Source organism: Methylobacterium sp. Gmos1 (genome assembly GCF_053764715.1).
Genome location: NZ_JBSNCC010000005.1, coordinates 56268 through 281879, shown reverse-complemented (window position 1 = coordinate 281879; position 225612 = coordinate 56268). Strand labels below are relative to the sequence as shown.

The 225612-nt window shown below is 71.1% G+C and carries 208 protein-coding genes and 5 tRNA genes (2 of these 213 running past the window's edge); 100 read left to right on the top strand and 113 right to left on the bottom strand.

What is annotated here, in order from left to right; translation table 11 throughout:
• The 6 genes from ACS5PV_RS13230 to ACS5PV_RS13205 form a co-directional block, all read left to right on the top strand.
• Positions 1-392, top strand: the 3' portion of a protein-coding gene (locus tag ACS5PV_RS13230) for a TetR/AcrR family transcriptional regulator (protein WP_455395778.1). Its footprint begins 196 nt before the window's first position; the window shows 392 of its 588 coding nt (coding positions 197-588); its start codon lies off the left edge, out of view; the stop codon is at positions 390-392.
• A 211-nt stretch (positions 393-603) separates the two neighbouring features.
• The gene (locus ACS5PV_RS13225; protein WP_455395777.1) at positions 604-1476 is read left to right on the top strand and encodes a hypothetical protein; all 873 of its coding nucleotides are present in this window, start codon (positions 604-606) and stop codon (positions 1474-1476) included.
• 435 nt (positions 1477-1911) lie between these two features.
• Positions 1912-3258, top strand: coding sequence for a dicarboxylate/amino acid:cation symporter (locus ACS5PV_RS13220; protein WP_455395776.1), 1347 nt, complete (start codon positions 1912-1914; stop codon positions 3256-3258).
• Between the two features lie 7 nt (positions 3259-3265).
• The gene (locus ACS5PV_RS13215; protein WP_455395775.1) at positions 3266-4177 is read left to right on the top strand and encodes an ROK family protein; all 912 of its coding nucleotides are present in this window, start codon (positions 3266-3268) and stop codon (positions 4175-4177) included.
• 55 nt (positions 4178-4232) lie between these two features.
• A complete protein-coding gene (locus ACS5PV_RS13210) occupies positions 4233-4607 on the top strand; it encodes a hypothetical protein (protein ID WP_455395774.1) in 375 nt (124 codons plus the stop codon).
• Between the two features lie 81 nt (positions 4608-4688).
• Positions 4689-5177 (top strand): Lrp/AsnC family transcriptional regulator, encoded by a 489-nt coding sequence (locus ACS5PV_RS13205; protein WP_455395773.1) that lies wholly within the window; start codon positions 4689-4691, stop codon positions 5175-5177.
• A gap of 133 nt (positions 5178-5310) precedes the next feature.
• Here ACS5PV_RS13205 and ACS5PV_RS13200 read toward each other — a convergent pair whose 3' ends face one another.
• The gene (locus ACS5PV_RS13200) at positions 5311-7095 is read right to left on the bottom strand and encodes a chloride channel protein (protein ID WP_455395772.1); all 1785 of its coding nucleotides are present in this window, start codon (positions 7093-7095) and stop codon (positions 5311-5313) included.
• Between the two features lie 78 nt (positions 7096-7173).
• Here ACS5PV_RS13200 and ACS5PV_RS13195 point away from each other — a divergent pair, with 78 nt between their 5' ends.
• The gene (locus ACS5PV_RS13195) at positions 7174-7605 is read left to right on the top strand and encodes a MarR family winged helix-turn-helix transcriptional regulator (RefSeq protein WP_455395771.1); all 432 of its coding nucleotides are present in this window, start codon (positions 7174-7176) and stop codon (positions 7603-7605) included.
• A gap of 4 nt (positions 7606-7609) precedes the next feature.
• Here the strand turns inward: ACS5PV_RS13195 and ACS5PV_RS13190 are convergent, their stop codons facing one another.
• The 8 genes from ACS5PV_RS13190 to ACS5PV_RS13155 all read right to left on the bottom strand — a co-directional run bounded on the left by ACS5PV_RS13190 (position 7610) and on the right by ACS5PV_RS13155 (position 13880).
• Positions 7610-8017 carry a DUF2000 family protein gene (locus ACS5PV_RS13190; RefSeq protein WP_455395770.1) on the bottom strand — a complete coding sequence of 136 codons (408 nt, stop codon included), beginning with the start codon at positions 8015-8017 and terminating at the stop codon, positions 7610-7612.
• A 31-nt stretch (positions 8018-8048) separates the two neighbouring features.
• Positions 8049-8915, bottom strand: coding sequence for an AraC family ligand binding domain-containing protein (locus ACS5PV_RS13185; protein ID WP_455395769.1), 867 nt, complete (start codon positions 8913-8915; stop codon positions 8049-8051).
• Positions 8916-8973: 58 nt separating this feature from the next.
• Positions 8974-10014 carry a tryptophan--tRNA ligase gene (gene trpS, locus ACS5PV_RS13180; RefSeq protein ID WP_455395768.1) on the bottom strand — a complete coding sequence of 347 codons (1041 nt, stop codon included), beginning with the start codon at positions 10012-10014 and terminating at the stop codon, positions 8974-8976.
• A 104-nt stretch (positions 10015-10118) separates the two neighbouring features.
• On the bottom strand, positions 10119-10868 hold the full coding sequence (locus ACS5PV_RS13175) for an endonuclease III domain-containing protein (protein WP_455395767.1): 750 nt from the start codon (positions 10866-10868) through the stop codon (positions 10119-10121).
• A 56-nt stretch (positions 10869-10924) separates the two neighbouring features.
• Positions 10925-11548, bottom strand: a complete 624-nt coding sequence (locus ACS5PV_RS13170) for a septation protein A (protein WP_455395766.1) — start codon at positions 11546-11548, stop codon at positions 10925-10927.
• A 161-nt stretch (positions 11549-11709) separates the two neighbouring features.
• Complete coding sequence (locus ACS5PV_RS13165; RefSeq protein WP_455395765.1) at positions 11710-11955, bottom strand: hypothetical protein; 246 nt, start codon at positions 11953-11955, stop codon at positions 11710-11712.
• Between the two features lie 158 nt (positions 11956-12113).
• Positions 12114-13124 carry a helix-turn-helix domain-containing protein gene (locus ACS5PV_RS13160; protein WP_455395764.1) on the bottom strand — a complete coding sequence of 337 codons (1011 nt, stop codon included), beginning with the start codon at positions 13122-13124 and terminating at the stop codon, positions 12114-12116.
• Between the two features lie 339 nt (positions 13125-13463).
• Entirely contained in the window at positions 13464-13880 is a 417-nt protein-coding gene (locus ACS5PV_RS13155) for a helix-turn-helix domain-containing protein (RefSeq protein WP_455395763.1), read from the bottom strand.
• Between ACS5PV_RS13155 and ACS5PV_RS13150 the strand changes: the two genes are divergently transcribed.
• The 13 genes from ACS5PV_RS13150 (at position 13768) to ACS5PV_RS13090 (ending at position 25127) form a co-directional block, all read left to right on the top strand.
• Complete coding sequence (locus ACS5PV_RS13150; RefSeq protein WP_455395762.1) at positions 13768-14724, top strand: LuxR family transcriptional regulator; 957 nt, start codon at positions 13768-13770, stop codon at positions 14722-14724. The genes ACS5PV_RS13155 and ACS5PV_RS13150 overlap by 113 nt on opposite strands.
• A 176-nt stretch (positions 14725-14900) precedes the next feature.
• Positions 14901-15557 (top strand): acyl-homoserine-lactone synthase, encoded by a 657-nt coding sequence (locus tag ACS5PV_RS13145; RefSeq protein WP_455395761.1) that lies wholly within the window; start codon positions 14901-14903, stop codon positions 15555-15557.
• 222 nt (positions 15558-15779) lie between these two features.
• Positions 15780-16058, top strand: a complete 279-nt coding sequence (locus ACS5PV_RS13140) for a hypothetical protein (protein ID WP_455395760.1) — start codon at positions 15780-15782, stop codon at positions 16056-16058.
• A 216-nt stretch (positions 16059-16274) separates the two neighbouring features.
• Positions 16275-16349: transfer RNA gene (locus tag ACS5PV_RS13135), tRNA-Thr, on the top strand.
• Positions 16350-16396: 47 nt separating this feature from the next.
• On the top strand, positions 16397-17467 hold the full coding sequence (locus ACS5PV_RS13130) for an alpha/beta hydrolase (protein WP_455395759.1): 1071 nt from the start codon (positions 16397-16399) through the stop codon (positions 17465-17467).
• A 9-nt stretch (positions 17468-17476) separates the two neighbouring features.
• Entirely contained in the window at positions 17477-18478 is a 1002-nt protein-coding gene (locus ACS5PV_RS13125; protein WP_455395758.1) for an asparaginase, read from the top strand.
• A gap of 75 nt (positions 18479-18553) precedes the next feature.
• Complete coding sequence (gene tsaA / locus ACS5PV_RS13120) at positions 18554-19051, top strand: tRNA (N6-threonylcarbamoyladenosine(37)-N6)-methyltransferase TrmO (protein ID WP_455395757.1); 498 nt, start codon at positions 18554-18556, stop codon at positions 19049-19051.
• Between the two features lie 41 nt (positions 19052-19092).
• On the top strand, positions 19093-19980 hold the full coding sequence (locus tag ACS5PV_RS13115) for a quinoprotein relay system zinc metallohydrolase 2 (RefSeq protein WP_455395894.1): 888 nt from the start codon (positions 19093-19095) through the stop codon (positions 19978-19980).
• 426 nt (positions 19981-20406) lie between these two features.
• Positions 20407-22209, top strand: a complete 1803-nt coding sequence (gene xoxF5, locus ACS5PV_RS13110; RefSeq protein ID WP_455395756.1) for a lanthanide-dependent methanol dehydrogenase XoxF5 — start codon at positions 20407-20409, stop codon at positions 22207-22209.
• Positions 22210-22363: 154 nt separating this feature from the next.
• The gene (locus ACS5PV_RS13105) at positions 22364-22987 is read left to right on the top strand and encodes a c-type cytochrome, methanol metabolism-related (protein WP_455395755.1); all 624 of its coding nucleotides are present in this window, start codon (positions 22364-22366) and stop codon (positions 22985-22987) included.
• A complete protein-coding gene (gene xoxJ / locus ACS5PV_RS13100) occupies positions 22987-23826 on the top strand; it encodes a rare earth element methanol dehydrogenase accessory protein XoxJ (RefSeq protein ID WP_455395754.1) in 840 nt (279 codons plus the stop codon). Before ACS5PV_RS13105 ends, xoxJ begins: the two co-directional genes overlap by 1 nt.
• Positions 23823-24356 (top strand): PQQ-dependent catabolism-associated CXXCW motif protein, encoded by a 534-nt coding sequence (locus ACS5PV_RS13095; protein WP_455395753.1) that lies wholly within the window; start codon positions 23823-23825, stop codon positions 24354-24356. Before xoxJ ends, ACS5PV_RS13095 begins: the two co-directional genes overlap by 4 nt.
• A gap of 54 nt (positions 24357-24410) precedes the next feature.
• A complete protein-coding gene (locus ACS5PV_RS13090) occupies positions 24411-25127 on the top strand; it encodes an SDR family oxidoreductase (RefSeq protein WP_455395752.1) in 717 nt (238 codons plus the stop codon).
• A gap of 196 nt (positions 25128-25323) precedes the next feature.
• Here ACS5PV_RS13090 and folK read toward each other — a convergent pair whose 3' ends face one another.
• Genes folK through folP form a run of 3 tightly spaced genes read right to left on the bottom strand, consistent with a single transcriptional unit; the run spans position 25324 to position 26972 of the window.
• Positions 25324-25809 (bottom strand): 2-amino-4-hydroxy-6-hydroxymethyldihydropteridine diphosphokinase, encoded by a 486-nt coding sequence (folK, locus tag ACS5PV_RS13085; protein WP_455395893.1) that lies wholly within the window; start codon positions 25807-25809, stop codon positions 25324-25326.
• Between the two features lie 7 nt (positions 25810-25816).
• A complete protein-coding gene (folB, locus tag ACS5PV_RS13080) occupies positions 25817-26182 on the bottom strand; it encodes a dihydroneopterin aldolase (RefSeq protein ID WP_455395751.1) in 366 nt (121 codons plus the stop codon).
• A gap of 4 nt (positions 26183-26186) precedes the next feature.
• Complete coding sequence (gene folP / locus ACS5PV_RS13075) at positions 26187-26972, bottom strand: dihydropteroate synthase (protein ID WP_455395892.1); 786 nt, start codon at positions 26970-26972, stop codon at positions 26187-26189.
• A gap of 250 nt (positions 26973-27222) precedes the next feature.
• Between folP and ACS5PV_RS13070 the strand changes: the two genes are divergently transcribed.
• The gene (locus ACS5PV_RS13070; RefSeq protein WP_455395750.1) at positions 27223-27999 is read left to right on the top strand and encodes a quinoprotein dehydrogenase-associated SoxYZ-like carrier; all 777 of its coding nucleotides are present in this window, start codon (positions 27223-27225) and stop codon (positions 27997-27999) included.
• A 176-nt stretch (positions 28000-28175) separates the two neighbouring features.
• On the opposite strand, the gene ACS5PV_RS13065 is transcribed toward ACS5PV_RS13070, so the two are convergent.
• Complete coding sequence (locus tag ACS5PV_RS13065; RefSeq protein ID WP_455395891.1) at positions 28176-29204, bottom strand: adenylate/guanylate cyclase domain-containing protein; 1029 nt, start codon at positions 29202-29204, stop codon at positions 28176-28178.
• Positions 29205-29495: 291 nt separating this feature from the next.
• Between ACS5PV_RS13065 and ACS5PV_RS13060 the strand changes: the two genes are divergently transcribed.
• The gene (locus ACS5PV_RS13060) at positions 29496-29699 is read left to right on the top strand and encodes a hypothetical protein (protein ID WP_455395749.1); all 204 of its coding nucleotides are present in this window, start codon (positions 29496-29498) and stop codon (positions 29697-29699) included.
• A gap of 211 nt (positions 29700-29910) precedes the next feature.
• On the top strand, positions 29911-30888 hold the full coding sequence (locus ACS5PV_RS13055) for a right-handed parallel beta-helix repeat-containing protein (RefSeq protein WP_455395748.1): 978 nt from the start codon (positions 29911-29913) through the stop codon (positions 30886-30888).
• A gap of 4 nt (positions 30889-30892) precedes the next feature.
• On the opposite strand, the gene ACS5PV_RS13050 is transcribed toward ACS5PV_RS13055, so the two are convergent.
• From ACS5PV_RS13050 to rplU, 9 genes are all read right to left on the bottom strand, one after another.
• Entirely contained in the window at positions 30893-31387 is a 495-nt protein-coding gene (locus ACS5PV_RS13050) for a DUF3429 domain-containing protein (RefSeq protein WP_455395747.1), read from the bottom strand.
• A 189-nt stretch (positions 31388-31576) separates the two neighbouring features.
• Positions 31577-32728, bottom strand: coding sequence for a glutamate 5-kinase (proB, locus tag ACS5PV_RS13045; RefSeq protein ID WP_455395746.1), 1152 nt, complete (start codon positions 32726-32728; stop codon positions 31577-31579).
• A 40-nt stretch (positions 32729-32768) separates the two neighbouring features.
• On the bottom strand, positions 32769-33029 hold the full coding sequence (locus ACS5PV_RS13040; RefSeq protein ID WP_455395745.1) for a hypothetical protein: 261 nt from the start codon (positions 33027-33029) through the stop codon (positions 32769-32771).
• Between the two features lie 103 nt (positions 33030-33132).
• Entirely contained in the window at positions 33133-33537 is a 405-nt protein-coding gene (locus ACS5PV_RS13035) for a type II toxin-antitoxin system VapC family toxin (RefSeq protein ID WP_455395744.1), read from the bottom strand.
• Positions 33534-33821, bottom strand: coding sequence for a type II toxin-antitoxin system VapB family antitoxin (locus tag ACS5PV_RS13030; RefSeq protein WP_455395743.1), 288 nt, complete (start codon positions 33819-33821; stop codon positions 33534-33536). Before ACS5PV_RS13030 ends, ACS5PV_RS13035 begins: the two co-directional genes overlap by 4 nt.
• 48 nt (positions 33822-33869) lie before the next feature.
• A complete protein-coding gene (obgE, locus tag ACS5PV_RS13025) occupies positions 33870-34898 on the bottom strand; it encodes a GTPase ObgE (protein ID WP_455395742.1) in 1029 nt (342 codons plus the stop codon).
• A 64-nt stretch (positions 34899-34962) separates the two neighbouring features.
• Positions 34963-35598, bottom strand: coding sequence for a GNAT family N-acetyltransferase (locus tag ACS5PV_RS13020; protein ID WP_455395741.1), 636 nt, complete (start codon positions 35596-35598; stop codon positions 34963-34965).
• A gap of 192 nt (positions 35599-35790) precedes the next feature.
• Positions 35791-36072 (bottom strand): 50S ribosomal protein L27, encoded by a 282-nt coding sequence (rpmA, locus tag ACS5PV_RS13015; RefSeq protein WP_455395740.1) that lies wholly within the window; start codon positions 36070-36072, stop codon positions 35791-35793.
• 43 nt (positions 36073-36115) lie between these two features.
• The gene (gene rplU, locus ACS5PV_RS13010) at positions 36116-36433 is read right to left on the bottom strand and encodes a 50S ribosomal protein L21 (protein ID WP_048436258.1); all 318 of its coding nucleotides are present in this window, start codon (positions 36431-36433) and stop codon (positions 36116-36118) included.
• Positions 36434-36706: 273 nt separating this feature from the next.
• Here rplU and ACS5PV_RS13005 point away from each other — a divergent pair, with 273 nt between their 5' ends.
• Complete coding sequence (locus tag ACS5PV_RS13005; protein WP_455395739.1) at positions 36707-37102, top strand: DUF2267 domain-containing protein; 396 nt, start codon at positions 36707-36709, stop codon at positions 37100-37102.
• Positions 37103-37264: 162 nt separating this feature from the next.
• Complete coding sequence (locus ACS5PV_RS13000) at positions 37265-38251, top strand: GNAT family N-acetyltransferase (protein ID WP_455395738.1); 987 nt, start codon at positions 37265-37267, stop codon at positions 38249-38251.
• Positions 38252-38351: 100 nt separating this feature from the next.
• Here ACS5PV_RS13000 and ACS5PV_RS12995 read toward each other — a convergent pair whose 3' ends face one another.
• On the bottom strand, positions 38352-39623 hold the full coding sequence (locus ACS5PV_RS12995) for an alpha-hydroxy acid oxidase (protein WP_455395737.1): 1272 nt from the start codon (positions 39621-39623) through the stop codon (positions 38352-38354).
• Between the two features lie 247 nt (positions 39624-39870).
• Between ACS5PV_RS12995 and ACS5PV_RS12990 the strand changes: the two genes are divergently transcribed.
• Entirely contained in the window at positions 39871-40680 is an 810-nt protein-coding gene (locus ACS5PV_RS12990; protein ID WP_455395736.1) for a formate/nitrite transporter family protein, read from the top strand.
• Between the two features lie 129 nt (positions 40681-40809).
• On the top strand, positions 40810-41244 hold the full coding sequence (locus ACS5PV_RS12985; protein WP_455395735.1) for a tellurite resistance TerB family protein: 435 nt from the start codon (positions 40810-40812) through the stop codon (positions 41242-41244).
• Positions 41245-41350: 106 nt separating this feature from the next.
• Here ACS5PV_RS12985 and ACS5PV_RS12980 read toward each other — a convergent pair whose 3' ends face one another.
• The 7 genes from ACS5PV_RS12980 to ACS5PV_RS12950 form a co-directional block, all read right to left on the bottom strand.
• Positions 41351-42337 carry a GlxA family transcriptional regulator gene (locus tag ACS5PV_RS12980; protein WP_455395734.1) on the bottom strand — a complete coding sequence of 329 codons (987 nt, stop codon included), beginning with the start codon at positions 42335-42337 and terminating at the stop codon, positions 41351-41353.
• Positions 42334-42894: an isochorismatase family protein gene (locus ACS5PV_RS12975; protein WP_455395733.1), complete on the bottom strand. Its 561-nt coding sequence runs from the start codon at positions 42892-42894 to the stop codon at positions 42334-42336. The genes ACS5PV_RS12980 and ACS5PV_RS12975 overlap by 4 nt, the downstream gene beginning before the upstream one ends.
• A 100-nt stretch (positions 42895-42994) precedes the next feature.
• Entirely contained in the window at positions 42995-43609 is a 615-nt protein-coding gene (locus ACS5PV_RS12970) for a LysE family translocator (RefSeq protein WP_455395732.1), read from the bottom strand.
• Positions 43610-43689: 80 nt separating this feature from the next.
• Positions 43690-44586: an alpha/beta fold hydrolase gene (locus ACS5PV_RS12965; protein WP_455395731.1), complete on the bottom strand. Its 897-nt coding sequence runs from the start codon at positions 44584-44586 to the stop codon at positions 43690-43692.
• An 82-nt stretch (positions 44587-44668) separates the two neighbouring features.
• Entirely contained in the window at positions 44669-46906 is a 2238-nt protein-coding gene (locus ACS5PV_RS12960) for a xanthine dehydrogenase family protein molybdopterin-binding subunit (RefSeq protein WP_455395730.1), read from the bottom strand.
• 10 nt (positions 46907-46916) lie between these two features.
• Positions 46917-47930 carry an FAD binding domain-containing protein gene (locus ACS5PV_RS12955; RefSeq protein WP_455395729.1) on the bottom strand — a complete coding sequence of 338 codons (1014 nt, stop codon included), beginning with the start codon at positions 47928-47930 and terminating at the stop codon, positions 46917-46919.
• On the bottom strand, positions 47927-48448 hold the full coding sequence (locus ACS5PV_RS12950; protein ID WP_455395728.1) for a (2Fe-2S)-binding protein: 522 nt from the start codon (positions 48446-48448) through the stop codon (positions 47927-47929). The genes ACS5PV_RS12955 and ACS5PV_RS12950 overlap by 4 nt, the downstream gene beginning before the upstream one ends.
• Positions 48449-49138: 690 nt before the next feature.
• On the opposite strand from ACS5PV_RS12950, the gene ACS5PV_RS12945 reads away from it, so the two are divergent.
• From ACS5PV_RS12945 to ACS5PV_RS12910, 8 genes are all read left to right on the top strand, one after another.
• The gene (locus ACS5PV_RS12945) at positions 49139-50233 is read left to right on the top strand and encodes an ABC transporter ATP-binding protein (RefSeq protein WP_455395727.1); all 1095 of its coding nucleotides are present in this window, start codon (positions 49139-49141) and stop codon (positions 50231-50233) included.
• Positions 50230-51162, top strand: a complete 933-nt coding sequence (locus ACS5PV_RS12940) for an ABC transporter permease (RefSeq protein WP_455395726.1) — start codon at positions 50230-50232, stop codon at positions 51160-51162. The genes ACS5PV_RS12945 and ACS5PV_RS12940 overlap by 4 nt, the downstream gene beginning before the upstream one ends.
• A gap of 1 nt (position 51163) precedes the next feature.
• Complete coding sequence (locus tag ACS5PV_RS12935) at positions 51164-51943, top strand: ABC transporter permease (protein ID WP_455395725.1); 780 nt, start codon at positions 51164-51166, stop codon at positions 51941-51943.
• Between the two features lie 289 nt (positions 51944-52232).
• On the top strand, positions 52233-52490 hold the full coding sequence (locus ACS5PV_RS12930) for a type II toxin-antitoxin system Phd/YefM family antitoxin (RefSeq protein WP_455395724.1): 258 nt from the start codon (positions 52233-52235) through the stop codon (positions 52488-52490).
• The gene (locus tag ACS5PV_RS12925; protein ID WP_455395723.1) at positions 52487-52879 is read left to right on the top strand and encodes a type II toxin-antitoxin system VapC family toxin; all 393 of its coding nucleotides are present in this window, start codon (positions 52487-52489) and stop codon (positions 52877-52879) included. Before ACS5PV_RS12930 ends, ACS5PV_RS12925 begins: the two co-directional genes overlap by 4 nt.
• Positions 52880-52949: 70 nt before the next feature.
• Positions 52950-54044, top strand: coding sequence for a pyrimidine utilization protein A (gene rutA / locus ACS5PV_RS12920; protein ID WP_455395722.1), 1095 nt, complete (start codon positions 52950-52952; stop codon positions 54042-54044).
• Positions 54041-55624 carry an amidase gene (locus ACS5PV_RS12915; RefSeq protein WP_455395721.1) on the top strand — a complete coding sequence of 528 codons (1584 nt, stop codon included), beginning with the start codon at positions 54041-54043 and terminating at the stop codon, positions 55622-55624. Before rutA ends, ACS5PV_RS12915 begins: the two co-directional genes overlap by 4 nt.
• Positions 55625-55890: 266 nt before the next feature.
• Positions 55891-56469, top strand: coding sequence for a histidine phosphatase family protein (locus ACS5PV_RS12910; RefSeq protein ID WP_455395720.1), 579 nt, complete (start codon positions 55891-55893; stop codon positions 56467-56469).
• Positions 56470-56630: 161 nt separating this feature from the next.
• Here the strand turns inward: ACS5PV_RS12910 and ACS5PV_RS12905 are convergent, their stop codons facing one another.
• Positions 56631-60932, bottom strand: a complete 4302-nt coding sequence (locus ACS5PV_RS12905) for a translocation/assembly module TamB domain-containing protein (protein ID WP_455395719.1) — start codon at positions 60930-60932, stop codon at positions 56631-56633.
• Positions 60933-61151: 219 nt separating this feature from the next.
• Positions 61152-63146: an autotransporter assembly complex protein TamA gene (locus ACS5PV_RS12900; protein ID WP_455395718.1), complete on the bottom strand. Its 1995-nt coding sequence runs from the start codon at positions 63144-63146 to the stop codon at positions 61152-61154.
• A 384-nt stretch (positions 63147-63530) separates the two neighbouring features.
• Between ACS5PV_RS12900 and ACS5PV_RS12895 the strand changes: the two genes are divergently transcribed.
• Together ACS5PV_RS12895 and ACS5PV_RS12890 are read left to right on the top strand one after the other, a co-directional pair.
• Positions 63531-64427, top strand: a complete 897-nt coding sequence (locus ACS5PV_RS12895; RefSeq protein ID WP_455395717.1) for a histone deacetylase family protein — start codon at positions 63531-63533, stop codon at positions 64425-64427.
• 77 nt (positions 64428-64504) lie between these two features.
• Positions 64505-64654, top strand: coding sequence for a TFIIS helical bundle-like domain containing protein (locus tag ACS5PV_RS12890; protein ID WP_455395716.1), 150 nt, complete (start codon positions 64505-64507; stop codon positions 64652-64654).
• A gap of 359 nt (positions 64655-65013) precedes the next feature.
• Here the strand turns inward: ACS5PV_RS12890 and ACS5PV_RS12885 are convergent, their stop codons facing one another.
• Positions 65014-65889, bottom strand: a complete 876-nt coding sequence (locus tag ACS5PV_RS12885; RefSeq protein WP_455395715.1) for a DUF6925 family protein — start codon at positions 65887-65889, stop codon at positions 65014-65016.
• Between the two features lie 87 nt (positions 65890-65976).
• Between ACS5PV_RS12885 and ACS5PV_RS12880 the strand changes: the two genes are divergently transcribed.
• The 3 genes from ACS5PV_RS12880 to ACS5PV_RS12870 all read left to right on the top strand — a co-directional run bounded on the left by ACS5PV_RS12880 (position 65977) and on the right by ACS5PV_RS12870 (position 69622).
• Entirely contained in the window at positions 65977-66747 is a 771-nt protein-coding gene (locus tag ACS5PV_RS12880; RefSeq protein WP_455395714.1) for a DUF502 domain-containing protein, read from the top strand.
• Positions 66748-67066: 319 nt separating this feature from the next.
• Entirely contained in the window at positions 67067-69217 is a 2151-nt protein-coding gene (locus ACS5PV_RS12875) for a TonB-dependent receptor (RefSeq protein WP_455395713.1), read from the top strand.
• A 231-nt stretch (positions 69218-69448) separates the two neighbouring features.
• Positions 69449-69622, top strand: a complete 174-nt coding sequence (locus tag ACS5PV_RS12870) for a hypothetical protein (RefSeq protein WP_455395712.1) — start codon at positions 69449-69451, stop codon at positions 69620-69622.
• A 210-nt stretch (positions 69623-69832) separates the two neighbouring features.
• Here ACS5PV_RS12870 and mfd read toward each other — a convergent pair whose 3' ends face one another.
• Together mfd and ACS5PV_RS12860 are read right to left on the bottom strand one after the other, a co-directional pair.
• On the bottom strand, positions 69833-73435 hold the full coding sequence (mfd, locus tag ACS5PV_RS12865) for a transcription-repair coupling factor (protein ID WP_455395711.1): 3603 nt from the start codon (positions 73433-73435) through the stop codon (positions 69833-69835).
• 349 nt (positions 73436-73784) lie between these two features.
• A complete protein-coding gene (locus tag ACS5PV_RS12860; RefSeq protein ID WP_455395710.1) occupies positions 73785-74081 on the bottom strand; it encodes an FAD assembly factor SdhE in 297 nt (98 codons plus the stop codon).
• A 168-nt stretch (positions 74082-74249) separates the two neighbouring features.
• Here ACS5PV_RS12860 and recG point away from each other — a divergent pair, with 168 nt between their 5' ends.
• Positions 74250-76361: an ATP-dependent DNA helicase RecG gene (gene recG / locus ACS5PV_RS12855; RefSeq protein ID WP_455395709.1), complete on the top strand. Its 2112-nt coding sequence runs from the start codon at positions 74250-74252 to the stop codon at positions 76359-76361.
• Positions 76362-76478: 117 nt separating this feature from the next.
• Here the strand turns inward: recG and ACS5PV_RS12850 are convergent, their stop codons facing one another.
• Together ACS5PV_RS12850 and ACS5PV_RS12845 are read right to left on the bottom strand one after the other, a co-directional pair.
• Complete coding sequence (locus ACS5PV_RS12850) at positions 76479-76823, bottom strand: hypothetical protein (RefSeq protein WP_455395890.1); 345 nt, start codon at positions 76821-76823, stop codon at positions 76479-76481.
• Positions 76824-77018: 195 nt separating this feature from the next.
• Positions 77019-78296: an AMP-binding protein gene (locus ACS5PV_RS12845; protein ID WP_455395708.1), complete on the bottom strand. Its 1278-nt coding sequence runs from the start codon at positions 78294-78296 to the stop codon at positions 77019-77021.
• Positions 78297-78696: 400 nt separating this feature from the next.
• Between ACS5PV_RS12845 and ACS5PV_RS12840 the strand changes: the two genes are divergently transcribed.
• A complete protein-coding gene (locus ACS5PV_RS12840) occupies positions 78697-79443 on the top strand; it encodes an invasion associated locus B family protein (protein ID WP_455395707.1) in 747 nt (248 codons plus the stop codon).
• A 153-nt stretch (positions 79444-79596) separates the two neighbouring features.
• Here ACS5PV_RS12840 and hspQ read toward each other — a convergent pair whose 3' ends face one another.
• A complete protein-coding gene (gene hspQ / locus ACS5PV_RS12835; RefSeq protein WP_455395889.1) occupies positions 79597-79962 on the bottom strand; it encodes a heat shock protein HspQ in 366 nt (121 codons plus the stop codon).
• Positions 79963-80081: 119 nt separating this feature from the next.
• Positions 80082-81137, bottom strand: coding sequence for an HpcH/HpaI aldolase/citrate lyase family protein (locus tag ACS5PV_RS12830; protein ID WP_455395706.1), 1056 nt, complete (start codon positions 81135-81137; stop codon positions 80082-80084).
• Positions 81138-81613: 476 nt separating this feature from the next.
• Here ACS5PV_RS12830 and ACS5PV_RS12825 point away from each other — a divergent pair, with 476 nt between their 5' ends.
• The 4 genes from ACS5PV_RS12825 (at position 81614) to ACS5PV_RS12810 (ending at position 85793) form a co-directional block, all read left to right on the top strand.
• The gene (locus tag ACS5PV_RS12825; RefSeq protein WP_455395705.1) at positions 81614-82831 is read left to right on the top strand and encodes a patatin-like phospholipase family protein; all 1218 of its coding nucleotides are present in this window, start codon (positions 81614-81616) and stop codon (positions 82829-82831) included.
• Positions 82832-83279: 448 nt separating this feature from the next.
• The gene (locus ACS5PV_RS12820; RefSeq protein WP_455395704.1) at positions 83280-83435 is read left to right on the top strand and encodes a hypothetical protein; all 156 of its coding nucleotides are present in this window, start codon (positions 83280-83282) and stop codon (positions 83433-83435) included.
• 58 nt (positions 83436-83493) lie between these two features.
• The gene (locus tag ACS5PV_RS12815) at positions 83494-84567 is read left to right on the top strand and encodes a hypothetical protein (RefSeq protein WP_455395703.1); all 1074 of its coding nucleotides are present in this window, start codon (positions 83494-83496) and stop codon (positions 84565-84567) included.
• Positions 84568-85121: 554 nt separating this feature from the next.
• A complete protein-coding gene (locus ACS5PV_RS12810) occupies positions 85122-85793 on the top strand; it encodes a helix-turn-helix transcriptional regulator (RefSeq protein WP_455395702.1) in 672 nt (223 codons plus the stop codon).
• Here the strand turns inward: ACS5PV_RS12810 and ACS5PV_RS12805 are convergent.
• Positions 85769-86548: a GntR family transcriptional regulator gene (locus tag ACS5PV_RS12805; RefSeq protein ID WP_455395701.1), complete on the bottom strand. Its 780-nt coding sequence runs from the start codon at positions 86546-86548 to the stop codon at positions 85769-85771. The genes ACS5PV_RS12810 and ACS5PV_RS12805 overlap by 25 nt on opposite strands.
• A gap of 65 nt (positions 86549-86613) precedes the next feature.
• Here ACS5PV_RS12805 and ACS5PV_RS12800 point away from each other — a divergent pair, with 65 nt between their 5' ends.
• Complete coding sequence (locus ACS5PV_RS12800) at positions 86614-87576, top strand: PfkB family carbohydrate kinase (RefSeq protein WP_455395700.1); 963 nt, start codon at positions 86614-86616, stop codon at positions 87574-87576.
• Positions 87577-88289: 713 nt separating this feature from the next.
• Complete coding sequence (locus tag ACS5PV_RS12795; protein WP_455395699.1) at positions 88290-89183, top strand: alpha/beta fold hydrolase; 894 nt, start codon at positions 88290-88292, stop codon at positions 89181-89183.
• Here the strand turns inward: ACS5PV_RS12795 and trpC are convergent.
• From trpC to ACS5PV_RS12745, 10 genes are all read right to left on the bottom strand, one after another.
• The gene (gene trpC / locus ACS5PV_RS12790; RefSeq protein WP_455395698.1) at positions 89174-90022 is read right to left on the bottom strand and encodes an indole-3-glycerol phosphate synthase TrpC; all 849 of its coding nucleotides are present in this window, start codon (positions 90020-90022) and stop codon (positions 89174-89176) included. The two genes, ACS5PV_RS12795 and trpC, sit on opposite strands and share 10 nt — an antisense overlap.
• A 74-nt stretch (positions 90023-90096) precedes the next feature.
• Positions 90097-91110 (bottom strand): anthranilate phosphoribosyltransferase, encoded by a 1014-nt coding sequence (gene trpD / locus ACS5PV_RS12785; RefSeq protein WP_455395697.1) that lies wholly within the window; start codon positions 91108-91110, stop codon positions 90097-90099.
• 46 nt (positions 91111-91156) lie between these two features.
• Positions 91157-91792: an anthranilate synthase component II gene (locus ACS5PV_RS12780; protein ID WP_455395696.1), complete on the bottom strand. Its 636-nt coding sequence runs from the start codon at positions 91790-91792 to the stop codon at positions 91157-91159.
• Positions 91793-92202: 410 nt separating this feature from the next.
• Positions 92203-92913 carry a Bax inhibitor-1/YccA family protein gene (locus tag ACS5PV_RS12775; protein ID WP_455395695.1) on the bottom strand — a complete coding sequence of 237 codons (711 nt, stop codon included), beginning with the start codon at positions 92911-92913 and terminating at the stop codon, positions 92203-92205.
• 34 nt (positions 92914-92947) lie between these two features.
• On the bottom strand, positions 92948-93727 hold the full coding sequence (locus ACS5PV_RS12770) for an anti-sigma factor family protein (RefSeq protein ID WP_455395694.1): 780 nt from the start codon (positions 93725-93727) through the stop codon (positions 92948-92950).
• 29 nt (positions 93728-93756) lie between these two features.
• Positions 93757-94320, bottom strand: a complete 564-nt coding sequence (locus tag ACS5PV_RS12765) for a sigma-70 family RNA polymerase sigma factor (protein WP_455395888.1) — start codon at positions 94318-94320, stop codon at positions 93757-93759.
• Positions 94321-94886: 566 nt separating this feature from the next.
• Positions 94887-94962: transfer RNA gene (locus tag ACS5PV_RS12760), tRNA-Ala, on the bottom strand.
• A gap of 88 nt (positions 94963-95050) precedes the next feature.
• Positions 95051-95126, bottom strand: a tRNA-Ala gene (locus ACS5PV_RS12755).
• A gap of 90 nt (positions 95127-95216) precedes the next feature.
• A tRNA-Ala gene (locus ACS5PV_RS12750) sits at positions 95217-95292 on the bottom strand.
• Between the two features lie 216 nt (positions 95293-95508).
• A complete protein-coding gene (locus tag ACS5PV_RS12745; protein ID WP_455395693.1) occupies positions 95509-95895 on the bottom strand; it encodes a TIGR02300 family protein in 387 nt (128 codons plus the stop codon).
• Positions 95896-96066: 171 nt separating this feature from the next.
• Here ACS5PV_RS12745 and aroA point away from each other — a divergent pair, with 171 nt between their 5' ends.
• From aroA to ACS5PV_RS12730, 3 genes are all read left to right on the top strand, one after another.
• Positions 96067-97416: a 3-phosphoshikimate 1-carboxyvinyltransferase gene (gene aroA / locus ACS5PV_RS12740; protein ID WP_455395692.1), complete on the top strand. Its 1350-nt coding sequence runs from the start codon at positions 96067-96069 to the stop codon at positions 97414-97416.
• Between the two features lie 8 nt (positions 97417-97424).
• On the top strand, positions 97425-98057 hold the full coding sequence (gene cmk, locus ACS5PV_RS12735) for a (d)CMP kinase (protein WP_455395691.1): 633 nt from the start codon (positions 97425-97427) through the stop codon (positions 98055-98057).
• Between the two features lie 184 nt (positions 98058-98241).
• A complete protein-coding gene (locus ACS5PV_RS12730; protein WP_455395690.1) occupies positions 98242-99864 on the top strand; it encodes an ABC-F family ATP-binding cassette domain-containing protein in 1623 nt (540 codons plus the stop codon).
• Between the two features lie 45 nt (positions 99865-99909).
• On the opposite strand, the gene ACS5PV_RS12725 is transcribed toward ACS5PV_RS12730, so the two are convergent.
• Both ACS5PV_RS12725 and hrpB read right to left on the bottom strand, forming a co-directional pair.
• A complete protein-coding gene (locus ACS5PV_RS12725; protein ID WP_455395689.1) occupies positions 99910-102369 on the bottom strand; it encodes a sensor domain-containing protein in 2460 nt (819 codons plus the stop codon).
• 195 nt (positions 102370-102564) lie between these two features.
• Positions 102565-105054 carry an ATP-dependent helicase HrpB gene (hrpB, locus tag ACS5PV_RS12720; RefSeq protein ID WP_455395688.1) on the bottom strand — a complete coding sequence of 830 codons (2490 nt, stop codon included), beginning with the start codon at positions 105052-105054 and terminating at the stop codon, positions 102565-102567.
• Between the two features lie 197 nt (positions 105055-105251).
• Here hrpB and ACS5PV_RS12715 point away from each other — a divergent pair, with 197 nt between their 5' ends.
• The 8 genes from ACS5PV_RS12715 (at position 105252) to ACS5PV_RS12680 (ending at position 112257) form a co-directional block, all read left to right on the top strand.
• Positions 105252-105548 (top strand): hypothetical protein, encoded by a 297-nt coding sequence (locus tag ACS5PV_RS12715; protein WP_455395687.1) that lies wholly within the window; start codon positions 105252-105254, stop codon positions 105546-105548.
• Between the two features lie 424 nt (positions 105549-105972).
• Positions 105973-106806 carry a PaaX family transcriptional regulator C-terminal domain-containing protein gene (locus ACS5PV_RS12710; RefSeq protein ID WP_455395686.1) on the top strand — a complete coding sequence of 278 codons (834 nt, stop codon included), beginning with the start codon at positions 105973-105975 and terminating at the stop codon, positions 106804-106806.
• Positions 106807-107099: 293 nt separating this feature from the next.
• Positions 107100-108101, top strand: coding sequence for a 1,2-phenylacetyl-CoA epoxidase subunit PaaA (paaA, locus tag ACS5PV_RS12705; RefSeq protein WP_455395685.1), 1002 nt, complete (start codon positions 107100-107102; stop codon positions 108099-108101).
• 74 nt (positions 108102-108175) lie between these two features.
• Positions 108176-108460 carry a 1,2-phenylacetyl-CoA epoxidase subunit PaaB gene (paaB, locus tag ACS5PV_RS12700; RefSeq protein ID WP_455395684.1) on the top strand — a complete coding sequence of 95 codons (285 nt, stop codon included), beginning with the start codon at positions 108176-108178 and terminating at the stop codon, positions 108458-108460.
• Entirely contained in the window at positions 108460-109335 is an 876-nt protein-coding gene (gene paaC, locus ACS5PV_RS12695; protein WP_455395683.1) for a 1,2-phenylacetyl-CoA epoxidase subunit PaaC, read from the top strand. The genes paaB and paaC overlap by 1 nt, the downstream gene beginning before the upstream one ends.
• Before the next feature lie 6 nt (positions 109336-109341).
• Positions 109342-109866, top strand: a complete 525-nt coding sequence (gene paaD, locus ACS5PV_RS12690) for a 1,2-phenylacetyl-CoA epoxidase subunit PaaD (RefSeq protein WP_455395682.1) — start codon at positions 109342-109344, stop codon at positions 109864-109866.
• A gap of 182 nt (positions 109867-110048) precedes the next feature.
• Positions 110049-111125 (top strand): 1,2-phenylacetyl-CoA epoxidase subunit PaaE, encoded by a 1077-nt coding sequence (gene paaE, locus ACS5PV_RS12685; RefSeq protein ID WP_455395681.1) that lies wholly within the window; start codon positions 110049-110051, stop codon positions 111123-111125.
• A 157-nt stretch (positions 111126-111282) separates the two neighbouring features.
• On the top strand, positions 111283-112257 hold the full coding sequence (locus ACS5PV_RS12680) for an MBL fold metallo-hydrolase (protein WP_455395680.1): 975 nt from the start codon (positions 111283-111285) through the stop codon (positions 112255-112257).
• A gap of 27 nt (positions 112258-112284) precedes the next feature.
• On the opposite strand, the gene aroB is transcribed toward ACS5PV_RS12680, so the two are convergent.
• Together aroB and ACS5PV_RS12670 are read right to left on the bottom strand one after the other, a co-directional pair.
• The gene (gene aroB / locus ACS5PV_RS12675; protein WP_455395887.1) at positions 112285-113397 is read right to left on the bottom strand and encodes a 3-dehydroquinate synthase; all 1113 of its coding nucleotides are present in this window, start codon (positions 113395-113397) and stop codon (positions 112285-112287) included.
• Positions 113398-113438: 41 nt separating this feature from the next.
• Positions 113439-114125 carry a shikimate kinase gene (locus ACS5PV_RS12670; protein WP_455395679.1) on the bottom strand — a complete coding sequence of 229 codons (687 nt, stop codon included), beginning with the start codon at positions 114123-114125 and terminating at the stop codon, positions 113439-113441.
• Between the two features lie 258 nt (positions 114126-114383).
• Here ACS5PV_RS12670 and ACS5PV_RS12665 point away from each other — a divergent pair, with 258 nt between their 5' ends.
• From ACS5PV_RS12665 to ACS5PV_RS12645, 5 genes are all read left to right on the top strand, one after another.
• Positions 114384-114530 (top strand): hypothetical protein, encoded by a 147-nt coding sequence (locus ACS5PV_RS12665; protein ID WP_048433578.1) that lies wholly within the window; start codon positions 114384-114386, stop codon positions 114528-114530.
• A gap of 10 nt (positions 114531-114540) precedes the next feature.
• On the top strand, positions 114541-115461 hold the full coding sequence (locus ACS5PV_RS12660) for a site-specific tyrosine recombinase XerD (RefSeq protein WP_455395678.1): 921 nt from the start codon (positions 114541-114543) through the stop codon (positions 115459-115461).
• Between the two features lie 89 nt (positions 115462-115550).
• The gene (locus ACS5PV_RS12655; protein ID WP_455395677.1) at positions 115551-116621 is read left to right on the top strand and encodes an endonuclease/exonuclease/phosphatase family protein; all 1071 of its coding nucleotides are present in this window, start codon (positions 115551-115553) and stop codon (positions 116619-116621) included.
• Between the two features lie 97 nt (positions 116622-116718).
• Complete coding sequence (locus ACS5PV_RS12650; RefSeq protein WP_455395676.1) at positions 116719-117471, top strand: FadR/GntR family transcriptional regulator; 753 nt, start codon at positions 116719-116721, stop codon at positions 117469-117471.
• A 20-nt stretch (positions 117472-117491) separates the two neighbouring features.
• Positions 117492-118418, top strand: a complete 927-nt coding sequence (locus ACS5PV_RS12645) for a dihydrodipicolinate synthase family protein (RefSeq protein ID WP_455395675.1) — start codon at positions 117492-117494, stop codon at positions 118416-118418.
• Positions 118419-118781: 363 nt separating this feature from the next.
• Here ACS5PV_RS12645 and ACS5PV_RS12640 read toward each other — a convergent pair whose 3' ends face one another.
• Positions 118782-119333, bottom strand: coding sequence for a DUF3237 domain-containing protein (locus ACS5PV_RS12640; protein WP_455395674.1), 552 nt, complete (start codon positions 119331-119333; stop codon positions 118782-118784).
• Between the two features lie 203 nt (positions 119334-119536).
• On the opposite strand from ACS5PV_RS12640, the gene ACS5PV_RS12635 reads away from it, so the two are divergent.
• From ACS5PV_RS12635 to ACS5PV_RS12615, 5 genes are all read left to right on the top strand, one after another.
• Positions 119537-121186 carry a tannase/feruloyl esterase family alpha/beta hydrolase gene (locus ACS5PV_RS12635; protein WP_455395673.1) on the top strand — a complete coding sequence of 550 codons (1650 nt, stop codon included), beginning with the start codon at positions 119537-119539 and terminating at the stop codon, positions 121184-121186.
• 450 nt (positions 121187-121636) lie between these two features.
• A complete protein-coding gene (locus ACS5PV_RS12630) occupies positions 121637-122647 on the top strand; it encodes an AAA family ATPase (RefSeq protein WP_455395672.1) in 1011 nt (336 codons plus the stop codon).
• A gap of 4 nt (positions 122648-122651) precedes the next feature.
• Positions 122652-123566 (top strand): DUF58 domain-containing protein, encoded by a 915-nt coding sequence (locus ACS5PV_RS12625; RefSeq protein WP_455395671.1) that lies wholly within the window; start codon positions 122652-122654, stop codon positions 123564-123566.
• An 11-nt stretch (positions 123567-123577) separates the two neighbouring features.
• Positions 123578-126400 carry a DUF4159 domain-containing protein gene (locus ACS5PV_RS12620; protein WP_455395670.1) on the top strand — a complete coding sequence of 941 codons (2823 nt, stop codon included), beginning with the start codon at positions 123578-123580 and terminating at the stop codon, positions 126398-126400.
• 28 nt (positions 126401-126428) lie between these two features.
• Entirely contained in the window at positions 126429-128507 is a 2079-nt protein-coding gene (locus tag ACS5PV_RS12615; protein ID WP_455395669.1) for a hypothetical protein, read from the top strand.
• 312 nt (positions 128508-128819) lie between these two features.
• Here ACS5PV_RS12615 and ACS5PV_RS12610 read toward each other — a convergent pair whose 3' ends face one another.
• Positions 128820-129587 carry a restriction endonuclease gene (locus ACS5PV_RS12610; protein ID WP_455395668.1) on the bottom strand — a complete coding sequence of 256 codons (768 nt, stop codon included), beginning with the start codon at positions 129585-129587 and terminating at the stop codon, positions 128820-128822.
• Between the two features lie 270 nt (positions 129588-129857).
• Here ACS5PV_RS12610 and ACS5PV_RS12605 point away from each other — a divergent pair, with 270 nt between their 5' ends.
• Entirely contained in the window at positions 129858-130652 is a 795-nt protein-coding gene (locus ACS5PV_RS12605; protein WP_455395667.1) for a DUF1194 domain-containing protein, read from the top strand.
• Positions 130653-130693: 41 nt separating this feature from the next.
• Here ACS5PV_RS12605 and ACS5PV_RS12600 read toward each other — a convergent pair whose 3' ends face one another.
• Positions 130694-131152: a MucR family transcriptional regulator gene (locus tag ACS5PV_RS12600; protein WP_455395666.1), complete on the bottom strand. Its 459-nt coding sequence runs from the start codon at positions 131150-131152 to the stop codon at positions 130694-130696.
• 672 nt (positions 131153-131824) lie between these two features.
• Complete coding sequence (locus ACS5PV_RS12595; RefSeq protein ID WP_455395886.1) at positions 131825-132859, bottom strand: adenylate/guanylate cyclase domain-containing protein; 1035 nt, start codon at positions 132857-132859, stop codon at positions 131825-131827.
• A gap of 389 nt (positions 132860-133248) precedes the next feature.
• Between ACS5PV_RS12595 and ACS5PV_RS12590 the strand changes: the two genes are divergently transcribed.
• Entirely contained in the window at positions 133249-133482 is a 234-nt protein-coding gene (locus ACS5PV_RS12590; protein ID WP_048434223.1) for a hypothetical protein, read from the top strand.
• Positions 133483-133556: 74 nt separating this feature from the next.
• On the opposite strand, the gene ACS5PV_RS12585 is transcribed toward ACS5PV_RS12590, so the two are convergent.
• Together ACS5PV_RS12585 and ACS5PV_RS12580 are read right to left on the bottom strand one after the other, a co-directional pair.
• Positions 133557-133964, bottom strand: a complete 408-nt coding sequence (locus ACS5PV_RS12585; RefSeq protein ID WP_455395665.1) for an EF-hand domain-containing protein — start codon at positions 133962-133964, stop codon at positions 133557-133559.
• Positions 133965-134098: 134 nt separating this feature from the next.
• Positions 134099-135421 (bottom strand): hemolysin family protein, encoded by a 1323-nt coding sequence (locus ACS5PV_RS12580; RefSeq protein WP_455395664.1) that lies wholly within the window; start codon positions 135419-135421, stop codon positions 134099-134101.
• A 271-nt stretch (positions 135422-135692) separates the two neighbouring features.
• Between ACS5PV_RS12580 and purH the strand changes: the two genes are divergently transcribed.
• The 3 genes from purH to ACS5PV_RS12565 all read left to right on the top strand — a co-directional run bounded on the left by purH (position 135693) and on the right by ACS5PV_RS12565 (position 139638).
• Positions 135693-137294: a bifunctional phosphoribosylaminoimidazolecarboxamide formyltransferase/IMP cyclohydrolase gene (purH, locus tag ACS5PV_RS12575; protein WP_455395663.1), complete on the top strand. Its 1602-nt coding sequence runs from the start codon at positions 135693-135695 to the stop codon at positions 137292-137294.
• 84 nt (positions 137295-137378) lie between these two features.
• A complete protein-coding gene (locus ACS5PV_RS12570; RefSeq protein ID WP_455395662.1) occupies positions 137379-138659 on the top strand; it encodes a DUF3422 family protein in 1281 nt (426 codons plus the stop codon).
• Positions 138660-138867: 208 nt separating this feature from the next.
• The gene (locus tag ACS5PV_RS12565; protein WP_455395661.1) at positions 138868-139638 is read left to right on the top strand and encodes a hypothetical protein; all 771 of its coding nucleotides are present in this window, start codon (positions 138868-138870) and stop codon (positions 139636-139638) included.
• Between the two features lie 78 nt (positions 139639-139716).
• Here the strand turns inward: ACS5PV_RS12565 and ACS5PV_RS12560 are convergent, their stop codons facing one another.
• The 8 genes from ACS5PV_RS12560 to ACS5PV_RS12525 all read right to left on the bottom strand — a co-directional run bounded on the left by ACS5PV_RS12560 (position 139717) and on the right by ACS5PV_RS12525 (position 148351).
• Positions 139717-141408, bottom strand: coding sequence for a cation acetate symporter (locus tag ACS5PV_RS12560; protein WP_455395660.1), 1692 nt, complete (start codon positions 141406-141408; stop codon positions 139717-139719).
• Positions 141405-141710 carry a DUF485 domain-containing protein gene (locus ACS5PV_RS12555; RefSeq protein ID WP_455395659.1) on the bottom strand — a complete coding sequence of 102 codons (306 nt, stop codon included), beginning with the start codon at positions 141708-141710 and terminating at the stop codon, positions 141405-141407. Before ACS5PV_RS12555 ends, ACS5PV_RS12560 begins: the two co-directional genes overlap by 4 nt.
• Positions 141711-141996: 286 nt before the next feature.
• A complete protein-coding gene (acs, locus tag ACS5PV_RS12550) occupies positions 141997-143946 on the bottom strand; it encodes an acetate--CoA ligase (protein ID WP_455395658.1) in 1950 nt (649 codons plus the stop codon).
• A 163-nt stretch (positions 143947-144109) separates the two neighbouring features.
• Positions 144110-144379 carry a hypothetical protein gene (locus ACS5PV_RS12545; protein WP_455395657.1) on the bottom strand — a complete coding sequence of 90 codons (270 nt, stop codon included), beginning with the start codon at positions 144377-144379 and terminating at the stop codon, positions 144110-144112.
• Positions 144380-144710: 331 nt separating this feature from the next.
• Positions 144711-145190: a nucleoside deaminase gene (locus ACS5PV_RS12540; protein ID WP_455395656.1), complete on the bottom strand. Its 480-nt coding sequence runs from the start codon at positions 145188-145190 to the stop codon at positions 144711-144713.
• Positions 145191-145340: 150 nt separating this feature from the next.
• Positions 145341-146231, bottom strand: a complete 891-nt coding sequence (locus ACS5PV_RS12535; protein WP_048449273.1) for a LysR family transcriptional regulator — start codon at positions 146229-146231, stop codon at positions 145341-145343.
• Between the two features lie 109 nt (positions 146232-146340).
• The gene (gene trxB, locus ACS5PV_RS12530; protein ID WP_455395655.1) at positions 146341-147333 is read right to left on the bottom strand and encodes a thioredoxin-disulfide reductase; all 993 of its coding nucleotides are present in this window, start codon (positions 147331-147333) and stop codon (positions 146341-146343) included.
• A gap of 31 nt (positions 147334-147364) precedes the next feature.
• Complete coding sequence (locus ACS5PV_RS12525; RefSeq protein ID WP_455395654.1) at positions 147365-148351, bottom strand: mitochondrial fission ELM1 family protein; 987 nt, start codon at positions 148349-148351, stop codon at positions 147365-147367.
• A 122-nt stretch (positions 148352-148473) separates the two neighbouring features.
• Between ACS5PV_RS12525 and gltX the strand changes: the two genes are divergently transcribed.
• Positions 148474-149820 (top strand): glutamate--tRNA ligase, encoded by a 1347-nt coding sequence (gene gltX / locus ACS5PV_RS12520; protein ID WP_455395653.1) that lies wholly within the window; start codon positions 148474-148476, stop codon positions 149818-149820.
• Between the two features lie 24 nt (positions 149821-149844).
• On the opposite strand, the gene ACS5PV_RS12515 is transcribed toward gltX, so the two are convergent.
• The 3 genes from ACS5PV_RS12515 to ACS5PV_RS12505 form a co-directional block, all read right to left on the bottom strand.
• Positions 149845-150192: a hypothetical protein gene (locus ACS5PV_RS12515; protein ID WP_455395652.1), complete on the bottom strand. Its 348-nt coding sequence runs from the start codon at positions 150190-150192 to the stop codon at positions 149845-149847.
• 14 nt (positions 150193-150206) lie between these two features.
• Positions 150207-150773 (bottom strand): Uma2 family endonuclease, encoded by a 567-nt coding sequence (locus ACS5PV_RS12510; protein ID WP_455395651.1) that lies wholly within the window; start codon positions 150771-150773, stop codon positions 150207-150209.
• Between the two features lie 113 nt (positions 150774-150886).
• The gene (locus tag ACS5PV_RS12505; protein WP_455395650.1) at positions 150887-152320 is read right to left on the bottom strand and encodes a homospermidine synthase; all 1434 of its coding nucleotides are present in this window, start codon (positions 152318-152320) and stop codon (positions 150887-150889) included.
• A gap of 342 nt (positions 152321-152662) precedes the next feature.
• On the opposite strand from ACS5PV_RS12505, the gene ACS5PV_RS12500 reads away from it, so the two are divergent.
• Positions 152663-152875, top strand: a complete 213-nt coding sequence (locus tag ACS5PV_RS12500) for a hypothetical protein (protein WP_455395649.1) — start codon at positions 152663-152665, stop codon at positions 152873-152875.
• A gap of 279 nt (positions 152876-153154) precedes the next feature.
• Here the strand turns inward: ACS5PV_RS12500 and deoA are convergent, their stop codons facing one another.
• The 3 genes from deoA to ACS5PV_RS12485 are packed head-to-tail and all read right to left on the bottom strand — an operon-like array spanning position 153155 to position 155710.
• A complete protein-coding gene (gene deoA / locus ACS5PV_RS12495; RefSeq protein WP_455395648.1) occupies positions 153155-154468 on the bottom strand; it encodes a thymidine phosphorylase in 1314 nt (437 codons plus the stop codon).
• A 22-nt stretch (positions 154469-154490) separates the two neighbouring features.
• Positions 154491-155315 (bottom strand): purine-nucleoside phosphorylase, encoded by an 825-nt coding sequence (locus ACS5PV_RS12490; protein WP_455395647.1) that lies wholly within the window; start codon positions 155313-155315, stop codon positions 154491-154493.
• Positions 155312-155710 (bottom strand): cytidine deaminase, encoded by a 399-nt coding sequence (locus ACS5PV_RS12485; protein WP_455395646.1) that lies wholly within the window; start codon positions 155708-155710, stop codon positions 155312-155314. Before ACS5PV_RS12485 ends, ACS5PV_RS12490 begins: the two co-directional genes overlap by 4 nt.
• A gap of 130 nt (positions 155711-155840) precedes the next feature.
• On the opposite strand from ACS5PV_RS12485, the gene ACS5PV_RS12480 reads away from it, so the two are divergent.
• The gene (locus ACS5PV_RS12480; RefSeq protein ID WP_455395645.1) at positions 155841-156062 is read left to right on the top strand and encodes a DUF2093 domain-containing protein; all 222 of its coding nucleotides are present in this window, start codon (positions 155841-155843) and stop codon (positions 156060-156062) included.
• On the opposite strand, the gene lpxK is transcribed toward ACS5PV_RS12480, so the two are convergent.
• Genes lpxK through ACS5PV_RS12465 form a run of 3 tightly spaced genes read right to left on the bottom strand, consistent with a single transcriptional unit; the run spans position 156048 to position 159051 of the window.
• Positions 156048-157019, bottom strand: a complete 972-nt coding sequence (gene lpxK / locus ACS5PV_RS12475) for a tetraacyldisaccharide 4'-kinase (RefSeq protein WP_455395885.1) — start codon at positions 157017-157019, stop codon at positions 156048-156050. The genes ACS5PV_RS12480 and lpxK overlap by 15 nt on opposite strands.
• Positions 157019-158323 carry a 3-deoxy-D-manno-octulosonic acid transferase gene (locus tag ACS5PV_RS12470; protein WP_455395644.1) on the bottom strand — a complete coding sequence of 435 codons (1305 nt, stop codon included), beginning with the start codon at positions 158321-158323 and terminating at the stop codon, positions 157019-157021. Before ACS5PV_RS12470 ends, lpxK begins: the two co-directional genes overlap by 1 nt.
• The gene (locus ACS5PV_RS12465; protein ID WP_455395643.1) at positions 158320-159051 is read right to left on the bottom strand and encodes a lysophospholipid acyltransferase family protein; all 732 of its coding nucleotides are present in this window, start codon (positions 159049-159051) and stop codon (positions 158320-158322) included. The genes ACS5PV_RS12470 and ACS5PV_RS12465 overlap by 4 nt, the downstream gene beginning before the upstream one ends.
• Positions 159052-159283: 232 nt before the next feature.
• Between ACS5PV_RS12465 and mbfA the strand changes: the two genes are divergently transcribed.
• Both mbfA and glcF read left to right on the top strand, forming a co-directional pair.
• Positions 159284-160252, top strand: coding sequence for an iron exporter MbfA (mbfA, locus tag ACS5PV_RS12460; RefSeq protein ID WP_455395642.1), 969 nt, complete (start codon positions 159284-159286; stop codon positions 160250-160252).
• 129 nt (positions 160253-160381) lie between these two features.
• On the top strand, positions 160382-161725 hold the full coding sequence (gene glcF / locus ACS5PV_RS12455) for a glycolate oxidase subunit GlcF (RefSeq protein ID WP_455395641.1): 1344 nt from the start codon (positions 160382-160384) through the stop codon (positions 161723-161725).
• Positions 161726-162006: 281 nt separating this feature from the next.
• On the opposite strand, the gene ACS5PV_RS12450 is transcribed toward glcF, so the two are convergent.
• The 9 genes from ACS5PV_RS12450 to ACS5PV_RS12410 form a co-directional block, all read right to left on the bottom strand.
• A complete protein-coding gene (locus ACS5PV_RS12450) occupies positions 162007-163386 on the bottom strand; it encodes a TAXI family TRAP transporter solute-binding subunit (RefSeq protein WP_455395640.1) in 1380 nt (459 codons plus the stop codon).
• Between the two features lie 20 nt (positions 163387-163406).
• Positions 163407-164333 (bottom strand): DMT family transporter, encoded by a 927-nt coding sequence (locus ACS5PV_RS12445; protein WP_455395639.1) that lies wholly within the window; start codon positions 164331-164333, stop codon positions 163407-163409.
• 42 nt (positions 164334-164375) lie between these two features.
• On the bottom strand, positions 164376-165647 hold the full coding sequence (locus tag ACS5PV_RS12440; RefSeq protein ID WP_455395638.1) for an arsenic transporter: 1272 nt from the start codon (positions 165645-165647) through the stop codon (positions 164376-164378).
• A 157-nt stretch (positions 165648-165804) separates the two neighbouring features.
• Complete coding sequence (locus ACS5PV_RS12435; RefSeq protein ID WP_455395637.1) at positions 165805-166896, bottom strand: metallophosphoesterase family protein; 1092 nt, start codon at positions 166894-166896, stop codon at positions 165805-165807.
• Between the two features lie 12 nt (positions 166897-166908).
• Positions 166909-168234, bottom strand: a complete 1326-nt coding sequence (locus ACS5PV_RS12430) for an MFS transporter (protein ID WP_455395636.1) — start codon at positions 168232-168234, stop codon at positions 166909-166911.
• Between the two features lie 136 nt (positions 168235-168370).
• The gene (locus tag ACS5PV_RS12425) at positions 168371-169099 is read right to left on the bottom strand and encodes a hypothetical protein (RefSeq protein WP_455395635.1); all 729 of its coding nucleotides are present in this window, start codon (positions 169097-169099) and stop codon (positions 168371-168373) included.
• 99 nt (positions 169100-169198) lie between these two features.
• Positions 169199-170632: a sigma-54-dependent transcriptional regulator gene (locus ACS5PV_RS12420; RefSeq protein WP_455395634.1), complete on the bottom strand. Its 1434-nt coding sequence runs from the start codon at positions 170630-170632 to the stop codon at positions 169199-169201.
• Entirely contained in the window at positions 170590-172137 is a 1548-nt protein-coding gene (locus tag ACS5PV_RS12415; protein WP_455395633.1) for a sensor histidine kinase, read from the bottom strand. The genes ACS5PV_RS12420 and ACS5PV_RS12415 overlap by 43 nt, the downstream gene beginning before the upstream one ends.
• A 340-nt stretch (positions 172138-172477) precedes the next feature.
• Positions 172478-176215 (bottom strand): vitamin B12-dependent ribonucleotide reductase, encoded by a 3738-nt coding sequence (locus ACS5PV_RS12410; RefSeq protein ID WP_455395632.1) that lies wholly within the window; start codon positions 176213-176215, stop codon positions 172478-172480.
• 505 nt (positions 176216-176720) lie between these two features.
• Between ACS5PV_RS12410 and ACS5PV_RS12405 the strand changes: the two genes are divergently transcribed.
• The 5 genes from ACS5PV_RS12405 to ACS5PV_RS12385 all read left to right on the top strand — a co-directional run bounded on the left by ACS5PV_RS12405 (position 176721) and on the right by ACS5PV_RS12385 (position 179508).
• Positions 176721-177137, top strand: coding sequence for an NADH:ubiquinone oxidoreductase subunit NDUFA12 (locus ACS5PV_RS12405; RefSeq protein WP_455395631.1), 417 nt, complete (start codon positions 176721-176723; stop codon positions 177135-177137).
• Between the two features lie 134 nt (positions 177138-177271).
• Positions 177272-177922, top strand: a complete 651-nt coding sequence (locus tag ACS5PV_RS12400) for a DUF2155 domain-containing protein (protein ID WP_455395630.1) — start codon at positions 177272-177274, stop codon at positions 177920-177922.
• 249 nt (positions 177923-178171) lie between these two features.
• Positions 178172-178318 carry a hypothetical protein gene (locus ACS5PV_RS12395; RefSeq protein WP_455395629.1) on the top strand — a complete coding sequence of 49 codons (147 nt, stop codon included), beginning with the start codon at positions 178172-178174 and terminating at the stop codon, positions 178316-178318.
• Positions 178319-178568: 250 nt separating this feature from the next.
• The gene (locus tag ACS5PV_RS12390) at positions 178569-178706 is read left to right on the top strand and encodes a hypothetical protein (RefSeq protein ID WP_455395628.1); all 138 of its coding nucleotides are present in this window, start codon (positions 178569-178571) and stop codon (positions 178704-178706) included.
• 76 nt (positions 178707-178782) lie between these two features.
• Positions 178783-179508, top strand: a complete 726-nt coding sequence (locus ACS5PV_RS12385) for an SAM-dependent methyltransferase (protein ID WP_455395627.1) — start codon at positions 178783-178785, stop codon at positions 179506-179508.
• Positions 179509-179534: 26 nt separating this feature from the next.
• Here the strand turns inward: ACS5PV_RS12385 and ACS5PV_RS12380 are convergent, their stop codons facing one another.
• The 6 genes from ACS5PV_RS12380 to ACS5PV_RS12355 form a co-directional block, all read right to left on the bottom strand.
• Positions 179535-180833: an MFS transporter gene (locus ACS5PV_RS12380; protein WP_455395626.1), complete on the bottom strand. Its 1299-nt coding sequence runs from the start codon at positions 180831-180833 to the stop codon at positions 179535-179537.
• 84 nt (positions 180834-180917) lie between these two features.
• Positions 180918-182471, bottom strand: a complete 1554-nt coding sequence (locus ACS5PV_RS12375) for a UxaA family hydrolase (RefSeq protein WP_455395625.1) — start codon at positions 182469-182471, stop codon at positions 180918-180920.
• Between the two features lie 343 nt (positions 182472-182814).
• Positions 182815-183558, bottom strand: a complete 744-nt coding sequence (locus tag ACS5PV_RS12370) for an ABC transporter ATP-binding protein (protein WP_455395624.1) — start codon at positions 183556-183558, stop codon at positions 182815-182817.
• Between the two features lie 16 nt (positions 183559-183574).
• A complete protein-coding gene (locus ACS5PV_RS12365; protein WP_455395623.1) occupies positions 183575-185404 on the bottom strand; it encodes a branched-chain amino acid ABC transporter ATP-binding protein/permease in 1830 nt (609 codons plus the stop codon).
• Positions 185401-186276, bottom strand: a complete 876-nt coding sequence (locus ACS5PV_RS12360; protein WP_455395622.1) for a branched-chain amino acid ABC transporter permease — start codon at positions 186274-186276, stop codon at positions 185401-185403. Before ACS5PV_RS12360 ends, ACS5PV_RS12365 begins: the two co-directional genes overlap by 4 nt.
• A 101-nt stretch (positions 186277-186377) precedes the next feature.
• Positions 186378-187541: an ABC transporter substrate-binding protein gene (locus ACS5PV_RS12355; protein ID WP_455395621.1), complete on the bottom strand. Its 1164-nt coding sequence runs from the start codon at positions 187539-187541 to the stop codon at positions 186378-186380.
• Positions 187542-187775: 234 nt separating this feature from the next.
• Between ACS5PV_RS12355 and ACS5PV_RS12350 the strand changes: the two genes are divergently transcribed.
• The 4 genes from ACS5PV_RS12350 (at position 187776) to ACS5PV_RS12335 (ending at position 190964) form a co-directional block, all read left to right on the top strand.
• A complete protein-coding gene (locus ACS5PV_RS12350; protein ID WP_455395620.1) occupies positions 187776-188846 on the top strand; it encodes a malate/lactate/ureidoglycolate dehydrogenase in 1071 nt (356 codons plus the stop codon).
• 87 nt (positions 188847-188933) lie between these two features.
• Positions 188934-189203 (top strand): BrnT family toxin, encoded by a 270-nt coding sequence (locus ACS5PV_RS12345; protein WP_455395619.1) that lies wholly within the window; start codon positions 188934-188936, stop codon positions 189201-189203.
• Positions 189185-189574 carry a helix-turn-helix domain-containing protein gene (locus tag ACS5PV_RS12340; protein WP_455395618.1) on the top strand — a complete coding sequence of 130 codons (390 nt, stop codon included), beginning with the start codon at positions 189185-189187 and terminating at the stop codon, positions 189572-189574. Before ACS5PV_RS12345 ends, ACS5PV_RS12340 begins: the two co-directional genes overlap by 19 nt.
• 370 nt (positions 189575-189944) lie before the next feature.
• Positions 189945-190964 carry an SMP-30/gluconolactonase/LRE family protein gene (locus tag ACS5PV_RS12335; protein ID WP_455395617.1) on the top strand — a complete coding sequence of 340 codons (1020 nt, stop codon included), beginning with the start codon at positions 189945-189947 and terminating at the stop codon, positions 190962-190964.
• Positions 190965-191208: 244 nt separating this feature from the next.
• Here the strand turns inward: ACS5PV_RS12335 and ACS5PV_RS12330 are convergent, their stop codons facing one another.
• From ACS5PV_RS12330 to ACS5PV_RS12310, 5 genes are all read right to left on the bottom strand, one after another.
• A complete protein-coding gene (locus ACS5PV_RS12330; RefSeq protein ID WP_455395616.1) occupies positions 191209-192138 on the bottom strand; it encodes a 3-keto-5-aminohexanoate cleavage protein in 930 nt (309 codons plus the stop codon).
• An 11-nt stretch (positions 192139-192149) separates the two neighbouring features.
• Complete coding sequence (locus tag ACS5PV_RS12325) at positions 192150-193076, bottom strand: 3-hydroxyacyl-CoA dehydrogenase (protein ID WP_455395615.1); 927 nt, start codon at positions 193074-193076, stop codon at positions 192150-192152.
• A 41-nt stretch (positions 193077-193117) separates the two neighbouring features.
• On the bottom strand, positions 193118-195643 hold the full coding sequence (locus tag ACS5PV_RS12320; protein ID WP_455395614.1) for a branched-chain amino acid ABC transporter ATP-binding protein/permease: 2526 nt from the start codon (positions 195641-195643) through the stop codon (positions 193118-193120).
• 5 nt (positions 195644-195648) lie between these two features.
• On the bottom strand, positions 195649-196527 hold the full coding sequence (locus ACS5PV_RS12315) for a branched-chain amino acid ABC transporter permease (protein ID WP_455395613.1): 879 nt from the start codon (positions 196525-196527) through the stop codon (positions 195649-195651).
• A gap of 261 nt (positions 196528-196788) precedes the next feature.
• Positions 196789-198039, bottom strand: a complete 1251-nt coding sequence (locus ACS5PV_RS12310) for an ABC transporter substrate-binding protein (protein ID WP_455395612.1) — start codon at positions 198037-198039, stop codon at positions 196789-196791.
• A gap of 162 nt (positions 198040-198201) precedes the next feature.
• On the opposite strand from ACS5PV_RS12310, the gene ACS5PV_RS12305 reads away from it, so the two are divergent.
• Positions 198202-198915: a GntR family transcriptional regulator gene (locus ACS5PV_RS12305; protein WP_455395611.1), complete on the top strand. Its 714-nt coding sequence runs from the start codon at positions 198202-198204 to the stop codon at positions 198913-198915.
• Between the two features lie 18 nt (positions 198916-198933).
• Positions 198934-199701, top strand: a complete 768-nt coding sequence (locus tag ACS5PV_RS12300) for an SDR family oxidoreductase (protein WP_455395610.1) — start codon at positions 198934-198936, stop codon at positions 199699-199701.
• 235 nt (positions 199702-199936) lie between these two features.
• On the opposite strand, the gene ACS5PV_RS12295 is transcribed toward ACS5PV_RS12300, so the two are convergent.
• The 4 genes from ACS5PV_RS12295 to purD all read right to left on the bottom strand — a co-directional run bounded on the left by ACS5PV_RS12295 (position 199937) and on the right by purD (position 203414).
• Positions 199937-200059, bottom strand: coding sequence for a hypothetical protein (locus tag ACS5PV_RS12295; RefSeq protein ID WP_455395609.1), 123 nt, complete (start codon positions 200057-200059; stop codon positions 199937-199939).
• Between the two features lie 85 nt (positions 200060-200144).
• Positions 200145-201020: an EamA family transporter RarD gene (gene rarD / locus ACS5PV_RS12290; RefSeq protein ID WP_455395608.1), complete on the bottom strand. Its 876-nt coding sequence runs from the start codon at positions 201018-201020 to the stop codon at positions 200145-200147.
• A gap of 128 nt (positions 201021-201148) precedes the next feature.
• Positions 201149-202057, bottom strand: a complete 909-nt coding sequence (locus ACS5PV_RS12285; RefSeq protein ID WP_455395607.1) for an alpha/beta fold hydrolase — start codon at positions 202055-202057, stop codon at positions 201149-201151.
• Between the two features lie 67 nt (positions 202058-202124).
• Complete coding sequence (purD, locus tag ACS5PV_RS12280; protein ID WP_455395606.1) at positions 202125-203414, bottom strand: phosphoribosylamine--glycine ligase; 1290 nt, start codon at positions 203412-203414, stop codon at positions 202125-202127.
• Between the two features lie 149 nt (positions 203415-203563).
• On the opposite strand from purD, the gene xseA reads away from it, so the two are divergent.
• Positions 203564-205126, top strand: a complete 1563-nt coding sequence (gene xseA, locus ACS5PV_RS12275; protein WP_455395605.1) for an exodeoxyribonuclease VII large subunit — start codon at positions 203564-203566, stop codon at positions 205124-205126.
• Positions 205127-205216: 90 nt separating this feature from the next.
• Here the strand turns inward: xseA and ACS5PV_RS12270 are convergent, their stop codons facing one another.
• The 7 genes from ACS5PV_RS12270 to ACS5PV_RS12240 all read right to left on the bottom strand — a co-directional run bounded on the left by ACS5PV_RS12270 (position 205217) and on the right by ACS5PV_RS12240 (position 212474).
• On the bottom strand, positions 205217-205933 hold the full coding sequence (locus tag ACS5PV_RS12270; RefSeq protein WP_455395604.1) for a DUF1013 domain-containing protein: 717 nt from the start codon (positions 205931-205933) through the stop codon (positions 205217-205219).
• 300 nt (positions 205934-206233) lie between these two features.
• Positions 206234-207178 (bottom strand): ribose-phosphate pyrophosphokinase, encoded by a 945-nt coding sequence (locus ACS5PV_RS12265; RefSeq protein WP_455395603.1) that lies wholly within the window; start codon positions 207176-207178, stop codon positions 206234-206236.
• 259 nt (positions 207179-207437) lie between these two features.
• Entirely contained in the window at positions 207438-207680 is a 243-nt protein-coding gene (locus ACS5PV_RS12260) for a DUF4170 domain-containing protein (protein WP_455395602.1), read from the bottom strand.
• 141 nt (positions 207681-207821) lie between these two features.
• Complete coding sequence (locus tag ACS5PV_RS12255) at positions 207822-208904, bottom strand: alkene reductase (protein WP_455395884.1); 1083 nt, start codon at positions 208902-208904, stop codon at positions 207822-207824.
• A 148-nt stretch (positions 208905-209052) separates the two neighbouring features.
• Positions 209053-209457 (bottom strand): hypothetical protein, encoded by a 405-nt coding sequence (locus ACS5PV_RS12250; RefSeq protein ID WP_455395601.1) that lies wholly within the window; start codon positions 209455-209457, stop codon positions 209053-209055.
• 198 nt (positions 209458-209655) lie between these two features.
• The gene (locus ACS5PV_RS12245) at positions 209656-211938 is read right to left on the bottom strand and encodes a molybdopterin cofactor-binding domain-containing protein (RefSeq protein WP_455395883.1); all 2283 of its coding nucleotides are present in this window, start codon (positions 211936-211938) and stop codon (positions 209656-209658) included.
• Positions 211939-211994: 56 nt separating this feature from the next.
• On the bottom strand, positions 211995-212474 hold the full coding sequence (locus ACS5PV_RS12240; RefSeq protein WP_455395600.1) for a (2Fe-2S)-binding protein: 480 nt from the start codon (positions 212472-212474) through the stop codon (positions 211995-211997).
• 610 nt (positions 212475-213084) lie between these two features.
• On the opposite strand from ACS5PV_RS12240, the gene rpsA reads away from it, so the two are divergent.
• The 9 genes from rpsA (at position 213085) to ACS5PV_RS12195 (ending at position 221645) form a co-directional block, all read left to right on the top strand.
• Entirely contained in the window at positions 213085-214797 is a 1713-nt protein-coding gene (gene rpsA, locus ACS5PV_RS12235; RefSeq protein ID WP_455395599.1) for a 30S ribosomal protein S1, read from the top strand.
• 248 nt (positions 214798-215045) lie between these two features.
• Positions 215046-216002: a signal peptide peptidase SppA gene (gene sppA, locus ACS5PV_RS12230; RefSeq protein WP_455395598.1), complete on the top strand. Its 957-nt coding sequence runs from the start codon at positions 215046-215048 to the stop codon at positions 216000-216002.
• Positions 216003-216174: 172 nt separating this feature from the next.
• On the top strand, positions 216175-216501 hold the full coding sequence (gene ihfB, locus ACS5PV_RS12225; RefSeq protein WP_455395597.1) for an integration host factor subunit beta: 327 nt from the start codon (positions 216175-216177) through the stop codon (positions 216499-216501).
• Positions 216502-216602: 101 nt separating this feature from the next.
• Positions 216603-216959 (top strand): DUF1049 domain-containing protein, encoded by a 357-nt coding sequence (locus tag ACS5PV_RS12220; protein ID WP_455395596.1) that lies wholly within the window; start codon positions 216603-216605, stop codon positions 216957-216959.
• A gap of 1 nt (position 216960) precedes the next feature.
• On the top strand, positions 216961-217899 hold the full coding sequence (lhpI, locus tag ACS5PV_RS12215; protein ID WP_455395595.1) for a bifunctional Delta(1)-pyrroline-2-carboxylate/Delta(1)-piperideine-2-carboxylate reductase: 939 nt from the start codon (positions 216961-216963) through the stop codon (positions 217897-217899).
• Between the two features lie 48 nt (positions 217900-217947).
• Positions 217948-218646 (top strand): phosphoribosylanthranilate isomerase, encoded by a 699-nt coding sequence (locus tag ACS5PV_RS12210; protein ID WP_455395594.1) that lies wholly within the window; start codon positions 217948-217950, stop codon positions 218644-218646.
• A 53-nt stretch (positions 218647-218699) separates the two neighbouring features.
• Positions 218700-219920: a tryptophan synthase subunit beta gene (gene trpB / locus ACS5PV_RS12205; protein ID WP_455395593.1), complete on the top strand. Its 1221-nt coding sequence runs from the start codon at positions 218700-218702 to the stop codon at positions 219918-219920.
• A 125-nt stretch (positions 219921-220045) separates the two neighbouring features.
• A tRNA-Met gene (locus ACS5PV_RS12200) sits at positions 220046-220122 on the top strand.
• Positions 220123-220394: 272 nt separating this feature from the next.
• Positions 220395-221645, top strand: coding sequence for a tyrosine-type recombinase/integrase (locus ACS5PV_RS12195; protein WP_455395592.1), 1251 nt, complete (start codon positions 220395-220397; stop codon positions 221643-221645).
• A gap of 128 nt (positions 221646-221773) precedes the next feature.
• Here ACS5PV_RS12195 and ACS5PV_RS12190 read toward each other — a convergent pair whose 3' ends face one another.
• From ACS5PV_RS12190 to ACS5PV_RS12170, 5 genes are all read right to left on the bottom strand, one after another.
• The gene (locus ACS5PV_RS12190; protein ID WP_455395591.1) at positions 221774-222109 is read right to left on the bottom strand and encodes a Cap15 family cyclic dinucleotide receptor domain-containing protein; all 336 of its coding nucleotides are present in this window, start codon (positions 222107-222109) and stop codon (positions 221774-221776) included.
• A 257-nt stretch (positions 222110-222366) separates the two neighbouring features.
• The gene (locus tag ACS5PV_RS12185) at positions 222367-222825 is read right to left on the bottom strand and encodes a hypothetical protein (RefSeq protein WP_455395590.1); all 459 of its coding nucleotides are present in this window, start codon (positions 222823-222825) and stop codon (positions 222367-222369) included.
• 162 nt (positions 222826-222987) lie between these two features.
• Positions 222988-223470 (bottom strand): Mov34/MPN/PAD-1 family protein, encoded by a 483-nt coding sequence (locus tag ACS5PV_RS12180; RefSeq protein WP_455395882.1) that lies wholly within the window; start codon positions 223468-223470, stop codon positions 222988-222990.
• Complete coding sequence (locus ACS5PV_RS12175; RefSeq protein WP_455395589.1) at positions 223467-225308, bottom strand: E2/UBC family protein; 1842 nt, start codon at positions 225306-225308, stop codon at positions 223467-223469. Before ACS5PV_RS12175 ends, ACS5PV_RS12180 begins: the two co-directional genes overlap by 4 nt.
• A protein-coding gene (locus ACS5PV_RS12170) for a CBASS cGAMP synthase (RefSeq protein ID WP_455395588.1) crosses the window boundary here: on the bottom strand, positions 225283-225612 show its end. The gene runs 924 nt beyond the window's last position; 330 of the gene's 1254 nt are visible here — the last part of the coding sequence; its start codon lies beyond the right edge, outside the window; it ends in the stop codon at positions 225283-225285. Before ACS5PV_RS12170 ends, ACS5PV_RS12175 begins: the two co-directional genes overlap by 26 nt.

The following is a 225612-nucleotide window of genomic DNA, read 5'->3' as shown; positions in this document are numbered from 1 at the left end:
ATTACGATGCCGGCCTGCGCGCCCGCCTCGACGAGGCGCTGGCCGCCCATCCGGACGACCCGCAGGCGGGCCTTCTCTCCTTCCTCGACGGCATCGCCGGGCGCAGCGCCCGGCCGGGCTTTCGCGGCTGCGGCCTCACCAACGCCGTGGTCGAGTATCCGGAGGAGGACCATCCGGTGCACGCGGCGGCCTGCGACGGCAAGCGCGCGCTCCACGCCCGCCTCGCCGAGGTCGCCGGCACGCTCGGCGCCCGCGCGCCCGAACACCTCGCCGACGCGCTGCTGCTCCTCGTCGAGGGCGCCTTCGCCTGCGGGCAGATCTTCGGCTCCGACGGGCCGACCCGCTCGCTGTCCGCCGCCGCCGAGGCGCTGATCGCGGCGAGCCGCGCGTGAGGCCGGCCCGGGTCGGGCTAGCATCGCGCACCGCACCATAGAATTCCGTCAATAAATCGGGGGGCGGCGGCAGCACGGCCTTGATTCTGTCGTCATGATCGGTCGATACGCGAGAGTTGACGCCGATCGCGGCCGATCGCCTCCCGGGCTGCCCCTTGGAGACAGCCCTCCGGAGGCAACCTCCTGGCCGCGACCCCGTGGAGTTGAGCGTATGACCCTCGTACGACGTTTCCAGGTTGCGCCGGCGCTGGTCCGCCTGATCCGCAAGGAGCGCGGCTCCTCCCGCATCACCGAAGGCTACTTCCCGCCCCAGTCCGGCCGGACCTCGTTCGTGCGCGTCGACGGCGGCCAGTGCCACCTCGTCCTCGTCACCTCCGACGGCGGCGCCACGAGCGAGGAGCGCACCGAGGTGCCGCGCGCCCACGGCGACGCGCTCCTCGACGTCTGCGCCGGCCGCGCCGCCTACGACCGCACCCAGGTGGCCCTCGGCAACGGCCGCGACGCCCTGATCGACCGCTACGTCGCCCCCGGCACCGTCGACGTCGTCACGGTGTCGTTCGACAATCCCGACGAGGCGAACGGCTTCCCGGTGCCGCCGTGGTTCGGCCCCGAGGTCACGACCGACGCCGCCTATGAGGGCCGCTCCATCGCGCTCCAGGGCGTGCCGCAGCCCGGCGAGATCGGCCTGTCCAACGCCGCCCTCGACGCCGTGCTCGACCTGATCGAGCCGCGCTACGGCTTCGGCCGTTACGCCGCGCCGAGCCGCAACGGCGAGGAGGCCGGGGTGGTCAACGCGCTGCGCCGCATCTCCACGCCGGCCCCCGAGCCGACGCCGCCCCCGCCGCCGCCGGAGCCCGAGCCCGTCCACGAGGCGCCGCCCCCGCCGCCCCAGGCCGAGGCCGCCCCCGAGCCGCCGCCCCCGGCCCCGGAGCCGCATCCCGATACCCGTATCGACGATGTGATCGAGAGCCTGTCCCAGGCGCTCGGCGCCGCGGTGCCGGGCGGGGACGCCGCCCGCGACGACGGCACCCCGGCCTTCGAGCGCTGGACCGTGCGCCCGCGCCGGACCCAGCCGACGCCCTGACGCCACCCTCGACGGTCTGACGAGACGACCCATCCCGGGTTCCGCCCTGACGGAGCCCGGGATTTTTCGTGCTGCACCACCGCGCCCGGTCGCGATGAATCGGTGTTGCACGGTTGAATGGCACCCCGTAATCCGTCAGACGCTTGACGCCGCCGCGTCCGCGCGCCACGCGTCTTTCAAGACCGGTCTCCGGTCGGGCGTCGGCGGCTGCGACGGGCGGCAGCTTCCGGAAGGCCTCGGCGCCGGTGTCGCAGAGGCAGCGGGGCCCTGGCCGGGACGATCAAAGGGTTCTTTTCGATTTTCGACTTGGAATGGGCGGCGCGGACTTCCTACACTGTCCGGGCCGCGGCCTGTTCCACACCACAGTCACGCGGCGCAAGGCCGCATCGCGACGGCCGATCCCACGGCGGCCGGCACCTCGGGGAGAGAACGAACATGCAGCACGCTACGCCGTCCGCGACGGCCACGGGCTCGTCGCAGCCCTGGTACAAGGTCCTCTACATCCAGGTTCTGATCGCCATCGCGCTCGGCGTCCTGCTCGGCTACGCCGCGCCCGACACCGCCAAGTCGATGAAGTGGCTCGGGGACGCCTTCATCGCGCTCATCAAGATGATGATCGCGCCGATCATCTTCTGCACCATCGTGCACGGCATCGCATCGATCGGCGACCTGAAGAAGGTCGGCCGCGTCGGCCTCAAGGCGCTGATCTACTTCGAGGTGGTGTCCTCGCTGGCGCTCATCATCGGCGTGATCGTCGGCGAGATCGTGCAGCCGGGCGCCGGCTTCGGCGCCACGGCGGAGCAGCTCGACGCCAAGGCGGTCGCCGGCTACGTCAGCAAGGCGCAGGCCGATTCGACGGTCGCCCACATCATGGCGATCATCCCCAAGAGCTACTTCGACGCCTTCGCGGGCGGCGACCTCCTGCAGATCCTGCTGATCGCGGTGCTCACCGGCGTCGTCATCACGGGCCTCGGCGAACGCGGAAAGGCGGCGACCCACGCCATCGAGGCGGCGGGCGAGATCTTCTTCCGCATCATCGGCATGATCGTGAAGCTCGCGCCGATCGGCGCCTTCGGCGCCATGGCCTACACGATCGGCCAGTACGGCATCGGCAAGCTCGGCAACCTCGCCGGCCTCGTCGCCACCTTCTACCTGACGAGCCTCCTGTTCGTGCTCGTGGTGCTCGGCCTGATCGCGCGCTTCTGCGGCTTCTCGATCCTCAAGTTCCTGGCCTACATCAAGGACGAGCTCCTGATCGTGCTCGGCACCTCGTCGTCCGAGACGGTGCTGCCGCACATGATGCAGAAGATGAAGCGGCTCGGCGCCTCGGATTCGGTCGTCGGCCTCGTGATCCCGACCGGCTACTCGTTCAACCTCGACGGCACCAACATCTACATGACGCTGGCGACGCTGTTCCTGGCCCAGGCCGTCGGCGCCGATCTCAGCTTCGGGCAGTACGCCACCATCATCGCGGTCGCGATGCTGACCTCGAAGGGCGCCTCGGGCGTCACCGGAGCCGGCTTCATCACGCTCGCCGCCACGCTCGCCGCGATCCCCGGCAATCCGGTCCCCGTCGCCGCGATGGCGCTGATCCTCGGCATCGACAAGTTCATGTCGGAGTGCCGCGCGCTCACCAACCTCGTCGGCAACGGCGTCGCCTGCGTGGTGGTCAGCCGCTGGGAGGGCGAGCTTGACCCGGCGAAGCTGCGCGAGGTGATGGCCAACCCGCTGGCGATCGGCACCGAAATCGCCGACGAGAAGCCGGTCCCGGTCGCGCCCTGACCGCATGATGCCGTCCTTGCGCATCGGCATCGATCTCGGCGGCACCAAGATCGCCGGGATCGCCCTCGACACGGACGGCACCGTCCGGGCCGAGCGGCGCATCGCGACCCCGCGGGGCGACTACGACGCCTCGCTCAGGGCCATCGCGGCCCTGGTCGCGGCGCTGGAGGCGCAAGCAGGCGGCAGCGGCACCGTCGGGATCGGCATCCCCGGCGCGCTGGTGCCGGCGACCGGCCGGGTCAAGAACGCGAACTCGACCTGGCTCAACGGCCGCCCGCTGGGCGAGGACCTGGAGACGGTCCTCGGCCGCCCGGTGCGGCTGGAGAACGACGCCAACTGCCTGGCGGTGTCCGAGGCCGTCGACGGGGCGGGGGAGGGGGCGCACCTCGTCTGGGCGGTGATCCTCGGCACCGGCGTGGGGTCGGGCATCGCGCTGTCGGGCCGGGCCCTGTCCGGGCGCCAGCGCATCGCCGGGGAATGGGGCCACAACCCGCTGCCGGCCCCCCGCGACGACGAGCGTCCGGGCCCGGCCTGCTATTGCGGCCGACACGGCTGCCTCGAGACCTGGCTCTCGGGGCCGGGGCTCGCCGCCGACCATGCCCGCCGCACCGACCGGGCGATGACCGGCGAGGCGATCGTCGCGGCGATGCGCGGAGGCGATGCGGCGGCGCGCGAGACCTTCGCGGCCTGGCTCGACCGGCTCGGGCGCGGCATCGGCGCGAGCGTCAACCTGCTCGACCCCGACGTGATCGTGCTCGGCGGCGGCCTCTCGACGATCCCCGAGATCTACGACGCGCTGCCCGCCCGCGTCGCCCCGCACGTCTTCGGCGGCGGCTTCGACACCCCGATCCTCCAGAGCCGCCACGGCGACGCCTCGGGGGTGCGTGGGGCGGCGTGGCTGTGGAACGCCGCCGCCTGATGATCCATCCGGTCCGCCGCTATGGCCGATGACCGATCCTTCGGAGGTTGTTGCGATGCGAATCCTGCTGATCGGCTACGATCCCGACGCCGTCGACTACACCGATCCCGCCCTGCCGCCGGGCCTCGACGCCGACAAGATCCGGGCCGGGATCGCAGCTGCCCTCGACGGGATGTCCCGCCGCGGCTGGACCGCCGATCACTGCTTGGTCCGCCCCGACGCCGCGGCCGCCGGGATCGTGACGCAACGCCTCGCGGCCACGTCCTACGACGCGGTGGTGATCGGTGCGGGGGTGCGCCAGTCGGGCCGGCATCTCGCGGTGTTCGAGGCGATCCTCAACGCCGTCCATCGCGCCGCGCCGGGGGCCCGGATCGCCTTCAACACCCGGCCGGAGGACAGCGCCGAGGCCGTGGAGCGCGTGTCCGGCTGAACGCCCCCTTGCATCGGGCGCCGCGATGCGGGTTTGCTCGCGCCAAGGCCCGCCCTCGAGGGCCGCCAGGAGACCTCCCGCGTGCCGGCCAGACCCGTCGACCTCGACCCGGCCTCGATCCGCATCCTCGAGCATCTTCAGCAGGACAGCGAGGTCGGCATCGGCGACCTCGCCGAGGCGGTCGGCCTCTCGACCTCACCGTGCTGGCGCCGGGTCGCCGACCTCAAGGCGCGCGGCATCATCCGGCGCTGCGTCGCGGTGGCCGATCCGCAGGCGCTCGGCCTGCACGTCAACGTCTTCGTCCACGTCTCGCTGGAGAAGCAGAACCAGGCCGCCCTCCAGGCCTTCTCCGACGCCATCCGCCACCGGCCGGAGGTGATGGAATGCTACCTGATGAGCGGCGAGGCCGACTACATGCTGCGCGTGGTGGTCGAGGACCTGGCCCAGTACCAACGGCTGATCGTCGATCACCTGACCCGGATCCCCGGCGTGGCAAAGATCAGGTCGAGCTTCGCGCTCGATCAGGTGAAGTACACGACGGCGTTGCCGTTGGACCATTTGAAGGAGTGAGCTTCCGCCCTCAAGGCGGATGAGTCTCGCAGACTTCCTCCTCATCATCCCGGGCTCCGCTGCGCGGCCCAGGGACGACTTCGAGGGTGACAGGGCTGGTGGGGACGATCGGATCGATATCCCGCCGCGCCGCTCACGCGCCCCGCACCCTCGCCCCCCGCGAAAAGTACGCCTGGCGCTCCCCCTCCGCCCGGCTCACCGACGCTTGCACCTGGAGCAGGTCCTTGCGGGTCAGGAGCCCGACGAGGCGGCCGCTCGCGGGGTCGGTGACCGGCAGGCGGCCCTGGCCGGTCGCCAGCATCAGGTCGATGGCATGCGCCGTGACGTCGTCGGGATGGACCAGCGCCAGCCCCGCATCCGAGACCCGCTCGTCGAGGCGCTCGGCCGCGTGCCCGCCCTCCGTCTTCCACAACAGCGCGTCGGACCGCGAGACCAGGCCGACCGGACGCCCGGCCTCATCGAGGACCGGGTAGATCCGGTGGCGTCCGGCCTCCAGCACCGCCACTGCCTCCGGCACCGGCAGGGCGCCGGGCAGGGTGTCGACGGCGCGCACCATCACCTCGGCGACGCGGGTGAACTCGTGCGGGTCGATGCCGTATTCTCGCGTGACGTGCTGGCCGCGCCGGGCGATCTTTTCGGTGAGGATCGAGCGCTTGAGCAGCAGCACCGTCACCGCGTAAGCCGCCGCCGAGGCGGCGAGCAGGGCCGGCAGCGCGTGCACGTCCCCGGTCAATTCGACGGCAAACAGCGCGCCGGTGAGCGGAGCCCGCATCGTGCCGCCCAGCATCGCCGCCATGCCGAGCAGCGCCCAGAAGCCGGGGCTGCCCGGCAGCACCGTGCCGATCAGCCAGCCCATCGCCCCGCCGAGGATCAGGAGCGGCGCGAGCACGCCGCCCGAGGTGCCCGACGACAGGGCGACGATCCAGATCATCGCCTTGACGCAGAGGATCAGCAGCACGGCCTTCAGCGCCGGATGGCCGCCGAGCAGGTCGGCGATGACGTCGTAGCCGACGCCGAGCGCCCGCGGCTCGACGAGGCCGCCGAGGCCGACGGCGAGACCGCCGAGCGCCGGCCACCACATCCAGTGGATCGGCAGGCGCTCGAACGCGTCCTCGCAGGCGTAGAGCAGCCGGGTGAGCAGGCCCGACAGGAGCCCCGCCGCGATCCCGAGGCCGGCGCAGGCGAGAAGGCCCCATCCCGGCAGCACCGGATCGGCCGCGACGGGAAACAGCGGGCCCGCCCCGAACAGGGAGGGGCGCAGCATCGTCGCGGTGACGGCGGCGGCCGCGACCGGGATGAAGCTGCGCGGGCGCCACTCGAACAGCAGCAATTCGACCGCCAGCAGCACGGCGGCGACCGGCGTGCCGAAGATCGCCGTCATGCCGGCGGCCGCACCCGCGACGAGCAGCGTCTTCCGCTCGGCGGCGCTCAAGTGGAAGAACTGCGCGAACAGCGAGCCGAGGGCGCCACCGGTCATGATGATCGGCCCCTCGGCGCCGAACGGCCCGCCGGTCCCGATCGAGATCGCCGAGGAGACGGGCTTCAGCACCGCGACCTTCGGCGACATCCGGCTGCCGCCGATCAGGATCGCCTCGATCGCCTCCGGGATACCGTGGCCGCGGATCTTGTCCGAGCCGAATCGTGCCATCAGCCCGATGACGAGGCCGCCGAGCGGCGGCAGGGCGACCATCCAGAGCGAGGGCGTCGCCCCCGCCAGGGAGGCGGGGCCGGCATCGAACCGACCGAACCAGGCGAGGTTGGTCACGAGCCCGATCAGCGCGAGAAGGCCGTAAGCCGCGACCGTGCCGGCGAGCCCGATCACCAGCGCCATGGCGACGAGGACGAGGAGGCGCCGGTCGGCGCGGAAATCGGCGAGGGCGCGGCGCCGGACGGGCGGGATGGCGGGAGAATCGGACATGCGGCGAAGATCGAGAGAGGCTGCGATGCCGATCGATATATATCGTAATACGATATTTTCAAACGGGACGGGGAAGCGATGAGCGAGGGACCGGACGAGAGGCTGTCGCGGGAGGAATACGCGGCGATCGCGGCGTTCCGGCTCGAGCTGCGGCGGTTCCTCGCCTTCAGCGAGGCGGCGGCCGCGAAGGTCGGTCTGCCGGCCCAGCAGCACCAGGCGCTCCTGGCGATCGCCGGCCATGACGGCCCACCGACGGTCGGGTTCGTGGCCGAGCAGCTGCTGGTGGCGCCGCAGACCGCCGCCGAGCTGGTCTCGCGCATGGTCGAGGCGGGGCTCCTGACGAAGGCCGCCTCGCCGCGGGACCGCCGGCGGCTGGCGCTGACCCCGACGCCGAAGGCCGAGGCGCTGCTCGCCCGGCTGACCGCGGCGCATCTGGAGGAACTGCGTACGCTGGAGCCGGCGCTGACCCGGGCGCTCGGCCGCATGCGCTGCGGTAGCGTCGAGGGGTGACCCGTCAGGGGTGCAGCGCGGCGCCCTTGGTGGCCTTGTCGACGTCCTTCTTGGGGCCGTGGAGGGCGAGGCCGACGAGGTCCGGCGCGTCGGCGGGCTCGGCGGCGAAGACCGCGCGGTTGGCCGCATCGTGCCCGGTCTCGAACATCGCCCGGACATAGGCGCTGCGGGTGAGGTCGCGCTGGATCGCCTGCTGCCAAGCCCGCTGCAACACCTCGCCGGTCGCCGCGAAGATCAGCATCGGCTGGCCCAGGAGCCGGGCGTGGCGGCGGCCGGCCGCGTCGAGGTAGGGCTCGCCCATGGCGTCGGGCACGGCGCCGGCGATGCCGGTCGCGAGGAAAGCGGTGACGTTCAGCTTCTGCCACACCGCGAGGTCGTCGCGGACCAGGATGGCCACCTTGGTGTCGAACATCGAAGAATCTCCCTGCGGACGATCCGCAGGGCTAGCCGAGCGCCAGGGCGGCGTCTGGAACGTTCGTGCGCCCACGGCCGTAGGCCGCCGGGGTGAGGCCGTAGGCGCGGCGGAACCGGCGGCCGAGATGGCTCTGGTCAGAGAAGCCCGCCGCGACCGCTGCCTCCGCCGGCGGCACCCCGGCCCGCAGCAGGGCCCGGGCTCGGGCGAGGCGGATCTCGACCAGGCAAGCATGCGGCGAGGTGCCGAAGCGCTTGCGGAATGCGCGGGCGAGCTGGAATCGGTCGGCGGCACCGGCCGCCTGGGCGAGGGCGTCGAGCCCGAAGCTCGTCGCCGCGTGCGCCCGGATGAACGCCATCGCCCGCTCGGCGACCACCGGATCGCCGGCGGGCGACGACCGCGGGATCTCGGCACCGAGATGGCGGCGCAGGTGCGAGGCGAGATCGTCGAGGGCCGCGTCGGTCGCGAGCGGCGAGGCGGCGCCGAACACCGCGCGGCAGGCCCGGTCGATCGCCCCGCCGAGCGCGCCATCGTCGGCGAGGGTGCGCCGGAACCCGATCCGGGCGTCGCCGCCCATCCGGCACCGCACCCAGTCCTGCGGCAGGTACAGCATGCTGTAGCGGAAGCCTGGCTCCCGCACCGCCTGCCCGTCGTGGCGCTCGCCGGGCTCGATCAGGATCACCCGGCCCGGGACGCTCTGCCGGCGCGCGCCGCGGCAGTAGAAGTCCTGGAGGCCCTCGTGGGTCACGCCGACCAGCCACTCGTCATGGTGGTGCATGTCGTAGGCGTGGCCGAGGAACCGCGCCGTCACCGCCTCGATGCCGCTCGCGGGCTCGCGCCGGAGATGGACGAAGTCGCGGGGCGGGGCGGTCCGGTTCTCGGCGGGGACCTGTGTCATGGGTCGGTCGATCGCTCCCTGCGATCGTCTCGAAGACGGAATTCCGCGGCCCCGCCCGTCAGCGCCGGCGCACGAAGCCGACGATGTCCTTCACCGCGGCGATGTTGGGGGCGGCGATGGCCTCGGCCCGCGCCGCGCCGTCGGCGAGCACCGCGTCGATGTGGCCCGGATCGGCGACGAGGCGCTTCATCTCGGCGCCGATCGGGCCGAGCTTGGCCACCGCCAGGTCGACCAGCGCGCCCTTGAAGGCCGAGAACTGGGCGCCGCCATACTCGCGCAGCACGTCCTCGCGGCTGACGTCGTTGAGCGCCGCGAAGATGCCCACGAGGTTGTCGGCCTCCGGGCGCTTCTCCAGGCCGGCGATCTCGGAGGGCAGGGGCTCGGCGTCGGTCTTGGCCTTGCGCACCTTCTGGGCGATGCCGTCGGAATCGTCGGTGAGGTTGATGCGGGAATAGTCGGACGGGTCCGACTTCGACATCTTCTTGGTGCCGTCACGCAAGGACATCACCCGGGCGGCGGGCCCGCCGATCAGCGGCTCGGTGATGGGGAAGAACGCCTCGCCGTGGCCCTGGTCCGCGATCGCGCCGGCGAAGTCGTTGTTGAACTTCTGGGCGATGTCGCGGGTCAGTTCGAGGTGCTGCTTCTGGTCCTCGCCCACCGGCACGTGGGTGGCGCGGTAGGCCAGGATGTCGGCCGCCATCAGCACGGGATAGTCGTAGAGGCCGACGCTGGCGTTCTCGCGGTCCTTGCCGGCCTTCTCCTTGAACTGCGTCATGCGGTTAAGCCAGCCGAGGCGGGCGACGCAGTTGAAGATCCAGGCGAGCTCGGCGTGCTGCGGCACCTGGCTCTGGTTGAACACGATCGAGCGGGCCGGATCGATGCCCGCCGCCAGGAACGCCGCGGTGACCTCGCGGATCTGCCGCGTCAGCTCGCCCGGGTCCTGCCAGATGGTGATCGCGTGCAGGTCGACGACGCAGTACAGGCACTCGAACTGCGCCTGCATGGCGACGAAGCGCTTGATCGCGCCGAGATAATTGCCGAGGTGGAGGTTTCCGGTCGGCTGCACCCCGGAGAAGACCAGTTCCTTGAACGCGGGCATCGTGATCGTCGTCCCCTGGGTCGTCGTCCCTTGGCCGGGAGCTGTCACAATCCCGCGGGCGCGGCGTTCTGGACCGTTCCGGGAGGGGGGTCAAGCGCGTGGAATCAGGGGTGCAGCGCGGCCGTATCGCGGGCGGTGCGGGCCCCCGTCCGAGCCTCGCCGGTGGGGCAGAGATCGAGCAGGGCGCAGCGCCCGCAGGCCGGGTTGCGGTGGAAGCAGCAGCGCTGGCCGTGCAGCATCAGGATCTCGTGGTTGTCGTAGAGCTGTTGCGCGTCCCAGTCGGCCGGCAGCTGGGCGCGCAGGAGGGCGTGAGCGGGCCCGACATCCACCTTCGGGCCGATGAGCCCGGTGCGCTGCGCCACCCGGTGATGGTGGCTGTCGACCGGAAGCGCCGGCATCCGCAAGCTGCTGAACGACAGGACCGCCGCGCTGGTCTTCGGCCCGATGCCCGGGATCGCCTCGAGCCAGGCGCGGGCCGCCGGCACCGGCATCTCGCGCAGGAAGCCGAGATCGAGGCTCCCGGCGCGCTCCTGCACCGCGCGCAGGCACGCCTGGATCCGCGGCGCCTTCAATTCCGGCCAGGTCACGCCGGAGATGAGCGCCTGCACCTCGGCGGTCGGCGCCGCGACGAGCGAGTCCCAGTCGTTGAAGCGCGCCCGCAGGGCCTTGAAGGCGCGGCCCGAATCCGCGTTGCGGGTGCGGTGCGACAGGAGCGAGGAGATCAGCTCGCTCACCGGGTCGAGGTCGTGGAAGTACGGGATCGGGCAGCCATAGACCCCGCACAGGCGGCGATGGATCGCCAGGGCCTTGTCTGCGAGGTCTTGTCCGGCGAGATCTTGAGGTGCGGGGCTCATGACGGGGTGAATCGCCGAAGTCCCGCCCGCGTTCCGGCTGCGGCACCGCGTCCCGTTCAGGCCTTGTCGGACCGGCCCTCGTCCTTCTTGCGCTCGTAGCGCAGGAGCAGCGGGGTCTGGGCGAGCGCGAAGGCGAGGGTGAGCGGCATGATGCCGAACACCTTGAAGCTGACCCAGAAATCCGTGGACTGGGTGCGCCACACCACCTCGTTCACGCCTGCGAGGAAGAAGAAGAACAGGCCCCAGCGGAAGGTGAGCTTGCGCCAGCCCTCCTGGGTGAGGTCGAACACGCTGTCGAGCACGAGCGCCAGCAGTGGCCGTCCAAAGGCGAGGCCGCCGAGCAGCACCGCCCCGAACAGGCTGTTCACGATGGTGGGCTTGAGCTTGATGAACAATTCGTCGCGCAGCAGCAGGGTCAGGCCGCCGAACACCACCACCACCACGCCGGAGACGAGCGGCATGATCGGCAGGCGCCGCACCCAGAGGTAGTGGACCGCGAGCGCCACCAGGGTGGCGGCGATGAACAGCCCGGTCGCCACGAACAGGCGCTGGTCGGCGGGAAAGCCGAACCGGTCGGCATAGGCGTTGCCGAAGAAGAACACCCCGAGGGGGCCGAGCTCCAGGACGAGCTTGGCGAGGGGAGGAAGATGGGCCTGCGGCGGGACGGCTTCGATCTGCATGGGGCGGGGGCGACGCTCCTGTTCTGGGCGCACGCTGCGCGCGCCACCTCCCGGGCAGGTGGGCCCGCGCGGGCGCAAGCGCAACGGAAGCGACAGGCCATAGACTGGCGCGGCCGGTCCATCCATCCCCAAAACCCTTCGGCCGGACCCCGGCCGCGCCGTTATCGCGCCTCGGCTTCCGCCTCCGGGCGGAGCGCGGCGGTGCGGCGGCGCTCGCAGGCGACCTTCAGGTAGGTCTCGCGCCCCCGCACGAGTCCGCTCTGCGCCGCCAGGGTCTCGCCCTGCATCAGGCAGGTGAGCGGCGTCGATGCCGGGGCGACCGCGACGTCGAGCGCCGTCTCGCGGGAGCAGTCCGGCGCCGCGAGGGCGCTGGCGCAGACCAGGGCGACGGTGAGAAAATCCGCCATGCCACCTCCATCGGCCGCTCGCGACGCGGATCGGGCGGGAGGTCCGGGCCGGACGGGTGCTCGCGCCGCGCGAAGAGGAGCGATTCGCGTGCCAGACTTGGACCAAGGTCCAATGCCGCGGCGTTCTGTTGTCGTGCGGCAACGACGGGCAGAGGCACTCAGCGCAGGGCGTTCCACCAATCGGCGAAGCTCTCCTGAGCGGGGGTGCCCGGCCCTTGCGCCTCGCGGTTGAGGCGGCGGAACTCGCTCGGCGAGAGGCCGAAGGCGGTCCTGAAGGCCCGGCCGCCATCGGACTCGCTCGAGAAGCCGCAGCTGAGCGTGAGTTCGGCGATCCGGCCGGTCTCCTCGGGCTGGGACAGCAGGCTGCGCAGCCGCGCCAGCCGGCGGGCGCGGATGGCGCGGGCGACGCCGCCGCTCGGCTCGAAGGCTCGGTAGAGCACCGAGCGCGACACGCCGATCGCCCGGGCCACCGCCTCGGGCGTCGCCGCCAGATGGGCGTCGATGTAGAGGCGGGCCCGCCGGCGGCAGGCGGCGGCCGTTGCCATCCGCAACGCCTCCCGTCCGGTCTCCGACGGCCCGGCGGGGGAGCAATCGAGGGTGTTCTGGCCCGAGAGCGTCAGCGCCAGCAACTCCGAGGTCGCCCGCGCCAGGCGCTGGCGGTCGCCCGGGCCGTGGCGGTGCAGATCGTCGAGCACGGTCCCGAGGAAGACCGCGAGGAGCCGTGCCCGGTCCTGCGGCACCACGGCGCCGTGCAGGCGCCCGGTCTCGTGCACCACCGCCTCGACCTCGCTGCGGGGGATCGACAGCGTGAGCACGCGGGCTTGGTCCGCGCGGGTCTCCATCGGCCGGCTCATGTCGATGAGGGCGATCTCGCCCGGCGCGACGACTCGTGTGCCCTCGGGCGTGCCGACCCCCAGGGCGCCGCCGAGGACGAGCTGGGCCGTGAAATGGTCGAAGCCGTTGCGCAGGACGCGCCGCGGCGACCGGACATGGGCGACGCCCCGCAGCCGGCGATCGAACAGGAGCAGGCCGTCGAGGCGCTCGGCCGTGACCTCGACCGCGAAGTCCTCACCGATCCGGCCCACATCCGCCACCATCGCGTAGAGGTCGTGATAAGCCTCGAACCCGTCCTGTCCGGTCGGCGCATCATCGTCGGTCGAGAATCGCAATGCCGCCTCGCGCCGGATCGTTGCTAAGTCGTTGGGCGTAGACTGCCACGCCAAGTCGTCATCGGGCCGGATTATCGCTATGCGGGGTTAACGTAAAGATCTCGCCGCGCAAGACGGTCATGACTGCGTCACCACCCGTCGACCACGCCTCGCTCCGGTGCGTCCTGTGCCGGCCCCTGCACGCCGTCGCCCGTCCGGCTCACCGCTGCGGTCTTCGCCCGGACGGATCCCGTGCCGGTCGCCTTCGTGGCATCGCAGCCTGGCCGACGGGGGCCAAGACCTTTCTCACGACCGAGACTCACTTCCGGCCGGGACCACCGCGGGGCTGCGCCGGATCTCCTACGCCTCGGTCCCGTCGGCCTGCGCCTCCGTGCTCTGCGCCGCGAGCGTCAGGATCAGGCGCGCCACGCGCAGCCGGACCTCCGCAGGGGTGATCCGCCGGAACGCCGCCAGGACGGCCTGATCGTCGAGAAGCACCGCCTCGTTTCCCACGGCCTCGCTCCCGATCGGGCCGGATTCCGGCAGGATGAAGAACGAGTCGACGGGGCAGCGCAAGACAGAGCAAATCTTCCAGAGTATGCTGGCGCTCACATTATCCTGCCCCAACTCATATTTCATGACCTGATGGTCGGATACGCCTATCATGATGCCCAGCTTCAGTCGCGAGACTCCACGGCTGAGGCGAAATTCTCGGATCTTTTGCCCGATCGCGCGCTTCGTCGCGAGCTCGTCGAAATATATATTGTCATCGATCAAGAGACGTGCCTCATATGAACATTCTAAGATCGCTCGATCGATAAAGTATGGCGTAACGCCCGCCCATACCATATTTTCCTGTTCGACCATGATCAAGGCGTCAGGGGCCATGACGAATTTTACGCAGATCAGCTTCGATCTGATATCGGAGATCAAGCAAAGCAACTGCGTCGATCAGATACATTCAATACTTGATAAATCCGCAAACATATTTGGATACAATACCTTCGTCATCGCCGAGGCTCCGTTGAAGTCGCGCGACATGTTGCAGGACCGGCTGATGCTGGCGCGATGGCCGGAGCAATGGTCGGAGCGCTACGGCGAGCGCGGCTACATCCACCACGATCCGGTCGTCGCCCACACCCGGCGGATGACGGGTCCGTTCCGGTGGTCGGAGGCGCCGATCGGCCGCGACGAGCGCCTCGCCCGGATCATCATGGGCGAGGCCTCGGAGATCGGGCTGCGCGACGGCTACTGCATCCCGATCCAGGATCTCACCTGCACGCGCATCGTCTCGTTCGGCGGCTCGCATTTCGACCTGCCGGAGCAGGCCGCCTCCGGCCTGCACATGCTGGGCATCTACGCCGACCTGACCTTCCGCTCGCTCACCGCGGCGGCGGCCAAGCGGCGCGAGGTCGCCCCCGGCGTGCCGCGGTGCTCGCCGCGCGAGATCGAGTGCATCAAGTGGGCGGCGGCCGGCAAGACTGGGTGGGAGACCTCCGAGATCCTGTCGTTGTCGCACCGCACCGTCGAGAGCTACCTGAACACCGCGGCCCAGAAGCTCGGGGCGGCCAACCGCGTCCACCTCGTCGCTCAGGCACTGCGCCAGGGTATCATAGACTAGAGCAGCATCCGGCCGCGCTGCGATCGGATGCTGCTCCAGGTCTTTGGTTTCGCCGCACTTTCCGCGACGAAACGATTTTCGTTTCGTCGGGCGGTGCTCTCGCGCCGCAACCGTAAAATCACGGGATACCGCAACAGCTAACAAATGCCGTATCCGCTCTTCCAGGAGGAGCGGACATGATCACTGTCATCGATTCGACAAATTACCATCAAAATGCTCAACTTCTCGACGATATGTACCGATTCCGGCATCGCGTTTTCGTCGACATCATGAAGTGGGAGGCGTGTCGCAAGCCGGATGGGCGCGACATCGATCAGTTCGACGGGCCGGACTGCATCCACGTCGCGGCACTCGACGGTGACGCGGTCATCTCGTACTCGCGCCTGCTTCCGACGACGCGGCCGCATCTTCAGAGCCACGTCTATCCGGAGCTGCTCCAGGGCCGGACGGCGCCGACGGGGCCGCACATCCTCGAATGGACGCGCTGCGCCGCCGCGCCCTGGCGCCGGCCCAACAGCCTCGCGGCCGATCCTAATGCCGGGCGCCAGTTCCTCGCCGTCACCGAGATGACGCCCGCCCTCGGCCTGACCGGCTACCTGGCCCAGGTTCACCCGACGATGATCACCAAGCTCACCACGATGGGCTGGGACGTCGAGACCCTGGCGCTCCCGACCCGCTACGACGGCCACCTCGTGGTGCCGATCCACATGATCTGGACGCCCGACACCGCCGACGCGACCCGGCGTGCCTTCGGGCTCACCGGCACCGCCTACGACGTGCTGCCGCATACGCTGCCGGCGGCGCGCAGACAGCCCACGCACTACGCCTCGTAAGACCGACGGTCGTCGAAAACGACCCTTGGTCCCATTCTCGAACTTCCGCCGTGCCCGAGGTCCTGAACTTGCGGGCCCGGCATCGAAGGGCCGAGATCGGTCAATGGCCCCGTCGATCCCGGGTCCGCCCGGGATCGACTCGATGCGTCGGCATCTTGGGCCACTGAATCCTGGGCCATCGATACGAGAACCCGCTCCTCGCGACCATCCGAATACCGGGCCATGAACCAGCACACCCCACCGACCATCGACGACGTCGTCGTGATCCTGCCCGGGCTCGTCCGGGCCCTCGGGCTCATCATCGAGCAGATGGAGCCCCTGGTGGACCTGTCGCGCCACGCGACCAACCTGCCCGAGGAGACCGCGGACAGGCTGGCCGATCTCGGCCAGACCCTGACCGAGCACGCCCACACCCTGATGCGCGAGGCGGCCCGCCGGCGCCAGGTCGGACCGGGCCGGGCCGCCCTGGCGCCCGGCCCGGCCGATCAGCCCTCCCGGTAGGGCGCGGCGCGGGCCGGGCGGTTCGGGTTTTGTGCCTTGACGAGACGTGCGCGAACGCGGTTTATGTCGCGCCGGACGGCGATGCTCGGTATGGCAACCGTGCGAGCCATCGAGGGCGGCATCCGAATCGCGCCGCAACCGGATGTCGCTCTAGGTCTTTGGTATGTTCGCATTTTCTGCGACGAACCGGTTCCCGCTTCGTCGGAAGATGCTCCAGCCGGTGTAGCACAGCGGTAGTGCAGCGGTTTTGTAAACCGAAGGTCGGGGGTTCGATCCCCTCCGCCGGCACCACTCATCCCGGACCGGCCCCCGGACGGCCCGGCCTTCGCCGAGGTCCGATGGCGTCCCTGTTCCGCTCCGTCCTTCCGCTCCTGCTCGGCCTGCTTGCTGTCCGGGCCGAGGCCGCCGACGAGGCCGGCCCGCATCGCCGGCCCGTCGCCGTCGTGGCGGACCGCAGCCTGGAGGTGGCGCCGGGCGCCCGCTTGCGGCTCTTCGCCTCCGCCGACCTCGACGCGCGCCACCCGGAAGTGACCCGGGCGGTGATCGTGCTGCACGGCCGCCTGCGCGACGCCGACGTCTACTACGCCTCGGCGCTCGCCGCCCGCGAGGCGGCGGGCGCGGCGGGGGCCGGGGCGCTCCTGGTGGTGCCACAATTCCTCAGCGAGGTCGACTGGGCCGGCCACGCCCTGCCGGCCGACGTGTTGCACTGGACGCTTGAGGGCTGGCAGGGCGGCGACGACGCCCTCGGCCCGAAACCCCTGAGCTCCTTCGACGCGCTCGACGCGATCCTCGCCCGGCTCGGCGACCGGGCTCGCTTCCCGAACCTGTCGCGCGTCGTCGTGGCGGGGCATTCCGGCGGCGGGCAGGTGGCGCAGCGCTACGCCGTCCTGTCCCGGGCCGGCGACGCCCTGGCGCGCAGCGGCGTGCGCGTGAGCTTCGTCGTCGCCAATCCGAGCAGCTACGCCTACTTCACCCCCGACCGGCCCGGCCCGACCGCCGAGTGCCCTGGCTACAACCGCTGGAAGTACGGGATGCAGGACCTGCCGCGCTACGCCGGCGGCGCGGCACCGGCGGCCCTGGAGGCGGCCTACGTCGCCCGGCCGGTGACCTACCTGCTCGGCGCCCGCGACACCGACCCCCGCCATCCCGCCCTCGACAAGTCCTGCATGGCCGAGGCGCAGGGGCCCTTCCGCCTCGCCCGCGGCGAGGCCTACTGGGCGGCCCTGAAGGCGCGTCATCCCGACCTGCACCAGCCCCTGCACGTGGTGCCGGGCGTCGGCCACGACGGCGGCCGGATGCTCGGCTCGGCCTGCGGCGTCGCCGCCCTGTTCGACGCGCCGGGCTGCGGCGATGCCGGCCCGGTTCCTGCGAGCGCGGGTCCGGCGCATGCGGGCGCGAGCACGAGGTAATCCAGCAGCATGACAGCACACCCCAAGGTCGCCTTCATCGGCACCGGCGGCACCCTCTCGTCGGTGGGCCGCGACAGCCTCGACATCCTCGACTATACCGCCACCGGCGAGCGTCTGGAGGCGGAGGACATCCTCGCCCGGGTGCCGGAGGCCGCGAGCGTCGCCGAGGTGGTGCCGGTGCGCTACCGCGCCGTGACGAGCCCCGGCATCGGCTTCTCGGACTGGAAGGCCCTGGTGCTGCTCTGCGAGCGGCTGGTGGCTGAGCATCCGGACCTCGCCGGCATCGTCATCGGGCACGGCACCGCCACCCTGGAGGAGACCGCCTACGCGCTCGGCCTCACCCTCACCGTCGCGGTGCCGGTGGTGCTGGTGGGCTCGCAGCGCCCGATCAGCGCCCTGTCGAGCGACGCCCCCCTCAACCTCGTCGCCGCCCTGCGCACGGCGGCCGCGCCGGAATCCCGCGGCCGGGGCGTCCTGGTGGTGCTCAACGACGAGATCCAGGCCGCCCGCGAGGTGACCAAGACTTCGGTCGCCCGGCTCCAGACCTTCCGGACGCCGGATTTCGGCGTGCTCGGCCAGGTCGACGGGCCGCATGTGCGCTACTACCGCCGGCCCGAGCGGCGCCACGCCCCCGGCACCCCGTTCGACATCCGTGCTCTCGACATCCTGCCTCGGGTCGACGTCTCGTACGCCTATGCCGATGCCGACGGCACGGCGGTGCGGGCCTTCGCGGCGGCGGGCGCCCGCGGCATCGTCTCGGCGGGCCTCGCCCCCGGCATGACGCCGCCGGCCGAGGCCGAGGCCCTGGGCCGGGCGGCGGCCTCCGGCATCGCCGTGGTGCAGTCGACCCGCGCCGGCAGCGGCGTGGTGCCGGATACCAGGCGTCTTGCCGAGCTCGGCATCCTCAGCGCCGACAACCTGACGCCGCAGAAGGCCCGCATCCTGCTCGCGCTCGCCCTCACGGTGACCCGCGACCCGGCGGCGTTGCGGGAGATCTTCGCGACCTATTGAGGGCTTGCCGGCCCGGCACAGCCCGAGACCACGTCCGGCGGGACCCGGCCTGCACGAAGAGGGAGACGACGGCCGATGGTGCGCCTCGACGAGATCCGGGCCGGCGAAGTCGCGGTCGCGCCGCCCGCCGCGGCGGATGCCGGCCTCGTCTTCATCGGCCGCATCCGCACCCCTTGGACCGATCGCCTCGGCTGCCCGCGGCAAGGCCGGGCCGATGGGCCGGCCTGCCGGATCGAGGTTTTTCCTCCCTGGCGCGAGGCCCTCGACGGGGTCGAACTCTACGAGCGCCTGGAGGTGCTGTACTGGCTCGACCGCTCGCGGCGCGACCTGGTGCGCCAGAGCCCGGCGAGTGACGGCACCACCCGCGGCACCTTCTCCCTGCGCTCGCCGGTCCGGCCGAACCCGATCGGCACCAGCATCGTCCAGCTGATCCGGGTGGAAAACGGGATCTTGCACGTGCGCGGCCTCGATTGTCTCGACGGCACGCCGCTCCTCGACATCAAGCCCGACCGCACCCTGTTCACGCCCCTGGCGCCGCCGCAGGCCGGGGATGCGGAGACCGGGGAGGGGTGAGGATCGCCGCTCTCCTCGTCCTCGCGCTCCTCGTCCGGGCGATGCTGGGGGCACCGGCCCGGGCCGCGGACGACCCGCCGCCCCTGGCCGTGCAGGAGGTCGCCCCCGGGATCTTCGTCTACGCCGCGCCCTACGCCCTGGCCGGGCGGGGCAACGACGGCGCCATCGCCAATGTCGGCTTCGTGATCGGGCGCGAGGCGGTGGCGGTGATCGATACCGGCGGCAGCCTGCGGGCGGGCCAGCGCCTGCGCGCGGCGCTGCGGCAGCGCACCGCCCTGCCGGTTCGCTACGTCATCAACACCCACGTCCATCCCGACCACGTGCTGGGCAACGCCGCCTTCGCGGAGGAGGGGGCGACTTTCGTCGGCCACCACGCCCTGCCGGAGGCCCTGGCCGCGCGGGCGGACGGCTACCTGCGGGCCACTGCCGACCTCGTCGGCCCGGGCTTTGCCGGTACCCGGATCGTGCCGCCGACCCTCCTGGTCTCGACGCCCCTCGACCTCGACCTCGGCGGGCGGGTGCTGCGCCTCGAGGCCTGGCCGACCGCGCACACCAACAGCGACCTGACGGTGCGCGACGAGGCCACCGACACCTGGTTCCTCGGCGACCTGCTGTTCGTCGGGCACGTGCCGGCCCTCGACGGGCGGCTCACCGGCTGGATCGCGACCCTGCGCGCCCTGAAGGCGCGCCCCGCTGCCCGGGTGGTGCCGGGCCACGGCCCCGCCGCCGTCCCGTGGCCGGCCGCCGCCGGGCCGATCGACCGCTACCTCGCGGACCTTGCAGGCCAGGTGCGGGCGATGGTGCGGGACGGCACCCCGATCGGCGAGGCGGGCCGTGCCGCCCGGGACGAGGCGGGAGAGTGGGCGCTGTTCGACGACTTCAACGCCCGCAACGCCACCACCGCCTATCAGGAACTGGAATGGGAATAGTCGAGGATTCACGATTATTCCGCCGGCTCATGACATCTCGTTCGTAAACCAACGGTCCCGATAACGTCCTGTTGATGTTGCGTAGCACAAATTGAATGCTGCACAGCAGCATACAGGGCGATATGTACCTTAGTTATCGATCCGGAAGCCTGTCAGGGGCGCCCTGCCGCAGGCAGGTGTGTTGACGGCGTCCCAATTTCTCTTAGAGTTCCTTCAAGCTTCGGTTTCAACGGTGCTGCCAGGGGAAGGCGGCATTCGGTTCGCAGACACGGCAGGGCCCGCCCGGGCGCCCTTCGCGCCAGTCCCGCTGGCGGCCGGTTGTGACACGCTGCCGAGGCCGATGACGTCCCCAAACGCAAACAGCAGGAACGGTTCGACGCGTCCCGTCACGGGGCGCGCGACGGAATGCACCTGTCGGAGGAATCCATGAGAGCGGTCCATCTCCTTGCGGTGAGCGCGGGCATCCTCGGTGCCGTCCCGGCACTGGCCAACGAAGACGTGCTGAAGCGTTCGGCGAACCCGGCCGAGCAGGTCCTGCAAACCGTCGACTACGCCAACACGCGCTACTCGAAGCTCGACCAGATCAACACCGGCAACGTCAACAAGCTGCAGGTGGCCTGGACCTTCTCGACCGGCGTGCTGCGCGGCCACGAGGGCTCGCCGCTGGTCGTCGGCGACGTGATGTACGTCCACACGCCGTTCCCCAACATCGTCTACGCGCTCGACCTCAACCAGGAGGGCAAGATCCTCTGGAAGTACGAGCCGAAGCAGGATCCCAACGTCATCCCGGTGATGTGCTGCGACACGGTCAACCGTGGCCTCGCCTATGCCGACGGCGCGGTGTTCCTGCATCAGGCCGACACCACCATCGTCTCGCTCGACGCCAAGAGCGGCAAGGTGAACTGGTCGGTGCAGAACGGCGACCCGAAGGTCGGCGAGACCAACACCGCCACCGTGATGCCGGTGAAGGACAAGCTGATCGTCGGCATCTCGGGTGCCGAGTACGGCATCCGCGGCCACATCACCGCCTACGACCTCAAGACCGGCAAGCAGGCCTGGCGCGCCTACAATGTCGGCCCCGACGCCGAGATGAAGATCGACCCGGAGAAGACCACCGAGCTCGGCAAGCCGGTCGGCAAGGATTCATCGATCAAGACCTGGGAAGGCGACCAGTGGAAGACCGGCGGCGCCTCGACCTGGGGCTGGTACTCCTACGACCCGAAGCTGAACCTGGTCTATTACGGCACCGGCAACCCCTCGACCTGGAACCCGAAGCAGCGCCCGGGCGACAACAAGTGGTCGATGACGATCTTCGCCCGTGACGCCGATACCGGCATGGCGAAATGGGTCTACCAGATGACCCCCCACGACGAATGGGATTACGACGGCATCAACGAGATGATCCTCACGGATCAGAAGATCGGCGACAAGGAGCGGCCGCTCCTGACCCACTTCGACCGCAACGGCTTCGGCTACACCCTCGATCGCGCCACCGGCGAATTGCTCGTCGCCGAGAAGTACGATCCGGCGGTGAACTGGGCCACCAAGGTCGACCAGGACAAGTCATCGAAGACCTACGGCCGCCCCCTCGTCGTCGCCAAGTACTCGACCGACCAGAACGGCGAGGACACCAACTCGAAGGGCATCTGCCCGGCGGCGCTCGGCTCCAAGGACCAGCAGCCGGCGGCCTATTCGCCCAAGACCAACCTGTTCTACGTGCCGACCAACCACGTCTGCATGGATTACGAGCCGTTCCGGGTGAGCTACACCCCGGGCCAGCCCTATGTCGGCGCGACCCTGTCGATGTACCCGGCGCCCAACAGCCACGGCGGCATGGGCAACTTCGTCGCCTGGGACGGCACGGCCGGCAAGATCAAGTGGTCGAACCCCGAGCAGTTCTCGGTGTGGTCGGGGGCGCTGGCCACCGCCGGAGACGTGGTGTTCTACGGCACGCTCGAAGGCTACCTGAAGGCGGTCGACGCCAAGACGGGCAAGGAACTCTACAAGTTCAAGACCCCGTCGGGCATCATCGGCAACGTGATGACCTTCCAGCACAAGGGCAAGCAGCAGGTCGCCGTCCTGTCGGGCGTCGGCGGCTGGGCGGGCATCGGCCTGGCGGCCGGTCTCACCGACCCGAATGCCGGCCTCGGCGCGGTCGGCGGCTACGCCGCCCTGTCGAGCTACACCAACCTCGGCGGCCAGCTGACCGTCTTCACCCTGCCGAACTGACGGCCGGTCAGCGGACTGCGACCAAAGCATCTCAGACCTAAGTCCGGGCCGGCGCAGGTTTTCGCGCCGGCTCTCCCATGATTAGATGATGGTGACGATGGTGGCATCGCGGTACCCGCGCCAGCCGTCCGAAGTTGTCAGGGAGAAACGTCCGTTGCGTGACCTCAGCAAAGCTTCCTTAAGGCCGCTCGCGGCCGGCCTCGCCCTCGCAGCCGCCTCGCTGGTTGCCGTCCATGCTGAGGATGCCAAGAAAACCGAGGCGAAAGCCGACCCGGCCTTGGCCAACGAGCTCAACCCCAACGACAAGTCCGCCGAGGCGGACGAGAAGCTGCTCGCCAAGGACGCGGCCGTGAAGGTGGAGGACGGCAAGTACTTCGACGCCGCCGGCGCGCCGACCTTCCGCGTGACCGATGGCGGCAAGAAGGTCGACTGGTTCAGCTACTCGGGCTACCGCCGCTACCACGCCGAATGCCACGTCTGCCACGGCCCGGACGGCATGGGCTCGACCTACGCCCCGGCGCTGAAGGACTCGCTGAAATACCTCTCCTACGAGGAGTTCGTCGGCATCGTCGTCGGCGGCAAGCAGGACGTCAACGCCTCGACGCAGAAGGTCATGCCGGCCTTCGGCGAGAACAAGAACGTCACCTGCTACATGGACGACATCTACGTCTACCTGAAGGCGCGGGCGGCCGGCGCGATGGGCCGGGTGCGGCCGGGCGAGAAGGAGGACAAGCCGGAGGCGGCGCGCAAGGGGGAGAAGGAGTGCCTGGGCGGCTGATGGCGCGGACCCTCTTCCTGGCGGCCGGCCTCGCGCTGGCCCTCGCCGGCGCGGCGCGGGGCCAGGGGCTGCCGGACCTCGTTACGCCCGACGCGCTGCGGGTCTGCGCCGATCCCGGCAGCATGCCCTCCTCCGAGCGCCAGGGCGACGGGTTCGAGAACCGCATCGCGGCGATCCTCGCCGACGAGCTGAAGGTGAAGCTGCGCACCTACTGGCTCACCCAGGGGCCGGGCTTCGTGCGCAACACCCTCGGCGCCGGCCTGTGCGACGTCATCATCGGCTCGGCCTTCGGCAGCGAACTCGTGCAGCACACCAACCCCTATTACCGCTCGGCCTACGTCCTGGTGGCGCGGCGCGGCAGCTTCGACGGACTGACCGGCCTCGACGATCCCCGCCTGAAGGGCAAGGCGATCGGGGTGATCGTCGGCACGCCGCCGGTCGACCGGATGGGGGCGCTCGGCCTCGTGCCGACGATGAAGCCCTATCCGCCCTACCAGTTCGATCCGGCACGCAAGCACCAGACCGTCTCGGCCGAGATCGTCGCCGACGTGGCCGGGGCCAGGCTCGACGCCGCCGTTCTGTGGGGGCCGTCGGCCGGCTGGCTCGCGCGCCAGGCAGGCTCCCTCGACGTGGTGCCGCTGCTGCGCGAGCCCGACCGGCCGCCGCTCGCCTACCGCATCGCCATGGGGGTGCGGCACGGCGAGAACGAGTGGAAGCGCGTCCTCAACACCGCGCTCCGCAAGCGCCGGGCCGAGATCGAGGCGGTGTTGCGCGACTACGCGGTGCCGCTCCTCGACGAGGAGGAGAACCGGCTCCTTCCCGCGGACGCCAAGCCGTGAGGCGGGGGCTCGCGGTCGCGATTCTGCTGCTGGCCGCGACCGTCGCCAGGGCCTCGCCGCCGGAGCCCGACGGCTACCGCGAGGCGGATTACCGCAGCCCGACGCCCGCCACCCTGCGGGGTGCAACGGTCGTCACCACGTCGGAGGCCGAGCGGCTGTGGCGGGCGGGCGCCGCCTTCGTCGACGTGCTGCCGCGCCCGCCCCGGCCCACCACCCTGCCGCCCGGCACGATCTGGCGCGACGCGCCCCACGACAGCATCCCGCACGCCCACTGGCTGCCGAATACCGGCTACGGGGCGCTCGCGCCCCCGACCGAAGCCTATCTGCGCAGCGGCCTCGCGGCGGCCACCGAGGGCAGCGTCGAGAAACCCGTGGTGCTGTTCTGCCAGCGCGATTGCTGGATGTCGTGGAACGCCGCCCGGCGCGCCCTGGCGCTGGGCTATCGCCACGTCCACTGGTACCCGGACGGGACCGACGGCTGGGCCGAGGCCGGCCTGCCGCTGGAACGGGCGAGCCCGGCGGCGCCGTGACGCCCATTCCCGCCCGTGGCATTCATGCGGGCCTGGGAATTGGAAGGAGCGTCCATGAGCCACGAGACGAGTGAAGCGCGCGTCGCCATCGTCACCGCCGGCGGCAGCGGCATGGGGGCGGCGGCTGCCCGCAAACTGGCGGCGGACGGCCTCAAGGTCGCGATCCTGTCGTCGTCGGGCAAGGGCGAGGCGCTGGCCGAATCCCTCGGCGGGCTCGGGGTGACGGGCTCGAACCGGTCGCCGGAAGACCTCGCCCGCCTCGTCGAGCGGGTGATGGAGCTCTGGGGGCGGGTCGACGTGCTGGTCAACAGCGCCGGCCACGGCCCCAAGGGCCCGCTCCTCGACCTCACCGACGAGGACTGGACCCTGGGGATGGAGGTCTACTTCCTCAACGTGGTGCGCCCGACCCGCCTCGTCGCGCCGATCATGCAGCGTCAGGGCGGCGGCACCATCATCAACATCTCGACCTTCGCGGCCTTCGAGCCCGAGCAGGCCTTTCCGACCTCCGGCGTCTTCCGCTCGGGGCTCGCCGCCTTCACCAAGCTCTTCTCCGACCGCTACGCCGCCGACAACGTGCGGATGAACAACATCCTGCCGGGCTTCATCGACAGCCTGCCGGAGAAGCCGGGCATCCGCGAGCGCATCCCGATGGGCCGCTACGGCCGCGAGGAGGAGATCGCCGCCGTCGTGTCGTTCCTGGCCTCCGAGGGGGCGGGATACATCACCGGGCAGAACCTGCGGGTCGATGGGGGGATCACGCGGTCGGTTTGAGATTTCCCGACACCGCACCCCCTTTTTTCAGACGACTGCAGCGTCAGCGGAAGGAGATCCGGAAACCAGCACGAGAAGTCGCGAAGCGCCCTTGTGTCTGCAACGGTGCAGCATACGGAGCCGCTTCGCGGCAAATCCTTGCGCTGGATCGCGGATCTCCTTCCGCTGACGCTACAGTCGTCCGGGAGAGGGCGTGCTAAACGGGATCGTCCACCGGCTCGATCCCGCTCCGGTCGAGCCGCGCCAGCGCTTCTCCCACCGTCTCCCCGCCGATCACCAGGTCCGACGCGATCTCGGCGAGCGGCACCAGCACGAAGGCGCGCTCGCGCAGGAAGCGGTGGGGCAGCACCAGGCGCTCGTCGGAGACCGTGGCGCCGGCATAGAACAGCACGTCGATGTCGATCACCCGCGGGCCCCAATGGCGCTCGCGCACCCGGCCGAGCCGCGTCTCGACGGAGAGGCAGGCCTCCAGCAGCGCGTGGGGTGGAAGCGCCGTCTCGATGCCGACCGCGGCGTTGAGGAACCAGTCCTGGTCGGTGTCGCCCCAGGGCGGGGTGCGGTAGTTGCGCGAGCGGGCCGTCACCGCGAGGCCGGGCGTGGCGGAGAGCGCCGCGACCGCGGCGTCGAGCATCGCGGCCTTGTCGCCGAGATTGCTGCCGAGCCCGAGATAGGCCTCAGCCAAAGGTCCTCTAGACACGGCGCGTCCTCGTGACCTCGACCGCGACGCCGTCGAGCACCAGCGGCACCGGGGCGCCCGGCTTGTCGATCCGGACGGTCAGGCTGTCGATTGCCGGGAAGGCGGCGAGCCCTTCCCGCGCGATCGTCTCGGCCAGGGCCTCGATCAGCCTGAAGCGGCGCTCCGTGGCGATGCGGTGGGCAAGCGCCGCGAGTTCGGCGTAGCTCACCGTGGCGGCGATGTCGTCGCGGGTGCCGGCCTCGCGCAGGTCGAGGCGGGCCTCTAGCGAGAGGTAGAAGCGCTGGCCGAGCACCTCCTCCTCCGGCAGCACGCCGTGGCGGGCGAACACCGCGAGGCGGTGGATCAGGATGCGGTCCACCCGGTCAGGCTCCGGTGCGGGAAGCGGGGCGGGTGATCGCGTCGACCACCTGGCAGGCCTCGACGTGGGGGCGCACGTCGTGGACCCGCACGATGTCGGCGCCGAGCGAGGCCGCGGCGACGTGGGCGGCGATCGAGCCGAACAGCCGCTCGGCCGGGGCGGTGGCGGCGTTGTGGATGCGCCCGAGCACCGACTTGCGCGACACGCCGACGAGGAGCGGGAAACCGAGCGTCCGCAACTCGGGCAGGCGCCGCAGGGCCTCCAGGTGCTGCTCCCAGCTCTTGCCGAAGCCGATGCCGGGATCGAGCACGATGTCGCGCTCAGGGATGCCGGCCCGGCGGGCGATGGCGAGCGAGCGCTCGAAGAAGGCCCGCATCTCGTCGAGGATGTCGAGGCTCGGATCGACGGTCTCGCGGTTGTGCATCACCACCACCGGCGCGCCGTGATGGGCCGCGACCTGCGCGATCTCGGGATCGCGCTGCAGGCCCCAGACGTCGTTGACGATGCGCGCGCCGGCCTTCAGCGCCACCTCGGCGGTCGAGGCCTTGTAGGTGTCGATCGAGATCGGGACGGGGAGGGCGGGGCCGAGCAGGCGGATCGCCGGCAGCACGCGGGCCTGCTCCTCCTCGGCCGGTACCGGCACGTGGCCGGGACGGGTCGACTCGCCGCCGATGTCGAGGAGCGCCGCGCCTTCCTCGACGAGGCGCGCGGCCTGGGCTCGCGCCGCGTCGAGGTCCTGGAAGCAGCCACCATCCGAGAACGAGTCGGGGGTGACGTTCAGGATGCCCATCACCAGGGTGCGGCGGCCGAGATCCGGCAACAGGGTGGCGAGTGCGGGCAAGGGCGGCAATCCTTCGGGACCGCCCCCGGGATAGGCCGGCGGGCGCCGGCGCGCAACGGCGGCCCGGCCGATCACCATCCGGCGAGACGAGGCCCGGAATCGCACGTCGCCAGGGGCTCATCCTGGTTTGGGGCAACCCCGTCCTCTACATTGGGCGCAGCACGAGAGGCCCGAAGGGCCCGGCATCCGGGAGAGCGTCATGAGAGTGCTGGCGGCCTTGAGCCTGGTGTCGGTGCTGGCAGGTCCGGCCGCGGCGCAGGACGAGCGGCCCGAGACCACCTGGAATGAGCTGCGCCCCTCGGTCCTCGGCGAGCGCCCGATCCGGGACGGCGCCGGGCTCGTGAGCCTGGAGGCCCCGAAGCGCGCCGAGGATGCGGCCATCGTGCCGGTGACCCTGCGGATCGCCCTGCCCGAGGGGGATCCCCGCCGGGTGAAGAGCCTGACCCTGGTGGTGGACGAGAACCCCTCGCCGGTGGTCGGCACGATCCGGTTCGCGGCGGGCCAGCGCCGGTTCGACCTCTCCACCCGCATCCGGGTCAATTCCTACTCCTACGTCCGCGCCATCGCTGAGACCGAGGATGGCGGGCTCTACATGACCAAGGCCTACGTCAAGGCGGCGGGCGGCTGCTCTGCGCCGGCGGTCAAGGATCCGGCCGAGGCCAAGGCCCATCTCGGCGAGATGCGCTTCCGCACCTTCGCCGAGCGCGGCGAGGCACAGGTGCAGGTCCGCCACCCAAACTATTCCGGGTTGCAGATGGACCAGGTGACGCGGCTCTACACCCCGGCCTGGTTCGTCGAATCGCTGAGCGTGCGCCAGGGCGAGACGCCGCTCTTCTCGATGACCGGCGGCATCTCGATCAGCGAGGATCCGACCTTTCGCTTCTCCTTCGCCGGCAGGGCCGAGCCGGTGACGGTGGCGGCCAAGGACACCGAGGGGCGGGAGTTCACGCGGACTTTTCCGGCCGGCGGGACCTGACGGCCGCGAGCCGAGATCCGTCACTCACGGGCATCGACATCCTGAACGGCGTGGCCCCGGGAGATCGGTTGGCTCGGGCGTAAGCGGCGTTCGTCCCGGCCCTCCGGGCCTTCGCTGCGCGGCTCCCGAGCGATGCGGCGGGGCGAAACGGCGTCTGAGCCGATAGCGGCGGGTCGTCAGCGTCTCCGCTGCGTCCCCGCTTGCCGTACCGCCGCGATCCGCAGCGGCTCCTTGCGGCCCCGCACCGGGCGCAGGCCGAGATCCGTCGCGCGCAGGTCCGCGGGCAGGCCCCCCAGGCGATCGAGGAGGTCGCCCGAGACGATGACCGGGACATCGAGTTCCTTGGCCAGCCCCTCAAGCCGGCTCGTCGTGTTCAGGGCGTCGCCGAAATACGCGATCTTGCGCCGCTCCAGGCCGATCTCCGCGGTCACCACCGGGCCGCAATGGAGCGCGGCGCGGAACGCCGGCACCGCGCCGAACCGCGCCACCCAGCCCTCCGCGTCGGCCTCGATCGTGCGCATGACGTCGAACACGCAGCGCAGGCAGGCCGCGTCCCGCGTGCCCTTGTCGATCGACCAGCTCACCAGGGCCATGTCTCCGACATAGTCGTCGATCGAGCCGCGGGCGCGGTGCACCGGCAGGGCAAGAGCCGCGAAGATGGCGCCGAGCCAGCTCTGGGCCGCGAGGTCGCCGTGCTCCTCGGCGAAGCGGGTCGAGCCGGCCACGTCGAGGAACAGGAAGATGCGCTCCTCGGTGATCGGGCGGTGGTAGCGGCCGACCAGCAGGCTGGCGAAGACGCGCGGCCCCATCAGGTCGCGGACGCGGAAGACGAAGGTCGCGAGCGCCGAGATCCCGAGCGCGTAGGCGAAGCCCGTCTCCGTCATCATCATCGCGCTGCGCCCGTCGGCCATGACGCCGAAGCCGCGGTGGAGGACGGTGCCGGCCACCGCGTTGCCGAGGACGATCATCGCGACGTAGGTCGCCAGCGTCGCGACGGCGAAGACCGGGGTCGCGGCCCGGCGCGTCAGGGCGCGCCAGCGCCGGAGCATCAGGCCGCGCTCGTAGAGCATCAGCGGCGCGCCGATGAAGACGCCCCGGATCGCCGCGACGAGCGGCTCGACGCCGAAGACCGCGCCGTAGAGGAGGCCCGCGAGCGCCCCGACGGCCGGCGCCACGAGCCAGAAGCGGGCCCGGAAGGGGGGCATGCCACCACCCCGGATCAGCGGGCGGGCCGGCGCCTCGGCCGGCGCGACGGGTGACGACATCGGGGCTCCTCGCTCGTGCCTCGCCGGCCCAAGGATAGCAGGTACCGAAGGATAGCAGGTGCCGAAGGATAGCAGGTCTTGCGCCCCGCCTCCTCCCTCGCGCGGCGAGGCCAGGGATCACATCGCCGTGCACGCACCGGCCATGCAGTCGTCGCGCACCTCGCGCGAAGTGCGAGGTGGAACGGCAAGTGCGGGGTGGAAAGGCCGTCGCCCAACCCCTATATGGGCGTCATGGCAGACAACACTTCCACTCCCTACACCATCGAAATCTCCCCCATCACGAAGCCGGCCGGCCAGTACCAGTGGGCCATCCGCCGGAACGGCAAGCTGATCGAGCGCTCCGATCGCCCGCATCCGACGGAAGCCAAGGCCGAGGCCAGCGCTCTCGCCGCCGTCGAGCGCAGCATGCACTCTGCGGGCAGCGGGCGCTGGTAGGCACCGTCCCGGAGCCCGTCGTGATACGAGACCCGGAAGATCGCGTCCGGATCTTGTATCGCCGGCTCGTGCGGCGCTTGAGCGAAGCCGACTTCCGCATCGCGGCGGCGCGATCCTGCAGGGATCGCCTGGAACGATCGATCGAACGTCGTATGATGTCGCAAACGGGCGGGCCCTCGCGGGTCTCGCCCGTTTTCGCGTGATCGACCCGATGCTGCTCGCCCCGCTGCCACCCGAACCACCGGCGCTCGTGCACCAGGCCGCAACGACGCCCTGCGATGCGGCCACCCGGGCGCGCCTGCTCGCCCCGCCGACGGCCGGGGACGACGAGGTCGCGCTCACCTGCTCCATGCGCCTCGCGCCGGGCGACCGGGTGCGCAAGCGCATCGTGATCGAGGGCGCGGCGGCCTCCGGCCTCACGCTCGACTGCGCCGGCGCCAGCCTCGGCCGTCCCGGCGAGGCGGCGTATCTCGGCGCCTACACGATCGCCATCCGCTCCCGGCCGCCGGCCCGCCCCGGCGAGGGCTGGGACCGCCCCACCGGTATCCGCATCCGCGATTGCACGGTCTTCGGCCACGTCCGAATCTGGGGCATGGCCGAGAACGGGCAGGGCCCGCTCCTGCGCGACTCCTCGCGCTTGCCCGGCCACACCGCCCGAGCGCAAGCCGCCGCACCGACCGACGTGACGATCACGGGCACTACCATCGTCGCCGCCGGACCGATCCCGCTCTATCTCGGCCCCGGCGTCACCAGGATCACGCTCCGGAACTCGCGGCTCGCCGGCCGCTCGGTCTCGACGGCACTCTACCTCGACGCCGAGAGCGCCGAGAACCGCATCGAGGACACCAGCATCGAGACCGAGACGGGGCGCGAACTCGTCGCCGTCGACGGCTCGGCGCGGAACCGCATCACCGGCAACCGCTTCTCCTTGCGCGGCCAGGGGGGCGTACGCCTCTACCGCAATTGCGGCGAGGGCGGCACGGTGCGCCACCAGACCCCATCCGACAACGTGATCACCGGCAACACCTTCCTCACGCGCGCCTTCTTCCAGGCCGCGCCGGTCGTGGTGAATTCCCGCAATGGTTGGGGGTTCAATTGCGGCGAGGATGCCGGCTATCCGTTCGGCAGCAGCCTCGACGATGCCGACAACGGCACCGGGAACATCGTCACCCCCAACGCAGTCGAGTGAGGCCTCACGCCCGCGCGACCAGAACCAGGATCGCCGCGAGGCTCGCGATCGCGAGGGGCATCTGAACCGGGCGCAGGCGCGCGAAGAACAGTGGCGCCTCGCCGCGACGGGCGGCGATCGGATCGAGCACGGCGACCGCGCCGTAGCCGGCGATCAGGAGGGCCGCGGCGAGGCCGGTACGGCTCAGGGCCACCGCCAGCAGGGCGCTGAAGCCGAGGACGAACAGCGCCAGCATCGTGGCGATCTGCGCCACCGTCGCGCCGCCCTCGGTGCGAAAGCTGACGCCGCGGCGGACCCCGGAGAAGAACAGCAGGATCGCGCAGGCCCAGAGCAGCGTCAGCATGACCGCCACCTGTCCCGGCTCGCCGCCGAGCGTCCAGGACGCGGCCGCACCGGCGACGAAGGGCAGCATCGGCCCGAAGCCGAGGGCGACGCTGAGCCACGGCACCGCCCGGGGCTCGTGGATGGTGAGGATGCGCCCGGCCGGATCGTCCTGCATGGTCCCTCAGCCCCCCGCGGCCATCTCGCCAGAGCATTGTCCGACGGGGTGGATATCGGTCCGTCTCAGAAAATGCCGCAACATCAAAGACCTGGAGCACTGCCCGATTGCAGCGCGACCGGGCGGTGCTCCAGAGCCAAGGAGTACTCCGGAGGCTGCATGTCTCCAAAGATCCTCCGAGGCTCCCGCTCAGTCGCCCACCAGGGCGAGATCGTCCCGGTGCACCATGGCGGCCCGGCCCGGATAGCCGAGGACTGCCTCGATCTCCCGGCTCGATCGTCCGAGGATGCGGGCCGCATCGTCGCTGTCGTAGGCGACGAGGCCGCGGCCGAGTACCGCCCCGTCGCCGGCCCGGATCGTCACCGCGTCGCCGCGGCTGAAGCTGCCCTCGACCCGCGTTACGCCGACCGGCAGCAGGCTCGCCCCGCCCTGGAGCGCGCGCGCCGCTCCGGCATCGATCGTCAGGGTGCCGCGCGGCTCGAGCGAACCGGCGATCCAGGTCTTGCGGGCGGCGCCCGGCGTCGAGCCGGCGAGGAACCACGAGCAGCGCGCGCCCGAGGCCACCGCCTTGAGCGGGTTCTTCACCCGCCCGTCGGCGATCATCATGTGGGTGCCGCCCGCGACCGCGATCTTGGCCGCCTCGACCTTGGTGCGCATGCCGCCGCGGGACAGCTCCGAGGCGGGGCCGCCCGCCATGGCGTCGATCTCCGGGGTGATCCGGGCGATCACCGGCAGGTGCTCGGCCGTCGGGTCGCTCGCCGGCGGGGCGGTGTAGAGCCCGTCGATGTCGGAGAACAGCACCAGGAGGTCGGCGCCGATCATCGTGGCGACCCGGGCGGCCAGCCGATCGTTGTCGCCGTAGCGGATCTCCGAGGTCGCGACCGTGTCGTTCTCGTTGACGACCGGGACGGCGCGCTCCTCCAGGAGCTTGAGGGTGGTGGCGCGCGCGTTGAGGTAGCGCCGGCGCTCCTCGGTATCCTGCGGCGTCACCAGGATCTGGCCGGCGACGATGCCGTGATGGGCGAGTGCCTCCGACCAGTGCCGGGCGAGCGCGATCTGCCCCACCGCGGCGGCGGCCTGGCTCTCCTCCAGCCGCAGGGGGCCGGGAGCGAAGTTGAGAACGGTGCGCCCGAGCGCGATCGAGCCAGAGGAGACCACCAGCACGTCGACCCCGCGCCCGTGCAGGTCGGCGATGTCCTCGGCGAGCGCCGCCAGCCAGGCATGCCGCAGCCGCCCCCGCGCCCGGTCGACGAGGAGCGCCGAGCCGACCTTCAGGACGACGCGGCGGAACTGGTCGAGGGTGGGGGTCTCGGGCGGGCGGGGCGCGGGGTGAGTGAGCATGGCGCCGAGTGTCACGGGAGCGCGGGCGTGTCGAGGGCAATCACGTCGGCAGCCCGTTCTCGTCGTAGAAGTCGGAGTGATCCGAGGTGGCGCCGGGCCACCGGTACCGGGCACCGTCACTGACCAGGCCGCGCAGGGCATCGTATTGCTCCCGCTGGGCGGGAGTGAGCGACGCTTTCGCGGCGGCTTGCGCTTCGGATTCGTGGCACGGGCGCGTGACGTCGTCGGCGGACGTCGTCTCGAGACACTCTGCCGTCCGCTCGGCGATGTCGCGGGAATCGATGATTGGACGCTTCGCCATCGGCCGCTCCGTTGCGATCCGGGTTGTTACGCCGCGGCCATCCTTACGGCCAAGAGAGCCGGAGCCGACCCGACAACGCGGCGAGCCTGGTCGAGGGTGTGGATCACGGCCGCACGCTCACGGCGGGCACGAGGTCGGTCCTGCTGAAGTCATTCCCCTTGTACAACAGAGGAAGGTCGTCGCGCTTGGCGATCGCGTAGCACAAGCAGTCGCCAAAGTTCAGGGACGCGGGGTGCCCCATTCCCTTTCCGTAGCGATCGAAGGCTTGCCTTGCGATGAAGGCGTGCGCCGGTGTGAACGGAAGAAGTGACAGGCGCGGCAGCGTCATGAGTTCCCGGAGGGCCTGGATCGCGGAGGCCGAACCGCGGCGCACGATGACGATATGGGCTTCGAGAGCCGTCGGCGCTCCCAGGACCCAATCGGATTGCACCAGCGTGTCGAGGAAGGACTTTGCCTCCGGCTCACCGAAGGCTATGGCCAGCAGCGCGGACGTATCAACCGCGATCATTGCGGCAGGCCATCGTCATCGTAAAGATCGCTATGGTCGGAATTCGTCCCGGTCGGAAGCTCGGATCGTGCAGCCGCGGCGTACGCCATGATTCTCGCGATCAGGGCTGCCTGATCGCCAACCGGCGGTCGTCGTTCGGCGAAGGCACGTACCGCCGCCGGCATCTCGTCATACGCTCGCAGCGCTTGCGCGACTGCATCGCCCGGCGTGGTTCCGAGACGCTCCGCGAGACGCCGGGCGAGCCGCAGCGTCTCGTCGCTGTCGATGATCAGAGGCTCGGCCATGGGGCGTCTCCCGACTGTGCGAAGACTACCGCGGCACGCGCACTCCGCTCAAGGCTGCCAGGCCGCCCGCTCCACCGGCGCCTCGGCCGCCGCTTCGTCCATCCGTGCCATCAGGGTGCGCAGGGCCTCCGTCACGCCCTGCCGCGTCGCCGAGGACAGGATCAGGGGTTTTTGGCCGGTCTCCGCCTCCAGCCGCTCGACCTGGAGCGCCAGGGTCTCGGGATCGAGGGCGTCCGCCTTCGACAGGGCGACTACCTCCGGCTTCTCATCCAGGCCGTTGCCGTAGGCCTCGAGCTCGGTGCGCACCAGCCGGTAGGTCGCGCCCGCATCCTCGCTCGTGCCCTCGACGAGGTGAAGCAGCACCCGGCAGCGCTCGACATGGGCGAGGAACTTGTCGCCGAGGCCCACGCCCTCGTGCGCGCCCTCGATCAGGCCCGGGATGTCGGCGAGCACGAACTCGCGGGTGTCGACCCGCACGACGCCGAGGCCCGGATGCAGGGTGGTGAAGGGGTAGTCGGCGATCTTAGGCTTGGCGGCCGTCACGGTCGCCAGGAACGTCGACTTGCCGGCGTTGGGCAGCCCGACGAGGCCCGCGTCCGCGATGAGCTTGAGGCGCAGCCAGAGCCAGTGCTCCTCGCCCTCGAGGCCCGGATTGGCGTGTTTCGGGGCGCGGTTGGTCGAGGTGGTGAAGTAGGCGTTGCCGAAGCCGCCGTTGCCGCCCTTGGCGAGCCGCACCCGCTGGCCGACCGTGGTCATGTCGGCGATGAGGGTCTCGCGGTCCTCCGCCAGGATCTCGGTGCCGGCGGGCACCTTCAGCACCACGTCCTCGCCCTTGCCACCGGCGCGGTTGCGGCCCGAGCCGTGCTCGCCTTTGCGCGCCTTGAAGTGCTGCTGGTAGCGGTAGTCGATCAGGGTGTTCAGCCCCTCGACGCACTCGATCCAGACGTCGCCGCCCCGGCCACCGTCGCCGCCGTCGGGCCCGCCGAACTCGATGAACTTCTCCCGCCGGAACGAGACGCAGCCGGCGCCGCCGTCTCCCGAGCGGACGTAGACCTTGGCCTCGTCGAGGAACTTCACGGGACAGAACTCCAGAAAAGGGAAGGGCGGCCGGGAGGGGCCCGGCCGCCGAGAGTGTATCAGATCAGGCGACGACCCGGCATTCCGGCCGATCGTGACGCTCGAAGACGAGGCCCGCGGCGTGCCAGGTCTTCAGGCTGTCCCAGGCCCGCCGGTCGAGCCGGAAGCGGTCGACCGGGAACACGCCGCCCCGGGCCGGGAAGGCCTGCAGGCCGGAACCGACCGAGGCGAAGCCGCACTTCTCCAGCACCCGCCGCGAGGCCGGGTTGACCACCCGCGCCGAGGAGGCGAGCTCGCTGCCCTCGGTATAGGCGAAGAAGGCGTCGATCATCGCCCGCGCGGCCTCGGTGGCCAGGCCCTGGCCCCAGTGCGGCGTGCCGAGCCAGAAGCCGAGATGCGGGGCACCGCCTTCCGGATCGGGCTCGATGCTGACCACGCCGATCGCCTGGGTCGGCTGGCGCCGCGGCGTGATCGCCATGACGAGCGCCCGCCCATCCGCGTTGGCCTGCCGCGAGTCGAGGATGAACCTGTCCACGGTCGGCGGATCGAGCGGATGCGGAATACGGGCGGTCATCCCGGCTACGGCTTTCTCACCGGCGAATCGGACGAGGGCTTGCGCGTCGGCCTGGCGGGCCCAGCGCAGCCACAGCCTCCGGGTTTCGAGCCGGAAGACATCGTCGCGGGTGAGGTCGGGATACATCGCCTGACTCCGATCCGAACCCAGAGCCTCCCGCTCGGGCGCGGTTACGAGAACGACGAAAGGGAAGGTGGTTCCCCACCTTCCCTTCGGTTCTCGCTCGGAGCTAGGCCGTTTTCAGGCCTGAGATGAGCAGGAGTCGCCGGGTCGGTGTGGGGACACCGGCGGAGCTCCCTCGTCACTGGCTCCGTCGGGTTACTCTGCGGCCTCCAGGGCCGGGGCGGCGTCGTTGGCGACGACCGTTACGAAGGCGCGGCCTCGTTTGGTAATAAATTGCACCTTGCCGTCGGTGAGCGCGAACAGGGTGTGGTCGGTGCCCATGCCGACGTTGACGCCGGGATGCCACTTGGTGCCGCGCTGACGCACGATGATGTTGCCGGCGATGACGGCCTCGCTGCCGAACTTCTTCACGCCGAGACGACGACCGGCCGAATCGCGACCGTTGCGGGACGAACCGCCTGCCTTCTTGTGAGCCATGGGGCTAACTCCTGGATTCTGGAAAAAGGGCTCGCAGCCAGCTTTAGGCGGCGCTGATGCCCGTGACGCGGACCACGGTGAGGTCCTGGCGGTGACCGCGCTTGCGGCGCGAGTTCTGGCGGCGGCGCTTCTTGAAGGCGATAACCTTCGGGCCGCGGGCCTGCTTCACGATCTCGCCGGCGACGCTGACGCCGGAGACCAGCGGGGCGCCGACCTGGGTCGCGCCGGCGCCGTCGGTGAACAGCAGCACCTCGCCGAAGGTGACCGCGGTGCCGGCCTCGCCCTCGAGCTTCTCGATCGTGATGACGTCGTTGGCGGCGACGCGGTACTGCTTGCCGCCGGTCTTGATCACTGCGAACATCGTTCTCGTCCGTGTTCCATCCGGCCTCCGGCGCTGCGCCGGGGTCGTCTTTTTGACAGTTGACGCTCGGAGGTCCGGAAGGACCATCGCGAACGCGACGGCGCGCGGACCGTGCAGTCCGCGCGCCAGATGGCACCGTTAACGGGTAACGGCGGCGCCTGTCAACGCCGGAAGCCCTCGGTTTCGCCGCCGCGCCTTGATTTCCCGGCGCCCTTCGCCGAAGACCGCCCGGCGGCGGGCCGGACGGCTCAAGCCGAGGAGCGGGAGACCACGATGGAAGAGCTTGTTGCCCGGGTGACGCAGGCCACGGGACTCGACGCGACCACGGCCCAGAAGGCGATCGGGCTCATCCTGGCCTTCCTCCGGAAGGAAGGCCCGCCCGAGGAAGTCAATAAGCTCATCGCCGCGATGCCGGGCGCCGACGCGGCGATCGCCCAGTCCGGCGACGGCGGCCCCGGCGAAGGCGGCGGCGGCCTGATGGGCATGCTCGGCGGCATGATGGGCGGCGGCGTGATGGCGCTCGGCCAGAAGCTGATGTCGGCCGGCGTGCCGATGGGCCAGATGCAGCCGCTCGGCCGCGAATTGTTCGCCTACGGCCGCGAGAAGGCCGGCGAGGACGTAATGGGGCCGATAGTCGGCTCGGTCCCGGGGCTGAGCCAGTTCGTCTGAGCTTTTGCGCGGCGGGGCGGCACCGCCCCGCCAACCGACTGTGACTCTTTGTAAACCCCTGTCATATTCCCGTGCGGGGTTTCGTGGTGTCTTGTCGCCGCGTGAGGGCGCTCCAGCCCTCCTGGTGCCGGATCGGTCGGCGCCGCACGGGATGCCTCGATCATGGTTCCGTTCCTCACCCGCGGCCCGGCCGGCGACGGCCGCGATGTCCCGCCCGGCATTCCCCTCGCGCGCCTCATCGGCCGCGCCGCGGAGGGCGGCATCCACCTCAAGGGGTTCGGCCAGCCCGCGCGCCTGTTCCCGCGCCTGAAACACTTCGAGACGCCCGGCCTCGACCCGGTGCTCGGCCGCATCGGCTCCCTCGAGGTGCGCCTCGCGACGACGCCGAAGGAGGTCAAGCGGGCCCAGCGCCTGCGCTACCGCGTGTTCTACGAGGAGATGGCGGCGATCCCGACCGGCCTCGCCATGCTCAAGCGCCGCGACGCCGACGAGTACGACCCGGTCTGCGACCACCTCCTGGTGATCGACCACGCCGCCCAGGAACAGAAGCCCTTCCGCAAGCCCAAGCCCCGGGTCGTCGGCACCTACCGGCTGCTGCGCCAGGAGCAGGCCGACCGGAACTTCGGTTTCTACACCGCCGGCGAGTACGATCTCGGCCCGGTGCTCGAGGCCAATGCCGGCAAGCGCCTGCTGGAGCTCGGCCGCTCCTGCGTGCTCAAGCCCTACCGCACCAAGCGCACCGTCGAACTCTTGTGGCACGGCATCTGGACCTACGTGCTGCACCATCGCATCGACGCGATGCTCGGCTGCGCCAGCCTGGAGGGCACCGATCCCGACCGCCTGGCGCTCCCCCTGAGCTTCCTGCACCACTTCGCCCGTGCCCCCGAGGGCTGGCGCGCCCGCGCGCTCCCGGGCCGCCACGTCGCCATGGACCGCCTCAACCGCGAGGCGATCGACCCCAAGGCCGCCCTCCAGGCCCTGCCGCCGCTGATCAAGGGGTATCTGCGGGTCGGCGCCACCTTCGGCGACGGCGCGGTGGTCGATCACCAGTTCGGCACTACCGACGTGTTCGTGGTGCTCCCCGTCGAGGCCATCGCCAAGCGCTATATCGGGCATTTCGGCGCGGAGGCGGGGCGGCACGCGGCGTGAGGAGCGGCAGCGTGGTCCGGGTGGATGGGATAACTTGTGAAGGAGGTACGAGAAGCTCGGACTGTACCGGGTGTGTTCGTGGAAGCATCGAGCTTCCCTCTCACCACCCTCCACCCCGCCGCGCCCGCACGTGGTCGCGCGTGATGGATTCGAGCGTCGGCGTCCCGAGCAGGGTCATGGCGTTGTCGAGTTCGCCCCGGAAGATCTCGATCGTCCGCGAGACGCCCTCGGTCCCGCCGGCCGACAGGCCCCACAGGAACGGCCGGCCCAGGCTGCACGCGGTGGCCCCGAGCGCCAGCGCCTTGATCACGTCGGTGCCGCGGCGCACGCCGCCGTCGAGGATGATTTCGGCGCGGGCCCCCACCGCCTCGGCCACCTCGGGGAGCGCCGCGATCGCCGCCGGCACGTCGTCGAGCTGGCGTCCGCCGTGGTTCGACACGATCACCGCCTCGATCCCGAGTCCCACCGCCTTCTCGGCGTCGGCCGGGTGCAGGAGACCCTTGAGCGCCATCGGGCCGCGCCACTGATCGCGGATGCGCGCGATGTCGTCCCAGTTCGCCGAGGGGTCGAACAGCGAGGCGACGTGCTGCGCCACGCTGGTGAAGCCGCTGCCCGCGACCTGGAAGTTGCCGAAGCCCAGCCGCGAGCGGGCGGCGCCGGCGAGCCAGGCCGGGCGGCGGGCGAGGTCGAGGGCGGTGGAGAGGCGCGGGCGCAGCGGCATGGTGAAGGCGTTGCGCAGGTCGCGCTCGCGCCGTCCCTGCACGGCGAGGTCGACGGTGAGGCACAGCACCCGGTAGCGCGACGCGGCGGCCCGGCGCAGCAGCGCCTGCATCCACTCCCGATCGCGCAGAAAGTAGAGCTGGAACCAGCGCTCGCCCCCGGGTGCGCCCGCCGCCACGTGCTCGATCGAACCGACGGAGTTGGTCGACAGGCAGTAGGGGATGCCGGCCCTGGCGGCGGCCTGCGCCCCCGCCACCTCGCCGTCGGGCCAGAAGAACCCGGCGAGCCCGGTCGGAGCCATCATGATCGGCAACGAGGAGGGGTAGCCGAGGATCGACCGCGACAGGTCGCGGGTGCCGACATCGACGCCGACCCGCGGCATCAGCATCCAGGCGTCGAAGGCCTCGACGTTGTCGCGAAGCGTGCGCTCGTCCTCGGCACCGCCGTCGATGAAGTCGAACACCGCCTTCGGCAGCCGGCGCGCGGCCTGGTCGCGCAGGTCCGCGACGGCGTGGGCCCGCTGCAACCGGGCGGTCAGGCGGGTCGGGGCGGCGGAGGGCGTCGCCCCGGCCGGGGCCCGCGGCGGCAGGGTCGGGTCGGAGGACGGCCGACGGGCGAGGGCCCGCCCCGTGCGGTGCTCGTCTGCATCCACGCTTGCCTCCCGCTCCGGTTCTTCGATCCGGTCGTCCCGACGGATAACGCCAGCGCTCAGAGCATTTTCCGACGAAGTGGATACCGGTTCGTCGCAGAAAATGCGGCAAAAATTAAAGATCTCGAGCGCTTCGCGATTGCAACGCGATCGTGAAGCGCTCGAGTCGCCCGCAACCGGCCGGAGGAGGGCGTGGAACGGCGGCAGATGCCGCGCGTCGAACCCGCTCCAGAGGCGGCACGGCATCATCATGGCGGAACGGGACGAAGGCGAGCGCGGCGAGATCGAGGATCGCTCGGCGCCCCGCGCCACGGTCGTCCACGAGGCGGTGCGCAAGCAGGGACGGGAGGAGCTGGCGCGCCCCGCCGGCTCGCTGTTCTGGTCCGGCGTCGCGGCCGGTATCGCGATCACCGCCTCGGTGATCGCGCAGGGCGCCCTGCACCACAAGCTGCCGGCCGACATGGCGGCCCGCACTCTCGTCTCGCAGCTCGGCTATCCCCTCGGCTTCCTGATCGTGATCCTCGGGCGGCTCCAGCTCTTCACCGAGCAGACGATCGTGACCGTGCTGCCCCTCGTCACCGAGCCGAGCCGGCGGGCGCTCGCCGCCACCGCCCGGCTGTGGGGCATCGTGCTCCTCGGCAACCTCGCCGGCACCGCCGCCGCGGCGGCGCTCAACGTCCACGGCCACCTGGTGAGCGCAGGTCTCCTCGACGCGATGCTGGCCGTGTCGCGGGAGAGCCTGATGCACAAGGCGCCGTCCGAGATGCTGCTCCAGGGCATCCCGGCCGGCTTCCTGATCGCCACCGTGGCGTGGCTGCGTGCGGCATCGAGCGGGGGCGAGTTCTGGATCGTCTTCGCCGTCACCTTCGCGATCGTGCTCGGCGACTTCACCCACGTGGTGGCGGGCGCGGCGGAGGCCTTCCTGCTGCTCTTTGCCGGGGAGGCCGGCCCGGCCCAGGTCTTCGGCGGTATGATCCTGCCGGCCCTGGTCGGCAACGTCGTCGGCGGCACCGGCCTGTTCGCGCTCCTGGCCCACGCTCAGGTCCGGCAGGAACTCTGAGGCGCCGGGAACTGTGACCCGCGGGGAACTTCCGGGCCGTTCATGCTGCGCTGCGGCAGGCTGCCGATTTTCTCGTCTCCCCGCGCTTGCTAAGCAGGCCGCGACGGACACGCGAGACAAGGGAGCCCGATGAGCCTCGTTCAGGCGGCCTTCGGCCGGTTCAAGCAGACGGTGACGGCTTATGCGGGCGATGCCGCGCTGATGCGGGCCGCGGTGTCGGCCTGCGCCAACGTGATCGTGGCCGACGGCGAGGTCGCGGGTGCGGAGTTCGAGGCGGCGCTGAAGGGCATGCTGGCCGACCCGATCCTCGAGAAGGGCTACGACAGCCTGATGCTGGAGGAAGAGCTCTACGACGCGATCGGCCGCGCCCGCACCCGCGCCGGGCGGATGCAGAACATCCACTTCATCGAGGCGCTGGCCGAGCGCCCGGCCGAGCAGCGCCAGAGCGTCTTCCTGATCGCCGCCGACGTCGCCGATTTCGAGGGCATCAGCCCGTCCGAGCACCGGGCCCTGACCGAGGTGGCGGGTGCGCTCGGGCTCGACCGGGACGCGCTGCTCGCCTAGAGGCCTTCACGATCGCGTTGCAATCGTGAAGGTCTCTAGGTTTTTGATTTTGAAGCATTTTCTGCGACGAACCGGTTTCCACTTCGTCGGAAAATGCTCGAAAACCTTACCCCTCCCGCAGCGCGCTCGGCGGGCGGTCGTGCAGGCGCCCCCAGGCCCGGCGGAGCTGGCGCGGCGAGGCGAAACCCGCCCGCTCGGCGACGCTCTCCATGTCCAGGCGGGTCCGGCCGAGGAGGTCGCGGGCGAGGGCCACCCGCAGGGCATTGACGTAGCTCGGCAGGCTCATCCCGGCATGGCGGTTGAACAGCCGCGAGAGGTGGCGCGGGCTGGTGGCGGCGATGTCGGCCAGCGCCTCCAGGTTCCAGGCCCGGGCCGGATCGGCGCTCACCGCGTCCTGCACCCGATGGATCGCCGGGTGCAGGTGGTTGCGCCCCTCCAGCCAGGGCGAGAGTTGCGGGTCGTGGCCGCTCCTGCGCAGGTACACGACGAGGTAGCGCGCCACCGCCGCGGCGCAGGCCGGATCGACGAGGCGCGCCACCAGGTGCAGCATCAGGTCGATACCGGCGGTGATGCCCGCGCTGGTCAGCCGCTCGCCGTCCTCGACGAACAGCCGGTCCTCCAGCACCCGTGCTGCGGGCGCCAGCGCCGCGAGCTCGGCGCAGGCCCCGTGATGGGTGGTGCAGGCATGCCCGTCCAGCAGCCCGGCCCGGGCCGCCAGCAGGGCGCCGGAGCAGATCGAGACCAGGCGGTGGCCCGGGCGGACCGCGTCCCGCAGCCAGGCGACGATCGCCGCCTCGGCCGCCCGCTCGGGCTCGCCCGGGGGATGGGGATCGCCCAGCACCAGCTCCGCCGTGCCGGCGAGCACCACGGTCGCTCCCTCCGGCAGCGGCGCGGGCAGGGGCCGCAGGCCGGACAACCCGAGCCCGATCGAGCTCGCGACCTCGGGGTGCGGCCCGACATGGCTGACGCGAAACCGCACCCGGTCCTGGATCAGGTTGGCCTTGCGCAGGACCTCGACCGGCCCGGCCACGTCGAGGAGCAGGGTGCGCGGCGGGCACACCACCACGACCGGGATCTCGGCCGGCGCGCTCACGCCGCGAGGCGGGAGGCCGGCCCGGAAAGCGCCTCCGCGACCGTCGCGATGCGGGCGAAGCGCCCGGCCAGCACCAGCTCGGTGCGCGCCCGGATCTCGTCGGCGCTCCAGCGCCGGCCGGCGGCGTCGGTCATCGCGAAGGTCAGGGTCGCCTCCGCGACGTAGTCGACCGCGTAGCCGAGGTCCGAGGCGTGGCGGGTGGTGGTCTCGCAGCACTGCTCGGTGCGGATGCCGGCGACGAGCAGCCGGCGGAGTCCGTTCTGGTTGAGCCAGACGTCGAGCCCGCTGCCGACGAGCGCGCTGTGGCGCCGCTTGTGGAACACCGCGTCGGGCGCAAGCCGCAGCGGCTCCAGGGTGCGGACATTGCCGGATGCGAGGGAGAACGGCCCCTCCTCCTCGACGTGGAAGACCTGCACCACGGGGACGTTTCGCGCCACGGCACCGTCGATCAGTGCCTGCGTCCGATCGAGGAAGCGGGGGAGGTCGGCCTCGTCCCAGTAGGGGCGGTGGCGGAAGGACTCCTGGACGTCGATGACGAGGAGGGCGGTGTCCGGCATGGGCCTGATCCTTAACGGTTGGGACGGCGCCAGGATAGGCGCCGCCCCGGATCCCGAAAGGCCGCGTCCGGACCGGAAGCGGACGAAAAAGGACAGCGGCTCAGCGCGCCGCGACCACCGCCACCCCGGCGCCGACCATGACCCCGCCGGCGACCCGGTTCACCCGCCGGACCGCCGCGCGGGTGCGCAAGGTCCGCCGCAGCCGCCCGGCCAGGAGGACGTGCCCGCCGATCACCACGGCCTCGACCGCCAGGATCACGGCGGCGAGGATCCCGACCTGCGCCGGGGTGAGGGCGGCGCCGACGACGTTCGGCAACAGGGCGACGTAGAACAGCGGCATCTTCGGGTTGCCGAGGTTGAGGGCAAAGCCGGTCAGCGCGCTTGCCGCGAGGCCGGGACGCTGGCCGCCCGCGCGCTCCGCCGGCAGCACCGGCTCCGCGGTCCAGAGCCGGATCCCGGCCCAGACCAGGTAGGCGGCGCCCGCGTACCGCAGGACCGTCATCGCCGCCCCCATCTCCTGCGCCACCACCGCGAGCCCGTACGCCGCGAGGATCAGCACGGCCAGGATGCCGGCCACCATGCCGAAGCCGTAGGCGAGGCCCGCCGCCGGCCCGTGCGACAGGGTGCGAGCGACGATGGTCATGTTGTCGGGCCCGGGGCTCGCGGCGAAGACCAGGAAGGCGGCTGCGAACGAGAGCAGCGTGACGGGTTCCATCGGGCTTCCCCTGCCTCGAGACACGCAGAGGTTCAGCAAGTTTCAGGCCGTTGCCGCTGCCTTCGGCGGATGACCCCGCCTCAATGCTGCCCGACCTCGCCCAGATGCGTCAGCAGCGCCTCGGCCACCTTGTCCGGCGCCTCCCGGGTCGGGAAGTGGCCGACGCCGTCGAGCTCGACCTGCCGGTACGGCCCGGTGAAGTGCTGCGCCTGGCCCGCGAACGAGGCCGGGAGCAGGCAGGTGTCGTCGGCGCCGTGGATCACCAGGGTCGGCACCGCGATGCTTGGCGCTGCCTCCGCCGCCTGCCGCAGCTCGGAAAAACGCGGGTCGGGCGCGTCGGCGCCCCAGCGCGAGCGGTAGAAGTTGAGGGTGACGGCGGCCCAGTCCGGGTTCTGGAGCGACGGGGCGGTCTTGCCGAAGGTCTCGTCGGTGAACCACGGCCCGGGCGGGCTCCAGGCCACCCATTGCTCGCGGGCGAAGGCGAGCGGGTTCTCGCGCACGAAGGCGGCGCCCGGCTCGGTGTTCATGAACCACTGGTACCAGAAGGCGCGCACCTGCGGCAGCGGCGGCACGCCGATGCGGCCCGGCGCCCAGGGCACCGAGAGGGCGGCGATCGAGGACACCCGCTGCGGCCGGGCCGCGGCGAGCATGTAGGCGACCCGCGCGCCCCAGTCGTGGCCGACGACCGGAAGGCGCGAGAAGCCGAGGGCATCCATGAAGCCGAGGATGTCGGTGGCGAGCGCCGCGGTCTCGCCGGTCTTCGGGCCTTCCGGGTTCAGGAACTTCGTCGGCCCGCAGCCGCGCCAGTAGGGCACGATGGTGCGCCAGCCGGCGGCGTTCAGCACGGGCACCACGCCGTCGAAGGTCCGCGGGTCGTCCGGCCAGCCGTGCAGCAGGAGGACCGGCTGGCCCATGTCCGGCCCCGAGGCCTCGTAGGTGATCTCGACCTCGCCGGCCGTGACGCTGTTGACGTCCATGGGCACTGCTCCCCGTGCACAAACGCGAGGGGCGGAAGCCCGAAAGGCCCCGCCCCTTGCTGTCTCCACGGCGTGAGATGGGTCAGGCGATGATCTTGTCGATGGTGATCGGCAGCTCGCGCACCCGCTTGCCGGTGGCGTGGAACACCGCGTTCGCCACCGCGGCGGCCGCGCCGACGATGCCGATCTCGCCGAGGCCCTTGACGCCGAGCGGGCTGACCTTGTCGTCGTGCTCGTCGACGAAGATCACCTCGATGTCGTGGATGTCGGCGTTCACCGGCACGTGGTACTCGCCGAGATTGTGGTTCATGATCCGCCCGAGGGTGTGGTCGAGCATCGACTCCTCCTCCAGCGCCGCGCCGATCCCCATCACCACCCCGCCGAGGATCTGGCTGCGGGCGGTCTTGAGGTTGAGGATCTTGCCGGCCGCGATGGCGCTCACCACCCGCGTCACCCGCACCACGCCGAGATCCTCGTCGATCTTCACCTCGGCGAAGACCGCCGAGTGGGTGTAGGCCGAGAAGCGCATGTTGGTGAGCATGCTCGGCTTGACCTTCTCGGTCGCCGTGACCGTCTCGGCGCCGCCGGCCCGCATCGCCTCGGTGATCGAGACCTTGCGCGAGGGATCGCCCTGGAGCCGGATCTCGCCGTCGGCGAAGGTCACGTGGGCGAAATCGGCGTTGGCAAGCGGTGACTCCGCCATGCCGCGGGCGTAGCCGAACAGCTTTTCCGCTACCGTGCGGCAGGCCGCCTGCACGGCGGCGCCCGAGGAGGCCGCGGTCCAGGAGCCGCCGGCGAGCGGCGCCTCGGGCAGCGCGGTGTCGCCGAGCCGGGTGGTGACCTGGTCGAGCGGCAGCCCGAGCGCGTCGGCGCCGATCTGCGCCAGGATCGTGTAGGTGCCGGTCCCCAGATCGGCGGTCGAGCAGGCGAGTTCGAGCTTGCCGTCGGGCGTGAGCGTGGCGCTCGCGCTCGACTGCATCATCATCGCCTCCCACACGCCGGTCGCCATGCCCCAGCCGACGAGCTCGCGCCCGTCGCGCATCGAGCGCGGCTCCGCCTTCCGCTTCGACCAGCCGAAGCGCTCGGCGCCCTGCTCGTAGGCGGCACGCAGGGCCTTCGAGGTGAAGTCCTTGCCCTCGCCCTCGTCGCGCTCGGCGTAGTTGCGCAGGCGCAACTCCAGCGGATCGACGCCGGTGGCGTAGGCCAGCTCGTCCATCGCGCATTCGAGGGCGAAGATGCCCGTCACCGCGCCCGGCGCGCGCATGTCGGACGGGGTGTAGGTGTCGATCTTGGCGAGCTTGTAGTCGAGCGTGACGTTAGGGCAGTGGTAGAGCAGGCCCGACCAGTTGACGACCGCCTCCTGGTAATCCTCGAAGGTCGAGGTGCCGGCGACCGCGTCGTGCGTCAGCGCCTGGAGCCGTCCGTCCCGGTCGGCGCCGAGCGCCACGGTCTGGTAGGTCTCGGGCCGGTAGCCGAAGGTGAACATCTGGTCGCGGGTCAGCACCACCCGCACCGAGCGCTTGAGGTCGAGGGCGGCCGAGACCGCGAGGTAGAGCTGGTATTGCGGCCGTAACCCTGAGCCGAACCCGCCGCCGACGTAAGGGGTGATCACCCGCACGTCGTCGAGCTTCAGGCTGAACACGCTGCAGACGTAGCCCTGCGTGTTGTTCACGCCCTGGATCTTGTCGTGGATGGTGAGCTTGCCCTCGCCCTCGTAGACCACCGTCGAGGCGTGCGGCTCCATCGGGTTGTGGTGCTCGATCGCCTGCTTGTACTCGTGGCGCAGGCGGATCGGCGCGGCGTCGTAGGCGCCCGCGGCGTCCCCGCGCGGGTCCGGCGGCGGCTTGATGCCCGAGCGCTTCTTCGGCGGCACGTAGGCCGCGTCGCGGTTCTTCGCGAGGTCGGTGTTCGGCACCTCCTCCTCGTAGGTCACCTTGACGAGGCTGGCGCCGTGGCGGGCGAGCTCGAAGCTCTCGGCCACCACCAGCGCCACCGGCTGGCCGCCATAGACGACCTCGGGGCCGTTGAGCGCCCGGAACGGCGAGCCGGGCGGCGCGACCTGGTCGCGGTAATTGTAGTCGAGCCAGGCGGTGCGCGGCTTGTTCTCGTGGGTGAACACCTTGATGACGCCGGGCACCGCCTCGGCGGCCTTGGTGTCGATCGCGGTGATGCGGCCCTTGGCGATGGCGCTCGACACCACGACCCCGTGGGCGAGGTCGGGGGCGGTGAACTCGGCGGCGTACCTGGCGGCGCCTGTCACCTTGGCGGGGCCGTCGAGCCGGCTCCTTGCGGTGCCGACATAGTGCGAGGGGGTGGCCATGGCGGTCCTCTTACGCGATGCGCTTGTCGGTCTGGGATTGCGGCGTGCCGGCGGCGGCCTGGGACAGGCCCCGCACGATGGCGCGCCGCGCCAGCTCGACCTTGAAGGCGTTGTGGGAATAGGGCCGGGCCTCGGCCAGGATCACGTCCGCGGCCTCGCGGAAGGTCTCCGGCGTGGCGGGCCTGCCCTGGAGGCGGCTTTCCGCCTCTTCGTTGCGCCAGGGCTTGTGGGCGACGCCGCCGAGCGCCAGGCGCGCGGTGCGGATCGTGTCGCCGTCCATCTCCAGCGCCGCCGCGACCGAGACGAGCGCAAACGCGTAGGACAGCCGGTCGCGCAGCTTCAGGTAGGTGTAGTGCTTCGAAAAGTCCTCGTCCGGCAGGTCGACCGAGAGCACGATCTCGCCGTGGCGCAGGGTGGTGTCGATGTGCGGCTGGTCGCCCGGCAGGCGATGGAACTCACCGATGGGGATCGCGCGCCGGCCGTCCGGTCCCTCGACCTGCACGGTGGCGTCGAGGGCCGCCAGCGCCACGCACATGTCGGAGGGATGGGTGGCGATGCACTTGTCCGAGGCGCCGAGGATGGCGTGGATGCGGTTCACGCCCGTCATCGCCGGGCAGCCGCTGCCGGGCTCGCGCTTGTTGCAGGGCGTGCCCTCGTCGTAGAAATAGTAGCAGCGCGTGCGCTGGAGCAGGTTGCCGCCGGTGGTGGCGGCGTTGCGCAGCTGCGGCGAGGCGCCGGCGAGCAGCGCGCTCGCGAGCAGGGGATAGCGCTCGTTGACCAGCGGGTCGTAGGCGAGCGTGGCGTTCGGCACCAGCGCGCCGAGGCGCAGGCCCCCCTCGTGCTGGACGATCTCGTCGAGGGGCAGGCGGGTGATGTCGATGAGGCGCCCCGGCCGCTCGACGTTGTACTTCATCAGATCGACGAGGTTGGTGCCGCCGGCGATGAAGCGCGCCGCCGGATCGGACGCGAGGGCCTGCACGGCCTCCTGCACGGTGCCGGCGCGGGTATAGTCGAACCGGTTCATTCCGCGGCCTCCCGGAACGAGGACGACTTGTGCTTCAGTACGTCCTCGACGGCGTCGACGATGTTGGAATAGGCGCCGCAGCGGCAGATGTTGCCGCTCATGTGCTCGCGGATCTCCTCGCGGGAGCGGGCGCGGCCCTCCTCGATCAGCGCCACCGCCGACATGATCTGGCCCGGCGTGCAGTAGCCGCACTGGAACGCGTCGTGCTCGACGAACGCCGCCTGGACCGGGTGGAGGGCACCCGAGGACAGGCCCTCGATCGTGGTGACCGTGGCGCCGTCCTTCTGCACCGCCAGCGCCAGGCAGGAATTGATCCGCTTGCCGTCGACGATGACCGTGCAGGCGCCGCACTGGCCGTGGTCGCAGCCCTTCTTGGTGCCGGTGAGGTCGAGTTCCTCGCGCAACAGGTCGAGGAGCGTGGTCCAGGGCGCGACCTGGAGCTTGCGCTCCTGCCCGTTGACCGTGAGGGTGACGGGAATCGTCCCCGGTGGGGCGGAGGAGCCGCTTTCGCTCAACATGGGCCTGCCATCGATCGTGAGGAGGCCCGGCACCGGCGCGCGCTCAGGAAGCGCGCGGCCCATCGGCCGGGCGGCATACCCAATAACCGTTCCAGTGTGGGGTCGTTCCCCAAGGGAGTATGGGGGGGTTGGGGACGGGTGGTCGCGGGGGGGTTCGGAGGTGCCCGCGAGAGCCGCGGCACCGGCGGCTGGCCAATCTCGACAGGCGACGGTGGTTTTCGGTCGAGCGTCGAGCGTCGGGCGCTTGGCACGGCCGGGATCGGCGCCGGAACGACCTGCAGGGTATGGCGTCGCTCGCGGTCGAACGACCGGGTCCGCGCTCCCGAACGCACCGCAGCCGTCACAGACAAAGGCGCCCCTCCCCGCGCGGAGAGAGACGCCAAGTCTGTGACACGTCTCGGGAGGAGATGCGGAGGCCGTTCAGGTCCCTGGACGCAGTGAACGGCATCGACGCGTGTCGGCGCTCATCAATGCACGGCTCCGGATAGAGTGCAAGGTGCTACGGCACCCGGCCTTGGTTCGAAGGATCGAGGGCGGCGAAGATTACCGTTACCACGGTCAAGGTGTTTTCCGTCCGCGGAATGATGCTGTTCGCTCACGCGCGGCGGGCCCGCACTCGGCGGCCCTTCCCGGACGCCGCCTTCCCGGGCTAGATGTCGGGCTCCCGCCCGCCCGCGCCGCCCGGACGACGTGACGACGCCTGCCTCCTCCACGACCTCGCCCGCCACCGGCCGCCTCCGCTTCGCGGCGGTGTCGAAGCGCTTCGGCGACCACCTCGCCGTCGATGGCATCGACCTCGACCTCGAACCCGGGGCGGTGTTCTGCCTGCTCGGGCCGTCGGGCTGCGGCAAGTCCACGCTCCTGCGCATGACCGCCGGCTTCGAGGAGCCGAGCGCCGGAACGATCCTCCTCGACGGGCAGGACCTCGCCGGGGTGCCGCCGCATCGCCGGCCGGTCAACATGATGTTCCAGTCCTATGCCCTGTTCCCGCACCGGGACGTGGCGAGGAACATCGCCTACGGGCTCGAGCGGGAGGGCTTGCCGGAGCCTGAGATCACCGCCCGGGTGGCCGAGATGCTGCGGCTCGTCCAGCTCGAGCATCTGGCCGCCCGCCGGCCCGACCAGCTCTCCGGGGGCCAGCGCCAGCGGGTGGCGCTCGCCCGGGCGCTCGCCAAGCGACCCCGGGTGCTGCTTCTCGACGAGCCGCTCGGCGCCCTCGACCGTGCCTTGCGGGAGGAGACGCAGGGCGAGCTGCGGGCGCTCCAGCGCCGGCTCGGCACCACCTTCGTGGTCGTCACCCACGACCCCGCCGAGGCGATGGTGCTCGCCGACCGCATCGGCGTGATGGCGGCGGGCCGGCTGGTCCAGGTCGGGCCGGCCGCCGTGCTCTACGAGCGCCCGGCCACCCGCTACGTCGCGGGCCTCCTCGGCGACGTGAACCTGATCGAGGGCCGGCTCGGGGAGGGCGGGGCAGGGGGCCTGCGCAACCTCGACACGCCGCTCGGCCCCTTGCGGGCCTTCGACCATCACGGCGCAGGGCCGGCCGGCGCCCCGGGCCTCTTCGCCCTGCGGCCGGAGCGTCTGACCCTCGGGGAGGACGGCCTTCCGGGCACGCTCCTCGACGCGACCTATCTCGGGGACAGGATCCTCTACCGGGTCGGCCTCGCCGACGGGCGGAGCTTGCGCGCCGCGGGACCGCCCGGAGCCGGCCCGGCCGTCGGCGCCCCGGTGTGCCTCGCCTTCGCGCCCGAGGCCGCCTCGCTGCTGCCGGCGGATCCCGCATGAGGGCGCGCCCGCGCGAGATGAGGGTGCGCCTGCGCGAGTCCCTGCGGCGCCTGCGCCTGCCGGCTGTGCCGCTGCTCTGGCTCCTCGCCTTCTTCGGCCTGCCGTTCCTCGTCGTCGTCAAGATCAGCCTGTCGGACCCGGCGACGGCGCTGCCGCCCTACACCCCGGTGCTCGCCTGGGATGCGGGGCTCGCGGCCTGGGCCGACGTGCTCGCCGCCCTCGACTTCGAGAACTACCGCACGCTGATCGCCGATCCCCTCTACCTCGAGGCGGGCCTGACCTCGCTCGCCGTCGCCTTGTCCACGACGGTGCTGCTGGTCCTCGTCGGCTATCCTGTCGCCTACGCGATGGCGCGGGCGCCGAAGGCGTGGCAGCCGCTCCTCGTCGCCCTGATGGTGATCCCGTTCTGGACGAGCTTTCTGATCCGGGTCTACGCCTGGATCGCGATCCTGAAGGCCGACGGGCTCCTCAACCAGGCGCTCCTGGCGCTCGGGCTGGTGTCGAAGCCGGTCGAGATCCTCAACACCCCGGCGGCGGTGATGATCGGGGTGGTCTACGCCTACCTGCCGTTCATGGTGCTGCCGCTCTACGCGGTGCTGGAACGTCTCGACCGCGGGCTGATCGAGGCCGCCCGCGACCTCGGGGCGAGCCGGCTGTCCGCCTTCCGCACCGTGACCCTGCCCCTGTCGCTGCCCGGCCTCGTCGCCGGCGCGCTCCTGTGCTTCATCCCGATCACCGGCGAGTTCATCATCCCGGACCTGCTCGGCGGTCCCGATACCCTGATGCTCGGGCGCGTGCTGTGGAGCGAGTTCTTCTCCAACCGCGACTGGCCGCTCGCCTCCGCGGTGGCGGTGGTGCTGCTCGTGATCGTGGCGGGGCCGGTCGTGCTGTTCCGCGAGGCCGAATCCCGCCGCCTGGAGCGTCCCTGAGATGCACCGCGCCCATCCGCTCGCCTGGGCCGCGCTCGGCCTCGGGATGGCCTTCCTGTACGGGCCGATCCTGCTGCTCGTCGTCTACTCGTTCAACGCCTCGCGCCTCGTCACGGTTTGGGCCGGGTTCTCGACCCGCTGGTATGCCGGCCTCCTCGACAACGGCCCGCTCGTCGAATCCACCCTCGTCACCCTGAAGGTGGCGCTCGCCTCGGCGAGCCTCGCGACGGTGCTCGGCACGCTGGCGGCGCTCGCCCTCGACGGGCGCCGGCGCTTCCCCGGCCGGCCGCTCCTCACCGGGCTCGTCTACGCCCCGATGGTGATGCCGGAGGTGATCACCGGCCTGTCGCTGCTGCTGCTCTTCGTGGGCCTCGGTATCCCCCGCGGCTTCTGGACCATCGTGATCGCGCACGCGACCTTCACGCTGTGCTTCGTCGCCGTCGTTGTGCAGGCACGCCTGCGCCACCTCGACCGCTCGCTGCTCGACGCCGCCGCCGACCTCGGTGCGGCGCCCGCCACCGTGTTTCGCACCGTGACCCTGCCGCTGATCGCGCCGGCCGTCATCGCCGGCTTCCTCCTCGCCTTCACCCTGTCGATGGACGACCTCGTGATCGCGAGCTTCGTCTCGGGCCCGGGCGCTACCACCCTGCCGATGCGTCTCTACAGTCAGGTCCGCCTCGGCGTGACCCCGGAGATCAACGCAATCTCGACCCTGCTGATCGGGGCGGTGAGCTTGGCGGTGCTGGGAGCCTCGGTGCTGACGGCGCGGCGGGGGCGATAGCCGGGTACGACGGTCACCGGGACGGGGCCGTCCTCGTCGCGCGGATCCGCCACCATGACGGGCAAGCGTGCGATCAGGGCGTCCGCAGTCGGCGCCTCGGCGCTGAGGGCGGGTCGCTCGCCTCGACGGATTGGACGTCCGCTTCAGGGGCGTGGGCGATCCGGATGGCGGTACGGTTCGCGACGGCTCCGAGGCGGCCCCGCTCCCGATCGAATCCGAGCGGCAGAACTATTGAACGAGGCGGTGGCGCAGTCCACTCTCCCATCCGGCAACGAATCGGAATGACGTCATGAAGGTCTCCGTTGCGGAAGCGGAAGGGCAATTGGCCGACCTCGTGCGGCGTGCAGAAACCGGCGACGAGGTGATTCTCACCCATCAGGGCCGAGCCGCCGTACGGCTCGTGCCGGTGAGGGCACCCCAGTCGGTGGAGGAACGGGAGCGGATCATCATGGCTGTCCGGGAAGCCGGCCGTGCCAAGGCAACGCCCGGACCGTCGGCCGCCCGAAGCCAGGATTTCCTCTACGATGACGAGGGTCTGCCACGGTGATCGTGGTCGACACGTCCGCACTGATGGCCGTCGCTCAGGACGAAGCGCAGGCCGTAGCCTGCATGGCCGTGCTCGTCACCGAACCCCATATCCTGATCTCGGCCGGCACCTTGGCGGAAGCCATGATCGTCTCGCAGCGGCGGAACGTTGCCGAGGGCGTGAAGGCGCTCGTCGACGATCTCGCGTTCGATGTCATCCCTATCACGGCAGCTATGGCCTACGAGTGCGCCGCTGCATACACACGGTGGGGCAAGGGTGTGCATCCGGCCGGCTTGAACATGGGCGATTGCTTCGCCTACGCGCTGGCCAAGGCACGCAGGTGCCCCTTGCTGTTCATCGGCAACGATTTCGCCCGCACCGATATAACGAGCGCGCTGAGCGGGACGTGAAAACGGCCCCAATCCTGCAAAGCCCCTCCGGACGGTCTCATGGCCGCCCCCGGAACCCGGAGCGCTTCGCATGGATGTCGGCGTGTTCATCCCGATCGGCAACAACGGCTGGCTGATCTCGGAGGCGGCCCCGCAATACAGGCCGACCTTCGCCCTCAACAAGGCGATCGTGCAGAAGGCGGAAGGCTACGGGCTCGATTTCGCCCTCTCGATGATCAAGCTGCACGGGTTCGGCGGCAAGACCGAGTTCTGGGACTACAACCTCGAATCCTTCACCCTGATGTCCGGCCTCGCGGCGGTGACCGAGCGGATCAAGCTCTTCGCCTCGACCGCCGTGCTGACCCTGCCGCCGGCCCTCGTCGCCCGGATGGCGACCACGATCGACTCGATCGCCCCCGGCCGCTTCGGCGTCAACATCGTCTCCGGCTGGCAGAAGGCGGAGTATGCCCAGATGGGCCTGTGGCCCGGCGACGACTATTTCGGCTACCGCTACGACTACTCGACCGAGTACGTCCGGGTGATGAAGGAGCTGTGGGAGACGGGCACCTCGGACTTCCAGGGCGAGCATTTCCGGATGGAGGGCTGCATGATGAAGCCCGCGCCCTCCGGCCCGATCCCGATCGTCGCCGCCGGCCAGAGCGGGCGCGGCATGGAATTCGCCGCCACTTACGCCGACTACAACTTCGTCCTCGGCACCGGCCTCAACACGCCGACGGCCTGCGCGCCGACCTGCGCCCGGCTGATCGAGGCGACAGCAAAAACGGGGCGCGACGTCGGCTCCTACGTGCTGATGATGGTGATCGCCGACGAGACCGACGCGGCGGCGGAAGCGCGCTGGATGGCCTACCGCCAGGGCGCCGACATGGCGGCTCTGGCCTGGATGCTCGACCAGAGCACGCAGGACAAGAACGCCTCGGCCGATTCGACCGCGACCTGGATGAACCTGCCCGAGGGGGCGGTGAACTTCAACATGGGGACGCTGGTCGGCTCCTACGCTAAGGTGGCGCGGATGCTCGACGAGGCGGCGACCGTGCCTGGGGTGAAGGGCATCATGCTGACCTTCGACGACTTCCTCGCAGGCCTCGACATCTTCGGCACCCGGATCCAGCCGATGATGGCCTGCCGTCAGGATCGGTTGCAGGTTCGCCAGGAGGTCGCCGCGTGAGCGTGTCCGACGCGCTCATCGCCCGCACGATCCTCGCCGGCACGGTGGCAGAGGCCGCCCCGGCCCGCGACCTGTCCTCGGCCTGGGAGCGCGACGCCCCCGAGCCGGCCCATGCCGAGCAGCGCCTGCGCGAGGCCGCGCGCGAGACCAAAGAGGCGGCGCCCGTCGCGCCGCCGCTGCCGCCGGTGGAGGACGGTCCGCTGCATGCCCTCGGGATCGGCGCGCTCCAGGCCGCCTACGCGGCGGGGGTGACCGATCCGGTGGGGCTCGTCGCGGACCTTCGGCAGCGCATCGCCCGCCACCCCTCCGGCCGCGACGCGGTGCTCGCCCCGGTGCCGGGCACGGACGAGGCGGCGGCGGAGAGCGCCCGGCGGATCCGGGCGGGGCAGGCCCGCCCCCTCGAAGGCGTGCCCTTCGGCATCAAGGACATCATCGACTGCGCCGGCGCGCCGGTGACCTGCGGCTCGCGCCTCACCGGCGCGCGGGTCGCCGACACCGACGCCACCGTGGTGGCCCGGCTGAGGGCCGCCGGCGCAATCCCGCTCGCCATGCTCGCCACCACCGAGTTCGCCTGCGGCTCGGCCCACAACCCCCGCTACGGCGCGGTCGCCAACCCGTGGGACCGGACGCGCTGGACCGGCGGCTCCTCCACGGGGTCCGGCGCCGCGCTCGCCGCCCGGCTGCTGCCGCTGGCGCTCGGTACCGATACCGGCGGCTCGATCCGGGCTCCCGCGGCCTGGTGCGGCATCACCGGCCTCAAAGCCACCCGCGGGCTGGTGCCGCGCACCGGCGTCGCGCCGCTGTCCTGGACCCTCGACCATGTCGGGCCGATGGCCCGCTCGGCCGAGGACCTGGCCCGGGTGATGCCCTGGATCGCCGGCCCCGACGGCGCCGACCCGCACGCCGCCGGCCGCTACGACGCCGCCCGGGCGCGAGGCCTCCCCGGCCTGCGGGTCGGCGTACCCGACGGCTGGTTCACGGCGATGCAGGACTCTGGCGTGCTCGCAGCCTGGCAGGCGATGCTGCGGGTGCTGGAAGGGCAGGGTGCGCGCCTCGTGCCGGTCGATCTCGGGCCGGTCGCGACCGCGCACCAGGACGGCTACACGATCGTGATGGCCGAACTCGCTGCGCTCCAGGAGCCCGACCTCGACCGCGCCGCGGCGCTCGATCCCGGCACTCGCGCCCGGATGGACCAGGGCCGGCTCTTCTCCGCCACCGACTACCTGCGCGCCCTGCGCCGCCGGCCGGTCGTGCTGGCGCAGGTCCTCGACGCGCTGTCCGAGGTCGACGTCCTGGTGACCCCGGGCCTCGGCGGTGAGGCGGCCTCGCTCGACAACCTCACGATCGACGTGAACGGCGAGGCCCACCCGCTCCAGGCGGTGCTGCCGCGCAACACCATGTTGTTCGACTATACCGGCCTGCCAGCCCTGATGCTGCCGACCGGCCTCGGCCGCACCGGGTTGCCGGTGGCGGCGCAGGTGGTGGGCAAGCCCTACGACGATGCCTTGTGCTTGAGCGTCGGGGCGGCGTTCCAGCGGGAGACGGGGCATCATCTGGCGATGCCGCCAGGGGCGGGGTGAAGCCTCCGACCTCCCGTATGGCTGAGTTCGTAAAGATGCGCTCCAGGCCGCCGCGCTACAGATGCCTGACCTTGAGGGCTCCGCTTTCGCGCTGGTTCAAGTGCTCGCAGTCCAGACGGTAGTGGCTTTGATGAAGCGTATTATCGAAGCGCAGGAGACACCTATCGCCGAATGTATCAACCTTATGTCTTTTCTACCTATTGGTTTTCAGGCAGGGTTCGAGCATGCTGGACGTAGCTGGCCGCTCAGGAGTATAGCATTCAGGGGTGCGAGTTCTCTTCGTCACCCATCCCGAAGTCACGATCGACCCGGCTGTACCGGTGCCCGATTGGGGTCTGTCGGCACGAGGTCGCGAGCGCATGGCGGCTTTCTGCGCACGACCCGAGGCGATGAGAATCGGCCATGTCTTCGTCAGCGATGAACGCAAGGCGCGAGACGGGGCTGATATGCTGCACGAGCGACTCGGGTGTCTTGTCACGACCGACTCGCGCCTTGGCGAGAACGACCGCTCGGCTACCGGCTACATCGCGCCACCTCGCTTCTGGGAGATTGTGGATCGTTTCTTTGCCGAGCCGGAGACGAGCGTTTTAGGTTGGGAGCGAGCGGTGGACGCCCAGGCGCGTATCAAGGCAGCGGTGGAGGACTGTATCGCTACCCATGGCGGCAGTGCCGGCGACCTGTGCATTGTTTCGCATGGAGGGGTAGGCACGCTTCTTCTATGTGACCTACTGGGCAAGACCATCTCACGGGACCATGGTCAGCCAATAGCTGGGGGCGGCTGTTTCTTCACCTTCAATGGCGCGACATGGATGCTGGAGCGTGGCTGGCGCGACATCGTGCCGTGATCGAGTGGCCGTTATGGGGAGCCACTGAGCCCCACAGTCTATCGCGAAAGAGCCGAAAGCAGCCGTTCGCAAGGGCAAGCTGATTGTGTTTCGCCCCTGGCAGCGGCTGGCGAACATAGACGCTCAGATGTCGTACAGCCGCGTCGCCCGCGATCCAAGCCTCAATACTCCCACTCCGCCCCCACCCCCACGGCCGTCCGTCCATCGGCGCCGGCCTCGCCCTGCACCTTGATCCGCCCGGTCACGTCGTAGGTGATCGTCGCGGCGCTATCCTCCGGCCGCGCACCCGCGCGCACCCCGACATTGACCCGCTCGCCGAGCGCCCGCGACAGGCCGACGGCCGCGCCGCCCTTCGCGCCGGCCTGGATGTCGAGGCTGTCGAGGCCGAGGCCCTTGCGGGCGCTCTCGAACACGTCGGGCCCGCCCGAGCCGCCGGAGAGCTGGGCCACGGCTTGCGCCAGTTGCAGCGCCTGGAACGGCGACAGGCCGCCGGAGGCCTTCTTGAACAAGAGGCGCGACAGCACCTCGTCCTGCGGCAGCGGCGGCTCGGAGGAGAGGGCGAAATCGGGCTGGTTCGCCGGGCCGGTGACGGCAATCTTGGCGGTGACGTCGCCGGCCTGGGACTGGGCCAGGAAGTCGAGCTCCGGGGCGGTCAGGTCGCCTGCGAAGGTCAGGCGGCCGCGGGTGAAGTCGAGCCGCTGGCCGATGATCTGGATCCGGCCGCGGCGCATCGCGAAGGCGCCATTGGCCATCGGTGCCGCCGAGGTGCCGGTGAGGCGAAGCGATCCGCCGAGTTCGGCGTCGATGCCGCGGCCGCGCACGGTGATGCGGCCGGGCGCGTTCACCGCGACGTCGAGGGTGGCAAGGAAGGGCGGGGCCTTCGCCCCGCGCCGCGTCGCGGCTTCGCGCTTGGCACGCGCCGCGAGGCGGGCGCGGGTCTGGGGTGGCGCGTTGACGTGGCGGATGCCGGGCAGCGGCTGCACCGTGGCGGGCAGGCGATCCGGCACCGAGACGTCGAGGGAGACGACGTCGACCCGGCCGGTGACCCGGGGGGTGCGGGCGAGCGGCCCGGTCAGCGACAGGTCGAGGCCGGAGATCAGCGTCATCAGCGGGCTCGAGACCAGCTCGGCCCGGTCGGCCCGGATGGTCAGGTTGCCCGGAAAGCCCGCCGCCGGCTCGACGGCGACGCGGCCTTGCGCCTGCAGCGTGCCGCCGTTGCGGGTCGCGGCGGTCAGGCGCTCGATCACGATCGTGTCGCCGCGGCCGACGACCCGGCCCTGGATGTCGGTGAGTCGCACGCCCTGGAGCGGGTCGGTGAAGCTGCCGCCGGTGAGCAGAGCCGAGCCGTCGACCTTCGGGGCCTGGAGGGTGCCGGCGATGCCGGCATCGAGGGCGACCCGGCCGGTGACGCGCTGGCCGCCGACGGCCAGCAATGTGTTGGCGAGCGCCGCGTCGAGGGTGCCTCGGGTGCGCAGAGCCAGGGCGCCGCCGGCCTCGACGGGCAGCGAGCCCGACAGCGTGAGCTGCACCCCGCGTCCCGCCGTCACCGTGCCGTCGAGGCCGGCGCGCCCGTCCTCGATCCGGCCCGCGGCCCGGGCGTCGATCGGCGGCAGGCCGGCGGAGCGGGTCTCGGGCGTGACGAGGCGGGCCACGCTCAGCGCGTAGCGCCCTTCCGGGCTGGCGGCCGGGCCGGCGAGCACGGCCTCGCCGTCGAGGGTGCCGGAGAGGTTCAGGCTCGGCGCGGCGATGCGGGCCAGGGCGAGCGGCAGGCTCTTGAGGCCGAGGCGCAGGTCGAGGCGCTGGCCGATCGTGCCGTCGAGGCTCGCCCGTCCCGCGCCGGCGGCGATGGCGAGGCCCGCTACCGTCACGCCCTCGTCGCGAAACGTGATCGTCGCCGGGCCCGCCAGCGCGAGCCGGTCGGCCCCGCGCACGGCGCTGAGGCGCGACAGATCGAGGCGCGCGGGCCCGGCCGGGACGAGGCGCGCGGCGCCGTCGAGGGCGAATCCCCGGGCCCGGGCCTGGAGGGTCAGGTCGCTGCCGTCGGGCGCGGGCCTGGCGTCGAGGCGGACGGCCTCGATCATCTCGGAGCCGGCGACGATCCGGTCGGCGGACAGCCGCCCGGAGACCCGGGGGCTCGTCCACAGGTCGGAGCCGGTAAGATCCGCGTCGAGGCGCGAGAGCGCGATGCCGGCGCCGCGCACGCCCTCGCCGGTCGCCCGCACCCGGGCGTCCTGCCGGCCCCCTGTGCGGGAGAGGGAGATCGCCGCGTCGAGGCGGCCTTGCAGGCGGGTCAGCGCCAGGGCCGAGAGGTCGTCGAGGTCGCCGGCCTTGAGCGTCACCTCGCCCTCGGCGAGGCGCGAGGCGGGATCGACCGCGGCGCGGCCCGCGAGATTCACCGAGCCGAGGGTGAGCGCGAGGCGGTCGAGCAGCCAGTCGGCGTCGCGGCGGGCGAGATGGAGGTCGCCGGTGAGCGGCTTGCCGTCGATCCGGCCGGTGAGGGCCACGGTGCCGTCGAGGGCGCCGGTGGCGTCGGTGACCGTCGCGCGGCCTTGGAAGTCGCGGACCGGGCGGCCCATGGCGCGGGCCTCGGGCGCCGAGAGGGTCAGGGCGAGGTCGGGCCGCTCCAGCGAGCCGGTGAGGCGGGCGTCCAGCGCAGCGCGGCCGGCGAGCTCGGGGTCGAGAGTCGCGAGGTCGGTGAGGTCGACCCGGCCGGTCATGTCGGCCTTGGTCTCGGTGGCGCGGCCGTCGATGGTGGCGGTGACCGCGTGGCCGGTCAGGCGCGCGGCCTGGACGGCGTAGCCGTCGGGCAGGCGGGTCAGGCGGCCGGACAAGCGCGGGTCGCGGCCGAGGGTCCGGTCGAGGGCGGGGGTGCCGAGATATAGTTTCTCCGTGCTCGCCTCGACGTCGGCGGTGACGCCGGCCCGGCCGGGATCGCCCGACAGCAAGGCCTTGACGGCGACGCGGCCGCCGAGCGGCCGACCGACGGCGAGCGAGAAGGCCGCGAGATCGGGCAGTTCGGCCTGGAGCGTGCCCGCCACCACGTCGCGGCCGATCCGGCCGGCGTAGCGGGCATTCGCGGTCGGCGCCTCGATCGTCACCGCGTCGAGGTCGGCGACGCCGTTCGGGTCGATCCGGCCAGCGAGGCGGAACGCGGCCTTCGGGCCGATCGCGCGGCGCAAGGCCGGGTCGGCGAGGTGGAGGCCGTCTACGTCGGCACTCGCGGCGAGGCGGAATGACTGGCCTTCGGGCGCCCGCGGCAGCGGCTCGGCGACGAGGTCGGCGCTCGCCCGGCCGAGCCGGCTGCCTGCCGCCGACAGGCCGGCGGCGCGCAGCGTCCCGCGCACGGCCGGCGCGTCGAGGGGACCTTTGAGGCTCGCGTCGAGCACCAGGGCTTCGAGGGTCGAGTCGCCGGCCTTGGTGACGCCGCCCTCGGTCGGAAGCGCGCGAGCCTGGAGCGTCAGGTCGGCGTTGCGGGCCGCGTCGACCCCGCCCTTGAGCGCGAGGCGGGCGGTGCGGGAGGTCAGCTCGAACCGGTCGACCTGCACCGCGCCGGCGTCGGCGAAGCGCAGGGCGCCGTCGAGGCGGGTGGTGCCGGAGAACACCGCCGCGAGGGGCCCGGGCATCAGGCCCTCGACCCGCGAGGCGAGGTCGAGCACCATCCGGCGCTCCGCCCCGACCCGGTCGATGCGGGCCTTGCCGTCGGCGCCGATGCCCTCGCCGGCCTTGAAGACGAGGCCGGCATTCCAGGCATCGAGCGTGCCCTTGCCGTCGAGGTCGAGGGTGACCGGCGGCAGGCCCGGCAGGTTCATCAGCCGCGCGGCCAGCCCCCCGGCGGGCTCGTCGTGGGCGAGCTTCACCTCCAGGCGGGAATTGTCCGGCACGTAGGCGAGCTTGAGGGTGACGGTGCCGGGCTTGTCGAGGCGGCGCAGGCCGACGCCGAGGTCGAGGCCCTCGCGCGGGTCGCCGAGGGTGGCTTGTCCCGCCCCGCCGATCCGGGCGGCCTCGCCGATCACCGGCTCGCCGAGGACGAGGTCGGTGAGCGCGAAGGCCTTCACCACCACCTTGACCGGCAGGTCGGGCAGCAGCGCCTCCTTGTCCTGCGACGGCGGGGTGGCGGAGGGCAGGGGGCGGCGCAGCACCTCCAGGCGCCCGATCTCGAGCCGGTCGATCTCCAGGCGGCGCGACAGCAGGGCGGTGCGGCGCCAGATCAGCCGGGCCTTGTCGAGGCGCAGCCAGACGCCGTTGCGGTCGGCGATGGCGACGTCGCGGATGGTGGCGTCGGAGGAGAGCGCCCCGTCGACGGCGCCGATCGAGACCCGCGAGGTCGGGGTCGAGAGGGCGCGCGACAGGAGGTCGCCGAGGATCGTGGTCTCGCCCTCGGCCGCCTCGCCGGTGGCGGCGTGGCCGAGCCAGGCGAGGGCGAGGAGGGCGACGGCGAACGCGGCGGTGAGGGGGCGCGACATGGCTCCCCCCTTCCCCGGACGACGGGAGCGAAGCGGGAGAAGATCCGGGAACCAGGGGAGACGTGCCGCAAAGCGGCTCCTGATGCTGCACCGTTGCAGACAGGCCGACGCTTCGCGACTTGTCATGCTGGATCCCGGATCTCCTTCCGCTGACGCTCCCGTCGTCCGGGAAAGGGGTGAGGCGGACAAGTCCCGCGCGCGTCCTCGCAGCTGCATCATTCAGAACGCCTGACCGAGGCTGATGTAGAGGGCGACCGGCGGCTGCTTGAGCTGCTTGTCGGGGTTCAGCGGCACCGCGAGATCGACCCGGATCGGGCCGATGCCGGTGTAGTAGCGAAGCCCTAAGCCCGCCGCGACGCGGATGCGCTCGTCGAAGTCGGGCAGGGTGCCGGCGAACGCCGTGCCGGCATCGACGAAGGGCACGATGCCGATCGTGTCGGTGATCTTGATCCGGCCCTCGATCGAGCCCTCGAGCAGCGAGCGCCCGCCGATCGGCAGCTGGTAGGGGCCGATCGGCCCGACGGTGCGGTACGAGTAGCCGCGGATCGAGCCGCCGCCGCCGGCAAAGAAGCGCAGGGAGGCCGGGATGTCGGCGAGGTTCGCGCCGCTGATTGAGCCGAAGCCGAGGCGCGCCGCCACGATGTAGCGCGCCTCGTCGTCGAAGGCGTAGTAGGTCGAGCCTTGAGCCTTGGCGATCAGGAGGTCCGGGCTTTGGCCTAAGCCCGCATAGGGCGTGAGCGAGGCGGTGACGCGAAAGCCGCGGGTCGGATCGAGCAGGCTATCGGTCGAATCGTAGGTGACGCCGGCGTTCAGCCCGAGGAGCCCGTAATCGACCCGGCCGAGCGCGTCGCGGTCCGAGCCGAACCGGCCGTCGAGCCCGACCTGCGCCGAGAACGCGTCGGCGAAGCGGTGGCGGATCGCCACCGTGCCGCCGGTGGCGTCGCTGAGGTAGGATTGCTGCACCTCGCGGCCGATGAAGGCGCTGGCAATCAGGTCGTTGCGGGTGCCGAACAGGGCGGGCTTGACGAAGGTCGCGGCAAGCCGCCCGCCGAGCCCGTTGGTCTCGATACCGGCGAGCTTGCGGCGGCGGGCGTAATAGTCGGTGCCCAGCCCGAGATAGGACAGGTCGGCGTCGATCCGCAGGGTCTCGCCGCCGCCGAACAGGTTGCGGTCGGCCCAGTAGGCGCGCACGCCCGGCCCGTCGACGGTGGAGTAGCGGGCCGAGACGCCGACGATGTGCGGCGAGCGCTCGGTGACGTCGACGAAGACCGGCAGGCCCCCGTCGGGATCGAGCGCCGTGCCCTCGCGCACCCGTACGCCGCCGAGCGCCTCGATGCGCGAGACCGAGCGGCGGATGTCGGTGAGCGCCTGCGGCGAGTACGGATCGCCCGGCTCGGCGTAGATGAAGGAGCGCACCACCGCTGGGTCGACGTTCTCCGTGCCGCGCACGGTGATGGGGCCGAGGACCGCCTTCGGCCCGGGATCGACCACGAAGGTCACGTCCATGGCGCGCGCGGCGTGGTCGACCACTGGCTCGCGCCGCAGCACCTTGGCGAAGGGGTGGCCCTGGCGGCGAAAAGCGTCGACCAGCGCCGCCTCGCGGGCGAGCACGGTGGCGGAGCGGGCCGGCGGGTCGTCGTCGAGGCGGGTGAGGCGGGCCGGCACGGCCTCTGGCGAAAACGGCACGCCGGCCGGATCGAGCACGGCGATGCGCCGCAAGGAGTAGAGCGGGCCCTGGTCGACGGAGACCCGCACCGCCACGAGGGAGCGGTTGCGCGCGGCCTCCGCGGCGCGCACGGCGGCACGGGCGGCGGCGTCGCCCCCGAGCACGACGTCCTCGATGCGGAAGCCCACCGTGCCGGCATAGTAGCCGAAGCCCCATAGAGCATCGACGAGACGGCCGGCATCGGCCTCGGCCCGGCGCAGCAGGCCCTCGCCGTCCGGCGGCGCGTCGTTGCGCAGGCGGTAGAGGCTGGAGGTGTCCTGGAGGGCGCGCAGCAGGTCCTCGTCCTCGACGCCCTGGAAGCGGACCGAATAGGGCAGGGCGGCCGGGCTCGGAGCCGGCGGCGCCTCCTCGGAGCCGAACAGGCCGAACAGGTCGAAGGCGCGCGCCGGCTCCGCCGCGCCCAGCCCGAGCGCGAGGCTGGCAGCCTTGGCAATTCCCAACCACCGGCGCGCCTTTCGCGCGCCGCGACCGTCGACCCGTTCCCGCATGCCCCCCGGCCGTGCTTGCAGGCCCCGCCCATCCGGACGAAGCCTAGAAATACTGTCGCGCCCGCGGCGCGCCCGTCTTCCGGCAGTCGCGAGGCTCGATCCCCGCGACGCCCGAACCCTCCGCTCCGAGTTCCTTACCCAAGGGTCGAGCGAATTCGTGTCCAAACCGTGTTCGTCGATCGGCCCGGTCCCGGGACAAGCTAGAGCATATGCCGGCCAAGAGAAACCGCCGCGCCGGTTCGACCGGGGGGAAGAGGGGGCGCTAACCCTTTGGTCTCCGCGAAGAGATTATCGGCGCCCGCGGCGCGCGGTCGCGCCTGCTTCCTCGTCAGCCGGCGCGTTGAGCGTGACCGTCCTCTCCTCGCTGTCCACAGGGTCTGTCGCATGGTCCCGGTCGTGTTCCACCCGGCCTACGAGGCCCAGCTGCCCGAGGGCCACCGCTTCCCGATGGGGAAGTACGGGCGGCTCGCCGCCGCGATCGAGGCCCGCGGCCTGGTGCCGGACGGGTTCGTGACGCCCGAGCCCGCGGACCCGGCGCTGATCCGCCTCGCGCACGACGCGTCCTACGTCGAGCATGTCGTCACCGGCACGGTGCCGCGGGCGGTCGAGCGGGCCATCGGCCTGCCGGTCGACGGGGGGGTGGCGCGGCGCTCGCTCGCCGCCTGCGGCGGCACGCTCAAGGCCGCCCGGCTGGCGCTCGCGGGCGGGCTTGCCGGCAGTACCGCGGGCGGCAGCCATCACGGCAGGCGGGACGGGGGGCGGGGCTTCTGCGTCTTCAACGACGTCGCGGTGGCGGCGCTCGCCCTGAAGCGCGAGGGCACGATCCGCCGTGCCCTCGTCATCGACCTCGACGTGCACCAGGGCGACGGCACCGCCGATTGCCTGCGCGACGAGCCCGACCTGTTCACCTTCTCGATGCACGCCGAGAAGAACTATCCCCACGACAAGGTGCCGGGCGACCTCGATGTCGGGCTGCCCGACGGGCTCACCGACGACGACTACCTGGCGGCGCTCGCCCTCCACGTGCCGCGCCTCATCGAGGAGCAGCGCCCGGACCTGGTGTTCTACAATGCCGGCGTCGATCCCCACCGCGACGACCGCCTCGGCCGCCTGGCGCTCACCGACGAGGGCTTGGCGCGGCGCGAGGCCCACGTCGTCGGTGCGGCGCGCCGGCGCGGCATCCCCCTCGTCGCGGTGATCGGCGGCGGTTACGCGACCGACATCGAGGCGCTGGCCGCCCGCCACGCGCTCGTCTTCGAGGCGATGGCGGAACTGGCGTGATCGGGGAGCGGAACGGCCGAGGCTGCTTCGCCGTTGATCCGCCGAAGTCCACATGCCTGCGCACCACGGAGACTACGATGAGCCTCATCGGCCGAATCGTCACCAAGATCCTGGGGAACGACGATCCCCGCCTGCGCCCCGACAGCCGTCCCTATGACGACCGGGTGACCTACAACGATTCCGGCAACCTCGTCGGCCGCCTCGTCACCAAGATCCTGCGCCGCTGACCGCGACAGGCCGATCGATCGCGACGCGACACCCCCGCTGGCCCCCGGCGGGGGTGTCGCCGTTGTGGCGGCCGCGATCGTTTAGGAGAAAATCGACCATCGGTGCGCTTTCGCACTTGCGAAGGCCGCCAGGAGGTTTATCTTTTGCAGTGCACGGTCGCGATGGCGTCGCGGCCCTGCTGCCCTCTTTTGGGCGTTTCCTCCCTAGACTTCGGGCCGCCTGCAAGGGCGGCCTTTTTTCTTGGGGCCGAAGGCTTCATGCGCGAAGGCGCGGCTCGCAGGTCCCTTTCATCCGACCCGCGGCCTCCCCCGGAACGACGCCAAGCGCGTCGAGACTGTCGGGGACGCCGAACGGGCCCTCACCGCGAAGCCACGTACCGCCGCTGCACCCGCGCCACCCGCGCCACGCCCCGCGCCGCCCGGGTCTCCGGCACCGCTACCACCTCCCCGGCGAGAATCCGCTGCTTGAGCGCGACCAGCGCCGGATCCCCCCAGCGCGCCAGCCAGTCCTGGAACATGGTGTGGCGGTCCATGTCGTAGCCGGCTTCCGTCAGCGGATGGGGCGGGTGCAGGTGGATCACCGGGGCAAGGCCCGGCGGGATCGACGCCGTGGCGGCGTGCAGGCGGCCCTGGCGCAGGAGCTTGTCGAACCAGTGCGCCCGCGGCCCCGGATGCGCGTCGGGCAACGCGACCTCGATCCGGGCCAGATGCGAGGCCGCCACAAGCGTCGCCCCGAGCCCGGAAAGCGACGCCCAGAGAGCGGCATCGGCCGGGCGGCCGCAGGCGGCGCGCAGGGCCGGGATGCCTGCGCCCCGCACCCGGGCGAGGAGCCGGACCTGGCGTGAGGGGAGTCCGAGGCAGAACAGCACCCCGTCCCGGTCCGTAGACCGCGCCGCCGCATCGTCGGAACCGATCTCGCTCAACCCGGGAGCGGGGCAGGGCGGCAGAGACGTGAGCGGCCGGCACAGGGCGAGGGCCTGGCTCCAGCCGTCGCCGAGCGCCGTCTCGTAGGCGACCGGCACGAGGGCGTCGGCCCCCTCCAGCACCACGGCGCCGCGGAGCGTGACGAGGCCGGGGCGACCACCGCAGGGAGGCTCCGCCGGCTCCTCGGGATCGCGCCGGAAGGTCGCGCCCGCCCCGTAGCCGCCGAGGCTCCAGCTCGCCATCGGATCGGCGAGCGCCCGGGCGAGGACCGCCCGCAGGGCGGCCGGATCCGGCGAAGGGCGGATCGACAAAGGGTCTTCCCCGCCTTGAGCGCAGCGCAGCAAACCGCTACCTCTTCGGGGGCAGGGGGCGCCTGCCCGGGTCGAGAATCGCAGATCGTGTCGGAAACCTCGCCGTTGATCCCCGATCCGGACCCGTCGGCAACCCGCAAGCGGGTCAGCGTCCGCGGCCGCCTGCGGAACTACTTCTTCACCGGCGTCATCGTCGCGGGTCCGCTGGCGATCACGATCTACATCACCTGGTGGTGCATCAGCCTGATCGACGGCTGGGTCAAGCCGCTGGTGCCCTCGGCCTACCTGCCGGACCATTACCTGCCGTTCAGCGTGCCAGGCCTCGGCCTCGTCATCGCCTTCGTGGCGCTGACGACTCTCGGCGCGCTCACCGCCAACCTCGTCGGCCGCTCGGTGGTGGAGTTCGGCGAGGTGCTGCTCGCCCGTACCCCGGTGATCTCGGGGCTGTATCGCGGCCTGCGCCAGGTGTTCGAGACGCTGTTCTCCACCAGCGGCACCTCGTTCCGCACCGTCGGCCTCGTCGAGTTCCCGGTGAAGGGCACCTGGTCGATCGTGTTCCTGTCGGCCCCGGCCGGGCCGGACGTGCAGACCGCGCTCGGTTCCGGGCACGACCATGTCGGCGTGTTCCTGCCTTGCGCCCCGAACCCGACCACCGGCTTCTTCTTCTACCTGCCGCGCGCCGAGGTGATCGAATTGTCGATCAGCGTCGACGACGCCGCCAAGCTGGTGATGTCGGCCGGCGTGATTCAGCCCGAGGACCCGCAGAACCGCCTCCAGGCGATGGCGGCGGGCCTGCGCGCGGCGCAGGTCGGACCCGGCCCGGCGACGATGCCGGCGCGGGACCGGCTGGACGCCTGACGCCCCTTACGTCCGGGATACGCACGGCAATCCGCCGGATACGGCGGAGCCGTCGGAGCGGTGCATTTCTGCAACGGTCGCGGTCGCCCGCAGCCGCCACGCTTCTTTGAACGATTGCAAGCCGCCGGTACTCACGAAGCTGGCCCAAGCGCTTCGCCGGCTCCCTGCGACTTCATCTTATACCAGGTAAAAACAAGACCTGTTCGTTTCCGACAGTCACGCCGTTGCGAAGGCGGCGCGCGGCTGCCAAGGCGAAAAGGTCTCGCGAGAACAGGGCGCCCCTCGCGAGGCGATAGTTCTGTCTCTCGGACGATCCGCCATGACGAAGCCGGCCGCGCATGCCCGCGCCACCCTGTTGCTCGCCACCACCATGCTGGCGCCCGCCGCCGCCCTCGCGCAGCAGCCCGCCCCGCCCGAGGGCGAGATGGCGCTGGAGACGATCGACGTCTCGGGGGCCAGGGGCACCGGGCGCGGCGACACGGTCGGCTACCTCACCCGGCGCACCGCCTCGGCGACCCGCACCGACACGCCGCTGATCGACACGCCGCAATCCGTCACCGTGGTGACGCGCGAGCAGATCCGCGACCAGGGCTTCCAGAGCCTCACCGAGGCGATCCGCTACGTGCCCGGCGTGATCCCGCACCAGGGCGAGGGCAACCGCGACGACGTGGTGATCCGCGGCCAGCGCTCGAACGCCGATTTCTACGTCAACGGCATCCGCGACGACGTGCAGTATTTTCGCGATCTCTACAACATCGAGCGGATCGAGGTGCTCAAAGGTCCGAACGCGATGATCTTCGGCCGCGGCGGCGGCGGCGGGGTCATCAACCGGGTGCTGAAGGAGGCCGACGGCGTGCCGATCCGCGAGATCGTCGCGCAAGGCGGCGCCTTCGACAACAAGCGCGTCGCCCTCGACATCGGCGACCGGTTCTCCGACAGCGCCTTCTTCCGCCTCAACGGCGTGGTCGAGGACACCGGCACCTACCGCGACTTCGGGCATATCCGCCGCTACGGCATCAACCCGACCGGGACGCTGGTGCTCGGGCCCGACACGACGCTCAAGCTCTCCTACGAGTATTTTCACGATGACCGCGTCACCGACCGCGGCATCCCCTCGCAGTTCGGCCGGCCCTACCGCTACCGCGACAACACCCGGACCTATTTCGGCAACCCGGACCTCAGCTACGCCCGGATCGACGCCAACATCGCCACCGCGACCCTCGACCACCGCTTCGAATCCGGCGTGCAGCTGCACAGCCAGCTGCGCTTCGCCGACTACGACAAGTTCTACCAGAACGTCTTTCCCGGCAGCGCCGTCAACGCCGCCGGCACCAGCATGACGTTGAGCGCCTACAACAACGCCACGCCGCGCACCAACTACTTCAGCCAGAACGACTTCACGTACAAATTCGCCACCGGCCCGCTCGGCCACACCCTGCTCGGTGGGTTCGAGCTCGGCTACCAGACCGGCCTCGCCTACCGGCAGGACGGCTTCTTCTCGACCACCGGCACGACGTCGCTGGTGGTGAACCCGCTCTCACCGGTCTCGCGGGTACCGGTGAATTTCCGCTACAATGGCGGCAACAACAGCCGCTACGACCTCGGCCTCGCCGCGGCCTACGTGCAGGACCAGGTCGAGATCTCGCCGCATCTCCAGCTGATCGGCGGCCTGCGCTACGACCATTTCGATTTCGCCGCGACCGACCGCGGCACGCAGGTCACCACCGCGCGGATCGACGACCTGGTCTCGCCGCGGGCCGGCTTCGTGGTGAAGCCGTGGGAGAACCTGTCCTTCTACGGCAGCTACAGCGTTTCCTACCTGCCCTCGTCCGGCGACCAGTTCTCCTCCCTGACCCCGGGCCTCGCGATCGCGGTGCCGGAGCGGTTCGAGAACCGCGAGATCGGCGCGAAGTGGGACGTCTCGCCGGTGCTCCAGCTCACCGCCGCGCTCTACGACCTCGACCGCTACAACCAGCGCTTCGCCGACCCGAACCGCCCCGGCTACTTCCTCACCACCGGCCAGACCAACACCAAGGGCGCCGAGATCGGCGCCAACGGCTTCGTCACCGACTGGTGGCAGATCGCCGGCGGCTACGCCTTCACCGATGCCCGCATCGTCAGCAACTTCAGCTCCGGCTCGACGGTGATCCGCACCGGCAATACCGTGGCGCTCGTGCCGTTCAACGCCGTCACGCTGTGGAACAAGTTCGCGATCACGCCCGAATTCGCGGTCGGTATCGGTGTCATCAACCAGACCCACACCTTCGCGTCGTCCGACAACACCGTGCGGCTGCCGAGCGTGACCCGCTTCGATCTCGGCCTGTTCTACCAGGTGTCGGAGGGGGTGCGGGCGCAGGTCAACATCGAGAACCTGTTCGACCGGCGCTACATCGCGACGGCGGATGCCAACAACAACATCACGCCCGGCGCCTCGCGCACGGTGCGGGTGCAGGTGATTGCGCGGTTCTGAGCAAGGGTGTCGGTCCTACCCGGCGCCGGGGACGTCGTGCAGACGGTCCGCGATGTCCTGGCCGGTGACCGCAATGGTTGAACCGGCCCATCCGATCGATGGATAGGGCCGCTTTCGGCACCCGGCCCTTCGCGAACGAATGCTCCGCCGTGGTTCCCCCGCTCCGCGGGATCCACCCGTCGTCCTGTCGTGCATCGGGCCCTATGTGCCAGTCTTCAGGAGGAGACACCCATGCCCGACGACAAGGCCAAGCACGAGGACGGCCACAACAACCAGCGCCGCGGAGACGCACCCGAGCCTAAGACCGGCGACCGCATCATCGACGGCCGCCTCGACCCCGACGCGCAGTCGCCCTCCGACGAGCGCGCCAAACCCTTCGATCCGAAGGAGAACGATCCGGCCTGACCTGCCGGGGCTGACAGCGAACCCCGCCGGTTCTGCGGCCTCGGCGGGGTAGCGTCACCTTCGGGCGACACGAAGTCGGCGCGTCGCGCGCCGACTCGGCAGAACGATCGGGGAAACGTTGGATTGGTCCAACGCGCTCCGCGATGCGAGTAATCGCCTTCGAGCCGGTGTCAGGATCAAATCGGTCTGCACTGTCGAAGGAGACGCCCCTCACGCCGCCTTCTTGCGCGTAATCAATTTCACGAGATCCCGCAGGATCGCGGTGGTCTCCTTCAGCCGCTCCGCGACCGTGGCGAGATCGCGGATGAACACCACGCTCATGTCCGGCCGCACCTTGGCGAAGGAGCGCTGGTCCGCGATGTAGCCGGCGAGCTTGGCCGGGTTGGCGAAGGACCGGTCGCGGAAGTGCATGACGATGCCCTTCGGGCCGGCCTCGACCTTCTCGACGTTGGTCTCGCGGCACAGGATCTTGATCGTCACGATCTTGAGAAGCTGCTCCACCTCCGGCGGCATCGGGCCGAAGCGGTCGATCAGCTCGGCGCCGAAGCTCTCCAGTTCCCGGTCGTTCTCCAGCGTCGCGAGGCGGCGGTAGAGGCCGAGGCGCACCGAGAGATCCGAGACGTACTCCTCCGGCATCGTGACGGGAGCACCCAGCGCGATCGTCGGCGACCATTGCTCGTCGGTCGGCAGCGCGTTGCCGGACTTGAGCGCTGCAACCGCGCTCTCCAGCATCTGCTGGTACAGTTCGTAGCCGACTTCCTTGACGTGGCCGGACTGCTCGTCGCCGAGCAGGTTGCCGGCGCCGCGGATGTCGAGGTCGTGGCTGGCGAGCTGGAAGCCGGCCCCCAGCGTGTCGAGGGATTGCAGCACCGAGAGGCGCCGCTCCGCCTGCACCGTCAGGGTCTTGCCCTCGGGCGTGGTGAACAGCGCGTAGGCCCGGGCCTTGGAGCGGCCGACGCGGCCGCGCAGCTGGTAGAGCTGGGCGAGGCCGAACATGTCGGCACGGTGGACGATCAAGGTGTTGGCGGTCGGGATGTCGAGGCCCGATTCGACGATCGTGGTGGCGAGCAGGATGTCGTACTGGCCCTCGTAGAAGGCCGTCATCACGTCCTCGAGCTGGCCCGCCGCCATCTGGCCGTGGGCCACCGCCACCTTGGCCTCCGGCACCTCGCGGTCGAGGAAGCGCTTGACCTCCTCCAGGTGCTCGATGCGCGGCACGACGTAGAAGGCCTGGCCGCCGCGATAGCGCTCGCGCAGCAGCGCCTCGCGGATCGAGAGCGGATCGAACGGCATCACGAAGGTGCGCACCGCCAGCCGGTCGACCGGCGGCGTCGCGATGATCGAGAGTTCGCGCACCCCGGTCATCGCGAGTTGCAGCGTGCGCGGGATCGGCGTCGCCGAGAGCGTCAGGACGTGGACTTCCGACTTCAGCGCCTTCAGCCGCTCCTTGTGGGCGACGCCGAAATGCTGCTCCTCGTCGATGATGATGAGGCCGAGATCCTTGAAGACGATGTTCTTGGCAAGCAGCGCGTGGGTGCCGACCACGATGTCGACCGAGCCGTCGGCCAGGCCCTCGCGGACCTTCTTCAGGTCGGCATTGCCGACGAAGCGGGAGGCCTGGGCGACGTTGACCGGCAGGCCCTTGAACCGGGCCTCGAAGGTGCGGGCGTGCTGGCGGGCGAGAAGCGTGGTCGGCACCACCACCGCGACCTGCTTGCCGGACAAAGCGGTGACGAAGGCGGCGCGGAGCGCCACCTCGGTCTTGCCGAAGCCGACGTCGCCGCAGACCAGCCGGTCCATCGGCCGGCCGGAGGTGAGGTCGCCCAGCGTCGCGGCGATCGCCGCTTCCTGGTCCTCGGTCTCCTCGTAGGGGAAGCGGGCGGCGAACTCGCCGTAGGTGCCCTCGGGCGGGGCCATCTTCGGCGCCGACTTCAGGAAGCGCTCGGCCGCGACCTTGATGAGGGCGCCGGCCATCTCCATGATCCGGCGCTTGAGCTTGGCCTTGCGCGCCTGCCAGGCCCCGCCGCCGAGCTTGTCGAGGGCGACCTCGGCATCCTCCGAACCGTAGCGGGTCAGGAGCTCGATGTTCTCGACCGGCAGCAGCAGCAGGCCGCCGCTGTACTGGATCTCCAGGCAGTCGTGGGGTGCGCCCGCCGCCGTCACGGTCTTCAGCCCGACGAAGCGGCCGATGCCGTGATCGGCATGGACCACGAGGTCGCCGGGGGCCAGCGCCTGCACCTCCAGGATCACGTCCTGCGGGCGCTTGGCCTTGCGCTTGGGCCGCACCAGCCGGTCGCCGAGGATGTCGCCCTCGGCCACCACGGCGAGCTGGCCGGCGGAGAAGCCGCCCTCCAGGCCCCAGACCGCGACGCCGATATCCTGGCCGCGCTTCATCGCCAGGACGTCGGAGAGCCGCGTGATGCTCCTGGGCTTCGGCAGGCCGTGCTCGGTCAAGACGCCGCAGAGCCGGTCGCGCGAGCCCTCGGACCACGCCGCCAGGACGACGTGGTGGCCGGAGGCCTGCAAGTCGCGGACGTGGGTCACGGCCGCGTCGAAGACGTTGACGCCCTCCTGCGCCCGCTCCGGCGCGAAGTCGCGGCCGGGCACGCCCTCGCAGTCGATGAGGCGTCTCCCTGAGACCTCCGGCACGTCGAAGGGGGCGAGGCGGGCGACCGTCGCGCCCTCGACGCGCTTCGCCCACTCGTTCGGCGACAGGTAGAGCGCGTCGGGCTTCAGCGGCTTGTAGGGCGCGGTGCCGCTCTGGCGCTCCCTCAATGCCTCGCAGCGGGCGTCGTAGTATTCCTGGACTTGGCTCAGGCGCTCGGCCACCGCGTCGTCGACCTGGTGGTCGAGGACCAGCGGCACGCCGGCGACGTAGTCGAACAGGGTGTCGAGGTGGTCGTAGAACAGCGGCATCCAGTGCTCGAGGCCGGCGTAGCGTCGTCCCTCGCTGATCGTCTCGTAGAGCCGGTCGTCGCGGGTCGCGGCGCCGAAGGCCGTGACGTAGCCCTGGCGGAAGCGCCGGATCGTCTCGGTGGTGAGCTGCACCTCGCTCATCGGCACGAGGTCGAGGGAGCGCAACTGCCCGATGGTGCGCTGGGTCTCGGGATCGAAGGCGCGGATCGATTCGAGGGTGTCGCCGAAGAAGTCGAGGCGGACCGGGTTCGGCAGCCCGGGCGGCGACAGGTCGATGATGCCGCCGCGCACCGCGTACTCGCCGGTATCGCGCACGGTGCCGGTGCGCAGGAAGCCGTTGGCCTCGAGCCAGGCGACGATCTGGTCGGTGTCGAGCGCGTTGCCGGGGGCGGCGGAGAAGGTCTCGACGGCGATGCGGGATTTCGGCGGGACGCGCTGAACCAGGGCGTTGACCGTGGTGGCGAGGATGCGCGGCTTCTCGGCCGAGGAGCGGGTGCGGGAAAGCCGCGACAGCGCCGTCATCCGCTGCGCCGCGATGGCGGCGTTCGGCGAGATCCGGTCGTAGGGCTGGCAGTCCCAGGCCGGGACGCTCATCACCTCGATCTCGGGGGCGACGAAGGCGAGAGCGCTGGCGAAGGCCGCCGAGCGGGTGCCGTCGCGGGCGACGTGGACGAGGACCGCCGGCCCTTCCGAGACCTGCGCCAGCGCGCGGGCGAGGTCGGCCACCACCAGGGCGTCGAACCCGTCCGGCACCCGCGCCAGCGTCGTGCTGTCGCCGGCCTTCAGCGCCTCCACGGCCTTGGTCAGGGCGGCGGATTTCGGCAGGGCGAACCGGGCGGCCGCGGGCTTTTTCGGAGCTGCGGGCGGGGCGGGAGGCTTGGGGGCGGGCTTGGCCATCGGGTCTTTTAGCGGGTCTTTTGAGCGGGCGGGCCGGGAACGGAACTTGGGATCAATCAACGCGTCCGGAAGAAGCGCGGTAAAACCCTCCCCCCTCTGCGGGGGAGGGTGGCCCCCGCGTCAGCAGGGGTCGGGAGAGGGGACGCCGCTTCCGGAGAGGTCGCGACCTGCATGAAGGGCGCGAGCTGGATCCGCGTCGCGCTGCCCCTCTCCCGGCCTGCTTCGCAGGCCACCCTCCCCCGACCCAAGTCGGGCATGCCCGACTTGGGCAAGTGAATGCGGAACTCGGGCAAGCCCGAGTTCCGTTGGGGGGGAGGGTTCAAGGCCCGCGCTTCACCTTGAATCGACCTCACAGATCCACCGGCGCCCCGTGCTGGTGGAACGCCTTCATCCGGCGATAGACGGCCGTGTCGTAGTTCGAGGGAACCTCGGCCTCGTCGGTGATCCAGCGGAACAGGTCGCGGTCCGGCACCTCGATCAGGAGCTCGAAATCAGCGAGTTCCTCCTCCGTCAGCGTCCCGATCTCGGCATCCGCGAAGCGGCCCATGATCAGGTCCATCTCGCGGGTGCCCCGGTGCCAGGAGCGGTAGAGGGTGCGGCGGCGGCGCGGATCGAGGTCGGCGCTGGTGCGGGTGGTGCCGGTCATCGCTTGAGACAATTCCTCGGGCTGGTCCGGAGCGGCTTTACCGCCCGGGGCGCGGGTGCGAAACCCTGCTGCTTGATATGGGACGCGCCGCGCCCTGCGACACCCGCGGGGCCGCAACCGCGGCGCGGTCCTGTATAGAGCCCCCGAATCTCCTCCGCTTCCGCCCCGATGTCGCTGCGTCCCTCCCTGCTCGATCCCCTGTTCGCCCCCGCGACCGTGCTGCCGGGGGCCGGTCCCAAGGTCGCCGTGCTGATCGACAAGCTCGTCGGCACGCCGGAGCGGCCGGCCCGGGTGGTCGACCTCCTGTTCCACCTGCCCCAGCGCGGCATCGCCCGGCAGCTGCGCGGCTCGATCGCCGAGGCGCCGCCCGGCGAGCCGGTAACCCTCGCGGTGACCGTGGTCGCCCACCGCCCGCCGCAGAGTGCGGGCCGCAAACCCTTCCGGGTGCTGGTCGAGGACCAGACCGGCGACATCACCCTGGTGTTCTTCAACCTGCCCCGCGCCCGCATCGAGAAGATGCTGCCGCTCGGCAGCCACCGCTACGTCTCCGGCCGGATCGAGCTGTGGGACGGCTTTCGCCAGATGGTGCACCCGTCCCGCATCCTCGACGAGAAGGGCCTGGCCGACCTGCCGGCGGTCGAGCCGATCTACGGCGCCACCGAAGGCTTGACCTCGCGGGCGATCGGCAAGCTCGCGGTCGCGGCCCTCGACCGGCTGCCAACTCTGCCGGAGTGGCAGCACCGGTCGTGGCTCGAGCGCCAGGGCTGGCCGGCCTTCGCCGATGCCCTGCGCACCGAGCACCGTCCGGCCGAGGCCGCCGAGACGGAAGAAGACCTGAAGACCCCGGCGCGCCGGCGCCTCGCCTATGACGAGCTCCTGGCCTCGCAGCTGGCGCTGGCGCTCGTGCGCAGCCGGATGCACCGTCCGGCCGGGCGGACCAATGTCGGCGACGGGGCCCTGTCGCGGCGGATCGAGGCGGCCCTGCCGTTCGGGCTCACCGGCGCCCAGACCCGGGCACTCGCCGAGATCCGCCGCGACATGGGCTCGGACCGGCGCATGCTGCGCCTGCTCCAGGGCGATGTCGGCTCGGGCAAGACCGCGGTGGCGCTTCTCGCCATGGCGTCCGCCATCGAGGCCGGGCGCCAGGCGGCGATGATGGCGCCGACCGAGATCCTGGCCCGCCAGCACGCCGAGCGCTTGAGGCCGATGGTCGAGGCGGCGGGGCTCACGCTCGCGCTGCTGACCGGCCGCGACCGGGTGGCGGAGCGGCGCGCGACGCTCGCCGGCCTCGCCGACGGCTCGATCCACGTCGTCGTCGGGACCCACGCCCTGTTCCAGGACGACGTGGCGTTCCACGACCTCGGCCTCGCTGTGGTCGACGAGCAGCACCGCTTCGGCGTGCACCAGCGCCTGGCGCTCGGGAGCAAGGGCGAGGCGGTCGACATCCTGGTGATGACCGCGACGCCGATCCCCCGCACGCTCGCGCTCACTTACTTCGGCGACATGGAGGTCTCGGTCCTCGACGAGAAGCCGGCCGGGCGCCAGCCGATCAAGACGGTGCTGGTCTCGACCGACCGGATCGAGGAGGTGACGCTCGGCCTCGAACGGGCGCTCGCCAAGGGCGACCGGGTCTACTGGATCTGCCCGCTCGTTGCCGAATCCGAGTATGTCGACCTCGCGGCGGCCGAGGAGCGGTTCTCGGCCTTGCGCGAGCGCTTCGGCGAGGCGGTCGGCCTCGTCCACGGCAAGATGCCGGGCAAGGACAAGGACGAGGCGATGGAGCGCTTCGTCGTCGGCGACACCAAGATCCTGGTTTCGACCACGGTGGTGGAGGTCGGCGTGGACGTGCCGCAGGCCACCGTGATGGTGATCGAGCACGCCGAGCGCTTCGGCCTAGCGCAGCTGCACCAGCTGCGCGGCCGGGTCGGGCGCGGTTCCGGCGCCTCGACCTGCCTGCTGCTGTTCAAGGGACCGCTCGGCCAGGTCTCCCGCGCCCGGCTGGAGATGATGCGCGAGACCGAGGACGGCTTTCGCATCGCCGAGGAAGACCTGCGCCTGCGCGGCGAGGGCGAGGTGCTGGGCACCCGTCAGTCGGGCCTCGCCAATTTCCGCCTCGCCCGGCCGGAGGCCGACGGCGACCTGATCGTGGCGGCCCGCGACGACGCGAGGCTGATCGTCGAGCGTGATCCCGGGCTCAAGACCGAGCGCGGTCTCGCCCTGCGGGCGCTGCTCTACCTGTTCGAGCGCGACGCGGCGGTGAAGCTGTTGCAGGCGGGGTGAGGCGGTCGCTCCGGTTCAAGCGAGTGCGCACTCTCCGGCGTGCCTCCGGGCTCTGCCCGTGCGGACCGGGAACGACGGGGTGCACGTCGACTCCCGCGAAGGGAGTCGAACGACCCGTCAGAATTCCGGCTCGTTCAGCACCCGGGTGCCGATGCGGCTCTGGAGGTCGATCGGGGCGCCGGTCTGCTGGCCGGCGGCATCAACCTCGATCACCGGGATGCCGGCGTCGCGCATCTGCTCGCGCAGGCGCTCCGACAGCATCCGGAAGGCGCCGCCGGTGTCGCGGGGCGGGACGTGCAGGAGGACTGCCGCCGGACGCGGCATCATCGCCAGCACGTCGTCCGCCGCCTCCAGGGAGGCGGTGACGCTGGCATAGCCCAGTTCGGCCAGCTCGGCGGAGAGGGCCCGATCGACGGCGCGGTGGCCATCGTCGACGACGAGAACTTTTTGCAGCGCACCCATGGTCAAGCGTTAGCCGATCCCGTGCCTCTCGTGAAGGCACCGGGGCAGTAACGCTGTGAGCCGACGAAAGTTCACCGCCGCCGAAGGCCGAGACCCACCCTGCGTCCCTGGACCCGCCCCGGCGATGATCCGTCAAATCACTGGACAAAAATGCTTTTTCGCGCCCGGACAGCCGCCGGATGACGCGCCGGCGGCCTATGCGATCTCCGTGACCGCGGTGGCGACGCCGGCGAAGAGCGAGGCCCGGAACCGCGATTCCATCCAGCCGTCAGGATTTTCGTCCTCCGTGATGCCGCGGCGCAACATGCGGGCGGTGCAGGCCGGTCCGCGAAAGCTCAGGCGTCCCTCCGGATCGCGGCGCAGCTGGATCAGGCCGGCCCGCTCGGTCGCCAGGGCGGCCCGCTCGGGGGCGGCGAGGACGAGGCCGACATCCTGGGCGTCGCGCCGGCCGCAGAGCAGGGCGATCTCGTCGAAGGCCACGACGTCGACCACGCCGGGGCGGCCGGGCAGGCGGGAGCTGAGGCGGCAGGGCGCCCGGTGGACGTAGGCGAGGGTGCGCAGCCGGCCCGGCACGCTGGTGCGGGCAAAGCCCGCCTCCATCCAGGCCGGGGCGACGAGATGTGTCGGCACCGGCTGGTCGAGGGCGGCCGAGAGGGCGGCCGCGTCGAAGACCGGGTGGCATTCGAGGGTCGCGCCGGCCAGCAGCGCCGCGGTGAGCCCGGTGGCGAGGCCCTTGAGGTCGCTCGCCGGCAGAAGGCTGAGGATCCGCTCGCCCGGCTCGACCCGCAGCGGCACCAGGCAGCCGGCGGCGGCGGCTGTCAGCGCCTCGGCCTCGCGGCGCACGGCCACGGGCGCGCCCGCCGGCTCGGGCGGGGGGCCGGCCGGGCGGGACGGGGCGGGTGCTGCGGGGAGCGCGAAGGTGACGAGGCCGGCGGAAGGTCCGGTGCCGAGCGCGGCGGCGTCGCCGCGGTGGTCGAGCACCACCTGGTCGAGGCTGAGCACACCGTCGGGCACGTAGGGCCCGAAGGCGGCGATGAAGCGCAGCGGGAAGTACCGCAGCGCGACCCGGCACATCTTCTCCGCCGGCCGCTCGGAGCCGAGCACGCCCTGGGTCAGCACGGCGAGGATCTGCGCCGCCTCGATAGCCTCGAGCAGGCGGTCCTCGTCCCAGGTGACCGGCAGCGGGCAGGGGACGTGGCCGGCCTGCTCGATGGCGAGGAAGGCGAGATGCGCCTCGGCCATGCCGGCCATGCACAGCCCGACGGGGCTCCTCGGCGGCAGCCGCAGCGTCGAGAGACCCTCCGCCAGCCGCGCGACGATCTCGCGGGCGGCGGCGTAGGTCCAGGCGATGGCGGGGCGGCCGCACCAGGCGGGCTTGCTCGCCTGGTCGACGAGGGCGATGCGGGCGGGGTGCCGGTCGGCGATCGCCGCGAGCAGCGCCCCCAGCCCCATCGAGGACGAGGCCGCGGCCAAGGAAGAAGCCGTGGGAGGGGCCGCCCAGGCCGGACCGGGCAGGGACGACGCGTCGTCTCGTCTCATCGTCGCCAGAGCCGCCAAAGCCGCCACCTTCGTCCGCCTGCCGCGCCGGGCATCCTGCTGCGGGGCATCCTGCCGCCGGGCATCCTGCCCGCGCATGGTTAAGGACGTTTTAACCGTGCCGGCCCCCTCGCGGTCCGCGAAGGGATCGGCTAAGGGGCGCTTCGTCGGCGGCCGAGGCCTTGCCTTCGCCTCAATCCGGGGGAAAGCAGGCGCCCCGGAGGCCGGGCGGAGCCCTTCGGCCGCGCTCCGCCCGCTGTCGGCGCACCCGCATCGATGCGGGTCTCGCGCGCCATCAAGGCCACCGACGTCCTGCCGTTTGAGGGGTCCACTCCTGATGTTCTTCGCGAATCGTCCCGCGCGCCCGAACCAGGCCGCCATTGCCTTCGCCCTGGCCGGCCTCGGGCTCGGTCTCGCGGCCGCCCCGGCGCTCGCCCAGCCCAAGAAGCCCGCCGCCCCGGCGCCGGCCGCGCCCGCCCCGGCGGCGCCCGCCGGCCAGGCGCAGCAGACCGGCCCGATGGTCGTGCAGGTCAAGCCCGAGCCGTCCCAGGCCGACTGGACCAAGGTCTGCGGCAAGGACCAGGGCAGCGGCAACGAGGTCTGCTACACCACCCGCGACTTCGTCTCCGACCAGGGTCAGGCGGTGCTCGCCGTGGCCGTCTACGACATGAAGGGCCCGCAGGGCGCCAAGGTCGTGCGCTTCCTGATGCCGCTCGGCCTGCTGCTCCAGCCCGGCATCCGCTTCACGGTCGACAACGGCCAGGCGACCCCCGGCCGCTACGCCGTCTGCTTCCCCAACGGCTGCTTCGCCGAGGCCCCCGGCCTGAAGGACGAGGTGGTCGCCGCGATGAAGAAGGGCACGACCCTGAACGTCAGCGTGCAGAACCAGATGCAGCGCGAGGTCACCTTCGCGGTGCCGCTGACCGGCTTCGGCAAGGCCTTCGACGGCGCCCCGATCGACCCGAAGGTCCTCGAGGAGCAGCAGAAGAAGCTCCAGGCCGAGCTGGAGAAGCGCTCCGAGGAGATGCGCAAGCAGCTCGAGCAGAAGGGCGGCGCCCCGGCGGCGGCCGCTCCGGCCAAGTAAGGTTCGGTTGATCGTCGCGGGTCGGACGGCCCGCGACCGGATGCACGAAGGGCCGGGCGGCGACGCCCGGCCCTTTCTCGTGGGCGATCGGCAATGTCTTGAAGAACAGGGCTCTTCCCCTCCCCGCGAGAGGGAGGGGGCGAGGCCTGTCCCTCAATTCGCCGCGTCGCCCCGCATGCGGTAGCCGCCCTCGTCGTCGCGCTCGAACATCTCGGCGATGCGGGCATGGCGCAGGGCCTCGCCGGAGCGGTCGGGCACCAGGTTCTGCTCCGAGACGTAGGCGACGTACTCGGTGTCCTGGTTCTCGGCGAGCAGGTGGTAGAACGGCTGGTCCTTGGACGGCCGCACCTCCTCGGGGATCGCCTGCCACCATTCCTCGGTGTTGGCGAAGACCGGGTCGACGTCGAAGATGATGCCGCGGAACGGGTAGATCCGGTGGCGCACGACGTCGCCGATGTTGAACTTGGCGAGGCGGATGACCGCGCCGGACGGCGCGGCGTCGGACTGCGGGGCGGGCATGGCGGAGGAGGTCTGTCCGAGTTGCATGGGCGTCACATAGGATGGCGGGGGCGGGATTGCACCGGCGCAGGGCAGGCCCCGGCCCCGAAGGTCTCACGATGCCGGGAGCCGGGGACGGTTCACGCCTCCAGGCCGTAGGCCCGGGCGAGGTCGGGATCCTTGGCGGCCACCAGCCGGGCGAGGTTCACGATCACGCTGGCCTGCTTCCAGGTGGCGTCGTCCTGCATCTTGCCGTCGAGCATCACCGCGCCGGTGCCGTCGGGCATCGCCTCCAGGATGCGCCTGGCGAAGGCGACCTCGGAGGGATCGGGCGCGAACACGCTTTTGGCGATCGCCACCTGGCTCGGATGCAGGGTCCAGGCACCGGCGCAGCCCATCAGAAAGGCGTTGCGGAACTGCACCTCACAGGCGGCGGCGTCCGAGAAGTCGCCGAACGGGCCGTAGAACGCCTTGATGCCGTTGGCCTGGCAGGCATCGACCATCCGGGCGATGGTGTAGTGCCAGAGGTCCTGCTGCACGCTCGCCCGCTCGGCCGAGCCCGGCGCCGGATCGGCGATGACCCGGTAATCCGGATGGCCGCCGCCGACCCGGGTGGTCTTCATGCCGCGCGACGCCGCGAGATCGGCCGGCCCCAGGCTCATGCCGTGCATGCGCGGCGAGGCGCAGGCGATGGCGTCGACGTTGGCCACGCCCTCCGCCGTCTCCAGGATGGCGTGGACGAGAATCGGCTTTCCGACCCCGGTCTTCGCCTCGAGCTGGGCGAGCAGCTGGTCGACGTAGTGGATGTCCCAGGGTCCCTCGACCTTCGGCACCATCACGACGTCGAGCTTGTCCCCGACCGCGGCGACGATCTCGACCAGGTCGTCGAGCAGCCAGGGTGAGTTGAGGGCGTTGACGCGGGTCCACAGGCCGGTGCCGTGGGCGGCGAAGTCGGTCTCCCGCGCGAGAGCGATGAAGCCCTTGCGGGCATTGAGCTTCTGGTCGGCCGGGACCGCATCCTCGAGGTTGCCCAGCACCACGTCGACCTGGCTCGCCAGCTCCGGCACCCGGGCGCGCACCTTGTCGTTGTGCGGCGGCACGAAGTGGATCATGCGCTCCAGGCGCACCGGCAGCTCGCGGAACGGGGCGGGCGCCCCGGAGGCCAGGGGCTGGAAGAAGCGGCGCGGCAGTTTCATGGGGTCTCTCCAGCCTCCGTCCCGGCCGTCCTCGCGGAGGTCCGGCCGTGACGGAGGGTTAGTGCAGGCCCGTCGCGGCCGTAAAGGCCCCCCGCGTCGGCAGATGGTCGGGGTCGCGGCGGCGACCGCGGCGCGCAGGCTCCGCCGTAAGCGGACATGCGGCCCCCGCTTTCGGAGAGGGGCCCGTCCCGCGCCCGCTGCACCATACTCCGACTTGTCTCCCGCTCTTTTTCTCAAGTCGTCGCATGTCGACTTGCGGCGCTTGATTTTGAATGTATCCTCCCGAATGCCGGAAAGGGACAGAAGATCCCGGGCGGCGCGGCCGCCGGATTGATTCCCGGCCGCGGACCTCGACGCCACGACCTGGCGGGCACACGGGAAAACCTGTGCGCAGGTGCTGTTTCGCACCTGCGCAATGGAACGCGCACGAACCCCCGGCGTTCATCGGGCGAGGCGGGCGGCGGAGGACAAGAACCATGTCCCGAGAGATCAATCGGCGCGGGCTTGCCGGCGCCGCGATCATGATGCTCGCCCTGTCGGTGCCGGCGCAGGCCGGCACGGTGGCGGACCGGCAGCGCTCGACCGTGCGGGCGAGCTTCACGGCGGGGGACCTCGCGGCGGCCCGGCCGGAGGGGCTGCCCGCGTCGGTGCGGCTGCCCGGCGACGATCCGGCGGCATTCCGCGCCTTCGTCGACGGCGCCTCGATGGCCGCGCGCGAGCCCTGGCTCGCCCTGTCGGGCGGGGGCGAGAACGGCGCCTTCGCGGCGGGGCTGCTGAAGGGCTGGTCCCGGGCCGGCAATCGGCCGGATTTCGGCGTCGTTACCGGCGTCTCGACCGGTGCGCTCATCGCCCCCTTCGCCTTCGTCGGCGCCTCGCAGGACGCGGCCCTGGAGAAAGCTTATACCGACACCTCCGCGGCGGACGTGTTCGAGTTCGGCGGCGGCCAGGAGAGCTTGACCGACACCTGGCCGCTCAAGCGCGGCATCGAGCGCAGCGTCACGCCGGCGCTCCTCGACGCGGTGGCGGCGGAGCACCGCAAGGGCCGGCGCCTCCTCGTCGTCACCACCGAGCTCGATTCCCTGCGCCCGATCCTGTGGGACATGGGCGCCATCGCGGCCGCCGGCGGTCCCGCGGGCCTCAAGCTGTTCCGCGAGGTAATGCTGGCCTCGGCGGCGATCCCCGGCATCTTCCCGCCGGTGATGATCGACTCCACCGGTCCCGGCGGCAAGCGCTTCCAGGAGATGCACGCCGATGGCGGCGCCACGGCGCCGTTCTTCGTCGCTCCCGGGCGCATGCTGCTCGATCCCGTCGCGGGTGCGCCCGCCGGGGAGGACCGCCTGCCGGCGCCGGCCGTCTACGTGGTCGTCAACACCTCGCAGGCGCCCGACTTCCAGGTCGCCCAGCGCTCGATGCTGAGCATCCTCGGCCGCTCGCTCTCGGCGATGATCAAGGCCCAGACCACCGGCGCCATCGCGGTGACGAGGGCCTACGCGGCCCGCACCGGGGCGACGATCCACGTCGCCACCATCGACCAGCGCTTCCCCCAGGTCTCGCAGGCCCCGTTCGAGCAGGGCTACATGCGGGCGCTGTTCGCCCACGGCGAGCGCCTGGGCAAGGCCGGCACCGCCTTCGACTGGTCGCCCGACACCCTGACCACCAGCGCGACGGGGCGCAGCGCCAGCAACGCGCCTTGAAACCGTACGCGAAAAACAGGCCCAACCGGCCCGGGCGCAGCGTCCCGGGACACGACTCCGACTTACGAGATCGTGGCCTTTCCGGTTTTCACGAGCTCCCCTTTTTCGGACGGCTGTAGCGTAGCGGAAGGAGATCCGGAATCCGGCACAACGACTTGCCGCAAAGTGGCTCTCCATGGTGTCCCGTTGCAAAAAAGCGGGCGCTCGGCGACGTCTCGTGCTGAATTCCCGGGCGCAATTCGCTGATGCCGCATGCGCTGGGGAAGGGCGCGGAGCCACACGGAGCTGTCGGACCACCGTCGAAGCCGCGCGGCGCCCTCCACCATCGGATACTCCCGAGGGTTCGGCCCAGGCGCCCGGGGGTGACGCGACGTGCTTTTCACCCGCGTCGGGAGAACCCATATTTCCCTATGATCGGCTGGACCGGTCAGGGACCCGGGGTAGCCGCATGGGCAAGCGATCCGACCTGCTGGCGCCGACGCTCGAGGCCGCCTTCGCCGCGGGCGGGGTCCACCTCGCGGCGGTACCGGTGGACGACTGCGAGAACACCCGGGTGCTGGTCGACGAGTTCGGCGGCCAGGTCCCGCAGGTCGAGCCGGGCTAGGGCGGTGGAGGCGCTTGCGCCGGATCCACGCTGGCGCCGGCGCGCGGCAGGCGCCCTGATGCTGCTCGGCGCCGGCGGCCTCGCGGCGTCGGCCCCGCTCTTGCTGCCGGAGGGAGCCCGCGCCTGGCACCTGCGTGCTGCCGCCGACGATCCGGCGGCGCTCGCGACCTTGCGTCTCGCCGCGGTCGCCGACCCGGAGCGGATCGGCACCGGACTCGACGCGGCGGTGGCTGCCGGCGACGAGGACCTTGCCCGCAGCTTCCTGGCGCTCGCCGAGGAGCGGAACGTCCCGGTTTCGCCCGAGCGGCGGGCTGCCGTGACGGCGCTCTCCGAGGGTGCGCCGCGCCGGGCGCTCGCGGAGGCCGCCACCGGCTTCGTCAGCGGCGAGGGGGCCGGGATGGCCGGCCTCGCCGGCGCGGTGGCGGGCGACCTCGTCGGCTACGGCGACCTGCGCGACCTGTGGCGCGAGGGCGGGCGGCTCGCCCGGGGCGAGGCCTACGATCCGCTGCTCCTTGGCCTCGCCACCGCCGGGCTGGCGCTCACCGGCGCCACCATCGTGTCGCTGGGATCGAGCGTGCCGGTCCATGCCGGCACCACGACCCTGAAGCTCGCCGCCCGCACCGGCAAGCTGTCGCGGCCTCTCGCCGCCCGGCTCACCCGGAGCGCCGGCGCGGCCGTGGACCGCGAGGCCCTGGCGCTCGCCACCGCGGCCGCCGGCCGGCTCGACCTCGCGGCCCTGCGCCAGGGCGCGAAGGGCGTGCTGCGGCCGGGCGCGCTGCGGGAGATTCGCAGCGTCGGCGAGCAATCGGCCCGGATCCAGGCCAGGCTCGGCACCCGCGGCACCATCCAGGCCCTCGCGGTGGCGGAGAACGCCGACGACCTGCGCCGGGTCGCCCGCCTGTCCGAGGGCCTGGGCGGGCGCACCCGCGCGGCCCTGGCGCTGCTCGGCCGCGGCGCGCTGGTGCTGGGATCGAGCCTGCTCGTGGTCCTTCAGGGCCTGTGGCTCGGCCTCGCGTGGTTCCTGGCCGCCGCCCTGTTCTGCCGCCGCGCCGGCACGGCGCTCGGACGCCTGATCTGGCGCCGCCGAGGCCGGGCACCGAAGCCGGCGCGCGTCGCGGACGTGCCGGCCTGATCTCGCGGCATCGGCGCTCGCACTGCATCGTCGTCTCGCCGCGCCGCGGCGTTCCACGGCGAGAGCCGGCGCCGCAACGACTGCCAACTTCCGCAACGTTCGACGGCAATCGACTGCCTGGACCGGCGGTCGTCGCCGCCCGTGCGCCAGGTTTCGCTTGGAGAGCCGGGCGCAACGGGCACTGATCCCGTCGCCTCGACCATCGCGTCCGCGACGATATTCGGCGCTCGACGTTCGAACGCCGATCATCCCCCTCCAAAAGGATGATGCCAATCCCGACCAGCCGATTGCGGCCGAGGCTGGGGGCAAGCATCCGGCCTAAGCCGCATCAATCATGTCGGACTTAACCTCGGTGCCGAAACCGCGATGAACAATCTTGTGCCGCAGAGGCTTTGGTACTTATATGGATCGGAACGGGTCGCGACCCGCTCGATCGCTGAGTTTTGCCGGGGGGCGCCGATGCACGCGGGTGGATGGGGCGAACGCGATCTGTGCGGAATTGCGCGGATGGGCAACGGGCGGCGGCGCAGCCGCGTCACCGGGACGACCGCGCCGTGACCGCCTGGCAACCGGCGGCGGCGGCCGCCCTCGACGCGCTCGCCCTCGCGGTGCTGGTGGTCGACCGGCACGGGCACATCCTCCACGCCAACCGGGAGGCGGCGGACCTCATCGATCGCCCGGACGGGGCCCTGTCGGGCCCGCACGCCGGCGGCGGGCAGGGAACGGGGCAGGGCACCCGGCACCTCGGGGCACGGCAGGCGGAGGGCCGCTCGCGGCTCCACGCCCTGATCCAGGCGGCCTGCGACGGACGGCCCGGTGAGGCCGGCGGCTTCTTGCAGCTCGACGGCGGCGGTCCCGACGAGCCGGGCGTCTCGGTCTGCGTCTCGCCCCTCCTCGACGACGAGGCGCCGGGCCGGGCGGTGGTGGTGGCGCGCCTGCTGCGGGCGCAGGGGAGGATCGAGCTGCAGCTGCGCACCCTGTTCGGCCTCACCCGGGCGGAGGCGCAGGTCGGCGCGGCGCTCGCCCGCGGCGGCTGCCTCGCCGAGATCGCCGCGGAGCTCGGCATCAGCGTCACCACGGCGCGCACCCACGTCGCCCGCATCTTCCTCAAGACCGGTACCAAGCAGCAAAGCCAGCTCGTTGCCCTGGTGGCGGCGGTGCAGCTGCCGGTGGCCTGCGCGGAGACGCCGCCCGTCGCGGCTCACGCCCTGAGATCGAGCCGGTAGGCGTAGGCGTCGCCGCGAAACAGGCCCTCGACGTACTCGATCATCCGGTCGTCCCGGTCGTAGGAGCGGCGCTTGATGAGGAGGCAGGGGAGGGCCTGGGTGAAGCCGAACACCGCGCACTCGGCCTCGTCCGGCGTCGCCGCCTCGATCGTCTGGCGGCAGCGCACCAGGGCGGCCCCGTGAGCCCCGAGAAAGGCATAGACCGAGCCGCCGAGGTCGCCCTCGGCCAGGGCCGGCACCGCCGTGAGGTCGTACCAGGCCACCTCCCGCGACAACGGCATGCCGTCGCCGCAGCGGATGCGGACGAGCTTGAGGAACGGCGCCGTCGAGGGCAGGCCGAACAGCGAGGCGATCGAGCGGTCCTGGACCACGCGGCGCTCGACGACCCGCGTCGAGGGCACCCGGCCGAGCTCGCGCATCTCCTCGGTGAAGCCCTTGAGCCGGTCCATCCCCGGGCTGAGCCGGGTGCGGCCGGGCGCGACGATGAAGCCGTGCCGGCCATGCGCCGTGAGGTAGTGCTGGCGGCGCAGCGAATCGTAGCAGCGCTGCACCGTGGTACGGCTGACCCCCAGGGCCTCGGCGAAGGGCCGCTCGGCCGGCAGCGTCGTGCCGCCCGCCACCGTGCCGTCCTCGATCAGCGCACGCAAGCGCTCTTCCAGCTGCTGGTAGAGCGGCTTCGCGGTATCGTGCCGCAGACGCACCAGGCTCGTCAGGGCAGGGGGGCCCGGGCCGGGCCCGGACGGGTGCTCGGGCATCGGCGGGTCAGACGATGCGAGGTGAGCGCGCCGGGGCGGCGGGAGCGACCGGACGGAGAGGGAACATGAGCGTCGACATGGCGGCCGATCCGGCTCTCTTCGTGCTCGGAAGCTTCGTGGTGGCTTGTTCTGCCACGGTTGACCGGCTGCCGCGAGCGGGCGAATCACTGAGGGCACAGGCTTTCCTGGTCGAGCCCGGGGGCAAGGGCCTCAACCTCGCGGTCGGGGCCCGGCGCCTCGGTGCCAGCGTCGACGGCCTTCTGGCGATCGGGGACGACGCCCTGGCGGCGCTCGCCGCGCCGGCGCTGGCCCGCGCCGGCCTGGATCCCGGGATGCTGCGCCGATTTCCCGGCCCGACCGGGGCCGGCATCGGCTTCACCGACGCAGCTGGCGAGAACTGCCTCGCGGTCCATCCCGGCGCCAATGCCCGGCTCGGGCCCGCGGAGGTGCGGGCGGCGGAGGGGCGGATCGCCGGCAGCGCCCTCGTCCTGGCGCAGTTCGAGGCCGGCGACGAGGCGGTGGCGGAGACGTTCCGGATCGCCCGCGCGGCGGGCCGGCGCACCCTGCTCAATCCCTCGCCGTTCCGGATGCCGGCGCCGGGAATGCTGGCCGATACCGCGATCCTCGTCGTCAACGCGGTCGAGGCGGCGGCGTTCGGCGCCGCCCTCGGTGCGCCGGTGTGGGAGGGCGCGGCGGAGCCGGCGGCGTTCGAGGCTATGGCGGCGGCGCTCCTACCCCGCGGGCCGGACCTCGTCGTGGTCACCCTCGGGGCGTCCGGGGCGCTTGCCTTCGCGGCTGGCCGACCGGCCGTGGTCCAGCCGGCCTTCGCGGTGGCAGCGCTCGACACGCTCGGCGCCGGCGACGCCTTCACGGCCGGTCTCGCCGTCGGCCTCGCCGAGGGGCAGCCTCTGCCCCAGGCCATGCGCCTCGCCGCGGCCTGCGGCGCCTGCGTAGTCCGTCACAAGGGCGTGTTCGACGCCCTGCCGGACCGCGCCGCGGTCGCGGCGCTGCTCGCGGGCGCCGCGTGACGCACCCGTCGTGAAAGGACGTTTTTCGGGAAGCCGGAGATGTCGGCCTGGAGCATCGTCCGACCAAGTGGCCACCGGGTGGGCGAAGAGAATGCGGTAAAATACAATGACCTGGAGAGCTTCGCGATCGTGAAGCTCTCTAGGTGAACAGGCCGGCGAGCACGCTGCCGAGCACCGCGACTGCCGCCAGGGTCACGAGGAACCGGATGTCGTCGAGTCTTTCCCTGATCATCGCCGAACCTCCGTCGCGTGACCCGGCGATGTCTACGGCCCGGGCCATTCCAGCGCGGTGCGCCGACGCACCTCCACTTGCGGGATGGTGAACGGCGCCGGCCCGACCTTGCCGGTCATCGCACAGGCCGGACGCCAAGGCCTTGAGGCGGCACCACGAAACAAGGTGAATCGCAGTGAGGCCAGAGCGGCTTGGCCGTTGACAAGAGGCCTCGCACCTAAGAAAAAAGGCCACACGCGAGGTGTGGCCCAAGTCTAGGGAGGAAACGCCCAAAGAGGGCAGCAACGCCGCGACGCCATCGCCGCGTTGCCATTCCATAGCTAAAACCTGCCCATCCTGCTGGCAAGGGCCGACTCGCGTTTTGTGGCATCCGCGACGCAGGTGATGCCGTGGCGCAACGCCTCACCCAGCGTCAAGCGCCGGGATCCGCGACCACCGCGTTCCGTTCTCGTCGATCGCGACACGTGAAGGAGCCGCCGCGATGACGCCGACCGATCCGACGACGCGGCGCATCCCGGTCCGCGGCCTCACCCTGAACATCGCCGAATCTGGCCCCGCCGATGGGCCGCTGACCATCCTGCTGCACGGCTTTCCCGAGACCTGGTGGAGCTGGCGGCACCAGATCGGTCCGCTGGCGGCGGCCGGAATGCGGGTGGTGGCGCCGGACCAGCGCGGCTACGGCCTGTCGAGCCGGCCGGACGGCATCTCCGCCTACCACCTCGACCGCCTCGCCGAGGACGTGATCGGGCTCGCCGATGCCCTCGGGCCGGATTCCGGGCAGGGCGCGCGCTTCCGCCTCGTCGGGCACGATTGGGGTGGCCTCGTCGCCTGGTGGGTGGCCTCGCGCTACCCCGAGCGGCTGGAGCGGGTGGCGATCCTCAACGCACCGCATCCGGACGTCTTCGGCGCCTATGCCCGCCGGCATCCGAGCCAGGTGCTGCGCAGCTTCTACGTCGGCCTGTTCCAGATCCCAGGCCTGCCGGAGGCGCTGCTGCGGGCCGGCGACTGCGCGGCGCTCCGCCGCGCCCTGACCAATTCGAGCCGGCCCGGCGCCTTCTCGCCGCACGACCTCGACCTCTACGCCGCCGCCTGGCGCCGGCCCGGCGCCATCACGGCGATGCTGAACTGGTACCGGGCGCTGCGCCTACCCCGGGAGCCGGCGCGGGGGCCGATCCGGCTTCCCGTGCTGGTGCTGTGGGGGGAGCGCGACACGGCGCTCGAGCGTGGCCTCGCCGCCGAGAGCCTGCGCCTCTGCACGCAAGGCGCGGCGCGGTACTTCCCCGCCGCCACCCACTGGCTCCAGCACGAGGAGCCGCAGGCGGTCAACGACGCCCTGATCGGCTTCCTGACCGCCTCGTCGCCGGCTCAGGCCTGATCGCCGAACAGCAGCCGCTTCGTCGCCTCGGTCACGTCGTCCTGCCGCATCAGGCTCTCGCCGACGAGCAGCGTACGGATGCCGGCCCGCCCCAGCACCTGCGCGTCGGCGTGGCCGCCGATGCCGCTCTCGCCGACCAGGATCCGGTCCGCCGGGACCAGCGGGCTCAGGCGCACGGCGTTGTCGAGGGAGACCGCGAAGGTGCGCAGGTCGCGGTTGTTGACGCCGATCAGCCGGGTGCCGAGGGGGAGCGCCCGCGCGAGTTCGGCCTCGTCGTGCACCTCGACCAGCACGTCCATGCCGAGGTCGTGGGCGGTCTCGACCAGCGCCGTCGCCTCCTCGTCGTCGAGGCTCGCCATGATGACGAGGATGCAGTCGGCGCCCCAGGCCCGGGCCTCGACCACTTGGTAGGGCTCGAACAGGAAGTCCTTGCGCAGGACCGGCAGCGAGCAGGCGGCGCGAGCCGCCGTCAGGTATTCGGGCTTGCCCTTGAACGAGGGCTCGTCGGTGAGCACCGACAGGCAGCTGGCGCCGCCCGCCTCGTAGGCGCGGGCGAGCGCCGGCGGATCGAAATCCTCGCGGATCAGGCCGCGGGACGGCGAGGCCTTCTTGATCTCGGCGATCAGCGCGAAGCGGTCTTGCGCGATATGGGCCGCGATCGCGTCGGCGAAGCCGCGGGGCGGGTCGGCCTTCGCGGCGCGCTTCTCCAGCTCGGCGAGCGGCACGCGCAGCTTCGCCGCCGCGATCTCGCGCCGCTTGTAGGCTTCGATATGGGCGAGGACGTCGGCCGAGCGCGGCCGGGCCTCGCCGTCGGAAGACGTCGTTTCGGTGTCGGACAAGGCCGTGTCCTCCCCTCGGGAGCGTGTCGGGGGTATCGAGCGGGTATTCTCTCGGATCCAGCCGCGAGGCGGGGTCACGCGTGGGAGACGGCCGCCAGGCGATCCAGGACCGCCTTGGCCGCACCGGTATCGATCGCCTGGGCGGCGCGCGCCACGCCGTCCTGCAGGCTGTCAACGCGCCCGGCGACCATCAGGGCCGCTGCGGCATTGAGGACGCCGATGTCGCGGTAGGGCGTGTGGGCGCCGCCGAGCACGTCGCGCAAGGCTCCCGCATTGTGCGCCGGGTCGCCGCCACGCAGCTCCTCGGCTTGCGCGAGGCGCAGGCCCAGCTCCCGCGGGTCGATGGTGAAGCGGCGCAGCGCCCCGTTCTCCCACGCCACCACGGCGGTCGGGCCGGTGGTGGTGATCTCGTCGAGCCCGTCCGAGCCGTGCACGGTCCAGACCCGGTGGCTGCCGAGCTCGGCCAGCACCCGGGTCATCGGCTCGGCGAGCGAGGCCGCGTAGACGCCCAGCAGCTGCGCCGACACCCCGGCCGGGTTGCACAGGGGGCCGAGCACGTTGAACAGCGTGCGCGTGCCGATCTCGACCCGCACCGGCGCGACGTGGCGCATCGAGGCGTGGTGCGCCTGGGCGAACATGAAGCACAGGCCCGCCTCGGACAGGCAGCGGGCGAGGTGGCCGGGGGTGAGGCCGATGCCGACGCCGAGGGCCGAGAGCACGTCGGCGGCGCCCGAGCGCGACGAGGCGGCGCGGTTGCCGTGCTTGGCCACTGGCACGCCGCAGGCGGCGGTGACGATCGCCGCGAGCGTCGAGACGTTGTAGCTGCCCGAATGGTCGCCGCCGGTGCCGACGATGTCGATTGCGCCCTCGGGCGCCACGACGCGGGTCATGCGCTCGCGCAAGGCGCCGGCCGCACCCGTGATCTCGTCCAGAGCCTCGCCGCGGACGTGCAACGCCATCAGGAAGGCGCCGGCCTGGGCGTGCGTCACCTCGCCGGAGAGCAGGTGGTCGAAGGCGCGGCGGGCCTCCTCGCGCGTCAGCGCGGCGCCCGTGGCGACCTTCGCCAGGTAGGGCTTGAACGAGTCCATGACGAGTACGGCCTGATCTCAGCGCGGGCTCACGCGCCCGGTTCCGTCAATGCACATCTCGGCCGCGCTTGTCACCCCGGCTCTCGCCGTTCCGGGTCCTGGCGTTCCAGTCGGCGGCGAGGTCGAGGAAATTGCGCACCATGGTCTGCCCGTGCTGCGACAGGATGCTCTCGGGGTGGAACTGCACCCCGTGCACCGGGCGCTCGGCATGCTCCAGCGCCATGACGAGGCCGTCGGCCTCGGCCGTGACCACGAGGTCCTGCGGGCAGGTCGCCCGCTCGACGATCAGCGAGTGGTAGCGGGTGGCCGCGAACGGCCCGTTGATGCCGCGAAACAGCCCGGTCGCCCGGTGCTGCACCTGCGAGACCTTGCCGTGCATGGGCGCCGGCGCCCGCACCACGTCGCCGCCGAAGGCCTGGCCGATCGCCTGGAGTCCGAGGCAGACGCCGAGCATCGGGATCTCGTCGCTCAAGCTCCGCACCACGTCGAGGCAGACACCCGCCTCGCTCGGCGTGCAGGGTCCGGGCGAGAGCACCAGGGCGTCGGGCGCGCGCCGGCGGATCTCCTCGACGGTGATCGCGTCGTTGCGCACCACCTCGATCGACCCGGCGAGTGGGCCGATCAGGTGGACGAGGTTCCAGGTGAAGGAATCGTAGTTGTCGATGACCAGGATGTCGGACATGGGGCGCCTCTCGCGGGCGCGGTGTGGGGCTTGGGGCGGCGGGAGGTCAAGGGGGAGGGGCGTCAGCGGCGGCTCGGGGTCGTCTGCCAGGGCGTCGAGATTGTAAGGGCGTCTTCCCTCTCTGCTCGACGACATCGATACCCTCCGGGTCATTCCGGGGCCGCGTAAGCGGAGCCTGGAATCCAGAACCGCGGATGGTTCAGGATCGAGCGAAGACTGTTCCGCCTTCCTTTGAAACCCCTGCGCGTCTGGATTCCGGGCTCCGCTTGCGCGGCCCCGGAATGACGCGGAGGGGTTCAGCACTGTCGAGTTAAACCGGGGTCCCACCGACTCTCGGAATACAAAATACCCGCCCCTCCCTTGCGGGACAGGCGGGTGTGAAGTCGAGGGTCCGTGGTGGAGGGAAGTGCCTATTCCTTCTCGCCGGTGAGGCTCAGCAGCATCTGGAACAGGTTGATGAAGTTCAGGTAGAGCGACAGTGCCCCGAACACCGCGAGCTTGGAATTGGCTTCCTCGCCCCAGTTCTCGGCGTACTGCTCCTTGATCGACTGGGTGTCGTAGGCGGTGAGCCCGGTGAAGATCACGACGCCGATGAGCGAGATCGCGAATTGCAGCGCGCTCGAGGCGAGGAAGATGTTGACCAGGCTGGCGATGACGAGGCCGATCAGGCCCATCACCAGGAACGAGCCCATCCGCGACAGGTCGCGCTTGGTGGTGTAGCCGTAGAGGCTGGTCGCCCCGAACATCGCCGCGGTGATGAAGAAGGTGCGGGCGATGCTGGTGCCGGTGAAGACCAGGAAGATCGAGGCCAGCGACAGCCCCATCACCCCGCAGAAGGTCCAGAACAGGGTGTGGGCGGTGGCCGCCGAGATCCGGTCGGCGCGGAACGACAGCACCAGGATGAAGGCGAGAGGGGCCAGCATCACGACGTATTTCAGCGGCGTGCCGAAGAGCGGCTTGTAGAGCGCCGGGGTCGAGGAGACGCCGAGGGCGACGAGGCCGGTCAGGGCCAGGCCGAGGCCCATCGTGTTGTAGACCCGCAGCATGTGCCGCCGCAGGCCCTCGTCGAAGACCGCACCGGCGGGGGCCGCGTGGGTCTGCCAGGCGTAGGGGGTGTTCATCGGGGAGAGTGCTCCGGGATGGTGGCGGATGAAGTCAGTGATGCAGGGCCGCCAGGGTGGCGGCGGCCCGGCCGAGGTCGGGCTCGCTGCCCGAGCCGCTGAGCGCGTAGGCGCCGCGTCCCGCCTTCCAGTAGACCGTGACGGCCTCCGGCGAGCGGACGATGGCGGGGGCGCTCGCCTCCGTGTCGGCGCTGCGGGTGGCGAAGAGCGCGACCTTGCCGAGGGTGCCGGCATCGATCGCGACCTCGACGCCCGCGCCGCTGCGCGAGGGGAAGATCTGCATGTCGTCGACGCGCCAGTCCGACGGCAGGTCGGGCAGGGCGATGCCCGTCGCTGCCTCGACCTCGCGGCGGTCGTAGGCGGGGGTCGGGCGCTGCGAGGTCACCCGGGCGCGGACCAGGGCGGCCTGGCGCGCCTGGAGCGCCTCCTCGACGAAGGCCGGGGAGTGGGTCGACGCGATGGTGTTCTGCACCCCGAAATCGCCGGTCTCGTTGTGCAGGAGCCAGCCGGTCCCGACCAGCATGGCGATCACCGCGGCGCGCTGGAGCCGGGCGCCGATGCGGCGCCATGTGAGCGCCCGGTCGAGGCGGCGGGCCGCCGCGGCGAGGCGCTCGGGCGACGGGCCCGGCCGCACGGCCACGCTCTCCGCCGACCCGAACGCGGCGCGCAGGGCGTCGCGGGTGTGCAGGTCGGCCATCACCCGGGCCGCCACCTCCGGCCGCGCCGCGAGGTGCTCCTCGACCTCGATCCGCCGGCCGAGATCGAGCTGGCCGTCGATGTAGGCGTTCAGGTCGGTCTCGGTGATCGGATCCATGGCCGCCTCCGGTGGTTGCTCGCCGCCCATCACGACGCCCTCGCGCTGTTCCCGCCCTCGACCACGCGCAGGCGCGGTCGCTCCGGGGCGTCCTCCGGGGCCGGCAGGCGCGAGCCGCCGCTCTCGATGTTGCGCAGGGCCGCCCGCGCCCGGCCTAGGCGCGACATCAGCGTCCCGATCGGGATGCCGAGCACGTCGGCGGCCTCCTGGTAGGCCAGCCCCTCGATCGTCACGAGGTGCAGGGCCTCGCGCTGCTCGGCCGGCAGGCGCTGGAACGCCTCGCGCACCTGGGCGAGGCGCACGTGCCCCTCCTGGGCCGGCGGCGTCGCCTCATCGACGATGTGGCCGAGGGCGTCGGCGTAGCGCGCCTCGACCTTGCGGCGGCGCTGGTCGTCGATGAAGGCGTTGTGCAGCACCGTCATCAGCCAGGTGCGCAGGTTGGTGCCCGGACGCAGGGAGCCCTGGCGCTCGAGGGCGCGCACGAGCGTGTCGTGCACGAGGTCGTCGGCCTGGGCGGAATCGCGCGTCAGGGACCGGGCGTAGCGCCGGAGCGGCACCAGGAGGTCGAGGACGTCGGGGCGCTTTCGAAGCATCATATGGGGTGAACGATCACGGCCCCCGGTCTAATCCCGTCTCCATCGCACCTTATGCGCAACGGGATCACATCCGCGTGAGCAGCGGCAGGTTCGCGGATCGGGAACAGGGATCCGACCCGATGCGCCGCCCCGGCTTTCCCTCCCGGACCCTGGTCCGCGGAGACGACGCTGCCGCATCCGGCCGGAGAGACCGTGCCGTCGCCTGGCTGGTGCTAGCCGAGGACCCGGCCCGTGCGACAAGCTGGAGGTCGTCGCGCCGCGACCACGGCAGGTCGGGTGCGATCGTGGAGCACCAGGGCCGGAAGCGGTTCCGGGCCCGAGAGCGAGGGGCCGCCCTCTTGCCTCCTCCATCGACAGGTGGATCCACCAGCGGTTTTGCTCCGAAACGCATGCCGGCTCGCGGAGGAAAGCGCAGTAAGATCGAAGACCCAAAGCCGGGACGGAAGGAGATCGCGCCGTTCCTGTCTTCAGGATCTCCCGCGCCACGAGCCGCGATCGGCACGCCACGGGAATGCCGCCGGGGGGCGGTCCGGGTCGAGATCCGGTCAGATCGAAGGGAGGGATGGTGGAGCTTAGCGGGATCGAACCGCTGACCTCCTGCATGCCATGCAGGCGCTCTCCCAGCTGAGCTAAAGCCCCATCCGTCAGCCGCAGCGCTGGGTACGCTGCCGGGTCTCGTCGATCGCTGGCTGCGATCTGATCGTATCGGGCACGGCCTGAAGCAGGTTGGTGGAGCTTAGCGGGATCGAACCGCTGACCTCCTGCATGCCATGCAGGCGCTCTCCCAGCTGAGCTAAAGCCCCATCCGTCAACCGCGGCGCTGGGTACGCCGGCGGGTCTCGTCATGATCGCGGACCGCGATCGGATCACCCCAGGCGAGCCTGAAGCAATTTTGGTGGAGCTTAGCGGGATCGAACCGCTGACCTCCTGCATGCCATGCAGGCGCTCTCCCAGCTGAGCTAAAGCCCCACTCCGCAGGACGTTTGGGATCCGTCCCGGAACCGGACCGGCGCTCCCTTTCGGGGGCGCCGTCGGTGAGCGGCGGTATATGAGGCTGTGGCGCCGGACACAAGCCCTCGGGGCGGGTGTTCGCGAAGTTTTCGTGACCGTCGCGAATTCCCAAGAGAAAACAGAGGGGTGGCGCGATGCCGGCCTCCCGCCGCCGTCGCCCGACCCCCGAACCGGTCAGGATTCCTCGTCGCTCTCGATGTCGCCGTCGATGAAGTCGGAGACGTCGTCGCCGCTCTCCTCGTCCTCCTCCAGGAAGGTGTCGTCGTCGCCGCCGGTATCGGCCACATCGGCATCGTCGTCGACCGAGACGTCGTCGCCGCCCTCGGCGGCCTCGACCTCGTCGAGGGAAACCATCTCGGGGGCGCCGGCCTCCTCCTCGGTCTCCTCCTCGCGCGGGGCGCGGTTGGCGATGGCCGGAGCGGGGACGCGGGTGCTGGAGAGGGCGGCCACCTGGTAGACGGTGCCGCATTTGGGGCACACGGCAGGGTCCCTGCTGAGGTCGTAGAACTTCGCGCCGCAGCTCATGCACTGGCGCTTCAAGCCGAGTTCCGGTCTGGCCACGGTAGTCACGTTCCTGTCGATGTCGGTAAGAGTGGGTCCGGTTAGTCGCGCCCGCCCCCCCTGTCAAATACCTGTGGGGCCGGCGGATGACGCCGCGATGCCCGCGTGGTAACGACCCGGCCGTTTTCCCGCGCTTCTTCCCGCGATTCTCGAGAACCAGGCCCTCTGCCCGTGTCGCACGATTCCACTCCGTCCCCGATCACCGCCCAGGCCGGGACGGCCCTGCGGGGCCGGCTGCGGCCGCCCGGCGACAAGTCGATCTCGCACCGGGCGATGATCCTCGGGCTGCTCAGCCTCGGCGAGACGCGGATCGAGGGCCTGCTCGAAGGCGACGACGTGCTGCGCACCGCCGCCGCCGCCAAGGCGCTCGGCGCCGGGATCGACCGCGACGGCGAGGGGCGCTGGCGGGTGCGCGGCGTCGGCGTCGGCGGCCTGTCGGACCCGGCCGGCGTGCTCGATTTCGGCAATGCCGGCACCGGCTCGCGGCTGATGATGGGCGTCGTCGCCGGCCACCCCGTCACCGCGACCTTCGACGGCGACGCGTCCTTGCGCAAGCGCCCGATGCGGCGGATCCTCGACCCGCTGGTGCAGATGGGCGTCACGGTGGTGGAGCAGGCCGAGGGCGGCCGGGTGCCGCTCACCCTGCGCGGACCGCGCGAGGCGGTGCCGATCACCTACGAGAGCCCGGTCGCCTCGGCGCAAGTGAAGTCGGCGGTGCTGCTCGCCGGCCTCAACGCGCCCGGGGTCACCACCGTGGTCGAGGCGGCCGCGACCCGCGACCACACCGAGCGGATGCTGCGCCTGTTCGGCGCCGAGGTCGAGGTCGAGGCGATCGGCCCCGGCGGGCACGGCCGGCGCATCGCGCTCACCGGCCAGCCGACCCTCACGGCCACCGACGTGGTGGTGCCGTCCGATCCGTCCTCGGCCGCCTTCGCGCTCGTCGCCGGCCTCGTGGTGCCGGGCTCCGAGGTGGTGATCGAGGGGGTGATGATGAACCCGCTGCGCACCGGCCTCCTCACCACGCTCGTCGAGATGGGCGGCGACATCGAGCGGCTGAACGAGCGCGAGGAGGGCGGCGAGACCGTCGCCGACCTGCGGGTGCGCCACAGCCGGCTCAAGGGCGTGACCGTACCGCCCGAGCGGGCGCCGGCGATGATCGACGAGTACCCGGTGCTCGCCGTCGCGGCGGCCTGCGCGGAGGGCACCACCCGGATGCAGGGCCTGCACGAGCTGCGGGTCAAGGAATCCGACCGCCTCGCCGCGGTGGCGGCGGGGCTGAAGGCCAACGGCGTCTCCCACGTCGTCGAGGGCGACGACCTCGTCGTCCACGGCGACGGCGCGGCGCCCAAGGGCGGCGGCACGGTCGAGACCCATCTCGACCACCGCATCGCCATGGCGTTCCTGGTGCTGGGGATGGCCGCGCGCGAGCCGGTGACCGTCGACGACGGCGCGATGATCGCGACGAGCTACCCCGCCTTCCTCGCCGACATGCGGGCGCTCGGCGCCGCGCTTGCCGCGTGAGGGCGCCGATGGTCATCGCGATCGACGGGCCGGCGGCCTCCGGCAAGGGAACGCTCGCCAAGCGCCTGGCGCAGCATTACCGCCTGCCCCACCTCGATACCGGCCTGCTCTACCGCGCGGTGGCACTGACGCTCCTCGACGCGGAGCGGGATCTCACCGACGTCGCGGCGGCGGCGGCAGCGGCGCGCGGGCTCCAGCCGGCCTTCCTCGCCGATCCGCGCCTGCGCGGCAGCGCCATGGGCGAGGCGGCCTCGATCGTCTCGGCGCAGGGAGAGGTGCGCGCCGCCCTCCTCGACTGGCAGCGCCGCTTCGCCGGCGCGCCGGAGGGCGCCGTGCTCGACGGGCGCGACATCGGCACGGTGGTGTGCCCGGACGCGGCGGTGAAGCTGTTCGTGACCGCCTCGGCCGAGGAGCGCGCCCGCCGCCGCCACCGCGAGCTCGACGGCCGCGGCGAGCCGGTCGCCTACGAGGCGGTGCTGGCCGACATCCTGCGCCGCGACGCCCGCGACGCCGACCGCGACGCCGCGCCCTTGCGGGTGGCGGAGGACGCGGTGGTGCTCGACACCACGGCGCTCGACGCCGAGGCCGCCTTCCGGGCCGCCACCGACCTGGTCGACGGGCGGGGCGGGGGGCGGGGCTGAGCGCCGGCTTCACGTCCCATACCCACCCGCGACCTCATCCTGAGGCGCGGGTGGGATGGACGGCGAAGACCCGTCTGCGCCGATCGTGACGCCCGCCTGACACCCCTCCGCCACGAATCCGTGGCAGATCTCCCCGACACCGCGCGCGACCCGCCGCGCCCTCCACTTCGGACGCTCTCCTCCCATGATCCGCCTCGACAAGATCGCCAAGCAGAACGGCAACCAGCTCCTCTTCATCGAGGCCTCGGCGGCGTTGCAGCGCGGCGAGAAGGTCGGGCTCGTCGGACCCAACGGCGCCGGCAAGACGACGTTGTTCCGGATGATCACCGGCGAGGAGCAGCCCGACGAGGGCCAGGTCTCGACCGACCGCGGCATCACCATCGGCTATTTCAGCCAGGATGTCGGCGAGATGGCCGGCCGCTCCGTCCTGTCCGAGGTGATGGATGGGGCAGGCCCGGTGAGCGAGATCGCCGCCGAGTTGCGCGAGATCGAGACCGCGCTCGCCGATCCCGACCGGGCCGACGAGATGGAGGCGCTGGTCGAGCGCTACGGCGAGGTGCAGGGCCGGTTCGAGGAACTCGGCGGCTACGCGCTCGAGGGCCGGGCGCACGAGGTGCTGGCGGGTCTCAGCTTCTCGCCTGAGATGATCGAGGGCGATGTCGGCGCCCTGTCGGGCGGCTGGAAGATGCGCGTCGCGCTCGCCCGCATCCTGCTCATGAACCCCGACGTGATGCTGCTCGACGAGCCGAGCAACCACCTCGACCTCGAGAGCCTGATCTGGCTCGAGGACTTCCTCCGGGGCTTCGACGGCGCCCTGCTGATGACCTCGCACGACCGGGCGTTCATGAACCGGATCGTCGGCAAGATCATCGAGATCGATGCCGGCTCGCTCACCACCTATTCGGGCGATTACGGCTTCTACGAGCAGCAGCGGGCGCAGAACGAGGCGCAGCAGCAGGCGCAGTTCGAGCGCCAGCAGGCGATGCTGGCGAAGGAGATCAAGTTCATCGAGCGCTTCAAGGCGCGCGCCTCGCACGCCGCCCAGGTGCAGAGCCGGGTGAAGAAGCTCGACAAGATCGAGCGCGTCGAGCCGCCGCGCCGCCGCCAGAGCGTCGCCTTCGACTTCCCCGCCGCGCCGCGCTCGGGCGACGACGTGATCAGCCTGAAGTCGGTGCGCAAGGCCTATGGCAGCCGCACGATCTACGACGGCCTCGATTTCGGCATCCGCCGCAAGGAGCGCTGGTGCGTGATGGGCGTCAACGGCGCCGGCAAGTCGACGCTCCTCAAGCTCGCCACCGGCACCACGACGCCGGATGCGGGCAGCGTGACCATCGGGGCCAGCGTCAAGCTCGGCTACTTCGCCCAGCACGCCATGGACATCCTCGACGGCGAGCGCACGGTGTTCGAGTTCCTGGAGGAGAGCTTCCCGCAGGCCGGCCAGGGCTCGCTGCGCACGCTCGCCGGCTGCTTCGGCTTCTCGGGCGACGACGTCGAGAAGCGCTGCCGGGTGCTCTCGGGCGGCGAGAAGGCGCGGCTCGCCATGGCGCGCATGCTCTACGACCCGCCGAACTTCCTCGTCCTCGACGAGCCGACCAACCACCTCGACGTCGGTACCAAGGACATGCTGATCGCCGCCCTCGCGCAGTACGAGGGCACGATGCTGTTCGTCTCGCACGATCGGCACTTCCTCGCCGCCCTGTCGAACCGGGTGCTCGAGCTGACGCCGGACGGCATCCACCAGTATGGCGGGGGGTACTCGGAATACGTCGAGAAGACCGGACGCGAGGCGCCGGGGTTGCGGCACTGACGAGCCCGGTCCGCTCTCCGCGACGGCCTTGAAACCCCGTGGGTTTCAGGCGCGTCGGCCCACCATCTCGACCCCGTCACCCGCCAGCATCGGCGCCACCGCGTCAGCCGGGACCGGCCGGCTGATGAGGTAGCCCTGGACCTCGGTGCAGCCGGCCTCCCGGAGGTGGACGAGCTGCTCCTCGGTCTCGACGCCCTCGGCGGTCGTCGTCATGGCGAGGCTGTCGGCCAGCGTCGTCACCGCCCGCACGATGGCGAGCGCATCGGGCCGCACGGAGAGGTCGGCCACGAAGGCGCGGTCGATCTTGATCTTGTCGAACGGGAAGGCCCGCAGGTAGCCGAGCGACGAGTAGCCGGTGCCGAAATCGTCCATCGCGATCCGCACGCCGAGCCCCTTGAGGCGGTGCAGGATGGCGAGCGTCGAGGCGTTGTCCTGGAGCAGCACGCCCTCGGTGATCTCCAGCTCGAGCCGGTGCGGGTCGAGCCCCGCGTCGCGCAGGGCCGCGATCACCGTGGCGTCGATGTCGCCGCTGCGGAACTGCACCGGCGAGAGGTTGACCGAGACCCGCAAGGCCTGCGGCCAGCGCGCCGCCTCGCGGCAGGCCTGGCGCAGGACCCACTCGCCGAGCGGCACGATCATCCCGGTCTCCTCGGCGACCGGCACGAAGGCGGCGGGGCTGACCACGCCGCGGACCGGATGGTGCCAGCGCACCAGCGCCTCGAACCCCGCGATCCGGTTGGTCGACAGATCGAGGAACGGCTGGAACGCGAGGGCGAATTGCTCCTCGGCGAGCGCCGTTCGCAGGTCGAGCTCGACGCCGCGCCGGGTCTGGATCGCCACGTCCATGGCGGGCTCGAAGAAGCGGTGGACGCCGCGCCCCTCGGCCTTCGCGCGGTAGAGCGCCATGTCGGCGGCCCGCAGCAGGCCCTCGGGATCCTGCCCGTCGGTCGGGGTGAGCGCGATGCCGATGCTGAGGCCGATCGCGACGCGCTTGCCGTCGATCTCGTAGTCGCGCGCGACCGCCTCGATCAGCCGGCCGGCGAGGCGCCCGGCGCGGAAGCGCGAGGTCGGCCGCAGGACCACCGCGAACTCGTCGCCGCCGAGCCGGGCCAGGGTCGCGACGCCGGCCTCTACCTCGCCGCGGAGCGCGACGCCGAGCCGGGCGGTCACCTCGCGCAGGAGCTTGTCGCCGACCGCGTGGCCGAGGGTGTCGTTGACGGCCTTGAACCGGTCGAGATCGAGGCACAGGACCGCCGTGGCGCGGCCTGGGACCGGCGGCTTCGCCAGGGCCTCGGCCAGGCCCTCGTGCAGCAGGGCGCGGTTGGGCAGGCCGGTCAGCGCGTCGTGGCGCGCCATGTGGACGATCTGCGCCTCGGCGCGCTTGGCCGCGGTGACGTCCTCGTGCACCGTCACGAAGCCGCCCTCCGGCGTCGGCGCGTAGGTGACGGCGATGACGCGTCCGTCGATCAGGGTCTGGTCGAGGCGGTAGCGGGCCCGTTTGGCCAGCCGCTCGCGCACCTGGAGCCAGGCCTCCTCCGGGCGCAGGCCCGGGAAGTTGCCGGCCTCGGTGCGGCGGTGGATCAGCTCCTCGGCGGTGATGCCCGGATGCACCGTGTCGGGCGACAGGCCGTAGAGGTCGAGGAACTGCCGGTTGACCACCGTGACCCGGTGATCGGCGTCGAACAGGACGAGGCCGTGCGACATGTGGGCGAGGGCGTGGTCGAGCCAGCGGTTCTGCTCGGCCAGCCGCGCATCGGCCCGCGCCCGGTCGGTCGCGTCCTCGTGCACGAACAGGGTGGTGCCGTCCGGCAGCGGCGCGATCGTGGTCTTGAGCAGGACGCCGTTCGGCAGCGGCCGCTCGCGCTGGAGCCGGACCCGCTGCGCGATGCGCGCCGATGCGAAGGCCCAGGCCTCGTCGGGATTGAGGTGCGGGAAGTTGCCGGCGCCGGCGCTGGCGCGGATCATCCACTCGAGCGGCGTGCCGGGGCGCAGAAGCTCCGACGGGATGCCGAAGAGATCGCGGAGCCGCTCGTTGTAGCTGATCAGCCGCAGATCGGCGTCGAACAGGCTGATCCCGAGGGGCAGGTTCGCCACCACCGCCTCGAAGCGTCGCGACTGCTCCTCGAAGCGTCGCGACTCCTCCTCGAAGCGGTGCGCCCGTTCGCGCTCGGCCAGCGCCGGCCCGGACAGCTCGGCGCAGAGTCCGCGCCACCCCGTGACGGTCCCGTCCGCCGCGAGCAGCGGCGCCCCGCCGAACCGGAACCAGCGGGTCCGGCCATCCGGGTGCTGGTGGGGTCGGATCACGTCCCGGAACGGGGTCGGGCTGCGCAGCGGCGCGTCGCCGCCCGGATCGCCGTCGAGCCCGGGCCAGGGGCGGCCGAGCGGCTCGGCCGCGCCGGTCAATGCCGCGTAGCGTCCGCTCACCCTCGTCAGCCGCAAGCCCGCGTCGGTCTCCCAGATCCAGTCTGCTGCGAGGATGTCGAGATCGAGATCGTCGGGCGGCATCACGCGGTCTTCTACGAGCACCGCCAGAGTCTCACACAATCGCTGCGATTTCCTTTCCCGGATTGTATCCGGGGCCTCATGCTACCTGTGGGTCGGGTCACGCCGGGGACCTTGCCGGCCGGCTGCGCGGGGCGAACGGTCTCCCGGCCCGAACGGCGCCGGCCCCGTGCCGCGGCTCGGCGAGAAGCCGCCATCTCACGTCCCCCGCGGCTTCGCCCGCCGGGTCGGGGGAGCGGTGGTCGGGTCCTCGGGCCAGGGGTGGCGGGGATACTGGCCGCGCATGTCGGCGCGCACCGCCGCCCAGGAGCCGCGCCAGAAGCCCGGCAGGTCGCGGGTGATCTGGATCGGGCGCTGGGCCGGCGAGAGCAGGTGCAGCACGAGCGGCACGCGCCCGCCGCCGATGGTCGGGTGGCGGGCGAGGCCGAACAGCTCCTGCACCCGGACGGCCAGGGCCGGCCCGCCCTCGGCGGCGTAGTCGACCGGGATGCGCGAGCCGGTCGGCACCTCGATATGGGTCGGCGCCTCGGCGTCGAGGCGGGCGCGCAACGACCACGGCACGAGGTCGTGCAGGGCGTCCGAGAGCCGGTCGGCGCCGATCTCGTCGAGGCGGGTGAGGCCAGAGAGATGGGGGCCGAGCCAGTCGGGCAGGGTCTCCGTGAGGTGGGCGTCCGAGAGGTCGGGCCAGGGCTCGCCCTCGGCGGCGCGGAGAAAATTCACCCGCTCGCGCCATTGCTGCGCCGCCTTCGACCACGGCAGGGCGGCGACCCCGAGGGAGGCGAGGCCGCGGGCCAGGATCGCGGCGCTGGTCTCGTCGGGCGGGACCGGCAGGATTCGCTCGGCGAGCGCGATGGCGCCGAGGCGACGCTGCGACCGGGCGCGCAGCGCCCTGGCCTCGGGGTCGAACTCGATCCGGGTGCGAGCCTCGATCCGGTCGGGAAACAGCGCCTCGATGGCGGGAAGCGCGATCGGCGCGGCGGCGAGAATGCGGGCGGACGAGGCCTTGCCGACGATCTCGGCCACTGCCAGGAACGGCTCGCGGGCGAGGCCGGTGGCGGCATCGAGGGCGGCGCCGCGGCCGTTGGCGAGGACGTACTCGCCGGGCCGGCCGCGGGCCCGGGCGATCCGGTCGGGGTAGGCGAGCGCGAGCAGCGTGCCGGTCTCGGGCGTCTCAACCTCCGCCGGCGCGACCATGCCCGTCGCCAGTTTCGCCCAGCCGGCGGCGAGGCGGCGCATGTCCTCGGCCCGGCTTGAGCGATCGCGACGGTAGCGCTCGACCCGCTCGGTGAGGTCCACCGCATCGCCGCCGAGGCCGCGCTCCACCAGCACCGCCGCGAGATCGGCGGCGGCCCGCGCCGCCTCGCGGCCACGCTCGGCGGCGCTCACGACCATGCGGGCGAGGCGCGGCGGCAGGGGGAGGGCGCGCAGCGCCCGGCCGGCGGCGGTCAGGCGTCCGTCGCCGTCGAGGGCGTCGAGGCCGGCGAGCAGCGCGCGGGCCTCGGCCAGCGCCGGGGCCGGCGGCGGGTCGAGGAAGGGCAGGGTCGTGGGATCGGCGACGCCCCAGGCGGCGCAATCGAGCACCAGCCCGGCGAGGTCGGCGGCCAAGATCTCGGGCCGGGTGAACGGTTCGAGCGCCCCCGTCGCGGCCTCGGCCCACAGCCGGTAGCACACGCCCGCTTGCGTGCGGCCGGCGCGGCCCCGGCGCTGGTCGACGGAGGCGCGGGAGGCGCGCTGGGTGACGAGGCGGGTCAGCCCCAGGTCCGGCTCGTAGACCGGCACCCGGGCGAGCCCTGCATCGACCACCACCCGCACCCCCTCGATGGTGAGCGAGGTCTCGGCGATCGAGGTGGCGAGCACGACCTTGCGGCGCCCCGCCGGGCTCGGCCGCACCGCCCGGTCCTGCTCGGCCCGGTCGAGGGCGCCGTAGAGCGGGGCGAGGTCGACCTCGGAGAAGTCGGAGAGGCGTTCGCGCAGGCGCTCCTCGATGCGGCGGATCTCGGCCTGGCCGGGCAGGAAGGCGAGGACCGAGCCGGGCTCGGCCCGGAGCGCCCGCATCACCGCGTCGGTCACCGCGTCCTCGATGCGCTCGCGCGGGTCGCGGTCGAGGTAGCGGGTCTCGACCGGGAAGGCCCGGCCCTCCGACAGGATCATCGGGGCCTCGCCCATCAGCGCCGCGACCCGGGCACCGTCGATCGTCGCCGACATCGCCAGGAGGCGCAGGTCCTCGCGCAAGGCCCCTTGCGCGTCGAGCGCCAGCGCCAGGCCGAGATCGGCGTCGAGGGAGCGCTCGTGGAACTCGTCGAACAGCACCGCGGCGATCCCGTCGAGCTCGGGATCGTCGAGGATCATGCGGGCGAACACGCCCTCGGTGACGACCTCGATCCGGGTGCGGGCCGAGACCTTGGAGCCGAGGCGCACCCGCAGGCCCACCGTCTCGCCGACGGCCTCCCCCAGGGTCGCGGCCATGCGCTCGGCCGCCGCCCGGGCGGCGAGGCGGCGCGGCTCCAGGAGGACGATCCGGCGGTCGCCGCGCCAGGGCGCCTCCAAGAGGGCGAGGGGCACCCGGGTGGTCTTGCCGGCCCCGGGCGGGGCCACCAGCACGGCGTTCGGCCGGCCGGGGGGCTCGGCCAGGACGGCGGCGAGGTCGCCGAGGACGGCATCGATCGGCAGGGAGGGGACGGCGCGCATGGCGCCGGGATGGCGGACGCGCGCCGAGCGCGCAAGCCCGGACCGGAGGAGGGCGGCCGATCCGCGGGCCAAGCCTCTCCTACGTAGTTTCTGCGGAATTTTTCGCGATGATTTCCGGTGTCGCTGCGGAACCGCGTGCGTGGCGAAAGATTGACGCTCGGGTTGGCCGAGGGGGCCACCGGCTGGAGATTACCGCGATGAAGTCCCTGACCTTGGCGCTGGCGGCGAGCGTGCTGCTGGGCGGTCTCGCCATGACCCCGGCCTCGGCCGCCGTGACCGGCCCGGCCCCGGCGGTCGCCGGCGCTGAGTCGACGGTCGAGCACGTCGCCATGCGCCGGCACTACCACTACCACCGCATGAAGCGCCACGACCGCCACATGCGTCGCCACATGCGCCGCAACCACATGCGCGCCGGCGACCCGAACGCCCGCAACCCGTCGCGCCCGGGCTACCAGCAGCAGCTCGGCAACACCACGGGCGGCCCGCGCTACTGAGCGGCGCCGTCGAGCGATCGACGCCGATAGCGAGGGGTGAGGTACGGAACCTCCCCCTCCAGGCCGTGCCGGGCCTGACCGGCATCGCCACCTGCTCGCGCCGTGAATCCGGCCCGACTCGGGCCGCGGGCATCGAGCATTGATTGGGGTGAGCCGCCCTTCGGTCAAAACGGGTTCTCGCATCGCAAGCGCGATCATGGGGGGACCGGTCCGGACCCTCGTGCCGCCTCTCGCTCGCGCGGTTGTGCGACCGGTGGTTTCGACGTAATCCGCCGTGCCCGTCCGTTTTCGTCAGAGGGCGGGCGGGGACGGCGGATGGCGGCTGTGCCGCACCCGCCCCGGATGGGGAAGCGGTGTGAGCGACGCGCGCGGGTCGTCTGCGGATCGCAACGGAGAGGCCCTGGTCTCGCGCCTCGTGGACACGATGCCGCTGCGCTCCGGCAGCTTCATCGTGACCCTCTACGGCGACGTCGTCGAGCCGCGCGGCGGCCGGCTATGGATGGGCAACATCGTCGAGATCTGCCGGACGGTCGGCATCAGCGAGACGCTGGTGAGAACCGCGGTGTCCCGGCTCGTCGCCGCGGGTCAGCTCACCGGCGAGCGCCAGGGCCGGCGCAGCTTCTACCGCCTCACCGACGCGGCGCGGCGCGAGTTCCTGTCCGCCGCGAGGATCCTGTTCGAACCGCAGCCGGATGCCGGCTGGCGTTTCGTCTGGCTCGGGCCCGATCAGGCCGACGGTCCGGGGCCGTCGCTGGAGCGGGAGGGATTCGTCCGGCTCGGGCCGCAATGGCTGCTCGGACCGGCCCATCACCGCCTGACGGATCCGCTCCCGGTGATCTTCGAGGCCGGCGCCGCGGCGGGCCCGATGCTCCGCGACCTCGTCGCGGCACATTGGGACCTCGCCGCCTTCGAGGCGGCCTACGCGGCCTTCCTGGCGGCCTTCGCCGCCGTCGCCGAAGCGCTCGACGCCGGTCTGCGCCCGACGGATGCGGAGGCGCTGCAGCTCCGGCTGCTGCTCGTGCACGGCTATCGTCACGCGGCGCTCCGGGATGCGCGGCTGCCCGCCGCCGCCCTGCCGCCCGACTGGAGCGGGCACCGCGCCCGCCGGCTGTTCGCCGACCTCTACCTGCGCCTCTCGCCCGCCGCCGACCGCCATGTCGGGCGGCAGTTCCTGGCCGGCGAGGACCCGCTGCCGCCCCACACGGCGGAGACCGCCGGTCGGACGGCGTCCCTCGCCCGTCTCCGCGACGACGCCTGACCCGTCGCCGGGCATCGGCCCGCGCAGGGACGACGCCGGATCGAGACATCACATGAATAGCAAAAATAGGCGTTGATGTGTGATGTTTCGGGTGTTACATGATCGTGCCGGTCGATCGGCGCGTGCGCCGTACCGCATCCCGCGCCCTGATATGCAGTCCGGAAGAATTCTTCCGGACTGCATATCAGGAGCCCGCGCGGCGCCTGAGCGAAGCCGATTTCCGTATTGCGAACGCGATCCGGCAGGATCGCCTGAAGCAATCAATCGGAAATCGTATCACAGGAGGGTCACGCATGTATGCGCAGCTGGTGAAGACGGACAGCACGCATGTCCGCGGCCTCGACGAGATGTCGGCCGAGGAGCGCGCGTTCCAGGAGCGGATCGACCGCGGCGAGAAGATCGAGCCGAAGGAGTGGATGCCCGAGGGGTATCGCAAGACCCTGATCCGGCAGATCGGCCAGCACGCCCATTCGGAGATTGTCGGACAGCTGCCGGAGGGCAACTGGATCACCCGCGCGCCGACGCTCGAGCGCAAGGCGATCCTGCTCGCCAAGGTCCAGGACGAGGCCGGCCACGGGCTCTACCTCTACTGCGCCGCCGAGACGCTCGGCGTCAGCCGCGACGAGCTGATGGAGCTGCTCCACGCCGGCAAGATGAAGTACTCGTCGATCTTCAACTACCCGACGCTGACCTGGGCCGACATGGGCGCGGTGGGCTGGCTGGTCGACGGTGCGGCGATCATGAACCAGGTGCCGCTGCAACGGACCTCCTACGGCCCCTACAGCCGGGCGATGGTCCGGATCTGCAAGGAGGAGAGCTTCCACCAGCGCCAGGGCTACGACATCATGATGAAGATGGCGCGCGGTACCCCGGCGCAGAAGCACATGGCGCAGAACGCCCTCGACCGGTTCTGGTATCCGGCGCTGATGATGTTCGGCCCCTCCGACAAGGATTCCGTCCACTCGGCGCAGTCGATGGCCTGGAAGATCAAGATGAACACGAACGACGAGCTGCGCCAGAAGTTCGTCGACCAGACCGTGCCGCAGGCCGAGCATCTCGGCCTGACCATCCCGGACGAGGGGCTGTGCTGGAACGAGGAGAAGGGCGGCTACGATTTCTCCGAGCCCGACTGGAGCGAGTTCTTCGCGGTCATCGCCGGCAACGGGCCGTGCAACCGCGAGCGGCTGGGGGCCCGGGTGAAGGCCTGGGAGGACGGCGCCTGGTTCCGCGACGGGCTCAAGGCCCACGCCGAGAAGGCCGCCCGTCGCACCGCCATGGCCGTCGCGGCCGAGTGATCGCATCCCCGAACGATCGGGTCCGACGGGCGGCCGCCGGCCGCCCCGCAACAAGATTCCCGGGAGGATCGAGAATGTCCAGCGAATGGCCGTTGTGGGAGATCTTCATCCGCGGTCAGCACGGCTTGAACCACCGCCACGTGGGCAGCCTGCACGCGCCGGACGCCGAACTCGCGATCAGGAACGCTCGCGACGTCTACACCCGGCGCAACGAGGGCGTGAGCATCTGGGCGGTGCGGTCGAGCGACATCGCGGCGTCGAGCCCGAGCGACAAGGGCCCGCTGTTCGAGCCGGCGAACAGCAAGGTCTACCGCCACCCGACCTTCTACGACATCCCGGACGAAGTGGGGCACATGTGATGCCGTCCCTGCCCGACGTGATGACGCCCGACGCCGCGCTCGCGGCCCGTCGAGCCCCCGACGCGCCCCTGCACGACGCTCCGCCGCAAGAGGCTCGCTCGCAGGACGCGCCCGCCGATCCGGCCCGTGCCGCCCTGTTCGAGTTCCTGACCCGGATGGGCGACAACGCCCTCGTCCTCGGGCATCGCCTGTCGGAATGGTGCGGCCACGGCCCGGTGCTGGAGGAGGACATCGGCACGGCCAACGTCGCCCTCGACCTGATCGGGCAGGCCCGGTTCTGGCTCGGCCTCGCCGGCGAGATCGAGGGGAGGGGGCGCAGCGCCGACGACCTCGCCTTCCTGCGCGACGTCTGGGATTTTCGCAACGTCCTCCTGGTCGAGATGCCGAACGGCGATTTCGGCCGGACGATCATGCGCCAGTTCCTGTTCGACGCCTGGCACGTCGCGATGCTGCGGGACCTGACCGGCTCGTCGGAGGCGCGCGTGGCCGAGATCGCCGCCAAGGCGGTCAAGGAGGTCCATTACCACCTCGAGAAATCGGCCGACCTGGTCATACGCCTCGGCGACGGCACCGGGGAAAGCCACCGCCGGATGCAAGGCGCCCTCGACCTGCTGTGGCCCTATGCGGGCGAGCTGTTCCTCGGCGACGCCATGGACGAGGTCGTGGCCGCGGCCGGCATCGCCCCCGATCCGGCGAGCCTGCGATCCGCCTGGGACGCCACGGTCCTGCCCGTCCTCGCCGAGGCGACGCTCGCGGTGCCAAACGGGTCGTTCGCGCAGAAGGGCGGCCGCCGGGGCATCCACACCGAGCATCTCGGACGCATGCTGGCCGAGATGCAGTTCCTGCAGCGCGCCTATCCCGGCGCGACCTGGTAGGCCGCCATGGACGCCCGTGCCCTTCCGGCGATCGACGAGATCCGGGGCTGGCTCGCCGAGGTTCCGGATCCGGAAATTCCGGTGATCTCGGTGGTCGAGCTCGGGATCGTGCGCGATCTCGCCTGGGACGGCGGCACCCTGGTGGTCACGGTGACGCCGACCTATTCGGGGTGTCCGGCTGCGGCGGTCATCAACGTCGCGATCGAGGATGCCTTGCGCGAGCGTGGGATCGACAAGCTGCGCATCGTGCGGTCGCTGACGCCGCCCTGGACCAGCGACTGGATCGACGACGCGGCCCGGGAGAAGCTGCGGGCCTACGGCATCGCCCCGCCGATCGACGGGACGGCGGCGGACGGGCGGCTGCTCGGGCGGATCGGCCGCATGACCGGGGGCGCGAATCTCCGCGTCGCCTGCCCGCGCTGCGGTTCGAACCGGACCGAGAGGGTCAGCCAGTTCGGCTCGACCCCGTGCAAGGCGAGCTGGCGCTGCACGGACTGCCTCGAGCCCTTCGACTACTTCAAGTGCATCTAAGCAGATTTCGCCGAAGTGGTTGCCGGTTCGGCGCCAAAAACCTGCGGCAAAACAAGAACTGAAGCGGACGAAGCGTTGGTCTGCCAACGCAAGTCTGCTTAGAAATGTATCTAAGGTGTGGTCCGTGACGTGCCGGTTTCGGCGCAGCCGGACGATGCCTCAACCTGGGAATGCCGGCGGTCATGGCACGCTTCTATCCCCTCGACGTCGCGGACGTCCGTCGTGAAACCCGGGACGCGGTGGTCCTCACGCTCAGGCCCCGCGACGGCGACGCCGAGGCCTTCGCCTTCACCCAAGGACAGTACCTGACCTTCCGGCGCGCCTTCGACGGCGTCGAGCTGCGCCGCTCGTACTCGATCTGCGCCGGCCGGGACGAGGGAGCCCTGCGGGTGGGCATCAAGCGCGTCGAGGGCGGCGCGTTCTCGACCTGGGTCAACCAGGACCTGAAGCCCGGCGACGTGCTGGAGGCGATGCCCCCGATGGGCAGCTTCCACGCGCCGATCGAGCCCGAGCTCGCGAAGCGCTATCTCGGCTTTGCCGCCGGCAGCGGCATCACGCCCCTTTTGTCGATCCTCAAGACGGTCCTGGCCCGCGAGCCGCGCTCGCACTTCACGCTGATCTACGCCAACCGTCAGATCTCGTCGATCATGTTCCGCGAGGAGCTGGACGACCTGAAGAGCACCTATCTCGGACGTCTGGCGATCGTCCACGTTCTCGAGACCGAGACGCAGGACATCGATCTGTTCACCGGGCGCATCGATGCCGCAAAATGCGCCGAGTTGTTCCGCCTCTGGGTCGATGTCGCGTCCGTCGACACCGCCTTCATCTGCGGGCCCGAGCCGATGATGCTGGCCGTCGCGGCCTCGCTGCGCGAGCACGGCCTGTCGGACGCGCAGATCAAGTTCGAGCTGTTCGCCGCGGGCCAGCCCGGCCGGGCGAGGACGCGCGCCGCCGCGACGGCGGCCTCGGCCGCGGACGCCCAGTGCGAGGCGACGGTGACCCTCGACGGTGCGACGCGCACGTTCCGGATGCCGAGGCAGGGCGAGAGCCTGCTCGACGCGGCGCTCGCGAACAGCATGGACGCCCCTCATGCCTGCAAGGCCGGCGTCTGCTCGACCTGCCGCGCCAGGATCCTGGAGGGCGAGGCCGAGATGCTGACGAACCACGCCCTCGAGGATGACGAGGTGCGGCAGGGCTACGTCCTCACCTGCCAGTGCTACCCGACGACGGACAAGCTGGTCGTGAGTTTCGACCAGTAGTCGACGGGCCGACCCTGCTTCAGCCACGCGACGCCCGGATCGGCGGTTGGCCCCCGGCCGGGGACCCGGTCGGAAACGTCGCGGGCGGCTTGACGGGACCGGCGCATTCCCGGACGAGCCGGTGGCCGGCGGATGCAGGCCGTGCGCGGATGACGAGATGACCCAGGAATTCTCCCACCCGAAATTCCCCCACCCGACGCGCCGGACGATCCTCGGCGGCACCGCGGCCCTGGCCGCCGGTCTCTCGGTCGGCACCGCCGCGGCGCAATCGCCGGCGCCCGCGGAACGGCGCTCGCGGCTGATCCTGCTCGGGACCGCCGGAGGCCCGACGCCGAAGCCGAACCGGGCGGCGCCCGCGCAGGCCATCGTGGTCGACGGGCACACCTACCTCGTCGATGCCGGCAACGGGACGGGCCGGCAGATGGTGCTGGCGAAGCTGAAGCTCGGCTCGCTCGACTCGGTGTTCCTCACCCACCAGCACTCGGACCACAACGCCGATTACGGCAACGTGCTGCTGCTCGCCTGGGCGACGGATCTGGCCCACCGCGTCGACACCTACGGCCCGCCGCCGCTCGTCCGGATGACGCGCCAGTTCCTCGAGCTGAACGACTCCGACATCAAGACCCGGATGGCCGACGAGGGCCGGCCGCCGCTCGCCGACCTGATCGTGCCGCACGAGATCACCGGGCCGGGCGCGGTGATGCGCGACGAGCGCGTCACCGTCACGGCGGCCCTCGTCCAGCATCCGCCGGTCGAGCCGGCCTTCGCCTTCCGCTTCGACTGTCCCGACCGGTCGATCGTGATCTCCGGCGACACCCGCTACTCGCAGAACCTGATCGCCCTCGCCAAGGGTGCAGACGTCCTCGTCCACGAGGTCATGTACCTGCCCGAGCTCGACAAGCTGATCGCCACCGAGCCCAACGCCAGGACCCTGCGCGAGCACCTGATCGCCAGCCACACCACCACCGAGGAGGTCGGGCGCGTCGCGACCGAGGCCGGGGTCAAGACGCTGGTCCTGTCGCACTTCGTGCCGGGCGGCTACCCGTTCATCAAGGACGAGGTCTGGCTCGACGCGGTGCGGCCGCACTTCAAGGGCGAGATCGTCGTCGGGCGCGATCTGATGGAGCTGTGAGGGCAGGCTCCCCCGTTCCCGACGGCCTCACCCCAGCTCCGTCTCCAGGAACTCCCGCACCGCTCCCGGGTCGATCCCCGGCGCGATGAAGCTCTTGCCGATCCCTCGGGCCAGGATGAAGGTGAGCGCCCCGTCGCGGACCTTCTTGTCCTGGCGCATGGCGTCGAGGAGCTGGTCGGCGTCGCCGCAGCCGCCCGGCACCTGCGCGAGCGTGGTCGGCAGGCCGGCCATCGCCAGGTGGTTGGCGACGCGGCCGGCATCCTGGCCCGGACAGAGGCCGAGCCGGGCCGAGAAGCGGAAGGCGAGGCACAGGCCGATCGCCACCGCCTCGCCGTGCACGAGGCGGGCGGAATCGTAGGCGGCCAGGCGCTCCAGGGCGTGCGCGAAGGTGTGGCCGAGGTTGAGCAGCGCCCGCTCGCCGTCCTCGCGCTCGTCGCGCACCACGACGCCGGCCTTGGCCCGGCAGCAGGAGGCCACCGCCGCCTCGCGCGCGGGGCCGCCGGAGAAGATCTCGGAGAGGTTCGCCTCGCACCAGGCGAAGAAGTCGGGATCGTCGATCAGCCCGTACTTCGCCACTTCGGCGTAGCCGGCGCGCATCTCGCGCCGGGACAGGGTGTCGAGGGAGGCGGTGTCGGCGATGACTAGGCTCGGCTGGTGGAAGGCGCCGACGAGGTTCTTGCCGTGGGGCGAGTTGATGCCGGTCTTGCCGCCGACCGACGAGTCGACCTGGGCGAGCAGGGTGGTCGGCGCCTGGACGAAGCGCACGCCCCGGCGCAGGGACGCGGCGGCAAAGCCCGCCAGATCGCCGACGACCCCGCCGCCGAGCGCGAGCACGAGGTCGCCGCGCTCGATCCGGTGACCGATCAGCCCGTCGCAGACCTGGGCGAAGCCCGCGTAGCTCTTCGAGCCCTCGCCCGGCGTCACCGCGATCAGGGCGGTGCGCAAGGACGCCTCGGCCAGCGAGGCGGTGACGGCCGCGCCGTACTCCGCCGCCACGGTCTCGTCGCTCACCACCCCGACGGCCTTCGCCCCGAGGCCGGCGACCAGGGGGCCGATCCCGGCCAGCAGCCCGCGGCCGATCAGGATGTCGTAGGCCCGGCCCCCGTCGAGGGGAACGTGAACGGTCTGGCTCTGCACAATCGTCCTCGAAGTCGCTCGGGATCCGCTCGCGCGGGGTCGGCTCACTGGGCGGCGAGGCCGTGGCCGGCGAAGTCGGGCGCGCCGGATTCCGGGTCGTCCCCGCCGTCGCGCGCCGGATCGGCCCCCGGATCCCCCGACATATCTCCCGCCGGATCCCCCGCCATATACGCGTCGAGGGCCTCCAGCACGTCCTGAACCACCCGATCGTGCGAGACGTCACGGGACACCACCACCACGTCGGCCCCGCCATAGACCGGATGGCGCACGTCCATCAGGCGGCGCATCGTGCCCTCGGGATCCTCGTTCTGGAGCAGCGGCCGGCCGGGGCGCTTGCGCACCCGGCGCATCAGCACGTCGAGATCGGCCTTGAGCCAGACCGAGACCCCGGCCTCGGCGATGCGCTGGCGCGTCTCCGGACGCATGAAGGCGCCGCCGCCCGTGGCGAGCACCATCGGGCCCTCGCGCAGCAGGCGCGTGATGACCCGTTCCTCGCCATCGCGAAAGCTTGGCTCGCCGTAGATGGCGAAGATGTCCGGGATGGTCAGGCCGGCCGCCGCCTCGATCTCGTGGTCGGCGTCCTTGAAGATCAGGCCGAGGCGCCCCGCCAGGCGCTTGCCGACGGTGCTCTTGCCCGCGCCCATGAGCCCGACCAGCACGATCGAGCGCAGGCCAAGGCCCCGGCGCACGCGCGACTCGATCGACTGTTCATGAGGGGGCCGCTGGTTCATGCGGCGTTCTTTAGCCTGTTTTTCGCGCAGGGCGAAACGGCGGATATCGGGGAAAAGCCGGTGGTTCCGCCGCGGCACCCGTCCCGGCCTCCGGGCGGCCCCGGGCACCCGCGCAACAGCCGCCGGCATTCCGCCGGGCAGGGCGTCGCGGAGCCTTGCCTCCCACGTCGCCGCGTGGTCGAACCGACGGCCAAGGTGGCCCGCGACGACCCCGTCCCGGGCCGCTCGCTGTCACGCGTAGTCCGGGGCCTCGCCGACGTGCCGACCCTCTTCCGTTTCCTGGCCGTGGTGGCGATCCTGGCCGGGCTCGCCTTCGCGGCGATGTTCGCGCTCGCCACCTTCGTCGAGCCGACCCCGCGCGAGATCTCCGTCACCATCCCGAATGCGAAGCTCCAGCCGAAATGAGCGGCCGGGCATGAGCGCTCCGGGCCCGCAGGCCCTCATGCACGCCTATCTCGACATGCTGGCGGCCGAGCGCGGGGCCGCCGCCAACACGCTGGCGGCCTACCGGCGCGACATCGACGACTATCTCGCCTACCTGGCGGGCAGGCGCCTCGCGCCCGGCGCCGTCGAGCCGGCCGGCATCCGGGCCTACCTCGCCGAGCTGGAGGCGCGCGGCCTCAAGAGCACGTCGGCGGCGCGCCGGCTCTCCTGCGTGCGCGGCTTCCACCGCTTCCTCTACGCGGAAGGGCTGGTCGAGAGCGATCCCACCGCCCCGGTCACCGGGCCGAAGCGCGGCCGCGGCCTGCCCAAGGTGCTGTCGGTGGCGGAAGTCGACCGGCTGCTCACGGTCGCCAAGGACGCCGCCCTGAACGCGTCGACCCCGGGCGAGGCGGCGCGGGCCGGGCGGATGCACTGCCTGATCGAGCTTCTCTACGCCACGGGCCTGCGCGTCTCGGAGCTGGTCGCCCTGCCGCGAGCCGCCGGTTCCACCAAGGAGCGCTTCCTGGTGGTGCGCGGCAAGGGCGGGCGCGAGCGCCTGGTGCCGCTGACGGAGGTGGCGCGCAGCGCCATGGCGGCCCATCTCGCCACCCTCACGGCGCCCGGGCCGTGGCTGTTTCCCGCCGACAGCGAGACCGGCCACCTGACCCGCCAGGCCTTCGCCCGCGACCTCAAGGCGGTGGCGGCCGCCGCCGGCATCCGCACCGACCGGATCAGCCCGCACGTCCTGCGCCACGCCTTCGCCAGCCACCTGCTGCAGAACGGCGCCGACCTGCGGGTGGTGCAGGAACTGCTCGGGCACGCCGACATCTCGACGACGCAGATCTACACCCACGTCCTCGACGAGCGCCTGAAGCAGATGGTGCGCGACCTCCACCCCCTGGCGGAAGCCTGATCCAGCCACGCTCGCCCGGGTGACGCGGGGCCCGGCGCGACCTATTTCCCGGCCCACGGCGGCGCCACAGCCGCGGGGGGAAAGCGCGCGTGCCGGACTCGACCCTGTCCATCGTCGCCCAGGTTTTGGGGCTGGCGCTCGTCGTCGCGACCCTGCTGCCGTTCTGGCGCAGCCGGGCCGGGCTGGTGCGCACCTTCGATTTTCCGCGCTTCCAGATCGCCGCCGCGATCCCGCCGGTTCTCGTCCTCCTGGTGGTGTCCGGTCACGACCCGGCCTCCCTCGCCCTCGGGGCCGCGCTCCTGGGCGCGCTCGGCTTGCAGCTGCGCCACATCCTGCCCTTCACCCGCCTGACGACGCCCACCGCCCGCGCCGCCCCGGCGGAGGCGGACAGGGACGCCTGCGTGTCGATCCTGATCGTCAACGTGCTGCAATCGAACCGGGCCTATGACCGCTTCCTCGCGGCCGTCGAGAGGAGCGACCCCGACCTGATCCTGGTTCTCGAGACCGACGCGGCCTGGCGCGACGCGCTCCTTGGCCTGCGGGGCCGCTACCCCCACGGGGTGGACCGGGCGCAGGACAACACCTACGGGCTCCTGCTCTATTCCCGCCTGCCCCTCGACGACGTACGGGTGCGCTTCCTGATCGAGGACGACGTGCCCTCCGTGCGCGCCGGCGTCACGCTGCCGTCGGGCGACCGCTTCACCTTCCACGGCGTGCATCCGCGCCCGCCGCATCCGGGCAACAGCAGCGCGACCCGGGACGGGGAACTGGTGCTCGTCGCCCGCGAGGTCGCCCGCGAGGGCGGCCCGACGGTGGTGGCGGGCGACCTCAACGACGTCGCCTGGTCGCGCACCACGGCCCTGTTCCAGGCCATCGGCGGCCTCCTCGACCCGCGGGTCGGGCGCGGCGCCTACCCGACCTTCCACGCCGGATGGCCGATACTGCGCTGGCCCCTCGACCACGTCTTCTTCAGCGAGCACTTCCTGCTCGCCCGGCTGGAGCGCCTGCCGAATATCGGCTCCGACCACTTCCCGATCCTGATCGCGCTCTGCCGCGATCCCCGAGCCGAGGCCGTGCAGGAGCCGCCGGCTGCCGATGCCGAGGATCACCGCGAGGGCGCCGAGGCGGTGGCGGAGGCGCGGGAGGCGGCGGACTCGTGAAAAGTCAAACAGTATGACTATTCAGCCGGGCGCCGCCGTGCTGTAAGGATCCGGTCGGCGCCGTCGCGCGCCCCACCGGTCGGTCTTCAGCACGCGGATGCGCGCCCCCTTCGCCACGCCTCATCCTCTCCCCTCGGGCCTTGTGGTGATCCCGGCAGGGCGGGCGCGCTCCAACCACGCCGAGGTGGCGCGCAGCCTCGGCACCGCGATCATCGCCGGGCGCTACCCGGCCGGGGCCAAGCTGCCGGGGGACGGCGACCTGCTGTCCGCCTTCCGGGTATCGCGGCCGGTCCTGCGCGAGAGCGTCAAGACGCTGGTGGCCAAGGGGCTGCTCACCACCAAGGCCCGGGTCGGCACCGTGGTGCGCGAGCGCGCCGCCTGGAATATGTTCGACGCCGACGTGCTGGCCTGGCACCTGGAGGCCGGCATCGACCGGCGCTTCCTGCGCGACCTCGCCGAGATCCGCCTGGCGGTCGAGCCGGCGGCGGCGGCGCTCGCCGCCGAGCGCCGGTCCGAGGGCGACCTCGCCGCGCTCGAGGCGGGCCTCGCGCGGATGCGGGCCGAGCCGTCGGATTCGATCGGCTTTGCCGAAGGCGACCTCGCGCTCCACGTCGCGGTGGCGGTGGCCTCCGGCAACCCGTTCATGCGCTCGATCGGCGGGGTGATCGAGGTGGCGCTGCGCGCCTCGTTCCAGCTCAGCGCTCCCGTCGAGGCGGCGGAGCGCGAGACGGTGCTCGCGGCGCACGCCGCCATCCTCGCCGCCATCGCGGGCCGCGACCCGGCGGGCGCGGCCGAGGCCGTGCGCCGGGTGATCCACAACGGCCTGCGCCGCCACGGCGCCGCGGCCTGACAACCACGGAGGCAAACGCCATGACGAACGCATCCCGCCCCTATCGCGGCGTCTTCCCGGTCGCCCCGACGATCTTTCACGAGGACGGCACCCTCGACCTCGACGGCCAGCGCCGGGCGATCGACTTCATGATCGAGGCCGGCTCGCAGGGCCTGTGCATCCTCGCCAACTTCTCCGAGCAGTTCGTCCTCACCGATGCCGAGCGCGAGGAGGTGATGACGGCCGTGCTCGCCCACGTCGCCGGCCGCGTCCCGGTGATCGTGACGACGACGCACTTCGCCACCCATATCTGCGCCGAGCGCTCGCGCCGGGCTGAAGCCCTGGGCGCCGCCATGGTGATGATCATGCCGCCCTATCACGGGGCGACGATCCGGGTGACCGAGGCCGGCATCGAGCGTTTCTTCCGCCAGGTCTCGGACGCGATCTCGATCCCGATCATGATCCAGGACGCGCCGGTCTCCGGCACCGCGCTCTCGGCGGCGTTCCTCGCGCGGCTCGCCCGCGAGGTCGGACAAGTGTCCTACTTCAAGATCGAGACCGCGCAGGCGGCGGCGAAGCTGCGCACGCTGCTCGAACTCGGCGGCGACGCGATCGAGGGCCCGTGGGACGGCGAGGAGGCGATCACGCTGCTCGCCGACCTCGACGCCGGCGCCACCGGCGCCATGACCGGTGGCGGCTATCCCGACGGCATCCGCCAGATCATCGACCCCTACCTCGCCGGCCGGCGCGACGAGGCGATCCGGGCCTACGGCCGCTGGCTGCCGCTCATCAACTACGAGAACCGCCAGACCGGGCTCGCCGCGGCCAAGATCCTGATGAAGGAGGGCGGCATCATCCGCTCGGACGCCGTGCGGGCGCCGCTGGAGCTGCCCCACCCGGCGACCCGGGCCGGGCTGATCGAGATCGCCCGGAGCCTCGACGCGGCGGTCTTGCGCTGGGGGCGGTGAGGGGGCGCCTCCGCGCAGTCACGGCTGGATTCCGAAGCCTGTCTGACGCTCTGCGGCGGTCCTGACATCCATAGGGCCAATCCGGGGCCGCGAAAGCGGAGCCCGAAATCCAGAGCCGCCAAAGTGAATGAGGAAGCGAACATCTCTCCGCCCGATCCGTTCGTCCCATTCACGACCTAATCCTGAGGTGCGAACGCAGTGAGCCTCGAAGGAGGCCTCCAGGACCCCGGGTGGTCTCTGGAAGCCTCCTTCGAGGCTGCTCCGCAGCACCTCAGGATGAGGTCGTGAATGGGATGAGAGGATTCGTCGATAGGTTGCCCGTCTGCCTGGACCTAGCTCCAAGCGTTTTCGATATGCCAACGGTCACGCTAGCTGGAACGCCCGCACCAGCACCGCGGCCTGCGCCGGCCGCAGGCTGTGCAGGGTGCCGACCAGCACCAGCCGGTTGAGCCAGGCATGCGGGCCCTCGGGTGCCGTGACCGCGATGGTCGAGAAGCGATAATCCGGCGCGCCGTCGCGGCCGGGATCGATCAGCACCTGGTTGCGCACGGTGAGGATCGCCCCGTCCTCCGCCTTCATCTCGTAGAGCGCGTCGAGCTGCCGGACGCCGTCCTTGCGCACGAGCTGCCGGTCGGCCCCGCCGGGCAGGACCGTGCCGCGGATCCGCGGCCCCTGGAAGCGCCCGCCGGTGATCGGCACGATGCGGCGCTCGCCGAGCGATGAATCGCCGAGCGGCACCAGCGGGGCGATCTCGACCACGGCCTCGTAGACGAACTCCGTGCGCGGCGGCACCAGCGGCAGGTCGGTGAGGCCGGCGGGCGCCTCCTCCGCGGCGGCCGATCCCGCGAGGGCGAGGCCGGCGCCGGCGAGAAGCAGCGTGCGGCGGTCGAGGTGCGGGGCGTCGCGGTGCGGCATGGCGGATCCTCCTTGTATTTGATCTCGCGATCATGCGCCCGGGACGCGCGCCGCGACAGGGCAGGGACGCGCTGCCGCAGCGTTTCGCGCGCGAAATCCCGTCGCGCTCGCTTGACGGCCGGGTCGGGCCGGGGCCGAGTGCAGCGGCCACGACATCCTTGCCCGCTCACATCCGGGCGGATCTCTGGGGGAAGGGGACGACCATGCGGCGCGGCATCACGCGGGGGGCGGGGCTCGTCCTCCCGGTCCTCATCGTCACCTCCCTGACCCTGCCGGTTCTCGCCGGGCCGCTCGCCTGCGGCGACCTCGCCCGTCTCGCCCGGCCGGACCTGCGCATCACCCGGGCCGAGGCCGTGCCCGCCGGCACGCTGCCGGCCGAGAACCCGGGCCGCGCCGCGCTCACCGGCGCCGCCCGGGCGAAGGCGGCGCTGCCGGCCCATTGCCTCGTCGAGGGTACGATCGACCCGCGGACCGGGGCAGGGGGCGTCGCCTACGGCATCGGCTTCCAGTTGCGCCTGCCCGAGGCGTGGAACGGCCGCTTCCTGTTCCAGGGCGGCGGCGGGCTCGACGGCGTGGTCGGCGAGGCGCTCGGCGCGATCCCGGTCTCGGGCGCGACGGCGCCGCCGGCGCTCCTGCGCGGCTACGCCGTCGCCTCGACCGATTCCGGCCATCGCGGCCGCGACAACGCCGATGCCTCCTTCGGCCTCGACCAGCAGGCGCGGATCGACTTCGCCTACCAGGCGGTCGGCGAGGTCGCGCGCGAGGCGCGGGCGCTGATCGCGTCCCGCTACGGTCGGCCCCCGGCGCACGCCTACTTCATGGGCTGCTCCAACGGCGGCCGCTCGGCCCTGATGGCGGCGACCCGCTTTCCCACCGCCTTCGATGGCGTCGTCGCCGGCGCCCCGGCCTTCCGGCTGACCCGGGCGGCCCTCGGCCAGGTCTGGGACACGCAGGCCTTCCTCGCCGCCGCGCCAAAGGATTCCGAGGGCCGGCCGATCCTCGCCGAGGCCTTCAGCGAGGCCGATCTGAATCTCGTGGCGCAGTCCGTCCTCAAGGCCTGCGACGCCGCCGACGGGCTCGCCGACGGCGCGGTCGAGGCGGTGGCCTCCTGCCGCTTCGATCCCGCGAGCCTCGCCTGCACCGGCGACAAGACCGCGACCTGCCTCGGCGAGCGCCAGGTCGAGGCCCTGCGCCGCGCCTTCCGGGGCGCGCAAGACGGCAAGGGCCAGCCGGTCTACGCCTCCTGGCCCTGGGATCCCGGCCTCGCGGCGCCAGGCTGGCGGGCCTGGAAGCTCGGCACGTCGAAGACCGCGACGCCGAACGCCCGCAACGCCACGCTCGGGCCGGCGGCGATCGCCAACTACTTTCTGACCCCGCCGGATCCGGGCTTCGACGCCCTGCGCTTCGACTTCGACCGCGACACCCCGCGCACCGCCGAGACCGCCGCCCTCAACGACCCGACCGGCACCTTCCTGTCGACCTTCACCGCCCGCGGCGGCCGCCTCCTCGTCTACCAGGGCGTCGCCGACCCGGTCTTCTCCGCCCGCGACCTCGTCGAGCACTGGGAGGACCTGGCCCGCACGAACGGCGGCGCGGCGTCCCTCGCGGAGGCGGCGCGCCTGTTCCTGGTCCCGGGCATGACCCATTGCGGCGGCGGGCCGGCCCTCGACGACTTCGACCCGCTCGCCGCGATCGAAGCCTGGGTCGAGCGCGGCGAGGCGCCCGACCGGCTCATCGCCCGCGGCACCGCCTTCCCGGGCCGCACCCGGCCGCTCTGCCCGTTCCCGCAGGAGGCGCGCTACCAGGGCGGCGAGGCGGAGCGGGCGGAGAGCTTTGCCTGCGCGGCGCCGTGAGGCGCGGCGGTCGATCAATCCTGCGCGAGGCGGTGCCCTACGAAGCGCTCGTTTCCCCTCTCCCCGCGGGCGGGGAGAGGGCCGTGCCCTCGTTCAGAGGGAACGGCAAGCCCGAAGGGCGAGGGTGAGGGGGTGTTTCAGGAAGAGGCACACTCGTCGAGACCCCCTCACCCTCGCTCCGGCTTGCGCCTGCGCTCACTTCATCGACGACGAGGTCGATGAAGTCCTCTCCCCGCCCGCGGGGAGAGGGGAGAACCCGCGTCTCTTCTTCTGCCGATCACCTCGATACCCGAGGTGGAAGGAGGCTGAGCCCGCCTGCTTCGTGCACCAAGCCCTCGCTCCCACCGCCCTGCGTCGTCGCGCCGACCTTGCGTTGCGGTGCGGAAGGGATCCAAACTCGCGGACCCAGGCGGGGGCCGTGAGCTCCCGGGACGACGACGAGGACCCCGCATGATCGAAGCCAGCGCGCCGGCCGCCGCGACCCCGATGGATGACGGCATCGTCGCCGCCGCGGAGGCCTGCCTCGCGGGTGTCGGGCGGGCCCGGGAGGCGATCCACGGGGTCATCTTCGGGCAGGAGACGGTGGTCGATCTCGCGCTGGTCACGGTGCTGGCGGGCGGGCACGGGCTGCTGGTCGGCCTGCCCGGGCTCGCCAAGACCAAGCTCGTCGAGACGCTCGGCACCGTGCTCGGGCTCGACGCGCGCCGGGTGCAGTTCACCCCCGACCTGATGCCCTCCGACATCCTCGGCACCGAGATCCTCGACGAGGACCAGGACCGGCACCGCTCGTTCCGCTTCGTGCGCGGGCCGATCTTCACCCAGCTGCTGATGGCCGACGAGATCAACCGGGCGAGCCCGCGCACCCAGTCGGCGCTGCTCCAGGCGATGCAGGAGCGCTTCGTCTCGGTCGCCGGCGAGCGCCACGACCTGCCGCGCCCGTTCCACGTGCTGGCGACCCAGAACCCGATCGAGCAGGAGGGCACCTACCCGCTGCCCGAGGCCCAGCTCGACCGCTTCCTGCTCGAGATCGACGTCGGCTATCCCGACCGCGCCGCCGAGCGGCGCATCCTGCTCGAGACCACCGGCGCCGAGGAGCACCGGCCGCAGGCCGTGATGGACACCGATGCCCTGCTCTCGGCCCAGCGCCTGGTGCGGCGCCTGCCCGTCGGCGAGGCGGTGGTCGAGGCGATCCTCGACCTCGTGCGCGCGGCGCGCCCCGTCGGGGGCGATGCGGCCATCGCCGACAAGCTGCTCTGGGGCCCGGGCCCCCGCGCCAGCCAGGCCTTGATGCTGGCGGTGCGCGCCCGCGCGCTGATCGAGGGAAGGGTCGCGCCCTCCGTCGACGACGTCGCGGCGCTGGCCGAGCCGGTGCTCAAGCACCGCATGGCGCTGACCTTCGCGGCGCGGGCCGACGGCGAGACCATCCCCGGCCTGATCGGCCGCCTCGTCGGGCGGCTCTGACCCGGTGGCCGCGACGCGCGTCCTCGACGCCTCCGCCCGCACCCCCGGCCGGCGCGAGACCGAGACCGCCCTCTCGCTCGCCGAGCGGATGCCGCGCCTGATCCTGGAGGCCCGCCGGGTCGCCGCGACCCTGGCGCATGGTCTGCACGGCCGCCGGCGCGCCGGCCCGGGCGAGAGCTTCTGGCAGTTCCGCCCCTTCGTCGCCGGCGAGGCGGCGAGCCGGATCGACTGGCGCCGCTCGGGGAGGGACGACCGGCTCTACGTCCGCGAGCGCGAGTGGGAGGCCGCCCACACGGTCTGGCTGTGGGTCGACCGCTCGGCCTCGATGGGCTTCGGCTCCGCCCTCGCCCAGGCGCCGAAGATCGAGCGCGCGCTCGTCCTCGCGCTCGCGCTCGGCGACACCTTCGTCGAGGCCGGCGAGCGGGTCGGGCTCCTCGGCCTGTCGCGGCCGCAGGCCGCCCGCACCATCGTCGAGCGGATGGCCGAGACGCTGTCGGCCGACACCTCTGGCCTCGACGAGGACCTGCCGCCGCGCGCGCCGGTCGGGCGCTTCGACGAGGCGGTGCTGATCGGCGACTTCCTCTCTCCGCCCGAACAGGTGCGGGCCTCGGTCGCGGCGATCGCCGCCGCCGGCAGCCGCGGGCACCTGGTGATGATCGTCGATCCGGTCGAGGAGACGTTTCCGTTCTCCGGCCAGGCCGAGCTGCACGACCTCGAAGCCGGGCTGTCGCTCCGGGTCGGCGATGCCGCGGCCTGGGGCGAGGCCTATCGCCGGCGGATCCGCGCCCACCGCGACGCGTTGGCCGAGATCGTCCGGGCGCAAGGCTGGACGCTGACGCTGCACCGCACCGACCGGCCGGCGAGCGAGGCGGCGCTCCGCCTCGTCACCCTGGTCGCCGCCGCCCGCGGCGCGGGCTGAGGACGCACCTGATGTTCGGATTGCCCCTCAGCTTCGCCGCCCCCGCCGCTCTCGCGGCGCTGGTCGCCCTGCCGGCGCTCTGGTACCTGCTGCGGGTGACGCCGCCGCGGCCGCGCCGGATCGACTTCCCACCGCTGCGCATCCTCGCCGACCTGCTGCCGGAGCGCGAGACCCCGGCCCGCACCCCGCCCTGGCTCTTGGCCTTGCGCCTCCTCGCCGCCGCCTGCCTGATCCTGGCGGTGTCGGGTCCGGTCTGGAACCCGGCGCAGCAGGGCGCCGGCGACGGGCGCACCCCCCTCGTCCTGATCCTCGACAACGGCTTCACCGCCGCGCAGGACTGGCGCGACCGGGTCCGCGTCGCCACCGCCGAGGTGGAGGCGGCGGCCCGCGCCGGTCGGCCCGTCGCGCTGCTTCCCACCGCCTCGGCGCCTGTGGCCCTCGAGGCCACCGGCCCCGGCCCGGCCTTGGAGCGCCTGCGCGCCATCGAACCGCTGCCGCACCTCGCCGACCGCTCGGCCCACCTCGCGACGCTCTCTGCCTTCCTCGAGAAGTCACCCGGCGCGGCCGTGGTCTGGGTCCATGACGGCGTCGCGGGGCCGGACGGCGACGGCTTCCCGGCGGCCCTCGCCCAGGCCGCCGCGCGCGGGCGCGCCGACGTGACCGTGCTCAAGGCCGAGCGCCCGCCGGCTCTCGCGCTCGCCGGTCCCGATTCCTCCGGCGGCCGGCTCGGCGTGAGCGTGGTCCGGGCCGCCGCCAACGGCCGCGATTCCGGCACCGTGCGCGCCCTCGACGCCAAGGGCCTGCCGCTCGCCGAGACGAATTTCGCGTTCCCGACCGACGCCACCGCCACGGAGGTCCGCTTCGACCTGCCGGTGGAGCTGCGCAACACCATCGCGCGGTTCGAGGTGGCGGGCGAGCACTCGGCCGGCGCGGTGGTCCTCGCCGACGAGCGCGGCCGGCGCCGCCGGGTCGGCCTCGTCTTCGGCGGCACCGCCGACCAGGCGCAGCCGCTGCTCTCGCCGACCTACTACCTGTCGCGGGCGCTGACCCCCTTTGCCGACGTGCAGGAGCCCCGGCCCGGGCGCGGCGTCGCCGAGTCGATCGGCCAGATGCTCGATTCGCAGGTGTCGGTGCTGGTGCTCGCCGATGTCGGCGCCCTCGATCCCGCCACCCTGGAGCGGGTCTCCGCCTTCGTCGACAAGGGCGGGCTGCTCCTGCGCTTCGCCGGTCCCCGGCTCGCTGCCGGCAGCGACGACCTCGTGCCGGTGCGCTTGCGCCGCGGCGGGCGGACGCTCGGCGGCACCCTGTCCTGGGACAGCCCGCGCACGCTGGCGCCCTTCGCGCCCGAGAGCCCGTTCGCGGGGCTGACCCCGCCGGCCGATATCGGCGTGCGGCGCCAGATCCTCGCCGAGCCGGACGGCGAGCTCGCCCGGCGCACCTGGGCCGCCCTTCAGGACGGCACCCCGATCGTCACCGCCGCCAAGCGGGGGGAGGGCATGGTGGTCCTGGTCCACGTCACCGCCGATACCACCTGGTCGAACCTGCCGCTGTCGGGACTGTTCGTCACCATGCTGCGTCGGGTCGTGGCGCTTGCCGGCACCACCCCGCCGACCACCGGCAGCGCTCCCGGCGCCCCGCCGCCGGTGCTCGCGCCGCGCCTGACCCTCGACGGGTTCGGTGCCCTGAAGGGACCGCCGGCCACCGCCCGCGCCGTGCCGGCGACCTGGACCGAGCGCGCGACGCCGGAGCACCCGCCGGGCTATTACGGCCCGGCCGATGGCGGGCTCGCCGTCAACGCGCTGACGGCGGAGGACCGGCTGAAACCCCTCGACCTTAAGGCGCTCGCCGGCGCCCGGTTCGGTGGCCTGGAAGAGGCGCGCACCCGCGACCTGCGCGGCCCGTTCTTCCTCGCCGCCCTGCTGCTGCTGGCCCTCGACACCCTGGCGAGCCTGTGGCTCGGCGGCTTCCTCGGGCTGATGGGCGCGCGCCTGCGCCGCCGACCGGCCGCGGCGGCGCTGATCCTGGGTCTTCTGGTGCTGGGGGCCGCGCCCGAGACGGCGCGGGCCGCCGAGCCCGTCGCCAACCGGCCGAACGGCATCGAATCGGCGCTCGTCACCCGTATCGCCTACGTCGTCACCGGTGACGCGACCGTCGACGAGACCAGCCGGGCGGGCCTTGCCGGCCTGACCCAGATGCTGGCGAGCCGCACGGCGCTCGAACCCGGCGAGCCCGCCGGCATCGATCCGGCCCGGGACGAGCTCGCCTTCTACCCGCTGATCTACTGGCCGATCGTGCCGAGCCGGCCGCGTCCGGGCGAGGCGGCGATCCGGCGAATCGACGCCTTCATGAAGAACGGCGGCACGGTGATCTTCGATACCCGTGACGCGATGACGGCCCGCCCCGGCGGCCCGCCGACCCCGGAAGCCCTCTACCTCCAGCGCATGCTGTCGACGCTCGAGGTGCCGGAGCTGGAGCCGGTGCCCCGCGACCACGTGCTGACCAAGGCGTTCTACCTCGTCGACAGCTTCCCCGGCCGCTACGCCACCGGCCAGACCTGGGTCGAGGCGCTTCCGCCCGCCGGCGAGGGCGGGGAGCGCCGCCCGGCCCGGGCCGGCGACGGCGTCTCGCCGATCGTCATCACGGGCAACGACCTGGCGTCGGCCTGGGCGATCGGCCGGCGCGGCGAGGCGCTCTATCCCCTGGTCGGCGGCGACCCGCGCCAGCGCGAGATGGCGTTCCGCGGTGGCGTCAACCTCGTGATGTACGCGCTCACCGGCAACTACAAGGCGGACCAGGTCCACGTGCCGGCTCTGCTGGAGAGATTGGGGCAGTGAAGCACAGCGTCACCGAACGGTACCCCACATGCTGAGCCTGAGCCTCGCCCCGCTCGTCCCCGTCCCCGTCCTCTGGGCCCTGGGCGCCCTCGCCGCGATCCTCGCGGTGGTCGCATTCCTCGCCCGCGGGCCGGTGGCGCTGTTGCGCGTCCTCGTCCTCGCCCTGGTGCTGGTCGCGCTCGCCAACCCCTCGCTGGTCCAGGAGGAGCGCGAGCCGGTCAAGGACGTGGTCGCCGTCGTCGTCGACCGCTCGGGTTCGCAGGGTCTCGGCGACCGGCCGGCGATGACCGACCGGGTGCGGGCCGAGCTGGAGCGGCGCCTCGGCAGTCTGAACCAGATCGAGCCGCGCTTCGTCGACGTGCCGGAATCCGGCGGCGACGAGGGTACGCGGCTCTTCACGGCGCTGTCGGGCGCGCTCGCCGACGTGCCGCCCGACCGGCTCGCCGGCGTGGTGATGCTGACCGACGGCGTCGTGCACGACATCCCGGCGAACCTCGCTTCCGCCAGCTTCAAGGCGCCGCTCCACGTGCTGGTCACCGGCCGGCCCGACGAGCGCGACCGGCAGATCCGCCTGATCGAGGCGCCGCGCTTCGGCATCGTCGGGCGCGACCAGACCATCCGTGCCGAGGTGATGGAGCGCGGCGGCACCGGCTCGGCCATCGTCACCGTGCGCCGCGACGGCGAGGAGGTGGTGCGCCAGTCGGTCCGCACCGGCCAGCCCTTCTCCCTGACCCTGCGGGTCGAGCATGGCGGCCCGAACGTCGTCGAGATCGAGGCCGAGGCCCTGCCGGGCGAGCTCACCGCCGCCAACAACCGCGCGGTACTGCCGATCGAGGGCATCCGCGAGAAACTGCGGGTGCTCCTCGTCTCCGGCGAGCCCCATGCCGGCGAGCGCACCTGGCGCAACCTGCTCAAGTCCGACGCCAACGTCGATCTCGTCCACTTCACCATCCTGCGCCCGCCGGAGAAGCAGGACGGTACCCCGATCTCCGAACTGTCGCTGATCGCCTTCCCGACCCGCGAGCTGTTCCAGCAGAAGATCAAGGATTTCGACCTCATCATCTTCGACCGCTACGCCAACCAGAGCGTGCTGCCGTCGAGCTACTTCGACAACATCGTGCGCTACGTGCGCGAGGGCGGGGCGCTGCTGATCGCGGCCGGTCCCGAATTTGCCTCGGCCGCCAGCCTCGCCCGCACGCGGCTGGCCGCGATCCTCCCGGGCGAGCCGAACGGCCGCGTGGTCGAGCGGCCCTACAAGGCCGCCCTGACGAACAGCGGCCAGCGCCATCCGGTCACCCGCGACCTGCCGGGCTCGGACGCTTCGCCCCCGGCCTGGGGCGACTGGCTGCGGCTGATCGGCGCCGAGGTCCGCCCCGGCATCACCCCGATCATGGCAGGCGCGGATTCGCTGCCGCTCCTCGCCCTGTCGCGCGAGGAGAAGGGCCGGGTCGCGCTCCTCCTCTCCGACCATGCCTGGCTGTGGGCCCGCGGCTACCAGGAGGGCGGGCCCCATCTCGACCTGCTGCGTCGCCTGGGCCACTGGCTGATGAAGGAGCCAGCCCTGGAGGAGGAGGCGCTGCGGGCCTCCACCACCGGCCACGGCCGCGAGGTCCGGGTCGAGCGACAGACCATGGGCGACACGGCCGAGCCGGTCACCGTGACGGCGCCGAGCGGCAAGGCCCGCACCCTGGCGCTCAACCCCGACAAGCCGGGCCTGTTCGCCGCCACCTTCGAGGCCGACGAGCTCGGGCTGCACACCCTGCGGGCCGGCAACCTCGTCGCCTTCGTCAGCGTCGGCCCGGCCAATCCGCGCGAACTGATCGACGTGTTCAGCGACACCGAGCGCCTGCGTCCGATCGCCGAGGCCACCGGCGGCTCGGTCCGCCGCCTCGCCGAGGCGGGCGGGGGGATCGCGATCCCGCGGCTCCAGATCGCCCGCTCGGGGCGGCTCGCCGGCTCCGACTGGATCGGCTTCCGCCCGAGCGACAGCGCGGTGGTGCGCGGCGTCTCGGTCTATCCGCTGGGCCTGGGGCTGGCGGCGCTGGCGGCACTGGCGGCGGCCGTGCTGGCGATGTGGCTGGTGGAGGGGCGGCGCGGGCGGGCGTGAGCATGGTTGGCCGCGTCGTGTCGCCGGCCTTCCTCGTAGTCCCGGATGCGCGCAGGTGCGAGGCTTCGCGACGAGGGGAGAAACACCAGATCGGGCGGCCCATTCGGAGCGTGGTCGACGCGCCCAACAGCCAGGAAATTCGCCTGGTCATTCCGGGATCCGCTGCACGGCCTTGAGCCGACCGGGATGAGACCGACCTTGCGGGAGGGGATCGAGCAGGCGACCGGCGGCGGATGAGGATACCGCCTCCCCGCGATCGCAGGCGCCGATCGCGGGATGCTGCGCCCGCCAGTCCGCCCGCTCGCCACGCGCTCAGCGCGGCCGCCCCGCCGGCCGCGCCCGCAGGGCGGGGAGGGCGTCGTGGTGCAGCAGCAGCACGTCGGTCGCCGCCGCGAGCTTGCGGGCCGCCGGCGTGAACCCGGCATTCGAGACCACGGCGGCGCAATCGGCGCTCCAGTAGCTGCGGGCCGCCACCACCTCCTGCACCGCGCCGTTGCCGACCGGCTTCGCGTAGCGCTTGCACTGCACCACCAGCCGTACCCCGTCGCGCTCCGCCACCACGTCGGCGCCCTGGTCGCCCGCGGCCTTCGTGGTGCGCGCCTCCCAGCCCGCCCGTTCGAGCAGGGCAGCGCAGTAGCGCTCGTAGGCGAGCCCGTCCTCCGGGAGCGCGTCGGCCTCATCCGGCACCGGGACGCTCAAGGACGCCGCCTCGACGATGTCCAGGATCTCGTCCCAGCGCGCCTCCATGAGGTCGCCGTAGCCCTCGGCCTCCAGCCGCGGCAGCACCGTGCGCTCGGCGAAGTAGCTGCGCTCCCGCAGCCAGCCGTCGAGGATCTCGTTGCCGTAGGGATCGACGTAGCTCTCCTGCCGGCGGCGCAGGGCCAGGGTCTCGCGGTGCCGGCGGGCGATCGCCCGGACCCGCCGGCGGAAGCGGCCGCCGCGCCCGAGCCGGTGCACGACGAGCACGAGCACCACCAGGCCGGCGACGGCCAGCGCCTTCGGGCCGAACCACAGGCTCGCCGCACCCCCGGCCACGAGGGGCCAGAACAGGCGATCGGCGAGGCTGGCGGTGGGGCGCATCGGGGAACCTCTCGCGCCGCGTCTCGAAGGCGGCCGGACGGTCCGGACTCTCGGCGCAACCGCTTGTCCCCAGCCTAAGACACCGCCTGTCCCGGGTGTCATCCACAGCAGAAGCACACCCGCGCACCGGGCCCCCCGGCCCTGCGCGGCTTCGCCTCACGGGAGCGTGTCGGGCCGTAACCGTCGCGGCGCTTGCATTCGGGCGGTCGGGCATCCGATCCTGGCATTTCGCCGAGGTCCCCGCACGGGCCGGCGCAGGGGAGTCCCCGGATGAGATCACGCGTCGTCGCGCTTCTCGCCTGCCTGCTCGTCGCGGCAACCGCCGGCCCCCCCGTCCGGGCGGGCGGCGACCCGGTCGAGGTCGACGTCGCCCTGGTGCTCGCGGTCGACGTCTCCCTGTCGATGACCGGCGACGAGCAGGCGGTGCAGCGGGAGGGCTACGTCGAGGCGTTCCGCAATCCGGCGGTGCACCAGGCGATCCGCCAGGGCATGGTCGGGCGCATCGCCGTCACCTACGTCGAGTGGGCGGGCGTCGGCAACCAGCGGATCGTGGTGCCCTGGACGCTGATCGCGGGGCCCGAGGACGCGACGGGCTTCGCCGACAAGCTGGGCCAGAGCCCGCCCCGGCGCTCGACCTGGACCTCGATCGCCAGCGCCATCGACTTCTCCGCCGGCCTGCTCGCCGGCAGCGGCTTCGAGGCGACGCGGCGGGTGATCGACGTCTCGGGCGACGGCCCGAACAACCAGGGCCGGTCGGTGACCAAGGCCCGCGACGACGCCGTCGGCCAGGGCATCGTCATCAACGGCCTGCCGCTGATGATCCGCGAGCCGAGCGGGCCGTGGGACATCAAGGATCTCGACGCCTACTACCGCGATTGCGTGATCGGCGGCAGCGGGAGCTTCATGGTGCCGGTGCGCGAGCGCGACCAGTTCGCGGCGGCGATCCGCACCAAGATCATCCGCGAGGTGGCGGGCCGTGAGAGCGAGCCGCTGCTGCGGCGGGCCCAGGGCGAGCCCCGCGCCAATTGCCTCATCGGCGAGCGCCCCAATCCCGACTGGGATTAGGGCACGTCCTTGAGACAACCGCTGGATGCGCCGCCGGCGGATTACTCCTCGCCGTCGTGGCCCTGCCCGTTGGCCGCCCCGTCACGCAGGAACTTGCGCCGCTGCTGCCCCAGGCCCATGGTCTTCGCCAGTTCCGAGCGGGCCGCCGCGTAGTTGGGCGCCACCATCGGATAGTCGGAAGGCAGGTTCCACCGCGCCCGGTAATCCTCCGGAGACAGGCCGTAGCGGGAGCGCAGGTGGCGCTTGAGCGACTTGAACTTCTTGCCGTCCTCGAGGCAGACGAGATAGTCCGGCATGATCGATTTCTTGATCGGTACCGCCGGGGTGAGGGGCTCGACCGGCTCAGTCCGACCGGCTCGGCCGAGTCCGTCCAGCGCGGTATGGACCGAGGTGATCAGGCCCGGCAGGTCGCCGACCGGAATCGAGTTGTTGCTCACGAACGCCGCCACGATGTCCGCGGCGAGCCCGATATGGTTTGTCGGCGCCTCACTCTCACTCATCACATGGCCCTCTTCAGAAGGTGACCCCCCGGTCGCCACGACATTCCCACCTCAGGACTCGGATGCCGCAGGGCCGGTCTGTCTTTGCTTGGGCTGCAACTATGATGTCGGGGCGGGAACCGCAAGGGAAAAAGAAGCAAGCTCGGCTTTCGGTCAATCGCCCGCCGAATTTCTTGCTGATGCCGGTTGCAGTGTGCGGTTGTGCTGAGCTCACCGTTGGCGGGAGGACCGTGCAACTCGACTGAGGACCGCGGCCCGGCGCTATCCTCTTTGGCTTATGCCTCCGGCGCCGAGACAGTACCTTTCGGACAAGGGCAAGAACACTTGTCGTTCATGCGCCATGCCGCACAGCACGATGCAGCTTGGCGGCAGCAACCGGGAGAGATTAAGCCGTGCGCCGATGGTCGCGGATGTATCAAATGTTTCGCAATTTCATCACGCGCGAACCGATCGACCGTGCGGCAAGGATCGGTTGCGGCCGCGTCCGCGATCGATGCAAGGAATAGATTCCCGTCCTGCGCACGCCGGAGTGGGGGCGGCGACGGCCGAGGCCGGCATGCATCGTCGAGCCTGACAGGCGCCGACGATGACCGTGCGACGCGGCCTTCGACCCGGCGCAGGCGTGGCGGTCTTGGTCGGGCGGAGATGCGAAGACGCTGTCCCGCCTCGGCGTCAGGCGGCGCTGCGGCCGGCGCGCGGAGCCTGTTCCAGGGCGGCGACCGCCAGGACCTGGTCGCGCCCGCGCACGGCGTGCTCGCCGAGCGGCCGGGCCCGCACGCCGTCGGGCAGGCGCGGCAGCTTCCCCAGGAGGTCGCCGGAGATCAGCACCGGCGCGTCGAGGGTGCGGCACAGGGCTTCCAGTCGGGCGGTGACGTTCACCGCGTCGCCGAAATACGCGATCTTGTGCCGGTCGACCCCGACCTCGGCGGTGACCACCGGGCCGCCGTGGAGCGCGGCGCGGATGCGCGGCACGGCGCCGAAGCGCTCCTCCCACGCCGCCGCGTCCCGGGTCAGGCTCTCCTGGATCGCCAGCACGCAGGCGACGCAGCGCGCCCCTTGCAGACCGCGCGCCATCGGCCAGGTAATCATCGCCATGTCGCCGATGAAGTCGTCGGTCGAGCCCTGGCAGCGCCGCACCGGCTCGGCGAGCGTCGCGAAGACCGCGCCGAGGAAGGCCTGGGTCTTCAGCGCCCCGTGGGTCTCGGCATAGGCCGTCGAGCCGACGACGTCGACGAACAGGAAGATGCGCTCCTCCTCCACCGGCCGGTGGTAGCGCCCGACAAGCAGGTTGACGAAGACCTCGGCGCCGATGAGATCGCGCATCCGCACCACGAAGACGAGGAGCGCCGAGACGGCCAGCGCGTAGACCAGCACCCGGAGCGAGGGCACCACCGCCACCGCGAACGGCTCCGGCGTCAGGCCCGTGGCCCAGACGATCACGCCGCCGGTGGCGTGGCCGAGCGTGATCATGCCCACATAGGCGAGCTCGGCGATCGGCACGTAGAGGAAGGTCGGAAGGCGGCGCAGGCGCGCCTGGAGCCGCGGCAGCAGGGTGCCGCGCTCCATCAGCAGCGCGCAGGCGCCGATGAAGACGCCGTGGATCGCCGCCACCAGCGGGATGCCGTTCTGGAACAGGGCGTCGTAGAGCAGGCCCGCCCCGGCGCTGAGCGCCAGGATGCCGATCCAAAACCAGGCGTGCTGCGGGATCGGCAGCCCGGCCGCGCGCCAGGCCTCGGTGAGACGCGCCGGGAAGCCGGCTCGCGCCGCCTCTCCCGATGCGCCGCGATCGACGGGGCCGGCTGCGGGCACGGTGGTGGTCTCCTGAGCGGATTCCGCGAAAGGGGTTGCCGGCGTCGCCACGGGACTTCGCGACGACACCGGAACCTCGGCGCGGCTCCGGCTCCGGCCCGCGGCGATGCGGCACTTCACCCGCCATTCGCGCCGTTTTGAGGGCATCGGCAAGGCCGAAACGCCCGAGGCCGCCGGAGCGGCCCGGATTGTTTCGAGACTTGGTGAACCGTGGGCGAAAACTACGGAACCGTCGGCTTGACCATGGCGTTCTGAGGACGATTCACCGCTCAAGCCTGGAGATCGGCATGTCCTTCCGCCTCGCCACCCTCGCGACCCTCGCCGCCCTCGTCACCGTTCCGGCGCTGGCCGAGGACGTGACGGTGATCCGTCGTGATTCCGCTCCGGTCGAGCGCAGCACCGTGATCGAGAAGCGCTCGGTCGAGTCGACCGGTTCGGTCGGCGGCTGCGAGACCAAGACCGTCAAGAAGACCAACGAGTACGGCGACAGCAAGACCGTCCACAGCGAGCGCTGCGACTGATCCAAGACGACTAGTCCAAGAAGGGGCGGCCCGAGACGGGCCGCCCCGATTCCGGATCTCGCTATCTAAAAAACTTACTTCAGCAGCCGCGCCAGGGCCTTGCCGGCCGGAGTCTTCATCTCCTTGGCGTCGAGGGTGCCGTCGTTGTCCGGATCGGCGAGCTTGAAGCGGGCCTCGACCAGGGCGAGGTACTCGTCCTTGGTGAGCGTGCCGTCGTTGTCCGGATCTGCCTGCTTCATGTCCTTGCGGCTGACGCGGCCCTGCAACTCCTTCGTGTCGAGGGTGTTGTCGGCGTCCTTCTCGAGCTTGTCGAATACCGCGCCGGCCGCCGCCTTGGCCTCGGCGAGGTCGATCGTGCCGTCCGCATCCGTATCGACCGCCGCGATGGTGCGGTCGGCCTTGGGCTTGGCTTGCGCCGAGACGGGCAGGGTGAGCGGTGCCGCCAGGAGGGCAGCGAGCAGCAGGGTCCGGTGGAGGGGCATGGGAAGGCTCCGTTCCTGAAGTCCGGGCACCCGATCCTGTCCCGCAGGCCGGACCCGGGATAATCTGGCAAGATACTCTGGCAAGCGGATAGGTATCCTCACGGCGAAGGTTTGCAAGCCGGTCGGATGTCGGGTCAGGCCACCAACTTCTCGGCCAGGACCTTGTCGACCCGGCGCCCGTCCATGTCGACGACCTCGAAGCGCCAGCCGCCGCGCTCGAACCCGTCGCCGGCGGTGGGAATGCGACCGAGCTGGAAGATCACGAAGCCGGCGAGCGTCGAGAAGTCGTCGGTGTCGGGTCGCTCGGTCAGGCCGAGGCGATCGAACGCCTCGACCGCCGGCATCATCCCGTCGATCAGCAGCGAGCCGTCCTGGCGCTCGACCACCATCGGCTCGTCGTCGTCGGTCTCCGGGATGTCGCCGGCGATCGCCTCGAGGAGGTCGGTCTGGGTGACGATGCCCTCAAGGTCGCCGTACTCGTCGACGACGATCGCCATCCGGACGGGCTTGGCCTTGAAAGTCTCCAGCACCCGCAGGATCGGCATGCCCTCGTGCACGACGATCGGCTCGCGGATGATCGCGTCGAGGGTGATCGGCGCCCCGTCGAGGAGCTGGTTGAGCACGTCCTGCTTGCGCAGCACGCCGACGATCTCGTGGATCTCGCCCCGGCTCGCCACCAGCTGCTCGTGCCGGCAGGCCCGGATCGTCTCCAGCACCGCCTCGCGCGGATCCTCGACATCGATCCAGTCGACCTCGTGGCGCGGGGTCATGATGTCCCGGACCCGCCGCTCGCCGATGCCGAAGATGCGCTGCACCGCGGCCTGCTGCGCCTCCTGGATCAGGCCGGCCTCCTGGCTCGCCGCGACGAGCAGCGAGAGTTCGGCGGTGGAGTGCAGCGAGCCCTCGCCGGAGCCCGGCTGCAACCCGCACAGGCGCAGGACGCCGTTGCCGAGGCCGTTGAGGAACGAGATCGCCGGGCGGAACACCAGCAGGAACAGCCGCAAGGGCCGCACGATGGCGAGCGCCGTGCGCTCGCTGCGCTGGAGCGCCAGGCTCTTCGGCGCCAGCTCGCCCAGCACGATGTGCAGCGAGGTGATGACCACGAAGGAGAACACCACCGCGATGGCGTGGGCGCCGGCCGTGCTCACGCCCTGCGGCAGGAAGGCGAGCAGAGGCTCGATCAGGTGGGCCAGGGCCGGCTCGCCGACCCAGCCGAGGGCGAGCGACGAGATGGTGATGCCGAGCTGCGTGGCCGCCAGATGCGAATCCAGGCTGTCGACCGCCCGTTGCAGGGCGCCCGCGTTGGTCCGCTTCTCGGCTACGAGCTCCTGGACCCGGCTGCGCCGGACCGCCACCAGGGCGAACTCGGCCGCGACGAAGAACCCGTTCGCGAAGACCAGGAACACGATGGCGAACAGGCCGAGGCCCGTCCCCCAGGGACTGTCGGAGAAAATCACCGCCTCCCGTGGCGCGACCGGCCGCTCCCGGGGTGGAGCGCGGCCGGCCCCCTCATAGCAAGTCTGTCCCCCGGAGCCTATCCGTCAGACGGCGTGGGAGCGCGCTCCTCCACGGCCGATGCCGCGGAGTAAGTCGCGCCAGCGTTCACATGGTTTCGCGCCGCAACATCTGGCCTCGACGGGCGGTTTCTGCTAGGCGCGCCCGAAATTCCTGCGCCGGCTCGGTGTCCGCCCCGTGCCCGCCCCCACGACCGAAAGACCTAGGTTCATCATGGCGAGCGACCTCTCCCGCATCTCCCGCGCGCTCCTCTCGGTCTCCGACAAGACCGGGCTGGTGGAGTTCGCGCGGGCGCTCGCCGCCCGCGGCGTCACCCTGGTCTCGACCGGCGGCACCCACCGGGCGCTGACCGAGGCGGGGCTCGCCGTCACCGAGGTCTCCGACCTCACCGGCTTCCCCGAGATGATGGACGGGCGGGTCAAGACCCTGCATCCGGGCGTGCATGGCGGACTGCTCGCCATCCGCGACAACCCGGAGCACCAGGCCGCCATGCTGGCCCACGGCATCGCGGCGATCGACCTCCTCGTCGTCAACCTCTACCCCTTCGAGGCGACGCTGGCGGCGGGCAAGCCGGCGGCCGAGTGCATCGAGAACATCGACATTGGCGGCCCGGCGATGATCCGCGCGGCGGCCAAGAACCACGAGGACGTCGCGGTGGTGGTCGACGTCGCCGATTACGGCGCGGTGCTCGCCGACCTCGACGCCCATGACGGCGCCGTCACCTCGGCCACCCGCCGGCGCCTGGCCCAGAAGGCCTACGCCCGGACCGCCTCCTACGACGCCGCCATCGCGACCTGGCTCGCCGGCGAGATCGAGGCGGCGCCCGAGGCGCAGACCTTCCGGGCGCTGGGCGGCACCCTGGCCCAGGGCCTGCGCTACGGCGAGAACCCGCACATGAAGGCCGCCTTCTACCGCACCGCCGGCGCTCCCCGCCCGGGCGTCGCGACGGCGCGCCAGCTCCAGGGCAAGGAGCTGTCCTACAACAACCTCAACGACACCGACGCCGCCTACGAGGCGGTGAGCGAGTTCGATCCCGCCCGAACCGCCGCGGTGGTCATCGTCAAGCACGCCAACCCCTGCGGGGTTGCGGAAGGAGCGAGCCTTCTGGAGGCCTACGAGCGGGCGTTGCGCTGCGATCCGGTCTCGGCCTTCGGCGGCATCGTCGCGCTCAACCGCACGCTCGACGCGCAAGCCGCGAGGAAGATCGTCGAGATCTTCACCGAGGTCATCATCGCGCCGGACGCCACCGAGGAGGCGGCCGCGATCGTGGCGGGCAAGAAGAACCTGCGGCTCCTCACCGCCGGCGGCATCGCCGACCCGCGCGCGCCCGGCCAGGCCTGGCGCACGGTCGCCGGCGGCTTCCTGGTCCAGGACCGCGACAACGCCGTGGTCGACGACATGCCGCTCAAGGTGGTGACGAAGCGCGCGCCGACCGAGGCCGAGTTGTCGGACCTGCGCTTCGCCTTCCGGGTCGCCAAGCACGTGAAGTCGAACGCCATCGTCTATGCCAAGGACGGCGCCACGGTCGGCATCGGCGCCGGGCAGATGTCGCGGGTCGATTCCTCGCGCATCGCCGCCTGGAAGGCGGCGGAGGCCGCCAAGGCCGCGGGCCTGCCTGAGAGCCTCGCCCGCGGCGCGGTGGTGGCCTCCGACGCGTTCTTCCCCTTCGCCGACGGCCTGCTCGCCGCGGCCGAGGCCGGCGCCACGGCGGTGATCCAGCCCGGCGGCTCGATGCGCGACGACGAGGTGATCCGCGCCGCCGACGAGGCCGGCCTCGCCATGGTGCTCACCGGCCACCGCCACTTCCGGCACTGACGCGCGCTGCCCGGCCCGTTGACCGACGGGCCGGCCTCGGCCAAGCCTCGGTGGAGCGTAGCGAGAGGCGGGGTTTCGACGAGGATGCGGCTGGATGAACACCCCCTGCGGGCCCGGGTGCTGGCGGAGGTCCACGCCCGGCCGTTCACCCCGGTCAAGACGCCGCGCCGCTTCCTGCACTACGCCTTCCTGACCGACGGCGAGGCCGCCTCGGCCGACCGCGACGCGCTGGAGGCCTACTGCACGGGCTTGGGCCATCCGGGCCCGGCGCCGGGGGCCAAGCAGCACCGGGTGGTGTTTTCCGGCGCGATCCTGCGCTGGGAGAGCCACAGCGAGTTCACCACCTATACCTGGGAATACGGCGACGCGCTGGGCCACGCCTTCCAGCCACAGCCCGATGCGCTGGAGGGCGCGATGGGGGAGGTGGTCCAGCCCGGCCCGCTTCTCGTCGCGGTCGACCTGCACCTCCTGCCGGCCGTCGACGGCGGCCTGCCGTCCGAGATCGTCTCGACCTTCAACGCCGCCTCGCTCGCCATGGCCGAGGCCGAGGGCGGGGCGGCGGTGATCGTCACCGATTTCCAGCCCGATCCACACGGCTACGTCCGCATCGTCGTCGCCGACCGGCGCCTCAGCCGGCTCGGCGCCGGCGCCCTGGTGCAGCGTCTCCTGGAAATCGAGACCTACCGCACGCTCGCGCTCCTCGGCCTGCCGGAGGCGCAGAGCCTGGGGCCGACGATCCGGCGGATCGAGACCGAGCTGCCGGCCCTGATGGAGGCGATGCGTACCAGCGAGGGGTTTACCGAGAACCACGCCCTCCTCGACCGGCTGATCGCGCTTGCCGCCGAGCTCGAGGCCGGGTCGTCGCGCACGATGTTCCGCTTCGGCGCGACCCGGGCCTACGACGAGCTGGTGCGCTTGCGCCTGGCTGCCGCGGGCGAGCACGCGCTGCCCGGGCAGACGAGCTGGTCGATGTTCCTCGGCCGGCGCTACAACCCGGCGATCCGCACCTGCCTGGCGATCGCCGAGCGCCAGGACCTGCTCTCGCGCCGCCTCGCCCGCGCCGCGCAGATGCTGCGCACCCGGGTCGACATCGAGCTGGAGCGCCAGAACCAGGCCCAGCTCCAGGCGATGAACGACCGGGTGCGGCTGCAACTGCGTTTGCAGCAGACCGTCGAGGGCCTGTCGGTCGCGGCGATCACCTACTACGTCGCGAGCCTCGTCCACCACGTGCTGGAGGGCGTCCACCATGCCGGCGTGCCGGTGGACGCGACGGTCGGGACGGCGCTCGCGGTGCCGCTGGTGCTGGTGGGGGTGTGGTGGACGGTCAGGCGGATCCGGCGGATGCATGCGGAGCCAGGACATTAAGGAGGGTATTTGCTTTTGATGTATTTTCAAATCACATTATATAGACAATTAAACTCTGTCTAAATTTGAATCTCAATAAAATTGGGTGAATGATACTTGTATTATAAATACCAACACACCTGATAGCATGATTCAGAGAACTGTTGTATTTTTATAATTTCACGCCTAAACTGCCGATATGCCTTTTTCCGAAAATTGGGTGGTTGTGATGCCCGACAAAAATGTGGGTCCAGTCATTGCAGAGTTAGTAAATTTGAAGCATAACATCGATAAAATGAGAGATGAATCGATCAGAAGGGTAATTTACGATATTTATAGAAAATCATATCAAGAATTATTGGCCGTGGGGAAAGAGAAGGGTATAGACATTGAAGAGATATACCGGACAGAACTAGAGCGTGTTGAGAGAATCAGATCTCAAGAGTCTGATCTTGCTCGTTTTTATTCGATTGTAATTCTTAATGAAACAGTAGATAGAAATATATATTGTTACTCATTTCCTAAGAATGGCTTAAAAGGAAATATAAATATTTCGCAAATAATTAGTTTATGCGAAATTTCTGGCACAATTGATGTCGGAGCAGCTTATTTACCACATGCGATAACCGCGGTGCTTGACTTCGAGGACAATCTCGCGAGCGCCATTCCGCTCGGTGATGACGCAAAATCAATCCTCAGCGCTTCATATCGCACTGCTGGGAAGTCAAAGTCCTTTGAGTTTGCCACCAGAATAGTGAATCAACCCCTGATACCGACGGAAAGATCTCCGCTGACAGCTGACTCTCTTGTTTCGCTCTTGATCGAGGGCGGTTCGGCATCGGCCTACGGCGCTAAGCTTGGAATGGCGGCGACAGGCGTTGTAAGCGGCCCTGCTTTGCTCTTGGTTGTGCCAGCAGGAATATTTGTCGTGGTTTTGACAGAAGAAATAGCCAAAGCTCTGGCAGCCAAGATAAAAAATGTCATGAATAGTAAAAATTGAAATCTATATCGGATAAATTTATTGCAAAATGATCAAGGGCAGCAACCCGTAAAGATCGCTGCCCTCGACCAAGTCTTTTCAATGCGCGTGCGCGCCCGCCGCCCCGATGCCGGTCTCGGAGCGCACGTACTGCGCCTCGAAGGCCGCCCGCTCGCGTCGCGCCCGGGCGCTGTTGTCGATCTTCGACACGATCCAGATCCCGAGGAACGCGATTGGCATCGAGAACAGGGCCGGGTTGTCGTAGGGGAAGAGCGCCGCAGGGTGGCCGAAGGTGGTGACCCACACCGCCTTCGACAGCACCACCATCACCACCGCGACGACGAGGCCGACGAGGCCGCCGACGAGGGCGCCGAGCGTGGTGGTGCCCTTCCACAGGATCGACATCGCGAGCACCGGGAAGTTGCAGCTCGCCGCGACCGAGAAGGCGAGGCCGACCATGAAGGCGACGTTCTGGTTCTCGAACACGTAGCCGAGATAGATTGCCACGAGGCCGATCACCACCGCCGCGCCCTTGGACAGGTTGACCTCGGTCCGCTCGGTGGTGCGGCCGCGGGCGAAGACCTGGGCGTAGAGGTCGTGGCTGACCGCCGAGGCGCCGGCGAGCGTCAGACCGGCCACCACCGCCAGGATGGTCGCGAAGGCCACCGCCGAGATGAAGCCGAGGAAGTACGGGCCGGCCACCGCGTTGGCGAGGTTCACCGCCACCATGTTGGTCGAGCCGTTCATGCCGGCGATCTTGTCGTAGGTGCCGTCGGCGGCGAGCTTGAAGTAGGACGGGTCCGACATCAGCAGGGCGATGCCGCCGAAGCCGATGATGAAGGTGAGGATGTAGAAGTAGCCGATCAGGCCGGTGGCGTAGAACACCGACTTGCGGGCGGCCTGCGCGTCCGAGACGGTGAAGAAGCGCATCAGGATGTGCGGCAGGCCGGCGGTGCCGAACATCAGGCCGATGCCGAGGGAGATGGTGTCGATCGGGTTCGCCACCGGGCTCTTCGGATTGCCGCTCGGTCCCATGATCGCGTCGCCGTTGGGGTGGACGCTGGTGGCGGCGGCAAACAGCTTCTCGGGGCTGAAGCCGTACTTGTAGAGCACGGCGCCGGCCATGAAGGTCGCGCCGAAGAGCAGCAGGCAGGCCTTGATCACCTGCACCCAGGTCGTCGCCTTCATGCCGCCGAAGGCGACGTAGACGATCATCAAGAGGCCGACGATGATGACGGCGTAGAGGTAGGGCAGGCCGAACAGGAGCTGGATCAGCTTGCCGGCGCCGACCATCTGGGCGATCAGGTAGAACGCCACCACCACGAGCGTCCCGGTCGCCGACAGGATGCGGATCCGGGTCTGGTCGAGGCGGAAGCTCGCCACGTCGGCGAAGGTGAACTTGCCGAGGTTGCGCAGGCGCTCGGCGATCAGGAACAGCACGATCGGCCAGCCGACCAGGAACCCGGTCGAGTAGATCAGCCCGTCGAAGCCGAAGCTGTAGACCATGCCGGAGATGCCGAGGAACGAGGCCGCCGACATGTAGTCGCCGGCGATCGCCAGCGCGTTGGTGCCGGCCGAGATGCCGCCGCCGGCGGCGTAGAAGTCGGCGGCCGACTTCGAGCCCTTGGCCGCCTTGTAGGTGATGCCGAGGGTGAACAGCACGAAGAACAGGAACATGCCGATCGCCGGCCAGTTCGTCGCCTGCTGCTGCACGGCGCCGAGGTCGGGACCGGCCGCCAGGACCGCCGTGGGGGCGAGGAGCGCGAGGGCGCTGAAGACGAGGCGGTTCATCGGGCGAGGTCCCGGTTGAGGTCGCGGGTGAGGTCGTCGAAGCGGCCGTTGGCGCGCACGACGTAGATCCCGGTGAGCAGGAAGGCGGCGAGGATCACCCCGACGCCGAGCACGAGGCCGAGCGAGATCGTGCCGATGACCTTCGTCGCCATCAGACCATGCGCGAAGGCGATGAGCAGGATGAAGACGAGGTAGATCGCCAGCATCGCCCCGGACAGGATCCAGGCGAAGCGGGTGCGCTCCTGCACCAGTTCACGGAAACGCGGGCTCGCCAGAACCCGTGCGGTGTCTGCCTCTGCCATCGGCGGGCCTCCCCCTATGTTTCTGTTCTGTGACCAGCCACGGTTTTCCCGCGCGCCGGGGGCGGCACGGGTCAATGGAGCCGGTGCGTCTGTGTGTTCAGTCTCGCGCCTGGTCTTGCCAGGCGGGGCATGCATTCGACCGTGGTCATGCCGCGCACAATCGGATGACCCGATTTTGCGGCGAATGCCAGCGCAAAGAGGCTGAAAATGCTCCCGATGCGACGAAGGTCTGAGACGCACGCCGGGATGAAAAGCCGGGGCCCGCTCGTGGGCCCCGGCACGACACTCACTTGATCCGGTTCTGCCGGTTCTCGATCAGGTCGTCGACGACGGCGGGCTCGGCCAGCGTCGAGGTGTCGCCGAGCGAGGAGAACTCGTCCTCGGCGATCTTGCGCAGGATGCGGCGCATGATCTTGCCCGAGCGGGTCTTCGGCAGGCCGGGGGCGAACTGGATCAGGTCGGGCGAGGCGATCGGCCCGATATCCTTGCGCACCCAGGCGACCAGCTCCTTGCGCAGGGCGTCCGAGGGCTCCTCGCCGTTCATCAGCGTCACGTAGGCGTAGATGCCCTGGCCCTTGATGTCGTGGGGATAGCCCACCACCGCGGCCTCGGAGACCTTCGGGTGGGCCACCAGCGAGGATTCGACCTCCGCCGTGCCCATCCGGTGGCCCGAGACGTTGATGACGTCGTCGACCCGGCCGGTGATCCAGTAATAGCCGTCGGCGTCGCGCCGGCAGCCGTCGCCCGAGAAGTAGCGGCCCGGGAAGGTCGAGAAGTAGGTCTGCACGAAGCGCTCGTGGTCGCCCCACACGGTGCGCATCTGGCCCGGCCAGGAATCGTCGATGCAGAGATTGCCCTCGCAGGCGCCCTCCTGCACGACGTTGTCGCCATCGACCACCACCGGCTTGACGCCGAAGAACGGCCGCGTCGCCGAGCCGGGCTTGAGCGGCGTGGCGCCGGGAAGGGGCGTGATGAGGATGCCGCCGGTCTCGGTCTGCCACCAGGTGTCGACGATCGGGCAGCGCTCGTCGCCGACGACCCGGTAGTACCATTCCCAGGCCTCCGGGTTGATCGGCTCGCCGACCGAACCGAGCACCCGCAGGGTCTGGCGCGAAGTCTTCTTCACCGGCGCCTCGCCGGCGCCCATCAGCGAGCGGATCGCGGTCGGGGCGGTGTAGAAGATGTTGACCTTGTGCTTGTCGACGACGTCCCAGAACCGCGAGATCGACGGGTAGGTCGGGATGCCCTCGAACATCAGGGTGGTGGCGCCGTTCGCCAGCGGTCCGTACAGGATGTAGGAGTGGCCGGTGACCCAGCCGACATCGGCGGTGCACCAGTAGATGTCGCCCTCGTGATAGTCGAAGACGTACTGGTGCGTCATCGAGGCGTAGACGAGGTAGCCGCCGGTGGTGTGGACCACGCCCTTCGGCTGGCCGGTCGAGCCCGAGGTGTAGAGCAGGAACAGCGGGTGCTCGGCCTCGACATGCGTCACCGGGCACTCGTCGGTGACCTGGGCGGCGGCCGCGTCGTAGTAGACGTCGCGGACGGGATCCATCTCGACGGCGCCGCCGGTGCGGCGCACCACGATGACGTGGTCGACGCTGTCGGCCGGCAGGCGCTGGATCGCCGCGTCGACGTTCGCCTTCAGCGGCACCTTGCGGCCGCCGCGCAGGCCTTCGTCGGCGGTGATGACGAGCTTCGACTCGCAGCCTTGGATGCGGCCGGCGAGCGAATCGGGCGAGAAGCCGCCGAACACCACCGAGTGGATCGCGCCGAGCCGGGCGCAGGCCAGCATCGCGTAAGCCGCCTCCGGGATCATCGGCAGGTAGATCGTCACCCGGTCGCCCTTGGAGACGCCGCGGTTGCGCAGGACGTTGGCCATCCGGCACACCTCCGCATGCAACTCGCGGTAGGTGATGTAGCGCGATTCCGAGGGGTCGTCGCCCTCCCAGATGATCGCGGTCTGGTCGCCGCGGGTCTCGAGGTGGCGGTCGATGCAGTTATGGGCGGCGTTGGTGACGCCGTCGGAGAACCACTTGATCGAGACGTCGCCGGGGCCGAACGTCGTCTCCTTCACCTTGGCGTAGGGCGTGAACCAGTCGATCCGCTTGCCGTGCTCGCGCCAGAATCCTTCCGGATCGCGGATCGAGGCCTCGTACCAGGCCTGATACTTGGCCTCGTCGATATGCGCCCGCGCGCGGGCATCCTGGCTGACCTCGACGACCCGCTGGCTCATGGCGCTCTCCCTGTTGCCGTCTCTGTTCCTGGCCCGTTCGGGCTTTCGCGGGGCGGAAGCGGCCGGGCCGGTTGCGGCCGGTTTAGGCGTCGGCTCGCGGCGCCTGCAACCGATCATTCCGTCTAATGCAGACCGGATTAATGCGCCCGGTCGGCCGTGTCGGCTACTCGGTGCAGCCGTCGCAGATCCCGGTATCGATCTTGCGCTGGATCTCGCGGTCGCGCTGCTGGAGTTCCGGTGTCAGGCCGGCATCGGGGCCGAGCGCCGCGCCCGGCGGCTTCGTCTGGCCGACGCCGGTGGTGTCGCGGGTGGCGGGACCGAGCGAGCCGGTGATCCCGGGATCCCGCACCGGCGGCTCACCCTGCTGCGCGAGGAGCGGGGCCGGGGCGAGGGCCGCCGCCAGGAGGATGGCGAGACAGGGCGTGCGACGCATGGGGACCTCCTTCCAGGGTGTGGGCTTGCCGACCTGATCGATGCCTCGGTCCGTCTCTCGCGACAACGTGCGGCGAAGGCTCAGGTTTCCGGATCTGCTTGATGGTCCGACAGTGCCGGCGTCCCTCCATCGTCATCCCGGGACCGCGCAGCGGAACCCCGGATCTATCACCGCCGACGATCCAGGATGAGGCGGGGTGAGCCCCCTTCATCCTCCAGCGTCAGCGATGATGGATCCCGGGTTTTCGTCTTCGACGAGCCCCGGGATGACGGGGCGGGAGGTCGACGTGAGCGCAGGATCGACTTGCCGCGCCGACCGATCCGACCGTTCGTCAGTACGGCACGCGGTCGGCCTTGGCCTCGTAGCGCTCCCACACCTCGATCGCCTCGGCGCGCATGATCTGGCGGATCGGGATCTTGCGCTGGTCGGCCGGCTTGCGGATCTCCTCGTAGATCATGCTGTCGTCGAAGTTGCCGTGGCGGAGCGCATCCTCGTTGGTCGAAGCGTAGAAGATCCGAGAGATGCCGGCCCAGTAGGCGGCGGCCATGCACATCGGGCACGGCTCGGCCGAGGTATAGAGGGTGCTGCCTGGCAGCTTGAAGTTGCCCTCCTTCTTGCAGGCATCGCGGATCGCCGCCATCTCGGCGTGCCAGGTCGGGTCGTTCTCGGCGACGACCCGGTTGGCACCCTCGCCGATGATCGCACCGTCGCGCACGATCACCGCGCCGAACACGCCGCCGGCGCTCTCGACGAGGGCAGTCTGCTCCGACAGCGCGATCGCGCGCGCCATGAAGGTCTCGTCGTCGGTCATCGTGGCTCCTCGTCGCTTGACCTTGCGGCTGCCCGAGGAGCATGGCGCCGTCGGGCGGAAAGGCAAGCGGGGAGCCGCGGCCTCGCAACCCGCTTCCTCTCCCGTCCACGACCTCATTACGATGTCGTGGATAGGAGAGGAGGTGTCCCCTCAATACGTCCAGCGCTGCGCCTTCGCGACCAGAAAGTCCCGGAACGCCTGGACGCGGGCCACCGTCCGCATCTCCTCGGCGTAGACGAGGTAGCTCTCGAGGTTCGGCATCTCGTAGTCGCGCAGGACCTGCACCAGCTGCTCGTTCCCGTCCGCGACGTAGTCCGGCAGGATGCCGATGCCGGCGCCGGTCTCGACCGCGAGCTGGAGCGCCGAGATGTTGTTGACCGTGAAGTGGATCGTGCGATGCTCGCGCCCCTCGCGGCCGACGGTGGCGAGCCAGTGGGTCGCCATCAGGTAGGAGGGTTGGTCGCCGCCGAACGAGACCAGGCGGTGCTTGTCGAGGTCGTCGATGGTCTTCGGCTCGCCGAAGCGCTTCACGTATTCGAGCGAGGCGAAGACGTGGTAGTGCACGGTGAACAGCCGGCGCTGGATCAGGTCCGGCTGGGCCGGGCGGCGCAGGCGAATCGCCACGTCGGCCTCGCGCATCGCGAGGTCGAGTTCCTCGTTGGTGAGGATCAGCTCGACGCGCACGTCCGGGTGCAGGTCGAGGAACTCGGCCACCCGCTGCGACAGCCAGGCAGTGCCCAGCCCCACCGTCGTCGTCACCTTGAGGTCGCCGGACGGGCGCTCGCTCGTCTCGACGAGGCGCGCCCGGGTGGTCTCGAGCCGCATCTTCATGTCCCGGGCGGCCCGGAACAAGAGGTCGCCCTGCTCGGTCAGGATCAGCCCGCGGGCGTGGCGGTGGAACAGCGGCGCCTTCAGCTCGCGCTCCAGGGCGCTGATCTGGCGGCTGACGGCGGACTGGCTGAGCCCGATGTCGTCGCCCGCCTTGGTGAAGCTGCCGGCTTCGGCGACGTTGAGGAAAATCCGGATCTTGTCCCAGTCCACGGCCGTCAAACCCCTCGCCAGAGCCCCGGCCGGCCAGGAGGACCGGTGAGTTCAGAGCGAACGCCAAAGGCCGGGGCCGGGGCTCATCCCCGGCCCCGGTACAACTCGCCTACTCGGCCGCGGCCTGGCGCGGCTGTTCGCCGATCGCCAGGTTGGCCAGGTACTTCTCCGCCTCGAGGGCGGCCATGCAGCCCATCCCGGCGGCGGTGATCGCCTGCCGGTAGACGTCGTCCGTGACGTCGCCCGCCGCGAACACGCCGGGAATCGCCGTCATGGCGGTGCCGGGCGTCACCTCCAGGTAGCCGCCGGCCCGGAAGGGCAGCTGCCCCTCGAACACGCCGGTCGCCGGCTGGTGGCCGATCGCCACGAACACGCCGTCGGCCTTGCGCTCGCTGATCTTAGCCGTGACCGTGTCGCGCAGGCGGACATGGGTGACCGAGGGCGCCGGCTTGTCGCGGCCGCAGATCTCCTCGACGGCGCTGTTCCACACCACCTCGACGTTCGGGTGCTTGAACAGGCGCTCCTGGAGGATGCGCTCGGCCCGGAACGTGTCGCGCCGGTGCACGACCGTGACCTTGGAGGCGAGGTTGGCCAGATACAGCGCCTCCTCGACCGCGGTGTTGCCGCCGCCGACGACCACCACTTCCTTGCCCCGGAAGAAGAACCCGTCGCAGGTGGCGCAGGCCGAGACGCCGAAGCCCTGGAACTTCGCCTCGGAGGGCAGGCCGAGCCACTTGGCTTGCGCGCCGGTGGCGATGATGAGCGCGTCGCAGGTGAACACCGCGCCCGAATCCGCTTCGAGCCGGAACGGCCGCTGCGCGAGATCGACCTTGGCGATGTATTCCGAGACGATCCGCGTGCCGACATGCTCGGCCTGCAGGCGCATCTGCTCCATCAGCCACGGGCCCTGGATCGCGTCGGCGAAGCCCGGGTAGTTCTCGACGTCGGTGGTGATCATCAGCTGGCCGCCGGGCTGGAAGCCCGAGATCAGCAGCGGCTCGACCATGGCGCGGGCGGCGTAGATCGCGGCGGTGTACCCGGCGGGGCCGGAACCGACGATCACGAGCTTCTCGTGCTGGGGAGCCTGCTTGGTGGTGGACATACGGATCTCCGGGGCTGCCGCCGGACGGGCTCTAGCGAGCCTGACGGCGGGCGAGCGCGTCGCGATGCCCGATATAGGCATTCGCCACAGCCTGCGCGATCGCGAGTGTCATGTCTAAGGGCTTGGACGGCAACGACTCAACCCGTCCGTCGAAGGCATGCACAGTTCCGTGCCGTTTCAGGGCCTCGAACAGCGCGCGGTGGCGGGCGTAGACGTTCTGCGGCTCGAACAGCAGCACCGGAACGCCGGCCGCGCAGGCCTCCGTCACCATGTTGGCCGAATCGGCCGTCGCCACGATCGTGTCGGCGAGCGCCAGCATGGCGAGGTAGGGGTTCTCCCCGCTGCCGTCCCAGAAGAAGCCGCCGCGGCGCCGGACCAGTTCCGCCAGGGCGTCCCGCAGGGGTGCGGGCGTGCGCCGGGAGGCGGTGACCATCAGGCTCGCCTCGCCGGCCAGCCGCTCCAGCCCCGCGAGGAGGGCGCGCGCATCGACCTCCGGGAAGCGCCCGTGCCGGCTGTCGCCGCCGACCAGCACCGCGGCGCGCGGCGGGGCCAAGCCGGCGAGCCGCGGATCGGGATCGCGTCGCGCCGCCGCGAGGCGGGCGGGGGAGACCGGGTGCGGGCCGGTCTCGGTCACGATCACGGTGGCGCCGCGTAAGGAATCGTGGGCCGGCACCCAGATCAGGTCCGCCGCCCGCGGGCCGATGCGCGGATCGCGCAGGAACACCGTGAAGGTTTTCTGGCCTGAGCGACGCTTGATCGCCCGGAGAGCCGGCACCGCCCGGCGCCCGGTCGCGATGGCGAGGTCCGGCCATGGCGGATGGAGCGCCCGCTCCCGCGGGTCGGCCGGGCCGCGGGGTGCGAGCCAGGAGAAGGGCGGGCGCGGTGCGACCACGCGCTCGTCGGCCGCCACCCCCAGGGCCTCGGCGAGGCCGCGGCAGGGCGCGAGGTCGCCGGCCTTGCCGTCGGTGATGAGCCACGCCGTCGTGCCGGCGGGCAGGAGGGGGGAGGGGGAGGCCACGGACCCGCGATTGCGATCACGGGGCAAGGTCTGTCAAGCGCAAGGTCCTTCGCAAGGTCCTTCGATTGTATCTGCCGCCGCGCGATTGCGCCCCGCTCCGCCGATGCTCTACGAGAGCCGCCATGATTCCCGTCGTTCGCTTCGCTCCCTCGCCCACCGGCTTCCTCCACATCGGCAATGCCCGGCCGGCCCTGTTCAACGCCCTGTTCGCCCGGCGGGCGGGTGGGCAGTTCTGGCTGCGCCTCGACGACACCGACACGGCGCGCTCGACGCCCGAATTCGCCGCGGCGATCGGGGAGGACCTGGCCTGGCTCGGCATCGTCCCGCACGGGACGTTTCGCCAGTCGGAGCGCCTGGCGATCTACGACGCGGCCGCCGAGCGCCTGAAAAGCACGGGTCGCCTCTACCCGGCCTACGAGACCGCCGAGGAACTGGAGCGCCGCCGCCGGCGCCAGCTCGGCCGCGGCCTGCCGCCGGTCTACGACCGCGCCGCCCTGAAGCTCACGCCCGAGGAAAAGGCCGCCTTCGAGGCCGAGGGGCGCCGGCCGCACTGGCGCTTCCGCCTCGACCCCGGCACCGTGACCTGGGACGACCTTGTGCGCGGGCCCTGCCACGTCGAGGCCGACAGCCTGTCCGACCCGGTGCTGATCCGCGAGGACGGCAGCTACCTCTACACCCTGCCCTCGGTGGTCGACGACGCCGAGACCGGCGTGACCCACGTGATCCGCGGCGAGGACCACGTCACGAATACGGCGGTCCAGATCCAGATCTTCTCGGCGCTCGGCGCGCCGGTGCCGGTCTTCGCCCACCACAACCTCCTCACCACGGCGAGCGGCGAGGGGCTGTCGAAGCGCCTCGGCCACCTTTCCCTGCGGGGCCTGCGCGAGGCCGGCTACGAGCCGATGGCCGTCGCGGCGCTGGCGGTGCTCACCGGCTCGGCCGAGGCGGTGCGGCCGGTGGCCGATCTCGACGAGCTGGCCGCGCTCGTCGACCTCGCCCACGTCTCGCGGGCGCCGGCGAAGTTCGACGAGCACGAGCTCGACGGCCTCAACGCCCGCGTCGTCCACGGCCTGCCCTACGCGGCGGTGGCCGGGCGGCTGGCGGCGATCGGCGTCGCGCCGGGGAAGGCCGAGGCGTTCTGGGAGGTGGTGCGGGCGAATCTGACCCGGGTGAAGGATGCCGCCGAGTGGTGGCGGGTGATCGAGGGCCCGGTGACGCCGGTGGCCGGCGAGACGCCCGACCTTCTCGGCGTCGCCCGCGAGGCGCTGCCGCCCGAGCCGTGGGATGCCGGCACCTGGAAGCGGGTGACCGAGGCGGTGCGCACCGCCACCGGCCTCAAGGGCAAGGCGCTGTTCCTGCCCTTGCGCCTCGCGCTCACCGGCCTCGACCACGGCCCCGACCTCGCCGGCCTGCTGCCGCTGATCGGGCGGGAGCGGGCGCTGGCGCGGCTGCGGGGGGAGACGGCCTGACGCCGGCTCCCCGGTCGTATCCTCTCAGCGCGCCTCGGGCGTCTTGTCGGGGCGTCCGGCCAGCGCGACGTAGAAGCCGAGGCCGTCCTGCGACGGCAGGGTCTGGAGCCGCTCGACCCAGCCCCGTCGCTTGGCGTCGAGGAGCTGGCGGCCGACCGGCTGAAACAGGGTCTCGCCGCCGCCGGGCGTCGGCCCGTCGAGGCGCACTGCCACGGTCTTGCCCTTGGCGAAGCGGCTGCGCTCCAGCATGTCGGCGAGCGAGGCCTCGGCCTGCGGCCGGGCCGCGCCGCGCAGGTCGAGCACCGATTCGGCGTCGGTCACCCCGAGGGTGCCGCGCAGCTTGTTGGCGTAGAATTCGTCGAAATGGGGCAAGGGCGGCTCGGGAATCAGAGGGGGATGCCGTGATAGAGGGCGGCGACCGGGACCTCGCCGCCGAGATCGGGGAGCGGAATCGCGTCGTCGCGACCGAGGACGCGCAGGGACCAGTCCGGTCCGTTCCCACGCGACCAGACTTCCACCCGGGCCTCGTCCTGATCGACGATCAGGTAGGCGCGCAGGGTCTGGAAGCTCCGGTAGAACTCGGCCTTGCGACCGCGGTCTATGGCCAGGGTTGGGGAGGACAGTACCTCGGCGATGACGATCGGGTCGTGGGCATGACCGCCGGGGAGAAGCGGGCCGCAGCGCACGACCACGTCGGCGATCGGCGCGACATCGTCGATCTCATCGTTGAGGAGCCCGAACCCGGGCAGCGATCGTCCGCCGCACGCCTTCGCGAGCGGGTACAGCGCCATGGCGAGGTTCGTCACGATGAGCTGGTGGCGCTCGAACCGGGGTGCGGCCAGCACCGCCTCGCCGTCGAGAAGCTCCCAGCGCTCCTCGTCCGGACGGTCGCGGATCATCTCGAGGAATTCGGCGACCCGCATCCGCGGGGCGCGCCTGAGCGCGAGCGACATGACGGCTCCCTGTCACCGACCCCGATCGTAGCACCGGGCGGGGACGGGCGACAGCCTTGCCGCGCTGCGGCACCGCACCCGGGCGAGGGGCGCGATGCCGCGTCGGAAGCGTTTTACGCCCCGTGCACCAGCACGTTGCGGAACTGCCAGGGATCGCTCTCGTCGATGTCCTGCGGGAACAGGCCGGGGCGGCCCGAGAGCGGGGTCCAGTCGGTGTAGACCCCGATCACCGGGCCGAGATACGGCGTCTGCACCTCGAGGCAGCGACGGAAGTCGATCTCGTCGGCCTCGACGATGCCGGCCTCGGGGTTCTCGATCGCCCAGACCATGCCGGCGAGCACGGCGGAGGTCACCTGGAGGCCGGTGGCGTTCTGGTAGGGGGCGATGCGGCGCGTCTCCTCGATGGAGAGCTGCGAGCCGTACCAGTAGGCGTTCTTGCCGTGGCCGTAGAGCAGCACGCCGAGCTCGTCGATGCCGTCGACGATCTCGTTCTCGTCGAGGATGTGGTGCTTCTCCTGCACCTTGCCGGCCTGGCCCCACATCTCGTGCAGCGACAGCACCGCCTCGTTGCAGGGGTGGTAGGCGTAGTGGCAGGTCGGCCGGTAGACCGCCTTACCCTCCTGGCGCACCGTGTAGTAGTCGGCGATCGAGATCGCCTCGTTGTGCGTGACGAGGAAGCCGAACTGCGCCTGCGCGGTCGGGGTCCAGGAGCGCACGCGGGTGTCGGCGCCGGGCTGGAGCAGGTAGATCGCCGGCGCGTCGTTCGGGAGGGTGCGGCCGTTCTCCGGCATCCAGGTCTCGTGGGTGCCCCAGCCGAGCTCGGCCGGCTGGTTTCCTTCCGAGACGAAGCCCTCGACCGACCAGGTGTTGACGAAGACGCCCTGCGGCTTCTCGGACTTGGCGCGCTGGGTGTCGCGCTCGGCGATGTGGATGCCCTTGACGCCGGTCTCGCGCATCAGCGCGGCCCACTCCTCGCGGGTCTTCGGCTCGGGCGTCTGGAGGCCGAGGTCGCCCGCGACGTTGAGGAGCGCCTGCTTGACGAACCACGACACCATGCCGGGATTGGCGCCGCAGCACGACACCGCGGTCGGACCGCCGGGCTTGCGGCGGCGGGCGTCGAGGATCTGCTCGCGCAAGGCGTAGTTCGTGCGGTCGGCGGGACCTGCATTCTTGTCGAAGTAGAAGCCCGGCCACGGCTCGGCGACGGTGTCGATGTAGAGCGCGCCGATCTCGCGGCACAGCTCCATGATGTCCCGCGACGAGGTATCGACCGAGAGGTTGACGCAGAAGCCCTGGCCGCCCCCTTCGGTGAGGAGCGGGGTCAGCACCTCGCGATAATTGTCCTTCGTCAGCGCGACCTGCTCGAAGCGCAGGCCGTGCTTGTCTGCGAGCGCCTTGTGAGCGTCCGACGGCTCCACCACCGTGAACCGGGCCTTGTCGTAGGTGAAATGGCGCTCGATCAGGGGCAGGGTGCCCCGGCCGATCGAGCCGAAGCCGATCATCACGATGGGGCCGCTGATGCGGCCGTGGACGGGCCAGTCGGTCATGGCGCTCGAGGTCTCCGGACTTGTGGTTGGCTAGGGTGCCCCGCCTGACGGGGAGAAGTTCCCCGGGCCGGTCGGCTCGCCTAGCAGGCCAGCATGACGCGCGGGCGACGGGGCACGCGACCGGGTGATTGACGCGTCGGGCCCGCGGGGTCAACCCCGGTCAACCCGTTGGCCCCAAACACCGAAGCGTGACCACCCGGTTAACCGCAGCACGAAACGCGGCATGACGGATTCGCATGGCGCCGCTGCACCCGCGACGCTTGTGTGCGGCGCGGCAGCCTCCATATTGCATTGCAACAAGAACACCGGAAACGCCCGCGCGCAATCTCACAGGAGATCCCCATGCTCGCGGTCATCACTCACTCCCTGCTCACCCCGGTCGAGGAGCGCTCCGACTTGGAGCCCGGCATCCTCACCCTCGTCAGCCGCATCGTCCGCGCGGTCCACGCCGCCAACCAGCGCCGCCAGGAGCAGCACATCGGCGAGTTCGTCGAGACCCGCGGCGGCCGCATCACCGACGATCTCGAGCGCCAGATCGGCCAGTACTTCTGCTGATCGCTCCGCCCCGGTCATCCGGGGCGACGCACTCGTTCATTCCAAGCAGGCGCCAGGGGCGAGGCAAACGCCCCTTCCGGCGCCTTCTTGGTGTTTGGGGGATCATTCCACCCGCGCCCTCATCCTGAGGTGCTGCGCAGCAGCCTCGGAGGCCCTAGGGGGTCTCAGCGACGGCTGGAGCCCTCCTTCGAGGCTCACTCCGTTCGCACCTCGGGACGAGGGGGGGGTGGTCGGGGGAAAGGATCGTCGCTCGCGTTGCCGGTCTGCGAGCGACGAATATTACGCGACCCGTCCCAGGATCACCTCCCGCCCCGCCGCCGCGTCCGACCCGACCCGGTAGGCCGCGACGATCTCGGCTTGCGCCCGCGCGGCCTCCGCCTCGTTGCGGGCATGCACCAACGCCAAGGGCCTGTCCGGCCCGACCTCGGCCCCGACCGGCGCGAGGTCGGTGAGGCCGACGGCGTGGTCGATCGTGTCGTCCGGGCGCGTGCGGCCGCCGCCGAGCCCGATCACCGCGACGCCGACCGCCCGGGTGGCGATGGCGGCGACCCGGCCTCCCTGGGGCGGGACGACCGGGCGGATCACCGGCGCGGCCGGCAGGTGGCGCTCTGGATGCGCGACGAGGTCGGACGGTCCGCCGAGCGCCGCCACCATGCGCGAGAATGTCTCGGCGGCCCGGCCCGAGGCCAGCGCCTCCTCCAGGCGCGCCGTGGCCGCTTCCGTGTCCGGGCTCAAGCCTCCCAGAACCAGCATCTCGGCGCCGAGCGCCAGGGTGACGGCGTGGAAGCGCGGCTCGCGCCGGCGGCCGGTGAGGTAGTCGATGGCATACGTCACCTCGACGGCGTTGCCGGCGGCCGAGGCGAGCGGCTGGTCCATGTCGGTGAGGAGGGCGCGGGTCGGCAGGCCGGCGTCGTTCGCCACCGTGACCAGGCTCTCGGCGAGGCCGTGGGCCTCCTCGGTGCTCGCCATGAAGGCACCCGAGCCCGCCTTCACGTCCATGACGAGGCCCTGGAGCCCGGCGGCGAGCTTCTTCGACAGGATCGAGGCGGTGATGAGGTCGAGGGATTCGACCGTGCCGGTGACGTCGCGGATGGCGTAGAGCCGCTTGTCGGCGGGGGCGAGGTCAGGGGTCTGGCCGATCACCGCGCAGCCGACCTCGCGGGTGACGCACCGGAAGAGATCGACACCGGGCTGGGAGACGTAGCCCGGGATGCTGTCGAACTTGTCGAGGGTGCCGCCGGTATGCCCGAGGCCGCGGCCCGAGATCATCGGCACGTAGCCGCCGCAGGCCGCGACCAGCGGGGCCAGCGGCAGGCTCACCGTGTCGCCGACGCCGCCGGTCGAATGCTTGTCGACGACCGGGCCGGGGAGGTCCCAGTCGAGCACCGTGCCCGAGCGCATCATCGCCCGGGTCAGCGCCACCCGCTCCGGCAGCGACAGGCCGCGGAAGAACACCGCCATCGCGAAGGCCGCCGCCTGCCCCTCGGTGACCGTGTTTCTGGTCAGGCCGAGGATGAAGGCCTCGATCGCCTCCGGCGGCAGCGCGTGGCCGTCGCGCTTGAGGCGGATCAGTTCCTGCGGCAGCAGCGTCATGGGTGCGTTCCGGGAAGAGAGATCAGAGGTCGGCTGAGAGCAGCGCGGTCACGAGCCGCCCGACATCCTCCGCGGCCTGCGCCGCCACCCGCTTGGTCTCGGCGTGATGGGGCGCGCCGGAGGAAAAGCCCGCGGCGTAGTTCGTCACGAGCGAGAGTGCCGCGACCCGAAGGCCGAAGAAGCGGGCGAGGATCACCTCCGGCACCGTCGACATGCCGACGAGGTCGGCGCCGAGCGCCTTCGCCATGCGGATTTCCGCCGGGGTCTCGAAGCTCGGCCCCGAGAACCAGGCGTAGACCCCCTCGTGCAGGGGCACGCCGCTCGCCGCCGCCGCAGCCTTCAGCGCCGCCTGCAAGCCGGAGTCGTAGGCGTCGACCATCGGCACGAAGCGGGCGTCGGAGGGCTCGCCGTAGAGCGGGTTCATCCCCGACAGGTTGACGTGATCGGTGACGAGCGCGAGGCGGCCGGGGCCGGCCTCGGGCAGGAGCGAGCCGGCGGCGTTGGTGAGGAGGAGCGGCGGGGCGCTCAAGCCCGCCACCACGCCGACCGGCACGCGCATCGCGGCGGCGTCGCCGTGCTCGTAGGGGTGGGCGCGGCCCTGGAACAGCAGCACCCGCCGTCCGCCGAGGCGCCCCGCCACCAGCCGCCCGGCATGGCCCGAGACGCCCGAGGCCGGAAAATGCGGGATCTCGCCGTAGGGGATCGCGACCGAATCCTCGACCTTGTCGGCGAGCGGCCCGAGCCCGGTGCCGGTGACGAGGGCGAGCGCGAACGCTCCATCGAAGCCGCGCGCCCGCAGGAACGCGGCGGCCTCGGCGACGCGCGGATCGTCGGGCGGGCCGCTCACGTGAGGTTGTCCGGCCCGAACGAGGCGGGCAGCAAGTCGTCCAGGGTGAAGGTCTGTCGCAGTCCTTGCGGCCCGGCGACGTGGATCGGGGTGTCGGGTGCAGCGAATTCGCGGATGCGCTGGCGGCAGGCGCCGCAGGGGGTGACCAGCGCCTCGCCGTCGCCGAGCACCAGGATCGCGGCGATGCGCCGTCCGCCATTCGCCACCATCGCGGCGATGGCGCCGGCCTCGGCGCAGGTGCCGACCGGATAGGCGGCGTTCTCGACGTTGCAGCCGGCATGCACCGCCCCCGCCTCGTCGAGAATCGCCGCGCCGACGCGGAAGCGAGAATAGGGCGCGTGGGCCCGCGCCTGGACCGCGCGGGCAGCGGAGAGCAGCGTCTCGGTCGGATCCATCCTCGTCCCGGTGGCCGTTGCGGAAGCCCCCGGATCATGGCCGGCCGGAGGCCCGCCGTCGAGCCCGTCGACAAGCCGGCCCGCGCGCCCTACACCCGCATCGTTGTCCCGTAAGGAAGGGAATGTTTCGATGCTCGGACGGTTCGAGCGCGGCGGGTCCGGCGAGGCCGTCGTGGAGTATGGCGACAGCAACCTGCGGGTGGTGCGGCCCGGCCGGTTCGTGCGCTGCGCGGTGACCGCGGTCGAGATCCCCCTCGACGCCCTGCGCTACTGGAGCGTCGAGCGCCAGGAGGCCTATGCCGATCCCGACGCCGTGATGGTGCGCCTGCGCGAGGCCTCAAAGACCGCCTAGCAGAGCGCTGAGGGCTTCGGGCTCGTCGAGTGCCAGCACGACCGGCAGCGTCGTCACCGCCAGCGCGGGGGGCAGCCGCACCCGGTCCTTCTCGGTCGTCGCGAGCACGAGGCCTCGGGCGCCGGCCTCCGCCGCGAGGGACGCGGCCTCCGCCTCCGTGAAGGCGTGATGATCCGGAAAGGCGCGGGTCTCGCGGAGGTCGGCCCCGATCTCGCGCAGGGTCGCGAAGAACTTGTCCGGCCGCCCGATCCCCGCGAAAGCCAGGACGGGGCGACCGCGCAACCGCTCCGCCGCCGTCGGATCCGGCACGAGCCGGCCGCGCAGGGCCGGCAGCCCGCGCTCCCTCGCCTGCGCCAGCACCCGTGCGCCGGGCGCGCCCTCGCCGATCACCAGGGCGGCGTGGATCCGGGGCCACTGCGCGCCCGCCGGCGCCCGCAAGGGGCCTGCCGGAAACACCCGCCCGTTGCCGAGGCCGACCCCACCGTCGAACACCGCGATCGACAAGGTCTTGGCGAGGCTCGGGTTCTGCAACCCGTCATCCATCACGATGATGTCGGCGCCGGCCTCGTGGCAGGCCCACGCCCCCGCCACCCGGTCGCGGGCGACGATCGCCGGGGCGGTGCGGGCGAGCAGCAGCGGCTCGTCGCCGACCTCTGCCGCGCCGTGGCGTGCGGGATCGACCCGCACCGGCCCAGGGCTGCGCCCGCCATAGCCACGGCTCAGGAAAACCGGACGCCGCCCGAGATCGCTCAGCAGTCCCGCGACCGCGAGCGCCGTCGGCGTCTTGCCGGCGCCGCCGAGGGTGAAGTTGCCGATGCAGACCACCGGGCAGGGCGCCTGCGCGCCGTCCCGCGCCATCCGGCGGGCGGCGAGCGCCCCGTAGACGAGGCCGGCGGGCGCGAGCAGCCGGGCGGCCGGCGTCGGCGCCTCCCGCCACCAGAAGCCCGGCGCCTGGATCACGAGGCGAACCGCCCGGCGATCTTGAGCTGGCAGATGAAGGGCTCGATCGCCGCCATCGCCCGGTCGGTGGCGCCGCCGGCGCTCTCGATCGCCGCGGCGCCGGCCTGCGCCATCGCCCCGCGGGCGGCGGGATCGGCGAGGAGCTGGCCGACCGCCGCGGTCAGCTCCTGCCCGTCGCGCACGATCCGGGCGCCGCCGGCGCGTTCCAGCGCGCCGTAGACCTGGGCGAAGTTGCGCACGTGCGGCCCGGACAGGATCGCGGCGCCGAGGCGGGCCGGCTCGATCGGGTTCTGCCCGCCGTGGCGCGCGAGCGAGCCGCCGACGAAGACGAGCGGGCACAGCCGGTAGAACAGGCCGAGCTCGCCCACCGTGTCGGCGACGTAGAGATCGACCTTGTCGTGCGGCTGCCCGCCGGTCGCGCGGCGCCCGACCCGGAGCCCCGCCGAGACCGCGTCGGCGGCAACCCCCGGGCCGCGCTCGGGATGGCGCGGCACCACGATGGTGAGGAGGTCGGGATAGCGCCGCACCAGCGCCCGGTGGGCGGCCGTCGCGGCGGCCTCCTCGCCCGGATGGGTCGAGGCGGCGAGCCAGACCGGGCGGCCGGCGACGACGTCCGCTAACTGGCGCAGCTGCTCGGGATCCGCCGGCGGGGGACCCGCGTCGAATTTCAGGTTGCCGCCGGCCTCGACCCGGGGGGCGCCGAGCCGCGCGAAGCGCTCGGCCTCCTCCTGGCTCTGGGCGAGGCAGAGCGCGATGCGTGACAGGATGGCGCGCGCCACCGCCGGCGTGCGGGCCCAGCCGCGGGCCGAGCGCTCGGACATCCGCCCGTTGACCAGGATCAGCGGCACCTCGCGCTCGTGCAGGGCCAGGATGGTGTTGGGCCACAGTTCCGATTCGGCGACGAGCGCCAGGTCCGGCCGCCAATGGTCGAGGAAGCGGGAAAGGTAGCGCGGCGCGTCGAGGGGGGCGAACTGGTGCAGGGCGCCGCGCGGCAGCCGCCGCGCCAGCAGTTCCGCCGAGGTGCGGGTGCCGGAGGTGACGAGCACCGAGAAGCCGCGCCGGGTCAGGCGCTCGACGAGGCCCAGCAGCGACAGGGCCTCGCCGATGCTGGCGCCGTGGGCCCAGACGAGGGGACCTGCCGGCCGCGGCCTGCCCGGCCGCCCGGTGCGCTCGGGCAGGCGTAACGGATCCTCCTTGCCGCGCCGGCGGCGCCAGGCGAGGAGCCCCGCGAGCGCCGGCTCGCCGGCGATCAGGCCGTAATGGTAGGCGCGCAGCAGCGCCGGCACATCCTCCCGCCTCATCGGGCGGCGGCCCGTTTTCCGGTGAGCACCGGGTCGACCCGGCCGACCTGCGCGAAGGCGCGGGCATGCACCGCGTTGAGGTCGGCTTCGATGCGCAGCCGCGCCGCCTCGATTCCCGCAGGGTCGAGGTCGCGGGGGACCGTGATCGGCTCGCCGAAGGCCATCACGCCGCGGCCGAAGGGCAGGCCGAGGCTCGCCCGGTCCCAGCTGTCGAACTGCAAATACCGGCTGGTGACGACCGCGGTCGGCACCACCGGGCGGCCCGACAGGCGCGCCAGCATCACGATGCCCTCGCCGCAGCGCCGCGACACCTTCGGCACGTCGGCGCTGAACGCCACCGTCTCGCCGTCCTCCAGCGCCTTGAGGCAGCCGCGCAGGGCCGACACGCCGCCCTTGGCCCACATCTCGCTCGCCCGCCGCGCGCCCGAGCCGCGGATCACCCGCACGCCCATCCGCTCCAGCACGGCGGTATTCACCCCGCCATCGATCGAGCGCGACACCATCGTGGCGGCCCGGTCCTCGGGCCGGCGCACGAACGGCACCATCAGGTGCTGGCCGTGCCACATCGCGATGATGAACGGCCGCAGGGGCGACAGCCAGTCGTAGGCGCCGGGCGGATCGAGGCTGAAGCGGTTCGTGCCGCGCACCAGCTTCAGGTAGCTCGCGCCGAGGAAGCCGAGGCTCTCCTGGGCCGCCCGGCTGCGGGCGATGCGGGTGACGACGCTCATTCGGCCACTTCGAGGAGGGGGCGCTTTGCTCGAGGGACCCGGCGAATCCGGCCCGGCGCGGCCCCCGCGAATCCGGGCGCCGTCATGCTCCGTTCGGGCCCGCGAGGCAACCGCCGGGAGGTTGCAGGGGGGTGACGCTGCGTGCGGGACCGCACCCTGCCCATCCCGACGACAACTTGTTTGGAATGGCTCCAATCTATAGATTGGAGCCATTCCAAAAAGGAGCACCGGCATGAAGGCCCTGACCGATCTCACCGAGCGCGAGGTTCTGGCCCTCGCCATCGCCAGCGAGGAGGAGGATTCCCGCATCTATCGCAGCTTCGCCGAGAGCCTGCGGGCCGACCTGCCGGGCTCGGCCGGGCTGTTCGAGGCAATGGCCGACGAGGAGCGGGGCCATCGCGACGACCTCTACGCGGCGTATCGCGAGCGGTTCGGCGAGCATCTGCCGCCGCTGCGGCGCGAGGATGTGCGCGGCTTCTCCCGCCGCCGGCCGTTCTGGTGGCAGGGGCTCGATGCCGGCCGGATGCGGCGCGAGGCCGAGGCGATGGAGGCGCAGGCTGCGGGCTTCTACGAGCGGGCGGCGGATCTGAGCCGGGACCTCGGGGTGCGCCAGCTCTTCACCCGGCTCGCCGAGATCGAGCGCGGCCACGGCCGCCGGGCCGAGGCGCTGGCCGCCGAGCAGGAGAGCGGGGACGCCGCCGCCGAGGAGGCCCGGGCCGCCCACCGCTTGTTCGTGCTGCGCTACGTGCAGCCGGGCCTCGCCGGGTTGATAGACGGCTCGGTCTCGACGCTGGCACCGCTCTTCGCCGCCGCCTTCGCCACCCACAACAACTGGCAGACCTTCCTCGTCGGCCTCGCCGCCTCGATCGGTGCGGGCATCAGCATGGGCTTCACGGAGGCCCTGTCCGACGACGGCAGCATCACCGGGCGCGGCTCGCCGTGGCTGCGCGGCCTCGTCTGCGGGATCATGACGGCGGTGGGGGGCCTCGGCCACACGCTGCCCTACCTGGTGCCGGATTCCTGGGCGAACGCCTTCGCCATCGCGACCGTGCTCGCCGCGCTGGTCGTGGCGGTGGAACTGCTCGCCATCTCGGCGATCCGCACCCGCTACATGGAGACGCCGTTCTGGCGCGCCGCCCTCCAGGTGGTGCTCGGCGGCGTGCTGGTGCTGCTCGCCGGCGTCGCGATCGGCAGCGCCTGACGCGGCCCTCGTGCGGCACCGTGCGCGGGGGGCGGCCCGGAAAGCCGCTCCCGCCACCTTGAAAATGGTCTAGAAACGGCCCGAAGGCGCTGAAGAATCGCCCCCAAGGAACCGCCCCGAGGAACCGCCGTGCAGACCAGCTTCACCCCCGCGCAGCTCGCCGACCCGGCCATGGCGGCCTCGGAGAAGATCCTGCGCACCTGCGTGCATTGCGGCTTCTGCACCGCCACCTGCCCGACCTACCTGCTGCTCGGCGACGAGCTCGATTCGCCGCGCGGGCGCATCTACCTGATCAAGGACATGCTGGAGGGGGGCAAGCCCGCGAGCCCCGAGGTGGTCAAGCACGTCGACCGCTGCCTGTCGTGCCTGTCCTGCATGACCACCTGCCCGTCGGGGGTGCACTACATGCACCTCGTCGACCACGCCCGCGCCCATATCGAGAAGACCTACGCGCGCCCGGTCGAGGACCGGTTCTTACGCGCCGTGCTGGCGCGCGTGCTGCCCTACCCGAACCGCTTCCGCCTGGCGCTGCTCGGCGCCACCCTCGGCCGGCCGTTCCGAGGGATCGCCGCGAGGATGCCGAAGGTCGGCAATCGGCTGGCCGCGATGCTCGACCTCGCCCCCGCCGCGCTGCCGAACCGCTCGGCGCAGGACAAGCCCGGCCGCTTCCCGCCCGCCGGCCCGCGCCGGGGCCGGGTGGCGCTTTTGCGCGGCTGCGCCCAGAGCGTGCTGCGGCCTGACTTCAACGAGGCGGCGATCCGTCTGCTCAACCGCCACGGCGTCGAGGTGGTGCAGGCCAAGGGGGAGGGCTGCTGCGGCGCGCTCACCCACCACATGGGCCACGAGCACTCCTCGCACGCGCTCGCCAAGCGCACCATCGACGCCTGGATCGCCGAGATGGACGGCGAGGGGCTGGACGCCATCGTGGTCACGGCCTCCGGCTGCGGCACCACGATCAAGGATTACGGCTTCATGTTCCGCGACGACCCAGCCTATGCGGACAAGGCCGCGCGCGTTGCAGGCATCGCCCGCGACGTCACCGAATACGTCACGAGCCTCGGCCTGTCCGAGCCCGTGGTCGAGACCGACCTCGTCGTCGCCTACCACTCCGCCTGCTCGATGCAGCACGGGCAGGGCCTGCGCACCGAGCCGAAGGCGCTGCTGGCGCGGGCCGGCTTCACCGTGAAGGACGTGCCCGAGGGCCACATCTGCTGCGGCTCGGCCGGCACCTACAACATCCTCCAGCCGGAACTCGCCGCGCACCTGCGCGCCCGCAAGGTCGCCAACATCGAGCGGGTCCGGCCCGACGTGATCGCCACCGGCAATATCGGCTGCGCGACGCAGATCGGGAAGGGCACCGCCATCCCGATCGTCCACACGGTGGAACTGCTCGACTGGGCCACCGGCGGGCCGCGGCCGGCGGCCCTGGAGGGGGTGGCGGACCGCAAGCCGGCGATGGCGGCGGCGGAATAGGTCCGGGGTCGTCGACCGAAAGAAGCGCAGGTTTCCCCCTCTCCCCGCGGGCGGGGAGAGGGCTGTTCCTCCGTTCAGGAGGAACAGCAAGCCCGCAGGGCGAGGGCGAGGGGGTGTCGCCGGATGGGCTCCTCCGGAAGCACCCCCTCACCCTCGCTCCGGCTGCGCCTCCGCTCGCCGTGTTCCCTGGACGGGAACACGGCCCTCTCCCCGCCCGCGGGGAGAGGGGAACCCTGCGCCTCGTCCGGTTACGGGTTGGCCCCGCGGCATCCATCCGCACCTCACGCCGCCGGCGCCGCCTTCTCCCCCGCCGCCGCCCGGCAATCCGCCACCGTCGCCCGCGCGGTCTCGATCGCGATCGACACCGCCGCCATCGTGCGCGAATCGAGTTCGCGCCGGCGGATGTCGCGCACGACCTCGATGGCGAGCTTGTCGATCTCGACCGACAGGGCCGCGATGGCGTCCGGGTCGCGTAAGGAGCGCGCCTGGTCGGTGATCTCGAGCAGGCGGTCGGTCACCTCGTCGATCCGCTCGCGGCGCAGGCTCGCCAGGCGCTGGCGCAGCCAGGCCACCGCCGAGGCGAGGCCGCCGGCGAGCGCCGCCAGCAGGTAGAGCGTGTCGCCGTAGCGCTCGACGAAGCCGTGCTGCTCGCGCTCGAAGTAGTCGATCGCGCCGGGATGGATCGGGATGCGGGCGCTCGTCGCCGCCACCGTGGTCTCGTAGGCCGGAGCCTGGATGTACTCCGCCGCGTCGGTCCGCTCGGCGGCGGCGGTGCGCAGCTCGAACAGGTGCTGGGTCACGTCCGCCGCGATGGCGCGGCTGAGCGAGGTGCGGGCCATCAGCCGGTAGGAGGCGCCGACCGTCTTCACGTCCTCCGCCGGCAGCTTCGGCCGGCCGCCGAACAGGCCGGCCGGCACCGTGACCGCCTGGAGGCGGGGGAAGCGCTCGATCACCGCGTCGCTGTCGGGCACGTCGACGAGCTCGACCTTGCCGCTGCGGCCGATCCCCCGCACCGATTCGACGAGCTGGCGCGCCTTCGGGGCCGAGGCCGCGATGATGCTCACGAACGCGTCGATCCGCTTGTCGCGGATCGCGGCCGCCGCGTCCGTCCCGTCGATGGCGACGAGGCGGACCGTGGTGCCGGAGACCGCCGTGGATGGCGGCGTCGCCTCCGGCCCTTCGAGCGTCAGGCCGTAATAGGCGAGGATGTTCTTCAACAGCCAGAAATCGGCGCTGCGATGGGCCGCGATGCCGAGGCGCCGCCCCGCGAGCTTCGGAAAGCTCGTGACGCCCGACCCGTCCGGCGAGACGATCAGCATCGCCTGGTCGCGCAGGATCGCGAGCGTCAGCCCGTTCTTCGGCAGGAGCACGTCCGGCCGCACCACCGCGAGGTCGGCCCGGCCGTCCTGGAGCGCCGCCGCGCTCTCGCGCACGTCTTCGAAGGACAGGATCTTGAGCCGGATGTTGGCTTTGTCCTCCTTCAGCGCGTCGGCATAGGCCTTGATGAGGGCCGGCTCGGTCCCGTCCCGGGGGGCGACCGCGATGGTGAGCGTGGTCGCCTGGCTAAAGTACAAGGCGGCGCCGATCGCCGCCGCCAGGGCGACGACGATCAGGGCCGCGAAGGTCTCGCGGCGCAGGACCCAGGCCGGGAGGGTGGGCATGGGCACTCCGCCGCGACCGGTTAGAACACCGAGATCAGCACGATCCCGGCGACCATCAGGGCGGCGCCGATGAGGCGCGGCGGCCCGGCCTTGACCTGGCGCATGCCGAACCAGCCGAAATGGTCGAGCGCGACCGAGGTGAGCAGGTTCGCGGTGATGAGCAGGCCGTTGAAGGCGCCGGCCCCGACCTTGTCGACGAAGAGCAGGCCCGCGAACACCGCGACCGCCCCGGTGATGCCGGCGAGCGGCATCCACCAGCGCACGCCCGAAAGATCCTGGCGGGTCGGCAGCGGCGTGGGCTTGAGCAGGAACATCAGCGCGAAGGCGAAGACGACGGGCACGAACGACACCGTGGCGGCGAGCCAGGGGTTCACGAGCGCCCCGCGCAGCTGCGAGTTCCACACCACGCCGATCGACATCAGGGCGCCGGCGACCAGGATGAACGGGTAGAGCAGCTTGCCGCCGATGCCGTGGCTGTCCTCGTCGTCCTTCTTGGCCCCGCTGCGGGCGATGAACACCACGCCGGCCGCCATCAGCAGGCCGCCGAGCCAGGGCAGCGGCTTGAAGCCGGAGGCCTGGAGCCCGAACAGCCCGAACGCGTCGAGGGCGAGCGAGGTGATGATGTTGGCGGTCAGCGTCAGGCCGTTGAACGGCCCGGCCCCGACCTTGTCGATGAAGGCGAGCCCGCCGAACACCGCGACCGCGCCGGCCAGACCCCCGAGGGGGGCATACCAGGGCATCTTGCTCACCGTCTCGAGGGTCGGCAGCGGGGTCGGCATCACCAGGAACAGGGTGACGAAGACGAACACGATCGGCAGGAACGACACCGTGGCGGCGAGCCACGGATTGACCATCCGGCCGCGCAGCTGCGCGTTCATCGCGTTGCCGAGCGCCTGGAGCGCCCCGGCGACCAGGATGAAGGGGTAGAGGAGCGCGGCGATCGACACCGGGAAACCTTCCTGTGGCAGAGGGATCGGACGAGGCGGGGATCAGACGAGGAGAAGGCTGGCGAGCGCCAGCGCGAGGGCCGGCGGCATCACCAGCGCGCCGAGCTTGAGGAAGCTCCAGAAGCTCACGTCCTGGCCCTCGCGGCGGATCGCCGTGAGCCACAGGATGGTGGCGAGCGACCCCGTGACCGAGAGGTTGGGCCCGAGATCGACGCCGATCAGCACCGCGCCCGCGACCTTCTCCGGCACGTGGGCGGCCTGGACCGCGGCGCCGGCGATCAGGCCGGCCGGCAGGTTGTTGACGAGGTTGCAGGCGAACGCGATCAGCGCGCCGGCGCCCCAGGCGGTCTCGGCCGGCGCGGCGCTGGCGGCGCGCTGCAATGCCCCGGCGATCATCGCGAGCACGCCGGTCTTCTCCAGCGCCTCGACCAGCACGAACAGGCCGGCGACCAGCGGCAGCACGCTCCAGGACACGTCCTTGACCACCTCGACCGCGCCGCTGCCGCGCTTGAGCGCCAGCACGATCAGCGTGGTGGCGAGCCCCGCGATGAAGGTCGGCAGGCCGAGGTCGAGCCCGTAGGCCGAGGCGCCGATCAGCACCGCCCCGGTCGCCACGATGCCGAGGCCGGCGACGAGGCCGGTGCGCGACAGGGACGCGGTCTCGATGTCGGTCGCGACCTGCTGCTGGCGCAGGGTGCCGTTCTGGGTCAGGCGAAGGACGAGGTAGGTCGTCAGAATCGCGAGCACCGACGGCAGGCCGAACAGCGCGAGCCAGCGCGTCAGCGGCGGCATATGCTCGGCGAAGACCACGAGGTTCGCCGGGTTCGAGATCGGCAGCACGAACGAGGCGGCGTTGGCGATGAAGGCGCAGATGAACAGGTAGGGCAGGGGATTCTCGACCTTGGCGGCGCGGGTCGCGGCGTAGACCGCCGGCGTCAGCACCACCGCGCAGGCGTCGTTCGAGAGGAAGACCGTGACGACGGTGCCGACGAGGTAGACCAGGGTGAACAGCCGCGTCGCCGAACCCTTGGCGGTGCGCACCGCGATGCCGGCGAGCCAGTCGAACAGGCCCTCCTTCCGGGCGACCTCGGACATCAGCATCATGCCGACGAGGAACAGGTAGACGTCGGTGCCCTTGAGCACCCCCTCCCAGGCGGTGCCGGCCGGGAGCAGGCCTAGCAGCACCAGCGCGAGCGCGCCCGCCACCGCCCAGATCGCCTCCGGCCAGGAGAACGGGCGCACGATCACGCCGAGCGTGGCGAGGGCGGCGATCGCCCAGGTCGCGAGGTTGGGGCTGAGCGTCAGCGCGGCCATGGGGCGAGGGGTCCTGTGGTCATGTCGGAAAGAGGATGAGCCGAGCCGCGATGCGGCGTCGTCGCTGTCTGCCAGTGTCCCACCCGCACCCCGGGATGAGGTCGTGGGTGGGACGAGGGAGTGATGGGAGGATGTCCGAGAGTCGGAGGCCCTGCCCTCACCATTGCCGCCCGTTGCGGTTCGGCCCGAGCTGCGTACCCAGCAGCCCCCGCGCCTCCCAGGCTCCGAGCGCATCGGCATCGCTGCCGATGCCGCGGGAGGTCGGCAATGCGGTCGGGTCGGTCGCCGGCTCGATCGCGTCGGTGTCCTCGGAATCGCCGCCCGTCGCCCGCACCGCGACGACCTGCGCACCTGCCGGCCAGGTGACCTCGGCCGCGTGGCAGGGCGCCCCGTCCTCCCGCGCCATCGCCTGCCACGGCCCGTCGTCGATGCGGTACTCGACGCGCTCGGCCGGTCCCAGCACCAGGGCGCGCAGGCTGAAGCGCTCGCCGACCGCGTGGCCGGCGTCGTGCGCGAGGCGCCGGTCGGCCGGCGCGGTGATGAGCACGAACGGCCAGGGCCGGGCCAGCTCCTTGAAGCGCCAGCTCACCACGCCGCGATCAAGGGCCGCGACCGCGTAGCCGACCGGGCCCTCCTCGATCTGCCCGGTGGAGCGGGTCGCCGCGTAGATGGTGCGGCCATCATTGGCGAGCTCGTTGTAGTGGGTGTGGCCCATCTCGACGAGGCGCACCGGCCCGCGATGGACGAGGTCGGCGACCCGCGCCGCCTCGCCCTCGCCCTTCAGGTCGGCCGGGTAGCTGTGCATGAACAGGACGCAGTTCCGTCCCTGCGCGCCCTCCAGCTCGGCGGCGAGCCAGGCGACCTGGTCGGGCCCGAGGCGGAAATCCGGCCCGCCGCTGCCCGGCCCGCACATGTCGAGGAACAGGCAGCGCACGCCCCGCACATCGACCGCGTAGGGCAGGCGCGGGACATTCAGCCCGGCATAGAAGGCATCGAGGCTGCCGCCCTCCATGTCGTGGTCGCCGGTGATGACGTGGACCGGGACGCGCAACCGGTCGAGGCCCGCCCGCACCAGGGCATATTGCTCCGGAGCACCGTTATCGGCGTTGTCCCCGGGGACGAAGACGAAGTCGAGCCCGTCCGCCTCGCCGATCTGCGCGACGATCGCCTGGTAGTCCCGGGCGTTGTCGGCCTCCGCCGCGGCGAGGTGCAGGTCGCCGATATGGGCGAAGGCCAGAGGGCCGGTCATGGTCTGAGCCCTTCAGGCGGTCGCGAGGGCCGGGCGGCCGGTCGGGTCGGAGGGCGTGCCGGCCTGGGCCGGTTCGAAGCCGCGGGTCTCCGGCATCATCGTCAGGTAGAGGGCGAAGCCGAGGCCCGCGATGCCGGCGAGCGTCAGGAACGCCGCCGAGTATCCGGCCGAGACGATGATGAGGCCGGCGAGCGTCGCGCTCAGCGAGGCGCCGAGGCCTTGCGCGGTGGCCACCGCGCCCTGGCTGACGTTGAACCGGCCGGTGCCCCGGGTCAGGTCGGCGACCACGATCGGAAACAGCGCGCCGTAGACGCCGGCGCCGATCCCGTCGAGGAGCTGCACCGCCACGAGGTATAACGGGTTGTTGGAGAAGGTGTAGAGCACGCCGCGCAGCGCCAGCACGCCGAAGGCGGCGAGGAAGATGGGCTTGCGGCCGATCGCGTCGGCCTTGTGGCCGACGAACATCGCCACCGGCACCATCACGCATTGCGCCGCCACGATGCAGATCGCGATGAGCGAGGTGGCGTTGTCCTTGCCCGACAGGTGGGTGAGGAGCTGGCCGACCGAGGTCAGCATCGCGGCGTTCGAGAGGTGGAAGATCGCCGCGAGCAGCGCGAACAGCATCAGGTACTTGTTCTGCAGCAGCGCGGTCAGGCCCGACGGCTGCTCGCCGGACTGGTCCTCGGCGGAATCGAGGCCGCGGGCGAGGTCGTTGTCGATCGCCTCGTCCGGCACCATCAGCATCGCGCCGATCGACAGGGCGGCGAGCACGCCCATCAGCCAGAACACCACGATCGGCCCGAACAGGTAGGCGAGGCCGCCCGCGAGCGCCGCCGAGACGGCGTTGCCGGCGTGGTTGAAGCCCTCGTTGCGGCCGATGCGCTTGGAGAACAGTTTCGGGCCGACCACCCCGAGCGTGATGGCGGCGAGCGCCGGCGGGAAGATCGCGCCGGCGATGCCGGCGAGCGACTGCGTCGCGGCCACCGCGTAGAAGTTCGAGATGAAGGGGAGCGCTAGGCAGCTCAGGGTGACGGCGAGCGCCGCCGCGATCACGATGGTGCGCTTGTGCTGCGAGCGATCGATGAGGGCGCCGGCGGGGGTCTGGGCGATCAGGCCGGCGATGCCGGCGATCGTCATGATCATGCCGGTGGTCGCCTCGTTCCAGCCCTGGTCGGGGCCGCGCACGGCGATGAGGTAGATCGCGAGGTAGGGGCCGAGGCCGTCGCGCACGTCCGCCAGGGTGAAGTTGAGCGCGTCGAGCCCGCGCAGGGCCCGCTTCGAAGGCTGCCGATCGGGGGTTCCGGACGCAGAGACAGGGGCGGAGGGGGCGGTGCTCACCGTGATGTCTCCTTGAGGAAGGGCCGGCCGATCCGGAGCCGAGAACCGGCGAGATCGCAAAAAGTTGCTACACAAGAGGGATTAGTCTGCCGCGTCGCGCCGTAACGCCACGCGGCTTCCCGAAATCCGTCCGACCCTAGGACCGGCGGGGCGGCGGGGGCGGGGGAGCGGCACCGGGGGGTGGTGGCGGCGCATCGGGACCGCCGGGCGGGCCCGCCTCGCCGCGCGGGCCCGGTGGACGGGGCGGGCGCCCGCCGACCTCGACCATGGTGTCCGGGCCGGTCCCGAGGGCGCGCACCTCCACCACCGTGCCGAGCGGGCTCTTCGTCACCGACCCGCGGAGGCTGACGCCCTGCCCGGCCCGCAGGGTCGCGCTCAGGCGTGCAGCCTCGTGCGGCGGCAGCCGCAGGGTGGTGCCGTCGTCGAGGAGCGCGCCGTTCACCTCGCCTCGGCGCCCGTGCAGCAGGGCGGCGATGCGCCCGCTCAACACCGTCTCGTCGGCGGCCGGCTCCGGCGGCCCGAGGGTGGTGAGCGTGGCCCCCGTCGCCTCGTTGCGGATCGAGGCACCGTCGACGAGGGGAAGCGCCCGGGCGCGCATGCCGCGCACCGAGACCTGATCGCCCGGACGGACGGTGAACACCACGGCGGCGGACATTCGCGGTGGCAGCTTCACCTCGGTGCCGTCGGTGAGGATCAGGCCGTCGACGTCGCCCCGGGGGGTGAGGGTGTACTGCTTCACCGTCCCCTTGCTCTCCGGCAGGGTGCCGGGATCCCAGACCGACGTGTCTTGTGCCGCGGCCGGCGTCGCGGCGAGGATCGCGGCCGCGAGGCCCGCCGACAGATAGCGGTGCTCAGCCATCGTCATGGATGTCGCTCGTCTGCGCCGGCATCCGGCCGGCTCGAAGCGCCCTAGACAACTCCCGTGCCAGATGCCAAATCCTTGCAGGGCCTGGAGAACCCCGCGTCAAGCCAAGGTGCGGCCGTCGGGATTCCCGACATCCCCCGTCGGGTTTTCCGACACTGCCGCGTCGCGCAGGCCGTAGCGCTCGATCTTGGCGTAGAGGAGCTGGCGCTGGATGCCGAGGCGCTTGGCGGCCTGCGCCCGGTTGCCGCCGCTCTCGCCGAGGGCCCGGCGGATCATCGCCTCCTCGAGGCGCGCCACCGCGCCCGGAAGGTCGCCGTCGAGCCAGCCCGGGAGGACGGCCTCGGCGCCCGGCACCCCGTCCGGGCGGCCGGGATCGGAGAGGCCGAGGTCGTCCGCCCCGATCACCGCGCCGCGGGCCAGCACCGCCGCCCGCTCGATCACGTTGCGCAACTCGCGCACGTTGCCGGGCCAGGGATGGCGCATCAGCGCCGCGGCGGCGTCGGATGCGAGGCGCTTCGGCCCGGCGCCGCTCGCGCACAAAAAATGCTCGGCGAGGGGGAGGATGTCGGCGAGGCGCTCGCGCAGGGGCGGCAGGGTGATCGGCACGACGTTGAGGCGGTAGAACAGGTCCTGGCGAAAGCCGCCCTCCGCCACGAGGCGCGGCAGGTCGCGGTGGGTCGCCGCCACCACCCGGACGTCCACCGGGACGGGCCGGCCGCCCACCGGGGTCACCACCCGCTCCTGGAGCGCCCGCAGGATCTTGGCCTGCATCGAGGGCGGCATGTCGCCGATCTCGTCGAGGAACAGCGTGCCGCCATCCGCCTCCCGGAACGCCCCGGGCCGGTCCTGCGTCGCTCCGGTGAAGGCGCCGCGCAGGTGGCCGAACAGCTCGCTCTCGAGGAGCTCGGCGGGGATCGCCGCGCAGTTCACCGGCACGAACGGTCCGTCGCGCCGGCGGCCGTGGGCGTGGAGCGCGCGGGCCGCCACCTCCTTGCCGGTGCCGGTTTCGCCCTGGAGCAGCACCGTCGCGTCGCTGTCGGCGGCGAGCCCCACGGCCTTCTGCACCCGCCGCATCGCCTCGCTGGAGCCGATCAGGGACGACGGCGCCGCCGGGCCGGGAGCGTCCGGCGCGGCGGAGGCCGCGAGGGCCAGCATGCCGCCGATGAGCCCGGCGAGCTCGGCCCGGCCGACCGGCTTCGTCAGGTGGTCGTAGGCGCCGAGCCGCATCGCCTCGATGGTATTCTCGGCGCTGGCATAGGCGGTCAGCACCGTCACCGGCGGCGGCTGCGGCAGAGCCCGCAGGCGCTGGAGCACCGCCATCCCGTCGAGGTCGCCGGGCATGCGCAGGTCGAGGAGCACCGCGGCGATTCCCGGGTCGGCCGCCATCCGCGCCAGCGCCTCGGCGCCCGAGGCGGCGAGGACCGGGCGGTGGCCGAGATCGCTCACCGTCTCGGCCAGTCCCTCGCGCAGGGCCCTGTCGTCGTCGACGATCAGGATGCGGGCGGGGGCAGGGTCGGGGGCGAGGCGGTCCATGGCAGGTCGATCTCGAAGGTCGCGCCGGGACCCGGTGCCTCCGGAGGTGGGGCGGCGAGCCGCACCTGTCCACCATGGGCGCGGGCGATCTCGCGCACGATCGCGAGGCCGAGCCCGGTCCCGTCCGGGCGGCCGGTGACGAAAGGATCGAACAGGCGGGTCTTGAGGGCATCGGGGATGCCGGGGCCCTCGTCCGTCACGCGGATCCGCAGCCGGTCGCCCTCGCGCATCCCTGAGAGCCGCACCGTGCTCCCCGCCGGGCTGTGCTGGATCGCGTTGAGGACGAGGTTGTCGAGGGCGCGGCGGATCTCGGCCGCATCGAGCAGCGGGCGCTCGGGGGTGACCTCCGCCACCGCGACCGCGACGCCCTGCGCCCGGGCGAACTCGTCGTGGAACCGGGCGCAGTCGCGCAGGGCGAGGCCGAGATCGGTGGCGGCGAGGCTGGGGCGCCGCGGCTGGGTCAGGCTGAGCAGGTCGCGCAGCAGCCGGTCGAGGCGGGCGACCTGGTCGAGCACGAGGTCGAGGGCGGCCCGTCCCCGGGCCGGATCGGCGCTCGCCAGCGCGTTCTCGGCCTTGAGCCGGATCGCCGCCAGGGGGTTGCGGATCTCGTGGGCGATGCCGGCGGCAAGCTGGCCGAGCGCTGCAAGCCGCTCGGCCTCGGCGGCGCGGTGGCGGGCAGCGGCCAGCCGCGTGCCGGCGGCGTTCAGCGCCCCGACAAGTCGGTCGAGCTCGCGCAGGCCGGTCGGGGCGAGATGGGGCAGGTCGCCGTGGGAGAGGTCGCCGTGGGACAGGTCGCCCTCTCGCGGGCCGCCGTCGGCGTCGCGCCCGAGCTGCCCCTCCAGCCGGGCGATGCGCCGGCCGAGCAGCAGCAGGAGCCGCCCGAGGAGCAGCGCCGAGCCGAGCACGGTGGCGGCGAGGAAGCCGAAGCCGGCGAGGAGCTGGCCGTAGGCCCGGCCCTGGTCGGTGTGAACCCGCGCCATGGTCCACGCCGTCGCCCCCTGGATCGGGCCGCGCAACGGGCAGCCCTGCATCACCAGGGTCTGGGTGCGGGAGGCGCGCCGCGTCGCCACCGGCCGCTCGGCCCCCAGGGCCTCGGCGTTGACGCGCCGGATCGCGTCGATCTCGGCCGAGGGCAGGTCGGTCTTCGGCCCGGTACCCTCGTAGGTCGGGAACGCGTAGGCCGCCGAACCGCCGGCCGCAGTCCAGATCCCGCCCTCGACTCCCGGATGGGGGGCGAGCGCCGTCACCACCACGTCGGTGAGCTGGCGGGCCAGGGTCTCGTCGACCTGCGCGACGCTGCCGCTCCAGTCGGCCCCGAAGAAGGCGAAGCGGTCGCCGATCTCGCGGCAGGCCCGTGCGACCTGGACCTCGGCCTGCGCGACCTGCACGGCGGCGGACTGGGTATAGAACTCGAACAGCAGGTAGGCGGTGGCTGCCGCCGAGGCGAGGAGCAGGAACCAGAGCGCCAGGAGATGGGCGCGGAGGGAGTGGAGGCGGGGGGGCATGGGGCGACGGGCTTTGCGCGGATGTGCGGCCGGCTCGCGCGACGACCGCGCGAAGCTCCCTTCGATACGCACGCCCTTCTTCTCACACCCCCCGGCCCACGCAAATCGCCTGGGTCTACCGGGGGCTCGGTTCCTTCGCGGACCGCGATCGAGCGGTGCCGGACCGCCCGCAGGGACAAGACGTGTGTTTGCGGCGACGGGCCTTCGAACGGGAAAGGGCGCGCAGCGATCGCTGCGCGCCCTCGTCGAGATGCCGTCCTACGGCGTGAACCAGCCTACGCCTTGGCGTCGGTGGACGATCCTATGCTTCGCTCTCGAGGTCACCCGGGCCGGCCACGCCTCAGCTGCACCCGGTCGTGCCGCCGCAGGTGTCGCACTTCAGGCAGGTCCCGTTCCGCACCAGGGTGAAGTTGGCGCATTCCGGGCAGGCCTCGCCGACATAGCCCTTCATCTTCGCCTCGGCGCGACGATCCGAGACGCTGCGGCCGGGGGCCACCGGATCGGGCTTGGCGAAGGGCAGGGACTCGGCCAGCGCCTCGACCCGGCCGGCGAGCGTCGGCTCGGTCTTGAGCGCCACCGAACCCCGCACCGCGTGCACGCTGCCGCCGGCCGGCGCCGACTGGCCCGTGGTCGGGGCGGCGACGCCCGGGGTGGCGCCGGACGGACCGCCGTGGATCAGGGTCAGCCGGTCACCGGAGCCGCGCAGCAGGCCGCGCGACACGACGTTGTGGGCCGGCACCGAGTCCGATGCCGTGGGCTTGGCCGGCGTCACGCCGGTCGCCGTGTTGCCGATCTCCGAGAGGTCGACATGGGCGAGGTCGTTGCGGCCGAGATACGAGATCGCCAGCTCGCGGAAGACGTAGTCGAGGACAGAGGTGGCGTTCTTGATCGCGTCGTTGCCCTGGACGAAGCCGGCCGGCTCGAACCGGGTGAAGGTGAAGGCGTCGACGTACTCCTCAAGCGGCACGCCGTATTGCAGGCCGAGCGAGACCGAGATCGCGAAGTTGTTGATGAAGGCCCGGAGCGCCGAGCCCTCCTTGTTCATGTCGAGGAAGATCTCGCCGAGCCGCCCGTCGTCGTACTCGCCGGTGCGCAGGAAGATGGTGTGGCCGCCGATCTTGGCCTTCTGGGTGTAGCCCTTGCGGCGGCTCGGCAGCTTCTCCTGCGAGCGCAGGCGCTCGACGCGCTCGACGATCCGCTCGACGATCTTCTCCGTCACCGAGACGGTCTTGGCGACCGCCGGCTGGGCCAGCAGCGCCTCGACCACATCCTCCTCGTCGTCGGATTCGTCGCTGATGAGGGCGGCGTTGAGGGGCTGCGACAGCTTCGAGCCGTCGCGGTAGAGGGCGTTGGCCTTGAGCGCCAGGGTCCAGGACAGCCGGTAGGCGTTCTTGCAATCCTCGACCGTGGCGTCGTTCGGCATGTTGATGGTCTTGGAGATCGCCCCCGAGATGAAGGGCTGCGCCGCCGCCATCATGCGGATGTGGCTCTCGACCGAGAGGTAGCGCTTGCCGATCCGGCCGCACGGATTGGCGCAGTCGAAGACCGGGTAGTGCTCCACCTTGAGGTGCGGCGCGCCCTCGAGCGTCATCGCCCCGCAGACGTGGACGTTGGCGGCCTCGATGTCCTTGCGGCTGAAGCCGAGGAAGGCCAGCAGGTCGAACGACGGGTCGGCGAGCTTGTCGGCCGGCACCTTCAAGGTCTGGGTGAGGAAGTCCTCGCCCAGCGTCCAGCGATTGAACACGAACTTGATGTCGAAGGCCGACTTCAAGCCCGCCTCCACCGCCGCGATCTTGTCGTCGGTGAAGCCCTTGGCGCGAAGCGAGCCGGGGTTGATGGCCGGCGCCTGGCCGAGGGAGCCGTGGCCGACGGCGTAGGCCTCGATCTCGGCGATCTCGGCCTCGCGGTAGCCGAGGCTGCGCAGGGCGTCCGGCACCGCCCGGTTGATGATCTTGAAGTAGCCGCCGCCGGCGAGCTTCTTGAACTTCACCAGCGCGAAGTCGGGCTCGATGCCGGTGGTGTCGCAATCCATCACGAGGCCGATCGTGCCGGTCGGCGCGATCACCGTGGACTGGGCGTTGCGGTAGCCGTGCTCCTCGCCGAGCTGCAACGCCCGGTCCCAGGCCGCACGCGCGCGCTCCACCAGCTCGCCCTGCGGGCAGCCGGCATGGTCGAGCGGCACGGGGTTGGTGTTGAGGAACTCGTAGCCCTCGGCCTCGCCGTGGGCGGCGCGGCGATGGTTGCGGATCACCCGCAGCATCGCGTCGGCATTCTCCTCGTAGGCCGGGAACGGACCCAGCTCCTTCGCCATCTCGGCCGAGGTGGCGTAGGACACGCCCGTCATGATCGCCGTGAGCGCACCGGCGAGCGCCCGGCCCTCACGGGAATCGTAGGACAGGCCCATGGTCATCAGGAGGCCGCCGATATTGGCGTAGCCGAGGCCGAGCGTGCGGTACTTGTAGGAGAGGTCGGCGATCTCGCGGCTCGGGAACTGCGCCATCAGCACCGAGATCTCGAGGACCACGGTCCAGAGCCGGCACAGGTGCTCGTAGCCCTCGACGTCGAAGCGCTTGGCCTGACGGTCGTAGAGCGCCAGGAGGTTGGCCGAGGCAAGGTTGCAGGCGGTGTCGTCGAGGAACATGTACTCGGAGCACGGGTTCGAGGCCCGGATCCGCCCGCCCGCCGGGCAGGTGTGCCAGTCGTTCATCGTGGTATTGAAGTGCAGGCCCGGATCGGCCGAGGCCCAGGCGGCCTCCGCGATCTTGTCCCACAGATCGGCCGCCTTGACGGTCTTCGCCACCTTGTTGGTCGTGCGGTGGGTCAGCGTCCAGTCGCCATCCGCATCGACGGCGCGCAGGAAGTCGTCGGTGAGCGAGACCGAGTTGTTCGAGTTCTGGCCGGCGACGGTGAGGTAGGCCTCGGAATCCCAGTCGGTGTCGTAGATCGGGAACGAGATGTCGGTGTAGCCCTGGCGGGCGTACTGGATCACCCGCTTGATCGCGGCGTCCGGCACCATCGACTTGCGGGCGGCCTTGACCTCGCGCTTGAGCGCCGGGTTGCGCTCGGGGTCGAAGCAGGCGTCACCCGCGGCCTCGCAGTTGACGCAGGCCTTCATCACCGCCTTGAGGTGCTTGGACACCACCTTGGAGCCGGTGACGAGCGCGGCGACCTTCTGCTCCTCCTTGACCTTCCAGTCGATGAAGGCCTCGACGTCCGGGTGGTCGATGTCGACGATGACCATCTTGGCGGCGCGGCGCGTGGTGCCGCCGGACTTGATCGCGCCGGCGGCCCGGTCGCCGATCTTCAGGAAGCTCATCAGGCCCGACGACTTGCCGCCGCCGGCGAGCTTCTCGTTCTCGCCGCGCAGCCGCGAAAAATTCGAGCCGGTGCCCGAGCCGTACTTGAACAGGCGGGCTTCCCGCACCCACAGGTCCATGATGCCGCCCTCGTTGACGAGGTCGTCGGCGACGGACTGGATGAAGCAGGCGTGGGGCTGCGGGTGCTCGTAGGCGGTGGCCGACTGGGTCAGCTCGCCGGTCTTGTAGTCGACATAGAAGTGGCCCTGCGCCGGGCCGTCGATGCCGTAGGCCCAGTGCAGGCCGGTGTTGAACCATTGCGGCGAGTTCGGCGCCACCATCTGGCGGGCGAGCATGGCGCGCAGCTCGTCGTGGAACGCGGAGGCGTCCTCCTCGCTCGAGAAGTAGCCGCCCTTCCAGCCCCAGTAGGTCCAGCAGCCGGCGAGCCGGTCGAAGACCTGCGTCGCCGAGGTCTCGGAGCCGGTGCGCTCAGCCTCGGGGAGGGCGGCCAGCGCCGCCTCGTCCGGCACCGAGCGCCACAGGAACGACGGGACGCCGTTCTCCTCGACCTTCCTCAGCGCCGCTGGGACGCCGGCCTTGCGAAAGTACTTCTGGGCCAGCACGTCGCAGGCGACCTGGCTCCAGGCCTCCGGCACGTCGATGCCGTCGAGGCGGAAGACCACCGAGCCGTCGGGATTGCGGATCTCGCTCACCGCCTTGCGGAACGGGATGCTGGCGTAGGGCGACTGCCCCGCGGTGGTGATGCGACGCTCGAACCGCATGGGATACTCTCCGGTCACGAACAGCCGGGGACCGCCCGCATGGAAGCGGGGTCCGCCGGTTACAGGAATGGCGGGGCGCTGGAGGCTCGGCGGACGGACGCGACCCCGCTCAAGGGATCGCCCGTCCTCTGGCTTGGAAACTACCGACCCTGGCGGCCACACGTCAACAACTTGTGTCGACGGACTCCGTTCCTCCCTACATATAGTGTCAGGGGCCGGATTCCTGTGGATAGCGCCGAACCCCGCCGTAAGCCCTCGGAGGGTATGGCGGATTCGCCGCGGCGCCTCGCGCCGCCCACAGCCGGCGGGCTAGTGGACCACCGACTTGTTCACAGACCGTTGACGATTCGGGCCGGCGGAACCCGTCGCCGGCGCGGTTCCCGCACGGATTTTCGCTGCGACGCGGGACGTGCTGGACATCCGGGGGCCATCTCACCATAGTCCCGCGCGACGTAAGGGGGGCCTCCCTCCCATTCCCGGGGGCGTTAGCCCAGAGACGGTCGCGATGGCGCTGAAAGACACCCTGCTTCGGATCTTCACCTGGTGGAGCGGCTCGACCGTCAGCCTGGAATTCTACACCAAGCGCCGCGGCGGCTTCGTGGGCACGGACGAGCTCGGCAACCGCTACTACCGGGCGCAAGGCCCGCTGATTGACGCCTCGGTCGGCTCGGAGCGGCGCTGGGTGATCTACAACGGCTACGCCGACGCCTCGAAGGTGCCGCCGGGCTGGCGCGGCTGGCTCTGCCACGCCACCGACGTCCCGCCCTCCGAGGAATCCTACGTCCCGCGCGAGTGGCAGAAGCCGCACGAGGAGAACCTCACCGGCACGGTCGCGGCCTACCGGCCGCGGGGCTCGCAGCTCTCCTACGGCCAGCGGCCGGCGGCGACCGGCGACTACGTGCCGTGGGTCCCGGGCGAGTAGAGTCACCCGCCCTTTTTCCACCATCCTCCTTGTGTCTATCGCGGGCGGGCCGACGGGGCCCGCGCGCCCGATCGGGTCGGGCGCGTGAGGCCGGGGAAGGCCTGCCGAACTTACGATCCGGGAGCGACTGGGTTTTGAGCCGCATGACCGCACGCCGCGCCGCGGGCGCCTTCCTGCTCCTCGGCGCTGCCGTGCTCGCCGCCGCGGCGCCGGCCGAGGCCGACAAGATCCGCAACCCGACGGCGGTTTTCTCCGGCCTCGACAAGATCACCGGCCGCATCGTCTCCTTCGAGGTGGCGGTGGACGAGACGGTGCAGTTCGGCGCGCTCCAGCTCACCCCGCGGGTGTGCTACACGCGGCCCCCGACCGAGAGCGCCAAGACCACCGCCTTCCTGGAGGTCGACGAGGTCACCCTCGAGAACAAGTACCGCCGGATCTTCACCGGCTGGATGTTCGCCTCGAGCCCCGGCCTACACGCGATCGAGCATCCGATCTACGACGTCTGGCTCGTCGACTGCAAAGGCGGCACCGACATCGTGGCCGAGCCGAAGGAGCAGGAGGACGCCCCGGTCGCCGCGGCAAAGCCCGAGGGCCGCAAGCGCCGCGAGCAGGCCCGCGGCGAGGAGGCACCGCGCTCGCGCCAGGTCAACCGACAGGGCCAGGTCGACGTCGAGCCGCTGCGCGGCACCCCGGTCCAGCCGCGCCAGTCGCCGTCGCGGCGCTTCTTCCCGACCAACGACGCACCCCCGCCCGGCGCCGACCCGATGAACCCGAACCCGCGCTGAGGCGCGGGTGAGCCCGGGGGAGGGGGCGATCCTCCGGAAGGGACATGGTCGAGGGCAATCAGGCCGGCTGTCCGGGTCTCGTAAGCGCACAAAGCTTGAGCACCGCTCCCGGGCGGCGCATCTTTGAGCGCCGCCCCCTGACCGATTTCACGTCTTCCTGCTGCGATCTGCGGCGCCGTGCTGTACGCTGAGGCAGGGACGCCCGCGCGAGACGGGCGCCCGGAGGATGCGGATCCGAGGGAGACGACCATGCGCGACATCGCACGGGCGCATGACGCGCCGTTGCCGAAGGCGGAGAGCACCCCCTGGTGGTCCGCGATGCCCCTCGACCTCTGGGGCGTGGTGCTGGCGGTGATCGCCGCGGGCGGGCTCAAGCTCGCGGGCATCCTCCCCTAGAGCATTCTCCGACGAAGCGGATACCGGTTCGTCGAAGAGAATGCGGCACAATCATAGACCTGGAGAGCTTCGCGAGCGCTACGCGATCGTGAAGCGCTCCAGACGGTCCTGCCCCGGGCTCTCCACGCCGCCGTCGCACTCTCGCCAAAGCCTCGGACCAGATTTCCCTGCAAGAGTTTCGCAAGGAACAGCCGGCACGATCCATGCCTGGCTCGACCGCGATTCGATTCGCGTGCAGGAGGACGGTTCCATGCTGATGGCTTTCGTCGGACGCCTCACCCAGCGTTGGCGGGATCTCATCGCCGAGATCATGGATCCCTACCGTCCCGAACTGCACTACATGCGCGGCCCGGGCCCGCGCTGGCGCGAGCGCCACCCGGAGCGGTGAGGCGGCGTCTGCCGGCTTGCGCCGCGGCATCGACCGGGCTCATCTCGCGGTCTGGTCCTCGACCGGAGCAAGCCGCATGACAGCCGCGCAGGACGCCGCAGCCCAGAAGTTCGACGCCTCCCGCGCCGGGGAGTACGAGCGGCAGAGCCGCATCGCGCTCGCCGGCTACGAGGCCTGCCACGAGCTCGCCGCCTGCATGCTGGCCGCCGCCCTCGGATCGGGCCGCGAGGCGCGGCTGCTGGTGGCCGGCGCCGGGGGCGGCGCGACTGAGATCGTCAATGCGGCCGCCCTCGAGCCGGGCTGGCGCTTCACCGCGGTCGATCCGTCGGTGCCGATGCTGGCGCTGGCGGTCGCCCGCCTGGAGAAGAGGGGGCTGACCGAGCGCACGGAGGTCGTGCGCGGCACCGTTGCCGACCTGCCGGAGGGCGAGGCCTTCGATGCCGCGACCCTGATCGGCGTCCTCCACCACCTGCCCGGCGACGACGCCAAGCGGGCGATCCTCGGCGACATCGCCCGGCGCCTGGTACCGGGCGCGCCGCTGATCCTCGCCGGCAATTACCGGGCTTACGCGAGCCAGCCCCTGCTCCTCGCCGCCTGGGGCGAGCGCTGGCGCCAGCAGGGCGCCGGGCCCGACGAGGTCGAGGCGAAGCGCGCCAGGATTCTCCAGGGGGCGGACCCGCCGCCTTCGGAGCAGGCGGTGGCCGACCTGCTGCGCGAGAGCGGCTTCGAACCGCCGCTGCGATTCTTCTCCAGCCTGTTCTGGGGCGCCTGGATCGCCCGCAAGGGTTCGGGCGCGGCCTGAGCACCGCGCCCGATCCTGCTCTCAGCCTACGAGGCCGGCACCGCCTCGGTCAGCGTGGCCGAGCGGTCGGAGATCCGGCTCGCGACCACGAGCCCGATCAGCGCCGAGGCCGCGATGATGAGCGCCGGCGCCGGCGTCCAGCCGGTGGCGCCGATGAGCGCGTTGGCGGCGAGCGGCCCGAGGCCGCTGAGCAGCGTGAAGCCGATATTGAGCGAGAGCGCGACGCCGCTGAACCGCACCCGAGTCGGGTAGAGACCGGCGAGCAGGAACGCGAAGCTGCCGTTGGCGCCGCACACCGCCACGGTGAGGAGCGGCAGCACCACGAACAGGTTGGCGTCGCCTCGCGCCAGCACCTGGTAGGCCGGGATCACCCCGATCAGGCCGATCAGGGCTGAGGCTTGCATCAGCCGGCGCGGCGGCACCTTGTCGGCGAAGAACGAGGCGAAGAGCAGCGAGGCCGACATGGCGAAGAGCGCGATGTTCATCGCCAGCGCCACGGTCTTGGGCGGGTACTTGAGCACCTGGATCAGGTAGGCCGGCATGTGGGCGAACAGGATGCCGTTGAAGCCCGCCGTCAGCGCCACGATGCCGATGCCCAGCAGCACCGAGCGGCGATGATCGCGCAGCACCTCGCCGATCGGCCGGCGCGAGGCGCGATGCTGGAGGCGCAGGAATTCGGGCGTCTCCTCCAGCGAGCGCCGCAGCACGAAGCTGATCAGCCCGACCACGCCGCCGAACAGGAAGGCGATGCGCCAGCCGTATTCCGCCATCATGGCGGGCGGCAGCCAGGATTGCAGGGCGAGGTTGACCATCGCGGCGAGCAGCACGCCGCCATTGACCAGGCAGAAGACGATGCCGCAGGCGAGCCCCGGCCGGCGCGAGGCGGTCTCGACCACGAAGGTGATCGCGCCGGGGAGTTCTCCGCCGATGCACAGGCCCTGCACGAAGCGTAAAGCCACGAGGAGCAGCGTCGCCCACACGCCCCAGGAGGCGTAGGACGGCACGAGACCCATGCCGAGCGTGCAGGCCGACATGGTGAAGACGGTCACCACGAACACGGTCTTGCGGCCGTAGCGGTCGCCGAAATGGCTCAAGACCAGGCCGCCGAGGGGCCGGGCGAGGTAGCCGACCGCGAACACGGCGAGCGACAGGGTCAGGGCCGCGACGGGATCGCTCGCCGGGAAGAACGCGGCGGCGATGTCCTTGGCGAAGATTCCGTAGACGATGAAGTCATAATACTCGAGCCCGCCGCCCAGGCTCGCGAGCAGCGTCATCTTCCATTGGCGGCGGGTGAGATCGCTCCCGCTGCTCACGTCAGGTGTCATCGTGGTGTCCTCCGGGGCGTTCTTGTCCTTGTGCCCCGGAGCGCCCCTTACTGCGGTTCCGCCCGCCTCGCCATATCGCGCCGGCTACATCACCGCGCCGATCTGCCAGGGCACGAACTCGGCATCGCCGTAGCCGAACCCTTCCGACTTGGTGCGCTCGCCGGACGCCACCCGCAGGACCGTCTCGAAGATCTCGCGGCCCTTCTCCTCGATCGAGGTGCCGTCGAGCACGTCGCCGCAATCGATGTCCATGTCGTCCTGCATCCGCCGGTACATCTCGCTGTTCGTCGCGAGCTTGATCGACGGGGTCGGCTTGCACCCGTAGGCGGAGCCGCGCCCGGTGGTGAAGCACAAGACGTTGGCCCCGCCCGCGACCTGGCCGGTGGCGGCCACCGGGTCGAAGCCGGGCGTGTCCATGTAGACGAAGCCCTTCGCGGTCACCGGCTCGGCGTAGCGGTAGACGCCCTCGAGCCTCATGCTGCCGCCCTTGGCGGTGGCCCCGAGCGACTTCTCCAGGATGGTGGTCAGCCCGCCGGCCTTGTTGCCGGGGGAGGGGTTGTTGTTCATCTCCCCGCCGTTGCGGGCGGTGTAGGCCTCCCACCAGTGGATCATCTCGACGAGCTTGTGGCCGATCTCGGGCGTCGCGGCCCGTGCCGTCAGCAGGTGCTCGGCGCCGTAGATCTCCGGGGTCTCGGACAGGATCGCGGTGCCGCCCTCGGCCACCAGCCGGTCGACCGCCGCGCCGAGCGCCGGGTTGGCGGTGATGCCCGAATACCCGTCCGAGCCGCCGCATTGCAGCGCCAGCATCAGCTCGGAGGCCGGCACGGTCTCGCGCCTCGCCTTCGCGACGGCGGGCAGCATCTCGCGGAGCGCCGCGACGCCGGCCTCGATGGTGCGGCGGGTGCCGCCGGAATCCTGGATGGTGAAGCTGCGGAAGGTCTCGCTCTCCTCGATGCCGTAAGCGCGCTTCCAGCGGTCGATCTGCAGGCCCTCGCAGCCGAGGCCCACCATGATGACGCCGCCCATGTTCGGGTTGGCGGCGTAGCCCCAGAGCGTGCGCTTGAGGATGTCGGCGCCCTCGCCCTGGATGTCGTAGCCGCAGCCGGTGCCGTGGGTGAGCGGGATGATGCCGTCGATGCCCGGAAACTCGTCGAGGAGGCCGGAGCGGCGCGCCTCTTCCGCGATGAAGCGCGCGACCGTGGCCGAGCAGTTCACCGAGGTCAGCACGCCGACGTAGTTGCGGGTGCCGACCCGGCCGTCGGCCCGGCGGTAGCCCTCGAAGGTGGCGCGCTGGGCTTCCGGCACCATCGCGACGGGGCGCGCCTCCTCGCAGAAGCGGTAGTCGCGCGCGAAATCACCCTTGTCCTCGCCGAGGCCCACATTGTGCTCGTGCACCCACTCGCCCGGATCGATGGCGCGGCTGGCGAATCCGATGATCTGGCCGAACTTGCGGATCGGCGCCCCTGAAGGGATCGCCACGACCGCGAACTTGTGGCCCCGCGGCACGCGAGCCGAGGCGGTCACGCCCTCGACGGTGGCCCCGGGCACGATCGGGTCCACCACCACCACGACGTTGTCCTCGGGGCTGAGGCGCACGATGCGGGGGTTGGTGGGGTGGAGCGGCGTGGGGGTGGACATGGGTCGGGACCTTTGGAGAATTTCTTTGAACCATACGGCCGCTTGAGGCGGTCCGGAATGCCGTCGATCGCGGTACAGCCGGTTGCGCGAGTTCGGGGACGACGGCTGAGCGCATGAACCCTCCCCCCTCTGCGGGGAGGGTGCCCCACGGCGAGTGCGAAGCACTCGCGCTGGGGCGGGAGAGGGGCAGCGCGACGCTGATCCAGGTGGCGCCCGTCACCACGGTCGCGATCGCTCCGGAAGCGGCGTCACCTCTCCCGGCCTGCTCCGCAGGCCACCCTCCCCCGCAGAGGGGGAAGGGTTCATGCTCTCGGCCGTCGCTGCCGCGCCTCCGACCTCATCCTCAATGCGCCAACGCCTCCGCCTTCGCCCGCCCGCCGAGATACGCCGCCCGGATATCGTCGTTGGCCCAGAGCGCCTGCGGCTCGCCGCTGAGCACCAGCTGGCCGGTCTCCAGCACGTAGCCGCGGTCGGCGACCGAGAGGCCCATGCGGGCGTTCTGCTCGACGAGAAGCACGGTGGTGCCGCGTCGGCGCACCTCGGCGATGATCGAAAACACCGCCTGGACGATCACCGGGGCCAAGCCCAGCGACGGCTCGTCGAGGAGCAGGATGCGGGGTTTCGCCATCAGCCCGCGGGCGAGCGCCACCATCTGGAGCTGGCCGCCCGAGAGCGTCCAGCCGAGCGCGTCGCCGAAGCGGCGGATGTCGGGGAAGAGCTCGAACATCCCCTCCGCCTCGTCGCGGATCTGGCGCGAGGTCATCCCCTTCCGGTTCGAGGCGCCGAGCATGATGTTCTCGCGCACCGTGAGGCCCGGGAAGACCCGGCGCCCCTCCGGCACGTGCGCCACGCCGCGGCGCACGATCTCCTCGGGTTTGAGGCCTAAGAGCGATTGCCCCTCGAACAGCACCTCGCCGCCGGCCGGCTTCACCAGGCCCGAGATGGTCTTCAGCGTCGTCGACTTGCCGGCGCCGTTGGAGCCGAGCAGGGTCACGACCTCGCCGGCCTCGACCGAGAACGAGATGCCGCGCACGGCCTCGATCTCGCCGTAGCGTACGGTCAGGTCGCGGATTTCCAGGAGTGCCATCCGTGTCTCCTGCTCGTCACGCCGTCGCGAGGTCGGTCGCGAGGCCGACATTCGGCCCCTCGGTACTCTCCTGGCCGAGATAGGCCTCGATCACCGCCGGCTCGCGCAGAACCGTGGCCGTCACCCCGTCGGCGATGCGCCGGCCGAAGTTCAGCACGGTGATGTGGCTCGCCACATCGCTCACCAGGGTCATGTCGTGGTCGATGATGAGGATGGTCAGGCCCTTGGCCGCCATCCGGCGCAGGAGCACGGTGAGCGCGTTCTTCTCGGTCGAGTTGAGGCCCGCCGCCGGCTCGTCGAGGAGGAGCAGCACCGGGTTGCCGGCCAGCGCCCGGGCGATCTCGACCAGGCGCTGGTGGCCGTAGGAAAAGGACGAGATCGGCTCGTCTGCCCGGGCTTCCAGCCCGACGAAGGCGAGGGCGGCGCGGGCGCGAGCCTCCAGCGAGGCTTGGGTCTGCGCCACGATGCCGTTGCCCGGCCGCTCGGCGCCGATCACCACGTTCTCGAGCGCGCTCATCGAGCGGAACAGGCGGATGTTCTGGAACGTCCGCCCGAGCCCCGAGCCTGCGCGCTGGTACGGCGCGAAGCGGGTGATGTCCTGGCCGTTGAGGCGCACCCGCCCGCCGGTCGGGGTGTAGAGGCCCGACAGCACGTTGAGCGTCGTGGTCTTGCCCGATCCGTTCGGGCCGATCAGCGCGTGGATGCCGCCGCGGGCGACCGTGAAGCTCACCTCGTCCACGGCCTTCAGGCCGCCGAAATGCTTCGACAGGCCCTCGACCTCCAGCACCGGCGCGGCGGAGGCCGCGCTTTGCGTCAGCGTGAGGTCCTGCGCCCGGGGGGCGGCGGGCTTCTTCGGCCGCAGGCGCTTCACCTGGTCGCCGAGGAAGCCCCAGATGCCTTCCGGCATGAACACCACGATCAGGATCACCGCGAGGCCGTAGATCGCGAGGTACAGGCCCGGGATCTCCTTCAGGAAGCGCAGCCATTCGGGGATCAGGATCAGGAGCCCGGTGCCGATCACCGCGCCGACCGGCGAGCCGACGCCGCCCAAGAGCGCCATGGTGAGGAACACCACCGACTCGGCGAAGGAGAACTGGTCCGGGCTGATATAGGTGAAGCTGCCGGCAAACAGCCCGCCGCCCAGGCCCGCGAGCAGCGCCCCGATGGCGAAGGCCGCCACCTTGGTGCGGTAGATGTCGATGCCGGTGACGCCCGCCGCCAGCTCGTTGTCGCGCACCGCCCGCATGGCGCGGCCGAGCCGGGTCTTCGGCATCCGCCAGACCGCGTAGGCCACCGCGGCGAGCACGACGACGCAGAGGGCCAGATAGCTCTGGCCGTCGGTGAACAGCCCGGGGCGCTTGATGTTCGGCACGCCGTCCGGCCCGTGGGTGACCGGGATCCAGTTGATCATGATGAGCGTCAGGATCTGCTGGAACGAGATCGTCACCATGGCGAGGTAGTGGCCGCCGAGCCGCAGCGTCGAGGCGCCGAGGACCGCGCCGAGGATCAGCGCCAGCACGAGGCCGATCGGCAGGCAGAGCCAGAAGCTGATCCCGAGATCGACCGTGCCGAGGCCGACCGCGTAGGCGCCGATGCCGAAGAACGCGGCCTGCGCCAGGTTGATCTGCCCGCACAGCCCCAGCACGACCGTGAGCCCGATGACCGCGATGGCGTAGGTCGCGGCCTGCATCAGGATGTTGAGCACGTAGCCGCTGAACGGCGTCGTAGCGGCGAGGAACACCGCGACCGCGACGAGGGCGACGTAGGCGAGGGTGCCGACGGGGAAGCGGCGAGCGGGAGAGACGGACACCGGGTCCGCCGCGACGGGGCGAGGGGAGCCGGTCATGCTTTCTCCGCGATGCGTTCGCCGAAGATGCCCTGCGGGCGGAAGGCCAGGAAGGCGACGAGGACGATGAACGCGAAGGCGTCCTTGTAGGGCACCGAGACGTAGGCCGCCCCGAAGGTCTCGATGATGCCGAGAGCGAGCCCGCCGATGATCGCACCGGTCACGTCGCCGAAGCCGCCGATGATGGTGGCGGCGAAGGCTTTCAGCGCGATCGTGGCGCCCATCTGGATCGACACGAACAGGACCGGCGCCACCAGGATGCCGGCGATGCCGCCGAGAACCGCGCTGTAGACGAAGGTCAGCATGATCATCCCGGCGACCGGGATGCCGAGAAGGGCCGCCATCTCCTTGTCCTGCGAGGTCGCCTGGAGCTTCTTGCCGATCAGGGTGTGCTCGAAGAACCAGTACTGGAACGCCACCAGCACCGCGGTGACGGCGATGATGAGCAGGTACTGGGTGTCGAGGAAGACCGGGCCGACCAGAAAGCCTTGCGTCTCGAAGACCGGCGGCAGCACCTGCGGCTGCGGCCCGTAGAGGGCGAGCGTGGTGTTGGCGAGGAAGATCGAGGCGCCGATCGTCGAGATGATCACCGGCAGGTAGGTGCGGTGGCGCAGCGGATAGTAGACGCCGAGGTTGAACAGGGCCCCCAGCGCCGCCATGCCGCCTATGGCGAGCAGGAACGACAGCCAGTACGGCCATTGCAGGTCGACGGCGAAGACCACCATCAGGAAGGCCGCCACCATCGAGAACTCGCCCTGGGCGAAGTTCACCACGTTGGTGGCGCGGAAGATCAGCACGAAGCCGAGCGCGACGAGCGCGTAGACGGCGCCGATGCCGACGCCTGTGAACAGAAGCTGGAGGATGAGGTCCATGCGGGCCCGCCCCGGAACGGATGAGAAGGTCGTGCCGCCGAACGAGCGGACGAAACGGCGTCGGGACGGCGCGTCGCCGTCCCGCTCGGGCTTTCCGAAGCTCAGGCCTTGTAGAAGTCGATGCGCTTGTCGAAGACGATGTTGCCCTTGTCGTTGCGCACCACGTTGTAGCCGTGCAGGCCGTCGCCGTTCTGGTCGAAGTTGTAGGTGCCCTCCGCCCCCTCGTGGCCGCGCACCGCGAGCAGCGCCTCGCGGATCGCCTTCGGGTCGGTCTTGCCGGCGGCGTTGATGGCTTTCGCCAGCACCGTCACGGCGTCGAAGGTCCAGGACGACTGGTTGTCGGGGGCGAGCTTCATCACCGCCCGGTAGGCCTTGCCGAAATTGCGCGCCGCGTCGCTCGATTCCTCGGCGTAGTCGGCCACGCCGTAGGTGTTGTAGAGCGAGGGACCGGCGAGCTTGAGCGCCGTGACGTTGACGATCGAGGCCGAGCCGACCCACGGCGCCTGCACGCCGAGCTGGCGCAATTGCCGGGCGAAGATGCCGAGATCGTTCTCGAAGGTGAAGTACGAGCCGATCACGTCGGCGCCGGACTGGCGGATCGCCAGCACCACCGGGGTGAAGTCCTGGCTCTGGTTCGAGTAGCCCTGGTCGAGCGCCACCGTCGCCCCCGACTTAGCCAGGGCCTCGGTCAGCGCCTTGGCGCCGCTGGTGCCGAAGGCGTCGGTCGAGTGGATGATCGCCCACTTCTTCTTGTTGAGGCTCGTCACGCCGTACTCGGCGATCACGCGGGCCGAGAAGCTGTCGTTCGGGCGGAAGCGGAACAGCCAGGGATTGCCGAGCTGGGTCAGGACCGGGTCGGTGCCGCCGAAGGCCACGGGCTTTCCGGTCTTGAGGATGTCCGGCGCCATGGCGTGGTTCTGGGTCGAGCGGATCGAGCCGAGGAACGCCACGAGGTCGGGCTGCGAGGCGAGCTTCGAGAAGGCCAGCACCGCGCCCGGATTGGTGGTCTGGTCGTCCTCGGTGACGAGCTCCATCGGCTTGCCGAGCACGCCGCCGGCCTTGTTGACCGCCTCCAGGGCGATCTTGGCGCCGTTGAGGGCGAAGCGCCCGGCATCGGCGCCGGGTCCGGTCACCGGCAGCACCATGCCGATGCGGATCGTGCCGCCCGCCTGAGCGCCGGCGGACCGGATGATCGAGGGCGCCACGAGGCCGGTGGCCGCGACCGTGGCCGCACTCTTCAGGAAAACGCGGCGCGTCGTCCTCATCGGCATGTTCCTCCCGAGACGTGACCGGTGCTTCGAGGCCCGGCCTTGGTCCGGATGAGACACCGGCAGCGCTGCCATGTCCATCCCCGATGGTCGCCGGCACGGATTAAAAATGCCCTGGCAGATCTGCGCCGGACACTCTCGACCGCGGGGGCTGGCGCGGCCATTCTCCCGCGCGCCGGAACGCGGCCGCCTCTGTCGCCGCCAGAAACCAAGAAACCGGGAGGAGTTTTCATGCAGATCCCAGCCAGCGGCCTGACCGCCTACGTGCGGGACATCTTCACGCGCGAGGGCTGCTCGGAGGCGGAAGCCGAGCGGATCGGCCGCTACCTCGTCGCCGCCAACCTGACCGGTCACGACAGCCACGGCGTGATCCGGGTGCCGCGCTACGTCTCGTGGCTGCGCGAGGGCGAGGTCGAGGCCGACAAGACCCCCGAGGTGGTGACCGATGGTCCGGCCTTCGCGCTGATCGACGCCCATTACGGCTTCGGCCAGACCGCCGGGCCCTTCGCGACCGAGCTCGGCATCCGGAAAGCCCGGGAGAACGGTGTCGCCATCGTGGCGTTGCGGCACGCCGGCCATCTCGGCCGCATCGGCGAGTGGGCCGAGCAGGCGGCCGCCGCCGGCCTCGTCTCGGTGCACTTCGTCAACGTGGCGGGGAGCCTCCTCGTCGCGCCGTTCGGCTCGGTCGACCGGCGTTTCTCGACCGCGCCCTTCGCGGCGGGTTTTCCGGTCCAGGGCGCCGAGCCGGTGATCCTCGACTTCGCCACTTCCGCCGTGGCCGAGGGCAAGGTGCTGGTCGCCTCGCAAGGGGGCAAGCAACTGCCCGAGGGCGTGCTGATCGAGCCCGACGGGCGCCTGTCGAGCGACCCCGCGACGCTCTACGGCCTCCTCGACGGCCCGGAGCGCGACAATCTCAAGGGCGCCGGCGCGATCCGGGCCTTCGGCGAGCACAAGGGCTCGGGGCTGGCGCTGCTATGCGAATTGCTCGCCGGCGCGCTCACGGGATCCGGCACCGCCGGGCCGGGGCCGCGGCGGTTCTGCAACGGGATGCTGTCGCTCTACATGACGCCGGAGGCCTTCGGCTCCGAGGACGCGATGGTGCGCGAGACCCGCGCCTATCTCGACTTCTTCAAGGGCGCGCGGCCGGTGCCGGGGGGCGAGGTGCTGCTGCCGGGCGAGCCGGAGCGGCGGACCCGGGCGCAGCGCCTGGCGGAGGGCCTGCCGCTGCCGGATCCGGTCTGGGAGACGCTGCTGGCGGCGGGACGGCCGCACGGGCTGGATGGGGATGCGTATCGAGGGTGAGCTGACGGTGCGCTTCCACGGAAGCCAGCCCGCAACGTTCCCGCAAGTACACCTTGCGGCAGGTGCGCTGTAAGCTTACCTTGCCGCTTGGATTTCGATTGGCACGACGAGAAGAACGAGAAGGTGCGCGTGGAGCGCGGCTTCGGCTTCGAGGATGCCGTCGGAATCTTCCTCGGCCGGACTGTCGAGTGGCAGGACCTGCGCCAAGCCTACGGCGAGCCTCGCATGATCGCGGTCGGCGAGGTCGGGGGCAGGTTCTACACCGTCGTCTACACGGATCGGGGGCCGGTGCGCTGGATCATCACCGCCTGGCCGTCGAACAGGAAGGAGCGCGCACGATGGCGAAATTCAGTCTGAGCCAGGCGCTTCTGCATCGCCCCCGGGTGGACGAAGCCAAGCTGGATGCAACGACCGAAGAGGATATCAGGGCCTATCAGGAGGAGGACGGGTTCGACCCCGAACTCGAGCCGAAGGCCGTGCGGGTCGTGCCGGGTCCGCGCGACGTACGGGTCCGCCTCGGCCTGACGCAGAAAGAGTTCGCGGAGGCGTTGCACATCCCTCTAGCGACGGTGCGCAACTGGGAGCAGGGCCGTACCGTGCCGGACGCGCCGGCCCGCGCCCTGCTGACCGTCGTGGCGCGAGAGCCGGAGGCGGCCTTCGCGGCGCTCGGCGCGGGCTTCAGTCCCGATGATGGCGACGAGGCCGACGGCTCACCGCCACCCCGGTAGGCGTCACTGCTCGTCACGCTCCTCCGGCAGGTCGCATGCAGATCGGACAGCATGTCCGCCGGCATGCCGTCGATGATGTCGAGGAGGACGGACAGAGTGTCCATGCGCTCGTGCGGAATGGTCTCGTCGGTCGACTGGATGATGCCGGCCTCTACACGATCGGGTGCGGATCCCGACAGAGGGCGGACCCGCTGGCTGCCGCCAGGCTTGACCGCATCGCGAGCCGTTCCGCCGCCCCCAGCCGCACTTCGGTCTCGCGCGTCCGACCGGGGCAACATTGCCTCATCGACCAGAAAACCACGAGACACCGCGCCGGGCTTCCGTACAATCGCCCCGTCCGGCGCGAAGACCGGACGGGAGGAGACGAGTGATGAACCGACGTGACGTCCTCGCGGGCGCCGCCGCGCTCACCGCGACCACGGTCGCTGCGCGGGCCGACCGGCTGCCCCTCGGCGACCTGCCGGGCACCCGCTATCCCGACCCGCGGGTCGAGGCGCTGGACAAGCGCTTCCGCTACAAGGTCGGCAATGCTGCCATCGAGCGCATCGCCACGGGTTTCCGCTGGGCCGAGGGCCCGGTCTACTTCCGCGACGGCGGCTACCTGTTGTGGAGCGACATCCCGAACAACCGGATCATGCGCTGGCTCGAGAACGGCCATGTCAGCGTCTACCGGGCGAACGCGAACTACTCGAACGGCAACACCCGCGACCGCCAGGGCCGGCTCATCACCTGCGAGCACGACACACGGCGCGTCACCCGCACCGAGCCCGACGGCAAGATCACGGTGCTGATCGACAAGTTCGACGGCAAGCCGCTCAACGCGCCGAACGACGTGGTGGTGGCCGCCGACAACGCGGTCTGGTTCACCGATCCGGGCTACGGCATCGACGGCAACTACGAGGGCCACAAGGACAAGGCCGAACTCCCGACCCGAGTCTACCGCCTCGATCCGGCGACCGGGCAGGCCAAGGTGGCGGCGGAAGGGATCGACCGGCCGAACGGGCTGGCCTTCTCGCCCGACGAGAAGATCCTCTACGTGGTCGATTCCGGCGCCACCCATGGCGGGCGGGCGAACATCCGCGCCTTTACCGTCGAGGGCGACCGGCTCACCGGCGACCGGGTCTTCGCCGAAGGCTTCGCGCCGGGCTTCACCGACGGGGTGCGCACCGACGTCGAGGGCAACGTCTGGTGCTCGATGGGCTGGGCCGACCCGAAGGAGGACGGGGTGCGCTGCTACACGCCGTCGGGCGACCTGATCGGCAAGATCCATCTGCCGGAGACCTGCGCCAATCTCTGCTTCGGCGGACCGAAGAAGAACCGGCTGTTCATGGCGGCGAGCACGTCGATCTACGCCGTGTATGTCGATACGCAGGGGGCGATGGTGCCGTGAGAAGATTACGGCATACCGGTCGCCGCGCATGAACCCTCTCCCCTCTGCGGGGAGGGTGGCCCGGCCGTGAGGCCGGGTCGGGAGAGGGGCAGCGCGACGATGGTCCAGGTGGCGCCAGTCAGAACGGTTCAGCCCTGTCCGGAACCGTGGTTCCCCTCTCCCGCCCCACTCCGTGTGGCACCCTCCCCCGCAGAGGGGGGAGGGTTGGGCGTCAGCCCGCTCCAAGCGTCGATCGAGTGAACGACTAGAAGTTCACCCGGTCGCCGCCCTTCAGCGCCAGGATCTCGCGCGCGTCGTCCGGGGTCGCGACGTCCAGCCCCAGCCCCTCGATGATCTGGCGTACCTTCGTGACCTGCTGGGCATTGGACTCGGCGATCTGGCCGGCCCCGATCCACAGCGAATCCTCGAGCCCGACCCGGACGTTGCCGCCGAGCGCGATCGCCTGGGCGGCGATGGTCATCTGGTTGCGGCCCGCGCCCAGCACCGACCAGCGGTAATCGTCGCCGAACAGCCGGTCGGCGGTGCGCTTCATGTGCTGGACGTCCTCCGGGTGCTGGCCGATGCCGCCGAGGATCCCGAACACGCTCTGGACGAAGAACGGCGGCTTGATCACGCCGCGGTCGGCGAAGTGGGCCAGCGTGTAGAGGTGGCCGATGTCGTAGCACTCGACCTCGAACCGGGTGCCGTTCTCGGCGCAGGTGGTGAGGATGTACTCGATATCGGCGAACGTGTTCTTGAATATCCGATCGCGCGAGCCCTCAAGATAGGGCTGCTCCCAGTCATGCTGGAAGGTCTTGAACCGCGACAGCATCGGGTAGAGGCCGAAATTCATCGACCCCATGTTGAGCGAGGCGACCTCAGGCTTGAAGTGGGCGGCCGGGCCGAGGCGCTCGTCGATGCCCATGGTCGGGGCGCCGCCGGTGGTGAGGTTCACCACGCAGTTCGAGCGCTGCTTGATGACCTTCAGGAACGGCTCGAAGGCTTGCGGCGACTGGTCGGGCTTGCCGGTCTTCGGGTCGCGGGCGTGCAGGTGGACGATCGCCGCGCCGGCCTCCGCCGCGCCGATCGCGGCCTCGGCGATCTGGTCCGGCGTCACCGGCAGGTGCGGCGACATCGAGGGGGTGTGGATCGCGCCGGTGACAGCGCAGGTGATGACGACTTTTCTCTTGGCCATTGGGCTCCTCCTCAAGATTGGGCGCGCTTGTGCGCCATGAGTGCGGCGAGCCGCGCGTCGCGGCGGCGGCTGCGCTCCGCCGGCGGGGCGGGATCGGGCCCGCCGTCCCAGGCGGCGGCGATGCGGGCGGCGTTCTCCGGCGACCACACCGAGGCGGGGGCCGGATCGGCGGCGAGCCGGCCGTAGAAGCCGCCGTAGCGCGCGGCGTAGTCGGCGAGGCCCCCGGGCGCGTTGAGGTCGATCGTGGCGAAGGGCCCGAGGAAGGACCAGCGCAGGCCTAAGCCCTCGGCGACGGTCCTGTCGAGGTCGGCCGGGCTCACCACGCCCTCGGCGACGAGGCGGAACGCCTCCGAGAGCAGAGCCCCTTGCAGCCGGTTGAGCACGAAGCCCTCGACCTCGCGATGCACCGTCACCGGCGCCTGGCCGGCGGCCTCGTACAGGGCGCGGGCGCGCTCCACCACCGCCGGATCGGTCCAGGGCGCGCCACAGAGTTCGACCACCGGCACGAGGTGGGGCGGGTTGACCGGGTGGCCGACGAGGCAGCGGGCCCGGCCCGCGAGGCCTTCGGTGAACAGCGACGCGACGATGGCCGAGGTCGAGGAGGCAAGGATCGTGGAGGGGTCGCAGAGGGAATCGAGCTCGGCAAACAGCGCGCGCTTGGCCTCCAGCGTCTCCGGCCCGTTCTCCTGCACGAGGTCGGCGCCGGCCACCGCCTCGGCGAGGGTCGGGCAGGTCCGGATCCGGCCGAGCGCCGCCGGCATGTCGGCGACGAGGCCGTGGGTCTCAAGCTGGCGCAACGCCGCCTCGATGTGACCGGGCGAGGCGTCGAGCGCCGCCGGGTGAAGGTCGGTGAGGCGGACGTCGAACCCGGACCGGGCGAAGACCACGGCCCAGGACCGGCCGATCAGCCCGGCCCCGACGACGGCGATGGTTGGCATCGGCGACGAATCTCCCTCGTGGCGGATCATAGACGAAGAACTCACAGCCACAGCACCTGACGGCGCAAGCCGAGATCGTCGCGCAGGGCCTGCGAGGGGCCGGTATGCATCACCCGGCCGCGCTCCAGGGCCACCGTGCGGTCGGAGAGGGCGAGGGCGAGGTCGAGGTTGTGGTCGACGATGACGATCGAGACCTCGCGGCGCAAGGAATCGAAGGTCTCGAACAGGCTCTCGACCACCGCCGGCGCCAGCCCCTCGAACGGCTCGTCGAGGAGCAGCACCCGCACGTCGCCGGAGAGCGCACGGGCCACTGCCACCATCTGCTGCTCGCCGCCCGACAGGTAGTCGGCCGGGGTGCGCCAGCGCTCGCGCAGGCGCGGGAAGTAGGACAGCACCCGCTCCTCGTCCCAGTGCACGCCGTTGCCGGTGCGCCGCTTGAGCCGGCCGAGCTCCAGGTTCTCGGCGACGCTCATGCCGGCAAACAGGCCGCGCCCCTGCGGCACGTAGCCGATGCCGGCCCGGGCGATCGCCGCCGCCGAGCGGCCGTCGAGACTGTCGGTCCCGAGCCGGATGTGGCCGGCGGCGTGGGGGCTGAGCCCCGTGATGGTCTTGAGGCAGGTCGACTTGCCGGCGCCGTTGCGGCCGAGCAGCGCCACGATCTCGTGGGCGCGGACGTCGAAGGTCACGCCCGCGAGGATGTGGCTCTTGCCGTAGAAGGTGTCGACGCCCTCCAGCGCCAGCAGCACCTGCGGCTCGGCAGCGCTCGGGCGGGCCCGCGCCGCCATCGCGGCGGTGCCCGATCCTATATAGACCTCCTGCACTTTGGGGCTTGTGCGGGCATCCTCCACGGTGCCGTCGACCAGCACCGTGCCCTCGTTCATCACCGTGACGGCGTCGGCGATCTGGAACACCCGGTCGATGTCGTGCTCGACCATCAGGACCGGCACCTCGGTCGAGATCCGCTTGATGATGTCGCCGATGCGGGTGCGCTCGGCGGCGGCCAAGCCCGCCAGCGGCTCGTCGAGGAGCAGGACCCGGGGCTTGGTGGCGAGCGCCACCCCCATGTCGAGGAGGCGCTGGCCGCCGTAGGAGAGCGAACCGGCCTCGGCCCGCTCCAGCCCGGCGAGGCCGAGCCAGCGCAGGATCTCGGCGGTCTCGGCCGCCGCCTCACGGTCGCTGCTCGCATCGCGCCAGGGGTTGAACCGGCCGGGGCGGCGCCCCTGCACGGCGAGCCGGATGTTGTCCTCGACGGTGAGGGCCGGGAACAGGTTGGTGATCTGGAACGAGCGCCCGATGCCGGCCTCGCAGATCCGCTCCGGCGCGAAGCCGGCGATGGAGCGCTCGGCGAGGGTCACGGTGCCGGCATCCGGCCGGTACATCCCGGAGATCAGGTTGAAGGCGGTGGTCTTGCCGGCGCCGTTCGGGCCGATCAGCGCGTGCAGCGTCCGGTCGCGGACCGCGATCGTGACGCCGTCGACCGCTTTCAGGCCCCCGAAGCGCTTGGCGATGCCGCGCGCGGCCAGGATCACCCCGTCGACCACGCCGTCCGGCCGCAGGAAGGTGGGAAGGTTCTCAGGCACGCCCGCCCGGCGGCCGGCCATGGCGGCGTCCTCGGTGGCGGGCGGGCGCACCATGCGCCACACGCGCCGGCCGATGCCGACGAGCCCGTCGGGCGAGAACAGGATGAAGCCGACGAACAGGAGGCCGAACCAGAACAGCCAGTTGGCAGTCCAGATCGACAGCATCTCGCGAAACAGGATGAAGAACAGGGCGCCGATGACCGGTCCGGCGAGGCCGCGCATCCCGCCGATCACCACCATGGCGAGCAACTCGCCCGAGAAGGCGGTGCCCAGGGGCTCGGCCGAGGCGAAGCGGTGGGTGAAGACGCTCAAAGCGCCGGCGAGCCCCGTCACGGTGGCCGAGACCGCGAAGGCGAGGAGCTTGTAGCGGTTGGTCGGGTAGCCGAGGAAGCGCGCCCGCTGCTCGTTCTCGCGGATCGCCTCCAGCACCGTGCCGACCGGCGAGCGCCGGAAGCGCGCGAGCCCCCAGGTGACCGCAAAGCCGGTGAGGGCCACGAGCCCGTACCAGGTCCAGGCCGAATCGAGGTCGAGCCCGAGGAACCGCGTCCGCTCGACGCCGCCATAGCCGCTCTCGCCGCCGGTGAGCGCCGTCCAGCGGAAGGCGACCGTGAAGGAGAGCGCCGACAGCGCCAGCGTCAGGAGCGAGAAGTAGACGCCGCGCCGGCGCAGGATCAGCAGCCCGAGGAGCACCGACGCGGCGGCCACGACGGCGAGGGCGAACAGGAGCGGCGGCAGCAGGGTGCCGGGAAACAGCTGGCGCTGCCCGATCGCCGCCGCGTAGGCGCCGAGCCCGAAGAAGGCGCCGTGGCCGAAGGAGACGAGCCCGGTCTGCCCGACCAGGATGTTGAGCCCGAGGCAGGCCACCGCGAACACCACGACGTCGGTGGCCGAGGTGAGGGTGAGGCCGAGGGCTTGCAGGCCGAACGGCAGGGCCGCGAGGGCGAGCGCGAGGAGCGGCAGGGTGAGGCGGTCGCTGCGGTCGGTCATGGCCGTCACTCGAACCGCAGGATGCGCTCGCCGAGGAGGCCGCGCGGCCGCACCAGCAGGATGACCGCCATCAGGGCGTAGATCGCCGCCTCGGCGAAGCCCGGATAGACCAGCACCATCAGGCCGCGCACCACCCCGACGATGAGGGCGGCGAGCACCACGCCCCAGAACGAGCCGAGGCCCCCGATCACCACCACCACGAAGGCGCCGGTGAGGACTTCGGCGCCCATCGCCGGATGCACGCCGGAGATCGGCGCCAGCATCACGCCGGCGAGCGCCGCGAGGCCGACGCTCACGCCCACCACCGTCGCCATGTAGGGTTTGAGCGAGATGCCGAGCGCGGCGACCATGTCGGGGTTCTGGACCCCGGCCCGGACCACCCGCCCGAACGTCGTGCGCTGGAGCAGGAACCAGATTCCGGCCACCGCCACGACCACCGCCGCCAGGATGGTGAGCCGGTAGCGCGACAACACGAAGTCGCCGACGAAGATCTGGCCGCGCAAGCCTTGCGGGATCGCGTAGGGCAGGGGCGGTGCGCCGAACACCATCCGCAGGGCCTGCTCGGCCACCATGGCGAGGCCGAAGGTGAGGAGCAGCGAGAGGATCGGGTCGGCGCGGTAGAACCGACGGAACAGAAAGCGCTCGATCACGAGGCCGAGCACCGCGACGAGGACGGGGGCGGCCACGAGCGAGCCGCCGAAACCGAGGTAAGGGGAGAGCACGATCGTCAGGTAGGCGCCGATCGCGTAGAACGCGCCGTGGGCCAGGTTGACGATGCCGCCCAAGCTGAAGATCAGCGACAGGCCGAGCGCGATCAGCAGGTAGATCGCGCCGAGGAAGAGGCCGTTGACGACTTGCTCGACGGCGAGGGTGAGGAGGAGCACGACCGCTTCCTTCAGGATTTTGCGAATATCGATCACGCCCGACAAGTAAAGCGCGGGATCCCTCTCCCGTGTGGGAGAGGGGTAGGGGCGATCGAAGATCGCGCAGGGTGACACGTTTCAGTGTAAGGCTGTGACCGTCGTGCTGGTAGCTCAACGCTGAGTGCTTCACACTGAAGCGTAGCACCCTCACCCCCGGCCCCTCTCCCAGACGGGAGAGGGGAGATGCGTTTCATCTTGCCTGCGTCAGTGAGTCGGTAATGGCTACCCCTCCATCCGGCACGCCGCCTCCTCCGCCGTCGGCGCCAGCACCTCCATGTCCTCGTTCGGACCCGGAATCGCCGGGGTCGAGGTGAAGAGGTCCCACTTGTCCTTGATCGTGTCGGCGGGGAGCGCCGTGATCGCGTACATCTCGCTGATGAGCTGGTGGTCGCGGGCGCGGAAATAGCCGGGCCGCGGCTTCTGCACGTCGAACTTGGCGCCGCTCTCCAGATAGGAGACGAGCTTCGGCCCCTCGGTCGATTGGGTATCGGCCATCGCCTTGGCGACGATCTTGACCGCGTTGTAGTCGCCCCAGGCCTGGTTCTCCGGCAGCTTGCCGTACTTCTTGGTGAAGGCGGCGACGAAGGCCTTGGAGGAGGGCGTGTCGACCTTGTGGTGCCACAGGCAGGGCCAGGTGCCGGCGAAGTTGCCGGGCCCGGCACCCCAGGCGAGGGCGGTGTCGAAGCCGAAGCCGGCGACCGGGAAGGGCAGGCCGTACTCGGCGTATTGCTTGAGGAAGTTGGTGATCTGGTTGCCGGCGAGGTTCGAGATCACGAGGTCCGGCTTCGCCTGCCGGATCTTGATGAGGTAGGCCGAGAAGTCGGTGGCGTCGGTCGGCACCAGCTCGTCGGCCGCGAAGCTGCCGCCCTGGCCCTGCATGAACACCTTGGCGACCCGCAACAGATCGTGGCCGAAGGCGTAGTCGGCGGTGAGCGAGTACCAGCGCTTGCCCTTGACAAGACCGCCCTCGGTCAGCGAGCGGCCGACCGCCTTGACGTACATCGAGTTCGCGCCCTCGACGTGGAACATGTAGCGCTTGCAATCCTGCCCGCGCAGGGCGTCCGAGTTGGCGCCGGTATTGAGGAATATCGTTTTGCCACGCTGCGCCACCTGGCCGATGGCGAGCGCGGAAGCCGACGAGATCTCGCCGACGATCGCCGCGACCTTGTCGCGCTCGACGTAGCGCTCGGCCTTGCTCGACGCGGTCTGCGGATTGACCGAATCCTCGGTGAGGAGCTCGACCTTGCGGCCGGCGATGCCGCCGGCGGCGTTGATCTCCTCCGCGGCGAGCTGGGCCGCCATCACGGCGTACTCGCCGAGCGGCCCGAGGAAGCCCGTGCGCGGCGTGAGATGGCCGATGCGGATGGCTTGCGTGCCTTGCGCCCGCACGAGGCCTGGCATGGCGAGCGCGGTGCCTGCCGCGAGGCCGCCCTGCACGAGAAGGCGGCGCGTGGGGGTGGAGCCCTGCGTCATGGTGCGTGTCCTGCCCGGGATCGCATCACGGTCGTTCGGGTTGCCGTGATCTGTGATCACACTTAGGCTGGCATCAAACGGCGCGCCTGTCGAGACGGGGAAAACCGTCCGCTCGCCGCCGCGTGGGGAACGCACGGGGAGGTCCGCTTGGAAAGGCGGGACTTGCATGGAGGGGAGGCGCGCGAGCGCCCCGGCCCGGACGGCGTCGCGTCGCCGGCGCGGATCACCCTCGGGACGCAGGTCTATGATGCACTGCGCGACCTGCTGATCGCCGGCGCGCTGGCGCCCGGGGAGCGGCTGTCCCTGCGCACGGTGGCGGAGCGGCTGGGCACCTCGATGATGCCGGCCCGCGAGGCGGTGTCGCGGCTCGTCGCCGACGAGGCGCTGGAGGTGCTGCCGAACCGCGCGGTCCGGGTGCCGGTGATCACGCTGCGAAAGTTCCGCGAGCTGACCCGGGTGCGCATCGCCGTCGAGGGCTTCGCGGCGGCAGAGGCGGCGCGGGTCGTCACGCCCCGCGACCTCGCGGCGATCGCCGAGCACGACGCGGCGTTCCGGTGCGAGGTGCGGTCGGCGACGCCCGACCTAGAACGGGCGATGCGGGCCAACCGCGACCTGCATTTCGCGGTCTACGGGGCCGCCGGCCTGCCCCCGCTCGTCGCGATCATCGAGGGCCTGTGGCTGCGCATCGGCCCGGTGCTCAACCTCGACATGCGCTCCTCGCCCCGCCGCCTCGCCGAGGGCGGAGCCGAGGGGCACCACGCGGTCCTCCTGGCGGCGCTCGCCGCCGGCGACCCGGAAGCGGCCCGCGCGGCGCTCGATGCCGACATCGCCGGCAGCGCCAGCTTCATCGAGACCACCGGGCGCCTCGCGCCCTAGCCAAGACGGAGGAACACCATGGACATGGGTTTGAGCGGCCTGAAGGTGCTGGTCACCGCGGGCGCCGCCGGCATCGGGCTCGAGGTGGCGCAGGCCTTCGTGGAGGAGGGCGCGCGGGTCCATGTCTGCGACGTCGACCGCGAGGCGCTGGCGGCCCTGCCCGCCGGCATCACTGGCACCTACGCCGACGTCGCCTCGCGCGAGGACGTCGCCCGGCTTTTCGCCGAGGCCGAGACAGCCCTCGGCGGGCTCGACTGCCTCGTCAACAACGCCGGCATCGCCGGGCCGACGGGGCGGGTGGAGGAGATCAACCCGGAGGACTGGGACCGCACCCTCGACATCTGCATCACCGGGCAGTTCAACTGCGTGCGCCTGGCGGTGCCGTCCTTGCGCAAGAGCGCCAACCCGTCGATCGTGAACCTGTCCTCGGTGGCGGGCCGCTTCGGCTTCCCGCTCCGCACGCCCTACGCGGCGGCGAAATGGGCGGTGATCGGCTTCACCAAGTCGCTGTCGCGCGAACTCGGGGCCGACGGCGTCCGGGTCAACGCGGTGCTGCCGGGCATCGTCGCCGGAGACCGCCAGCGCCGGGTCCTGGAGGCGAAGGCGCAGCAGCGCGGGATCAGCTTTTCCGAGATGGAGCAGGCGGCCTTCGCGGCGGCCTCGATCAAGGACTACGTCACCGCGCGCCAGATCGCCGACCAGATCCTCTTCCTGGCGTCGGTGCGCGGCAAGACCATCTCGGGCCAGGCGCTGGCGGTGGATGGCGACTTGCAGATGCTGACGTGAAGGGAGAAGCTCGACTCCCGCGACAGTCCTTCCAACCTCGGCGTCTTCCCGGGGCCGCGAAGCGGAACCCGGGATCCATCACCGCCGGCGGTTCAGGATGAAGCGGAAACGCTATCGGTTTTGACGGTTATCCTCGGCGGTCACGAATCCCGGGTTCTCGCCGAGGCTCGCCCCGGGGTGACCCGGAGCGCGGGGTGCCGTCGGTCTCGTCCCGCGAGCCGGGATCACGCGGCCGTTACGGCAGCCACCGCGCCAGGAACCCGCCCACCGCCACGGCGAACACCGCCCACGGCCCGACCACCAGCCAGATCGGATGCGGCCCCGCCACGTCCCTCGTCTTCACGTCTTCCAGGATCATCGCCGCCCCCGCCGATTCGTCGCGTGAGGCGAGAGAGCCCGGCGATTATGGTTGGACCGGGGAAGCTTGACCGGTGGGGCTTGCGTCAGGCTGGCCTGTCCCCGGGCCGGGGTGCCGAAACCGGGCGCGGGCGCGCCGCGTCGAGGGCGTAGAGCGCGAGTCCCGCCCAGATCAGCCCGAAGACCAGCGCCCGGGAGGGCGGCAGCGATTCGCCGTAGACGAGCACGCTGAGCAGCAGCAGGCACGACGGCGAGAGGTATTGCAGCAAGCCCAGGGTCGAGAGCTTCAGGCGCGAGGCCGCGGCCGCAAACCACATCAGCGGCAGGGCGGTGGTGACGCCGGTGAGCATCAGCAGCAGCCATTGCGCGGTGTCCTGGCCGGGGGGCGCCGGCGCGAGACTGAGATAGGCGAGGGCGAGCGGCAGGAGCGCGAAGGTCTCGGCGCCGAGCCCCAGGATCGGGTCGATCGGCACCAGCTTGCGGATCAGGCCGTAGATCGCGAAGCTGATGGCGAGCGCCAGCGCGATCCACGGCAGGGTGCCGGCCGCCACCACCGCGGCGACCACGCCGGTGCCGGCGAGCGCCACCGCGGCGAGCTGGAGCGGGCGCAAGGTCTCGCGCAGCACCAGGGCGCCGAGGGTCACGTTGACGAGCGGGTTGATGAAGTAGCCGAGGCTCGCATCCAGCATCCGCCCGTTCTGCACCGCCCACAGGTAGAGCGACCAGTTGCCGGCGATGAGGAGGGCGGAGAGCAGCAGGAAGCCGTGGCGACGCTGGAGCGCGAACCGGGGCGCCCGGCGCATCAGGCGCAGGGCGCCGAGCAGCAGCGCGATGAACAGGCTCGACCAGACGATGCGGTGGGCGAGGATGCCCCAGGCCGGCACCCCGTCGAGCAGGCGGAAATGGACCGGGACGACGAGACCCCAGCTCAGGAAGGCGCCGAGCGCGTAGATCAGACCCACGGATGTTTCCCCCTGGCGTCTGGCGCGCCCCCGACGGCTTGTGCCGCAGCCGGCCCGCCCCGGCTACGGTCCGGGGCGGGGAGCGGTCCCCCGCTCTGCGCAAGTCTTCCGGCGGGACTGTCGCCGGGTCAGGCGGCGAGGAAGCGTTCCAAGATGGGGAGCGTCGCGCCCGGATTCTCCTCGGCCAGGAAGTGGCCCGAGGGGACGATCTCGAAAGCCGTGTCGTCCGGTGCGAAGGTGCCGGTCCAGGCCTGGCGCACCGGATCGAGCCCGCCCCGGCCGACGAAGCGGTCGGCGACCAGCACGAGGACCGGGCCGGCGAGGCGGCGTCCTTCCGCGAGATCGGCCTCGTCGGCGGCCCGGTCGGGTCCGGCCCCGGCGCGGTAATCCTCGCAACTCGCGTGGATCCGCTCGGGCACGTTCCAGCTCTGGCGGTAGAGGTCGAGGGCGCCGGGGGAGAAGGCGTCGAGGGTGCCGTCACCGGTCCAGAGCCGGAGCAGGTCCTCGTAATAGGGAATCGGGGCCCGGCCGATCTCCTTCTCGGGCCCGGGGGCGGGTTGCGCCAGGAAGCGCCAATGCGGATACGCGTCGGGCTCGCGGTCCATCTTCTGCCACTGCGAGACCGTGGGCAGGATGTCGAGGAGGGCGAGACGGTCGATCCGGCCCGGCTCGTCGAGGGCGAGGCGGTAGCCGACCCGGGCGCCGCGGTCGTGGCCGACGAGGCCGAAGCGGACATGGCCCATCCGCTCCATCACGGCCACCACCTCGCGGCCCATCTGGCGCTTGGAATAGGCCTCGTGGCCCGGATCGCCCTTCGGCGCCGCCGACCAGCCGTAGCCCTTGAGGTCGAGGCAGACCACGCGGTGGTGGCGGGCGAGCGCCGGGGCGATCCGGTGCCAGCAGGCGTGGGTCTGGGGAAAGCCGTGCAGCAGTACCAGCGGCGGCGCATCCTCCGGACCGCCGGCCCGGGCGAAGAAGCGCCCGTCGGGCAGGTCGATCCAATGCGACGTGAAGCCGGGAAACAGATCGGCGGGCATCTTCGCTCCCCACGGTTTTGCCAGGTCCGTGCCAGCGCGCGGACCGTGGGTAACGCGGGAACCCGGCTCAGGTCTCGCGGGCGACCGCACGCCAGCCGATGTCGCGGCGGCAGAAGCCCTCCGGCCAGTCGATCCGGTCGAGGGCGGCGTAGGCCCGTCCTTGCGCCTCCCGCACGTCGCGGCCGAGCGCCGTGACGGCGAGCACCCGGCCGCCATCGGCCACCAGCCGCTCGCCGTCGCGCTTCGTGCCGGCCTGGAAGACGATGGCGCCGGCGCTCTCCGCCTCCGCCAGCCCGCGGATCTCCGAGCCCTTGGCGACGGTGCCGGGATAGCCGGGGGCGGCCATGATGACGGTCAGCGCGACCTCGTCGCGCCAGTCCGGCACGACGCCCGAGAGGTCGCCCTCGGCGGCCGCGACGAGCAGCGGCAGCAGGTCCGAGGCGAGGCGCGGCATCAGCACCTCGCATTCGGGATCGCCGAAGCGGGTGTTGTACTCGATCAGCATCGGGCCGTCGGCGGTCAGCATCAGCCCGGCATAGAGGATGCCGGAGAACGGCGTTCCCCGCGCGCGCATCCCGTCGAGGGTCGGGCGGATGATCCGCGCCATCACCTCGGCCTCGAGCTCGGGCGTGAGGACCGGGGCGGGGGAATAGGCGCCCATGCCGCCGGTATTCGGCCCCTTGTCGCCGTCATGGACGCGCTTGTGGTCCTGCGCGGTGCCGAGCAGCACGGCGCGGGTGCCGTCGCAGAGCGCGAACAGGCTCGCCTCCTCGCCGACCATGCACTCCTCGATCACCACCTCGGCCCCGGCGGCGCCCATCCCGCCGCCGAGCATGTTCTCCACGGCCGCTTCCGCCTGCTCCAGGGTCTCGGCCACCACCACGCCCTTGCCGGCGGCGAGGCCGTCCGCCTTGACGACGACCGGGACGCGGCCGGCGCGTAAGGCGGCCAGCGCCGGCTCGACAGCGCGGAAGCGCGCGAATGCGGCGGTCGGGATCGCGAAGTCCCGGCACAGTTCCTTGGTGAAGGCTTTCGAGCCTTCGAGCTGCGCCGCCGCGGCACTCGGCCCGAAGGCGCGGATGCCCGCCTGCGAGAGCGCATCGACCAGCCCGGCCACCAGCGGCGCCTCGGGGCCGACCACCACGAAATCGACGCCCTCGCGCCGGCAGGCGGCGATCACCGCGGCGTGGTCGGCCACGTCGAGGGAGAGGTTGGTGCCGTGGGCGGCGGTGCCCGGATTGCCCGGGGCGATCAGCAGGCGCCGGCAGAGCGGGCTCTGCGCCAGCTTCCAGGCCAGCGCGTGCTCGCGCCCGCCGGAGCCGATCAGCAGGAGGGTGAGGGGGTGCTGGTCGCGCATCGCCGGTTCCGGAAACCTCGTGTCTCGCGCGACGGTTTAGGGAAGGCGGGTCCCCGCGGCAACCGGGAGTGATGCGCGGGGGCAACGTACCGGATCATGCGGCGGGGCGGCCTTCCGCGGTTCGGCCCGAGCCGGTAGCCTTGAGGCCGATGTCCGCCTCCGCCCACTCCGCTTACCCCGCCGCCCCGATCGCCAACGTGCCCGAATGGTCGGTCACCGAGCTGGCGGGCGCCCTCAAGCGCACCCTGGAGGATGCGTTCGGCCACGTGCGCCTCAAGGGCGAGATCTCGGGCTATCGCGGCCCGCACGGCTCCGGCCATGCCTATTTCAGCCTCAAGGACGGCGGCGCCAAGATCGATGCCGTGATCTGGAAGGGCACGATGCTGCGGCTGCGCCACAAGCCCAAGGAGGGGCTGGAGGTCGTGGTCACCGGGCGGATCACGACCTATCCGGGCAAGTCCGCCTACCAGATCGTGGTCGATTCGCTGGAGCCTGCCGGGGCCGGTGCCTGGATGGCGCTCCTGGAGGAGCGCCGGCGCCTGCTTTCCGCGGAAGGACTGTTCGACGCCGCCCGCAAGCGGCCGGTGCCCTACCTGCCGACGGTCGTCGGCGTCGTCACCTCGCCGACGGGCGCCGTGATCCGCGACATCCTGCATCGCCTCGCCGACCGCTTCCCGCGTCCCGTCCTGGTCTGGCCGGTGCGGGTGCAGGGGGAGGGGGCGGCCGAGGAGATCGCGGCGGCGATCCACGGCTTCAACGCCCTCGAACCCGGCGGCGCGATCCCGCGGCCGGACGTCCTGATCGTCGCCCGCGGCGGCGGCTCGATCGAGGATCTGTGGTGCTTCAACGAGGAGATCGTGGTGCGGGCCGCGGCCGCGAGCGCGATCCCGCTGATCTCCGCCGTCGGCCACGAGACCGACGTCACGCTGATCGACCACGCCGCCGACCGCCGTGCGCCCACCCCGACCGGCGCCGCCGAGATGGCGGTGCCGGTGCTGCACGAACTCTTGGTCGACCTCGACTCCCTGAGCCGGCGTCATGCCGGCGCGCTCCTGCGCCTCGTCGACCAGCGCCGGGGCGAGTTGCGCGGCCTGACCCGGGCGTTGCCGGGCCCGGAGGCGCTGCTCGCCCAGAAGCGCCAGCGCCTGGACCTGGCGGAGGCCCGCCTGGCACCAGCGCTCGCCGCCAATGCGCGGGACGCGCAGAGCCGCCTCAACCGGGCGCTCCAGGCCCTCGCCCGCAATCCGCCGTCCTTGCGCCTGGCGCGGGCCCGCGAGCGTCTGGCGGCGATCGACCACCGTCCGCGCCACGCCCTGGAGCGGGTGCTGGCGGTGCAGGGCGAGCGGCTGAACGGGCTTTCACGCAGGCTGGACCGGGCGCCGGGCCAGGGTCTGGAGCGCCTCGCCGGTCGGCTGTCGCGGGCGACCGCGCTGTTTTCCAGCCTCAACTACCGGGCGGTGCTGGCGCGCGGCTACGCACTGGTGCTCGACGAGGCCGGCACGCCGGTCGGGTCGGCGGCGGGGGCGCAGGCGGCCGGACGGGTGACGGTCGAGTTCGCCGACGGGCGGGTGGCCGCGACCGTGGAGGGCGCTGGCCCCACGACCCCGCCGAAGCCGGCTCCGCGTCGGGCGGCCAAGCGCAGGGAGAGCGGCGCGGACACGAAGAAGGCGCCCGCGGAGGGCGCCTTGCAAGGATCGCTGTTCGAGACGTGAGGCACACCGCCCGAACCCTCCCCCGCAGAGGGGGGAGGGTGACGCGGCAGCCATCGTGGCGTCGACTGGAAACGACCGCCCCGGACAAACTCAATACTCGTCGTCGTCCTCGTCCTCTCCGCCCTTCCGCATCGGCTTGAGGCGGGCGAAGACCGAATCGGCGTCGATGCGCTCCTCGCGCCCGGGACGGCGCTCCTCCTCGCGCTCCTCGGGCTCGGGCAGCACCGAGAGCTCGGGCGGCATCAGGGTGGCGCCGCCCTCGGCGGATTCCACCAGCGGACGGTCCTTGGCGGCGCGCTGGACCTCGAAATCGAGGTCGATCTGCGAGCACAGGCCGAGGGTCACCGGATCCATCGGCTGCAGCGAGCCGGAATTCCAGTGGGTGCGCTCGCGGATCTGCTGGATCGTCGACTTGGTGGTGCCGACGAGGCGCATCACCTGCGCGTCCTTCAGCTCCGGGTGGTTGCGCAACAGCCACAGGATGGCGTTCGGCCGGTCCTGGCGGCGCGACAGGGGCGTGTAGCGCGGTCCCTTGGTGCGCTTCACCTCCGGCAGCTTCACCTTCGAGACCGCCACCTTCATGCGGTGGTTCGGGTTTCCCTGCGCCCGCTCGATCTCCTCGCGGGTGAGCTGGCCGGTCGAGACCGGGTCGAGGCCCTTGATGCCGGCCGCCACCTCGCCGTCGGCGATGCCCTTCACCTCGAGCGGGTGGAGCTTGCAGAAATCGGCGATCTGATCGAAGGACAGCGACGTGTTCTCGACGAGCCAGACGGCCGTCGCCTTCGGCATCAACGGTCCCTGGGACATTCCACACCTCCTCGGGGCGCTCCTTCACGCGGGAGCGCGACGGCCGCCCGTCCGGGAAGCGGCCCTGTACTGACACGGGCCTCTCGACGGCGACAGGGCGCCCGGGGCGGAACCGGGAGGTTCCGCCGGCGTCCCGGAATGGTCAGGACGGCCTGTCTCACGCTGTGAGGGAATCGTCCGATATATAGGCGCGTCGCGGGCCCGGCGCAAACCGCTTTCGCAACGATCCTGTCGCTGCTTACGACGCGAAACGCCCGCCGGGCGCGCCGGCGGGCGGGAACGCGGAAGCGGCCGGGTCGCTCAGGCGAACAGGCTCGACACGCTCGATTCGTCGGCGGTACGCCCGATCGCCTCGCCGAGCAGCGGCGCGATGGTGACGACGCGGATGTTGCGGGCGAGCTTCACCGCGGCGGTCGGCTGGATCGAGTCGGTGATGACCAGCTCCTTCAGCTTCGAGGAGGCGATGCGCGACACCGCGCCCCCCGAGAGCACGCCGTGGGTGATGTAGGCCGAGACGTCCTTGGCGCCCTTGGCGAGCAGGGCCTCGGCGGCGTTGACGAGCGTACCGCCGGAATCGACGATGTCGTCGACGAGGATGCAGGAGCGGCCCTCGACCTCGCCGATGATGTTCATCACCTCCGATTCGCCGGGCCGGTCGCGGCGCTTGTCGACGATGGCGAGCGGCGCGTCGATGCGCTTGGCGAGCGCGCGCGCGCGCACCACGCCGCCGACGTCGGGCGACACCACCATCATGTCGGCGGGGTCGAGCCGCTCCTTGATGTCGCGCACCATCACGGGGGCGGCGAACAGGTTGTCGGTCGGGATGTCGAAGAAGCCCTGGATCTGGCCGGCATGCAGGTCGAGAGTCATCACCCGGTCGGCGCCGGCCTCGGTGATGAGGTTGGCCACGAGCTTGGCCGAGATCGGGGTCCGGCCGGAGGTGCGCCGGTCCTGGCGGGCATAGCCGAAATAGGGCAGCACGGCGGTGATCCGCCGCGCCGAGGAGCGCCGCGCGGCGTCGATCATGATGAGCAGTTCCATCAGGTGATCGTTGGCCGGGAACGAGGTCGACTGGACGATGTACACGTCCTCGCCGCGCACGTTCTCCTGGAGCTCGACGAAGATCTCCATGTCGGCGAAGCGGCGCACCGAGCAGACCGCCAGCGGCTTCTCGAGATAGGCCGCGATCGCCTCGGCCAGCGGGCGGCTCGCGTTGCCGGCGACGATCTTGATCGAGGATTTCATCGTGCTTCCATCGTGGCCCGCGCGAACGGCCCCGGCGCTGCCGCGCGGTGCCCTTGAGGGAGGCCCGCGCGCGCCGGGGCGAGGGGAGGATCGCATCGCGCTTCGCGCGAGCACGGGCCCCTCGCGCGACGATGCTCTGGTGTGACGGGCGAGGCTCTTACCAGTGCCGGGATACCGTCACAATGCCTTCATGCCCGCACGGCTGCGCAGCACCCCTGCATTCCTGTGCAGGAGTGCGGCCGCGATGGCATCGGTCGCCTCAAGGCTGCAGCAGCTTGTGGAGATGCACGATGAAGTAGCGGGTCTGGGCGCTGTCGACCGTCTGCTGCGCCTTCGCCTTCCAGGCCATGGCGGCGCTGGCATAGTCGGGGAAGATGCCGACCACGTCGAGCTTCGAGAGGTCGCGGAAGGTGACGCTGTCGAGGTCGGTCAGCTCGCCCCCGAAGACCAGATGAAGCAGTTGTTTCGGCTCCTGGGAGGTGGCCGGCGTCGGGTTGCTCATGCGCGTCGTCTCCGCGTGCCGCGACGAAGCCGTCCGGCGGGACGGCACCTGCCCGTCGCAGGCAGGTGCCGCGGGCGTCGCAAACGCCGGCCCGCGCGTCAAGCCGGATCGTGCTGCACTGCACGCACCGGCCCGCCCGGCTCAGGCGGCGCCGAGGGCCGGGTAGTCGGTGTAGCCCTCCGGGCCCTGGCTGTACCAGGTCTTGTAGTTGTCCTTGTTGAGGGGCGCGCCCTTGGCGATCCGCTCCGGCAGGTCGGGATTGGCGAGGAAGGTGCGGCCGAACGCGATCGCGTCGGCGCGGCCCTCGTCGAGGGCCGCCTGGCCCTTCGGCCCGTCGTAGTCGGAATTCAGCACCAGCGGCCCGCGGAAGGCGGCCTTGATCGCTGGTGCCACCGCCGGGCGGGCGGCCTTGCCGAAGGTGCCGTCCGGGCCCGGCTCGCGCAGTTCGAGGAAGGCGACGCCGATCTCCGACAGGGCGGCGGCGGCGGCCGGGAACAGGGCCTGCGGCTCGGGGTCGTCGACGCCCTGGATCGGCTCGTTCGGCGACAGGCGCACGCCGGTACGGTCGGCGCCGACGGTGTCGACGACGGTGCGGGCGACCTCGGCGAGAAGGCGGATGCGGTTCTCGACCGGCCCGCCGTAGCGGTCCTGGCGCAGGTTCGAGTTCGATCGCAGGAACTGGTCGATCAGGTAGCCGTTCGCGGCGTGGATCTGCACCCCGTCGAAGCCGGCCTCGATCGCGTTGCGGGCGGCCTTGGCATAGTCCTCGAGCACCCGCGGGATCTCGTCCTCGCGTAGCGCCCGCGCCTCGGCGTAGGGCTTCTTGCCCTCGTAGGTGTGGGCCTGGTCGGGCCCGGTCGTGGCCGAGGACGAGACCGGCTTCTGCCCGCCGAGGAAGTCGGGATGGACCAGCCGGCCCATGTGCCAGAGCTGCGCGACGATGCGCCCGCCGGCCTCGTGCACCGCGGCCACCACGGGCTTCCAGGCCTCGACCTGCTCAGGGCTCCACAGGCCCGGCGCGAACGGCCAGCCGGTGCCCTCCTGCGAGATGCCGGTGGCCTCGCTGATGATGAGGCCCGCGCCGGCGCGCTGGCGGTAGTACTCGGCCATGATCGGGGTCGGCACGTGCGAGCGCGAGGCACGGCCGCGGGTCAGCGGCGCCATCAGGATGCGGTTCGGCGCCGAGATGGCGCCGAGCTGGATCGGATCGAACAGGGAGGGCACTGAGATCATCTCCGGATCGAGCCCGGCTTCAAGGGCCGGGCGATGCCCGTGAGATGTGGGCGCTGCATTGCAGCGGACCAGACCCGGGCGCGAAGAACCGGACCGGGATGTGCGCTGCCTCACCCCGCGGCGGGGAGTGTCTCCCCCGTCACGACTTGTCCATCTGCTCCCTGGCGTCCGAGAGCGCCTTCATGCAGCCGGCCTCGTCGCCGTTCTTGTCGAGCTCGCGGGCGCGGTTGAGGCTGGCGCGCGCCTCCATCACCCCGGTGCCGCCGCCGCTCGCCTTGGCGACGTCGGCGGTGGCCTGGGATTCGGTCGAGCCGGGGGCGGGCCCCTTGGGCAGGGTCGAGGGGCTGGTGCCCTTCTCGGCCGCCGCCTCGGCCTGGGCTTCGCGGCGCGACGCCACCTCCTTGCCGCCGCTCGACGCGGAGATGGTCTCGCGGCTCTTCGCGTCGAGGCGCGGCTCCAGGGACGAGATCTCGGTGCCGCAGGCGCCCGCGAGGGCGGGACCGGCGAGGCCGGCGAGAAGGCCGGCGGCGAGGATGAGCTTCATGGCGTGTCTCTCCCGTTCCGGGTCCGAGGCGAGCGCCTTCAACGGCGAACCTTGGCCCGATCGAACCCTGGTCGCGAACCCCGGCCCGGGGCCAGGGGTTCCCCCGCACGGGAATCATTGCAGCAAAAAGGGGCCGCTCCCGGCGGGAGGCGGCCCCTCGTGTCGTTCCGCGGGGCGCGCGGCCCCGCGGGATCGTTGCTACGCGCTCAGCTTGTCGCGCATCGGCAGCTGGCGGATGCGCCGGCCGGTCGCCGCGAAGATCGCGTTGGCGATGGCGGGGGCCACCGGCGGCACGCCGGGCTCGCCGACGCCGCCGAGCGGCTTGTCCCAGGACCCGCCCTGCACGAGGTGGACGTTGATGATCTTGGGCGCCGCGTCGATGCGGGTGAGCTCGTAGGTGTCGTAGTTGTCCTGGACGGCGCGGCCGTTCTTGAAGGTGATCTGGGCGGTGAGCGCGAGGCCCATGCCCATCACCACCGCGCCCTCGAGCTGCGAGCGCACCCGCTCCGGGTTGACCTGCTGGCCGCTGTCGATGGCGATGTCGACCCGCTGGACGGTGACCTCGCCCTTCGGCGACACCTCGACCTCGGCGACGGCCGCCGTGTAGGTCACGAAGCTGTAATGCGCCGCGATGCCGAGGCCGCGGCCCTTCTCCACCTTGCGGCCCCAGCCGGCCCCTTGCGCCACCGCCTCGATCACGTTGCGCAGGCGGCCCGTGTCGTAGGGATAGCGCGAGGGATCCTCGCCGTAGTTCCAGGCATCGCCCATCTTGACCGGATCGATGATCCGGGCCGGGCCGATCACGTCGAGGAGGTAGTCCTTCGGGTCGCGGCCGGCCATGTGGGCGAGCTCGTCCAGGAACGACTGCACCGCGAAGGCCCGCGGGATGTTCGAGACCGAGCGGAACCACCCGATGCGCACGTGCGCGTCGGCGGGCGGGTTCTCCATCCGCATGTTGGGGATGTTGAACGGCACGTTGACGAGGCCCATCCCGAGCTCGATGGGGATCTGCTCGTTGGCGCCGGCGACGAAGGTCGAGCCGATGGTCGGGGCCGCGCTGCGGTGCAGCCAGGCGATCGGCATGCCCTTGTCGTCGAGGCCGGCCTCCAGCCGCTCCACCGAGACGGTGTGGTAGTAGCCGTGGTGGAGGTCGTCCTCGCGGGTCCAGGTCATCTTGACCGGGGCCCCGTCCATCGCCTTCGAGCAGAGCGCCGCCTCGACGAAGTAGTCGGGCTTCGACTTGCGGCCGAAGCCGCCGCCGAGCAGCGTGACGTTCACCGTGACGTCCTTGGGATCGATCCCGAGGCGCTTGGCGATGCGGTCGCGGGCGGCCTGGGGCGACTGCACGCAGCCCCAGGCCTCGATCTTGCCGTCCTTGGCGATCCGCACGGTCGCGGCCGGCGGCTCCATCGGGGCCTGGACCAGATGGGGGATGTAGTACTCGGCCTCGAGGCGCTTGGCCGCCTTCTTCATCGCCGCGTCGACGTCGCCCTCCTGGCGCACCACCTTGCCGGGCTTGCGCACGGCCTCCTCCAGGGTGGCCCGATAGGCGTCGGAATCGTAGGAGGCGTTCGGGCCGTCCTCGAAGGTGGCGTTCAGCGCCTCGCGGCCCTTGATCGCCGCCCAGGTGTTGCGGGCGACGACCGCGACGCCGCCGGTCGGCATGAACTCGTAAGGGGGGGCCGGCGGATCGATGGTGACGACCTTCACGACGCCCGGCACCTTCATGGCCGCCGCCTCGTCGAAGCTCTTGACCTTGCCGCCGAAGACCGGGGGCCGCGCGACCACGGCGTAGAGCATGCCCTCGACGCGGGTATCGAGGCCGTACTGCGCCTTGCCGGTGGTGATGCCGGCGTTGTCGATGAGGCCGATGCGGCCCTTGCCGATGTAGCGGAAGGCCGACGGGTCCTTGAGCTTGACCGAGGCGCGATCCGGCACCGGTACGCTCGCGGCCGCCTGCGCCACGTCGCCGAACGCGATGCGGCGCCCGGACTTGGCGTGGACGAGGGCGTGGTTCTCGGCGGTGACCTCACCGGCCGGCACGTTCCACTGCTTGGCGGCGGCCTCGACCAGCATGGTGCGGGCGGCGGCGCCGGCGCGGCGCAGCGGCATGAAGAAGTGCCGGAGGGAGCGCGAGCCGTCGGTGTCCTGGTTGCCGAAGCGCTCCTCGTCGCCGTGCGCCTGGGCGACCTTGACCTTGGCCCAGTCGGCATCGAGCTCGTCGGCGACGACGAGCGCCACCGAGGTGCGCACGCCCTGGCCCATCTCCGAGCGGGTGCAGGTCACCGTCACGGTGCCGTCGGGGGCGATCGCCACGAACAGGGTGGGATCGTCGCGCCAGCCATGCGGCATGCCGTCGGCGCCGAAGCCCTTCTCGGCGGCCTTCAGGTCCTGGGGCTTCAGCGACAGGGCGAGCACCAGGGCGCCCGCGCCCGCGAGCAGGCCACGGCGGCTGAGCTGGCCGGGCGAGGCCTTGAGGATCGCGGATTCCGGCTCCTCTGACGGGGCAGCCTTGAGGAAGGAGGAGAGGTCGTGAATCACAGGCGATCTCCCTGGCCGGCCTTCGGGGTCAGTCCGGCCGCCTGCTTGATGGCGGCGCGGATGCGCGGATAGGTGCCGCAGCGGCAGAGATTGCCGCTCATCGTTGAATCGATGTCGGCATCGGTCGGCTTCGGCGTATCCTTGAGGAGCGCCGCCGCCTGCATGATCTGCCCGGTCTGGCAGTAGCCGCACTGCGCCACGTTGAGCTCGCGCCAGGCGGCCTGGACCGGGTGGTTGCCGTCCGGGGACAGGCCCTCGATCGTCACCACCGGCTGGCCGTCGGCGGCCGAGACCGGGGTCTGGCAGGCCCGCACCGCGGTGCCGCCGACATGGATGGTGCAGGCGCCGCAGGCCGCGACGCCGCAGCCGAACTTGGTGCCCGTCAGGCCGAGCTCGTCCCGCAGGTACCACAGGAGCGGCATCTCGGGATCGCCGTCGAAGCGGCGGTCCTCACCGTTCACGTTGAGCTTGATCATCGTCGCCCTCCGGCTTCGGGAGGTTTCCTGGGCGCCCCGCGGACATGGCTCCGGTCGCGGCGCCCCGCCTCCCTGTCGATTTCAGTCACGCATCGCGGCGCCGCGGCCGTCCGGCCCGCGCCCCGTTCCTCCCGGATCACGCCTGGACCGGCGTGCTCTTGCTTGCTGGGGTGCGGCGTTCCGGCGAGGGCATCCCCCGCGGATCGTCCCACCGAGCCCGAAGTCCAAGCCCGAACATGAGAATGGTTTCAGGCTATGGATGGGTAACCCGGAGTTGCGCGTGTCGGCAAGACGGGACCGCCTCGCCGAAATGCCGCGTCGGGCCGGCGGCAACGCCTTGCCGGAGGATCGCTTTTCCTGTATCGGCCCAACCTCCGGTGGTCCGATGCCGGGATGCCGCATGCGGGGGCGACGAGCCCGCCGCATCGCGCTCCGGCCGGATCGTCCGGAAAAACACGTTTTCGCCCGTCGATCACGCGCCGGCCCGCGACCCATTTCGGGGAGCGGCGGTTCCGAGAGGACTCTCGGGACTCCGGCGGGCGGAAGCGGCCCGTTGATACGAGCCGCCGGCGCCGTCCCCCCGGATAGGGTGGGACGAAAGGGAGCATCAATGTCCGCAGGTTTGCAAGGCGCCGCGTCGAGCCGCGAGGATTTCGCCGCCCTCCTGGAAGAGTCGTTCCGGGAGCACGAGATCACGGAAGGCTCCGTGGTCAAGGGCCGCGTGGTGGCGATCGAGAAGGACGTCGCCGTCATCGACATCGGCGCCAAGACCGAGGGCCGCGTCGCCCTCAAGGAGTTCACGGGCCCCGGCCGTGACCAGCCGATCGGCGTCGGCGACGAGGTCGAGGTCTACGTCGACCGGATCGAGAACGCCCTCGGCGAGGCTGTCATCTCGCGCGACAAGGCGCGCCGCGAGGAGAGCTGGGTCAAGCTCGAGAAGGCGTTCGAGAACAACGAGCGCGTCACCGGCACGATCTTCAACCAGGTCAAGGGCGGCTACACCGTCGACCTCGACGGCGCCGTGGCGTTCCTGCCGCGCTCGCAGGTCGACATCCGCCCGGTCCGCGACGTCACCCCGCTGATGGGCACGCCGCAGCCGTTCCAGATCCTCAAGATGGATCGCCGCCGCGGCAACATCGTGGTGTCGCGCCGCACCGTGCTCGAGGAGAGCCGGGCCGAGCAGCGCTCCGAGCTGGTGGCCAACCTCGAAGAGGGTCAGGTCATCGACGGCGTGGTCAAGAACATCACCGAGTACGGTGCGTTCGTCGACCTCGGCGGCATCGACGGCCTGCTGCACGTCACCGACATGGCGTGGCGCCGCGTCAACCATCCGTCCGAGGTGGTCAACATCGGTCAGACCGTCAAGGTCAAGATCATCAAGATCAACCACGAGACGCACCGCATCTCGCTCGGCATCAAGCAGCTCCTGGCCGATCCGTGGGAGGGCATCGCCGCCCGCTACCCGGTCAACGCCAAGCTCAAGGGCCGCGTGACCAACATCACCGACTACGGCGCCTTCGTGGAGCTGGAGCCGGGGATCGAGGGCCTGATCCACGTCTCGGAGATGAGCTGGACCAAGAAGAACGTCCATCCGGGCAAGATCGTCTCCACCTCCCAGGAGGTCGAGGTTCAGATCCTGGAGGTCGATCCGGTCAAGCGCCGCATCTCGCTCGGTCTCAAGCAGACCCTGCAGAACCCGTGGGAGGCCTTCTCCGAGAAGCACCCGCAGGGCACCGAGGTCGAGGGCGAGGTCAAGAACAAGACCGAGTTCGGTCTGTTCATCGGCCTCGAGGGCGACGTCGACGGCATGGTCCACCTCTCGGACCTCGACTGGAACCGTCCGGGCGAGCAGGTCATCGACGAGTTCAAGAAGGGCGACGTGGTGCGCGCCCAGGTTCTCGACGTCGACGTCGAGAAGGAGCGCATCTCGCTCGGCATCAAGCAGCTCGCCGGCGACCCCTTCGCCGATGCCGGTGACGGCATCCGCAAGAACCAGGTCGTCACCTGCGAGGTGCTCGAGGTCAAGGACTCCGGCATCGAAGTCAAGATCGTCGATTCCGACCTCCAGGCCTTCATCCGCCGGGCCGACCTCGCCCGCGAGCGCAACGACCAGCGCCCCGAGCGCTTCGCCGCCGGCGAGAAGCTCGATGCGCGCGTGACGCAGTTCGACCGCAAGGCCCGCCGCGTCCAGCTCTCGATCAAGGCGCTCGAGATGGCCGAGGAGAAGGAGGCGATCGCCCAGTACGGCTCCGCCGATTCGGGCGCCTCGCTCGGCGACATCCTCGGCGCGGCCCTCAAGGCCCGCCAGGGCGACAAGAAGTAAGGGACACCCGTCCGGGCCAGCCGGCCCGGACACCCCGATGAGATCGAACGCCCGCGCGGACAGCCTCCGCGCGGGCGTTCTCGTGTCCGGATTACCGCGATCGGGGAGGGGGATGCCCGCAAAACCGGTCTTGCCGCTGCGCGACGGCCGGGGGTAGAACAGCCCGGGAGCGAGGTGCGCCAAGGACTTGCAGGGAACCACCCGGCAGGACGGCGCCTTCCGGAGTCTGACCAGGATACGGGCGCCGCATGGCCATCGATGCCGAACTACTCCTCGACCGGCGGTCCTTGCGCCGGAAGCTGTCCGTGTGGCGCGCGATCGGGATCGGGGCGCTCATCGTCGCCGCCGGCGCCGTCGGCTGGCGGGCGGCCGGGGGCAGGGGCCTCTCCGCCGTCACGCCGCAGATCGCCCGCATCAGCATCGACGGCTTCATCGCCGGCAGCGAGAAGACCCGCGAGCTGATGAAGCGCGTCGGCGATTCGAGCGCGGTCTCGGGGGTCGTCGTGGCGATCAACTCGCCGGGCGGCACCACCACCGGCTCGGAAGAACTCTTCCGCAACCTGCGCGCGCTCGCCGAGAAGAAGCCGATCGTCGCCTTCGTCGACGGCACGGCCGCCTCCGGCGCCTACATCACGGCGATCGCCGCCGACCACATCGTCGCCCGCGAGACCAGCCTCGTCGGCTCGATCGGCGTGCTGTTCCAGTACCCCGACGTCTCGGGCCTCCTCGACAAGGTCGGGGTGAAGGTGGAGGAGGTGAAGTCCTCGCCGCTCAAGGCCGAGCCGAGCGGCTTCCACCCGACCCCGCCGGAAGCCCGCGCCGCCCTCCAGGCGATCGTCGGCGACACCTTCGGCTGGTTCAAGGACCTGGTCGCCGAGCGCCGGAAGATGAACCCCGACCAGATCAAGGCGGTCGCCGACGGCCGGGTGTTCAGCGGTCGCCAGAGCGTGCCGCTCGGCCTGATCGACGAGACCGGCAACGAGCGCCAGGCCATCGCCTGGCTCGAGCGCGAGAAGGGCGTGGCCAAGGACCTGCCGGTGCGGGACTGGAAGCCGCGCTCCGACAACCGTTTCGGCCTGTTCTCGGCCGCGGCCGTCGGCGCCGGGCTCCTCGGCTACGACGACCTCGCCGCCCGGCTGCGGCAGGCCGGCCCCGAGACGGAAAGCCTGGCCCAGGGCGGCCTTCTCGCGGTCTGGCGCCCGTAAGGCACGAGACAGAGCATTTTCTCGACGAAGTGGATACCGGTTCGTCGAAGAACATGCGGCAAACACGGGCGTAGAGAGCTTCGCGATTGCAACGCGATCGTGAAGTGCTCTAGCCCTCGCGCAGCAGCAGCATCCCCCGGCCGGCCCCGCCTCAGTCGAGACCCTACCGCCCATGATCAAGTCCGAGCTGGTGCTCAAGATCGCCGAGCAGAACCCGCACCTGTATCAGCGCGACGTCGAGAACATCGTCAACGCCATCCTCGACACGATCGCGGACGCGCTGGCGCGGGGCGACCGGGTCGAGCTGCGCGGCTTCGGCGCGTTCTCGGTCAAGCGCCGGGAGGCGCGGCGCGGCCGCAACCCGCGCACCGGCGCTGCCGTGGCGGTGGCCGAGAAGGCAATCCCGGTGTTCAAGACCGGCAAGGAGATGCGCCTGCGCCTGAACGCCGCCGGGATCGGCGCCGACGAGCCGAGCCACGCCGAGGCCGCCGCGAGCTGACCCTGGCGCTCGGGTCACCGCGCGTTACACTTGTGCAGGGGCTCGACCCTCCGGCGGCCCCGCTCCCTTCCCGCATCACCGACGAAAGACCGGGTTTCCCGATGATCCGCTTCCTCAAGGGCCTGATCCTGCTGCCCATCGCGATCGTGGTCGTGCTCCTGGCGGTGGCCAACCGCCAGCCGGTGATGCTGTCCTTCGATCCGTTCTCGAACGGGACGCCGGCCTTCAGCCTGCCGATGCCGCTCTACGCGCTGATCTTCGCCGCGGTGGCGGTCGGCATCGTGGTCGGCGGCATCGGCTCCTGGCTCGGCCAGGGCGACACCCGCCGCGACCGCCGCGCCAAGGGCCGCGAGCTCACCCGGCTGCGGGGCGAGGCGGAGCGCCTGCGCCAGACCGCCTCGGCCCACACACCGACGGTCGGCCGCACCGCCCTGCCGGCCCCGGTGAGCCGCGCCTGAGATGCGGCTGATCGGCGAGGCCGAGATCGACGCAGGCCTCACCCCGCTCCGGATGATCGACGCCCTCAACGTCGCCTTCCGGGCCGGCGCGACGGCGCCGACGCGCCACCACCACGCGATCGAGACGGCGCCCGACGGGGCCTCGCTGCTGCTGATGCCGGCCTGGACGGCCGACTATGTCGGGGTCAAGATTCTGACCCTGTTCCCGGGCAACCCCGCCCACGGCCTCGACACGATCCAGGGTGGGGTCCTGCTCTGCGACGGGCGCGACGGCCGCCCGCTGGCGCTCCTCGACGGGGCACGCCTGACGCTCTGGCGCACCGCTGCCGCCTCGGCCCTCGCCGCCCGCCACCTCGCCCGCGAGGATGTCGCCCGCATGGTGATGGTGGGATCGGGCGCGCTCGCCCCCTTCCTCGTGCGGGCGCACGCCGCGGTGCGGCCGATCCGCGACGTCGCGGTCTGGAACCGCCGCCCGGAGGGCGCAGCGCGCCTGGCCGCGGCCCTCGCCGCCGAAGGGTTCGCCGCCCGCGCCGTCACCGACCTCGCGGCGGCGGTGGGGGAGGCGGACCTCGTCTCCTGCGCCACCCTCTCGACCGAGCCGCTGGTGCGCGGCGCCTGGCTGCGGCCCGGCACCCATCTCGACCTCGTCGGCGCCTTCACGCCGGCGATGCGCGAGGCCGACGACGAGGCCCTGTCGCGCGGGCCGGTCTACGTCGACACCCCCGATGCCCTGAAAAAGGGAGGCGACGTCTCCGTGGCGATCCAGTCCGGCGCGCTGGCGCCCGAGGCGATCGCCGGCGACCTCGCGGCCCTGTGCCGGGGCGAGGCGCCCGGCCGTCGGAGCCGGGACGCGATCACGGTGTTCAAGTCGGTCGGCGCCGCGATCGAGGATCTGGCCGCCGCGGCGGCGGTGTGGGAGAGCCTGACGCAGCCGGCGTGAGCGTCCGCGACACGTGCGGGCGGCGGCGTATCGGCGTATAGGGACCGGATGTCGCCCGCTTCCCCAAAGACCTGCCTCGTCAAGATCTGCGGCCTCAGCACGCCCGACACCCTGGAGGCGTCGCTCGCCGCCGGCGCCGACCTGATCGGCCTCGTGCATTTTCGCAAGAGCCCGCGCCACGTCGACCTCGACCTCGGCGCCGCCCTGTCGCGGCAGGCCCGCGGCCGGGCCGAGCGCGTCGCCCTGCTGGTCGATCCCGATGACGCCCTCGTCGAGGCGGTGGTCGCCGCCCTCGATCCGGACTGGCTCCAGCTCCACGGCAACGAGAGCCCGGAGCGCGTGGCGGCCGTGAAGGCCCGCACCGGCCGCCCGGTGATGAAGGCGCTCGGCATCGCCACCGCGGACGACCTCGCCCGCGCCGCCGGCTACCACGGCATCGCCGACCGGCTGCTCTACGACGCCAAGCCCGCGCCGAACGCGGTGCTGCCCGGGGGCAACGGCCACGCCTTCGACTGGTCGCTGCTGGCCGGCGCCGGCCGCGACCACCCGTTCATGCTGTCGGGCGGCCTGACGCCTGGGACGGTCGCCGAGGCCCTGGCGGTGACCGCCGCGCAGGCGGTCGACGTGTCGTCGGGCGTCGAGTTGAGCCCCGGCCGCAAGGATCCGGACCGCATCGCCGCCTTCGTGGCGGCCGTGAGACGGGCTGCGTCCGAACCGCAAATTGCCCCAAAGGCGCGAAGGGCGTAAGGCCCGCCGATCAGGAACCCGTAAAACCCTCCCAGACCTAAAGAGCTCCCGCCGTGACCGCTCTCCAGAACCCGAACTCGTTCCGCACCGGCCCCGACGAGCGCGGCCGCTTCGGCATCTTCGGCGGCCGCTTCGTGGCCGAAACGCTGATGCCGAACATCCTCGCCCTGGAGGAGGCCTACGCGGCGGCCAAGGCCGACCCGGCCTTCCAGGCCGAGATGACCGCCTACCTCACGCATTACGTCGGCCGGCCGAGCCCGCTCTACCACGCCGAGCGGCTGTCCGAGCACCTCGGCGGCGCGAAGATCTACTTCAAGCGCGAGGAGCTGAACCACACCGGCTCGCACAAGGTGAACAACGTGCTCGGCCAGATCCTGCTCGCCCGCCGGATGGGCAAGCCGCGGATCATCGCGGAGACGGGGGCGGGCCAGCACGGCGTGGCCACGGCGACGCTCTGCGCCCGCTTCGGGCTCAAATGCGTCGTCTACATGGGCGCGGTCGACGTCGAGCGGCAGAAGCCGAACGTCTTCCGGATGAAGATGCTCGGCGCCGAGGTGGTACCGGTCGAGTCCGGCACCCGCACCCTCAAGGACGCGATGAACGAGGCCCTGCGCGACTGGGTCACCAACGTCGCCGACACCTTCTACTGCATCGGCACGGTGGCGGGCCCGCACCCCTATCCGGCGATGGTGCGCGACTTCCAGTCGATCATCGGCATCGAGACCAAGGCGCAGATGCTGGAGCAGGAGGGCCGCCTGCCCGACTCGCTCGTCGCCTGCATCGGCGGCGGCTCGAACGCCATGGGGCTGTTCCACCCCTTCCTCGACGACCGCGAGGTCGCGATCTACGGCGTCGAGGCGGCCGGCCACGGCGTGTCGAGCGGCCTGCACGCCGCCTCGCTCACCGGCGGCAAGCCGGGCGTGCTGCACGGCAACCGCACCTACCTCCTGATGGACGGCGACGGCCAGATCGCCGACGCGCACTCGATCTCGGCGGGCCTCGACTATCCGGGCATCGGCCCCGAGCACGCCTGGCTGCACGAGATGGGCCGCGTCACCTACCTGTCGGCGACCGACAGCGAGACCCTGGAGGCGTTCCGCCTCTGCTCGCTCATGGAGGGCATCATCCCGGCCCTCGAGCCCGCCCACGCCCTCGCCAAGGTCGCCGAGCTCGCCCCCAGCCTGCCGCGCGACCACCTGATGGTCGTCAACCTCTCGGGCCGCGGCGACAAGGACATCCCGCAGGTCGCCGAGATCCTGGGCGACGCCCTCTGAGTCAGCCTCGCGCCTCGCCGCCCACGGCGGGGCGCGAAAAGGCCCGCGACGGTTCCTTGACAGCCCCGCCCGCCTCCCCCTATATCCGCGCCACCGCAGAGCCGGACACGAACCGGCCACCGCGCGGCGGAGTAGCTCAGTTGGTCAGAGCAGAGGAATCATAATCCTTGTGTCGGGGGTTCAAATCCCTCCTCCGCTACCAAAGTTTCAACCCCGCTAAGCAATTAGCGGGGTTTTTGCTTTCTTGCCCTACCACGAGGGCGGCTTTACTTCCTAGCTCAGTGCTAGCGCACCCCCAAAATTTGCTCTGCGAGGGTAACGCTTTGCTGGGGGGTCAGAAAGCACCCTAGCGCGGTTCAAGCGCAGTCAGCTGCACCACAGTAACCAGACAGGGCCGCCCCTTTGAGACCCCCTGGCAACGTCCCAGACGACCGCTTCCAGCTGTTCCAGCGCTCGGGCAGCACCAAGTGGCAGATGCGCTTCAGCATCCGCGGACAGGGGCAGCTCAAGCGCTCCCTCGATACCGACGATCTCCGGGAGGCACAGCGCCGGGCGGAGGCCATTTGGTACGAAGCAACGTATCGCGCACAGCAAGGCCTCACCGCCCGCGCCCGTACATTCGAGAGCGTCGCCGAGGAGTACATCGCGCAGATCCTGCGCGAGGTGGAGCGTGGGGAACGCCGGGCGGACCAGGGCAAGAGCGAACCCGCCGTGATCCGCCGGTACTTCGTAGGCTACTTCGGTCAGAAGCACATTGATGCGGTGAGCGAAGCCGACCTGGAGCGCTATGCGGAGTGGCGGCGCACCTACTGGACCGAGGGCCCTGGCAAGCTCATCACGCACATCGAGTACGAGAGGGGAGGCCACCGGCTACGTCGGCCCGTACGCCGCTCTGCGCCCTCTCTGAGCCGCCAACGGGGCGAGCTGGTGGTGATGCGGCAGCTGCTGCGTTGGGCGTCACGGCAGGGCTACATCAAGACCTCTCCAGAGGTTACTATCAAGACCCGGCGCACGCAGGACAACAGGCGACCCAGCTTCGAGCCGAGCGAGTTCGCTCGTTTGCAGGAGGTGAGCCTCAGTCGGCTGGTGGACCCCATCATGGACGGCAGCGGAGCCATGGTGGAAGCCAGCGACAAGCGTCGCTGGCGCATCAAGCGGCTGGACGATCACACCCGGCGGGATCGCACCCTGCTGCACGCCTACGTGATGATCGGCGCGTTCTCGGGTCTGCGGCCTACGGAGATGTACAATCTCACGTGGGGCGACGTGCTGGGCTACCGAGCAGGGCGGGGCAAGCCCGTGGACCAGCGCGACATCCGGCTGCAGGTTCGAGGCAAGGGCAAGAGCGGCAAGGCGATCCCGCAGAAGGCGGCGATCCCGTGGTTTGACACCCTATGGATGCTGTTCGAGCGCAGCATGGGCCGTGAGCCCGTGGATGCCGATCCAGTATTCGCAAGTGAGCAGGGCAAACGCATCACGTCGGTGGCCAATGGCTTCACCGAGCTGCTGAAGGCGGCCGGCTTGGAGCGGGACCACCGGGGGATCAAACGCACGCCGTACTCACTCCGTCACTTCTACATCAGCGAGCAACTGGCCAATGGGTCCGAGGTGCTGGATGTGGCTCGCAACTGCCGCACGTCGTTGGCCATGATCGACAAGCATTACGGGCAAGTGCGGCTGGAGCGTGTAGTAGATCGGCTGCGACCGGAGTGGATCCGCTCATGATGCGAGTATGAAGCTGACCTTCTGTAGACATTCCATCTTGCCTGTACGGATGCCCACAACGAAATTAGAAGATAGTATAAGCGCTACGGTAGGAATTGCTACGTGTAACTTGCATCAACGTGGCTAACTCATCTCCGCCTAAGGATAAATTCGCCACGTGTCCCCGCCGACGTCCAGTAATTGCCGCGCAGTGCTCCCGCCTCTGCCTCGTAGTACCGCAATATTGCAGCACCTTGGTACGGCGGTCCTGCCGTTCGGTCCGATGAGCGCGGCTGAACCTCATAGACGTAATACAGCACCGGCGTCTTAGATCTCTTCTCTCTGCTAGCTTGCGCCATTAGAGTGAAAGAGTCCGAGCCGTCAGAAAAGACCTGCATGCCAATGCTTGCAAAATCTTGATCGATGACAGCACGGGCTTTTACGGTCCCTTGCTCTTTGCTTCCATGCCAATTAATATTTATCACTCAATCGCCATTCAGATCAGGAAAGAGCGCCCTGCCCAAAATCGGGAATCGTTCCCAGATCTTTCGCCAACCAAAAAAAACCCATACCGAGATTGCAAGCTGCAATGCAGTCCCGCCACTGAACGCCAGGAGTGCAATACGGAGCAAGCTCTGATCGTGAGAGCCGTATTGCCATACGAGCAACACAGCCACGGCGACTATGAATGCGTATGTTGTTGCTATCATCCCGATCAGACGGGGCAGCGGCAAAAGCCCGATCACTGGCTCATCTCGTGCACTCGCTCTGCTCCGGATTCGAATATCGCAACACCAAATCCTCGACTTGCGATGCCAGTGAGTATCACCTCCGGCAAGGCGGAGCCGAAAAGCGCAGCCAAGTAACGCCCGCCAAATCGCTTACCGCGGTCAACCTTTGCATGCGGCAAAATGGGTGGTGAGAAGTACTGCGCCACCAAGGCAACACGCAGATCAGGCGACAGGACGTGGAACCCGTCGTGGTACTCGCTCTGCTCGGTTGAGATGCAGGCAAGAAGACTGACGACGTCCTCGGTATTCCGGATCCTGCTCACCGGGCGCAGTGGGAAGATTGGCAGTACCTCCGGTTTCGCGGTGACGATTACCCCGACGCCGGTGAACGCCGGACCAGCTGTACGCGATGTTTCAGCGAGCAAGCCAGCGAGCGTGCGTATGGTTGCGGATTGCGGCGTTGCTATCATTCACGCAGACCGTAAGGGCCAAGGCCGCCCTGGTGCAAGGCGAATGATGACGAAAGGCGGTCTTCCGCATGGAGTGCGGCCGGGAACCGCATCATTGTCGTGGCAACCTGCGGTCGACGCGGGCGCTGAAATGTGGATGATTGTCTGCACCTGAACTGGTCCTCAGCGCGCACCCCACGCGTTAGGCGTTAGAAGATACTGCGCTGAACCGTCGTGCAACGAAATGTGAAGACCATATGGAAATCGACTCCTGCCGACGATCACAAGTACGAAGGCGTTTAGGCAGTGTTTAGATAGTCTCACGCCCTCAGCGGTACTCCTCAGATCAATCGCCGACGGGCTTGGTTGATCTTCTGGGTGTGTGTGCCAGTCGCCGACGAAGTGCAATCCCCTGACAAATCGCTCATCGATTTCAACTTGTTCAGCATATCGATCTGGTACAAAGCTAGTTCTCGTGCGGCGGTCTGTAAGTCGTGGGCCTGTCGCATCAATTACATTAATTTCATTGCCATTGATGCGCGCGAATATCTGCCCACCTGCTTCGTTATGCGATCGATTGACTTGCCGGTGCCGCTCGAAATGGCGTAACACCTGATCAGAAAAAATGAGAGTCTGTCCGGAAGCCCCTATTGGGTATGCGATCATGCTTGTACCGTAGTACATACATAGCAACCTGCCTCGGCGGGCCATGGCCGTTCCAGGATGCAGCCGCCCTCAGGACTCCCACCAACAAAATCTCTCCACGGCTCACTCCACGCGCCGCCAGCCCGCATAAGTACGCTTTCGCGTGCAACCCAGATCCGATGAAAGGGTGCATCGGAGCGGCGCAGCAAGATGTCGAGCGCCGCTTCTGTGATGACGGCTGCAACATGCGCTGCTTCAACCGGGCCGTACGGCTGATACATCACCCCGCAGGCAGGCTCTCCACGCTGTCCTGTCCCGTGCGGCCACGCAGCTACAGGCAGCATGGGCTCGCCCCAAGCTGACATGCCACATGCAAAGCACCCCTGATTGCGGACCAGCCCGACGGCATGCCCGGCAACCGCGTGGGGCTCAGTCCATCCGAAAAGCACATCCGGACGATCCTTCTGCTCGCTTCGCCAAGCGTTAAGAGCAGCCTCTGGACCCCAATCACCGATTGTAGAAATCAGGAGGTCTGCTCCGACAAGCAGCTCTGGCGCCCGCGCCAGCGTTGCTGCCCATTGCTCACAATGCCCTTCAGCCCGAATGATATGCGGATAATTTGACCGGATCCGTTCGGCTAGCGCCCTAGCCTTGCGGAAGCCGACCTCAGCCGCTCCCAGTGGATGGCGCCCGACGTTTGAAGCCATCAGTATGTCGGGATCGATCAGGTTAAGCGACCCAACGCCAGCCTGCGCTAAACCCAGCGCGATGGGAGCCCCGAGCGAGCCACAGCCAATAACAACAACCTTCGAAGCTCGCAAAGTTGGCAAATACGGATCAGCATCCCGCCCGTGAATCCAATTCGGGTCCATACGCTCTACCGCAGCCTTACGAACCCGACCTGCTCCAAGGAAGCGTTGCGCGAGTATCTCTGCTGGAGTGTGGCCAGGCCGGAAACCGCGCTCGAAGTTATTTGCTCGTAGAGCGCCTCGGCGCGGTTGATTCTGGCCAGAGATAACGAGGACCGTTGCGCAAAACGCTGGTCCATTTGACGTTGGAGCACCGAACAACACGACGATCCGCTGAAGCTGCTGTGCGCCAAGTCGAGTTAATTGGCCCTCGAGACCGGCAGCTCGCACGCGAGCAACTATGTCCGTCGGTGTTGCGGGAAACTCGTCTGGGAGCATCGGCTGATCGAGCCACACAAACAGCGCGGGGTCGATCTCACGATCCTTAAGCGTTTTACCGAGCCGAGCGTGATCAAGCCACATACTGAGGGCCGCCACGCTCTCGGCCAGTACGTACAGCCCTTTGAAGCGGTTGACTACGATTGCTCGGGATGGTCCGTGAGGTTCAACCAAGCTCCGGACGAGAGGCGCATCAGCGTCTGGAGACCAGTACGATAGAAACTCAGCACGGAAGTCTTCGATGTTCGTGCCCGCCTCCGATGTTTCGAGCCATCGAACCGCTTCATCGAGCAAATGCTTGAGCACCGCAACCGGATCGTTCGAAGAGATCGTTGCACCGCCTGGCAGAAGGCAGATACAGCCGTCAGCCTCTATGTGGGGCCAAGTTAGGTACGGTGGGCGGTCTACAAGCGCTAGACGTGGTCCCTCGAAGGGAAACGACGATCCTACCAAGATGTCGAAGCGGCGTTCGCCGGTGGCGAACCCAATAGGGATTCGCCAGCCGCAACATACATCGCGAGTGTGATAGAGGGCGAGAGTGTCTTTATTCAGCCGCGACACGCCTGAAGCTGAGGCTGTGAGCCACTTATCGATGATCTCGACTGCCTCGGTCCAGCGCGCGGTTGCTGCGCTGAACTCATAGCAGTTACCCATATCGACGGTCACCCTCACGCTTCACGGCTTGTTGCGGCTCTTGCTGTCCACCCATTTGCTTGATCAGACCGGAACTAAGGACTTGAGGCGCTGCGATAGATGCGCCTTCTTCAGGCTTGATAAGCGTGTGATCATCGGGAAGGCGGTTGCCGAAAGCACGAATCAGGCTCGCAAGCGCATGCCGAGTGTTATCCGTAACAGAGATTGAGTCGCGAAGCTGGCTTAGGAGCGCTTCTGCTCCCTTGATGAAGCTGACCCGATCGTCCGGTGCCCAGCCCTCATCAAGATACTGACCTTCCACGACCGGATTGCCGATCCGGGC

Coding starts and splice junctions, on each gene's coding strand:
- ACS5PV_RS13225 (WP_455395777.1), top strand. CDS start 604: ATGACCCTCGTACGACGTTTCCAGGTTGCGCCGGCGCTGGTCCGCCTG.
- ACS5PV_RS13220 (WP_455395776.1), top strand. CDS start 1,912: ATGCAGCACGCTACGCCGTCCGCGACGGCCACGGGCTCGTCGCAGCCC.
- ACS5PV_RS13215 (WP_455395775.1), top strand. CDS start 3,266: ATGCCGTCCTTGCGCATCGGCATCGATCTCGGCGGCACCAAGATCGCC.
- ACS5PV_RS13210 (WP_455395774.1), top strand. CDS start 4,233: ATGCGAATCCTGCTGATCGGCTACGATCCCGACGCCGTCGACTACACC.
- ACS5PV_RS13200 (WP_455395772.1), bottom strand. CDS start 7,095: ATGTCCGATTCTCCCGCCATCCCGCCCGTCCGGCGCCGCGCCCTCGCC.
- ACS5PV_RS13195 (WP_455395771.1), top strand. CDS start 7,174: ATGAGCGAGGGACCGGACGAGAGGCTGTCGCGGGAGGAATACGCGGCG.
- ACS5PV_RS13190 (WP_455395770.1), bottom strand. CDS start 8,017: ATGTTCGACACCAAGGTGGCCATCCTGGTCCGCGACGACCTCGCGGTG.
- ACS5PV_RS13185 (WP_455395769.1), bottom strand. CDS start 8,915: ATGACACAGGTCCCCGCCGAGAACCGGACCGCCCCGCCCCGCGACTTC.
- trpS (WP_455395768.1), bottom strand. CDS start 10,014: ATGCCCGCGTTCAAGGAACTGGTCTTCTCCGGGGTGCAGCCGACCGGA.
- ACS5PV_RS13175 (WP_455395767.1), bottom strand. CDS start 10,868: ATGAGCCCCGCACCTCAAGATCTCGCCGGACAAGACCTCGCAGACAAG.
- ACS5PV_RS13170 (WP_455395766.1), bottom strand. CDS start 11,548: ATGCAGATCGAAGCCGTCCCGCCGCAGGCCCATCTTCCTCCCCTCGCC.
- ACS5PV_RS13165 (WP_455395765.1), bottom strand. CDS start 11,955: ATGGCGGATTTTCTCACCGTCGCCCTGGTCTGCGCCAGCGCCCTCGCG.
- ACS5PV_RS13150 (WP_455395762.1), top strand. CDS start 13,768: ATGATGCCCAGCTTCAGTCGCGAGACTCCACGGCTGAGGCGAAATTCT.
- ACS5PV_RS13145 (WP_455395761.1), top strand. CDS start 14,901: ATGATCACTGTCATCGATTCGACAAATTACCATCAAAATGCTCAACTT.
- ACS5PV_RS13140 (WP_455395760.1), top strand. CDS start 15,780: ATGAACCAGCACACCCCACCGACCATCGACGACGTCGTCGTGATCCTG.
- ACS5PV_RS13130 (WP_455395759.1), top strand. CDS start 16,397: ATGGCGTCCCTGTTCCGCTCCGTCCTTCCGCTCCTGCTCGGCCTGCTT.
- ACS5PV_RS13125 (WP_455395758.1), top strand. CDS start 17,477: ATGACAGCACACCCCAAGGTCGCCTTCATCGGCACCGGCGGCACCCTC.
- tsaA (WP_455395757.1), top strand. CDS start 18,554: ATGGTGCGCCTCGACGAGATCCGGGCCGGCGAAGTCGCGGTCGCGCCG.
- ACS5PV_RS13115 (WP_455395894.1), top strand. CDS start 19,093: ATGCTGGGGGCACCGGCCCGGGCCGCGGACGACCCGCCGCCCCTGGCC.
- xoxF5 (WP_455395756.1), top strand. CDS start 20,407: ATGAGAGCGGTCCATCTCCTTGCGGTGAGCGCGGGCATCCTCGGTGCC.
- xoxJ (WP_455395754.1), top strand. CDS start 22,987: ATGGCGCGGACCCTCTTCCTGGCGGCCGGCCTCGCGCTGGCCCTCGCC.
- ACS5PV_RS13090 (WP_455395752.1), top strand. CDS start 24,411: ATGAGCCACGAGACGAGTGAAGCGCGCGTCGCCATCGTCACCGCCGGC.
- folP (WP_455395892.1), bottom strand. CDS start 26,972: ATGGGCATCCTGAACGTCACCCCCGACTCGTTCTCGGATGGTGGCTGC.
- ACS5PV_RS13070 (WP_455395750.1), top strand. CDS start 27,223: ATGAGAGTGCTGGCGGCCTTGAGCCTGGTGTCGGTGCTGGCAGGTCCG.
- ACS5PV_RS13065 (WP_455395891.1), bottom strand. CDS start 29,204: ATGCCCCCCTTCCGGGCCCGCTTCTGGCTCGTGGCGCCGGCCGTCGGG.
- ACS5PV_RS13060 (WP_455395749.1), top strand. CDS start 29,496: ATGGCAGACAACACTTCCACTCCCTACACCATCGAAATCTCCCCCATC.
- ACS5PV_RS13055 (WP_455395748.1), top strand. CDS start 29,911: ATGCTGCTCGCCCCGCTGCCACCCGAACCACCGGCGCTCGTGCACCAG.
- ACS5PV_RS13050 (WP_455395747.1), bottom strand. CDS start 31,387: ATGCAGGACGATCCGGCCGGGCGCATCCTCACCATCCACGAGCCCCGG.
- proB (WP_455395746.1), bottom strand. CDS start 32,728: ATGCTCACTCACCCCGCGCCCCGCCCGCCCGAGACCCCCACCCTCGAC.
- ACS5PV_RS13040 (WP_455395745.1), bottom strand. CDS start 33,029: ATGGCGAAGCGTCCAATCATCGATTCCCGCGACATCGCCGAGCGGACG.
- ACS5PV_RS13035 (WP_455395744.1), bottom strand. CDS start 33,537: ATGATCGCGGTTGATACGTCCGCGCTGCTGGCCATAGCCTTCGGTGAG.
- ACS5PV_RS13030 (WP_455395743.1), bottom strand. CDS start 33,821: ATGGCCGAGCCTCTGATCATCGACAGCGACGAGACGCTGCGGCTCGCC.
- ACS5PV_RS13020 (WP_455395741.1), bottom strand. CDS start 35,598: ATGTATCCCGACCTCACCCGCGACGATGTCTTCCGGCTCGAAACCCGG.
- rpmA (WP_455395740.1), bottom strand. CDS start 36,072: ATGGCTCACAAGAAGGCAGGCGGTTCGTCCCGCAACGGTCGCGATTCG.
- rplU (WP_048436258.1), bottom strand. CDS start 36,433: ATGTTCGCAGTGATCAAGACCGGCGGCAAGCAGTACCGCGTCGCCGCC.
- ACS5PV_RS13005 (WP_455395739.1), top strand. CDS start 36,707: ATGGAAGAGCTTGTTGCCCGGGTGACGCAGGCCACGGGACTCGACGCG.
- ACS5PV_RS13000 (WP_455395738.1), top strand. CDS start 37,265: ATGGTTCCGTTCCTCACCCGCGGCCCGGCCGGCGACGGCCGCGATGTC.
- ACS5PV_RS12990 (WP_455395736.1), top strand. CDS start 39,871: ATGGCGGAACGGGACGAAGGCGAGCGCGGCGAGATCGAGGATCGCTCG.
- ACS5PV_RS12985 (WP_455395735.1), top strand. CDS start 40,810: ATGAGCCTCGTTCAGGCGGCCTTCGGCCGGTTCAAGCAGACGGTGACG.
- ACS5PV_RS12975 (WP_455395733.1), bottom strand. CDS start 42,894: ATGCCGGACACCGCCCTCCTCGTCATCGACGTCCAGGAGTCCTTCCGC.
- ACS5PV_RS12970 (WP_455395732.1), bottom strand. CDS start 43,609: ATGGAACCCGTCACGCTGCTCTCGTTCGCAGCCGCCTTCCTGGTCTTC.
- ACS5PV_RS12965 (WP_455395731.1), bottom strand. CDS start 44,586: ATGGACGTCAACAGCGTCACGGCCGGCGAGGTCGAGATCACCTACGAG.
- ACS5PV_RS12960 (WP_455395730.1), bottom strand. CDS start 46,906: ATGGCCACCCCCTCGCACTATGTCGGCACCGCAAGGAGCCGGCTCGAC.
- ACS5PV_RS12955 (WP_455395729.1), bottom strand. CDS start 47,930: ATGAACCGGTTCGACTATACCCGCGCCGGCACCGTGCAGGAGGCCGTG.
- ACS5PV_RS12950 (WP_455395728.1), bottom strand. CDS start 48,448: ATGTTGAGCGAAAGCGGCTCCTCCGCCCCACCGGGGACGATTCCCGTC.
- ACS5PV_RS12940 (WP_455395726.1), top strand. CDS start 50,230: ATGAGGGCGCGCCCGCGCGAGATGAGGGTGCGCCTGCGCGAGTCCCTG.
- ACS5PV_RS12935 (WP_455395725.1), top strand. CDS start 51,164: ATGCACCGCGCCCATCCGCTCGCCTGGGCCGCGCTCGGCCTCGGGATG.
- ACS5PV_RS12930 (WP_455395724.1), top strand. CDS start 52,233: ATGAAGGTCTCCGTTGCGGAAGCGGAAGGGCAATTGGCCGACCTCGTG.
- rutA (WP_455395722.1), top strand. CDS start 52,950: ATGGATGTCGGCGTGTTCATCCCGATCGGCAACAACGGCTGGCTGATC.
- ACS5PV_RS12905 (WP_455395719.1), bottom strand. CDS start 60,932: ATGTCGCGCCCCCTCACCGCCGCGTTCGCCGTCGCCCTCCTCGCCCTC.
- ACS5PV_RS12900 (WP_455395718.1), bottom strand. CDS start 63,146: ATGCGGGAACGGGTCGACGGTCGCGGCGCGCGAAAGGCGCGCCGGTGG.
- ACS5PV_RS12895 (WP_455395717.1), top strand. CDS start 63,531: ATGGTCCCGGTCGTGTTCCACCCGGCCTACGAGGCCCAGCTGCCCGAG.
- ACS5PV_RS12890 (WP_455395716.1), top strand. CDS start 64,505: ATGAGCCTCATCGGCCGAATCGTCACCAAGATCCTGGGGAACGACGAT.
- ACS5PV_RS12875 (WP_455395713.1), top strand. CDS start 67,067: ATGACGAAGCCGGCCGCGCATGCCCGCGCCACCCTGTTGCTCGCCACC.
- ACS5PV_RS12870 (WP_455395712.1), top strand. CDS start 69,449: ATGCCCGACGACAAGGCCAAGCACGAGGACGGCCACAACAACCAGCGC.
- mfd (WP_455395711.1), bottom strand. CDS start 73,435: ATGGCCAAGCCCGCCCCCAAGCCTCCCGCCCCGCCCGCAGCTCCGAAA.
- ACS5PV_RS12860 (WP_455395710.1), bottom strand. CDS start 74,081: ATGACCGGCACCACCCGCACCAGCGCCGACCTCGATCCGCGCCGCCGC.
- recG (WP_455395709.1), top strand. CDS start 74,250: ATGTCGCTGCGTCCCTCCCTGCTCGATCCCCTGTTCGCCCCCGCGACC.
- ACS5PV_RS12850 (WP_455395890.1), bottom strand. CDS start 76,823: ATGGGTGCGCTGCAAAAAGTTCTCGTCGTCGACGATGGCCACCGCGCC.
- ACS5PV_RS12840 (WP_455395707.1), top strand. CDS start 78,697: ATGTTCTTCGCGAATCGTCCCGCGCGCCCGAACCAGGCCGCCATTGCC.
- hspQ (WP_455395889.1), bottom strand. CDS start 79,962: ATGCCCGCCCCGCAGTCCGACGCCGCGCCGTCCGGCGCGGTCATCCGC.
- ACS5PV_RS12830 (WP_455395706.1), bottom strand. CDS start 81,137: ATGAAACTGCCGCGCCGCTTCTTCCAGCCCCTGGCCTCCGGGGCGCCC.
- ACS5PV_RS12825 (WP_455395705.1), top strand. CDS start 81,614: ATGTCCCGAGAGATCAATCGGCGCGGGCTTGCCGGCGCCGCGATCATG.
- ACS5PV_RS12820 (WP_455395704.1), top strand. CDS start 83,280: ATGGGCAAGCGATCCGACCTGCTGGCGCCGACGCTCGAGGCCGCCTTC.
- ACS5PV_RS12815 (WP_455395703.1), top strand. CDS start 83,494: ATGCTGCTCGGCGCCGGCGGCCTCGCGGCGTCGGCCCCGCTCTTGCTG.
- ACS5PV_RS12805 (WP_455395701.1), bottom strand. CDS start 86,548: ATGCCCGAGCACCCGTCCGGGCCCGGCCCGGGCCCCCCTGCCCTGACG.
- ACS5PV_RS12800 (WP_455395700.1), top strand. CDS start 86,614: ATGAGCGTCGACATGGCGGCCGATCCGGCTCTCTTCGTGCTCGGAAGC.
- ACS5PV_RS12795 (WP_455395699.1), top strand. CDS start 88,290: ATGACGCCGACCGATCCGACGACGCGGCGCATCCCGGTCCGCGGCCTC.
- trpD (WP_455395697.1), bottom strand. CDS start 91,110: ATGGACTCGTTCAAGCCCTACCTGGCGAAGGTCGCCACGGGCGCCGCG.
- ACS5PV_RS12780 (WP_455395696.1), bottom strand. CDS start 91,792: ATGTCCGACATCCTGGTCATCGACAACTACGATTCCTTCACCTGGAAC.
- ACS5PV_RS12775 (WP_455395695.1), bottom strand. CDS start 92,913: ATGAACACCCCCTACGCCTGGCAGACCCACGCGGCCCCCGCCGGTGCG.
- ACS5PV_RS12770 (WP_455395694.1), bottom strand. CDS start 93,727: ATGGATCCGATCACCGAGACCGACCTGAACGCCTACATCGACGGCCAG.
- ACS5PV_RS12765 (WP_455395888.1), bottom strand. CDS start 94,320: ATGCTTCGAAAGCGCCCCGACGTCCTCGACCTCCTGGTGCCGCTCCGG.
- cmk (WP_455395691.1), top strand. CDS start 97,425: ATGGTCATCGCGATCGACGGGCCGGCGGCCTCCGGCAAGGGAACGCTC.
- ACS5PV_RS12730 (WP_455395690.1), top strand. CDS start 98,242: ATGATCCGCCTCGACAAGATCGCCAAGCAGAACGGCAACCAGCTCCTC.
- ACS5PV_RS12725 (WP_455395689.1), bottom strand. CDS start 102,369: ATGCCGCCCGACGATCTCGATCTCGACATCCTCGCAGCAGACTGGATC.
- hrpB (WP_455395688.1), bottom strand. CDS start 105,054: ATGCGCGCCGTCCCCTCCCTGCCGATCGATGCCGTCCTCGGCGACCTC.
- ACS5PV_RS12715 (WP_455395687.1), top strand. CDS start 105,252: ATGAAGTCCCTGACCTTGGCGCTGGCGGCGAGCGTGCTGCTGGGCGGT.
- ACS5PV_RS12710 (WP_455395686.1), top strand. CDS start 105,973: ATGCCGCTGCGCTCCGGCAGCTTCATCGTGACCCTCTACGGCGACGTC.
- paaA (WP_455395685.1), top strand. CDS start 107,100: ATGTATGCGCAGCTGGTGAAGACGGACAGCACGCATGTCCGCGGCCTC.
- paaB (WP_455395684.1), top strand. CDS start 108,176: ATGTCCAGCGAATGGCCGTTGTGGGAGATCTTCATCCGCGGTCAGCAC.
- paaC (WP_455395683.1), top strand. CDS start 108,460: ATGCCGTCCCTGCCCGACGTGATGACGCCCGACGCCGCGCTCGCGGCC.
- paaD (WP_455395682.1), top strand. CDS start 109,342: ATGGACGCCCGTGCCCTTCCGGCGATCGACGAGATCCGGGGCTGGCTC.
- paaE (WP_455395681.1), top strand. CDS start 110,049: ATGGCACGCTTCTATCCCCTCGACGTCGCGGACGTCCGTCGTGAAACC.
- ACS5PV_RS12680 (WP_455395680.1), top strand. CDS start 111,283: ATGACCCAGGAATTCTCCCACCCGAAATTCCCCCACCCGACGCGCCGG.
- ACS5PV_RS12670 (WP_455395679.1), bottom strand. CDS start 114,125: ATGAACCAGCGGCCCCCTCATGAACAGTCGATCGAGTCGCGCGTGCGC.
- ACS5PV_RS12660 (WP_455395678.1), top strand. CDS start 114,541: ATGAGCGCTCCGGGCCCGCAGGCCCTCATGCACGCCTATCTCGACATG.
- ACS5PV_RS12650 (WP_455395676.1), top strand. CDS start 116,719: ATGCGCGCCCCCTTCGCCACGCCTCATCCTCTCCCCTCGGGCCTTGTG.
- ACS5PV_RS12645 (WP_455395675.1), top strand. CDS start 117,492: ATGACGAACGCATCCCGCCCCTATCGCGGCGTCTTCCCGGTCGCCCCG.
- ACS5PV_RS12640 (WP_455395674.1), bottom strand. CDS start 119,333: ATGCCGCACCGCGACGCCCCGCACCTCGACCGCCGCACGCTGCTTCTC.
- ACS5PV_RS12635 (WP_455395673.1), top strand. CDS start 119,537: ATGCGGCGCGGCATCACGCGGGGGGCGGGGCTCGTCCTCCCGGTCCTC.
- ACS5PV_RS12630 (WP_455395672.1), top strand. CDS start 121,637: ATGATCGAAGCCAGCGCGCCGGCCGCCGCGACCCCGATGGATGACGGC.
- ACS5PV_RS12620 (WP_455395670.1), top strand. CDS start 123,578: ATGTTCGGATTGCCCCTCAGCTTCGCCGCCCCCGCCGCTCTCGCGGCG.
- ACS5PV_RS12615 (WP_455395669.1), top strand. CDS start 126,429: ATGCTGAGCCTGAGCCTCGCCCCGCTCGTCCCCGTCCCCGTCCTCTGG.
- ACS5PV_RS12610 (WP_455395668.1), bottom strand. CDS start 129,587: ATGCGCCCCACCGCCAGCCTCGCCGATCGCCTGTTCTGGCCCCTCGTG.
- ACS5PV_RS12605 (WP_455395667.1), top strand. CDS start 129,858: ATGAGATCACGCGTCGTCGCGCTTCTCGCCTGCCTGCTCGTCGCGGCA.
- ACS5PV_RS12600 (WP_455395666.1), bottom strand. CDS start 131,152: ATGAGTGAGAGTGAGGCGCCGACAAACCATATCGGGCTCGCCGCGGAC.
- ACS5PV_RS12590 (WP_048434223.1), top strand. CDS start 133,249: ATGTCCTTCCGCCTCGCCACCCTCGCGACCCTCGCCGCCCTCGTCACC.
- ACS5PV_RS12585 (WP_455395665.1), bottom strand. CDS start 133,964: ATGCCCCTCCACCGGACCCTGCTGCTCGCTGCCCTCCTGGCGGCACCG.
- purH (WP_455395663.1), top strand. CDS start 135,693: ATGGCGAGCGACCTCTCCCGCATCTCCCGCGCGCTCCTCTCGGTCTCC.
- ACS5PV_RS12570 (WP_455395662.1), top strand. CDS start 137,379: ATGCGGCTGGATGAACACCCCCTGCGGGCCCGGGTGCTGGCGGAGGTC.
- ACS5PV_RS12565 (WP_455395661.1), top strand. CDS start 138,868: ATGCCCGACAAAAATGTGGGTCCAGTCATTGCAGAGTTAGTAAATTTG.
- ACS5PV_RS12560 (WP_455395660.1), bottom strand. CDS start 141,408: ATGAACCGCCTCGTCTTCAGCGCCCTCGCGCTCCTCGCCCCCACGGCG.
- ACS5PV_RS12555 (WP_455395659.1), bottom strand. CDS start 141,710: ATGGCAGAGGCAGACACCGCACGGGTTCTGGCGAGCCCGCGTTTCCGT.
- acs (WP_455395658.1), bottom strand. CDS start 143,946: ATGAGCCAGCGGGTCGTCGAGGTCAGCCAGGATGCCCGCGCGCGGGCG.
- ACS5PV_RS12545 (WP_455395657.1), bottom strand. CDS start 144,379: ATGCGTCGCACGCCCTGTCTCGCCATCCTCCTGGCGGCGGCCCTCGCC.
- ACS5PV_RS12540 (WP_455395656.1), bottom strand. CDS start 145,190: ATGACCGACGACGAGACCTTCATGGCGCGCGCGATCGCGCTGTCGGAG.
- trxB (WP_455395655.1), bottom strand. CDS start 147,333: ATGTCCACCACCAAGCAGGCTCCCCAGCACGAGAAGCTCGTGATCGTC.
- gltX (WP_455395653.1), top strand. CDS start 148,474: ATGATTCCCGTCGTTCGCTTCGCTCCCTCGCCCACCGGCTTCCTCCAC.
- ACS5PV_RS12510 (WP_455395651.1), bottom strand. CDS start 150,773: ATGTCGCTCGCGCTCAGGCGCGCCCCGCGGATGCGGGTCGCCGAATTC.
- ACS5PV_RS12505 (WP_455395650.1), bottom strand. CDS start 152,320: ATGACCGACTGGCCCGTCCACGGCCGCATCAGCGGCCCCATCGTGATG.
- ACS5PV_RS12500 (WP_455395649.1), top strand. CDS start 152,663: ATGCTCGCGGTCATCACTCACTCCCTGCTCACCCCGGTCGAGGAGCGC.
- deoA (WP_455395648.1), bottom strand. CDS start 154,468: ATGACGCTGCTGCCGCAGGAACTGATCCGCCTCAAGCGCGACGGCCAC.
- ACS5PV_RS12485 (WP_455395646.1), bottom strand. CDS start 155,710: ATGGATCCGACCGAGACGCTGCTCTCCGCTGCCCGCGCGGTCCAGGCG.
- ACS5PV_RS12480 (WP_455395645.1), top strand. CDS start 155,841: ATGCTCGGACGGTTCGAGCGCGGCGGGTCCGGCGAGGCCGTCGTGGAG.
- ACS5PV_RS12470 (WP_455395644.1), bottom strand. CDS start 158,323: ATGAGGCGGGAGGATGTGCCGGCGCTGCTGCGCGCCTACCATTACGGC.
- ACS5PV_RS12465 (WP_455395643.1), bottom strand. CDS start 159,051: ATGAGCGTCGTCACCCGCATCGCCCGCAGCCGGGCGGCCCAGGAGAGC.
- mbfA (WP_455395642.1), top strand. CDS start 159,284: ATGAAGGCCCTGACCGATCTCACCGAGCGCGAGGTTCTGGCCCTCGCC.
- ACS5PV_RS12450 (WP_455395640.1), bottom strand. CDS start 163,386: ATGCCCACCCTCCCGGCCTGGGTCCTGCGCCGCGAGACCTTCGCGGCC.
- ACS5PV_RS12440 (WP_455395638.1), bottom strand. CDS start 165,647: ATGGCCGCGCTGACGCTCAGCCCCAACCTCGCGACCTGGGCGATCGCC.
- ACS5PV_RS12435 (WP_455395637.1), bottom strand. CDS start 166,896: ATGACCGGCCCTCTGGCCTTCGCCCATATCGGCGACCTGCACCTCGCC.
- ACS5PV_RS12425 (WP_455395635.1), bottom strand. CDS start 169,099: ATGACGATGGCTGAGCACCGCTATCTGTCGGCGGGCCTCGCGGCCGCG.
- ACS5PV_RS12420 (WP_455395634.1), bottom strand. CDS start 170,632: ATGGACCGCCTCGCCCCCGACCCTGCCCCCGCCCGCATCCTGATCGTC.
- ACS5PV_RS12415 (WP_455395633.1), bottom strand. CDS start 172,137: ATGCCCCCCCGCCTCCACTCCCTCCGCGCCCATCTCCTGGCGCTCTGG.
- ACS5PV_RS12410 (WP_455395632.1), bottom strand. CDS start 176,215: ATGCGGTTCGAGCGTCGCATCACCACCGCGGGGCAGTCGCCCTACGCC.
- ACS5PV_RS12405 (WP_455395631.1), top strand. CDS start 176,721: ATGGCGCTGAAAGACACCCTGCTTCGGATCTTCACCTGGTGGAGCGGC.
- ACS5PV_RS12395 (WP_455395629.1), top strand. CDS start 178,172: ATGCGCGACATCGCACGGGCGCATGACGCGCCGTTGCCGAAGGCGGAG.
- ACS5PV_RS12390 (WP_455395628.1), top strand. CDS start 178,569: ATGCTGATGGCTTTCGTCGGACGCCTCACCCAGCGTTGGCGGGATCTC.
- ACS5PV_RS12385 (WP_455395627.1), top strand. CDS start 178,783: ATGACAGCCGCGCAGGACGCCGCAGCCCAGAAGTTCGACGCCTCCCGC.
- ACS5PV_RS12380 (WP_455395626.1), bottom strand. CDS start 180,833: ATGACACCTGACGTGAGCAGCGGGAGCGATCTCACCCGCCGCCAATGG.
- ACS5PV_RS12375 (WP_455395625.1), bottom strand. CDS start 182,471: ATGTCCACCCCCACGCCGCTCCACCCCACCAACCCCCGCATCGTGCGC.
- ACS5PV_RS12370 (WP_455395624.1), bottom strand. CDS start 183,558: ATGGCACTCCTGGAAATCCGCGACCTGACCGTACGCTACGGCGAGATC.
- ACS5PV_RS12365 (WP_455395623.1), bottom strand. CDS start 185,404: ATGACCGGCTCCCCTCGCCCCGTCGCGGCGGACCCGGTGTCCGTCTCT.
- ACS5PV_RS12360 (WP_455395622.1), bottom strand. CDS start 186,276: ATGGACCTCATCCTCCAGCTTCTGTTCACAGGCGTCGGCATCGGCGCC.
- ACS5PV_RS12355 (WP_455395621.1), bottom strand. CDS start 187,541: ATGAGGACGACGCGCCGCGTTTTCCTGAAGAGTGCGGCCACGGTCGCG.
- ACS5PV_RS12350 (WP_455395620.1), top strand. CDS start 187,776: ATGCAGATCCCAGCCAGCGGCCTGACCGCCTACGTGCGGGACATCTTC.
- ACS5PV_RS12340 (WP_455395618.1), top strand. CDS start 189,185: ATGGCGAAATTCAGTCTGAGCCAGGCGCTTCTGCATCGCCCCCGGGTG.
- ACS5PV_RS12335 (WP_455395617.1), top strand. CDS start 189,945: ATGAACCGACGTGACGTCCTCGCGGGCGCCGCCGCGCTCACCGCGACC.
- ACS5PV_RS12330 (WP_455395616.1), bottom strand. CDS start 192,138: ATGGCCAAGAGAAAAGTCGTCATCACCTGCGCTGTCACCGGCGCGATC.
- ACS5PV_RS12325 (WP_455395615.1), bottom strand. CDS start 193,076: ATGCCAACCATCGCCGTCGTCGGGGCCGGGCTGATCGGCCGGTCCTGG.
- ACS5PV_RS12320 (WP_455395614.1), bottom strand. CDS start 195,643: ATGACCGACCGCAGCGACCGCCTCACCCTGCCGCTCCTCGCGCTCGCC.
- ACS5PV_RS12310 (WP_455395612.1), bottom strand. CDS start 198,039: ATGACGCAGGGCTCCACCCCCACGCGCCGCCTTCTCGTGCAGGGCGGC.
- ACS5PV_RS12300 (WP_455395610.1), top strand. CDS start 198,934: ATGGACATGGGTTTGAGCGGCCTGAAGGTGCTGGTCACCGCGGGCGCC.
- ACS5PV_RS12295 (WP_455395609.1), bottom strand. CDS start 200,059: ATGATCCTGGAAGACGTGAAGACGAGGGACGTGGCGGGGCCGCATCCG.
- ACS5PV_RS12285 (WP_455395607.1), bottom strand. CDS start 202,057: ATGCCCGCCGATCTGTTTCCCGGCTTCACGTCGCATTGGATCGACCTG.
- purD (WP_455395606.1), bottom strand. CDS start 203,414: ATGCGCGACCAGCACCCCCTCACCCTCCTGCTGATCGGCTCCGGCGGG.
- xseA (WP_455395605.1), top strand. CDS start 203,564: ATGTCCGCCTCCGCCCACTCCGCTTACCCCGCCGCCCCGATCGCCAAC.
- ACS5PV_RS12270 (WP_455395604.1), bottom strand. CDS start 205,933: ATGTCCCAGGGACCGTTGATGCCGAAGGCGACGGCCGTCTGGCTCGTC.
- ACS5PV_RS12265 (WP_455395603.1), bottom strand. CDS start 207,178: ATGAAATCCTCGATCAAGATCGTCGCCGGCAACGCGAGCCGCCCGCTG.
- ACS5PV_RS12260 (WP_455395602.1), bottom strand. CDS start 207,680: ATGAGCAACCCGACGCCGGCCACCTCCCAGGAGCCGAAACAACTGCTT.
- ACS5PV_RS12250 (WP_455395601.1), bottom strand. CDS start 209,457: ATGAAGCTCATCCTCGCCGCCGGCCTTCTCGCCGGCCTCGCCGGTCCC.
- ACS5PV_RS12240 (WP_455395600.1), bottom strand. CDS start 212,474: ATGATCAAGCTCAACGTGAACGGTGAGGACCGCCGCTTCGACGGCGAT.
- rpsA (WP_455395599.1), top strand. CDS start 213,085: ATGTCCGCAGGTTTGCAAGGCGCCGCGTCGAGCCGCGAGGATTTCGCC.
- sppA (WP_455395598.1), top strand. CDS start 215,046: ATGGCCATCGATGCCGAACTACTCCTCGACCGGCGGTCCTTGCGCCGG.
- ihfB (WP_455395597.1), top strand. CDS start 216,175: ATGATCAAGTCCGAGCTGGTGCTCAAGATCGCCGAGCAGAACCCGCAC.
- ACS5PV_RS12220 (WP_455395596.1), top strand. CDS start 216,603: ATGATCCGCTTCCTCAAGGGCCTGATCCTGCTGCCCATCGCGATCGTG.
- lhpI (WP_455395595.1), top strand. CDS start 216,961: ATGCGGCTGATCGGCGAGGCCGAGATCGACGCAGGCCTCACCCCGCTC.
- ACS5PV_RS12210 (WP_455395594.1), top strand. CDS start 217,948: ATGTCGCCCGCTTCCCCAAAGACCTGCCTCGTCAAGATCTGCGGCCTC.
- ACS5PV_RS12195 (WP_455395592.1), top strand. CDS start 220,395: ATGCGCTTCAGCATCCGCGGACAGGGGCAGCTCAAGCGCTCCCTCGAT.
- ACS5PV_RS12185 (WP_455395590.1), bottom strand. CDS start 222,825: ATGATAGCAACGCCGCAATCCGCAACCATACGCACGCTCGCTGGCTTG.
- ACS5PV_RS12180 (WP_455395882.1), bottom strand. CDS start 223,470: ATGATCGCATACCCAATAGGGGCTTCCGGACAGACTCTCATTTTTTCT.